Genomic DNA, 230,686 nt, shown 5'->3' with positions numbered 1-230,686 from the left:
TGATTATCCAGGGTTGTTAAGGGATACTTGGCTGGAAAATGGATCTGATTGGCTGAGCGGGTACTTGCTTGATTCTGATCGCTACTTTTCGCTTGATCAACTTGACAAGCGACCAAGAAAAGACATAGCAAGCTAGTCAATAGCGCTTTCAGTAAGCTTCGCATGCATTTGATACTCCTCTATTTTGTCTTTCTCTTCATAAATGGGTTAAAGAACTTAGCAGGGAGGCTTATATAAACCACTTCAGCCAATACTAAGTTAACCACACTAGCAATTAATAAGGTCAGTAATAACCCACCCGTTACCATAGCTAAAATTGCTTGCCTACCGAGTAGTGGAATGAGGGCTAATTGGGCCAGTAAAACATTAAACACTAAGGCAACAGCATCACTGAACAGAATTTTTCCTATGGACTTCCCAGCCTTTCCCCGTAGATAGCCATAGACTGAACAGGTAAGACCCATCATTACTCCAATAATAATATGGGCAGGTAGGGTCAGCGGGAAACCTGATAAGAGAGCGGTCAAGCCATGAGAAAGAAGCCCCAGCAAGAACCCATAGCCTGGTCCTAGAATAATCGCCCCTAAAAAGGCAGGAAAAGAGTCTAAGGCAATACTGCCTAGAAAGTGAACATTGGCTCCAATAGTTGCAATAGCTAAAAGTAAGGCAGTTAAAATATTGGCATGTAAATTTTTCATAAGTAATCCTCATTTCATTTTTGTTTTTTTCGCTGGACGAATCCAGCTTATCCTAAAGCATGGCTTAGCGGCTATCAGCTACTAATGAGCATCATTAACATCGACAAAGCCATGGCTAGACTGGCACTGGTATATAATAAGGCGATGCTGGCTTTCACTTGCTGGGGACCGATCAACTTTTGTGGGTCTCCAATGGTCGGTTTTTCAATGGGCTGGCCATGGTAGACATGGGTTCCACCTAGCTGAATACCCAAGGCCCCAGCAGCTGCTGCTTCTGGATAACCCGCATTGGGGCTGCGGTGGGCGCGGCCATCCCGAAAACTGATCTTCCAAGCACCAGCCATATCTAAGCCCAAAAGGCCACTAGCTAAAACAATCAAAAGGCAAGTAAGCCGGGCTGGAATATAATTTGCTAAATCATCCAACTTAGCCGCAAAGTAACCAAAATACTGATAACGGTCATCTAAGTAGGCAATCATCGAATCTAAAGTATTGATTCCCTTATAGAGGAGCCCACCCACCGGGCCAAATAAGATCACGTAAAATAAGGGGGCTGCAAAGCCATCACTTAAGTTCTCAGCAACAGTCTCAATGACGGCTTGGTAAACTTCTTCCTCACTGAGCTGACTAGTTTCTCTCCCGACAATCCGACTCAGTTGTTGACGTCCCGCCTGTAGGCCACCTTTCTTCATCGCCTCTAAGACTCCATTAGCCTCATCAGCTAATCCCTTGACAGCAAAACAGGTATAGGTGAGATAGATCCATACAAGCGCATAGAGAATGGGCGACAAGCGCTTAGCTCCATAGAGTATGAGGGAGCTAACCAACAAAATGATAATTAAGAGCAAGAAGACTAAGACCCCACCTAAAAAAGTTTGGGTCATCGGCTTTTTCTTGTCGAACTGGCTAACTCTCTCATAACCACGAATAAAGCGGCCATAGAATTTAACCGGGTGAGGCCAGTTTGGGGGATCAGCCAGCCATAGGTCTAACAGGAAGGCCAGCAAACGATAAATAGCAAGCATCCTTTACCTCTCTTTCTTTAATTCACTCATAAAATATCAGCCAAGGCTTGAAGTAAAGCCTGGTTTTCTTCCTTAGTCCGAACAGCCAATCGGTAGTAACCAGGTCCCAGGCCCTTGAAATCAGCGGTCTGTCGCAAAACAATGCCCTTTTCCAGTAAGTTTTGGGCCAGGTCTTTAGGCCCTTGGATTAAAAAGAAGTTAGCTGCACTAGGAAAGACTTTCAAAGCTGGAAAGCTTTCCAGGCCTGCCTGCAATTCTTTTTTAGCAGCAGCTAAATAATTCAAAGATGCCTGGCGATAAGGGGTTAAGTCAGGCATTTTCTGGCCACAGACTTCCGCCAAGCCATTAACTGACCAAGTCAGTTGAGCCGCTTTTAAGTCATCCAAGAGGGTCTGCTTACTGGTCATGGCTACTCCTAAGCGCAAGGCAGGCATGGCATAGAACTTAGTTAGGGAGCGAATGATCACCAGCTTTTCTTCCCTTTCTACTTGTCCTAACAGCGAATAGTTGTCTTGGTCAGGCAGGAAATCAATAAAAGATTCATCCACCACTAAATAACCACCCCTGTCGCTGATACCCTTTAATAAATCCCTCAATAAGTTGAACTCATATAAGGACCCAGTGGGATTATTAGGCTGGCAGAGCCAGACTGAAAAAGCCCTATTCCCAGCTTCTTGGTCCGCCTCCTGCTTGCGGTGGCTATCTAACCAGGGCCAAAAATCTTCTAAGTCAAGGGTAAAATCATTTTCTGCCTGGGTCAGATAGGACCAATGTGGGCGCTGGTACTTCTTAGCACTAGCTGCGTACTCATTAAAACAAGGTTCAATGGTCACCATGGGATAAGGCAAGGCAAAGGCCAAAAGATCAATCAATTCTGCCGCCCCATTGCCCACCAGTAAGTGGTCATCGGACACTTGATAGAAGTCCGCCAGTGCTTGGCGTAAATCCCGATAGTTGTAATCCGGATAGCGATCTAACTGATCCAAATGGGAAACGATGGCCTCCTTAAAGGCTTGGGGTAAGCCGAGGGGGTTAATATTGGCGGAAAAGTCCAAGGCCTGGGTCATATCCCTTTCCATTACCTGGCTAAGCTCCTTTAAATTTCCACCATGTTTTGGCATCCTTCATCCCCCTCTTCAATAGCCTCGATTAGCCGGTCCAAAAATAAAGTTAGGTCAATCGCATAGCGATAAATCTTTCCCTGGGTAAAGTGACAATCAAAATATTTCACTTCCAAATTTAAGAGCCGGCTGACCAATAAGCGCAGCCACCCATGGTGCCCCAGTAAAAAATAGCTTCCCTCATCACTAGCAGAGCTAAAGACTCTAAATAAGGCCCTTAAGACCCGGTCTCTAAAGGCAAAATAGCTTTCTGCCTCAGCTGGAGTAGTAAGAAAGGGTTGGTCAATATATTCCCACCAGGTCTTAGGATCCAGGGCTTCAATTTCTTGGGCCGTTTTGCCTTCCCAGACACCCAAATCACGTTCATTCAGATCAGCTTCCTGGGTCCAGGGAAAGGCCTGGAAATTATTTTCAGCTTTTAAGCTGTCTGCAATAATCTGGGCAGTTTCTTGGGTCCGCTGCATCCTAGAGGTTACTAAACGGTCAATTCTTTTTCCGCTTAGTGCCTGTCCCAAAGCCTGGGCTTGTTGTTGTCCCAGTGGGGTCAAATGCGGGTCCAGTCTGCCATAAAATTGACCGTCAACATTGCGAACACTTTGGCCGTGCCGCGCTAAATAAAGCTCCATCAAAGCCCTCCTAAAGCCAGTAAACCTAAAAGAAATGTGATCTCACTCAAAGGCCCCATACACCCCACCGTGTCCCCGCTCATGCCGCCTAAGAGATGATAAATATGGCGGCGGTAGAAGAGGACAACTACCGTGGTTAGCCCATAGGCCAAGAGCGCCTTGACACCAATAATGAAAAACAAGATCACCAGCGTTAACAATTGGCCCAGTAAGATTCCCCATTTGGGGGTCCCTACCATCATTTTTCCCATACCATTGGGGTTGTAGCCTGAATAAACCAGCTGCCAGTGGCCTAGGGCAAGCATGGCGCGGGAAATCACTCCCAGACTAATAATCAATCCTATCTGAGATACTAATCCATGAAGGCCATTTAGGACCTCACTCCCAAGCACGTAGTATAACAAATAATAAAAGATCAAGGCAATGCCACCAAAGGCCCCTAAGCGTGAATCCTTCATAATCCGTAACATATCCTCTTTTTTTCGCGCTGAGAAGATCCCATCACAAGTATCAGCCAAGGCGTCCATATGAAAGCCACCGGTGATTATCGTCTCAAAAATAAGGACTAGTAACCAAACGACATGGATCGGTAACACATAAGCCAGGAGAGCATAAATGAAAGCCAAGAGACTAAAGAGCAAGGCCCCAAAAAGCGGTAGTAAATAGATCCCCTGACGGTAGCGCTCTAGCGGATGGTCGACGGCAATAGGAATAGGAATCCGGGTAAAAAATTGAAAATAAATGATTAAAACTTTAATCATGGCTTCACCTGTTTTTTTAGTCCCATAATGGCTAAGTAGACCTCATCACTAGCAGCAGCCAGTTGCTGGTTGACTTGGCCGTAAAAATCAACAAATAAGCGGCCCAGCTGGCTAGCCGGGGTCACGCCCCAACCGGTTTCATTAGTTACCAACCATAAGCTGGCAGAAGTCTCTTGAGCCGCTAGAAGCAGGTCAGCAACTTCTTTTTGGAAATAGTCAGAAATAGCGCTAATCTCTTCAGCATTAAGGCTTGCGATCTTCTGGTCAAAGTCTTCTGGGCTGGTCCCCTGCTTTTCTAAATAAGCGAAGAAAAGATTAGTTAGCCAGAGAGTCACACAATCGACTAGGTAACCATCATAAGACTGACTAGCTATCCAAGCCGGTAAATCTTGAAAGCGTTCAACCGTTTCAAAACGAGCTGACCGCTTGGCCTGGTGAGCCAAGATACGTCGTTGCATCTCCTTATCCGTATGCTGGTTGGCCTGGGTGGCGATATAGCAAAGACGCTTAGCGGAAGAAGCCAGGGCCATTTCTTCAGCCAATTGGGTCTTACCACTCTTGGCCGCCCCAGATATTAGAATAATTTTCCCCATCTTAAACCATCTCTCCCAGGTCATAAACTTCCTCAAAATGATCCACTAAGAAGCTTCCTAATTGGTCGGTCCCTACAACGACCAGGGCGGTCGCTGGCCCGGCTGAATCTTGGTGGATAGCTAAGTCTTCCCCTTGGGGATTAGCCTTAAAGCTTAATTGGTTACAGTCAGCCACCTGTCCCGCTTCATTCAGGGCTCCCTTAGACCCGATTGGACAAATTTCATGAACCAAGTCCGGGCGACTCAGTAACAGGTCAATGTCCTGATAAGAAACGAGTTTATCCATCTCATCGAGGACGGCTTGGCCACAGCGGGGACGTTTTAATTGAAAGACCCGGTCACCGCTAACAACCCGTTTAATCCATAAGCCTTCATTGTTTGCTGCTTTTCCCATCAGGACCACGCCCAAAGCGGACATGGAAGTTACCATATTCTCTTCAGTGGACCCATTGACTTGGATATGGGGAAAACCGGCCCGCTTGAGTTCCGCTTGAAAACCTTCTTGATAGGCCAATCCCGTGGGATTCATTTCATTATTAACCAAATAAAATGCCAAGACCGGTTCCGCATTCACTGCCCTAAGCTCAATCAAGGGCACCCGTAAGGCAGTTTGAGCGGTTAAGGGATTAGGAGAGGCTAATTGGTCATTAGGCTTCTCACCGATACTAGCTGAACTATCACAGGCAAAGACCAAGTAATCTTCTTCTGCTCTTTGCTTAGTGAGTCCAAGAGGAAACATTTCTTCGATAGCAAGCAAGGTTAAATCACGATATTTCAATAGACTACTCCTTAATTAAAAAGTGCAAAGTAAAAGACTTTTGTAAAGAATTCCCCCTACAAAAGTTCTCAGCAAATACAAGATATAGTTCACTGATTAGAATTATAGCACAAAATATGGCCATGATTTCATTTTTTAAAGCTTTAATGGAAACAATTTCTTTGCTTCCACAGTACCGAACTTTTAATCAACGAATCGCTCTTCAAAAATAATTTTTCTATGAAACTTCTTTATAAATAAAAAAATAATATCAAACTTTTAGAATTTCGATCACCTTTTATGTGAAATGCATATTAACACCCCAGGCTGGGATTTAGCTATACTCCTATACAAGTGAAAAAAGGAGATTTTGTAAATTAATTTTTAATTTTTAGGAGTGATAGATAATGAAAACATCCCTGATAGGCTACCCTCGTGTAGGACGACTTAGAGAACTAAAATTTGCCACTGAAAAATATTTCCGCCAAGAAATTACCGTCGACGAGCTCGAAGCAACCGCCCAAGCTATCCGTAAAGATCAATGGCTTAAGCAAGCTCAAGCAGGCATCGACTTTATTCCCGTTAATGATTTTTCCTACTATGATAACCTCTTGGATGCTGCTTTCCAATTGAATATTATCCCTAAACGTTACCAAGAACTCGAGCTCTCTGATCTCGATACTTATTTTGCCTTGGCTAAGGGTTATCAAGGACCAGCTGGCGACGTGAAAGCCCTAGCTATGAAAAAATGGTTCAATACCAACTACCACTACATTGTGCCTGAGTTCGATAAGGACACTGAAATTCGCTTCCACACTGAACGCCTCAAGGCAATTATTGAAGAAGCCAAAGCCTTGAAAATTAGCGGCAAAGTGGTCTTCCCTGGGCCCTTCACCCTTTTAAAACTATCCCGTTACCGCGGTCAAAGCCAAGCCCAAGATTTTCTCACTGGCCTTATTACTGCCTACCAAGATCTCGTAAAACTGCTTAATACAGAAGCGATCCAATGGTTGCAACTGGATGAGCCTTATCTAGTCCATGACTTAACTCATGAAGACATCAAACTATTCAAGGACCTCTACCAGGGCTTACTTAGCCAAAAAGACCAGCTCAAGGTCCTCGTCAATACCTATTTTGGCGACGTAAGAGATGTTTATCAAGAACTCACCAACTTAGCGATTGATGGTATCGGTTTAGACTTTATTGAAGGGAAGAAGAGCCAAGAATTGGTCGAACACTACGGCTTCCCCAAAGATAAAACCCTCTTTTTAGGTCTAGTCAATGGGAAAAATATTTGGCGCAATAACTACCAAAGTTCCCTTGCCCTGATTAAAGACCTCAAGAGTCAAGGAATCGATCTTGTTCTTTCCACTTCTTGTTCCCTACTCCATGTTCCCTATAGCTTGGAAAACGAAAGCGCCCTAGCAGAGAAATATCAAAAACATTTTGCCTTTGCTGAAGAAAAACTTGGCGAATTAAATGACCTCAGTCAGTTAATTGACACAGATTTTCATAATGACCCTCGTTTCCAAGCCAACCAAGCCCTCTTTACCGATCGGCCTGACAGTTATGATCCTAAGGTGCAAGAACGTCTAGCAGCTATCCCCCAAACAGCCTACCAACGCTCAATACCTTTCGACGAGAGAGAAAAAGCTCAAAAAGCATTCTTTAACTTACCTCTCTTTCCAACAACAACTATCGGTTCTTTCCCTCAAACCAAGGAAGTTAAGCTGAAGCGCAAGGCCTTTAAAAACGGCGAAATAAGCCAAGCAGACTATCAAAACTTCCTCAAAGAGAAAATTAAAGATACCGTCCACCTGCAAGAAGAGCTGGGGCTAGATGTTCTAGTTCACGGGGAATTTGAAAGAAATGACATGGTCGAATACTTTGGTGAACAGTTAAATGGGGTCTTATTCACTGAAAAAGCCTGGGTTCAGTCCTATGGTACCCGCTGTGTCAAACCACCAATTATCTGGGGCGATGTATCACGTGCTCAATCAATGACTGTTTCCTGGTCAGTTTATGCCCAATCCCTCACCAGGAAACCAATGAAAGGGATGTTAACTGGTCCCGTAACTATCCTTAACTGGTCCTTCCCTCGAGAAGATATCTCTGTTAAGGAATCAACCTTGCAACTAGCCCTAGCCATCCGTGATGAAGTGCTTGACTTAGAAGCTAATGGCATCCGCATCATCCAAGTTGATGAAGCTGCCCTGCGGGAAAAACTGCCACTCCGGCAAAGTGACTGGTACACAGAATATCTCGACTGGGCCATTCCAGCCTTCCGCCTCGTTCACAGTGGCTGTCACAAGGAAACTCAGATCCATACCCACATGTGCTATAGCGAATTCACCGATATCATCCCAGCCATCGATGCCATGGATGCTGATGTGATTACCTTTGAAGCCTCACGTTCTAACTTAGAAATTTTGGATTCCTTAAAAGAAAATCACTTCACTACCGAAGTAGGTCCTGGAGTCTACGATATTCATTCCCCACGGATTCCTAGTGTCGGTGAAATCAAGGAAGCCTTGGATAAAATGCTTGAAAAAGTTAAGCCTGAAAAACTTTGGGTCAATCCCGATTGCGGTTTAAAAACCCGGGGCGAAAAAGAAACCCAAGCAAGCCTCAAGCACTTAGTCCAAGCAACAAAGGAGTTGCGTCATGAAAACCAAGGAATTGTTTAAGGGCAAGACCCTCTTCACTTATGAGGTCTTCCCCCCCAATGCCAAATCGTCTTCATCTAGCATCTATAAAACCTTAGATGGTTTAAAAGAACTCGATCCCGATGCCATCAGTGTGACCTGCGGAGCCTTGGGTAGTGATAACCGCCTAAAAAGTATTGAGATCGCCTCTTTAATCAAAAATTATGGGATTGAAAGTATCATCCACCTGCCCTGCTTGTATGAAAGCCGGGGCAGTATTGATGACAAGTTAGCTGAATTACAAGCGACAAATATCGAAAATATCCTAGTCTTGCGGGGCGATCCTAAGCCTGGTCAAAGCCCCAAAGAAGATTTTCCCTACGCGGCTGACCTCATTCGCTACATCAAGTCAAAATACGATTTCAATATTCTTGCGGCCTGCTATCCAGAAGGCCATGTGGATTCACCTGACCCTATTACCGATATCCGCTATCTCAAAGAAAAAGTTGATGCCGGTAGTGACCAATTAATCAGCCAACTCTTCTTAGATAACGATTATTTTTACCGTTTCCTGGAACGGGCTGACCTAGCCGGCATCAATGTTCCCATTGAAGCCGGGATTATGCCAGTCACCAATAAAAAGCAAATTGAAAACATGGCTCGGATTTGTGGCGTACAAATTCCTGATAAATTCCGTCGCGCTATGGAGAAATATCAAGACAACCCCCTAGCTCTACGCGATGCTGGTCTGGCCTATGCCATTGATCAAATTGTTGACCTGATTAGCCATGGCGTAGATGGGATCCACCTTTACACCATGAATAATCCCTACGTCGCTCGTTACATCTACCAAGCCGTTAAAAATTTATTATAGAAAACAAAAAGCCCTCCTGGCTCAACAAAAGAGCTAGGAGGGCTTAGTTATTGTTTTTTTATTTAATTAAGGTACCATTTTGGCCTTTAATACCTTCTTCAGCTTTTTCTAAGGAGGTGATAATGGCTTGATTACCTGGTTTTGATTCCACAAAGCCTAGAGCAGCCTCAATTTTTGGCTTCATTGAGCCTTCAGCAAACTCACCGGCTTCAGTATATTCTTTGGCTTGGTCGACACTCAATTCATCCAGCCATTCTTCATTTTCTTTACCAAAGTTGATTGCCACTTTTTCTACCGCGGTTAAAATAATCAACAAATCGGCTTCAACGAGTTCAGCTAATTTAGCACTTGAAAAATCTTTATCAATGACAGCTGGGACCCCGTCATAACCGTCTTCTGCTTCAACTACTGGTATGCCACCACCACCGGCAGCAACAATAATATTACCTTGGTCAAAAGCATCTTGGATAAAGGCCTTTTCAACAATATCGATAGGCTTAGGTGAAGCTACCACCCGACGGTAACCCCGACCTGCATCTTCTTTCACTGCAAATCCTTTGTCACTTAGGGCTTGAGCTTCCTCTTCACTATAGAAAGCGCCAATTGGTTTAGTTGGATTATCAAAGGCTGGGTCATCCTTATCTACCACAACTTGAGTAATCACTGATGCAACAGCTTTGTCAACACCACGTTTATTTAACTCATTTTCAATGGCATTTTGCAAATGAAAGCCAATATAACCTTGACTCATAGCCCCACATTCAGGGAATGGCATTTCAGGTGTGCCGGCATCAGTTTTTGCAGAAACGTCCATAGCAAGGTTAATCATTCCGACTTGCGGTCCATTTCCATGAGAAACGATAATTTCATTGCCCGCTTCAATTAAATCCACAATGGATTGGGCAGTCGTTTTTACTGCTTCTTTTTGTTCATTTGGAGTACTTCCTAGGGCGTTACCACCCAAAGCTAATACTATCTTACTCATATTTTTCCTCCATTCTTATTGAGACTCTTCCCTTTCAGTCCCATTTTCAAAAAATTTCAGATATGTTAATGCTTAAGTTACAAAGCTCTAATCTTCCAACTCAGTAGCTAGCTTTACGGCTTAAAGGGCGCTACCAATATTCCGTAAGAAGTCTTGAACATTGGTGACGATAGAAACTGCAGTTAGGGAGCCACGGTCAGCCAATTTATCTACCGCAAATTCTTGGACGTCAACGGTATATAAGAATACCGGTCTGACTGTATCACCAAAACGGTTGTAGGAAGGCGTCATATTCCCAGTTGCAATAGTGAAGAGAATGGCTGACATAGCAATCATGGTTGACGTTTTACGCATGTGGGAACGCATTTCATTTTGGGCATCATAGACATTATCGATACTTTCAGGTAAACCGAAGCGGTCACGGATGGTTCCAGCTAAAACAACTGGTACATCTTGTTCAATAGCTGCTTTCATGAAGCCATCTTTGACTTCACCAGATTCAACTAATTTCTTAGTTGAGCCATAGCGGCGAGCGCGGTTGATGGTGGCATACATATTGTGGTAGGTATTTTGTTCTTGGGTAAAGGTTTCTTGCCCCCAAGTGGTATCATACAAACCTTGTTCTAAGTCAAAAGCAGCTGTTTCTGTCCCACAGAAAATCGCATTGACATAGCCTTCGTTGATAATCTTAGCTAAAGCTTCACGTGAATCACGGTCCAAGACTGTAGCAGTCCCTAAAATTAAGGTCACATAACCATGTTCAGCTTCCCGCTCGTGTTCTAAGAGTTCATAGAGATTGTCATAGTCCATGGAAAAAGCAGTTTCCCGAGAGCGACCTGCACGGAAGGCAAAGGTATCCGCGTCTGCAGCCGCCTCTTGGAAACCTTCAGTCCAAACATAGATTCCTTCTGACGCATCTTCTGTCCGTCCAACAACGACCTTATCGCCTTTCTTCAGGTTTCTGAACTCGATCACATCGATATATTCCTTACCAGGTTCGTCATGGGCCACTGCGACGGTGTCCATCCGGGATTGTTCAGCCAATACCCATTTGTCATTGATTTTAAAATATTCAGGATAAATAGATAAGGCATGGTAGTTTCTAGGACTAAGACCATCTTCCACTACTTCAACTAACTTAGCATTGGGTGCGTTTTTTAAAAATTCTTGGTCAAAATCTGGATGATGAAATTCAGCAATCTTAAATGTCATTTCCCAACTCTCCCTTCGCTGCGTCAACATTGTTTTCTACTTCAACGGTTTCGTACTCCTCGTCTTCAACAGCCTTAGCCATTTCTCCTTGGGCTGGTGTTACTAAAGCTTTCTCACAAGCCACACAGAAGTCTTGCACGTTAGTCACCATCGGGTGATAAGCCATGTATTCTCTGGCAGCCCCAACCTTGTTCACCACGTTTTCTGTAACATCAATGGTATAGAAATAAACGGGACGAACCTTACCATCATCGCCTACTTTATAGCTTGAGGCTAAAGAGGCTACTGAATTCGAGTGCAACATGGTCGCAATACAAATAATCAGAGTTGCTTCATTTAAAATTTTCTTGGTTTCAGTTAAAGCCTGGCTGGTTGAGCCCATCACTTCTGGTAGCGGACCATCATCACGAATGGAACCAGACAGCACAATTGGAATATCCATCTCAGTTAAGGCTTTAATAATACCGTCCTTAACGTTACCAGCATCATTAAAGTTTTTAATTGACCCTGCTGTCCGGACCTCATTTAAGAGGTCCAAGTGGTTGTAGTGGCCCATCGGTGCATTCTCTTGAGTATAAATATTTTGCCCGAGAGCAGTATTTAAGAAGCCACCTTCCAGGTCATGGGTAGTCATGGCGTTTCCACCTAAGAGACTATGGATATAACCATTTTCAGCGAGATGTACTAAGGCGTTTCGAGTGTCATGGTCGAAGACAACTGCTGGCCCTAATACCCAGGAAATATGGCCACCATTATTCTTCTCATGCTCCATAATGTCAAAGAGCTTGTCGTAGTCTTGTGAGAATGAGGTTTCTACTGAAACACTACGTTGGGAATAAATATCTTCTGGAAAACCTTCTTTATAAACTAAGATGCCTTGGGTGCCATCTGTGGTCGATCCAGAAATAATTTTGTCACCGGCTTTGACATCACGCATCTCGCGAATAACAATATCATCATCTTCAACCACTGCCACACAGTTTAATGAGTTATATTTAGGTAAAATCCATTCTTCCCCTAACTTATATAAGGTAGGTAAATGGGTGGTTAAATAAAACTTATCAGGTAAAACGCCATCACTTTCAGCTTCCTCGTAAGTCACGCTTGGCATTTCTTGATATTTTGCTTCTTGGAAATCAGGAAATTTAAATTCTGGTATCTTATAAGCCATTATCTCTTCCTCCTTGTTAATTTTAACGATGTCGTTTTTAATTATCTTACTTGCCATTCTCCTGCTGGTAGTCAATTTGAACTAGCCGATCACCACCCTTTGCTTGACTAAGTTCTATCTTGGTAAATGCTGGTAGTTGATCATTAAGACGTAGTTGAGCAATTGGCGTAGTGATTTCACTCTCCATCAATTGGGAGAGATCATTGGCACTATGACGATCTAAGTCATTCACCAAATAATTCGCCAAGCTCCTGACTAATTCATCTTGATAGCTGAGTTTAATCTGGTTATCTTTTAGTCGTTCGGCTAAGCGATCCATTTCTAATTGAATAAGAGCTGCCATCTCACTTTTATCAAATAGCTGTAAGTAGTAAACAGCATCAAAATCACTTAGCGATTGCCCATTGACTTGCTTGGACACTTGTTTTTGATAATCTGCTTCCTCATCTAAAGTCAGGGTAGCAATAATCACTGTGTTAGAGAAATCAACATCCCGACTTTTATTGTCGCGAATTTGACCACTGGCAACTATTTGCTTGATCAAAGCAAAGATATCCGGATGGGCATAGTCAATATTTTCTAGCAAAACAACTGAGTAGGGGCGGGTTCGAATTTGTTCGGTTAAGTGGTTATTCGATTCATAACCTATATAACCTGGTGGTGATCCAATCAATTTGGTATTGGAAGAAGCATCTCTAAATTCACTCATGTCTAAAGCGATAAGATGCTCTTCACCCCCAAATAGAGCCTGGGCAATTAACCTTGCCATATAGGTTTTTCCAGTTCCCGACTCACCTGCTAGTATCAAAGAAAGTAGGGGCTTGGTTTGATTAAATAAGCCGGACCGACTCTGGGTAACCAGGCTAATGATTTTGTCGATTAAATCATCTGCACCAACAAAATTTTCCCGCAGGTCACTTTCGATTTTAGCAATTTGAGCAGCAGGATCTGATTCCATTTCTGCCTTAGGCATATGAGCTAGTTGGGCAACCACTTCGCGAATTTCATTGATTCCCACATCTGCCGATACATTATAGTAGGGAGTACTTTGTTCAAGTTCTTCTAAATCGGCCTTGGTGCTTTCCTCTTCAGCTAAATAAGCACTCATTTTATCTAAATCGCGCTCGTATTGAGCTTCCATTTTTTGTTGACTCAGGGTTTCTAGTTCACCCTTCAAACGCGTGATTTCTTGGATGCGGTCTTTTTCTTTATGGTAATTCGCTAATTCTTGGTCAAGTAGCTTTTCTTGCTCAGCTACCTGTTTCATTAATTCTTTGAAGCGATATTGACTCACTTGGTCACTTTCATTTTTCAAGCGGGCCGCTTCAGTTTCCATTTTATTGAGTTCAGCCTCAAGGTCTTGAATCTTTTCAGGCAGTTCATCCGTATACATTCTCACCATGGCTGAAGCTTCATCCAGTATATCGACAGCAACATCCGGTAGTTTGCGATTGGGCAAGTAACGTTTCGACAAACGGACAGCTTCCACTAAGGCAGGGTCTTTAATATTAACCTGGTGGAAAGATTCGTACTTGGACTGGATTCCTCGCAGAATGGACAAGGTGGCAGCTTCTGAAGGCTCTTCAATGAGCACCTTTTGAAAACGTCGGTCTAGCGCCAGGTCTTTTTCGATATAGAGTTTATATTCATCGGTCGTTGTCGCACCAATAGTCAAAATCTCTCCCCGCGCTAGCATAGGTTTAAGGATGTTTGAGGTATCCATGGATCCTGAACTATTTCCAGCTCCGACGATATTATGAAGCTCATCAATAAAGAGAATGATGCGTCCCTTAGAATCTTTGATGATAGCAAGGACTTCTTCCAAGCGTTCTTCAAAGTCACCCCGATATTTAGCTCCTGAAATTAGGGAGGTAATATTTAAGGCAAAAATAATTCGATTCTTTAACTTATCCGGTACTCGGCCTTGAACAATCCGTTGAGCTAAGCCCTCAACAATAGCAGTCTTTCCTACGCCAGCCTCCCCAATCAAAACAGGGTTGTTCTTAATCCGCCGGGACAGGATTCGGATCACACTCCGCATTTCCTGGTCACGACCAATAATTGGATCAAGGCGGCCTTCAATAGCTTCTTGGGTAAGATTACGTCCGTACTTGAGTAATTGTTTCAAGTCTGCCTTAGAAATACCTTCTTGAAACTTATCAGTCTCTCTTTTAGCCATGGCTTGTTCATAGAAGTCAGCAGTGATCTCAAAGAGGGCCAATAATTTAGCACTAGCAAAATCTTCGTCTTTCATTAGTGCTAAGAAAAGATGGTCTAAGGAGACCCGGCTTTCAAACTGAGCACGTGACACTTGTTCGCTAATCAAAAGCAAACGCTGATAATTCCGGCTGATGTAGAGATTTTTAACCCCTTTAGGACTCCGTAATTTATCCACTGCGGTATCCACTTGTTCTTTGAGTGGCCCCAACATGATTCCCTGGTCGGTCAATAATTTAATCACCGAGTTTTCATCTTGGTCTAAAATCGCCTTGAGCAAATGGAGTTCAGTGACTTCGCTGTGCTTTTTATTTATGGCTAAGTTTTGTGCTTCTTTAAGCACCTGCATGGCTTCCTGAGAATACTTTTCTGTGTTCATTTCCTCCCTCCTTTCTACATTTCTTACTAAGCTAAATTACTCGTTTATTTATAATTTACTATAAAAATATATTTTTATTAAGCGATTTCATTTAGCTTTCTCCTAGTTCGTTTTTATTAAGGCTATTTATATACAAAAGGCAATATTTCTTATTCTTTTTTACTTTATCCAAACTAAGAGAAAGTATAGTTTCTTAACTAAATTTATCGATACACATTACTTATCTTTTTTGGCACCAGGGAAATATTTAGGGTTTGTAAAGAAGTCATCTGTCAATTCTCTGACTTCACCACTGAGCATAATCATCCCTATCATATTAACAAAGACTACTAATCCTAGGGTGAAGTCTAAGAATACTCCAGCGCCTTCAAACGTCACAAAGCCCCCAAGAAGAACCATAAAGCAAGCCAAGAAACGCATTAACTTACCAAAGTGAAGTCCGAATAGGTATTCACCTAATCTTTCTGCATAGAAGACAATAACGATAACCGTTGAAATAACAAACATAAATAAGGAAATAGCTATGATAACTGTACCTATACTACCGAAAGCATTGTTAAAGGCTCTTTCAACAGCAATATCTTTTAGGGCTGGATTCTTATAATTTCCAGAAAGCATAACTACTAAAACAGAAATGGTACATACCATTAAGGTAGTAGAAACAACTTCAAAGATCCCCCATAGCCCCTGGCGTACAGGGTGGTCAGTAACAGCAGTAGCATGCGCATAAGCAGCTGAACCCATACCAGCTTCATTGGAATAGGAACCGCGTGCAGCACCCGCTTTAAACATTTCTAAGAATGCTCCCCAAGCACCACCAGTAATCGCAGCTTGTGGGTTAAAGGCACTTGAAAAGATAGCAGAAATAGCATCAGGTAAATTCTGAATATTCATAAAAATAACAACCAGACCACAAATCACGTATAATCCAGCCATAAATGGAACTAATTTCTCAGTAATTTGTCCAATCCGTTGAATACCACCATATACAACAAGAACAACTAAGACAGTTATCGCAGCAGCAGATATAGGACGAGAAAGCCCTAATTGTTCTAGAGGTGCTGTAGCAGAAATCGTTTGAACTGTGATTGACGGTAAGATTTCTAACATGAAGAAGAATGCAACCAGGAAGCCCATGATTTTACCAAGGTTCCCCTTAATACCATTTTTAAAGGTATAGGCTGCACCCCCGACATAATCTCCTTCTTCATTAACTTCCCGATATTTAATCCCCAAAACAATTTCAGAAAACTTAGTAGCTTGACCAATAATACCTGCTACCCACATCCAAACAATTGCACCAGGTCCAGCAGTAAATATAATCGCCGGCGCAACCACAATGTTAGCAGCTCCGATTGAAGAAGCTAAAGCTGCCGATGCTGCTTGGAAGGGACTTACTGAACCTTCACCACCTACATCCGAGTCAAACATTTTGCCAAATGTTTGCTTCATTGCATAACCAAAGTGTCGAATTTGAATAAAGCGAGTTTGGTAACCAAGTATTAATCCCCCAGTAATAAGTACAATTAATATAGGCCAGTTCCAAACCCAATTGGTAAATTGAGTAATTATTTCAATAAAATTCATTTTAACCACCTCTAAATATTGGTTTTATTTTAAGGAATTGTTAATCAATAATAGCTAGAGATAGCAATTAATAAAATAAGCCGGATAGTAGAAAAGCTTTTTAGTTAAATGTCTGTCGCTAAAAGCTTTTCCCTCCGGCCTATTAATTGAATAGATAACACTAGTTTCAAACCTTACCTTGACTTCATTTCCTATTTTTAATCTTTTCAACTAGGCTAGCGATGAGTTGTGGGGAACATCACTAGCCTCTTTCAAATGATTATTTAAGTGAGCAAGAAGCCGACTAATATTATCTTAGCCGTAGACAATCTGATCCTTTGAAATATATAAGATACTATTTCCATTCAACTAAGTGTTATCCGTAACAATTACCTTATTAAGTTATGATAATGTTGCATAAACAATAGCTTTAATTGTATGCATTCTATTTTCAGCTTGTTCAAAGACATAGGATTGTTCAGATTCAAAGACTTCGTCGCTAACTTCCATTTCAGTTAAGCCAAATTTCTTAGCAATTTCTTGGCCGACTGTGGTCTTTTCATCGTGGAAGGCTGGTAAGCAGTGTAAGAAAATAGCAGTTGGTTTTGCATTTTCCATGGCTTTTTTATTTACTTGATAGTCTTTTAGTAAAGAAATTCTCTCTTCCCAAACTTCGTCTGGTTCACCCATTGAAACCCATACGTCAGTGTAAAGAACATCAGCATCTTTAGTGCCTTCTTCAACATTGTCAGTCACAGTAACAGTTGAGAAGTTTTCTTTAGCAATTTCTTCACACATTTCTACTAACTTAGGATCTGGAGCAAGTTCTTTAGGAGAGCAAGCAACGAAGTTTACTCCCAATTTAGCACAGACAACCATTAAGGAATTTGCCATATTGTTACGAGCATCGCCCATATATACAAATTTTAGACCTTTTAAGTGGCCGTAATGTTCTTCAACAGTTAACATGTCAGCTAACATTTGGGTTGGATGCCATTCATCAGTTAATCCGTTCCATACCGGAACACCTGCATATTCAGCTAATTCTTCAACAACGTCTTGGCTAAAGCCACGGTATTCAATCCCATCATACATACGGCCAAGCACACGGGCGGTATCAGCGATGGATTCCTTATGTCCCATTTGAGAACTATTAGCATCTAAGAAAGTCACGCCCATACCAAGGTCATAACCAGCAACTTCAAAAGCACAACGAGTCCGTGTCGATGTTTTTTCAAACAAGAGAACAATATTTTTACCTGTTAGGTATTTGTGAGGAACGCCAGCTCGCTTCATGTCTTTAAAGTTCTTTGAAAGATCTAATAAGTGACGAATATCACGACTGGTGAAATCAATTAATTTTAGATAACTTTTACCACGAAAGTTTTTTGCCATGAGATATTTCCTCCTAAAAATTAATGTCATTATTGCTATTACAAAAGTTCGAACTTTTTTAATTACAACTATGTTGTAATCGCTTACAGCTCTATTATAGCAGCTCACTTTTTTAATCTAGGACATCTTAGGTAAGAAATGTTGTTTGTCGTTTCTTATAATGCTTTCAAATAAAATACCCAGACTTAGTCACCGTCTCTTTTGAATTTTATTCAAGCAATTATATGGTAAAATAAACATAAGAGTGAAGAAGTTAAAAAGGTTGTGAATGTCATGCAAGGTCCTATTAATATCCAAGAACCTTCTCCCAATAATATTGATGATAACTTTATTGCATCATTAGATATTGAAAGCGACAGTTCTCCGACAAAGGCATTAATCCATAAAGAAGCTCGTTTTTTATTTATCTTATCCGGCAAAGGAAAAATAAAAATTCAAAACGAAGTTCATACGATGAAAAGAGGCAAGATTATTTCACTCTTACCTTGGCAAATTTCAGAAATAATTGCGGTCGATGAAAAAGTCACTTATTATCTATTAATTTATCGATTTGAACTCATTGAATTTATCTTAAAGGAACAGTTAAGCTATGCAAATGAAGGTCAAGATATCGTTGACTTACTTTATCAACAACATTCAATCCAAGTCGATAAAGATGACAGTCAGGTCTTCCAAAGGGCGATCCATTCCTTAAGAGATGAGATCGGCTTACGCACTGCCTCAATCAATCGGCACACAAAGCCCCTATCTTCAATGTGGATTGTCATCCAATTAGCAGAAATTATCATTTCTTACCTACGACAAATTTCTAACAATAAGACCCAAAGTATTTGTAGCGAAGAAATTTTCCGCTATATGTACCTACACTCTTCTGAAGATATCTCTTTAAATAAGCTCTCAGAAATTTTCTTTCTATCAAAATCGACAATTTCAAAGTATATCAAGAAATTAACTGGTCTAGGCTTCTATAGCCTGCTCGATGAAATGCGTTTATCTAAAGCCCAGTACTTATTACTCCATACCGATCTCAGCTTGACCCAAATTGCTGATACTTTAAACTTTAGTGATAAGTCCCGGCTATCCAAACTATTTAGCCAACACCACGGCATAAATAGTAGCCATTTCAAAGCCACCTATAAAAAAGGAGACAAGCAAATACCTAGCCGCCTAAGCCCGCGAGACCTTAAATTAATCAATTACCTGTATGAAAACTATGCCGAAGATATTACCATTGATCAACTGTCGAAGATATTTGATAGTAACCCTAAAGATATTAATTCTATGCTTAATTATTTTGTTGAAGATAATTTTTCAAATTTCTTGAATCAATTACGCGTCAATAAAGCTTGTGACTTACTTATTAAAACTGACCTAAGCATTATTGATATCGCCTATCAAGTCGGTTTTAATTCCAGCAAGACCCTGACCCGAAATTTTAAAAGGATTTTACAAATATCCCCCAGTGCATTTCGTAAGTTAAATCCTAAAGAACAAATCCGTTATTGAAAAATCTTGATAAATAACAAAAGAGTTGCCCGCAATGCTCCGTAAGCATTCCAATCAACTCTTTTTATTAATTATTCTTCTTTTGAATCAGAAAATAAGAAGCTCAGTTTAGTTTCTGAAATTAAGATCGCAACAAATATCATTACGAAACCGATAGTCTTGTATACGGTTAGGGTCTCAACCCCTAAAGCCACTGGAATTAAAATACCAAAGACTGATTCTAGAGAAAGAATTAAAGCCGCACTGGTTTCATCAGTATATTTCTGCCCAACATTTTGAAATAGGAGGGCAACTGCTGTACACATTATTGCCAAGTAAGCCAACTCTAAGAAAGTTCTCTGTCCAATCACCAGATTAGAGTTATCTTCAAAGAACAAGGTCGTTAAGCCAGATAAGACTGCTGCAGTAATGAACTGCAGAATAGTCATCAAATAAGGATCCTTGCCCTTAGAAAATTTCGTAACCGCTACAATGTGAGAGGCAAAAAACAGACCGCTCAGTAAGGCCAAAGCATCACCTAAGATTGCTTCACGTCCTTGACCCAGCACTGAATTTTCAGCACCACCAGCCATTGACACAAAATAAATTCCTACAATACAGAATGCTGCAGCAATCATGTTAAATTTATCAGGCCGATTTTTTAAAACGATCCAGGAAATAAAAGGGACTAAAACACAATAGGAAGCGGACAGAAAAGCTGATCTACCAGGATCTGTATATCCTACCCCAACTGTCTGGATAGAATAGGCAATGAAGAGAAAAACCCCAATACTTACTCCACTTTTTAAATCCTCTTTAGTCATATCACGAATTTTTTTCCAAAAGATTATCGCTAAGACCAAAGCCGCTACTGAAAAGCGAATCGCTAAAATCATATTTGGATTAACGTAATCCTGTGCGCCCTTAACTACAGTAAGTGATGATCCCCATAAAAAGGCAACAACCAGTAAAAGTAGATTACCGAGTTTTTTATTCTTTTTCTTCTTCTGGGGAGCTGGCTGATTAGCAGTTTGATTTTCTTCTTTCATGATAATTCCTCACTTTTCTTTGCAAGTGACAAGTGACAAAGTTATATCTTCGTATCACCCCCTCTTTCTACTTATCTATAAAAATTGTTAACCTCTCTCCTTAACAAATTGGCTGATCTGCTTTAAGAATAAGGCTCCTTGGTAGGCTCCACCGAAGCCATTATCGATATTCACGACACTTATCCCGGAAGAACAAGAAGTAATCATGGCTAAGAGCGTCGTAATACCTTCTAGGTTAGCCCCGTAACCCACCGAGGTTGGTACAGCAATCACGGGCGCCTCTACTAGGCCGGAAACCACACTAGGCAAAGCGCCTTCCATCCCTGCAACCACTACGAGCACGTTGGCTTGGCGAATTTCTTCTTGGTAAGATAACAAGCGATGGATACCGGCCACGCCAACATCATAAATGCAGGTCACCTGGCATCCCATCCATTCTGCTGTCACCCGAGCTTCCTCTGATACGGGGAAGTCAGAGGTTCCTGCATTTAAGATTACCATCTTGCCATGAGGAATTTTCTCACACTGGCCAATGGTAATCGTTTGAGCAGCTTCTTGATAGTCAGCTTGGGGGAAATCTGCCCCAATAGCCTCCCATTTTTCTTTAGCTACCCGGGTCACCAAAACAGGCTTATCGTGGTCAAGTAAAGACTGCATCACCCGAGCGATTTGTCCTGCAGTTTTATGCAAACCATAGACAATCTCTGGGTAACCCTTTAAATGATCGCGATCAATATCCACCTTGCTTTCACCTAAATTATCAAACATTATAAGTCCTTCCTCTATCTCTCTTTATTGATACCACTTAATAAATTAGTTTTAACGATTGAGTTTTCCATAAACATAGCCTTCAACATCTAGGGCCAGGTGTTTAAAGCCATAAACCTTAAATTGGGCTAAAATCTCATCCTTTTCTCGGAAGAATTGGTCGAACTGGTCAGGAGAGAGCTCTAGCTTAGCCAATTCATTGTAGTAGCGAACCCGAACGGGATCAAAACCCTTTTGGCGCATATAAGCTTCACTAGCTAGAATTTGCTGGACATTGTCCTGGTTAAGTGGTGTTCCGGTAGGAAAGCGTGAAATTACACTACAGCCACTTGACCGGTTCCAATTCGAAATACCTTCTTTTTTAGCCAGTTGACGGACATCATCTTTAGTAAAATCACACAGGATTAAGGGGCTTTTGATATCAAACTCTTTACGGGCCTTTAAGCCGGGACGATAATCTTTTAAATCATCTACAATCATCCCGTCCACTAATACATAGTCTTTATTTTGAGCCTTGGCGGCCTTCTGAACGGCTTGGTAAAACAACAATTTGCTGTAATACCAAATATTTTCGTCATTTTTTTGAATACGGGGATCTTCTAACTCCTTGACAGGAATAAGCTGACTTTCCACATCCATAGCCTGAGCAAGAGCTAGCGCTTCCTGGTCATCCGCCTCACTCACTAAATCAGACTGAATAATGATGGCCAAGGTGTTCTCCTTACCTAGTAATTTTCTAGCAAGATATAAGAGAAGAGTTGAATCCACTCCCCCAGAGAAAGCAACGCAGACTTGGCCCATTTCTTTTAAGAGACTTTCCAATTGCTGCAATTTCTTTTGCTCCATAATTACTCCTTACTTATTCTATTTGCGAACCGAACTTTTCTTCAATAACCACCAAGGCCTTTTGATAGACCTGACTAAGGGCTAAGTGATTATCTCTAGCCAAGTTCACCAAGTCGTCGTATTCTGGAGTGACTTTAATAATCTTTCCATCCAGATATCCGATTTTAAGCTGTAGCCAACCGCCCAATAAGGCCACTTGGGTAAACTCTCTCGCTAAAATCAAGCGTTCACTGTCATAGTAACGCACCCCAAAAGAAGAACTTTCTTTTAATAAAATTTTAGCAACGCTTTCCTTATCTTTGCTTGGGGTTAAGATCGTAATGAGAACGCCTGGACGGTCTTTTTTCATCTTTACGGGACTATAGAAAACATCAAGAACTTCTTGCTGACTCTCCAGCAAGCGCAACAAATAGCCCAATGCTTCTCCCGTCATATCATCGACTTGGCACTCAATCACTGAAACGCTTTCCCTAGCACCTGCTAGTTTTTTTTTAATAAAGCAATCCGTAAGACGTTGGGATGGTCAAATTCACGATCCCCCACTCCATAGCCAATTTTCTCTACAGTCCCTTCAACCACATCCGCATAATCATCGGCTAAAACCTTGGCGAAAGCTGCCCCGGTTGGTGTAGTTAATTCTCCCTCTGCAGTAAAAGCCGATAAAGGCACACCCACCAAGATTTCCATAGTTGCTGGTGCTGGCACCGGATAAAGTCCATGAGCAATTTCAATCTTGCCATGACCGGTAGGCACTTTTGAAAAGGTTAAGTAGTCAACATCCAAGTCTTCTAGGGCTAAACACACCCCAATAATATCAATAATCGAGTCCATGGCGCCTACTTCATGAAAATGAATCTGGTCAGCTGGCTTGCCATGGATTTTTCCTTCTGCGCGAGCGACCTCTTTAAATATGGCTAAACTCCGCTCCTTAACTCGATCAGCCAGATCACTTTCCTCAATTAATTGAAAAATCCCTTGAGCCGAATGATGGTGGTGACCGTGGTGATCATGGTCTTCATCAAGCTCTGCAAAGTTTAAGTTAAGTTTATTAGCAGTAATCCCCTTTTCATCTTTTTTGCTAAAAGACATGGAAAAATCATCAATGGGTAATTTTTTTAACTCGCTTTCGATATATTGCGGGTCTGCCCCTAAGTCAACTAAGGCAGCTAGGGTTAAGTCACCAGAAATCCCATATTCACAATTCACGAATAAATGACTCATAATAATCTCCTTTTTTCATTTAATCTCGACCATTTAATATGTTTTTATTATATCGTTGATCAATAAATTATCAAAGTATAGCGCTTTCTTTTATCATTTTGATTGTGTTAAGTTTAGTATATAATAATCTTATTCATGCCATTAAATAAACTAAAATAGTAGGGGGAGTGAACCATCAATAGTGATGAGAAAATATATTAATAAACTCAATGATGGCTTTAAACAAAATTCATTTGCTTTATCAATGGATATCCAATCAGATTCCAGCCCCACAAAACCCTTATTGCATAAAGAAGCTCGGTTTTTAATTATTATTTCAGGTCAAGGGAAAATAAAAATTAATAATACTGACTATATTATGAAAGCTGGGCATATTATTGCTTTACTACCTTTTGAGGTTTCTGAAATTGTAGAGATAACCGAAAGAGTAACCTATTATTTACTCGTTTATAACTTTGATCGCATAAAATTTCTAATGAAAGACTATTTAAATATTGACAAGGAGTCATTTGATTTATTCAATTATCTAGAAAATAATCCTTGTAAAAAAATAAGTCCTAAGGGGCGTTATCAAGTCAAACAAATTCTCACTGATTTACGTGAAGAGGTTGGACTGATTTCCACTCACACCAACCAACTTTTTCATGCCCACCAAGACTTATCTACTATTCGTAGTTTACTTAAATTAGCAGAGTTTATTATCCTCTATCAAAGAGAAAACCAACAAATAAGTAATTACACCCCTTCTTATAAAGAAATATTTGCTTATTTATTCTACAATGCTTCAAAATCGCTTCATTTAGATGAAGTCGCTAACATCTTTTTCTTGGATAGCCAGTCCTTAGAAGCAGGAATACAAGCTTATGTAGGGATCAGCTTCAAAGAAGTTTTACAAAGAATCCGTGTCTTTAAATGGCTTCATTTACAAGAAAATACTGAGTTAAATCAAGAAGAAATTTCTCTGCTATTAAACTATCCCTACAGTCAAGAAATACAGGAAGAAAGCAAAAAAATTCATTACTTAAGCCCTAAAGAATGTGAATCCTACTGGCAATTAATTGAAGCCATTACTCCTATAGCCCTTAAAGAATTGCAACCTAAAATATTAGAATTTACCTACTCTCACTTTACTGATGCTCTTACAATTGAACACCTGAGTCAAAGATTTTCCCTTAGCCCCCAAGATATCAATAGCCAACTTATCGCCTATACTGAAAGAAATTTTCAAAACTTAGTGACCCATCTACGAATAAAAAGCGTCTGTCAACGCTTACAAGCTGGGGATAAAGGCCTTAAAGAAATCGCCAAAGAAACGGGCTTTATTCATGAAAATAAACTTAAACGTAGCTTCTATACTATTATGCAAATGACCCCAGAAGCCTACTGGGAAAAATATAAGCAAGAAAAAAGTTCAAGCTGATGTTATTTTCAGCTTGAACTTTTCCTTTTTACTCGTTAAATGAATTAATCTTCATTGGATAAATTATCAAAGTAACCTTGGATGTAAACAATTGGAGTTCCTTTATCCCCACTACCACTGGTTAAGTCAGATAAGGAACCTACTAAGTCAGTAATTTGCCGTGGTGTTGTTCCTAGGCTGACATTTTTACCATCTCTATCCACATCGTCATGTTGGCTAATATAGTCAGTGATGGCGTCCTCTAAGGCTTGTCCGCTCAGATCACTGAACTCGTTATCAGCCAAGTATTTTAATTTCACTTCATTAGGAGTGCCTTCAAGACCACTGGTATAACCAGGGGAAACGACTGGATCAGCCAGTTCCCAGATATGACCCACTGGATCTTTGAAAGCACCGTCTCCATAGACCATGACTTCAATTTTCTTTCCGGTAGCTTCTAATAAGCGCTTTTGCACATCATAGACAAAGGATTTGGAATCACGCGGGAAGAGTTTTAATTCATTGCCCCCAGAGAGGTTGGTTCCTAGTAAACCGTATTCTTCATTATAACCGGAACCATCGACTGACTGGGTTAAGATTTCATCTAAACGGTAAACAGTCTTAGTCCCAGCTTCTTTAACGGTTTGTGCGGTTTTGAAACGGGTATGAATATCCGATACTAAGACAGCATCGGTATAGTCAAGAATGGCTTGGGCCTGGTTAGAAAAGATAATTTCACATTCAGCGCCTTCTTTTTCCACGCATTCGCGGTAAAGGGCCACATAGTCTACCCCAGTAAATTTATGTTTGATTTCTTCAAAGTGCGAACGGAATTCTGCTTCACTTAGGGTATCGGTCCAAGGGTTAACGCCCGACTTCACCAGGGCTTCATCACTGATTAATTCATTGCCCACTTCATCAGCTGGGTAGGAGAGTTGGATTACAACTTTCTTAGTTGCCCGGGCAACGGCTTGGAGAATATTATAGAAACGATTCCGACTATTAATTGGAAATACCACACCAATACTTTCTGATTGGAATTTTTGGTGGATATCCTTAGCGACAGCATCTAAGCTGGCATAATTTCCTTGGGCTCTGGCATAGATTGATTCGGTAATGGCCACAATATCCTTGTCATGAATGGTAAAGGGCGCCTCTTTGGCTGCATGAGTGACTGTATCTACAACAATTTGAGCTAAGTCGTCACCTTTTTTTACAATGGGTGCACGTAGGCCACGTGATACTGTCCCAACAACTCTTGACATATTCATCATCCTTTTTAATTAAATTACTTTGAGTACCTGAACATTTTACCATTATTTTCTCTGACATTAAATCATTTCTTGGTTTTTTACCCATACAAGAAAAAGGAGCAAATCATTTTTCATTTAGAGATTGGTCTTATATAGTAAATAAGAAGCTTATATGACCTAAAGACAAGTAAAAGGAGCGATTAATCGATGGGATTATTAGTTGACGGTAAATGGTATGACAAGTGGTACGATACCGAAAGTACTGGGGGCCACTTTGTCCGCAAAGACTCCCAATTCAGAAACTGGATTACTAAAGACGGCTCACCCGGGCCCACTGGGGAGGGTGGCTTTAAGGCTGAAGCTGGCCGCTACCACCTCTATGTGTCCTATGCCTGCCCCTGGGCCAGTCGTGCCCTTATTATGCGGGCACTCAAGGGGCTAGAAGATATGATTTCAATCTCGGTTGTCCATCCCCATATGGGCGAAAACGGCTGGACTTTTGAAGAAGCAGATGGTGTGATCAAGGATCCCCTCTTTGACGCTGACTATCTCTATCAAATCTATACCCATGTTGACCCTAATTATAGCGGTCGGGTCACGGTTCCCGTTCTCTACGACAAGAAGACCGATACCATTGTTAATAACGAGTCTTCCGAAATTATGCGGATGTTTAACCAAGCCTTTGACGATATTGGCGCAAAAGCAGGTGACTACTATCCGGAAAACTTGCGCGATGAAATCGACCAATGGAATGATGAAATTTATCCTAAGGTTAATAATGGGGTCTACAAGGCCGGCTTTGCAACTAAGCAATCCGTTTACGAGGAAGAAGTCGACCAATTGTTTAAGGAATTGGACCGCCTAGAGGACCACTTAAGTCAACAGGATTACCTAGTTGGTGACCAAATCACAGAGGCCGATTGGCGGCTCTTTACTACATTGGTTCGTTTTGATTCCGTTTATTACGGCCACTTCAAGTGTAATATCAGAAACTTAACTGACTACCCAGCCCTCTGGCTCTACACCCGCAAGCTCTATCAATGGCCGGGAGTTAAAGAAACGGTAAACTTTTCTCACATTAAGGAACACTATTACACCAGTCATCCTACCATTAATCCTAATGGTATCGTACCGGTTGGACCTGATTTAGACTGGTCACTTCCTAATGAATAAAGAAATAAAATCATTTGAATAAGCACTCTCACTAGCCCTCAACCCGCTACAAAAAAGGCACTCCCGAGACTAGTGGAAGTGCCTTTTTTTAATCTAATAGACCACGCTCAATCAGCTTAGGATCTAAGAACCAATACTTATGGTAATCACCACCCAGGGCTTGGAAGGTCACTGGCTCTTGGCCCTGGTCTCTTAAGTGGCCATTGAGATAATTTTTTAAGATCCAGGCATCTTCTAAACGTTGGCCTTGTAATTGAAAGACCTGGTCCAGGTAACTTTCACTGGTTTCCAGAGTCTCAGCCAGCTCCTGCTTGCTTAATCCAGTCTTTGTAAAGGCCGTTTTAAGTGCTTTTTTGGTTTCTTCTCTTTGAACTAGGGTTAAAGACATGGTCATCACTCCTCTTTCTGCCTTCTATTATAAACTTCGACCGAGAAATAAGAGAATAATCAGCCTAGTCCATGTTACAATACTGGTAAAATCAAGTGAAAGGCGTGGTTGCATGACACAAATCCTGATTGTGGAAGATAATGATGACATTAACACAATGCTTAAAGACCTCCTGTCTAAGGATTACCAAATCCAACAAGCTTTTTCCGGAACTGAGGCCATCCGACTCTTTGACCAAGAGGACATTGACCTCGTCCTCCTAGACATTCTCCTGCCTGGTATGAAAGGCGACCAAATCCTAGGCTATATTCGCCAAAAGAGCCAAATCCCCGTCATCATGCTGACTGCCCTGGGAGATAAGGACCTGGTCAGTGAATATCTCTTAAAAGGAGCCAATGACTACATCACTAAGCCCTTTAATAATAAAGAAGTCTTAGCCCGGATTACGGTGCAATTGCGGCAAAGCCATTCACAAATAAAAGACCAGTCTGACCAAGTCATTCACTTTCAAGCCATCTACTTTGATCCCCAGCAGTTTCTGATCTATACCGACCAAGAAGCTATCCGCCTAACTAAAATCGAAGCCAAGATCTTTCACAAATTGCTCAGTCATCCCAAGCAAATTTTTACCAAGGAACGACTCTATGAATCTATCTGGCAGGCTCAATATATCGCCGAGGACAACACCTTAAACACCCACCTTTCCAACCTCCGTAAGAAACTCGGTCAATTAGATCCCAGCCAGGACTATATTGAAACCATTTGGGGGATCGGCGTCAGACTAGCAAGGGGGGACCAGGATTGACCCTTCTAGTAAGCATATTATTTCTATTCTTGCTCTACCGCTATCTGAAAGTAAAAAGGGCCTTACAGGATCTAAGCCAGGACATGGCCTACCGCCGAAAAGAACAATCCAACCGCCTGCTTACAAGTTCTCTAAATGATAAAGCGGTCCATCAAGTGGTTAGGGAAGCCAACCAGCTTTTCGATGACTTGCAAACTTTGCGGATTAAAAACCTCCAAGAAAAGAATAGTCTCGATCAAGCTATCCATAATATTGCCCATGATATTCGCACTCCCCTCACTGTCGCCAGTGGCTACTGCCAGCAGCTCTTAGATTCAGAAAGCAGTTTAGAACCAACCGAAAAAGAAAAGTTATTGAAAATAAACCAACATCTCAGCCAAGTCGCCTATCGTTTAGAAGAATTACTCAGCTATCAAAAACTCATTGAAGGCCAGGTACAAGTCCAGCTCAAACCGGTAGACCTCAGTCAAGTCGTAAAGGAAAACTTACTCCATTACTACGACCGACTGAATGCTGATTTTCAGATTCACTTAGCCATAGAGGAAGCTTGTTATATTGACAATAACCCGGACCTTTTGAACCGGATCCTGGATAATTTACTGGGTAATGTGATTAAGCATGGTCACTCCACCTTAAGTATCCAGGTCAAAAAAGACCAGGATAAGGTCCGCTTGACCATGTCCAATCAAAGTCAGCAAGCCGTTCAACATCTAGACCAATTAACTAAGCGTTTCTACGCAGAAAACCTTGCCAACGACCAACTTTCCTCAGGTTTGGGCCTCTTTATCATCCAAGAGTTAGTCGATCTCACTAAGGGACAACTTACCATGACCTACCAAAAAGGGACCTTCACCAGCCAAATCACTTGGCCAGCCAGTCAACTTAAAAATTAAAAAATAACCGACGACCAGATTTAGAAGCTTATTCTAAATCGAAGCGGTCGGTTTTTCATTACTCATCTATTGGTCGTTTTTAGAAATCGCGCTGTTTAAATGACACTAGGGCGATCAAGAGACAAGCCGCAATCACTAAGAGGGCTAGGGGAGTAAATTCTAAGAAAAATTCACTGTCCAAAGTTAAGGCTCCGGCTTGGTTGAGCATACTTTGGAAATTCAGGTAGGCGAAAATTTTGTTTTCAGTAAAGTAGGCAATCTGAACGACTGTTAGCACCAAGGGCACGACAATAGTCGCTAAGATACTCCACACATTGGAGAGGGTTAGGAAAATAACCAGCATCGTCACCGCAAAAACCCCTTGGAGGGAGAGATACTGCACCAGAAACACCCTAATAAAATCACTGAGCCACTCTAAGCTCAAGGCATCAAAGCCATTCGTAAATCCCGCTACCAGGTAGGTCGTTCCGTAATAGAAGATGAATTGCAGGGCTGTCACCATGAGGAAAACACAATACTTAGAAAAGAAATAATGGGTCCTGGGCATCCCGCTACTAATAATATTCTTTAAGGTGCCGCTATTTAAATCGGCCCCCACGGTCATATAAAAGAGAGGGAGAGAGAAATAGATTAGAAAGGCGGCCATAGTTGACATCGCCATAACGGCTTGGTGACTAGTCCAGGCCATTTCTCGGATAAGATCGGTTCTTTGGGCGATTTCCTGAGCGTTTTGCTCAGAGACTGTCATCGAGAAAACGCCCTTATCCCAGACACAAAAGGCGACCACCAGAATCAAAACCAGCTGGGTAATGTAAAATCCCTTGCTATGAAATAATCGATAAAAATCTGCTCTTAACATGGTCTATTGGTCTCCTTTCTCTTCGACAATACCAGTAAAATAATCCTCCAAATTTTTGTGAGAAAAATAAATGGCATCGATAGGCACATCTGCCTGACTAAATAGCCTCATGTAAGGTTGAATCTTTTGGTCAGAGGTGAAAATATGAATGGTTTCTTCATCCACCACTTTAAAATTCGATTGCCCTTGTTCAGACAATAAACGGCTGGCCTGGGGAACTTGACTGGTTTGTAAGACAATATACTCCCGGTTCATTTGCTCAAATTCCTCTTTAGTCAATTCTTGGATAAGTCGCCCCTGGTTAATGAAGCCAAAGCGGCTAGCCGTTTGATAAAGTTCAGAAAGAATATGACTAGAAATGATAATAGTCATTTGCTTTTCCTGACTTAAGCGTTTAACTAATTGACGGAAATGGCTGATGGCAATCGGGTCTAAGCCATTAATGGGTTCATCGAGAATTAGTAGGTCAGGCTGGGTTAATAAGGCAATCCCAATGCCTAATTTTTGTTTCATCCCCATAGAAAAGGATTTATAGGCTTTCTTGCGGTCTTGGGTCAGGCCAACCAAGTCTAAGGTTTCCTTTACCACCCGATCCTCATCAACCACCCCACGTAATTTACAATAATAGTGTAAATTTTGCTCTGCAGTTAAGGCGTCATAGGCGACGGGACTTTCAATGACTGCCCCGGTGCGTTCCAAGGCCTTGGTCCACTCCCGGCTACTTCCTGAATGGAACAAGGACACTTTACCCGAGCTTGGTTTGATCAAACGGACAATTGCTTTGAGCAGGGTGGTTTTTCCTGCCCCATTACGGCCAATTAAGCCATAAATTTCTCCTGCCTTAAGACTTAGAGACACTTGGTCTAAGGCTACTTGCTTGCCATAAGTCTTGGTCAGCTGGTCAACTCTTAGCACTTCTTCCATGCTAATCCCTCACTTTCATATCTGATCTCTTCTTGACACTGTTTATTATGCCAGCCGCTTCTCAATAGATTCCCAAGCAATTCTAAAGTCTTTCTAAAGAAATGGAAACACGCAAAAAGGAGCTGTGACTGGGGACTGCCTACCTATCAGTTAGGCAGAGTTTTCCACTTAGCAACAGCTCCTGTTCAATTATTCAGTTTTTATCCACAGACCGCTCTCTCATACAGACGGTTTTAGCGTTTTTCCTCAAATTATCCCCAAGAAGGCATTTTCTAGGCTTCTTGGAAAACAATATCCACTAATTCTTCCGCAGTGACATCACCGAGGTATTTATTTAAGTCTAGATCACTTAAGGCATCAACCATGGCTTGACGGTCGTATTTGACACCATCCAAGGTTTCTTCCACATCAGAAATTTCTCCTAGACCGAAGAAGTCCCCGTAGATCTTTGCTTGGCTAATGACTCCCTTAGAAACATTCAAACGCAAGTCCACAAAGCCGAAGGGGAATTTATGTGAACCTTGGATATCAAAGTCAGGGGATTGGCCATAATTCCACTCCCAGTTTCCCATCCGTTCAGCCCGTAAATCCATAACTCCTTGCCAAATTTCAGGGGTTAATTTTAACTCAGGCACTTCTTCACGACTTTCAACCCCAAAGATTTCGAGTAGGATCCGGTCACGGAATTCTTCTGTGGAAAGGTTCTTGTACTCCTCGTCGACAAAGGGTTTGATATTGGTTACCCGTGAGCGAACCGACTTAATCCCTTTGGATTCGAATTTTTCTTTACGGGGTTTCAGGGCATTGTTGACCTCATTTAAGTCCGCATCAAATAGAATGGTCCCGTGGGCAGTCATCCGACCGTCCTTAGCGTACATAGCGTTACCAGAAAATTTTTGGTCGCCAATCACTAAGTCATTACGACCCTTTAGGGCAGCGCCTTCCACCCCCATCTTATGGAGGGCATCGATCACCGGTTTAGTAAAGGAGGCAAAGTCACGGAAACTGCCATCATCATCTTTAATAAAGCAGAAGGAAAAGTTACCTCGGTCATGATAAACCGCTCCCCCACCGGACATGCGACGAACCACTTGGATATTATGCTCATCCACATAACGTTGGTTAATCTCTTCATAAGTATTTTGGTTGCGTCCAATAATAATCGAAGGATCATTGATATAAAATAGTAGGATGGGTTCATCGACCAGACGGTTTTCAACCAAATAGGTCTCCAAGGCAATATTAACCGAAGCATCGTAGTGATTATTATTATCTACAAAAATCATTGTTTTCCTTCCTCTCATGACTAATTCATATTTAATAAAGCTTACCAGAGCTTATTATAGCAAATTTAACTGATAATGAAAGCGGTTGATAAGCGAAGGGCTAAGAAAAAAACTCCCCCTAAAGTTTTAACTTGTTTAAAGTTAACTTTAAAGGGAGCCTCTTGCCTTAGTATTGTGACTTCAGCAAATGTCTAAGCGATTAAATACTGAATTTTCTCTGCTTAGTTTGCCGCTTTGACTTCAGTAGTCAGGTTGGTCTCACTGTTTTCTGGCAAAACTTCTTTGTCATTGATTTTTTCGACTTCAGTATTTTCTGAATTTACTGTTTCAGTATGCACATTTTCTGCTAGATCTTTCTTTTCCTCACTATTATCTAAGGACGGATTGTGATCGCTCTCAGAAGTTAAGTTAGCCTTTTCTTGCTCACGCGATTTGAGCACTGCTTCCACTGCAGCAACTTGGTCAGAACTTAATTCACTGGCCTTTTTAGCCTGTCCAGTTTCTGGTTTATAAACTGTCAGCTTGTATTCCGTGCCGAAGATTTCAAAGATGTAGCCTCCAGCTGTCCTGGATTTTACTTCTTCCGGATTAAAGCCATGAGTAGCGAGAAAGGCTTCCTTTGCCGTTTCAATCCGTTCGGCATCGTTTTTTTGCCCGGTAGCTACTTTTGAATCGGTGGCTAGCTCTTTTTCTGGGGTCTTGCTATCTCTTTGCTGCAAGACTTTTTCTACCGCGGTAATTTGTTCTTTTGAAAGTTCAGACTGACTGAAGTACTGGTTACCTTGGTCAAATTGGAAGAGGTATCCGTGTGAAAAGCGGCTATGCACTTTATCTGCTTGGAAATTCTTCAAGAAAAGTTGTCGTTCAATTTTTTCAACTTGATAATCGGATAAAGCTTCAGCTGGATAGACCACCGACTCTCCATTCACTTTAAAGTGGTAACCATCTGCATCCTTGCCTAATACTGCTTGAGGATCAAGTGTCTTTCTGGTTAAGACCGCTTCGACGGCAGCAATTTGCTCCGGTCTTAATTCAAATTTATAGACATAAAATTCCTTACCATTGTCACCTTCGAAGACGTAACGGTCATCACGCTTGTCAGGCACAACACTTTCCGGATCGATTTGAGGGCTTTGATCCTTAGTCTTTTCAACTGCTATTCCCTGTTCTTCCATCCATTCTTCCACTTGGGCAAGTTCATAGGCCTTTAATTCGCCAAATTCAATATAGTGGGTATGGGCATGGCCATCTTCTCGGTGCGCAGTGGTTACACCATGGTCATCCACCCCTAAGATATTATCCTTACTGAAAACATAGCCTTCAGAACCGGTATTATAAGGCCCTACTTGGAGCCCCTTACCGAAAGCCTTATACTTTTTACCATTAAAGGTCACATAGAAATCCTTGTCATCCTCTGAGTGGTTATGAGGGACACCAAAACCATTTTTAGGCGGCATTTTAGCTTCAGGATGAGCGATTAAATAACGCATACTTGCCTTAGCCTTTTCGATTTTTTCCTTATCTTGGTTAAACCAAGCATTTAAATGGATATCTTCGATTTTGTGCCAGTGGTCAATATGGTAAACCAAGAAGACCCCATTTTCTTCTCTTTCCGGATAAGCCATCTGTATATTCACAGCTGCCAATTGCTGAGGGGTAAAGAGCCCTTCAGGGATAGGGGTAGCTTGTGGCTGCTCGGCTACAATTTCTTCCTTCTTCTCATCTTGGTCATTTTTAGAAGAGCTAAATGAAACAGTTTCATAGTCGATTGGCAAAGCAATATCATCAAGTTTTTTAGCAATCGTTTTATCCGCGAGAACAGCAAGTAACTGATCACCATCACGTAAAACTTCTTTGTCTTGGAGACCATGTTCCAATTTGAACTGACTCAATTTTAATCCTAAAATATAGTCTTTATATTCTTCAGCAGTAGAAAAATCACTCGCTCTTAGGTAGGAAGGATAGTCCGATAAATTCTTCATATGACTATGATTACCATGCGGAACAATGACTTTATTGCCGGTTACTTTAAGATCGGCCTTCTTAACCCCACTTTCCAGGACGATTAAAGAAAGTTTCTTATCGATTTCATCAGCAGAATCCTGACTTGCTTCGATAAACTTAATTTCCTTTTTCCCGCTATTGACATAATCCTGTGCTTGACGGATCTCTTCATCATCCAAATCAGCAAAGGGAACATAGTGACTGTGATCACCGTGTTGGGTGATAAAACCGTTACTATCGTACTCTACGATCGACTCTGGGCTAAAGCGATAGCCATCATCAGTGGTATAGGCTTTATGATCTTTCCCTTTGGCGGATTTATCGATTTTTTGAGCCAGAGCAAGGAAGTTTACCTTATTTTGGTCTTTCTCCTCTTGGCTATCGTCAACCTGGCTTGCTTGGTTTTTAGACTCATCTGCTTGATGATTTATCTCTTCACCATGGGAATCTGAAGGTTTACTTTCCTGATCGGTTTTCCCAGCTTGGTATGTATAAGAAGGATTGTTGAGATGAGCCTCCGTTGCAGCAATTTCAAGAGCGGATAATTCTTGCAAAGGAATCACATGGTGGTGGTCACCATGGGGATGAACGTAGCCAAAATTTGTCTTACGCGTGACTTTCATCGGATCGAATAATAAGCCATCCCCTTCCCTATGGCGTTCTTTTAAAGGAAGAGAGTAAAGTTCATCCAACATTTGCTCTAGTGATTTTTGAGTATTTGCCGGACTGTCATTGAGATCTTTTTGCACTTGTGGTTTTGCTTCTTTGGGATGATCGATTTGGCTAGGTTTAAAGCCTGGTTTATTCACTTGCGGGCGAACTGGGTCTAAGGGCCTAATGACCTTCTCAGTCTGGTCTTGCTGTGCTCCAGCTTGCCCGCTCTTCTTATTAAGATATGCCTTGGCTTGAGCGCGCTCATTAGCACTTAAATCATCCTTAGGGACATAGTGGAAATGATCGCCGTGCTGACAGATATAGCCATCGCCTTGGTCGGAAACGATCGATTCAGGGGTAAAAATATACCCGTCATCGGTAGTATATCGTCCCTGACGCCGCGCTTCTTCTAAGGGGGAAAGATCCTTTCCTTGATCTTTATTGCCTTGTCCATGCTCATGGGTTTTCTGTCCTGCTGGCTCTTTTTGCCCAGGAGATGCTTGATCTTTTTTCTCAGGCTGATGCCCCGTTTGTGCTTTCTTATTCGATGCTGTCGTTTTTGAATGGTCTTTAGGCGCTTGGTAGTTGTAGTTCCCAGCCTTTAAATAAGCTTCAGTGGCCGCAATTTCCAAATCAGATAGTTGATCAAAAGGAATAATATGGAAGTGGTCGCCATGGGGGAGGACATAGCCGAAATTGTTTCTTTTGGTGACTTTTACCGGATCAAAAACTAAGCCATCGGACTCTACATGGCGTTGATTCATTGGCAGTTTATAGAGTTGGTCTAATAAACCGTCTAAGCCAGAGCGCTGTCCCTGACTCGCTTGCTGAGCTTCTTGGTTGGCTTGATTTTGGGGACTTATTTTACCCGTTGATCCCTGTGGGTTTTGCCAGCTATTATTCCCATTCACTAGGCCAGCATAAGGACTATTATTTAAACGTTGGCTAACGATGCTTTGTCCACTACTATGCGAAGGGCCCGCTGATCCTGGTTGAGAAGATCCTGATCTTCCTGCCATATAGGCCGCTGCGGCCGCCCGTTCCGCTGGAGAAAGATCTGCCTTAGGTACATAGTGGAAGTGGTCGCCATGGGCACAAATATAAGCGTCCCCAGTATCTTGAACAATGCTCCCTACAGTAAAAACATAACCATCATCGGTAGTATAACGGCCTTGGGCTTTAGCTGCTTGGACAGCTTGGGCCTCAGCCTTAGTCATGGTATGTCCTCCGTGGCTACCGTCTTCTTTAACATTGTGCAGTTTTCTTTGCTCTTCAATTTCTTCCTTACTGCGCACATTAACAGCCTTATTAGGATCTTTTAGATAGAGGTAATATTTCCCATTAACCTTAATGATATAGCCGTCCCGAACTTCGTTAACGATATCTTCTTGACGGAGTTTGTAGTTGGGGTCTCGCATAATCAATTCTTCACTAATAATGGCATCATAAGGAACCTTACCATTGTAATAATGGAAATGGTCACCGTGAGAAGTAACATAGCCATCATCAGTGATCTTCACCACGATTTGCTCCGCTTCGATTTCATCATCCGCATGAGATAATTTCTTGGCTTCGGCCCCATCTTTTCCCAAGCCTTGGTCAGCAACATAATTAATCGCCGATTCATTGCCTGAATGCCCCTGGGAGTAACCCCAATAATAGCCCCCTCCTAATAAGAGCGCTGAGGCTGAGCAGGCCAGAATGGCTTGCTTAATGTTTTTCTTCTCCACAATTATTCACTCACTTTCTACTTTTTATCTTCTTGTAAATGCTTTAAGAGGGTTTGTAAATTCATCTCGATATTACCTAAGAGCCCTTTGTCATTTTTGGGGTCAGCTTCCAAGGGACTTAAGGTATCCAATTGAGCCCCCGTTGCTTGGGAAATGACCTCAGCAATTTTGGTAGACACTTGAGGCTCAACGAAAATGGTCTTGACCTGGTAAGTTTTTACAAAGTCTTGAATTTCAGCCATTTGCTGGGCACTTGGCTCTTGGTCCGGTGAAATCCCCGATATGCCTAATTGCTGTAAGCCAAAGCGATTAGCTAAATAAGAAAAAGCCGTGTGCTGGGTGACAAAAGTTTTTTGCTTGAGCTCTTTAAATTGATCTTGGTATTTATCCACTAGCTCTTGGGCCTGAGCTTGATAGTCATCAGCGTTCTTTTGATAGATTGCTGCATGGTCAGGATCAATTGCACTTAATTGCTTAGCAATACTTTGCACCTCTTGACCGACAAGTACCGGATCAAGCCAGGAGTGGGGATCATAGAGCGTTTTTTCATCGACTTCTTGTCCAGGGTCGAGGTCTTCTAAGCCAGGAACCTTGTCTAGTGTTAAGTCTTCTGATCCTTCGATAACTTTGACTGGAGAATCTTTCAGGTTTTCCTTAAGGTTCTTGGCCCAGCCTTCCAAGGTCCGCGAGTGATAAACGAAGACATCTGCCTTTTCAATGGCAGCAATATCATTGGCTGAGGGTTCAAAGGAATGAATACCGGCTCCACTTTGAATCATTTGCACCGTATTCAAGTCTCCCGAAACCGCCCGGGTCATTTCATAAATTGGGTAAAAACTAGTGACAATATTTAGCCCCTTGACTTCTTTATCCCCAGTATTCTTCGTACAAGCACCAGTAAACACTAATAAAGCGAGTAAAAACATGCTGAAGATTAGGCTTTTAACCGATTTTTTCACTTGATTTCCTCCTCTTAATTTTTAAATCGTAACTCTTACGATTTATATTATCGATTCTTCCGATCGAAGTCAATAGTAAATCGTAAATATTACGATTTATTTTTTGCTGACACTTTTATTTCTGTTTCAGCAAAAGTCCTGTTAAAGTAATTACAAGAAGATTTTCCCAATCATGACCTACAGGCCGGCTAAGAGAAAATCTATAGAAAGGAAATGAAGATGTTATATCCACAAACCAACTCATGTCGTAGTGTCTTATCGCTCGATGGCAACTGGCGCTTCCGTATTAAAGAAGACCGAGAAAGTTATGACCCTAAGGACCCCTTAGACCATTGGCTAAGTGTTGCGGTCCCTGCCTCCTTCAATGACCAAGTGGCTGACCCAGCCATTCGCAACCATGTCGGCTACTTTTACTACCAAAGAGACTTCACCCTCCCCAAGACTTTGGCTGACCAGGATATTTTTCTCCGCTTCGGCTCGGCAACCCACCAAGCTTGGGTCTATGTCAATGGTCAAGAAGTGGCCCACCACCGAGGCGGCTTTACTCCCTTTGAGTGCAAGATTACGGACGCGGTTTCTTTTACTAAACCTAACCGTCTAACTGTCCTGCTTTCCAATATTCTTGACCACACCACCCTACCCGTAGGCCACTACCGTGAAGAGAAAGACGACCAAGGAAAGATCCATCGAGACCTGGATGAAAACTTTGATTTCTTCAATTACGCTGGGCTTAACCGTTCCATTGTCATCTATACCAGCTCAAAAGCTGCCTGCTTAAGTGACCTCACCATCCTACCTGAATTAAATGATTCCTTAGACCAAGCTAAAGTTAGCTTCGATGTCACCATCGATTCACAAGCCAAGGAAGACCTGTCTTATCAGGTGAAAATTTATGACCAAGCTGAAAAGCTAGTTGCAGTAGGAGCGGCTAATGAGAGCAAATTTTATCTGGACCAACCCCATCTCTGGCAACCACTCAATGCTTACCTCTATACCGCCCAAGTCGACCTCTACCGAGAGGGAGAACTGCTAGATACATACTCGCAAGAATTTGGTATTCGCAAGGTGGAAGTCAAAGATGGCCAATTTCTAATTAACCAAGAACCCTTTTATTTCAAAGGCTGTGGTAAACATGAAGATAGCTATGCCCATGGTCGTGGTTATGATCCTGTTTATAATGTCTTAGATATCAACCTCTTAAAAAGTATGGGGGCCAACTCCATCCGCACCTCCCACTACCCTTACTCTGAGGAAATGATGAGGCTCTGTGACCGGGAAGGGATTGTTGTTATCGATGAAACTACTGGAGTGGGGATTATGTCCTCCTTTGGTTTTAATATGTCTAACTTTGACCCCAAAACCTACCGCGATGATACTTTCCAAGAACTCGATACCCAAGCCGCCCATGAACAAGTGATCCGCGAATTGATTCAAAGAGATAAAAACCATGCTTGTGTAGTGATGTGGTCCTTGGCTAATGAAGCAGCTACCTTCAACCCTGAAGCTCACGATTATTTTGCGCCACTCTTTGATTTAGCTCGGTCGCTCGACCCCCAAAAACGTCCCCTAACTATGATCAATATTCTCTTATCCACACCAGAGACTGACCAATGTTCTGACCTGGTTGATGTTATTTGTCTTAATCGCTATTACGGCTGGTATACCCAAACCGCTAATTTTGACTTAGCTGAAGACTTGAGCCTAAAAGAATTACAAGACTGGCAAGCCCTCTATCCAGATAAACCTATCATGTACACGGAATACGGGGTCGATACGGTTGCTGGCCTCCATGCCATCGAGCGGCAACCCTTTACAGAGGAATTCCAATGGGACTACTATGTCATGATGTCTCGAGTCTTTGACCAAGTGGATAACTTTGTCGGCGAGCAGCTTTGGAATTTTGCTGACTTCCAAACCAAAGTTGGCGTTCAACGGGTTCAAGGCAACAAAAAAGGTATCTTTAACCGGGCCCGGGAACCGAAAATGGTGGTTCGTTTCCTTAAGGACCGCTGGCAAAAGATACCAAACTTAAATTATAAAATAAAAACAAACTAGGCCTGATTTATAAAATCATTTAAAGCAAAGCTGATTCTTCTATGCCAAAAGCTTGAAATAAGGGGAATCAGTCTTTGCTTTTTATCGTTTTTGACTAATATTTTACGAGAATTATTTTTTTCTACTGTGCAAGCGAGCTTTTTCGTGTATCATATTGTAGGTGTTCATTTGTTGGACTAACACATGAACCGAGACAAGTAACGATCACTTGATCGTTAATAAAAAAGAGAAAGTGAGTGTAAGAGTATGGGTAAAATTGGTTTTGACACTAAAAAGTATCTTGAAGAACAGTCAAAGTATATCTTTAAGCGAGTTGAAGGCAAAGATAAGCTCTACCTGGAATTTGGGGGAAAATTAATCGGCGATAAGCACGCCAAACGGGTCCTTCCAGGTTTCGATGAAGATGCCAAATTAAAACTCTTGGAAAGAATGAAGGACCAAGCCGAAATTATTATCTGTGTCTATGCTGGAGACATTGAAAGTAACAAAATGCGGGGCGACTATGGCATCACTTATGACCTTGAAGTCTTACGTTTAATCGATGAATACCACGCCTTAGATATTTCTGTTAACAGTGTCCTCATCACCCGCTACCATGGTGAGACAAATGCCACGAACTTTATGCATAATCTCGAACGACGGGGGATTAAGGTCTACACCCACCAAGAAATTAAAGGCTACCCGACTAACGTTGACCTTTTAGGGGAAAATGGTTTTGAAGTCAATCCTTATATTGAAACCACAAAACCAATTGTGGTTGTCTCTGGTCCAGGTGCCGGTTCTGGGAAACTAGCCACCTGCCTTAACCAACTCTACCATGAATGGAAACGTGGGGTCCGGGCATCTTACGCCAAATTTGAAACCTTCCCAGTCTGGAACCTCCCCCTCAACCATCCTGTTAATATTGCCTATGAAGCAGCGACGGTGGACTTAAAAGATGTCAATATGATTGATAATTATCACTACGACGCCTATGGAGAAGTCGCTGTTAATTACAACCGTGACTTAAAGATGTTCCCAGTCATCCGCCGCATCTTACAAAGCATTACCCATGAAACCGTCTACCAATCCCCTACCGATATGGGTGTGAACTGCGTCAAGGCTGGCATTATTGATGATGAAGTGGTCCGTCAAGCAGCTAATGAAGAAATCATCCGACGTTCCTTCCAAACAGAAAACGATTATAAGAGTGGTCTAGTCGATGAAGAAGCCTTGTCACGGATGCAATTAATTATGGAAGACTCCAATCTCAAACAAGAAGACCGCATTCCTGTCAAAGAAGCACGCCAATATGCTAAAGAAGTCCAAGACCGCTTCAATTCCGAAGAAGACCAACCCGTCATGGCCTTGGCCTTAGATGATGGTCAAATTGTTACTGGGCGTAGCAGTGACCTGATGGATGCCTCAGGTGCAGTCATCCTAAACAGCTTAAAAGTACTAGCTGGCATCGCTGACCCGATTAACCTTCTGTCACCACTCATTTTACAAACCATTCAAGAACTCAAAACTGGCCCTTTAAGTGACCGGACACCGATACTAACTGCCAATGAATTACTCATTGCTCTAGCTATTTCAGCGTCAACCAACCCTACCGCCCAAATGGCTTATGACCAATTAAAAGCCCTGGACGGCACCCAAGCTCACTCAACCTACATACTCACTAAAGACAATGAAAAAACCTTAAAGAGTTTAGGTATCGATGTTACTAATGACCCTGTCTTTCCTAATGAAAATCTCTATTATCAATAAAAACAAAAAACAGGCCGCGGCCTGTTTTTTGCTTATTATAAACGTTCTAAGTAATCAATTTGATCAAATTTTTCATTATTGGCCACAGCCACGATAATATCGTCTTTAGCAAAACGATAGTCCGGTTGAAATTGGGTGTTTAAGGTTTCCTTTAGATGTTTCCTGATCCCGATAATATTGAGATCGTATTTCTGTCTGACATCTAATTCATCCAAAGTCACATTGACCCATTTTTCCGGAGCCCGGAATTCAACAATAGCGGTCTCTTCATCCAGATTAATCAGGTCTTCAATGGATTGGCGGCTGATAACATCAGCAATATGGTAGCCTGATTCCTCTTCAGGAAGAATCACTCGCGAAACCCCTAACGCTAACAAGGCTTGGGCAAAACGTTGGTTCTTCGCCTTACAGATAATATGGTTGACTCCTAATTCTTGGCAGTTAATCACACCAAGAACGGCAGCCTCGAGGTTTTCCCCGGTTCCAATCACAATAATATCGCAATTTCCAAAACCAGCTTCTCGCATAAAGTCGAGGTCAGTAAAGTCTCCTACACTGCCTATGGTTAGACAATCTTCCAAGTCGTTGACATGTTTTTCCATGCGGTCACAAGCAATCACATCAATTCCCTTGGTCGCTAACCGCTTAACCAAGGCAGAACCAAAGAGGCCTAAACCCATAACACCAATAACACGATTTGCTTTACTCATAATGACTCCCTTATCCTATTATTTTTTATTTTTTTCTAATCTACCCAATAAGAATATTGGTCTTCGCATAGCGAATATCATAATTGTTCCGATTCCGTCTCAAACTTAAAGCCATAGTCATCGGACCGATACGGCCAACAAACATTAATAGCATTAAAACAATGTGGCTAGCTAGGGAAAGGTTAGGCGTCAAGCCAGCAGAGACCCCAACTGTCGCCAAGGCTGAAATAGCTTCAAATAACAAGTGTAAGTAGCGCTGGCCTGGATCAAAAGTTAGTAATAAGGCCGACCCAATGAAGAGAGCACTCACATACATTAAAGCTATGGTAAAAGATTGACGAACCGCAGCATCTGGAATCGTATGCCGGTCAAAGTTGACATGCTTAATTTGCCGCACCTCGCGCAAGGCTAACATGATGGTTAAGGCAAAGGTGGTTACCTTTAACCCACCGGCAGTCCCCCCGGCGCCTCCACCAATGAACATAGTTAGCACAAAGATCAACAAGGACACGGGACGGCAGGCCGTGTAATCCACGGTGGCGAAGCCGGCAGTACGCATGGTGATAGTTTGGAAAAAAGCAGTCATAATCTTATCTCCAACCGAAAGCGGGCCAATGGTACCAGGATTATTCCACTCCACTATTAAAAATAAAGAGGCCCCAGTCAGAATAACTAGACCTGTGACGATCAGAACTAACTTGGTGTGGGGACTTAAGTGTTTAAAATAAAAACTCAGTTTACGTCCATTTCTTTTCTTAGCATAATTTTTTATTTGATTCGTAATATCAAACCAAACACTGAACCCAATCCCCCCCAGGACGATAAGGGCCATAATGGTCCAATTTAATACCGGGACTGTCTTTAGGTCAATTAGGGAATTGTTTCCCATAATATCAAAACCCGCATTACAGAAAGCTGAGATGGCTGTAAAGAGACCATTCCAGAGCCCCTTAGCCCAGCCAAAGCGAGGTACAAAATAGGTCGACAGTAAGATAAATCCAGTCCCCTCAATAATCGCTGTATAGCGAATAATTCTGGTTAGAAAGTCGCCAATTTTGTAATTTTCACTGTGATTAAGGGCCGCGCCAGTGGCTATTTGATTTTTCAAGCCAATGTTTTGCCCAATGGTATGGTAGATAGACCCAATAATGGTCATCAAGCCCAAGCCACCCGTTTGGATCAAGGCTAACATCACCATTTGTCCGATGATATTATAGGAATCATAAATGGATTCGGTCCATAAACCAGTCACGCAAACGGCTGATACCGAAATAAACAAATGGTCTAAATAAGTTGCAGTAGAAGTCGCCGTATGGGCGATCGGTAGAGATAAGAGTAAGGACCCTACTAAAATCACACTCATAAAAGAAAAAGCAATCTTTTGAGAAACATTTAAGCGCTTAAAGAAATTTAACATGACTACCCTCTTTATTCTTAATAATTTTTAATAACTTGTGTGGCTATTTCTAACATACGGATAGCTAAATCATAGTTATCTGTAAGTAAATTATAGACTTGATCTTCAGAAAGCACACCACATTTTAAGTCACTAGGAAGAGCTCCCTGGTTAGAAGCCTCAAAATCACGATACCATTCTTCACTTCCATAATAGTCGCTAAGTTTTTTTACGGCAGCTTGGCCCTTAGCATATGCCTCTAGAGACTTAGAAAAATCAGTAAGTAAAGTGGCCAATTGATCGGCATGGTTTTCCATTACCTGGATTCTAGCTTCTGCTTCCATCAACATCCTCCTTAGCTCGCTAAGCCATTATTTCCGGCTAGCACATATATCACTCTCAATAACTATGAATTGTACGCCTAATACTTCTAATAAGCTAGCTTTTTCTCTAAGTAATAAGACAATTTTCTATTTCTAAAAAAAGAGGACCTGGCCTTAACCAAGTCCTGAAAGTTTCTTTTCAATTGTAAAAGGCAAGTTCCACTAACCAAAACGACCAGCCACATAGTCGGCAGTTTGTTCTTGTTGGGGATTGTTGAAGATTTGTTCTGTTGGGCCATATTCGATAATTCTAGAATGGCCACCACCTAATTCAGGATCAGCATAGAAGAAGGCAGTATAATCGGATACCCGAGCAGCTTGTTGCATGTTATGGGTCACGATAACAATGGTATATTCTTCTTTAAGATCGTTAATTAAGTCTTCAATCTTCAAAGTGGATATTGGGTCCAGGGCTGAAGTGGGTTCGTCCATGAGTAAGACTTCTGGTTTTACGGCTAAGGCACGCGCAATACATACCCGTTGTTGTTGCCCACCAGAAATAGCTAAACCACTCTTAGACAAGTCATCCTTGACTTCGTCCCAAATAGCTGCACCACGTAAGGATTCTTCCACAATTTGATCAAGTTCATTTTTATCACGGATACCGTGGGTACGAGGCCCGTAAGCCACATTATCATAAATACTCATTGGGAAAGGGTTAGGTTGTTGGAAAACCATTCCTACTTCCTTACGTAAAAGATTAAGGTTGATATTTTTATCGTAAATATTTTTACCTTCTAATTCAATGGTCCCGTCAATCCGGCAACCATCAACCAGGTCATTCATACGGTTTAAAGATTTAAGAAAGGTGGATTTCCCTGATCCAGAAGGTCCGATCAGAGCAGTCACTTGTTTTTCATAAATTTCAATATCAATATCTTCCAAAGCCTGAAAATTACCATACCAGAGGTCCATATTATGGGCACTCATCTTTAATTTCATCGGCGTTTTTGTTTGTTCAGCCATTTTATTGTTGTCCTCCTTGTGCTCCCAATTTATTGGATAGCCATGTTGATGTTCCGTTAATAATTAAAACTAAGATCAGCAATACCACACCCGTTGCCATCGCTTCATTACGGTGTAAGCCTTCAGTTGAAAGCACGTACATATGTAAGGCTAAGGTTCTCCCGGATGAAAAGAGTGATTTTGGTAAGCTAGTCGAAGTCCCTAAGGTATACATAAGAGCTGCCGTTTCACCTACGATACGACCGATAGCCAAGATAACCCCTGATAAGATCCCTGGCATAGCCACTGGCAAAACGATCCTAAAGATGGTCCGTAACTTACCTGCCCCTAAGCCATATGAGGCAAAGCGTAAGCTATCGTTAACTGACATTAAACCTTCTTCGGTATTACGGATAATTAAGGGTAAGACCATGATTGCCATGGTTAAAATCCCGGCTAAAACGGAATACTGGAATTGTGCTGCCAAAACAAAGGCAAGCATACCGAATAAACCATACACAATGGAAGGTACCCCTGTCAAGGTATCTGTAGCAATTCGAATGGCTTCCACCCATTTATTATTTTTACCAGCATATTCTACCAAGTAGAAACCAGCAAAGACTCCTAAAGGCACTGCAATGAGTAAGGACCCTAGAACAATGTAAATGGTGGTGATGATAGAAGGCATCATCGACACATTCTCAGTGGTATAATTCCAAGCAAATAGTTCTGGTGATAAATAAGGAACCCCTTTTACTAGAACATAGAGAATAATGAAAAATAACCAACCAAAAGTAAATAAGGTAAAGAGATAAGTCAAAGCACGTAGTAATTTATCTGCCATTAGTGGTTGCCTCCTTTACGGTTTACAATAGCTAGTACACCATTGATGATTAAGATAACCACAAATAAGACTGCACCCGTCGCAATCAGGGCATCACGATGAGTCCCAGAAGCATAAGCCATTTCTAACATAATGTTAGTGGTCATGGTTCTGACTCCTTTAAAGAGTCCTTTAGGGAAAATAGCTTGGTTACCAGCAACCATAATTACCGCCATGGTTTCTCCAACTGCACGACCAATACCTAAGATAACCGCTGCTAGCACCCCTGACCGGGCCGCTGGCAACATAATTCGATAAGCCGTTCGATCATGGGTCGCTCCCAGACCAACAGAGGCTTGATAGTAGGACTTAGGAACCGCTCTTAGGGATGATTCAGAAGTGGTAATAATGGTTGGTAAAATCATAATTCCTAAAACTAAACCCGCTGTAAAAACGCTCATCCCGGTACTTGAAATCCCTAGAGATTGGCAGAAACTACGAACAGCTGGAACCAGAACCACTAAACCAAAATACCCATAGACAATGGATGGAATCCCGGCCATCAAGTTAACAGCAGGTTTCAACCAGGTGTGGAGTTTCTTGGGACAATAAAAGGCCATAAAGACCGCAGTGAAAATTCCTGCAGGGACACCAATAGCAATCGCTAAGAGAGTCACATAAAAAGAACCAACAATCATTGGAGCAATTCCAAAGTCTCCCTGACGCGGGCGCCAGCTAGAACCAAATAAGAAGTTTCCTAGTCCATAATCCGACAAGAAAGGAATACTTCCCGCAAAAATGAAATAACAAATAGCTAATAATGCTAAAATTGAAACAGCCGCACAGATGAAAAAGATCCATTTCATGACGACTTCTAAAGTATTCTTCTGCATTTTTTTCTCCCTTTAAAATTCTTCTACTAAGCTATTATATTATAAAGGGCCAGCAATAAAAAGGGCTACCTCTAGTTAAAGGAGTAGCCTCTTTTTACTAATCGCTATTATTGATTTAGCTCTGACCAGTCAAGAATTTCTCCTGTATAAATTCCTCTAATTTGGTCTACAGATAAATCATCTGTTGGATTTTCCTTATTGACGATTACTGCAATACCATCTTTAGCAATTGCTTCAGCTGTTACACCAGTTTCGTCTTCTTTTAATTCACGAGAAGCCATACCGATATCAGCTGTACCTTCTTGAGCACCGGTAACCCCTGCACCAGAACCATTTTGGGTAATGTTAATTTGGACATTTGGATTCTTTTGTTCATAAGCTTCTTTTAGTTTTTCCATAACCGGACCAACAGAAGTTGAACCTGCGATATTAATGGTACCACTTGCAGAACCATCACCGCTATATGCTTCAGCATCAGACTTCACAGGAACATAACCATTTTCTAAGACAATGTCTTGCCCTTCTTTAGAGAAGATAAAGTCATGGAAGTCTTTAGCTGCGCCTTCTAATTCACCAGGGTAAACAATATTGAAAGGACGAGCAATCTTGTAGCTGTCATTGGCAACATTTTCTTCAGTTGCTTCGACACCGTCAATCTTTAAGGCTTTAACGGTATCATTCATTGAACCAAGGGAGATGTATCCAATGGAATATGTATCTCCAGCTACATAGGAAAGCACTTGGTCAGTACCGTTTTGAACTAAAGCAGACGCTACTGGTTCTTCAAAATCGATAATTTCTTGGAAAGCATCACGGGTACCGGAACCTTCTTCACGAGTGGTGACGTTAATAGTACCTGAGAAATCACCAGCTGATTCACTACCACCATCTGCAGTATTTGAGCCTTCAGAACCGCCGTTACCACAAGCAGCTAAAGTTGCTGTTACACCTAAAGCCATAACTAACTTACCTAGTGGTTTGAATTTCAATGCCATTAAACAATCTCTCCTTCTGATTGATAAAATATAGCCATCATGGATGACCGTTTTTTTCTTACTATATCCATTATAGCCCCCTAATGTAAAAATAATGTTAGGGTTTAGCCTTTTTTCCTTATTTTTGTAAAATTTATGTAAATTTTGTGTAAATTTTTCCTTTTTATAAATTATATTTTAAGTGGACAAAAAGACAAAAGCAGCCAATGACTTTCACTTAAAAGTCATTGACTGCTTTAGTTTGTTCTTTATTAACATATTATTTATCAGCATTTCTCTGCTTTTGAAAATCGGTCATTAAAAATCTTAGTTTCTATTCACTATCAGCAGACAGAGAGGCATCTGCTTCTGTTTCTAATAAATTTTTATCGTTTTTAGGTAAATAGACGGTAAACGTCGATCCCTCATTAAGTTCGCTGACCACGTCAATCTTGCCACTCATTGATGCGACTAAATTACGGACAATAGAGAGACCGAGACCAGTCCCACCAGAAGCGGTTGACCGGGTCTTGTCCACCCGATAGAAACGTTCAAAAATCCGGGGGATATCTTCGTCAGGAATTCCTAGTCCATTATCTCTTATAGCAATCACCACATATTTATCATCCTCAGTCACTGTAGAACTAATCCAAACTTGGCCCCCCTCAGCCTTGTTATATTTGATCGCATTGTTGATTAGATTAGTCAAAATCTGCTTCAAGCGCATTTCTTCAGTAGTAAAACGGATGCCTGCTTCAAGGTCATTATCATAGTGGACTTCCACTCGGTTTCCGCTGGCAGGAATTTCTAAAGAATGGACGACTTCAGCAATTACACGGTTCAATTGCACCGTTTCACTCCGATGCCCCAATTGGTCTTGTTCAATCTTAGCTAAATCTAAAATATCATTAATGAGATAACCGAGCCGGTTAGCTTCCCGGTTCATAATCTCGACAAATTCCCGAGCGGTATCCTCATCTTCTAAGGCCCCATCGAGTAAGGTTTCTGTAAAGCCCTTTAAGGCAGTGACAGGCGTCTTTAATTCGTGGGAAGCATTAGCAATAAAATCAGAGCGCACTTTTTCTAAACGGCGAATTTCAGTAATATCATAGGCTAATACCACTACCTGCTCACTGATTCCAGAGACATTGGCCTTCTTAGGAACATAGAGAATATTAACATCCAAAATCAATTCCTTAGGATAATAGAGGTAAACTTCATCGTTAACATTCTCTTTGGTGGAATAGCAGGTTTCTATCATTTGTAAGAGTCGATAACCTGTCAGCACCTCTTCATATTTATGATTAATGACGTTATCATCTAAATCAAAAATACTATAAGCTGCCTTATTAGCCACTTTAATCCGGTGTTTTTTATCAATCATTAAAACCCCCACCACCAGATAGTCCATCAGGAGTTGTAAACGTTCCTCCTGCATGGAAATTTGGATATCTTGCCGGGATAAATTGCTGGCTAAGTCATTGATATCGTCTCCCAATTCGTCAATTTCCGCCACTCCCAACTGGTTGTAACGAATCGAGTAGTCACTTTTAGACAGTCGACCAACCACATCCGAAATGGAATAAATGGGTTGGGCAATCTTTTTAAAGTAATAAGAAAGAATCGCTAAAAGAATTAAGACCATGACCACCGACCCACCTACAGACACGATCAATAAGCGGTTTTGCGCCTCGGTAATATCGTTAACATTCCGCAGGACTCGGATTGAACCGATGGGCTGGTGGTTCTTATTCTTGATCAAGCCTGTGTATTCATAGGTGGTCATATCTTCTTCATTTTCAAACTCGGTAAAGGATAAATTCTTATCTAAGGCCTGCTTACCTTCTTCGGTAAAGGAAATATTAGCTAAGAGTTTATTACCAAAGGAGAGTACCTCCTTATGGTTAGCGTCATAAATAGACACCCGCTCCATGGGGTTAAGTGTATTCATAATTTCCTGCTGGGCATCAAACCAGGCCGAACTATTATTCACGACATCTTCAGCAGTTAAATTCTTAGTGATTCGTTCGACAGAATGGACGGTGTCACGCATGGATTCCTGGGTTTCCTGCTGGACAGTGACTTGAACAACTTCGTTAGCATTATAGGCAAAAAGAAAACTATATAAAATAAACAACAGCGAAAACACTGTTGTTATGATTAAAGTTAAACGCTTCATGCTTTGGGCACCTCAAATTTATAGCCAAAGCCTCTAACTGTAATGATATATTCAGGATTTTTAGGGTCCTTTTCAATCTTTTCCCGTAAGTGACTAATATGCACGTCCACTAAGCGGGAACCTACCGAGTAATCAAAATCCCAAATCTTGGATAAGAGAATTTCCCGAGAAACAATCCGGTCTACCCGTTCAGCTAAATAAGTCAAGAGTTCAAATTCTTTCTTTGTCATATCTACCGCTTGGCCATGGGCAGTGACAGAAAAATCACTCTGATTAATGGTGATATCGCCTACCTGGATCACTGATTCTTCTTCCCCGGCTGGGTCTTGGTCAGCTTCCTTCTTGTCTTCTTGGTCACTAGCCTCTTTGCCGTAGTCACGTGACCGGCGTAAGATGGCCTTCATTCGCGCTACCACTTCTCGCGGACTAAAGGGTTTTGTCATATAGTCGTCCGCCCCCAATTCGAGGCCAATAATTTTTTCTAGTTCATCATCCTTAGCAGTTAACATCAAGATCGGTGTATTCACCTTATCCTGGCGCAATTGCTTACATACATCCATTCCATCCATGGAAGGAAGCATCAAATCTAATATAATAAAATCAAAGTTTTCCTCACCTGCAAGATCATAGGCTGCCTTACCATCAGCTGATGAAGTGACCTCATAGCCTTCTTTAGATAGGTTATATTCTAACAACTTCCGAATTGATTCTTCGTCATCCACGACTAGAACTTTCTTCATGAATAAGCCTCCCCCTTGTTATCAATCATCAGTTCTTATTGTAGCAAAAAAATATCTGAAAAAGAACTCTATAACATTTTCTTCTTAATCCTGATTGATAGTCTCTTTAAGATAGGCATCGATAAAGCCATCGATATCGCCATCCATCACCTTACTGGTATCGCCTTCTTCGTAATTCGTCCGATGGTCTTTGACCATTTGATAAGGGTGGAAAACATAGGAACGAATTTGAGATCCCCAAGCGATCTCAGACTTTTCGCCCCGAATTTCATCAAGTTCTTGGGCGTTCTTTTCTTCTAATAAGCGCGCAAGTTTGGCTTGCAGCGTTTTCATAGCGGTTTCCCGATTCTGTAATTGTGAGCGTTGACTTTGTGAGGAAACCACAATTCCAGTTGGAATATGGGTAATGCGAACGGCAGATGAGGTTTTATTAATATGCTGCCCCCCAGCACCAGAAGCACGAAAAACATCGATCCGTAAGTCATCGTCATTGATTTCTATTTCCGTATTCTGATCAATCTCAGGCATGACTTCTACAGAAGCAAAGGAGGTATGCCGGCGCTTGTTGGAGTCAAAGGGAGAAATACGGACTAAGCGGTGGATACCGTGCTCCGATTTTAATAAGCCATAGGCATTATTGCCTTTAATTTCAAAGGTAGCCGACTTAATCCCCGCTTCATCACCAGCCTGGTAGTCAAAGAGGGTAAAGGTGAAATCATGACTATCCGCCCAGCGTTGGTACATCCTAAGCAGCATGCTGGCCCAGTCTTGAGACTCGGTTCCTCCTGCCCCAGGATGAATATCTAAAATAGCTGCCGCCTTATCGTGAGGGCCATTGAGTAGCATATGGCGCTCATAATCCTCCATCTCTTCCTGGAAGGCGAGCACTTGATCTTCAAAATCCTGGTAAAGCTCTTGGTCAGCCTCTTCTTCTGAAAGTAAGTCATCATAAGCTTCTAGATCCTCATAGGTCGATAATAACTTATGGTAGGTCTCATAGACAGCCTTGACTTGATTATTTTCATTGATCACTGCCTGGGCCTGACTCGGGTCATCCCAGAAATCAGGAGCCAACATGCGGTCTTGGTATTCAGCCAGTTGGGCTTCTAACTCCTCTAAGTCAAAGAGACCTCCCGAAACTGGTTAATTGTTCTTTATTTTCGGCTAATAGATGACGTAATTCACTAATTTCCATCGAACTGCTCCTTTATAAAAATCCTTATTTTTAATTTGGTTAATAAGAAAACAAGGACTGCAAGCCCCAAGAGCCCAGTCCTTCTTTTCTAATCCTTAAATGTGTTCCAAGTGCATAGTGAGCTCCATTTCACTAAAGATCTTATCTTTTGACGCGCTTGTCGCACTCTAGTTGAGCTCGGACGCCAGACTTGAAGTTGCTTCAGAAAATTCCAACGCACAGATAGTTGAGTTCGGACTCCAGTCTTGAAGTCACTTCAAAAAATCCCAACGCACAGTTTCCTGTGCTTATGGTATTTTTCTCCAGTTGCTATAGCTGTTCGAAGCGAAGCGAGTTACAGATATAGTATGCGTAGCGATTCAAGACTTTGAAGGCGCCCTCACATCCTTTTAGTTGAGTTCGGAAGGGGTAGGGGATGTCCTTTCAGAAAAGTTGAACGATCAGCAAGCTGATCTTATCATCTTTTCCTCCAAGGAATCTCCCTCCCTGATCCTTCCTCACATCCTTCTTAAACTTGTTGTCTTTGGAGGTTTTGGCGGATTTCAGAGTTCATAAAGATCCGGCTGGCATCGTATTCAATGCCAGAAATCATATCATTGAAACGTTCATAACCTTCAGTTTGATATTCTACAAGCGGGTTATTTTGCGCATAGGCTCTTAGTCCTACCCCTTGACGTAATTGATCCATGGCATCAATATGGTCAGTCCAGCGGGTGTCAACCGCCCGCAGAATAACCACCTTTTCAAATTCCAAGATCAAATCAGGGTTAGCAATATTATCTAACTTTTCTTGGAAGCGTTGGCGGGCTTTATCGGTAATGAATTGCTTGAGCTCGTCTTGCGTCTTTCCTTGTAAATCACTGAGCTGAATCGCATCTGAGCGTAGAATTTCAGTAGACACTTGGTCATAGAGGGCTTCTAAGTTCCATTCTTTTTCGGCCCCAGCAGTATACTGTTCAACCATACGTTCAACGGTGCGTTCAATCATGGCCCACATAATTTTATCAAGGGATTCTTTTTCATCGATAATTTGTTGGCGTTGGCTATAGATGATTTCCCGTTGTTCACGCATGACTTCGTCGTATTCTAAGACACTCTTACGAGTATCGTAGTTATTTCCTTCTACCCGTTTTTGAGCAGATTCCACTTGGCGAGTCAGCATGGGATTTTCAATTGAGACATCGTCATCCTCTAATTGGAGGTTTTCCCAAATGGCTTTTACTCGGTCAGAACCGAAGCGACGCATCAAGTCGTCTTCTAAGGACAAATAAAAACGGGAGAAACCTGGGTCCCCTTGCCTGCCAGAACGGCCCCGCAATTGGTCGTCGATCCGGCGTGATTCGTGGCGTTCCGTTCCAATAACTGCCAAGCCGCCCAGCTCTTTAACGCCAGGTCCTAATTTAATGTCGGTCCCACGTCCAGCCATGTTGGTGGCAATGGTTACGGCGCCTTCTTGCCCTGCTTGCGCAATGATCTCAGCTTCGCGGGCATGATTTTTAGCGTTTAAGACATTGTGGGGAATATTTCGTTCACTGAGCATCCGTGACAGGAGTTCTGAAGTTTCCACCGCAACTGTCCCAACCAATACCGGTTGACCTTTTTTGTGGCGGCTTTCAATTTCATCAGCTACGGCACGAAATTTGGTCATCAAGTTAGGGTAAATTTTATCCAAGGCATCTTCACGTTGGACAGGACGGTTGGTAGGAATCTGGATAACATCCATGTCATAGATTTCGCGAAATTCTTGTTCTTCGGTTTTGGCTGTCCCAGTCATCCCCGCTAATTTGTCATACATACGGAAGTAATTTTGGAAGGTAATGGTGGCCATGGTTTTGGATTCATTTTGAATGGGCACATTTTCCTTGGCTTCAATCCCTTGGTGGAGACCATCCGAGTAGCGCCGTCCTTCCATAATCCGACCAGTAAAGCCGTCCACAATCTTCACTTCATCTTCTTGAACCACGTAGTCAATATCGCGGATCATGATGTAGTTAGCCCGTAAGGCGGTATCAATGTGGTGGATAAGAGGACCATTTTCCACATCGTAAAGATTGTCTAAGTGGAAAACCGCCTCAGCCTTGTCAACTCCTTGTTCAGTCAGGCTAATGGTTTTTGACTCAATATCAATAACATAGTCTTCTTCCTCTTTCAAGGACTTCACGAAATAATCGGCCCTTTGGTAAAGGGCTGTGGATTGCTCAGCTTGACCAGAAATGATCAAAGGCGTCCGGGCTTCATCGATCAAGATAGAGTCCACCTCATCGACAATGGCGTAATGCAGGGGACGTTGGACCATTTGTTCTTTATAAACCACCATATTATCACGTAAGTAGTCAAAACCTAATTCGTTGTTGGTGGAATAAGTCACATCACAGTGGTAGGCAGCCCGTTTTTCTTCGGCGGTTAGGTCATTGGTATTTAAACCCACTGTCAGGCCTAGGAAGCGATAGACTTCTCCCATATCCACCGAGTCACGGCGGGCTAGGTAGTCGTTGACTGTTACCACATGAACCCCTTTACCTTCTAAGGCATTGAGGTAAACTGGCATAGTCTCCGTCAAGGTCTTACCTTCCCCAGTCTTCATCTCAGCAATATTCCCATAATGAAGCGCTAAGCCCCCCACGATTTGAACATGGTAGGGGTATAAACCTAAAACCCGTTTAGCGGCTTCTCGAACAGTGGCAAAGGCTTCTACTAAGATATCTTCTAGGCTCTCCCCATAAGCGAGGCGTTCACGGAAAGAGGTGGTTTTTGCCCGTAGTTGTTCATCGGAATACTCACTGTATTTATCAGCAAGTGCTTCCACTTTTTTTGCTTGTTTATTGAAACGTTTTAATTCTCTTTTATCGTTATCAAACATTTTTCTTAAAATGTTGGCCATGGAATTCTCCTTAATCTACTCGTATTCCTTGCATAAATAAGGTATCTTTATTATTCTAGCATTTTTTTATAGCTATGAAAACAAGAAAAACTTCCCCATTGATTGTAACAGAAGCAGCTCGTCTCGGCTAAATGAAATCATTTTTTATATTCTAGCGGCCTCATTCTTTTCAGCTTCCGCCAGCTAGTCAGAAGAGATTTCCCTGGTAAACTTTAAGTCTTTCCATTCAAAAAAGCTGGATCAAAGTGACCCAGCTTCTGACTTAAAAATCTCTTATTCATTAACGATGTCTTTTTCGATTTCGATTAAACCGTACTTACCATTATGGCGTTTGTAGACTAAGGACACGCTTTCGCTTTCAGCATCTTCATAAATAAAGAATGAGTGTCCTAACATTTCCATTTGTAAGACCGCTTCTTCTGCGCTCATTGGTTTTACCGCAATACTCTTGGTACGGACAATTTCAATATTACTGTCATTGTCATCTTTACTGTCTTCTTGATTGTTTTCAGTAAACATCACGTCAGAAATGCCTTTTTCACGTGATTTACGGTTAATCCGAGTTTTATATTTCTTCACTTGGCGTTCGAGTTTATCAACCACTAAGTCAATGCTACCGTAAAGATCTTGTGAGGTTTCTTCAGCCCGTAAGGTTAAACGTGGTAGGGGAACGGTAACTTCTGCTTTAGCCTCTCCGTTTTGGTAGACTTTGGCATTCACATAGACGGTTGTATCCGGAGCGTCTTTAAAGTATTTCTCGATTTTTGAAATCTTATTCTCTGCATAATCACGGATAGCAGGAGTGATTTCAATATTTTCTCCGCGAACATTGTAAGTAAACATAATTACTCATCCTTCCTAAGCCAAACATGGTCTGGCAGAAGCCCTTAATAAGCTTCTTTCTTACTACTTATATTATATGTTAGATAGCGCTTTAATTCAAGTCATAAGGCAGTTTTCCCTAACGTCCCAGCGTAAGCGAAGTGATTTCTTCTACCCCAAAAGATTCTAAAAAACGGGCCACTTGGTGGATAGTCGCACCGGTCGTATAAACATCGTCAAATAGAAGAATTTTTTGAGGGAGTGGCCCTTCTGTCAAGCGTTCGATCTGGCGTTGGTTAGCTAAGCGCTCTTGACGGTTCAACTGGGCCTGTTTCTTTTTGGATCCAGCTAGGTGGATTAAGCGTTGGTAGGGAATACCCGCCTGGTCCAAAATAAGCTCACTTTGATGAAAACCACGTTTTTTAAACTTTGCACTTGAGCCAGGGATGGCTAACCAGGTGTATCCGGGATAATCGCCTCTAATCTTTTTGAGTTCTTGAGTAAATAAGCCGGCCACCCTGACATCGCCCTTACTTTTCAGAGTATGTAGCCAGTTTTTAAAAACTCCATTATAAGCGCAGAGCGAATAATTGCGAAAATACCAGCCATCCTCTTTTTGCCAGGTCAAACAGTCAAGGCAATAGTCTCCTTCTCCCCATTCCCGGCTACATTGCTGACAACGTGGCCCCTTTAAATAATGAAAATCCGCTTGGCAAGACGGACAAATAATACTAGGCTCCCAGCTTTTCCAAGTGAAGAGCTCTTTTAAAGTTAGCTTTTCTTTGAAATTTTCCTGACATAATAAGCACTCACTCATCAATCAAGCCCCGCTTCCTAGCTTCTTGATTTAGCCACTGAATCTGCTTGACTGCTTGCAAGCTGGCCTTGGTTTTCCCCTCATGAAGGAAATACACCTGCCCGCTGGCTTGGTCAGGTTTGCGTCCTACCCGTCCAGCAATCTGAACCAAAGAAGAAGTGTTAAAGACCCGGTCCTCACTCCCTAAAACAATGATGTGAATGCCGGGAAAGGTCACGCCCCGCTCTAAAATGGTGGTCGTCAGTAAAAACTGATAAGTTTTTTCACGCATGGCGGCCACCTTTTCAATCCGATCGGGATCTTTAGAGGAAACACTGGTAAAGCTTACTTGCTTAAAATACTTATGGAGAATTTTTTCGAGTTCTTCCATCAAGGCGATATGGGGAAGGAAGAGTAAAAAAGACTCGCCCTTCTTCAAAAAAGACTTGATGGTTGACCCTAATACGCCCGGCAAGCGCCCCTTAGCAATAGCTTGACGCCAATCGCCCACCCAGCGGTGCTTAGGAACCGGGAGAGGATGGCGGTGATAGCGGGCTGGCAGGATAGAAGCGGCAACCTTTTCCAGCTTGATAGCCCTTTGCTGGTCTGTTGAAGGGGTAGCGGTGAGTTCCACTCGCACGCCGATGTCTTTAACTGCTCGCCGACTAGCTGCCTCTAATAAGGGGTCACCATGGTAGGGAAAGGCATCGACTTCATCAACAATTAAAAGATCAAAGGCCTGGTAAAAGCGCAGTAACTGGTGGGTCGAAGCGATAGTCAAGGGGCTAAGCCGGTAGGGGTGGTCCACCTTGCCATGGAGGAGGAGAATATCAATATCCGGAAAGGCAGCTTGAAAGCGGGGGAATAACTCATTACAGACATCGACCCGAGGAGTGGCCAAGGCGATACGCTGACCCTGGCGGAGGACATAGTCCACTAGGGGAAAAATCATCTCTGTTTTTCCTGCCCCAGTGACCGCCCAAACCAGATGGTCCCGCCCCGCTTGATAGGAAGTCAATAATTGTTTAGCACACTGCTCTTGTTGGGGTGATAGGGTTCCAGGCCATTCTAGGTAAGTTTGCTCCCGGCATAAGTCTTTAAAGTAAAAGTGAGGGTCTAGGTCATAGTAAAGCCGGTCACAGGTCCTTAACTTGGCAAAGGCCAGGCAATTTAAACAATAAAAACACGGGCCGTCACAAATGCAAGGATTAGGCTGAAAAGCCAACTGGTTAAAACAACGTTGGCAGACTAATTGCTTGCCCTCAGCTTTAATGGCTGGAAGACTAGGGGTTTTGCTTAAATCAAAATCTTCGGGTAGCTCACTCGCCGCCAGCAGCCGTCCCAAAAGGAAGTCTTGCACGCTTATTCATCCTCTCTTCTTTAGGTGACTAAACTATTTATCCGTAATTAATGGCCAAGTTCACCCTCTAAGTCGACGAATAAAAGGAGACTTTTGAGTTTTATCCTGGCTTTAGTTACAATTAAGAGAAAATAAACAGAAACGAGCTGAACCATCAATGATTGAGTACCGTACCATTAAAAGTGCTGGTGAACATGAAATAGAAATCAAAAAGTCACGCTTTATTTGTCGGATTCAGCGTGCCTACACTAAGGAAGAAGCCGACGCCTTTGTCGAAGAGGTGAGAAAAGAACATTACAAGGCCACCCATAACTGTGTCGCCTATCAAATCGGAGAGCGTAATGAAATCCAAAGGGCTCTCGATGATGGTGAACCCAGTGGCACGGCTGGAGTTCCCATGCTGGAAGTCCTAAAAAATATGGATTTAAAAAACGTTGCCTGTGTGGTTACCCGGTATTTTGGGGGCACCAAATTGGGAGCTGGTGGTCTAGTCCGAGCTTATAGCAGCGCTGTTTCCGAAGCCGTCCACCAGATTGGTGTGGTTGAACGCCGCTTGCAAACCCAAGTCGATGTGACCATCGATTATTCCCTCAACGGCAGCATGGCCTACTGGGTGGAAAACTCCCCCTACTCTCTCCTAGACACCACCTACTTGGAAAAAGTGACCTATCACTTAGGCGTTCCGATCCAAGAAGTGGGCAAACTCCAAGAAGAGCTCACTAACCTCACTGCTGCCCAAGCCAGTTTTCAGATTGGTCAAGAAGTCTATGTGGATGTGCCTGTCCCAGTTGATTCTGATCAATAAAAAATAAGCCTGATCTTACCCCATGGGGTGAAATCAGGCTTATTTTCTGTCAATTTTTATCAGGCTAATAAAATCTTCCTTCAGAAAACACCCAGCCATTAAAAGCTGAGTGTTTCCTCCAATATGTTTAGTGAAGCTGCTTCTGTAAATCAGCTAATTTGTCTGAAGCGGTCTGACCTTCATCCTTTAAGATCTCTTTTTCAGACAAGATAAAAGACCCACCCACTGCCAATACGGAATCATTGGCTAAATAGTCGGTGAAGTTATCACTATTGACCCCGCCAGTTGGAATGAATTGAATATCAAAGAAAGGCCCCGCTAAAGACTTAATCGCTGACTGGCCCCCATAGACGTTGGCTGGGAAGAATTTCACCACGTCAAGGCCTAAATCCATGGCTTGCATGATTTCACTTGGAGTAACTGCTCCCGGAAAGACAGGAATATCTTGTTTTAAACAATAATCGACCACTTCAACCGATAAACCAGGACTTACAATAAATTGCGCGCCATGGTCAACGGCGTCCTTGGCGGTATCCAAGTCACGGACTGTTCCTGCTCCCACAACTAATTTGCCCCTATCCGACAATTGCTGGATGGCTTGAGAAGCCAGGTCACTGCGGTAGGTCACTTCGATAAAGGATAAGTTATTTTCGCTTAAAACCGCCTCAGCTAAGGCTACCGAGCCTAAGTCATTGACCGTGTATAAGGGTAAGAGTTGCTCTTTACCCAATCGTTCTTTAAACGTTTCTGTCATATCTAAAGTCCTCCACTCATTAAAATTACGCTGCTTATTATTATTCAGTCTAACACGATTACCAGGATTTGCTATAAAAAAAGCCAAGGACTGCTTTTTATTTCCTTGAAAACAAAAAAGCCCTTACAGGTTTTGGGTAAGCATTGTAAGGGACTCACAAGCCTATTATATCAGTCTGTTAACGCTTTCGCAAGCGATTTCATCATATTACCAATCTTTTTAGAAGCTTTATAAAGAAGGTCTCAAAGTATTAAAGCTTAATTAAATTTTAAAAATAATTAGGTCAAGTTATGCAGGCAGTCTCAAGCTTAGTCAAATAGGTCAAAGATCGCGGAAAAATTTCTTCCTTGGCCTTCTCAATATCCTATGATAGAATACTTTTCGGATACAAGATATAGTGTTTATGCTTATTTTTATAAGAAATCAGCACAATATATAGTTAGAGAGTAGGGATTACAATAGTGATAGTTTTCGCTGGAACCATCGGCGCAGGGAAATCGACCTATGCCGGAAAATTAGCTGAATATTTAGGCACAAAAGTATTTTACGAACCTGTCGAGGAAAACCCCATCCTTGATAAATATTACCAAGACCCCAAGAAATATGCCTTTTCCTTACAGATTTACTTTTTAAACCAACGCTTTAAAAATATTAAGGCAGCCTTTTTCGATAATAATAACGTTTTAGACCGTAGTATTTACGAAGATGAGCTTTTCACCTATTTGAACGTCTTAAACGGAAATATCTCTGAAGAAGAGTTTGGCATCTACCGTGACTTACTAGCCAACATGATGGAAGAATTAGACAGCCTACCTAAAAAGGCCCCTGACCTCTTAGTCTTTTTAGATAGTTCCTTAGACAACGCTGTCAAAAACATTAAAAAACGGGGCCGGGTCTATGAACAACCAAGTTCTGAAAATGGCCTTTACGATTATTACCGTCAACTCCACAGCCACTATGGTCAATGGTATGCAGACTATGACCAATCACCTAAAATGCGGCTAAATGTGGATAATTATGACATCCACCGCCCCCAAGATGCTCAAATCATTTTTGATAGCATTGGCACTTACTTAGACAAAATTCAATAGGAAAACGAGGAAAGATATGCAAGAACAAAACAAAGCCACTAAGACCCTGTCCTTAAAAGAATGTATTCACCGCGCCTTAAAGCCACTCAACAAAGTAGAATTAGCCATCATCGCTTTTGGTTTTATCGTCTCTTTGGGATTTAATTTATATGGAATTATTACTAGTTTAACCAGTCAAGAATTTGACCTTAACATCCTTATGTCTCTGGGGATGAGTATCTTTGGCTTTTTAGGCACTTGGACCTTAGCCATCCAATGGCAACCCACTTTTATTGTCAACGGGATTCAAAACATCTTCGGGATTGCCGCTGCCGCTATTCTAGGAATTTACGGGGATATGTTTTCATCCATTTACTATCTCATCACCGAATTTGTCGGCCACTTCAGCTGGGCTAAACGTCGTGACGAAAATGGTGACCTCCATGTTGACCAATACTTTAATTTAAAAATAATTTGCCAAGCGGTCTTTTTCTGGACCATTGGTTTGGGGGCCTTCTCCTATGTATTGGGTGGTCAACAAATTGTCTTAGATGCCATCACTAACGGGATTTCCTTTACCGCCCAACAACGTCAAGTGACTGGTCACAAGGACGGCTACTATCTCTGGTTAATTAACGATATCCTTTCCGTGATTCTTTGGTTACAAGCAGGCAACCTGATCGTTGGTTTCTCCTACCTGGGGATGTTAGCTCAAGGGATTGCCGGTTTAATTATCTGGTCTAAAGGAAAGAGCTCTGCCTTAGAATACGAAAGCGAATGTATCGACTAAAGGAATTGTCGCTTCCATCTTCAACAACACAATAAATAAAAAAGTGCAGCAAGCACAAAAGGATCGCTGAGAAGTTCTAATCGCTCCTACTTCTCAAGCAAAGTCCTTAGTCTTGCTGCATTTTTTGTTTCACTTATGTCTTTTTTATAGTTTATTCAGGATCAGCCACTTCTAAGTGCCAAATACCCTCATTATATTCCAAAATCGTCCGGTCACTGGAGAAGTAGCCCGCTTCTGAAATATTGACTAGAACCTTATCCAACCAAGCCTCTTGGTCCTCATAGTCTTGGTACACCTTATCTTTGAGGGCAATATATTCTTCCAGGTCAATCATGGCCATGAAGTAATCCTTGCTCTTGATATCTTCATAGAGACGCCGTAATTGGCTCTCATGGCCTAGGCGAATCATGTCTGAACTCACAATAAAGTCAACCAGGGGCTTAATGGCGGGACGATTATAGTAATCTTGGGGGTTATAGGCGTTATTGGCATAGAGATCAATAATCTCATCACTGGATTTACCAAAGGTGTAGATGTTGTCTTCCCCTACCCGCTCAGCAATTTCCACATTCGCCCCATCCAAGGTACAAATGGTTAAGGCACCATTGAGCATAAATTTCATATTCCCCGTCCCACTGGCTTCTTTTGAAGCCAAGGAGATTTGTTCAGAAATATCAGCCGCAGGGATGAGGTATTCTGCTTCCGTGACATTATAGTTGGACACAAACTCAACCTGTAAATAAGGTGCTACTTCAGGATCTTCCTTAATCAGAGCTGACAAGGTGAGAATTAAGTGAATAATATCTTGGGCAATGGTATAGGCTGGAGCGGCCTTGCCCCCAAAAAGAATGGTGATTGGGGTTTGCGGCCGGTTGCCATTCTTGATATCAAAATATTTGTAAATAATATAAAGGGCCAGCATTTGTTGGCGTTTATACTCATGGATCCGTTTAATTTGAACATCAATAATCGAATCTGGCTTAATCTCGATCCGTTTACTTACCCTTAAATGTTCCGCTAAACGTTCTTTATTGGCCTGCTTAATTTGGGCTAATTGATTAATGAACTCCTTATTGTCCTTTTCTTTACTTAAACCGCTAAGATCGGAGATTCCTTGATGCCATTGGTCGCCAATGCTTTGGTCAATTAAATGAGCCAAACGGGGATTGGCAGCCATAATCCAACGTCTAAAGGTGATCCCATTAGTCTTATTGGAGAATTTTTCTGGGTAAATATCTGCAAAGGCCTTGAGCTCACTATTCACCAAGATCTGCGAATGTAAGCGGGCCACACCATTAGTCGAAAAGCCAAAGTGGATGGCAATGCTGGCCATATGGACCGTGTTCGAGCCATCGATAATCTCAACCGCATGATTATCGGGAAAGTCTTCCTTAATCATACGGTCCAAGCGGCAAATAATATTAGCAATTTCTGGTTGAACGGCTTCAATATCTGTCAGTGGCCATTTTTCCAAGGCCTCACTTAAAATCGTATGGTTAGTAAAGGCTACCACCTGACGGACAACTGCCACCGCTTCTTCAAAAGTAAAGTCATGGTCTTCAGTTAAGAGTCGGATTAATTCAGGAATGATGAAGCTAGGGTGGGTATCATTAATCTGAATGACCGCGTAGTCAGCTAAATCATGAAGGTTAGACCCTCGATCCAAAGCTTCACGAATAATCAATTGAGCAGCGTTAGACACCATAAAGTATTGTTGATAGATCCTTAGCATCCGCCCGGCATGGTCAGAGTCATCAGGATAGAGAAAAAGGGTCAAGTTTTCAGGAATATTTTTCTTATCAAATTGGATGGTTCCCCATTGGATTAAATCAGAATTCACCGTGTCCAGATCAAATAAGCGTAGGCGGTTACGTTCTCCTCTTTTAAAGCCAATAATATCAATTTCATATAAGGTGGAAGAGACCGGCCCATTTTTAAAGGGAACGGTGAAAGTAGTCTCGGTGCGGTTTAACCAAGTTCTCCCCCCTAACCAGTCATCAGGTTTGGCCGTTTGCTGGTTATTATCAAAAAACTGACGGAAAAGACCAAAGTGGTAATTTAAACCGATTCCGTCCCCGTTCATGCCTAAGCTGGCAATAGAATCTAAGAAGCAAGAAGCCAAGCGTCCCAACCCCCCATTACCGAGTGAAGGTTCTTTTTCTGCTTGTTCCACTTCCGTTAGGGACCGGCCGTGAGCTTGTAATTCTTCTTCAACTTGGTCATAGATCCCTAAGTTTAAGAGATTATTGACCAGTAATTTACCAATCAAGAATTCTGCCGATACATAATAAAGTTTTTTCTTACTGTGATTAGTGGCTAAGCCTTTGCTTTTATCTTTGATTAAATCGAGTAATAAATAATAAAGTTCCTGGTCACTAATATCTTCTATGGACTTATGAAATTGATTTTTTGCCATAGCTGCCATTGTATTCATAGGTGGATCCTTTCTCGTACTTGGATAATAACAACTAAAAAGTTGTATCCACTTTAAAAAAATTAAGTAATATACTATTAAAATAGCTGATTTCATCTCATTGAGCAAGCGTTTTCTATTTTCCCCTGAGATAAAAACAAGTTTTTATCATTTAGCATATAAAAAATAAGGCGACTTAAGAGTCAGCAAACTTTATTATTGTAGGAATAAAAAAGAGGGCGCACTGCCCTCTTTTTGTGCTTATCGCACTCTCTTCAAATGTGCTCGCTGACGCACTTGTCACACTCTTCTAATAAGCGCGGGCGAACCAAACGGTGTGTTTTGCGGGTTTGCCGCTAACCAGGTCGACGGTTTTTTCTACTGCTGGTTCAAAGGGAATATTCCGAGTAGTGAAGCCGGTTTCTTCTTTGACCTTGGCTTCTGTTTCTTCCGTGCCATCCCAGCCAGCAAGGACCCAGCCTGGGTATTCACCCTTTTCTTCACAAGACTTGATATGTGCCTTTAATTGGTCTAGGGTGTCGATGTCGAAATGTTCATGGTCATGACGGAATTGATCTGCCTTGTCATAGAGACGTTTTTGCATGGTTTCCATTTCAGTGGCAACCTTGTCGAGTAAGTCATCTAAGTTAACCGCTTCTTTGTCCTCTAAGTCACGCATTTTAATCATGCATTGGCCATTTTCCATATCCCGTGGACCAAATTCAATACGCAGTGGGACCCCTTTCACTTCAGCTTCATTGTATTTGTAACCCGCTGAATTATTGGAATCATCTAAATAGGTTGAATAGCCGGCTGCTTGTAGGTCCTTTTCAATGGCTTCTAGTCGAGTAAGGACTTCAGGGTTCTTCTTCACATTGCCAACGGGAATCAAGGCAATTTGAACAGGCGCCATTTTCGGTGGGAAGACGACCCCCTTCTCATCACCATGGGCCATAATCATGGTCCCAATCAAGCGGGTTGATACGCCCCAAGAACTGGTGTGGGCATAGACGTGTTGGTTTTCGGTATTAAGATACTTAATATCAAAGGCTTCCGCAAAGTTGGTCCCTAAGTAGTGAGAAGTCCCTGCTTGAACAGATTTGGTGTCCTTTACCATGGCTTCAATAGAATAGGTATCCACCCCGCCAGCAAATTTTTCCGAAGGGGTTTTTTGACCAGCGTAGACGGGTAAGGCTAATAAGTCTTCGACGGTTTCTTGATAAACCTTAAGGAAGTGCATGGTCCGTTCCCGAGCTTCCTTTTCACTAGCGTAAGCACAGTGGCCTTCTTGCCAGAGGAATTCAGAGGTTCTTAAAAATGGCAGGGTCCGTTTCTCCCAGCGGAAGACATTGGCCCATTGGTTAAGTTCCATAGGCAAGTCACGGTAAGAGTTAATCCAGTCAGACATAGCATTGCCAAAGAGGGTTTCTGAGGTAGGACGAAGGGCAACGGGTTCCTCTAATTCTTCGTCACCCGCCCGAGTTACCCAGGGTAATTCAGGGGCAAAGCCCTCAACATGGTCAGCTTCTTTCTTGAAGAAGGATTCGGGAATTAACATGGGGAAGTAGCAATTTTTTACTCCGGATGCTTTAAATTTCTTATCAAATTCGGTCTTAATTTTTTCCCATAAGGCGTAGCCATTAGGCTTAAAGACCATGGTTCCACGAACAGGACCATAGGCGAATAAATCTGCCTTTTGAATACTTTGTAAATACCATTTGGAAAAATCATTTTCTTGTGAATGACTTGTTGTTTCTTTTGCCATTGTAATCTCCTTTTTCACTTTATCCGATAAAAAAAGCGAGTCCACCATCCCCTAAAAGGACGACATGACTCGCGGTACCACCTTTATTAAGCTTTTGCTTATCTCATTGGACGATAAGGGTGTCTCCCCTGCAAATGCTTGCACTTGCTAAGTTTTACTTAGTATCTTAGTAGGTTCAATTGTGAGCGGGGTAGTTTTTTCAGCAGCCAAACTCTCTCTCGACCCTTCAACAATTTACTAGTCTAAACTATCTTTCATTGTGGCCGACTTAAGGTCTTTTGTCAATAGGGAAAAGCTCATCACTTAGAGAAATACTGTCAAGAATGTTTTTTTGCTACAAAAACTTTTCCTGTTTATCGTTTTATGCTAAAATTTTGAAATTAATATTTTATATATAATGAAATAAATAGGTATTTTCTTATACAGCCAGCAAGGGCTCAAGAGCTTTTAAGCGGAATAAGCTATGATAACTTTTAAGGAAAGATTTTATTTTTTATGAAAGTTAATGAAAACGTGATATAATAAATGAGTAAACGGTTGCAAAAGAAAAACACCTTTGCTATATTAAGTCAGTAAATTTTTTCGAAGGAGTTTTATTATGGAGAAACAAAACGTGACAATCTATGATGTCGCCCACCAAGCAGGGGTATCCATGGCCACAGTTTCACGTGTCGTTAACGGAAATCCTAATGTGCGCCCGAAGACTAGAGAAAAAGTCATGAAAGTGATTAAAGAATTAAATTACCATCCTAACGTCATTGCCCGCGGTTTAGCCAGCAAGCGGACCCGCTATATCGGGGTACTCTTGCCAGACATTACTAACCCTTATTACAGTTCTCTGGCTTTGGGGATCGATGATATTGCTAATATGTACGAATACAATATTATTTTAGCTAATGCTGACCCTAAGCATGACGCTGCTGGAGTGGAAAGTTTAATTATGAAGCAAGTCGACGGCATTATCTTTATCGGGAATAGCATTTCCCAAGAAGCCCGGCAAAAAATTTCCGCCGCTGGTCGTCCTTGTGTCTTCACTGATTTAATCGATCCTGAAGCAACCATGCCTACGATTAATATAGACGTGGAAGATGCCTACTACCAAGTCACTAAAGATTTCTTAGCTAAGGGTAAGAAACGGATCGCCTTAGTTGGTAGTGACCAAGGCTTCAAGGTGAGCCAAAGCCGGCAATTACAAGGTTATGAAAAGGCCTTAACAGAAGCTGGACATGCAGTCAATGAAGACTTATTAATTGCGGCAAAGTCACCTTCATATGACTCAGGCTATGCCCTTTACGAGACTTTCACGGAAATAGAAGCGGATGCTGCTATCGCTACCGATGATACCATCGCCATTGGCTTACTCAATGCCCTATTGGATAATGGCGTTAAGGTCCCTGAAGAGGTCGAAATCATGGCTTCAGATAATTCTTCAATTGTCAACATGTCACGTCCGGAACTCTCCTCAATTGCTCCACCAATTTATGATATTGGTGCTGTTGCCATGCGGGCCTTGACCAAGTTAATGGAAAATGAAACGCTTGACACTGACCTGAAGCTTCCTTACCAAATCATTAAGGGAGGAACCACCAGTTAATCAAGCGGCTTAATTTAGAAAGTAGGATGTCACTATGGAAAACGAAACAAAGGATTTAATCCTTAATTGTAAAGACACACTAGTTGTCCATGAAATGTTAATTTTACCTGCCCATACTAACCCCGCTGGGAACCTCTATGGGGGGGAGTTACTCTATTTAATCGACAATGTGGCTAGTCTCGCTGCCCATAAGGCTACCCGCTGTTCTGGGGTAACGGCCTCCTTGGACAATATGAACTTCATCAGCCCCTTTAAATTAGGGGAAATTGTCCGCATCGAGTGTTATGTCACTGGGACCGGTCATCGCAGCTTGGAAGTCTTTGTCAAAGTGATTGGTGAAAATTATCAGGAAAACCGTAAATTCATTGGCGCAACCTCTTTCTTAACCTTTGTCGCTACACCAAAAGATGACGAAGATTTTACCATGCCCAAAATTCAACCAGAAACCGACGAAGAACGTTACATCTGTGCTGGTTATGGGTCCCGTCGTAAGATCCGCCAAGAACAAAGGAAAGAAGATCAAATCATCCAAGAGAAAATGAAACACCATTTCCATTAAGCACAAGCGGCTTAATCTTTTAAAATTGTTCAAAAAAAGAGGTCAGAATTTCTTCCTGACCTCTTTTTCTTTGAAGTTTTTGTAGACATTATTTAGCGGCTTCAACTGCGGCTTTAATTTCATGAATTAAATCCGCATCATCCAAGCCAGTGACATCTTGGATGACTTCTTCTAAACTTTGCTTTTGTAATTTTTCTTGTAAGGCTACACTTTGGTCATCTTGGGGATTATCAAAGTTAAAGGCTAGGCCAACCACTGTTAGCAAGGCGCTATAATCTAAGCCCCGTTCCTTTAATTCACGAATTGGACGGATAAAGCGTTCATTATAACCCAACTTACGGATTGGCGTCCGGCCCACCCGGTTGACTTGGTCAACAATCATTGGGTTTTGGAAACGTTCAACAATTTTTTCCCGGTAAGCGGCCATATCCGCTTCCTTAAAGTTCCACTTGGCAATTAACAAGCTGCTGGTTTCTTTAAGGACTGCTTTCAAACGTTCTAAGATGGTGCCATCTTCTAAGGCTTGGCCAATGGTTTGATAGCCCTTAGCTGCTCCAGAATAAGCCACAGAAGCATGGCCGGTATTGACCGAGAATAACTTCCGTTCAATGTAAGGTTCCAAGTTATCCACATAAAGAACCCCGTCTAAGCGAATGTTCTTAGCTTTGGAGTGGGTTTGGTCAACCACCCATTCTTTGAAGGGTTCTACACTAACAAAGAGGGCATCCTCATGGTGTTGCTCAGGAACAATCCGGTCGACAGCTGCATTGGGAAAACCAACATAGCGGTCAATATAGTCTTGATCTTGGTCGGTTAGGTATTTATCGACTTCTTGGTGTAAGAAATCGGTCCCTCCAATCATGTTTTCACAAGCGATGACATCAATAGGTTCACTCACCCCAGCTTGGCGACGCGCTTGTAAGCCTTGGGCAATTAATTCAGCAATATAGGGAAGAATATTAGGCCCAATCGCGGTGGTAATAATATTTGCTTCTTGAATGGCTTGAACCACGGCTTCAGGATTTTTTCCATTATTAATGGCTTTCACACCAGAAATATCAATTTTTTCTTCTCCCGGTGCCGCATAGCCAATTTGGTAGGATCCCCGTTCGTTCAAGGCATCCACAATTGTTTCATTCACATCCACAAAATCAACGGTAAAACCATTGGCGACTAATACTTCACCAATAAAACCACGTCCGATATTCCCCGCACCAAAATGTACAGCTTTCATTAAACTTCTGCCTCCTCAAAAATAGCAATAATTTCTTGGGCACTTGTTGCATTGACTAAGCGTACAACACTGTCCATATCTGAACATACAACTGCAATCTTGGATAAAAGATCCAAGTGTTCATTGCCAATCCCCGCAATACCAAAAACCATCATAGCCATTTTTTCTTCTGGCTCATCGGGGGCAAAATCAACCCCGAATGGCACTTGGATCACCGAAATTCCAGTTGCTTTTACCTTATCTTTACCTTCATCGGTGCCATGGGGAATAGCAATGAAATTCCCCATGTGGGTCGAAACCACTTCTTCACGGGCTAACATGGAATCAATGTATTCTTCTTCCACATCGCCGTCATCAACGAGCAATTGCCCGGCTGCACGAATGGCATCTTCTTTATTAATAAAGGATTGATTCAAACGAATCATCGATTCTTTTAATTCCATTTCCTCACTCCTTTTATCTCCAGGAAAACTCCTACATCATTTTTGCTTTTTTATAGGCTGTCCATATTTTTTATGGTAGTTAGTAATATGTTATTCAGTAACTGTTTCAAGCGCCCTTCATCGCCCCGGTCATAAAGGGAGAGATTAGCATCATTTTCAATCACGGAACTCGATATCGCTCCCATCACTTCCTGTAGCCAGGGAGTTAAGGGATTGGGAGCTAAGAGCAGTAGCAAACGTCTAAGGGTCATCATTTGGTGGTCCATGCCCAAAATAGGGTAACCCTCCGCCAAGTCATAAATGACAAAGTATGGCTCTAGGACCTCAACATGACTGGTATGGAAGAGTCCGATACTAGAATGTGGGATGCCGATAGCCGATTCTTTAAATCGCCGCATGACCGCCTCGCTGACCTGCTGGCTATCGCCAACTTGCTGGCCCCTAAGTTGTCCTATCTGCTGGTCAAGTAAGGTTTTGAGATCAAGTTTAGCCTTCCCATTATTATTAACCTTAATCACTTGAAAGTTTTGGTAGACTTGATAAGCTTCTTTGATCTTATGATAATAATTTTCTAAACTGAGCTCCTGATTATTTCTCGCTAAACTTCCTACTTCCCCAGTCCGATTGTTAGATCCTACCCAGTCCTTATTTTGAGCGATTTGCTCAATTTCTATTTCTAAGGCCTTTAATTCATCGTCTAAGAGCAAGGGGGAGACCAAGTGATAGTGACGGCTGAGCCCCGGTAAGAACAGGGTGGATAAGACGATATCATAGGAAGTTAGCGCAACTTGATTTAAGGCTGATAATTTCACCACATCAATCAATAGATTTTGTTTAATGTACTTTTTCAAACGGTTTTCCAGAATTTTTGTCGTTCCCATCCCACTCGCGCAAACCAAGAGCAAGGAAATTTGCTGGCGGCCTTGGGGGTGACGTTCCAGGGAAGTCGCAAAGTGAATAACAATATAGGCCAATTCATCACGGCCAATCTTCTGACCAGGGAAGGCTTGGGAAAAGCTGGTCCCGACTGCCTGGTAAAGGTCAAAATATTGGTCAGTTATCCGGTCCAATAAGGTATGGGGAGATTCTTGAAATTCACTCACTTCCGGTCGGTTAAAGGTCGCCTGGATATGGGTGACTAAATTATAGTAAAGGGCTGAATCAGTGCGGAAATCGTTGGCCGTTTTTTCACTGACAGCTTGGATAAGCTCGGAAACCTGATAGAGGAAGGTTCCATCGTAATTTTCAATCAACAAGTGTTCAAGCGGCTTGTAATTGACCCCTTCCAACTGCTGGGCCAAGAAATTCCGTTCATTAATACCAATCGGTAAGGCTAAAGCATCCGATATCCAAGTCATGATTTGCTGGGCTAACTGTTGTTCAGTTTTTCCGGGCCGGGAAAGGGCTAAGTGCTTACTTTTTTCTTGCCCTCCTTCTTCCAAATGCTGGCCCGCCTTTAAGCGAATAATAGTGACCGTGATTTGGAGCATAATCAGCTTCAACTGGTTATCCGTCACCTTAGCAAAGGTTGTTGGATTCAAACGATTAAAGATTTGCTGAACTAATTCTAAGTCTTCTCCCTCTAGTAAAGCCATAAAGGCTTGACTATTTTGTCCGCCTTGGCGGTTGGGATGGAAGAAGGTATATTCGTCAATGTTTTGACTTAAAAGTGAACTCAGCATTTGCCGGCGTTCAGCTTCCCAGCCCCTAACCAAATAATTCTTCTTATCATCACGGACGAGGTGGAGGTCATAATTCAATAGAGCCTCCCCAACCGCCTTGAGGTCAGTTTGAATGGTAGCTGGGCTGACGCCATAATCCTCTGCCAGACCTTGCCTGGTTAATTCTGGATTTTCTAGTAATAGTTGGCAGGCCAGGTGCTGCTGGCGTATCTCCCGGTCAAAGAAAGGCCAGGATGCTTGCCTTTGCTTTGGTCCAAGAATATCCTTTAAATCATAAGCCGTAAAGTCCTTGGGGTAACGTAAGAAGTAACCCTGCTTGCGGTCACGACCGATTTCGATCCCAAACTTGTTCAAGGAAGCTGCTAAATTATTCAATTCCCGATAAACTGTACGCTGGCTGACTTGTAAGGTCATCTTTAAACTTTCCAAGCTCACGCCATCGCCTTGCTCCATAAAGCACTGTAATATGACCCGTTCTCGTTCTGAAAAGTACATGGCCTAATCCTCTCTATAAAAGCTACTTTGCCTTTATAGTACACCATGAGACGAGCTAATGGAAAACTTTATCTGACTGAAGTCGCTTATTTATTAAAGGATGGCTAAAGGCCTTATTCCCCTAAGGATTGAATCAATGAATAGTAATTCCCTTCATCAATCAAACGATCAAAATGAATGACTCTAGCCTTTTGGAAATGTTCCTTGGCTGTTTGATAGTCATCACTCTGTACGATCACCAAGATATTGTCTTGGTCATTAATCTCATCCAGTGCTTGAGCAGAAGCATGGATATTTTTATCAGGGGCTTTTTTGACGAGTAGATTTCTAAAGATGGAAGCGGCAATCGTCGTGCCACCAACACCAGGTCCCTTAAAGGCAAAGACGACCTTGTTAATACCAGCATAGTCTGATGCTTGCGCTTGACTAGCGTCTTTATCAGCGGACTCACTAGAGCCATCAGATACTTCAGCTTCAACCGTTTCTACATCTTCATCTAACATATCCGCTAAAATTTCATCATAGCGGTCAGAATCCATAAAGTTATTCACCGAAATATGGGTGGAAGATGGCGCTTTTTTACGGGCTTGAGGGGTTAATTCTTGTTGAGTGATAACTAAGGTCTTCGCATCATCATTCAGGTTATTAATGGCTGAGTTGGTCACGGGTTGAGTCAAGCCTAACTGTTTGGCTTTCTTCCTTAATAGGGAAGCCCCCATGGCACTTGACCCCATCCCAGCATCACAGGCAAAGATAATTCGGTCGATTTGATTGACGTCTGGAACTTCATCTGAAGTCGCTTCAACATCAGCACTTTGCCCTTTCGATTCAGCCTTAGCTTGAGAAACAGCTGCTTGTTGTTTAGCAAAGTTGTCTTCTTGGGAACGGTCGGTTTTTAGGATTAAAGCAGCAACCGCAAAGGAAACTGCAGCAGCGGCAGCAACAGCTAGGAGCATAGGTAGATGGTCGCCACGAGCAGTTACCCCGAAAATAGCAAAAATGGAGCCTGGAGAAGCAGGTCCAGTTAAACCAACATTGAGGAGGACATTAACAAAGGTCCCCGTTACCCCACCAGCGATAACCGCTAAGATTAAGAGGGGCTTGGTCATCACATAAGGGAAGTAAATCTCATGAATCCCACCAAGGAAGTGGATGATCATAGCTCCCCAACTGGAAGATTTAGCGCTACCCTTACCAAAAATAGCAAAGGCTAGTAAAACGCCCAGACCAGGACCAGGGTTGGCTTCTAAGAGATAGAGTACCGATTTACCGACTTCAGCAACTTGGGCTGAACCTAGTGGTGTCAAAATTCCGTGGTTGATAGCATTGTTTAGGAAGAGGATCTTAGCGGGCTCAATCAAGACATTGGCCAAAGGCAAGAAGCCCAGTTCCATGATCTTATTGACACCAATTTCCATCCATTCAGTTCCCCAACTCACCAGTGGGCCAACTGCAAAGAAACCAAGTAAAGCTAAGAAGAAGCCCAGAATCCCGCTGGAAAAGTTATTGACTAACATTTCAAAACCAGAAGGGATTTTTTCTTGGAAGGCTTGGTCAAATTTCTTAATGACCCAACCGGCAAAGGGGCCCATGGCCATAGCACCAATAAACATTGGCGTTTCGGGTGGCGCACCACCGATAACTCCCATCGTAGCAATGGTTGCAACCACAGCACCCCGTTGTTCATAAACCAGGGCACCACCAGAATAAGCAATTAATAATGGCAAGAGATAACGTTGCATGGCTCCACCAACAGCATTTAAGCTTTCATTAGGTAGGTAACCCGTTGGAATGAAGAGCGCAGCAAAAATCCCCCAGGCTATAAAGGCACCGATATTAGGCATGACCATGCTAGAGAGATGGCGTCCCAATTTTTGGATACCTGCCTTCAAGCCGGAAGACTTGGCTTGTGACTGTTCCATAATATTTCCTCCTTCATCGAATCATTGTAATAAGTATTTACACCATTATTGTACAGAATATCTGTATACGCTTTCAATGGATTTGCCGGCTAGTTTTGGCAAAGTGTCCGCTGCCAAAATTTATGCCAAGATGCTTTAATCATTTCTCCCCCTTTTCACCTATTCAACTTTGTGATTTTTTTGTTAAAGTGCCGGTTTTACTTTCAAAATCTACTTTTGCCACAGATTTATTTTCCTATCCGTGTTAAACTAGGGATAAGATTTTTATGAACTTATATCTTTTATGGAGGTACAAAAATGAAAGTTTATATTTATGATGACATCGAAACAGCCAGCCAAGCCGCTTTAAATTACTACCAAGAAGCCTTAGCTGATGGGCCTAAAGTCTTTGGCTTAGCTACCGGTTCGACACCAGAAAAACTCTACCAAGAAATCGTGGCCTCAGACTTAGACTTCACTGACAGTCTTTCCTTTAACTTGGATGAATATGTTGGTTTAGAAGCTAGCCATCCACAAAGCTATAATTACTTTATGCACAAACACCTCTTCAATGAGAAACCATTTAAACACAACTATCTTTTAAATGGTGCCAACCCTAACGAAGAAGAGGAATGTTCACATTTTGAAGACCTACTCCAAGAACATCCGATCGACTTACAATTATTAGGTATTGGTCGCAATGGGCACATTGGTTTCAATGAACCGGGCTCTTCCTTCACCAGCAAGACCCGTAAAATTGAACTAACGGAATCAACCATCGAGGCTAACAGCCGTCTCTTTGACTCTCCTAGCGATGTCCCCACCGCGGCTTATAGTATGGGGATCGGTTCCATTTTAAACAGCAAAAACATCTTACTCTTAGCCTTTGGTGAGGAAAAAGCAGCCGCTGTTAAAGCCATGGTGGAAGGACCTGTGACTGAAGAAGTCCCAGCCAGCGCCCTCCAAGAACACCCTAATGTCGTTGTGATCCTTGACCAAGCAGCCGCTAGCCAATTAAGCGGTGAGGCTAATGCCTAAGCCAATCCTCTACCTGGATGCCCAATATAAGGATCAAGCCCGTAGACAATTAGAAGAGCTGAGTGACCACTACCAAATTAAAGACAAGAAGCAGCTTAATTCTAGCGATTACGCCCAGATCGAGATCTTTTTTGGTAGCGACTTAGAAACCCTAGCCGCTATCTACCAAGCAAATGACCGGCGCTTAGCCTGGATTCAACTCGATACCGCTGGAGCTGACTATTTACCCCAAGCATTCATGGCGGATCCAAAAGTATCCATTACGACGGTTTCGGGTATCCACGCACCCTCCATTGCCGAAAGTATCTATGGCTATCTTTTAGGGGTTTACCACCAACTCTTTATCTACCATGACCAACAGCAAGAAAAGAACTGGCACCGCTATGAAGATGTGAAAAACTTGACGGGGAAAAAGGCCCTAGTATACGGTACCGGGCACTTAGCCAGTGAGATTGCCCAGATTGGTCAAGCTTTTGGCTTAGACTTTTACGGAGTAAATACATCTGGTAGGGCTGTGGAGCATTTTAAGGCGACCTACACCCAAGAATCAGTAGCTGACCATATTGGGGAAATGGATATCATTATCAATACCCTTCCCTCTACTCCAGAAACTAAAAATATCTTTGACCGATCCTTCTTTAATGAAATGAAGGAAAAGAGTTATTTTATTAACGTCGGTCGGGGGAGTGCAGTGGTGGAAGCTGACCTCCAAGCTGCTCTGGAAGAGGATAAGATTGCCGGTGCCTATTTGGATGTCTTTCAAAAAGAACCCTTAACAGCAGACAGTCCCTTGTGGGAGACTAAAAATCTTTTAATCACCCCTCACTCCTCAGGGCGGGTAGAACACTTCCGTGATGATATTTTTAAGATTTTCTACCAAAATTACCAGGATTACTTAAAGGGTAAGTCTTTAAGTATCAACCTCTTAGATAAAGAGAAAGGCTACTAAGAGCAGTGGCCAAGCTAAAAAGCCACTTACTTCTTTCCTTTTAAGGAAGCAGTAAGTGGCTTTTTTACATAGATATTATTCAGCCAAACTAAGCATATTTGGCATTCATTTGTTTTTCCCAACGGTTCAAGAACTTGGTTAAGGTAAAGGTCAAGATAAAGTAAATGACCATGGAAATCAAGAGAGGAATAATCCCTTGGTAAGTGATGCTGGTAACCGCCCGGGTTTGGAAGGTTAATTCAGCAATACCGATAGTCGATACAATGGATGACTCCTTGATCAAGGTCACAAATTCATTCCCCAAGGCTGGCCAGATTGACCGTAAGGATTGTGGGAAGATAACCTTCTTCAAGGTGGTTAAGCGGTCTAAACCGAGTGAACGTGCCGCTTCAGTTTGCCCCTTATCAACCGCTTGGATCCCCCCACGGATAATCTCACTAATATAAGCCCCCGAGTTTAAGGACACCGCAATCAAGGCTGAAAGTAGAGCAGGTACGTTAAATAATCCACCGATTCCTAAGAACATAAAGAGGACTTGGATCATTAAAGGCGTCCCCCGAATGAATTCAACATAGGCCATAGCAATACCGGATAAAATTTTGTTCTCAGTCAGCCGCATAACAGCTAAGATAGCCCCTAGGGTTAAGCCAAAGACCACACTGACCGCTGAAATCAGCAGGGTCATTTTAATGCCGTTCCAGTAATAAGGCCAATAGGATAACCAGTCGACCCCTTGTTCAGCTTGTTCTTGACCTTCACTAATAATCAAATCATAAGATTCATCTAGCCATTGGTCCATCAGACCTTGGTCTTTAACTTCTTGGACACTTTGGTTGATAGCGGCTTGTAGGTCAGGTTGGTTTTTGGGCATAACTACTCGTTTAGAATTATCGTCTTCTAATTTAAAGTGGCCATTGATCATTTCTAAGGCATCTTCATGGGCCCGAACGTGGGCACCACCCACACCAGAGTCAATAATAACCCCATCAATTTGCCCTGTCAGTAAGGCAGAGATTAAATCTGGGAGTTGTTGCATAGCGTGCTTACCCACATGAGCCATTTGTTCATTAGCTAAGCCTTCTTGAATCGATCCTTGTTGGAAACCTATCGTCATATCTGGGGTGAAGGAATCTTTATCATGGATCTTTTCGGCATCGTCTTTACGGATAATAATGGCTTGTTCATCATTTTGGTAACCATCAGAGAAGTCAACCGACTTGGCTCTTTCTTCAGTATAACCCATCCCAGAAATGATAATATCGATATTCCCCGCTTCCATGGAAGATAGGAGACTAGAGAATTCCATAGTCACAACATTTAATTTAACCCCGAGGTCATCGGCAATTTTTTGCCCTAATTCAATATCCGCTCCGGCCACGGTTTGTTGGCCGTCTTTCATGGTAATAAATTCAAAAGGTGGGTAGTCAGGACTAACCCCCATTCGAAGTTCACCACGGTCTTTTATGCTTTGGAGGAGTGAATTCTCGCTAGGGGTCTGGCCCTGGTCTTCCTCCCCATAGACTTGTGGGGCTAAGAGACCGGATAGGGTCGTTAGCATCAGTAAAACAGCTAAAAAGCAATGACTCAATTTCTTCATCAATGACATTTTTTCTTCTTCCCTTCTTTTCTCTTATTTTGATAGTTTTTCAGACGTTCTTTCACTTGGGCAATATGTTCTTTGACCTGGTCTGGAGCTGGTCCACCAGCCACCTGACGGGCATAAACCCCATGTTTCAAATCAATGGCTTGGTAGATATCAGCTTCAAATAAATCATTAAAGGATTGGTACTCTTCTAAGGAGAGTTCCTCTAAAGTTTTATCCGTTTCATGACAATACTTTAAAATATCCCCAACTTGGCGATAAGCATCACGGAAGGGTAAGCCCTTAGCGCTCAGGTAGTCGGCGCAGTCAGTAGCATTTAAGTAACCCTTACCCGCGGCTTGGTACATGTTTTCCACCTGAGGATGGGTAGCATCCAAGATTGCTGGTAAGAGGTTCAGCAAGGCTTGAACGGTGTCAATGGCATCGAAGAGTCTTTCCTTTTCTTCTTGTAAGTCCTTATCATAGGCAAGGGGAATCCCCTTCATAATAGTCAAGACTGCCATTAAGTCCCCATAGACCCGGCCAGCCTTGCCCCGCATTAATTCATGGATATCCAAGTTCTTCTTCTGAGGCATAATCGATGACCCCGTAGAAAAGCGGTCATCCACTACAATCAATTGGAACTCTTGGCTGGCCCATAAGATCATTTCTTCACTATACCGGCTCAGGTGCATACTAATCAAGGCCAAGGCACTCAGTAATTCAATACTGTAGTCACGGTCGGAAACCGCATCGATACTGTTGCCGGCATAGGCATCAAAACCTAATAGATCGGCAGTCAGCTGCCGGTCCAATGGAAAGGTGGTTGTCGCTAAGGCCCCTGCTCCTAGAGGCATGGAATGATTAATCCGTTTTTGAGCATCCATCAAACGCTCGTAGTCACGCATAAACATTTCCACATAGGCCATCAAGTAATGACCATAAGTAACCGCTTGGGCTCTTTGCAAGTGGGTGTAGCCAGGCATGATGGTTTCTAGGTGTTGGCCTGCTTCCTGGCAAAAGGCCTCTACCACTTGGTCCAATTGATCTAATAATTCATCAACCGCTGTGCGCGCATAAATTTTCATGGCTGTGGCGACTTGGTCATTACGGCTCCGTCCAGTATGGACTTTCTTACCGATATCACCTAAGCGTTTGGTGAGTTCACTTTCAATAAAACTATGAATATCTTCTGAATTAGGATCAATAGTGAGTTCTCCTTGGGCATATTCTTTTTGCATATCCCCTAGACTTGCTACTAAAGCTTCCGCTTCTTCTTTAGCAATAATCCCTTGTTGACCTAACATTTTGGCATGGGCTTGGCTAGCCTCAAGATCTGCAGGAAGCAACCGCAAGTCAATAGCCAAGGATTGATTTAACTGGTAGGCTGACTCAGCCATGGCTTGATGATAAGTATTGGACCAAAGTGCCATTTTAACACAACCTTTTCTAAAATTTTTGTTTTCAAGCGTTTCTTATCGACTTTATACTTTCGCTTGCATCTTATTCTCATATAAACGTAAAGCCATCGAAGTCACAAAAGTAAGGACAAAGTAACAACACATCGAGATAAATAGAGGAATCGTCCCCTGATAGGTTAAGCTGGTAACCGCCCGGGTTTGAAAGGTTAATTCCGCTACCCCAATCGTAGAAACAATGGAAGAATCCTTAATTAAGGTCGCCGCTTCATTCACTAAAGACGGCCAGACTGGACGTAAGGATTGCGGGAAGACGACCTTCTTCATGGTGGTCCAGTAATTGAGTCCCAAGGAACGAGCAGCTTCTACTTGCCCCCGGTCGACGGAAAGAATCCCGCCCCTAAATATTTCTGAAATATAGGCCGCAGCGTTTAGGGAAACTGCGATAATCCCTGATAGCAGGGAAGATAAGGAGAACAAAGCTCCGACACTCAAGAAAACAAAGAGAACTTGAACCATTAAAGGGGTTCCCCGAACAAACTCAACATAGGCACTAGCCAGCTGAGGCAGGACGGGTAAGTTTGAAATTCTCATCAAGACGATGATCAAGCCCAAAATAATCCCAGCTAAAATGGCCACTACTGAAATCAACAGGGTGACTTTTATCCCATCATAGAAGTAAGGCCAGTAGCTCAACCAGTTCGACTTTTGACTTTGCCGGATCAAGTCATAGGATTCTTCCATCCATTGATCCATTTGTCCCGATTCTACACAGGCATTCACCGTTTTATTAATTTCTGCTAAGAAGGTGGGTTGGTTATTAGGGATAGCCACCGACTTACCATCCGAGCTTACATCTAAACCAGAAGGAATAGCTAAAAGTTCCCCATGTTCAGCAGCAAAGGCCTTGGCTACCGATTCATCGAGGAGCACGGCATCCACCTGGTTAGCCATTAGGGCAGCGACAGCATCAGCCGACTTCCGCATGGCTACTTTTTCAGCACTGGTAACCCGTTCGGTCACCAAGGTATCTTGGAGGGTATTATCGGAAACCCCAATCTTGCCACCTTGGTCAAAGTAAGAAACATCTTTAATTTTATCTTGGTCTTGCTTTCTAATCACAAAATATTGCTGGTCGGACTGATAGACATCAGAGAAATCCACTTTTTTATCCCGCTCTTCGGTATAGGACATCCCAGAAATAATCATATCAACAGACCCGGTCTCCATGGCTGGAATCAGAGAGCCAAATTCCATATCGACAATTTCTAATTTCACCCCAAGATCGTCAGCAATTTTTTGGGCGAGGAAAACGTCCGTCCCTACTAGGCGGTTTTGGCCATTTTCTAAGACGGTAAACTCAAAGGGAGCATAGCCACTCGCTGTACCAAAGCGAAGTACGCCGCGGTCCTTAATTTCCTGAAGTAGTTGATCGTCATGGGCAACTTGCTTGCCCTCGTTTTCCTCTGCGTAAACACTGCTTGGACTAAGTAAGATTAAAAGAGTCAAAGCAAACAAACACAGCGCACTAAACATTTTCTTGCATTGATACATATAAATACCTCCCTTTATAATAACTAAACATCACTTCAATCAATGAATGGCTCATAAACAACAAAAAAAGCCCACCTCCTAAGAGGCGGACTTCTTCCACGGTACCACTCTAATTTGCGAATAGCTTACTAACTATTGACAACTCTGTTTGGTAACGCAGACATCTGCGAGTTAATCTCAAAACTTCGACTAACTATCTCAGCAAGACGTTTCATTAGTCATCCTGGGAACCTTGCACCAAACGTTCCTCGCTTTGCAGGAATGAGTTAATTACTTATTTGCTTCATCGATTTCATAAATTAATGTTATTATAAAGGACATTTATTTATTGTCAATCTTTATTTTTATTTTTTCCTAAAGTTTAATCCTAAAATGAAAAAGAAGCAAGCCCTTAGGCAAAGATCGTCTTAATTTCTAAGTAGTCGGCAATTCCGTAAGGCCCTTTTTCCCGACCGAGACCGGACTCTTTATAGCCACCAAATGGTGCCCTGGAAGACCCAGAAGCATGGTTAACGAAGACATTTCCTGTCCGCAATTGTTCAGCCATGGCTACCGCTTTCTCCTTAGGCCCAACCACATAACCGGATAGACCATAAGCCGAGTCATTAGCGATAGCAAGAGCCTCTTCTTCATCCTTATAGGTCAATACACATAAAACCGGACCAAAAATTTCTTCTTGGGCAATGGTCATTTGATTATCAACCTGGGTAAAGACTGTAGGTTGGACATAGAAACCACTGTGGTCGATATCTTGACCACCTAAGAAAAGCTCAGCGCCTTCATCAATACCCTTTTGAATATAGTCAAGGACGGTTTCTTTTTGTTGAGCCGATACCATCGGCCCTACCATGGTTTCGCCGTCGCCAGGCATACCGATTTTAACGTGGTCTTGGTAATAAGCTTCAATCAATTCCTTAAATTCTTCCAGTTCAGCTTCAGGCACTAATAAGCGGGTAAAGGCGGAACAGGTTTGCCCCTGGTTGTTTAAAATCGAATCCATGGACTTTTTAACCGCTAAGTCCTTATCCCCACCGGCTAAGTAGAGCATAACCGACTTGCCACCTAATTCAAGAATTAATTTCTTAATGTTTGGCGCAGCCTTTTCATAGAGGCCTCGGCCGACTTCAGTAGAACCCGTAAAGGAAATCACGGCCACATCAGGGTGCCCCGCCAGGTAGTCACCGACTTCACTCCCGGAACCAGTGACTAAGTTAAAGACGCCATGAGGAAGATCAGCTTCCTCAAAAACTTTGGCATAGACCAAGGCGGTCAAGGGCGTATTGGAAGCCGGTTTAACCACTACTGTATTTCCGGCAATGAGGGCTGGGGTGACCTTCCGCTGAATTTGATTGAGTGGGTAATTCCAAGGAGTGATGCAAGCCACCACGCCGAAGCCTTCCTTAATAACCCGTGCCCCATCGATTTCTTCTTCAAAGTCAAAGTCTTTGGCCGAATCCATATATTCACGCATCTCTTTGATGGCCATAGGAATATGATTATCCTTAGCAAAATTGACAGAAGCCCCTAGTTCTAAGACCGTGGTCTTAACTAAAAGGTCGGCATATTTCTTCAAGCCATCATAAACTTTCTCTAAATAGTTTAAACGTTGGTCCACACTTAAGGCATTCCAATCAGGAAAAGCTGCCTTAGCCGCCGCCACTGCTTGGTCAACATCCTCCTGATTACTTTTTTGTACATGATTGATGACTTCTTCTGTCGCCGGATTAATGACTGGCATTAATTCTTGACTTGACGATGCTATCCATTCTCCATTGATAAAATTCCGATAGTTCTCCATAATCATCACCTCGTTTCTATTATCTAAAAAAATCCCAAGAGACTCAAGCAAGAAGAAATTGCCGTACTGGATTTATTCATTTATTAAAAGGAATTTCATTTTCAGACATATCACCTAAAGCGCTATCATGGTACAATAACCTTATAAATATAAAATAAGGAGTGAGAAAAATGAATGAAACCGCTGAGAAAAAACAGCGTTTCCAGACGCCACATACTTACGTCATTATTTTTGGTATTGTTCTCGTGGCCTGGTTACTAACATTCATCGTTCCGGCTGGTAAATATACCACCGAAGTTTTGGAATATGAAGGAGCCAATGGGGAAACCCAAACCCGAACCGTTCTCCAACAAGATTCCTTCCGTTACATGCATCCCTTAAAGGAAGATGTTTTAAGGGGCAACTTGGAAGACCTGGTCCAAGAACCCGCTAAATTGCAAGAACTAGAAGTTGACCAGGAGGATTTATCCAAGCTTCTCGAAAAGTCAGAGCCCTTGACCCTGGGGCAGTTAGAAGAAATCGACTTAGAAGAATCCGAACTCTATGCCATGTATGGAGATAGTATCTACGACACCAGTAAAAATTTAAATAAAACCGCTGGCCTATGGGGAACCCAGGACCACTATGGCTTCGGGGTGTTAAACTATATCTTTGAAGGGATTGTCACCGGAGACCGCTATGGTTCTGCCATTGGGATTGTTGCCCTCCTCTTAGTGGTTGGGGGGGCTTTTGGAATTATTATGCGGACTGGGGCAATCGATGCCGGTATCTATGCCTTTGTCAATAGCGCTAAAGGCATGGAACACTTGGCCATTCCCCTGCTCTTCTTCCTCTTTTCCTTTGCCGGAGCAACCTTTGGGGCCTCTGAACAGGTCATTCCCTTTGTAATGATTATTGCTCCCTTTATGATTGCCCTAGGCTATGACTCCATCACGGCCGTGACCGTTACCTTTGCTGCTTCACAGATTGGTAACGCTTGTTCCTGGATGAGTCCCTTCTCTATTGCCATTGCTCAAGGGATCGCTGGGCTTCCGGCCTTGTCAGGGGCTGGCTTCCGGATTGTCATGTGGGTGATTATTACCACCCTCTCCTGCGGATTTACCATGGTCTACGCGAAGCGGGTTCGCAAGGCACCACAACTATCCCCTTCCTATGAATCGGACGCCTACTTCCGGACCGATTTAGCTAAACAAGAGGATGTCAGCCATGAATTTACCCTAGGCCACAAACTCATCCTATTAGAGATGTTACTGGGCCTGGTATGGATTGTTTGGGGCGTGATGAACCAAGGCTTTTCTATTCCTGAATTAGCTTCCCAATTCTTTGTTATGGGCTTAGTGTCAGGAATTACCGCCCTCATCTTTAGAATTGATGACATGACTGTTAACGATATTGCCTTCGCCTTTAAAGATGGGGTCTCTGACCTGGCGCCTACCGCTGTGGTTGTGGGGATGGCCAAGGGAATCTTACTGGTCTTAGGCGGGTCAGACGCGGGAACCTTCTCCGCATTAAATACCATTCTCTACGGCGTCGGTAACCTCCTTTCTGGTATTCCTAACGTCCTAGGTGCTTGGTTCATGTACATCTTCCAATCACTTTTCAACCTTGTGGTGACCTCCAACTCTGGTCAAGCCGCCCTCACCATGCCAATTATGGCTCCACTGGCGGATATTATCGGGGTTAGCCGTCAAGTTGCCGTCTTAGCCTTCCAATTAGGCTCCGGTTTTGTGGATGCCTTTACTCCAGTTTCTGCCAGCCTGGTGGGTTGCTTGGCAGTCGCTCGGATCGATTGGGCAGATTGGGCTAAGTTCCAAATTAAAATGCAGGGTTTCCTCTTTGTTTTAGGGAGCATTGCCATTATTATTGCCATTAGTATCGGTTACAGTTAGAAAGTTGGGAAAGTATGAAATTAATCAAACAAGTCACTGTTTACGCCCCTGAAAATTTAGGGGTTAAAGATATCTTAATAGATAGTTCCAAAATTATTGCCATTGAGGACCACATCACTATTGATAGCAATGCGATCGACATTGAAGTGATCGACGGTCAAGGCAAAATCGCTACCCCTGGTTTCATTGATAGCCACTTCCACCTCCTAGGAGGCGGTGGTGAGAATGGTTTTCAGAACCGAACACCAGAAGTCCAGTTGAGTCAACTAACCACGGCTGGGGTCACTACTGCCTGTGGCTTACTAGGAACGGATGGGGTCGCCCGTGATGAAATGGCCCTATTAGCCAAGGCGCGGGGCTTAGAAGCCGAGGGAATTTCCACCTATATCTATGTAGGAAACTACCGTCTACCGGCAACCACCCTCACCGGATCCATCATCAAAGACATTATGGCTATTGACAAGGTGATTGGCATTGGTGAAATCGCCATTTCCGACCACCGCAATGGGGCCCCGACCTTTGAACAATTTGCCCACGCAGCAGCTGATACCCGGACTGGGGGTTTACTGGCGGGTAAGGCCGGCGTGGTCAACTGCCATGTGGGGCCCAACAAGGGCCGACTAGAATTCCTCTTTAAGGCCTTAGATGAAACCGATATTCCGGTCACCACCTTCCTACCGACCCACTGTGGCCGGAGCCAGGAACTAGTTGACGAAGCCATTGCCTTTGCCAAGCGCGGCGGGACTTTCGATATTACCGGAAGTGAAGACCCCGATATGACCTATGAAAAAGATGGGGAAATTCCTTTTAGGACCATTCTCAAGCAGGTCCTCGACCAAGGTTTAGATGAATCCTGCATTACCATGAGTTCTGATGGCCAAGGAAGCCTTCCCCGCTTCGATGAAGAAGGCAACTTCCTCCGTATTGGTGTGGGAAGTGCTAAGTCACTCTTGGTCGGTATTCAAGAAGCTGTTCAGAGAGAAAATATTGCCCTTGAAAAGGCCCTCCCAGCAGTCACCTCTAACGTTGCCCGTATCCTAAAACTTGACCATAAGGGACGTTTAGAAGTGGGACGGGACGCAGATATCCTACTCTTAGATGAAGACAGTTTATCCATCGATACCGTGATTGCCATGTCAGAAATAATGATTAAAAACAAAGAAATCATTAAATACGGTACCTTCGAAAATGCCTAAAGAAGGCCGAATTAAAAAGGAGTTGCTCACTGCAACTCCTTTTTTACTTAGGCTTACTCTTTAACATCTTTTAATTTTTCATAACTAGCCTTGTCGACCCGAACGCGCATGGAAATATTGGGGTTAACAATCTGACAAGATTCTAAATGAGCGGCAAAGGTCATGAACATGCCGACCTTATTATAGGATAAGCCGGTTTGAGCCATGAGAAATTCTGCCATCCGGTCATTAGCTTGAACAACCGCCGTTTCAAAGTCTTCGCCGACCCCATAAGAATAATAGGCTTGGTCAGTTTCCACAAAAGGTGTTGGGCAAGGGAAGGAGTCGAGGACTTCAACGGTTAAGTCAACCGAGCCGCCAATCTCAACGCCACTGCCCCAAATCTCGCCATCACCCATGGCGGCATGCATGTCACCTAAAGCCAGAAGTGCTCCTTCAACTTCCACAGGCAGGTAAACGACAGAGCCTTCGGTAATCTGATTGTTATCCATATTTCCGCCATGTAAGTCGGGTAAACCGGTAGCTACCGCTTCGTTCTTCGGTGCCGTCCCGATCACACCAATCATTTTATGAACCGGGAAGGTGGCTCCATAATAGTCAAAGGTCTTCTGGTCTTCACTGACCTTACAAATAGCTGTCTCTTCTTCAGTAATTTCCTTAGAGAAATATTTATTGAGTCCTGGAGAAGTCATAATGGCTCCTTGGGGATCTAAATCAATGCTGTGAATGGTCACTTTCAGTACATTGCCTGGTTGAGCACCCTCCACATAAATTGGACCAGTTGCTGGGTTAATTTCATTAAAATCAATCCCAGAAATTAAGTCCTTTTCATCCTGGACACTGCCCTTGAAGCAATCCCAGACATCAACCTGTAAACGCTGGCCACTTGCTACCTTAGCAATGGGTTCATGGTTTTTGTCCATAGAGAATACATAGTGATCTTTTGTAATATGCATAAGCCTACCTCCATTAAGTCTATTTAAGATTTGATATAAACCTATCATCTCATATTGCTTATAAATAGTAAACGTTTTCAATAGCATATTAGAGGATAACTGGAGAAGGGAAAAGAGATCATTTAAAAATAACCCACTAAGCTAATCCCAAACGCGCATAAATTTCATCCACTCGGCGCAAGTGATAAGCCGGATCAAAGGCATCATCAATAGCTGCTTGGTCAAGGTACTGACGAATCTTTTCATTATTTTCGACTAAAGCTTTAAAATCAAGGCCCTGGTCCCAAGACTTAGCGGTTAGGGGTTGGACTAAATCATAGGCTGCCTCCCGGGAAAGACCGGCATCAATTAATTTTAATAAGACCCGTTGGGAGAAGATCAAATTGTGAGTGGCCTGCATATTACGCTTCATGTTTTCTGAAAAAATCGTCAGATTAGCTAAGATATTACCGAAACGATGAAGGATATAGTCCACTAAGATGGTGGTATCGGGCAAAATAATCCGCTCGGCTGAAGAATGGGAAATATCCCGTTCATGCCAGAGACTGACATCTTCCATAGCAGTCACTACATGTCCTCGGATCACCCGGGCCAGCCCAGTGACATTCTCACTACCGATGGGGTTGCGCTTATGGGGCATGGCGCTAGAACCTTTTTGTCCGGCAGCAAAGTATTCTTCCACTTCTCTGACCTCTGACTTTTGTAAGTGGCGGATTTCAGTCGCCATATTTTCTACTCCGGTTGCAATTAGGGCTAAGACTGCAATATATTCTGCATGCAAGTCACGTGGCAAGACCTGGGTCGAAATCTCTTGGGCACGAATCCCTAAATGTTCACAAACATAGGCTTCCACTTGGGTGGGAACATTAGCAAAAGTCCCCACTGCACCAGAAATTTTTCCCGCTTCGACGCCCTTAGCCGCATGTTCAAAACGCTCACGATGACGCTTAAATTCACTATACCAACGGGCCACTTTTAAACCAAAAGTTGTTGGCTCAGCATGGACCCCATGAGTCCGTCCCATGCAGAGGGTATTTTTATATTTGAGAGCTTGTTTTTTAAGAATCGCTAAGAAATCATCTAAGTCTTGGCGGAGGAGGTCATTGACTTGCTTTAATTGGTAGCCATAGGCCGTATCCACTACATCAGTAGAAGTTAGCCCATAATGAACCCATTTCTTCTCTTCACCCAAAGACTCTGAGACACAGCGGGTAAAAGCCACCACATCATGCTTGGTTTCAGCTTCAATGGCTAAAATACGGTCGACATCAAAGCTGGCCTTTTGACGAATAGCCTGGGCATCTTCTTTAGGAATCTCCCCTAATTCAGCCCAAGCTTCAACAGCTAAAATTTCAACTTCCAACCACGATTGATATTTGTTCTCATCCGACCACAATTGTCTCATTTCTTTACGGGTATAGCGATTAATCATCAGCTTTGACTCCTTTTCTGACAGTTAGACTGTCTTGCTCTTTATCGCACTCTGTTAGTTGAGTTCGGAAGGGTGAGGGGATGTCCTTTCAGAAAAGTTGAACGATCAGCAAGCTGATCTTATCATCTTTTCCTCCAAGGAATCTCCCTCCCTGATCCTTCCTCACATCCTTACCAAACATGCTCCAAGCGCAGAGCAAGCGTCCATTTCAGAAAATGGCGACAAATTCTCTCTGAGAATTTTTACGCCTTTTTCTTCCAATGGTCTTGCTCTTTAGTGCGCTTGTCGCACTCTGTAAAAACGTGCTCCAGATGCAGATCGATCTCCACTTCACTAAAGTGCAAGAAATTCTTTTCAAGAATTTTTGCTCTTTAGCTCCAGTTGCTATAGCTGTTCGAAGCGTAGCGAGTTACAGATATAGTATGCGTAGCTCTATCGATCTTTGGTGCATCCGTCGCACTCTGTACTTTATAAATGTATGCTATTTTTTTAGGGCAGGCAAGGACTTTTTTTATGATTAAAAAGGTCATGGCCTAAAAAAAGGTTTTCTTCAAAAAAAATTGCGGTATAATATTTTGGGTGTTAAGCCACAAGCTAACATGATGAAGACATTATTAAGATCGAATAGATAAAGGAGAAGTCATATGCCATCAGTTGTTGTTGTAGGTACTCAATGGGGCGACGAAGGGAAAGGGAAAATCACCGATTACCTCAGTAGCCAAGCCGATATTATTGCCCGTTACCAAGGCGGAGATAATGCTGGCCACACTATCCAATTCAACCAGCAAACTTTTAAGCTCCACCTCGTTCCCTCAGGAATTTTTTCAGAAGATAAGCTGAGTGTGATCGGAAATGGCGTGGTTGTTAACCCTAAATCTTTACTTGAAGAATTGGCCTATTTGCGCCAAGCAGGAATCTCTTGTGAAAACCTCCGCATCTCTGAACGGGCCCAAGTGATCTTGCCCTACCATCAACTGATCGACCGCTTGGATGAAGAACGTAAAGGCGACAATAAGATCGGTACTACCCAAAAGGGGATTGGCCCTGCCTATATGGATAAGATTGCCCGTAATGGCATCCGGATGGCTGACCTCATTGACCCTGAAACTTTCGCGGAAAGGTTATCTGTACAAATTCAAGTCAAGAACGAACTCCTAACCAAGGTATATGACCAAGAACCATTAGACTACGACACCATCTACCAAGAATATCTGGCATATGGCCAAGAATTGAAAAAATATGTCACGGATACTTCATTATTGATGAATGACGTCTATGACCAAGGGAAAAATATTCTTTTTGAAGGGGCTCAAGGGGTCTTACTGGATATTGATCACGGGACCTATCCCTTCGTAACTTCCTCTAACCCCATTGCCGGTGGTGCTACAGTCGGTTGTGGGATTGGCCCAAGCAAAATCAATACGGTTATCGGAGTGATGAAGGCCTATACCTCTCGGGTAGGTGACGGTCCCTTCCCAACTGAATTGCATGATGCTATTGGGGACCGCATCCGTGAAGTTGGCCATGAATATGGTACCACTACTGGACGCCCCCGCCGGGTAGGTTGGTTCGACGGGGTAGTGACTGCCCATGCTCGCCGGGTTTCTGGTTTAACCAAGCTTTCCTTGAACTGTTTAGACGTCTTAACTGGCCTGGATGAAATCAAGGTCTGTGTGGGTTACCAAACACCTAATGGCCAAGTATCCAAATCCTACCCCGCTAACTTGCGCTACCTGGCTCAATGCCAACCCATCTATGAAAGTTTACCTGGCTGGGAAGAAGACATTACTGGCTGCCAAGACTTTGACCAACTCCCTGAAAATGCTAAGACCTATGTTCGTCGCATCAGTGAAATCGTGGGGGCTCCTATTGCCACGGTATCCGTTGGGCCTGATCGGACTCAAACCTTAATCTTAGATAATATTTGGTAAAGAAGTATAAAGAGAAAAAGTAAGCTCTGACTAAGGAAATTTTCCCTTGCTGAGCTTACTTTTTTAATAAAAAGAGCTTGGGACAACCCAAGCTCTTTAAAGTCTTTATTCTATTCAGCATTTTTATTAATACATGCCTGGTGCGCCTGCTCCTGCAGCTGCATCATTTCCTGCATTTTCTTCTGGATGGTCAGCAACTACTGCTTCAGTCGTTAAAATCAAACCAGCTACTGAGCCTGCATTTTGTAAAGCAGAACGTGAAACCTTGGTTGGGTCAACCACACCATCAGAAATCATGTCTACCCATTCACCGCTAGCAGCGTTGTAACCAACACCTTGGTCTTTATCATGAATGTGTTCTACAATGACAGAACCTTCTAGCCCAGCATTTTCAGCAATTTGACGTAGTGGGGTTTCGAGGGCACGAACCACGATGTCTGCACCAGTTTGTTCGTCACCTTCTAAGGAGTCAACGACTTCTTTCACCTTGTCTTGGATATTCATGAAGGCAGTCCCACCACCAGCGACGATACCTTCTTCAACCGCAGCACGAGTAGCGTTTAAAGCATCTTCGATACGTAATTTACGTTCTTTTTGTTCGGATTCGGTGGCTGCACCTACACGAACAACAGCAACTCCGCCAGCTAATTTAGCCAGACGTTCTTGTAATTTTTCGCGGTCATAGTCAGAAGTAGTTTCTTCAATTTGTTTTCTGATATGAGCCACACGTTGTTCCAATTGTTCCTTGTTACCCTTACCTTCAACAATGGTGGTATCGTCTTTAGTAATGGTTACGCGGGCAGCTTGACCTAATTGATCAATGCTGGTGTCTTTCAATTCAAGACCTAAGTCTTCAGTAATGACTGTCCCACCAGTAAGAACAGCTAAGTCTTCTAATTGTTCTTTACGACGGTCACCAAAGCCTGGAGCCTTCACAGCTACTACATTGAAAGTCCCACGAATCTTGTTCAAGACTAAGGTAGGAAGAGCTTCCCCTTCAACATCGTCAGCCACTAATAATAAAGATTTACCTTGTTGTACGATTTGTTCTAATAATGGAAGGATATCTTGGATATTAGAAATCTTCTTATCAGTGAGGAGGATGTAAGGATCATCGAGAACAGCTTCCATCTTGTCATTGTCGGTTACAAAGTATTGGGAGAGGTAACCACGGTCAAATTGCATCCCTTCAACAACGTCTAGGGCAGTGTCCATTGATTGTGATTCTTCAATGGTAATGACACCATCTTGTCCTACTTTTTCCATAGCGTCAGCAATTAATTGACCGACTTCTTGGTCGCCGGAAGAAATTGCCGCAACGTTAGCAATGGATTCTTTAGCATTCACTGGAACAGAAATTTCTTTCAAAGCTTCTACTGCCTTGCGGATAGCTTGATCCATCCCACGACGAATGCCCACAGGATTTGCCCCTGCTGTCACGTTTTTGAAACCTTCATGGACGAGGGCTTGAGTTAGGATGGTAGCAGTAGTGGTACCGTCACCAGCAACATCATTGGTCTTAGAAGCGACTTCAGAAACTAATTTAGCTCCCATATTTTCAAAGTGATCTTCTAATTCAACGTCTTTAGCAATGGTCACCCCATCATTGGTGATTAATGGAGAGCCATAGCTACGTTCTAAGACAACGTTACGTCCCTTAGGTCCTAAGGTCACTTTCACGGTATTAGCTAATTTATCAATACCTTCTACTAAAGATTGTCTTGCATCACTTGAATATTTAATATCTTTGGCCATTCTATCTATCTCCTATTCTAAATCTAAGCATGATCGAGAATTCAATTATTTTTTATGTTGATTGTCGAAGTTCAGTCAATGATTATTCAACTACAGCAGTTAAATCTTTTTCTTTAATGATGAGGTAATCTTCCCCTTCATAGCGGATTTCGCTTACTGCATATTTTTCAAAAATAACTTGGTCGCCCACTTTAACTTGAGGGGTGTAGTCATCAGTAGCATCAGCAACAGCTACCACTTGACCTACTTGAGGTTTTTCTTTAGCAGCAGATGGTAAAACGATGCCAGAAGCAGTTTTTTCTTCCTCTTCTTGGACTTGAATAATCACACGTTCATTTAACGGCTTTAACATTTAAAATATCCCTCCAAATTTAACATACTAATTAATAACCTAATTAATAACACTTTTAATGATTTGTTAGCACTCATCATCTCCGACTGCTAACTTACACTATTTATAGTAAAACATTTCCAGATATAAATCAAGTAATTCGTTGACTTTTTTTGACCTTTTTTCTTTTTATCACTTTAAAAGTATAAAATATCATTTAAAAAGTATATGACATTAAAGTTAGGAAATTGAGTTAGATTAAACTCTTTATTCTTTGATTTTTACTATTGATGACAAGAAAAAAAGCCCTCAATTAAGAGGACTTTATCACTGACAAAAGTTAGACCTAATCTTCAAGTTAGGTCCTGCTAACTTTTGCTAGTTCGACGAATTTTTCTTTTTATTGTTACCATTGCGATTACCGATATAGTAAATCAGGGTTTGCAGCTCATTGGCTAAATCGACGTTTTGGACATGAATATCTTCAGGAACATCTAAAACCACCGGAGTAAAGTTCAAGATGCCTTGTATACCGGCTTCACCTAATTCACTCACGGTATCTTGGGCGACTTTTTCCGGAACAGTCATAATAGCAATCAGAATTTCCATTTCTTGAATCCGTTCCTTTAATTCACTCATTGGGTAAACCGGTACCCCACTATGGACGGTTCCTACAATCTCAGGATTAATATCAAAGGCCGCCCCAATCCGGATATTATTGGTTCGTTTAAAGTTATAATTTAATAAGGCGTTCCCTAAATTACCGACCCCGATTAAAGCCACTGTGGTGAGGCGGTCTTGGTAGAGTTGGCGACTAAAGAAGTCCAATAGAGCTTCAACATCATAACCATAACCACGCTTCCCTAGGGCACCAAAATGTGAGAAATCCCGACGAATAGTGGCACTATCCACTTTGATCGCGTCACTGAGTTCACTGGAAGAAATCCGTGTCTTACCCATGTTCTTAAAATTATGCAAGTAACGGTAATAAAGCGGTAACCGCCTAGCCGTTGCACGTGGAATTTCCTTCATGTTTCCACTCCTTTTCACAAGATATCAAATACATTTTATCACCTAAATCATAAAATGAAAAGAACTTTGTGAAAAATCACATAAATCTTTTCGGCTAATTTTTATTAATTTTAAAACTTTGTGAATAACCCCGACCTTTTCTAAGGGAAAGTTCACAAAGTCAAAAAATATCTGCCGATAAAATATGATACACTAGTGAAGACAATAATAAACGATTTAGGAGGAAAGGATCCAATGATTGTACTACAAGGATCAAAACTCATGCGACGTTTTGGCTCCGATATTCTTTTCCAAGATGTCCAAATGACCATCCAAGATAATAGTCGTACTGCCTTAGTCGGGCGAAACGGTACCGGTAAATCCACCCTACTTAAAATGTTAGCGGGCATTGAAGAACCTGACCAAGGGCAAGTCACCCGGGCCAAGGGCAAGACCATTGCCTACATGGACCAACATGCCGCCATTGAAAACAGTCAACGGACAATTTATGAAGAAATGCGGTCGGTTTTTAAAGAATCCATCGCCCTCATCCACCATGCTGAGCAAGCCGCTCAAGACTTGGCCGATGCCCATGATGAAGCATCCTACCAAGAGGCCCTCAAACGCTATGACCAATTACAAGAAGAAGTCAACCAAAGTAATGCCTATGGGTATGATTCCGAGATTCGCATGGTCCTCCACGGCTTTCAATTTCCTGAGTCAGATTACGACAAACCCATCAACCAATTATCTGGTGGTCAACGGACTCGGCTAGCCCTGGCCAAGGTCCTCCTCGAAAAACGCGATATTCTTATCCTCGACGAACCCACCAACCACTTAGACATTGAAACCCTGACATGGCTTGAAGACTACTTGCCTTCTTATCCTGGAGCCCTATTAATTGTTAGCCACGACCGTTATTTCCTAGACCATGTCACCAACGAGACCTATGAAATGACCGGACACAGTATGGAATATTATAAGGGGAATTATTCCTTCTACCTCAAAGAAAAGGCTGTTCGCCTCGAAAGCTGGCAAAAGGCCTATGATAAGCAACAAAAGAAAATTGCCAAGTTAGAAGACTATGTAGCGCGTAACCTGGTCCGAGCTTCGACCACCAAGATGGCCCAGAGTCGGCGTAAGCAACTCGAAAAGATGCCCAAAATTGAAAAGCCTAAACAGGACGAAAAAAGTCCCCATATTCAATTTCTAACGGACAAAGCCAGTGGTAACGTGGTCCTTACCGCCGACCACTTAGGCATTGGTTACGATGATCACTTACTTTCCTATCCGATTGAGATGGATATTAGAAAGCAACAAGCTATTGCAGTGGTGGGACCCAACGGCGTGGGTAAATCTACCCTCTTAAAAACCATTATCCAAGAAATTCCCGCCATCAAAGGGGAAATTCACTATGGGGCAAATGTGACCATTGGCTACTATGACCAAGAATTAGCCAAACTCCACAGCAATAAGGATGTCCTCCACGAACTTTGGGATGACCATCCGACCATTAACGAGGAAAACATTCGTACCATCCTGGGGTCTTTCCTCTTTTCCGGACAAGACGTGGAAAAATCGGTAGCTATGTTGAGCGGAGGAGAGAAGGCCCGGCTTGCCCTAGCCAAACTCTCCTTTAACCATGATAATTTCTTAGTCCTTGACGAACCGACCAACCACTTGGATATTGATTCTAAGGAAATTCTCGAAAATGCCCTGATTGCCTATGATGGAACCTTGCTCTTTGTTAGCCACGACCGCTACTTTATTAATCGGATTGCTACCCAAGTGCTTGAAATCAGTCCAGAGGGTTCCACCCTCTACCTGGGCGATTATGATTATTATCTCAATAAAAAAGCCGAGCAGGAAGCGCGGCTAGAAGAAGAAAACAAAGAAAATCAAGCCAGTCTTACTGAAGAAAAGTCAGCACCCAGCCAGTCCGCCCAAGCCTATCAAAATCGTAAGGAACGCCAAAAGGAAGAAAGAAAACTCCAACGACAAAGCAAAAAAATTGAAGCAAGTATTGAAGGCTTAGATGAAGAAATAGCAGAGATCCAGGAAAAAATGACTGATCCTGATATTTTACAAAATTACTATGAATTAAACCAACTCGACCAATCTCTTAAAGACACACAAGCCCAACAGGAAGAGCTCTTTAAGGAATGGGAACTTGTGCAAAGTCAGTTGGAAAATTTTAACCAATAGACATAAAAAAGGTATGCCCACACCAGGACTCAAGACTAGTCCGTCTGTTAGCATACCTTTTCTTTTTAAGCTTCTAGCCATTCGGTATGAATGACTTCAATGGGATACCAGCTTTCAATTTTTTCGAGATAGTTCAGCAGGCGCTGCCGGCTCTTGCTGTATGAATTAGAAACTAGGCCAAAAGCGACCACCGCTTGGTTGACTAGGTCTAAGTCAGCAATTTCAGCAGCAGTCACCTTTTCTCGCTGTTGGGCCCGCTCCACCATACTTTTGACGATCCGGCGCTTATCCTTCAAAGTATAAGCTTGGTCAATGATAAAAGTGACTTCTAAACCAATTAATACCATCTTTCCTCCTCAAGCTTTCCCTGAAACTCAATTGGCCTTCGCTTAAAGGCAACTAATTTTCATCACCTAAGTCTAGACCTGGGTTGGCATCCAAGTCTAAGCCGACAAAGTCGCCCTTTTGGTATTGCGGGTAGGCAGCCGCTGCAATCATGGCACCATTATCCCCACATAAACTTAATGGTGGGTAGGAGAGGCGCACTTCAGGATGTTCTTTAGCCAAGTGACTCTCTAACTCTTTTCTGAGTGAAGAATTGGCAGCCACGCCGCCCGCAACAACTAATTGTTTGACCGGATAAGCAGCAATGGCCCGCATAGTTTTAGTCACTAAGACCTCCACGGCAGCCGCTTGGAAACTAGCTGCCACATCATTGGGATTCAATTCTTCCCCCTTTTGTTCTGCATTATGGGCATGGTTAATAACCGCTGATTTAAGGCCGCTATAGGAAAAATCAAAATTATCCTCATTGATCATGGGGCGGGGATAGTCATAAATAGCCTGACCCTCTTGAGCCATTTCATCCATGCGTTTGCCCCCAGGATAAGGCACTCCCAGGATACGGCCGACCTTATCATAGGCTTCCCCCACAGCGTCATCACGGGTATCGCCGATTTTTTGATAGTGGCCATCTTCTTTCATATAGACTAATTCCGTATGTCCCCCACTGACCACTAAGGCCAGCAATGGGAAAACCATTTGGTCAGAAATATTATTGGCATAGATATGACCAGCCATATGGTTAACCCCAATTAAGGGCTTGTCATGGGCAAAGGCTAGCGTCTTAGCGGCGGTAATCCCAATCAGTAAAGAGCCCACTAAGCCAGGGCCCTTGGTAACCGCCACAGCATCGATCTCTGGCCAGGTCACGTCCGCTTCCTTCATGGCATAATCAATCACCTGAGTAATTTGCTCGACATGGTGGCGGCTAGCAATCTCTGGAACTACTCCACCAAAACGCATATGACTTTTAATTTGTGTGGCAACGACATTACACTTCATCTCTTTGCCATCAATAACGATCGCTGCACCGGTTTCGTCACAGCTTGATTCAATTCCCAATATTGTTGTCACTGGTCGATCTCTCCCATAAATAAACTTTTGCATCTTCATGATTATCTTGGTAATAGTTTTTGCGTTGGTCAATACACTTGAAACACTGACTCTCATACAAGGCCTGAGCAGGGATGTTGTGGGCACGGACTTCTAAGAAACAACGGGCTAAGCCTTGTTCTTCTAAGTGGACCAGGGCTTGAGTCAAAAGTAAGGCCCCCAAGCCCTGCCGACGTCTATGGGGGCTGACTGCAAAATGCAATAATTCCCCTTCATCTGCCAATAATTGAAAAGTGGCTGCTGCTAAGACGACTTGCTTTTCATCTAGCAAGAGGAATAAATAGAGCCGTGGACTGGCTAAGCCCCGTTCCAACCAATCTAGAGCGATATGGGGCATCTGCTCAAAGGCCTCCTGGTAAAAAGCCAGCGCCTGCTGACTAATCCTGGGGATGAGCTTGGCCTCGGGTCGGTGGTAGACTATGATTTGCTTCATCTTCTTGGGCAACCTGATGGGCATCATCTTGCCAAGTCAGAGTGAGGGCATCTTCGTGGTTATCACGATAGTAACGCTCCATCTTCCCCGTTGCCTTAAACCCCTCTCGTAAATAAAATTTCTGAGCACCTTCATTGGATAAACGAACTTCTAAGGTAATCGCATGGCGTTCCAAATCAGGGGCTAAGTGTTTGACCAAGTCTAAGAGCTTGGACCCAATCCCCAAGGACTGGTAGCTGGGTAGTACGGCCAAATTCGAAATATGAATCGATTCTTTGTCCCGCCGACAACCTACAAAGGCCAGCAGTTCTTTTTCCTTAAAGGCTTGTAGGTAAAAAGTTGACGGATGGTAAAGCATATCATTATAGATATCCTTCTTGGACCACATCTGATGCCCATCATAAGCTGCCCGCTCTAGAGCCACCATTTGGTCAATCCACTCCGAATCGGATATCGCTAAATCAAGCTCCTGGTCTAAGCCATAAGTCAAAGTAGACTTATCCAAATCGATCTGCTGACTCAAAGCCTGGCCAGGTTCATCAGCAAATAACTGGGTAATTTTATTGCCCAGTTGAAAGAGCCAACGATCAAAGCATTCTTTCCACATAATGGCCTCGGTTTGCTGCCGCTTCTTCGGGGTGTTTCTCCTCCCAACGCTCTTCGGCTTCCGCTAATTTAGCATACTCTGGTAAGAAAGTGGCGACATCTTCTTCCTCTAGTTCTAGCTTAGCCAGTAAGGGAGCGTGGATAACCCCTTTTTCTGCCGGTAATAACTTAGCTTGGTCTCCCAAGTGTTCTTTAATTAGTTCCTCAAATTGGTCAATATCCGAACTGATAAAATACAAGCTTTGGTCGGGACAAGCTGCCTTTAACTGGTCTAGCCAGTCTGCTAGCCGGTAATGCCCCATAGTTAGACCTTCTACTTCCTCTCCATTACTATCATAAGCCATAGCAAAAACAGTTTGGCGTCTAGCATTAATCAGAGGACAAATGATGCCATCCTCTTCTGCGGCATTAGCAGCAATGGCTGCTAAACTGGTCACTGAATAAAGTGGAATATTTAAGGTCCAAGCCAAAGTTTTGGCAGTAGTCACCCCGATCCGAAGTCCCGTATAGGAACCCGGCCCCCGAGTAACAACCACCCTATCCAGGTCACTCACTTCCCAAGCAACTGTGGTAAACAACTGCTTAATCAAGGGTAAGAGAGCTTTAGAATGTTTAATTTTAGTATTTGTGGTGATTTCCATTTTGCTGGTCTGATCTTCAATCAGCGCAATACTCATAGAAACCGTCGATGTATCGATAGCTAATGTTCGCATGATAATCCCCTTTGTGCTTCAAACTCATGTAGGTCTATTCTAACATTATTATAGAGATGGGGCTAGGTGCTAGCTTGACACTTGAAAGCAAGAAAGTTGCAGGCTAACCCGATCCTTGGTATATTGTACTAGCTGCAAATAGCTAATGGTCACATGACCAAGATTAAAGGAGGTCTTAACATGGACGAATTACTCAAACGCATCAATGAACTAGCTAAAAAACAAAAAGAAGACGGCTTAACTGCTGAAGAAAAGGAAGAACAAACACAACTTCGTCAAGAATACTTGAAGATCTTCCGCGGTAACTTCAAAAACATCATGATGAATACCAAGGTCATCGATCCTGAAGGTACCGACATTACCCCAGAAAAACTTAAAAAAGCCCAAGCGGAACACCATGGTAAAGGACAAAGTAAATAATCCTTTCCCTTAAGACCGTTTAATGAATAAGACATAAATAGCTGCCAATAGGAGCCTGGTATGACGCATACTGGTGACCGCTATTGGCAGCTTTTTTATGTAGAGATTAGACCCCTAATTTTTCTTTGAGGGCCTCAGTTAAAGTTTGCGAAAAGTTAATTTGTTTGGCGATAGCTAAATCATTCAACCATTCAGGTACGGTAACCGTCTTACGCACTGTTTTTGAGTGATATTTACGCCGATAAGCAACTAAGTCAACCCCAATAAGGGCAAGATCACTATCTGGAAACTGTTCACTAACACTTTCAATCGGGCTCGGTTCAGGATAATCATCATAGTCTTCAAGAGCAGCGCCTAAAACTTCCACAGCCTTTTCATAGGCTTGTGATAGGTCCTCACCTTGGGTCATCGCTGCTGGAATATCAGGAAATTTGACAATAATATATTTATCTTCTCTTTCAAAGATAGCTGGATATACCAACACAACTTTCAACCCTTTCTATAACATAAAAGCGCCTAGTCCAGCTGGATTAAGCACCTAAATAAAAAGCTTTAGAAATTATATATTGGAATGTTTATTACTAATAGCTTCGGTAAGTAACTTTGATAAATCAAAGCCGTCTCCCTCAGCTAAACTTTCAGCCCAAACCGGAATACTGACAGTGACATCAACTAATTCATCAAGATTTAAATATTCCGAAACATCCGTCACCACCATCGATATAAATGATTTTTCCATATCATAGTCGTCTTGCCAATTAATATCCTCTTTATAGGGATAATTTTCAACCAGCGATAGATCATTAATATTGGATGGCTGGGGGATTTTTTTATTACTTTCCAAGGCATCCCCTAAAACAATCCCTAAATACTCCGAAGCCATATATAAGGCATCAGAAATACTTTCTCCTTGGGTAGCCCCGTCATTCAAATCAGGAAAGCTGATAAAATAGCCGTCAAATTCTTTGTCAAAATAGAAAAGGGCCGGATAAGATTTTTTCATGACTTGCTCCTTTCATATGCTGTGTGTTTCAAGTTGATTATATATCAAAAATAGGCCGTTATAGATCTAGACGCTTCAAATGATAAAAAGAATTATTTCTACAAAAGCGTACACTTATGATTTGGTCCCCCAAAAATTGTCAGAGCTGATAAGAGTGAATATTATGAAAGTGTATTAGTAATCCGATATCGAGACATCTATTTTATAGCGATTTTGTTGAAAATGCTGATGCAATCGTTGATATGTTAAATAACGACGGATATAATTTAACTAAAGGCATTAGTAAATATCTGGGAATGAAATCGATTAATAAGAAAGAAAGTATAATTTTTGCTGAAGTATCACTTATTGGTGCACTTTCAAACTTTGATTTTAAAATAGCTATTATCAAGGAGTAAAAAATGAATTTAATTGAAAAAGAAGAAAAATTATATAAAATCATAGAAGATTATATTTATTTTGATTTTTCTGATTCTAAAGACAAGAGAAGACTTAGCCCAAGTGCTCCAAGTGAAGTAGTTGAAGCTTATAAAGAGTTTATTAATTTACCTAAAGTAGAACCAATATGCTAATAAGCACTAGCCAATCGAAGGTGAGGTGCTTTTATTCTGTCCAAAATTAGAAGATGGAAGAATGATTATAAAAATAATCTTATAACAATTAAACAAAATCACCCGCATGTGCGGGAAAAAGTTGGATTAGGCAAAGATGTTGCTAGATCAAACAGGATTCCCCCGCATGTGCGGGAAAAAGTTAGTGCGGGGATGAAGTCATTCCAGGTCAGCGGGATCACCCCCGCATGTGCGGGAAAAAGCCCGGGTGGATAATCATGGAGTTATTCGTACCAGGATCACCCCCGCATGTGCGGGAAAAAGTACTGCTTTAATCTTGTCTTTGCCAAAAGTATAGGATCACCCCCGCATGTGCGGGAAAAAGCGGCAGAAAAACAAGTTAACGAGGCAGCAAGAAGGATCACCCCCGCATGTGCGGGAAAAAGTTTTATTTTGCCCTCGAATGGCTTAAAACTTAGGGGATCACCCCCGCATGTGCGGGAAAAAGTATGATCCCATTGAGTTGGAGATCAAGTTGTCGGGATCACCCCCGCATGTGCGGGAAAAAGATCAACCTTGTAGGTTAGCCCTACGTTAGCTTGGGATCACCCCCGCATGTGCGGGAAAAAGGGAGAAGATTAAATTATGGGATTACTAGACACAGGATCACCCCCGCATGTGCGGGAAAAAGCATGTGTCCACCACTTGTGGGACGATTATTTTAGGATCACCCCCGCATGTGCGGGAAAAAGGTAAAGATAGACTCGCCTCCGATAGTCATGCCAGGATCACCCCCGCATGTGCGGGAAAAAGGCAAAGTACGTCTTGATACTTTCCCAGATTTCGGGATCACCCCCGCATGTGCGGGAAAAAGCCAGTCATAATCAAGATAGGTATCAAAAATATAGGATCACCCCCGCATGTGCGGGAAAAAGACTAAAAGATCCCTTTAACTACGCGACTGTCTATTCATAAATTTTAAAAATTTATTTACTTTTAGCGCTAACCCATAAATCAAATGCACATCAGCTAAAGCTCTATGAGGAACTTCTTCGTTAATCCCGTAGGCCGTTAGGGCTGATTCTAATTTATAATTAGGCAAAAATAATTTTTCCTTTTTAACAAAACTCATTAAATCGATACTTTTGTTATTTAATTTAGGTAAGTTTAATTTTTTTAGATGATAATTAATAAATTTAATATCAAAGGAAATATTATAGCCAACAAGATCTACCTCACCAACAAATGCTTTGAACTCTTTCAAAACATTTTCTAGTTTCTGACCTTCTTTTTTCAAAAGTTGATCATCAATACCTGTTAATGAAGTAATTTCAAGAGGCAATTTTCCCTCATAATTTATAAGACATTCAAATTCCTTAACTATTTCTCCATTTTTAATCGTAAGTGCTGCAATTTCTATAATAGAATCTTTCAGTAGATCCAAACCACTTGTTTCAATATCAATAATTATATATGACGACTGTTCTTTTTCTTCTCGGTTATTTTTTGGATAAGCCGAATATTTCTTAGCCTGTCTTTGCTTAGCCACTTTACTAAAACCAAGTTTTTTATTTGTTTTACTTTCTTCTAAAGTATTTGGAAGTAGGACCAGAGGAATACCTTCATAATCAATTACTTGGCGTTTAGCATTAATCGTTTCAAATTGGTAGCCAATTTCATTGCGACAAGCATAGGACATGGTAGCTTCTCCTACTCCCACATTTTGACTCACGCGTTCCCAAAGAGCTTCACGAACACGGCTATTAAAATTACCAACGTAAACACCAGTAGCAATTTCCTGCATCCATTTACTAAGGTCACCACGTAAAGATGGCGGACAATTCCTCATAGTAATTACAGTTAATGGCATCTAATCCTCTCCATCATAATCTTGGTAATTAATTCCATATTTAACCAAACCTTGCCGGTCATCCCAAAGATTAATAACATCTATGTCTAACTCTTCATCGGGATTGACTTCTAATAAATATTGAACATCCTTAACAATTCGCTTCATAAGCTTCCCATCCACCATAGCATCTCGAACTCTTAATCGAGCAATTCTCCCTATCTCGTCATCATTATTAAACTCTGATGCTATTTGAAAAGCAATAGGAATAGTGATTTCCGACTTATATAAATCCGCAATATCATACACAAATGATTTATCATGACCTGTATGAACAAATCCTAGTCCAGGAGATAGACCTAAGGCTGTAATAACGCTGTGAACTACACCATAGAGAGAAACATTAGCAGCAGATAAAGCTTGATTTACTGGTGTTCCCTCTTCATAATGATCTGGATCATAGTCCCGTCTAGTCCATTCAACTTGCCACCTTTTTGCTTCTTGGCGGTAAATTTTTCTAACTCGTGCTCCTTCTCTTCCCCGTAATTGCTGCATGGTAAATGAGGAGACATCCTCATTAGGAAAACGCATTTGGTACATTTTACGAGCAACTGCTAATCGCGACCGACGATTCGAAACTAATTTTGCCTGTTTTTCTAGAAAACGAGTCGAATGAGCCAAAGATCTTCCATGTGCATAATAACGCACACCATATTCCCCTACCCATACCAGGCTTGTACCGGCATCACCAATCAGTTCCACTGCCCGATGACTAATATCTGTTCCTGGACCTAATAAAAGAACCCCTATCATAGCAGCAGGAATCCGTACCGTCCCTCTGCTATCCACTACGGTAATGGCACTATCTATGCGATTTATCTTAGCGTGTTCAATATAAATAAAGGAGACCCGATCCCCTATCCGAGGTAACTCTGTAAGATTAGTTTTCTTGGCACCACTCTGTTTAGTCATATACTCACCTCATGGGAATAATTGTCATTAAGCCAAAACCATAGGCCTTCTTACGACCAAAACCTTCCTTTAGAGTTTGCTTAAATTGCTCAAAGTCAGTAATCTTTAATACACCTTCATAGGTAGCAGAACTAAGCCTTATAGTAGCTTCATTTCGTTTCTTTACTGGTTCGAAACCTTTTTCTACGATACAAAGTGTCGCCGGATTAATTTCAAAACCGTTCTTTTTATCTCTATCTAACAAAAAGTTCAATTGAGATTCATCGCCATATAGAGGAACTACACGCCCCCTTTTCTTACCTGCTTGAGATTTGGAAACAACTGGATTTAACCGTACGCGAAATTGCGCCTCCATTCCTTCTTCCAAACTATCTAGAAAAGAACTATAATCAGCTACTTGAGCACTTCCATTTACACCATATTTCTCCAATGCGTCTTGATCCGGCTTATTGGGACTTACGATCAATAAATATTCTTGGCCATTGACTTTATCAATACGCCACAATTTTCGTGTACGAACTTGGTCGACAAACTCCTTAGGAAAACTACTTTCTACCCAGTTATGGTAGGCTCCAAGATGATTTAAGGACTTCATTTTCCTTGGGTTATTAGTATCAATAGCTACGCGAGACATATACACAATTAATCAACCTCCTTCAACACAGAAAAGGCATCATGGTCTCCAAAACTACCTATGTCTTTTACTATAATGTCGATGCGGCACTCACTTCGATAAGAAAATTTACGTCCTTTTTGCGAAAACGAATGGACTCTATCTCTACGTTGATGTGAAGGTTGATTTGTTTGTAAATAAGCATCGGCATAGATCGATAATCGTTTACTATGGTTCTTTTTATACCAAGGAGACGCTTGCCAAGGGATTTCCTTTAAAATCGTCAGTACATCCTTATCTGTCGATTGGAAAATAAAATCGGCATTCAAAGGGAGAGCCCGACGCCCCATAAAGGGTTGATAATAAGGAGACTTTAACGCAGCTTCAATTTTATTTATTAAATCTTCATTTTCTGAACCAATTGCCACTAAAAAAATTGCATCTTCTAAATAATATCTATTGGTCACATAGGTTCGGTCTAATTTCCCATTATTCTTGTACTTCTTAGCCGTATGATAATCACGAAGTAAATTGCCTTGTTGATCAATGCGGACAGCAAAATCTAAGGCATTTAAAGATTGAATATGTTCATCGTCGTCACGTTTATAACCTAAGCAAGCACTTATCAACCCTATAACTGCACTTTTTGAAGGATAGAGATCAGTATGTCTAGTTTCAAAATGAGAGTTTGTCCCCCAGGCTTGTAGGGGGCCAGCAAACTTCAAAACTAAAGTTTTCACTAAGCATCACCTTGATCCTGTACTTTCTCGATAAGTGGTCCAACAAATTCATCAAAATCATTCAATAATTGAGTGAGACCATCCTCTTGCTTGCCTTCATCACAATCGATATCCTGGTCATCTAAAACAAGATAGAAAGTTTTTAGTGGTAGATCCATTATTTTCTCAACCTTATGGTATTCACTAAATAATTGTTTAATCGATTGTTCAACATAACCTTCCTGTGTTTTGACCGGTTTTTCAAAAGCTGAAACCAGATTTACTGGGCGATCATCTCGAACCGTTACCAGGAGCGCCTGAGGTAAGGTTTGATTAGCAAAAGTATTGATTTTTCCAGTCGGCATAGACTTAGTAAAAGACTCAATAAACAATTTTAAAGTATTCAAAGTTGCTTTGGGGTCATCTAATTGTCGGCTCAACTCATGAACAGCTACATTAGCGTAACGATAGAGTGTTGACGAGTTATATTCAACTGTCCCTAACATTCCGGCTCCAGCATTATCTTCGGGTGCCAAATCATCTACCGCAGTATAGAAATCAAATTCTGGACGAACCGCATGGGTGGAAATAGCATGAGCTACTTGCGATGAAGCATCCTCATTTAGAGACGGGTCATCTGCGACCATGCGACCAAAAAGGGCAATATCAATAGCGGGATTGTCTCGCAAAATATTTTGAAGCACTTTTTTATCAGTCACTCCGTCAACCGCAGCTTGAGCCAATTCATTAGCTTGTGTATCTCCTAAGAAAAACAAGGCTTTAGCTTGTTTATGACCCTTATCTTTGGAACCCTTAGGCGCTGCTGTTTTAATTCCAGCCTTATTGATTGTTTCATCAGCTAATTTCATTGCCGATTCGTCGTCCATAGTATTATCCAAAATATGAATTTTATCTGCTAAATAACGAACAATTTGTAAAGTCCGTACCCCTACATTACTTTGAGCACTATTCTCATAAAAATATTCTCTCATCGCCCGTTTCCAAGATTGAGAACTAACGCGTGCTCGTCTAACACCCCCGTATTGGGCTGTCTTTGGCGACCCCGTATCGTCTCTGTTGACATTGGAAGGCGGAACGGTTTGAATGGCATGGATATCAACAAAAATTCTCTCATTATTCTTCATCACTATTTACTCCTTCTTCTCTGTTCTTATAGTAACTTTGCGCCCAACGAATACGTACATTTTCTTCGTATCCTCTCAAATACCAGTAAAGATCTTCGGCCAAACGTGGATAGTTAATAACTACTTGCCCCTGCGATTTTCCTTTTAATAATTTAACCATTTGGCGTAAATAATAAATTAATTCTGTAAAATCCGTTGCTGTAATTAAAGTATTAAAACGGCGATCGCTAGCAACTCGTTGGTCCTTTTCTCTTCGCAAATAGGATAAAGAAGCGCCAATATTAGTTGCTTTTTCCTGACTATTTAATCTGGCCTCTCCAATAGAGCTACCTTGATGATATAGAGCATAGAGTTGCAATGTCGTTAATATCGCCTTTTGTTCTGAGGTTGTTTGCCCACTTTTGCTTAAAAATTCTTCTGGTAGATATTGAAATAATAATGGCCAAATATCAACCGTCTGACTCAAAGGTTTGCCAATTGATTGGCGTAATCTAGCGAGATACGCTTTACTAGTAGCAGTCCCATTATTTCGGTTCAAATCATCAAGCATTCTAGCTGTTACTTGGTAAACAGATACCTGCTTTTCTTTTGTTTCAGTCATTTCGATCCTCCCTTACACTTAATTTTTTATTAATAAAGTAGGTCACAGTGTTGTAGGCCGTAGCGATATTTTTTATATAGCTTTGCCCGTCCTTAGCTTCATACACCTTTCCTTTATAATCCCGTGGACCAGCTTCTTTGACTATATGATTAATTTTGTCCATAACAATTTTTCGCAAAGTTTGGCGCCACTGAATAATCTTTTCATCTTTAGCATCTTCTGGCTTTATTTCTATTAACCAATCTCTAAAGGGCAAGTCAATCAAAAAGTATAATTCCTCAATATTTTGATCGATAAAATGATTACCATCCATATTTCTAAAATCTTTTATTTCCATTAAGAAGTAACGGAAAGTACGTTCAATAATTTCTTTCGTCTCTGTCACAGTATCATTAATCCGAGGAATCCACCCCGCTGAACTGAGATCAGCAGCTACTTGGTCATCAATCTTTAGCTCATCATAAATTTCATCAGTAGGTACCCAGGAAGTAGCATTACCATCATCTTGCATACTTACGGCGTATATGGTTAGTGGGTAATTATCCAATAGAGAATCAGTAATATCATCCAGATAGTCAAACCAAGTTATTATTTCTGGGCGATGGCTTTCCCCTTCTCCCTCTTCTTTTTTAGAATTCGACGGAAGAACTAAACCAAAAGACCGCCATAGGGATTGTCCGACAACATGTTTTCTGGGGGTATACCTCCCTTTATTTTCACCACTGGCATTTTTACGCCAGACGGTCATCGGTTCTAAGAAATTATCTACGTGATTGATTTCTGGTAACTTAACCACTTCAAAAGCAAAAGGCTTATTTAAATCAGTCATCGGATCGATATAAATAGCCCGACTCCAATTGCTATAAAGCTCAGCTAAATTATCACAATTATCACTTGAAAAATACTGATCAATAATTTCTGACCCAGAAAATTCCCAACATGGTTTTTGTCTATTTAACCGATATCCTTCCCGCGGATGCACTAAAACAGTATTCAACCACAAAGTTTCAAATAAATTTCGTCCGCCTAAATAGAGTCCCCCAATATCAAATAACCAGCCTTTTGAAGCTTTATATTTTTCCTTACCGAATATTACTTTATCTGATAAGCCTGAATAGCCCTGAAAAGTTAACAACCAGCGCGCTACTTGATCAGCCTTAAGAATTTCCTTATTTTCTCCATAACTAGGTGAAAATAAAGCTATTTTATTTCCACTCTCTGATATAGTACGGTTAATATTCTTAGCTTGTATGCTGCTAGCTTTAGATTTACTAATCTTATCTCCTGCAATGTCAGCTTGAGTCACTTGAAAAAACGGGTATTGGTCATCAAAAAGATAAAAATGGTCATGCCAAGCCGTTAAATAATTATTAACCGCTTCAGTGAATTCCCCCTCTTCCCAGATTGACTGCCAGGTTTCTTCTAAATTCTCAACATAATCATCTTCATCAAACTCATCAACATCTGTCATTTGTTGATAGCGATCCGCTAACTCTACTTGGTCATAGGGTTGACCACTAGCATTCATTCGCGAATATACTGTCTGTAAGATAGCAAGCAATAGCCGTAGGACAGCAAAATCTTGCGTTTTACTATCTCCAGCTAGCTGATTTAGACTTGGTGCTTGTTCGAAAACATCACGTAGAGAAAGCAGTAAATTTTCTCCACTATCTTTACTAATGACAGCGATCCAAGGCTCATCAATTAAACTAAACTTAGCCACTATGTCACATCCTTTCACAAATCAAACCATATTTTTGATCATACATTAATTTATAATCATTGATTACAAATTCATGATTTTCATCAAATATAATACCTAAGCTACCCTTTAACCAGCTTTGTTCTTGCCATTCTGATAGATATTTAAGATTATATCTTTCTAAAAAATTAATATTTTTATCAATTATATCATTATATAAGTAGCTCAATTGATAAGGTAAACGCAGTGTTTCTTTGGCAATTTCTTTAGCTACATTTGGATCGTCTATTCTTTCAGAAAGATCCACTTCTTCAGCAAAAGTACCATAACCACTACCAATTTTCTTAAGTGCAATCACCTCAATAGTCTCTTGACTATCACGAACTTGAGCATAAGCCCTTTCTTCACTTTCCTCAGTAGAGGGACTTTTTAACCATCCAACTAAAGTTTTTTTACCACTATGATCAGGAGAAGCGAGTAAATACCCTTTTGCTTTGGCTTTTTTACTTTTAAGGTAGCTTTCATACTTCAAAACCATTTCTTCATATTTAGCTTGAATGTCATGATTTAAATCCATGGTTTTATCACTATAAACGGCTTGTACTAAAGAAGAAATATCATTTGGAATATTTAATATATCTGGCAAAAAGTATTGTGTCCTAGCTAAAAGATAGCCACCGTACACCGATTCTGATCCTTTTTCAAATTCTAAAGATTCACTGATTCCTAAAACATAAAGCACGGGCTCATGATGTTTACTAGGCCGGTTAATTTCATGACGGTGCATACGGCCAACCCTCTGAATTAGTAAGTCCATAGGAGCTAAATCACTAATTAGTACATCAAAATCGATATCTAAAGATTGTTCAATGACTTGAGTACCAATAATTACCTTTCTTTCTGGACGTTTTTTATCCTTACCAATTTGCTGAAGGAGGTGGTTTTCCTTAGCAGCACGTTCAGTCGCAATAAAATTAGAATGGAGCAATTCAACGAAATCTTCCCCTATCTGCTTGGAAAGAGCTTTTGCTATCACTTGAGCTCGTTTAACAGTATTCACAATAATACCAATGACTCCTCCGGATTGAAGTAGATCTTCCACTAATTCTATGAGAATATCCATTTGCTCCATCACAGGTAATTTATGAACCTTTACAGTCTGATATTTAATATCTTTATCATCAAAATGGGTTTCTTGATGGACGGTATCTCCATCAGTATAAGTGATTAAGGGATAAGCAGTTGTATTAAATTGGTCAGGTGTATCAATTCTTTTTACCTGTTTCTTTCGTCCCTTTAGATAGGATTGTATCATTTCTAAGCGTTTATCCGCTGGCAAAGTAGCCGAAAGAATAATAACAGGCACCTGGTAGGCCCCCATCCATTCAAGAGCTCGATATAAATAAGTACTCATATATGCATCGTAAGAATGGACTTCATCGATGATAACAACTTTCTTACTAAAGCCCAGGTGACGAAGCATCAAATGTTTTTGCTTAAGTGCTAATAGGAGAAACTGATCGACAGTACCAACGACAAAATCATCTAAAGCGGTTGTTTTTCGCCCGGCAAACCATTCATTGGTAATAATCGTACTCTCTTCCCCACCATCAGGGTCAACTTGATGCGCTAGCTTGGCAAAGTCATCATTCAGTGCTGCCTTTCCGTGAGCTAAGCGGAGGGACGCTTTATCGCCATTAAGTTCTTCAACTCTTTCTAACCAATCTTTTATACGAGGGAAAATACCATTTGACGTTGCTTGAGTAGGCAAACCAAAATACACACCAGAACGACCAGTTTTAAAGGCTAATTGCTCTGCTCCTGCTAGAGCAGCTTCTGTCTTACCTAGTCCCATTGGCGCTTCTAAAATAAATATCCCTGGTTGATCACTTGCTTCAATGGTTTCTGAGAATACCTGCTGCATGTCTCGCGGAGAAAACTTAAAACGATCTTCATAAAATTGATCAATATCAGTAGCTCCATGAGGCTGCCAGAGATCAGTCTTCTTCCACTGAGTAAATCCTTTTTCCAGTCGACTTTGAGAGAAATCAGAAACGGAGTCATGATCAATTGGAATTAAAGGAAAATAATGTTCATTACTAGCAATCCAGTCAGCCATAATTAGGGCTCCCGCTAACAACACTTGTCCTGCTTGACTAATCTCAGGAAGTTCATCCACCTGGGTATAACCAGATAAATTTAAAGCCCAGTTAAAAATATTTTTTTGTGCCCTTTGCCAGGTTTGGTAAATAGGTGCATCTGGATTATCACTTTGGAAATAGTTATTTCCATAGGATTTTAACTGATCTTTATAGTCTCGATTAGAATCTACTGGCTTGCCGTGGTGGGCCCCAACAATCGAAGCGATATCCTTATTAATTTGATCATCTATCAGAAGGGCCTGGCCGGCCAAACTATGATGGCTTTTCTGACGATCGGATAACTGCACCTTACTTATCCCTATAAACCCAGCTCTCTCTAGCTTTTCTAACAATAACTTTTCAAGGTCTTCTGAATGATGAGAAAAGTTGGGCATAGCCTGAAAAGCGGGACTAGCCTTGCCCCCATCATGGATTGCAGCAAGATATTGATAGAGTTTTTTAGCCCCATCACTATTAGTGTGAGAGGCCATTTGAATAAATTCTTTTTGACCCGGACTCATCCAGTGTTCCCAAAGTGCTCCAGCTACGCCATAAGTATCCTTTAAGTGTTGAATTAAAGGAAGCCAATAAAACTGTCCAATCTTTTCGCTTTTTTTGCCCCACAAGGCAGAAATCATTTGGTTGATATGATCACATCCTTTCTTATTTTTAGTAATATTGTTATTTTTATATTACTGGACAAACTGATTAATTGCAACCGATTACTTTATTATAAAAATGTTTTTACAAAAAAACTTCCTGACAACAATCAGGAAGTTCCCCCGCGAATGCGGGAAATAATATATGCGCTCCATCTTATCAAAATGACAATAGGATCACCCCCGCAGGTGCGGGAAAATTAATCTAGACCCTAACTAATATGCTGTTAGTTTACTAGAAATACCACAAGCTAGTCCCCTGCTCTAATTTCATCAGAAATCTCTAAATAAATTGGGGTGTGGTCTTGGCGGGTGCCGGAATCAATCATTTCCGACTTTTCAACAGCATCAGCAATACGATCACTGACCAGGAAGTAATCAATCCGCCAGCCTGAGTTATTGATTTTGCTGGTTTTAACCCTTTGTGCCCACCAGCTATAGACACCTTCTACATCGCCATGAATGTGACGGAAAGTATCAGTAAAACCATGGGCTAATAGCTTGGTAAAACCAGACCGTTCTTCATCAGTAAAACCGGCTGATTTATGATTATTTTCCGGATGAGCCAAGTCGATTTCTTTATGCGCCACATTAAAGTCCCCCGTAGCAATAAGGGGCTTTTCTTGGTCCAGTTGACTCAAGTATTGGGCATATTTTTCATCCCAAACTTGGCGTTCTTCTAAACGTTTCAAGCCATTGCCCGCATTAGGGGTATACACTTGGGTAAAGTAAAAGGGTCCAAAATCAAGGGTAATAATCCGTCCCTCAGAATCCATAGTATCCGGAGCACCTATCTTAGGGTAAGAAATACTTGGTTCCAAGTGGTTTTTGTAGAGAACCATGTTTCCGGCATAGGATTTACGGGCGGGTTCGACGGAACTGACCCAGGCATTATTATAGTCAGGAAACCACTCTGCCAAGGCTTCTTGGTGTTTTTTAGTAGGTCCCTTGGCGGATAGTTTGGTTTCTTGAATAGCAATAACGTCCGGATCATATTGGTCAATGGTCTCCAAAACTTGGCGTGACAATTGGGCCCGATTGGAATCGCTAGTTAAGGCGGCATTTAAAGAATCAATATTCCATGAGATAAATTTCATTAATTACTCGGCTCCTTTAGTTTTTCTTTCAGTTCTTTCAGTTTATCATAAAGCAGCGTGATGCCCTATTACTAAGGATCGCTAAAGAAGCTCTAGCCTCCACTAGCCATCATAAGAAAGGCACTCATCACCAAGACCTTTCAAACTCTTCCAATAACGCATGGCGATCAGGATAATGAGCCTCCAACTGACTAATGAAGCAGTGACGAACAAATTGGCCTCCATCGATCGCATCCATATTCTTAAGGAAAGTCGCAATCCTTTGATATTGTGAACGATTCTTGGCGGTTTCCAGATCAACAAGAGCTTGTTTGAGGTAGCCAGTTAAGATTTGGACAGGATATTTCTCTGACTTATCAGCGATTTGACCGCCATCCTCTCTATAGCTAAGGGCAAAACGGCGCAAATAATCGACACTAGCTAGGTAATCTATATGTCGGCTAGCAAAGTCGACCACTTTCTCACTAGGCTCTAATTCTTGATAGAGTTTAAACAGAGCTTCAAAATACCATTCTAAGTCTTGGTCGGGAAACTGCTCTTGCAAGGTCTCCATACGATACAAACAAGCTCTCAATAGCCGTTGACGCTCTTGGAAACGGTCAAAATGACGGCCAATTACTTGGGGAAGGAGGAGGTCAATCCAGAAACTATGATGGTTGTTTAATAGAGCCAGTAGCATGGCTAGCCCTTCTTCGCGCTCTTCCTGGCTGAGATAATCCACAATTGATCCATAAGCCTGGTCGCAGAGGTTGATCACAATCGCGGCTTGCCCAAATTCCTCTTCAAATTCAACCTGGTCGACCATTTCAATGACATGGTTTAATAGCATCAGAGCAATAAGGGTCTGACCATGGTGGAGGATGTCATTAAGGTTGTTGTTCAAATACTTTGTCAAGTCTTCAATTAAAGCAAAGCCTTTAAAAATAGGGATTTTGCCAGCCTGACTATGTTTATAGTAAATGTCATCGACCTCATCAAATAAATCAAGAATAACATTTAACTCGTCATCGGCAACTTCATCTTCTCTTGCTAAGAGGCTATCATAAACATCATGAACAAGTTGAGGATGGTTAAGAAGGACTTGCTTAAAGTAGTGGAGCAAGCTTAATCTAGGCAATTGGGAAAGCAAGCGGTCCAATTCAGGGAAGTGATGACTCATGGCATATTCACTATAGGGTCCGAATTGATAATACAAAGCCGCTGCCGCCATGTGTTTGCAGGCTTTACCACTATCCGCATAGGGGCAGTCACAGGTCATCTTTGACACTTCTTCTTTTGGGTCTAGGTTCAATTGAACTTGATACTTTTCACTACCCCTAACCCAAAAATGATAGGTTTGATCCTTGACATAGTTATCTTCTACCCGGTCATCAGCATAATAGCGATAGCCGCGTTCATAGATTTTTTTAGGGAATTCTTGACCCAGTAAGCGCATAATTTTGACCTCCTTTCCTTAAGGTGCTTATCATCATTATACTAAAATGAAAGCGACTAGTAAGTAAAGAAAAACCCCTGCAAGTCAGTCTTCACCTGCAGAGGTTAGTGTAGCTAGATTTTGTGAGTTATTGATTTGTGAGTTATTGACAAGGATTAGTTAACCCGATTCTTAGCGTCACCCGTTTCTATCACTTCCAGGGTACTGTCTAAGCCACCATCGACCAAGGCCTTAATGGCATCATCCGTGTAGTAGGCCAAGTGAGGGGTGTAGAGAACCTTAGAATGGTTAATCAGCGTCTTTAGCCGTTCATCCTCAACAGTTTTGTCGCTCCAATCTTTGAAGACATAAGGGCCTTCCGCTTCATAGGTATCCAAAGCGGCTGAAGCAATGTGACCGGAATCAATAGCTGCTAGCAAGGCATCGGTATCTACTAAAGCTCCCCGACCATTATTAACCAGAATAGTTCCTTCCTTACATTGGGCCAATAAGTCAGCATCAAACATATGGTAATTATCCTTGGTTAAGGGCATATGGAGGCTGACAATATCGGCTTGAGCTACCGCGTCTTCCACCGAATCGACAAAGCTTAAGTATTTTTCGGCCGCTGGGTCAGGAGCAATATCATAAGCAACAACCTTACCCCCAAGGCCAGCATAAATGCGAGCTAATTCTTGACCAATATGACCGGCCCCAATGACAGCTAAGGTTAAGTCTTTTAAGACCCGACCGCGCACCTCAGGAGACCGCGAGAAATTGTGGGCCTTGGTCCGTGGCAGAATATTATTCAAACGCCGGTTTAAGTAAATAATTGTTCCCAAGGTGTATTCGGCAATAGAAACAGGGGAATAGGTAGGCACATTGGTAATAATAATGCCATTTTCCTTGGCTTGGTCTAAGTCATACATATCCACACCGGCTGAGCGTTGGGCGATTTGTTTAATGCCTAAGTCATGTAAACGCGAAAAAATCGGTTCTTCAATCCGAGGCACTTGGGATGTCGACACTCCGTCAAAACCTGCCGCCAAGTCCACCGTATCCACTGTCAACTCTTCTGTTACCAGTTTCACCTCAACTTGATGACGACTGGCCCAGGCTTCTACCAAAGGTTTCTCTTCAGCAGTCACAGCATAAACGATAATTTTAGTCATAAAATCGCCTCTTTCACTTTTTAATAATAGTACTATGAAAATTAGGCTTTGGCTATAATAACTTCTTCCAAAACCAATTCCTAATTTAAGGTATCAAACAAAAATTGAGAATAGCCCAATTTACACAAACACCACTATTACGGATCCTCACGTGCAGCACAGCAATTATCTCACGATTTTTATGCTTTCTCACTGTTCAGCCAAGCAGCTTTAATGCTATAATCCTCAATGTTAGAAACGAGGAATTATCTATGTCTAAAATTGCTTTAAATTGGAAAGAGCGGCTGATCATCGCTCTCATGCTCTTTGGTCTTTTCTTTGGGGCAGGGAATATCATCTTCCCCGTCTCTTTAGGTCAACAAGCAGCCGGCAATGTGGGACTGGCTGTGACCGGTTTTAACATTACGGCGGTCGGCTTACCCTTACTCGCCATTGCGGCTATGGGCTTTTCAGAAACCGAATCCGTCTTCCAAATCGCCAATAAGGTCAACCGCCCCTTCGCCTATTTCTTTACCATTGCCCTCTATCTCACTATCGGGCCACTCTTTGCCACACCGCGTTTAGCCACCGTTTCCTACGAGGTCGGTATCACTGATTTTGTCCCGGACCATCTAGAAACTCCCGCCCTATTCTTATATTCGGCGCTCTTCTTCCTTTTGGTCCTATGCTTTAGTTTACGCCCCTCTAAGATCATTGAATGGGTGGGTAAATACTTAACCCCAGCCTTTCTAATCCTACTGGGTGTCATCTTAGTCCGAGCCCTCTTTGACACCGGCAGCTTTCGCCAGGTGCTCTATCCTACCCCAGCCTACCAGATGGCCCCTTTAGCCATGGGTTTATTAGAAGGTTATAACACCATGGATAGTTTAGCCGGGCTAGCCTTTGGGATTATTATTATTCAATCCATCCGTGACTTTGGCATCCAACAACCTCGGCAAATCTCCCGAGAAGTGATGACCTCTGGCAGCCTAAGCATTCTCTTGATGGCTTTCATCTATATTGCCCTAGCCTTACTAGGAACCCACAGCTTACAGTTTATCCCCTTATCCGTAAACGGCGGCCAGGCTTTGTCACTGATTACCCGTCACTATTTTGGTTTAGCGGGACAGGTCCTCTTAGCAGTGATGATCACCGTAGCTTGTTTAAAGACCGCCATCGGTTTAGTCGTGGCCCTAGCAGAAACTTTTGCTACCTTTCACTTTTTTAATCTCAAGCAAAAGCACTGGACCATTATCGCCTGCCTTTTAGCTTTTCTGGTAGCCAATATCGGCTTTGATGCCATTCTATCCTTATCCCTGCCAGTATTGATGTTACTTTATCCTTTAGCCTGTGTTTTAATCTTACTTAGTCTCTTACCTCAGAGCTGGCAAAGTCCCGCTCTCTACCAAGTTACTATGGCGGTGACCTTCATCCCAGCCTGCTTAGACTTTATCAAGGCTTCGCCTGATTTTATTAGCCAAAGCGCCCTAGGAAGCACTCTAACCCAATGGGCCAGTCATTACCTACCCTTCTTCGACCTCGGTTTTGCCTGGCTTCTGCCAGCCACGATAACCATTGTCCTTTGCTTAATAGGTCAAAAGATCAGTAAAACGACCACTTAAAAATAAAAATAGCGCATCTACGCTTTTAATGAAGGCGAGATGCGCTATTTTTCTTATTATAATGCCTTATTTCACTTCCCACATATCCAAAACTGGCCCTTGGGGGAGGACTTCTTTATCAAAGGAATCGCGCCCATTCTTACCCAGGTAGGTGCCTTCCTTGATGGCTTGAAAGTTAGTCGATTGCTGGAAGGCTGGGATTTGATGTAATTTCTGTAAATGACTCCATAAATTGGGAAAATCACTTAGGCGGTATTTATTGACCTGAAAGGCCGTGTAATAAGTGGTATCAAAACGAACTAAAGGAGTGTAGAGAACCACATCCGCTAGAGTCAAGTGGTCGCCCACTAAATAATCGTGGTCAGCTAAGGCCTGGTCAATCTCTGCTAAGCGATCGAAAAATTGGTCAGCATATTGCTCATAGTCTGCTTGGTCACTGGCCTTATGGGCTTTAGTCGGAGCTCCAATTAAGTCAGTACCCACCCAGTCAAAGCATTGGTCAATCGCTTGACGTTGGTCTTTGGGATACAAGTCCCCCACTTGACTCGTCCCTAAATCCTTAAAGCGAGTAGAAAAATCTTTGATAATGTCGAGGGATTCTTGGTTGACCACTTTTTTGCTGGTCAAGTCAATCAGGGCTGGTACTGAATAGGGCCCTTCATATTCAGACTTGGTATTATGGTAGAGTTCACTCAAATATTCCACATCTAAGACAGCATCTTTACCCCTTGCTTGGTTAGAAAAGTCCCAAATCTTATCGGTTTTAATGGGTGAGGTGAGAGATTTTCCAATCACATCGTTCAAGCCTAATAAAGAACGCACGATATCTGTTCTTTGCGCAAAGGGACAAGACTGGGAAACAACTAACTGATAACGTCCACTCTCAACTGGGTAATCATAATCTTTGGCATAAACGGTTGTCATAAAAGCACTCCTTTAAGTCTATGTATCGTCTACTTACTCTCATTATATAAGAGGGACTGGACTGTTGATAGTTTTCCGCTCAAGACACTCCCTTAGGCAGCCAAGGTTAAAATCATAATTGCTCCTGCGGCCACCAAACCCACTAAAAGGGCTTCAATGGATTTTTCAACTAAAATACTTCCCACCCGGTACCAATAGTGACCTTTAGGCAGGTTCCGCACTAATAAAGAACCATTGACAAAAGCCGTTAAAAGCAACCAAATTAAAAAGAGAAAAACCAGGGCAATCGACCAGGAAGGATTAACCAGGAATTCTACCATAATCCCTACAAAGGCAATTTCTAAAATCATCGCGGCCAAACAAAAATACCGATCTTTCTGCCAAAGTGAGTGGATAAAATGTCTACGTTTTTGAAAATGATTAGAATCTTCTTTCACGACTTCCACCACCTTAGTTTACTTATTCAATGTAATTATACTAAATCTGGTGCTTTTATAGTAATAATATCCTAAGGTCGCCAAAGCTTACAGCAATTAAAAAAAGCCCGCTATCATGAACTAGCGAACTCTCGGTCTTCACTAAAAAGGAAGGTCATCGTCAAAGAATGAGTCAGGGCCAAAGTTTGGATTGCTTGGTTCTCGAGGTGTATCCCAGAGGCCAAAGTCATAGCCAAAATTAGGGTCAAAGCCAAGATCAAGATCTTGGTGAATTTGTTCCTGAGGCGTATCTAAGAGACCAAAAAAGTCTAGGTATCCACCCTTGCCTTGCTTGATCTTGATGCTGAAGATCGGATCATTTGTAGAAGATATATTATAGGAATTTGAATTATGTTTTATCAGCTGTTCTTTAAATACCTCGTATCCTGCATTATTAGAAAAAACACAAACCGTCTTGTCATAAAAGTCTCCAGGGGAAACAACTTTTAATTTAATAAATTCACTGTTATTCTTCGCGATAAACTCTCGGAAAGAAGCAAATTTCACTTGAACCTTTTTCCCTAGGCCGTGGTATTTATTCTTGGTACAGGATAAGAATTTAAATTGCATTTCCGGATTTTTCGCCTTTAATAGACCCAGGGAAATCTTAGCCGTATCCCCTCTTTCAAAGAGGTCATCAATCACTAGCCCAATCGGTTGGGCTGAGCCGGTTTTTGAGTAGCTGGGAAAATCTTTGGGAAGTCGAATACAGCTTGCTTCAAAGTTTTCACTGCTGACTATACTATCTTTAGCCGCCACATTATCCTTTTTAAAGAGACAGCCTTTGTGATAGGGAAGACCTAATTGTTCAGAGAGAACATTGACTAAATCATAGATGAATTTCACTTGCCCATTAGGATTCCAGCGTGTTCGTGGATTGAAAGAAGGGGCAGGAATAAGAAAATCAAATGCTAAGTCGATCTCTCCAAGGCCTTTGCCGACAAAACCCGCTAATTTAAATAATTCATTCATATAAGCTTTCTTGAGCCAGTCTGGTAAATCATTATAGGGCTGCTGCATTTGGGGCGTATATACATATTTTAACTGATAAATGCTCTTTCCAATTGCGGTATGCTCTGGGCCTCTATCCTCGTTTACTTTGTCCTTATACCAATCCAGATAATAAGCTTCAAAATCGGTGATTTCTTCAATAGGATGAATATGTTTTAGTTTTTCTGCTTGCTTCACTGTCATGATAGTAGCCTTTCTAGACTAAAAAAGCGTCGTTTGTTGGAAATCAGAATCTTTACTAGCGGTCAGTTGACGTTCGCTTTGTAATAAATCAGTAAATTTGCTAAAAATTTTATTGCGCTTGATTGTAGCAGGCTGGTCGTCTTTATTTACACCACGCGAGGAGAGAATTAGGTCTTTTTCTTCTCTACTTAGCCTCTCCCCTTGATAGCTATTAATCAATGCTTCTAATTGCTTGAGTCCTTCCTCACCCTTTAAATTGTGAGAGCGGGTGGCATTCTCAAATACATAAAAAAACTTCACTGATTTGCCTTGTAGGAGCATTTGGATCGTGTTCCTTAGGGTGCCGGATGAAACCTGTAGGGCGCCAAAACGGTTCTTTTTTATAGGATCAAAAATGGCTAAGCCCCAATGGGAGTCATTGACCATTTGCCGGTCCTTCATCATTTGTTGCTCTTGCCCATTAAGACCGTCATCAGGATGAACATAGCGAACCTTCCAGTCCTTTTCAATAGCAATCCGTGGCTTTTGATTAATAGTATAAATTTCAACATGCTTATAATTTTCGAGTCGAAGCAAGTCGGCGACTTCTTTATCGATCCCCTTGTTGGAGTCTCCTAAGTTAATCTTGATGCCTTGTCCAATAATGGCGTCAATGGAATCTAGTACTTCTTGGGATAATTGGTTTTGCGTTCTCGACCCAGATATGAAAACACTCCGAGCAGATTCAGCCATAAGCGACTACCTCCTAAAGTTTACAATGCTAGCTATTTGTTTTATGATCGTCTCCCTAGCATAGGAAAGGATAATAAACTTATTTTACTTTCACATTATAGCATGTTCACTACTCAGCTTGGATAATTCGAACTGAGGATTTTAAAAGGAAAAATTGATTCAAACTAATAAAAAAAGAGACTTCAATAGAGCCCCTAATAAATCAAATATTATCAATTTCTTTTTGAACTTACCCAACAAGTAGGTAAGGACTCATTATTAATGTTTCTTCTCATATGCCTTAGCCACTGTAAGAAAGTAGTCTGATAAGGTAAGGTCATGTTCCTTCGCTTGGGCTTTTAAGTACTTTCTTTCTTCTTCCGTGAATTTCATATTCAAAGTTTTATCGCGCTTTCGCCCTGTTGCTGGACGGCCACGAGGGCGTTTCTTTTCTTGCGTCACAGCGAGTCTCCTACTTTCTATTATCATATATTACGCTTACCAATAAAGCACCAGACTAAGGGGGGACCTCTTCATGAGCGAAAAGCCCCTGCCTCTAGACTAAGTTTCTTTAAATATCATAAAGTGTTTAAAGTTTTCTCGAGCAATTGTTGACTATGTTTCAATTAGCTAAGTTCAAGATCCACTTTAATAGGAACCAGTAATGCATCTTCAGAAATTTTCAAGTCATCAGGAGACGATGCTTTGGGGATTGAATCGCCTTCTTTTTTGGCTACAATTAACCATCCTTCAAGAAGATCCTTAGCCATATAGAGGGCATCGTTCATATCTTCACCGAAAGAGTAAGCGTCATCTAAATCTGGAAATTCAATAGCATATTTGTCTTCTGATGGAGTAAAGATTGCATAGTATAAATACATAGCTAACTTCCTTTCAGATTAACACTCGCATGGGCGGAAAAAGGTTTAGCTGGTGACAGAATGACTTATTCCACTGGGATCACCCCCGCATGTGCGGGAAAAGGAGTTACTAGCCAAGGTAGACGGCCGGTCTGAAGGATCACCCCCGCATGTGCGGGAAAAAGTATCAAGGAGATTTAAAAGAATCACTTGATAGTGGATCACCCCCGCATGTGCGGGAAAAAGTATTTTTAATCTGACTAGTAATATCTGCTCGATGGATCACCCCCGCATGTGCGGGAAAAAGAGAATCTGTTGGGCTTCTCGATAACTGATTTTAGGATCACCCCCGCATGTGCGGGAAAAGGAGTTACTAGCCAAGGTAGACGGCCGGTCTGAAGGATCACCCCCGCATGTGCGGGAAAAAGTATCAAGGAGATTTAAAAGAATCACTTGATAGTGGATCACCCCCGCATGTGCGGGAAAAAGTATTTTTAATCTGACTAGTAATATCTGCTCGATGGATCACCCCCGCATGTGCGGGAAAAAGTGTCTTTTTAAGGTATAGAGTTTCAGACTCCCAGGATCACCCCCGCATGTGCGGGAAAAAGTTCATCTATATCGTATAAACGATCGTCAGGGTAGGATCACCCCCGCATGTGCGGGAAAAAGTGAAAACATTTATTAGCTTGATCGCTTACGACAGGATCACCCCCGCATGTGCGGGAAAAAGAAATTGAAATGAAATTAAACATAGACCAATTGGGGATCACCCCCGCATGTGCGGGAAAAAGTTCCCTAGACTAGGCAAAGCGCCTAGTTTCGAAGGATCACCCCCGCATGTGCGGGAAAAAGAAACGCCAAATAGTAGACTTAATTACGGCAATAAGGATCACCCCCGCATGTGCGGGAAAAAGATATATTATGAGTGATGATAGTTATAGCTTGTAGGATCACCCCCGCATGTGCGGGAAAAAGGGTAAGCATCGACTACATACTAGGACAAACCAAGGATCACCCCCGCATGTGCGGGAAAAAGTGCTTTCCCTTAACTTACTTTTATCTTAACACGGGATCACCCCCGCATGTGCGGGAAAAAGCAACCTCTTTGTTTTCTCAAACTTCTTATTTTGGGATCACCCCCGCATGTGCGGGAAAAAGTCGACTTCCTCATGATTTAGACTGATATGTTCGGGATCACCCCCGCATGTGCGGGAAAAAGTAAGTATCAAATCTGTGCAGGTAACTATAAGGAGGATCACCCCCGCATGTGCGGGAAAAAGGGTAGACGAAGAACTCATCTTACAACTTCATAGGGATCACCCCCGCATGTGCGGGAAAAAGTTTCTGGCATGTTTTTATCCTCCTAATTCTTTGGGATCACCCCCGCATGTGCGGGAAAAAGATCGCTCTTGTGAGATCAGCTAAGGGGTGATGAGGATCACCCCCGCATGTGCGGGAAAAAGAGCGGGACGAGATTAAAGATGTGGGAGGCTTTGGGATCACCCCCGCATGTGCGGGAAAAAGTCGACTTCCTCATGATTTAGACTGATATGTTCGGGATCACCCCCGCATGTGCGGGAAAAAGATCGCTCTTGTGAGATCAGCTAAGGGGTGATGAGGATCACCCCCGCATGTGCGGGAAAAAGTTGAGCCTGTTGACCGCTCCCATGACTTAACTGGGATCACCCCCGCATGTGCGGGAAAAAGAAACGAACTAGGTAACGGTTTGTCTTTGATGCAGGATCACCCCCGCATGTGCGGGAAAAAGTCCGCTCTTTCGCTTAAAGGAAGGAGGTGAGTGGGATCACCCCCGCATGTGCGGGAAAAAGGTTTGATCCATTTCAAAAGCGATCTCTTTATAAGGATCACCCCCGCATGTGCGGGAAAAAGAAGTGTTTGCTGGTGGTGTTAGAAATGTAACTAGGATCACCCCCGCATGTGCGGGAAAAAGCATGAAAACATTTATTAGCTTGATCGTGTTTGAGGATCACCCCCGCATGTGCGGGAAAAAGGGATTCCCAGTATTGCCTTCAATGGTAGTGATAGGATCACCCCCGCATGTGCGGGAAAAAGACAATATTAGCTATATCCCTTTGGGTATAGCCGTGGATCACCCCCGCATGTGCGGGAAAAAGGTTAATTCTTTCGCCTAACTTTTGAGTTGAGAAGGATCACCCCCGCATGTGCGGGAAAAAGACTAAAAGATCCCTATCAAATCAAGCTTTGTAATTCCGAACCTACCCAATTTCATTTACTTTTATTTTATCATAACAAAAAGACAAGGGCTTTTGCTAGCATTTATAATGCTGCAAACGTTTAGTCTGTACTCGGCCCCGATGCAAGAAATAACAAGGCCGTCCCTTATGTTCACTAAGGGAACCCAGTTGTTCCTGACAATGTGGACACAACAAGGCATTGTCCCGTTGACCAAAGTCATATTCAGCTTCAATAATTCGGTGAATTTGTAATTTGATCAGATTCCCGCGGCCAACCTTCCAGTAAACACAGAGATCGTGTTTACACTGCATACAAGTCACTAAGAGTGGGTGGGCGTTTTTAATCTTACCTGGACTAGGATTTTTATAAGGCATCATTCCCCTCACTCCCTTCTTACTTCAACTATATTCTCTCTGAATTAATCAAACTGGGTCTGCCAATCCTCGCTTCGATACGCTTGAAAGCACATAGCAATTTGCTCAGCTGTGGTTCGTTCTGGATCTAGGTCTGGCAATTGGTCGGCTTTAAAGTACTGGCTAGCGCTGGTTTCAATATTATCTTGATAATGCCCACCCAAGTCCTCACACAAATAAAATATTTTTACAATACTATAAGCGTAGGGTGGTTGGTTATGTTTATCGCGATCTTGGACAGCGATGACTGATTTCACTTTCACCTCACGACCAGCTTCTTCCTTAGCCTCCTTGATCGTATTTTCCATAGGAGACATATTCATCTCACACCAGCCGCCTGGTAAGGACCATAAACCATTGCGTTCCTTGACTAAAAGGATCTCATCATCTTGGATAATAGCTGCCCGGGTATCTACTTTTGGAGTCTGGTAACCCTCATCCCCACAAAAGAGGTCTTGAACTTCTTGCCAATTGAGCTGGGTCTTCTTCACCATAATTTCTGCCGCAATATCCCGTATTCTTTGGTAACGTTCTCGATCGAAATCATCACGGCCGTAGTGTAAGCCGGCTTGGGCTATACTTTGTAATTCGATGGCGATCTCAACTAATTTATCTGCTTCCATACATACCACCCTTTCTCTACTCCTTTAAGCTTAGCGATTCAAGCATAAAAAAACAAGCCGGGCCCTGAGGCTTAGCTTGTTTGTCTCTTTAGACTGATTTATCGATCTTTCAATTTATCTAGCTGGGTAAATTGCAATAAATCAGTGGAATAAATTCTCCGATTAATAACCGGTGTGGAGCCTTTCTCATATTGCTTATTAAAATAGTCAAAATAGGTACCCGGAGTCATCACCCCTACCATTAGAAATTGGTCCAAACCTATAGACCCAATAATTTCATCACAGAAGAGGACACAGTTACTGCCAAAGACGAAATAAGTCTTATACTGGCCAGCTTTAAATTTAAACATGTCACAATCGGTTGCCCGTTTTAAGCGTCCACCAAAGGAATCCCACTGACTCTCAGTTTTTGGCGCCCAGGGAACCAGTAAGTCATCAATCTGGGCTAATTTTGCTTCCAGGGCTTCCTTTTGACGCTGGTTTAATTGAATATCATATTCAAAAATCGTAATCCCATTGGCCAATTCAAACTCAATGCTTTTTTGGTGGTCAATCTTACATAAGACACCGTCCCCAATCGAACGAAACAAGTGCCCCGAATCGACGTCGTGATTACCATAAGAATAAACCGTTCCATGGTAGGCAATATTTAAATGACCGATCAAGTCTAGATGAGCATTGGAGGTTTGGACCAGGACTTGCAGGCTATCGACCGCACCGGTCTCATTTTCTTCCATATAATCCTGATAAGCCGTACTAAAGGCCAGCTCATCCTCTACCTCTTGGCGGATAAAATGATTTAACTTATTGGCCAAACGATTCGGCTCTAATAGGTTAAAAACGATAGGCACTGGGAAACGAAAACGTCGCTTAATCTTCTGATCTTGACTTCGACTCGGCAAGCTGGTCCTCGCATCAGAGATATAGGTCACGCCAATAAATACCAGGTAAAGGCCTAGCCAGAAGAGGACATTATGGTCTTGGATAGGTAAAAACAAACTCGCTAAAGCAAAAATCAAATGGACCAGGGCAAATAAGAGCCGCTTGAGTCGATTAGGCACATGGTCGATCCGCATTAAGCAGTAACTGACAAAGGAAACCAAGCCCATTAATAATTGGTAAATCCCAATGACCCGCATCAAAAAATAGGTTGATGAAATAGGGAAAGACAGCATAATAAAAGCGACGACAACCTGTCCTAAAGCGACAAAGAGCTGAAAAATGCGGTTCTTGGCCCCGCCATCATTCTTATCAAAGATCACTTGGGCTAATATACGAAAAATTCCTTGTAAGCCAATGACCCAAGCCACCAAACTATTCAAGCGAAGTAAAGCCTGTCCCTGCCATAAGATAAAGGCCAGTCCGGCTAATATCCAGAGAATTCCCGAGATAAGCTGAGAGAACTCCCATTTATTTTCTTTCACACAGCCACCGCCTTCTCCACACAATTATTTCGACCTTAATTAGAGTGTCCTTACTCTACTTCATTTCCTGCTTTTCTAAGACAGATTCATACACGTCCACCATGGCCCGGGAAGCATTTTTCCAGGAAAACTGCTGGGCGTAGTCTTGCCCCTTAGCCACAATGTTCTCCACGACTTCCTCTTGGTCTAAGAGGGCCAAGCATTGGTCTAAGGATGCCTTATCTCCCTGTTGATAAATGAGCCCATTTTCTAAATGCTTAATTTGTTCCTTAGTAGGCGCTGATTCAGCAGCAATCACAGGTAGTCCCGAAGCCATGGCTTCAGTAATCACTAAACCCAAGGTTTCACTAACCGAGGGAAAGATAAAGGCATCGGCACTGGCATAGGCTGCGGACAGTTCTTCCCCATGCAAGAAGCCGGTAAAAGTTACCGGTAGATGGGCAAACTTTTCTTCCAAGGCCGCTTTTTCCGGCCCATCCCCCACAATGGCTAAATTGACATCATCACGTGCTTCCAACCAAGGTAGTAATGTATCAATTTCCTTCTCAGCAGCAACCCGACCCACAAAGAGCAATAATTTATCCCGCTTGGGATCAGCCGTCAAACGCTGCCGCATGTAATCTGAATAAAATTTAGGATCACGCTGGTCAAGGTCTACTCCCTTAGGTAAGATAACCAAGTTTTCAATAGCATTGTCATTCAATAAGTCATACATGGCTTGACTAGTGACCATATTTGCCGCGGCTAAATTATGCCAGTGGCGCAAATAGGACCAGATGACTGGAGACAATACATCCAAGTGATAATAAGAAAGATATTGGGGAACGTTAGTATGGAAACTGGCCACCAAAGGAATGTCCATCTTGACCGCATAATGGATTCCGGCAGCAGCAAAGCCCACGGGATTAACCGAATGCACAATATCCGGTTCATCGATAGCTAACTGCTTTTGGATGTCTGTTGTTGGAATCGCCCAAGGACGGTAACGATAGAAGGGAAACCAGACCGCTTTAAAAGGAATAATCAAAGCATCCTTGTATTGAATGGGCATATCCTCCATCTCTGGGGCATAGATAAGAACTTCATGACCACACTCTAGCATATAATCAATGGCATGGATCAAACGCGTCACTACCCCATCGGTTGCCGGTAAAAAGGTTTCCGTAATGATAACGATCTTCATGGCATTACTTCCAGGAAGGTGAATTCATGATCACTTCTTGGTGAGCACGGTCCTTGTTATCCATGGCTAGTTCCAGCAGGTTCTTGGTCACTTCATCGGTTAGGTAGTGTGGATCCAAGCCTAAGTCTTTCAACTCAGTCATCACGGCATTGAAATAATGTTCTTCTTCTTCCACCCGTGGGTTATCGACATGGTTAATGACAGGATTTAAGCCCATTTCTTGGGCCACTTTTTCCACCTTGTGGGCCATATCCATAACTGAGAATTGTTCGGTCATTTGGTTAAAGACCCGGAATTCTCCCCGTTCAGCTGGATTAAGGGCGGCAATTTCAATACAGCGGACGGTATCTTCAATATTGATGAAGCCCCGGGTTTGACCACCCTTACCATAAACCGACATTGGTAAACCATTGGCCGTTTGGACAACAAAGCGGTTAAAGACTGTCCCAAAGATGCCATCATAATCAAAGCGGTTGTAAAGGACAGGGTCCATAGCGGTTTCTTGGGTATTGACCCCATAAACGACTCCTTGGTTCAAGTCTGTCGCCCGAATGCCCCAGGACCGGCAGGCAAATTCGATATTATGAGAATCATGAACCTTGGTTAAATGATAGAAAGAGCCTGGCTTCTTAGGATAAAGCATGCGGTCACGGCGGCCCTTATGTTCAACCTCTAACCAGCCTTCTTCAATATCAATATTTGGCGTCCCATACTCTCCCATGGTGCCTAATTTAATTAAGTGGCAATCTGGGGCATAGTCATGAATAGCGAAGAGGACATTGAGGTTCCCTAAGACATTATTAGCTTGGGTATAGCGGGCGTGGTCTCGGTCAATCATGGAGTAAGGTGCTGACCGTTGTTCTGCATAGTGAACAAAAGCTTCTGGTTGAAATTCTTTAAAGACAATAGAAAGAAAATCATAATGGTTTAAGTCGCCTTGGTAAACAGTAATATCTTTACCGGTTAATTCTTTCCATTTGTCAACACGTTCGTTGAGGGAGGCAATGGGCGTGATGGAATTGGAGTTGAGCTCCTTATCGTATTGCCGACGCACTAAATTATCGACAATCGCCACATCATGACCCTGTTTGGATAGATATAAGGCGGTAGGCCAACCACAAAATCCGTCTCCACCTGCTACGATGATTCTCATAAAAACATTCCTCCATCATGAATAATTTTTTTAAATAATATAAATCCTTTAAGCTAAATATAACACGATGAATTTACTTTTCAAAAAAATATGATAAAGATTTTTAGAGGCTATACAGCTAGCCCTTCAAAATTCCTCTTTACACAAGCAAAACGCTGCCCTTTCCTTGAATATAGGTCACCAGGTTTTTAATGAAGACTTAACTCCAAAAGTGAGCGGTAGGCAGCTGCTAGAGGCTAAATAGTTTATATGTATAGGTAAGTTTGTTATTCTATACTTAGTTAGTGTGTTACATAGTTAAGAGGAGGTACAGAATATGAAAGAAGTTACTATTGAAGAATTTCATAAAATTGTCGAGAATGAAGATGATCTTAATATTTTAGACGTTCGTCCACGCGAACTCTATGAAGAAGGTCACGTTCCTGGAGCCAAACATTTTCCTCTTTCACAAATTGAAGACCATCTTGATGAATTAGACAAAGACAAGCATTACTATGCAATTTGCCATGATGGTAAAGGCTCTAAAAAAGCCAGCGAAATTTTAGATGAGAATGGTTTTGATGTCACCAACGTCGAAAAAGGCGTTCCAGACTACCCAGGAGAGCTGGAAAAAGCTTAAATTTGTAAAGTAAATATCGTAAGACAAAGCCATGCTAGCCTTCCAGCAGCCATGGCTTTTTTCTATGGGAAATTTAGAAAGCGGACTCTCATAAGGCGGCAATTTTTTAATGACACTTTAAGAAAAGCAGATTGCTTTATTTTAAACTAAAAAGTATTTACAAAATATTTAACTTTTCCTATTAAATCGCAAAAAAGCCTATACCAAATTTGAATGAAGTTTGGTAGGATAGTTATTATATCAAGCGATCAAGCTTAATAATTTTTTTAGAATGGAGCATGATTATGACCAAACGTCTTGAAAAACGAAAAATTGGTTTGGTTCCTCGTATTATTTTAGCGATTATTTTAGGAATTATTGTGGGCCGCTTACCAATTGTTCCCGAATTTGTACTACAGATCTTTGCAACTTTCACTACGATTTTCTCTGACTTCCTCAGCTTTGTCATTCCCTTTATGATCATTGGCTTTGTGGTCCAAGGGATCGCTGACTTGAGCCACGGGGCAGGGAAATTACTGGGAATAACAGTCTTAACCTCTTATATTTCAACCGTGATTGGCGGGTTACTAGCCTATCTGGTTGCCAGCAACCTCTTCCCGCTCTTCATTACGTCCGACCTGGTTGATCAACTCAGTCAAGCCGGTGAGGGGATCAAGCCCTTATTTACCATTCCCTTAGAACCTTTTTTTGATGTGACGGGAGCAATTATTTTTGCCTTTATGATGGGACTGGGGATTTCCTGGTTACGTCAACACGGTCGCGGGAAAGTTCTCTATGAAGCCTTTAGTGACTTTGGCGGGATCATCAGTCAAGTGCTGGCCACGATTATTGTCCCCCTCCTACCGGTTTACATTTTCGGTAATATTGCCAACTTGGCCTACACGGGGACAGTCTTTGCGATTTTAAATGTCTTTTGGAAGGTCTTTATCTGCGTGCTTATTATGCATTTACTTTACATTACTTTCCTCTTCTTTGTCTTTGGGACCTATGCCGGCAAAAATCCGATCGAACTCATCAAAAATCAAATTCCTGGCTACATGACTGCCCTAGGAACTCAATCCTCAGCTGCCACCATTCCAGTCAATGTGAAATGCGCCTTAAAGAACGGGGTTTCTGAAGGGATCGCTAACTTTGTAGTACCGCTCTGTGCGACCATCCATTTAGCAGGATCGATTATCACCATCACTTCCTGCGCAACAACCCTGTTATTGATTTATGATATGCCTCATGGTTTCTTGATGATGCTCGGTTTTATCTTAATGTTAGGGGTTGCTATGGTAGCTGCTCCAGGAACTCCTGGGGGTGCGATTATGTCTGCTTTACCTTTCCTACCCATGATTGGTATTGCCAGCCAAGCCATGCAACAAATTATGATCTCCCTATATATTACCCAAGATAGCTTTGGCACCGCTGCTAATGTGTCTGGAGATAATGCCATCGCCGTCTTTATCGATAAAATCTACCAAGAAAAAATTAAGTCCAGTGACCAATAATTTGTCATAAGGGATTTGAAATATAATTAAAAAATGCTTCCGCAGTCTAAGTCTTAGCGGAAGCATTTTTATTTAATATAAGCCCAAATATTGAAAGAGTGGTACCAGAATCAGTGGAATGAAGGTAGCTGGCAACATGTTAGAGACTTTGAAATCTTTGACCCCAAAAAGACTAAGGCCAATCACTCCTACTAGCAGTGACCCAACCGCCGATAGCTCGTTGAGGGAGGCTTCCGGCAAGTAAGGGGCTAGCCACTGAGCTAAGAGAGCAATGCCTCCTTCATAGAGGAGAATCGGTAGACTGGCAAAGGCTGGACTCATCCCATAAGTTGCCCCAAGGATGAGTACAATAATAAAATCCAAAATCGATTTAGCAAATAAGGTCGCATGGTCATGATATAAGCCGGACTGGATAGCTCCTACAATGCCCATAGCACCAACACAAGTAATCAAAACCGCTGTGACTAAGCCTTCAGCAAATTGCGACTCAGGGTCTGGACCTGCAAGCCGACTTTGAATCCGATTTCCCCAGCGGTTAAGCCGGCCATCAATATCCATCAGCTGGCCTATAATGACCCCGACCACCATGGATAAAATGACGACGATAATACTCTTTGTGGTCAAGGCGCCTTGAATAGCGATCAAAACCACCGACAGACCTAAGACCTGATTAATAGCCTTAGCCAAATCGTCCTGGATAAAATGCCCAAAAAACCTCCCCAAGATACCAGCTAGTAAAATCAAGCCAGCATTCACCAACGCGCCCGTTATTGCCATAAACTTTCTTCCTTTCTCTCTATCATTGACTAGCCATCTGCCTGGACTAAAAACCCCTTTCTATTCAGACACGATTAATCATTACTAGCCAATATATACAAATCGCCCCCAGTTGACAAGTCTTTTAGCCAAATATTTCGGTCGATTTTTTGTCTGACTTTTAATAAAAGTCATTCCCGACTAAGCAAACTTTTGAATCTGCTGTTTTCCTATAAAAACTTGCCCAGATGGCTGATTCCTTTGTCGCAAGGGAACAATTTTATGCTATTATATGTCCTATTGATTTGATTATAGAGAAAAATAAGCACGAAATAGACAGAAAGAGAAATGATCATGACAATAAAAACCAAAGACATTTTAATTATCGGCTTTGCCCTCTTTGCGATCTTTTTTGGCGCTGGGAATTTAATCTTTCCTCCTTACCTAGGGATCGTCAGTGGGGAAAGTTGGCTGAGTGCTGCCCTGGGCTTTCTCACCTCTGACCCCTTCTTCCCAATCTTAGGAGTATTAGTTACCATCTACCTAGGCGGTCGGGCCAACGACCTGGGTAAGCGGATCCACCCTCAATTCGGGACTGTCCTAGCCGGAATTGCCATTATCTTAATTGGACCGCTCTTTTCAGTACCGCGGACTGGAGCAACCACCCATGAGGTCTTTATCCAGTCGCTCTGGCCCAATATTCCCATTTGGCTAAGTAGTCTGGTTTTCTTCGCTTTGACCGCTTACCTGGCCTTAAATCCAAGTAAAGTAATTAATAATATCGGTAAATATCTTACCCCGGGGATTCTAATTATTCTCTTTTTCTTAGTCCTGGTTACCCTATTCAATCCACCAGCTCCTGCAGCCCCCAGTCAAATTGACCAAGCCTTCGCCTATGGCTTTAAAGAAGGCTATCAAACCATGGATGCTCTAGGGGCTTCCTTAATGGCAAGCATTGTCATGTCAGAATTAAAGGCTCGCGGCTACAGTGACAAGAAAACCCAAATGAAAGCCGGCGCCTTAGTTGGATTGGTTGCCTTTGTTCTCTTAGCTGTGGTTTACCTCTCCCTGACTTACGCTGGTTCAACGGTTTCCAGCTTGATGGGTGTGAATATTGACCGGACTGCGAGTTTCAATGGAACGGTGACCGCGATCCTAGGGCAATGGGGGCACTTAATTATGGGAATTTGTGTCGCCCTGGCTTGTTTAACCACCGCTATTGGGCTCACCTCTGCCTTTAGTAACTTCTTTGTGGAAGTCTCCAAGGGACGTTGGTCCTACCAAGCCATCACCCTGGTAGCCGTCGCCATTGAATTTTTGATTTCTCTCTTAGGAACTAACCAGATCATTTTCCTGGCTTCCTTTGTATTAACTACCATCTATCCTATTTTCATGGTGCTGATTCTCTTCTCCGTCTTTGACCGAAAAATCAGCTACGACTTAACCTATACGGGGGCCGTTATTGGCGCTGGAGCCGTGGGACTGGTTCAAGCCTTGGCTGGCACTGGGTTAGGCGCGCTCGAAAGCCTCTTTGGCCCGCTCGCCCAATTCACTTACCAGCTTCCTCTTAGTCAACTGGGTTTAGAGTGGCTCTTGCCAGCATTATTAGTCGCTGGCGCCTTCAGTCTCTACGCTGCCATGAAAGATAAAGAGCCAGCAAGCAATACTTAATTAATCCAGGCCGCTAAAGTTTAGCTTCAATCTGCTAAGCCTTAGCGGTCTTTTTATCCAACAAAGGGCAATTTCTTCCTCTCCTGAACGGACTGTGTTAGGATGGGGTAAATAATCTGTGAAGGAGTATGACAAGATGGCTTTTAATTTGAGTAACTTAATGCAAGGGGCCCTGGGAAACTTTTCTCAAAAGGATCAACAAGAGCTAAACGAAGAATATGGCGACTTCCTCTTTAAAGATGAAGAAATTTATTCCGGCTATCAATTGGTTCGGGACGCCATCATCTTTACTAATATTCGTATTATCTTAGTCGATAAACAAGGAGCCAGCGGAAAGAAAACTGCCCTCCGTTCCCTTTACCTCAGCCACATCGTTGATGTAGAAATGGAGAGTGCCGGACTGGCCTTTGATGATAGCGAGATCACCATCACCTATCTAAAAAACATTTACCGTCGTCCCCGTGAGGAAGACACCCAAAACTTGACCTTTGAATTTCCTAAGCAAACTGACATCCTGCCCCTCTACCGCTTCTTAGGTAATCTAGTCATAGAAAACCGCCGCGAAATTAACCAATAATCAAAGAAAAGCGTGTGGCTAGTTCAAACAAAGTGGACTAATCACACGCTTTTTACTTTTGAGTCATTCATTATGAATTTGCGTAAGCCTTACCTTCTTGCCCATCATTTTCATAGTATTGGTCAAGGTTTAAGACCTTTTCAAAGCGGGCAACCAAAAGCCCGGTCGAACCCGAAGCAGTGACATTGGTTGCGGTTCTAGCCATATCTGCAACGGCTGAAATTGGAGTCAAGACAATAATCATTTCTACCGGCAGGCCAATAGCCGTAAACATAGCGGTCGCAGTAATAGTCGCTGTACCAGGAACTCCGACTGTCCCCGCTGATACCAAGAGGGCGACAACCACCATGTAAAGATAATCCACTAGACCAAAGTCCAATCCTAAAGCGTTAATGGTAAAGATCGCTAAGAGAACCGGCCAAGCCGCGGCACAGCCTGGCATGCCAAAGGTGGTTCCAATAGAAGAAGTAAAGGAAGCAATGTGTTCTGGCACCCCCATGTCCTTTTGAGCACTCACATTAGCAGGCACTGAACCTACTGAACTTTGGGTAGAAAAGGCAATCATCCACACGGAGAAGAATTTCTTCAAATAAATCACAGGATTGAGCCGCCCTAAGAGACCAATAATAGCTCCTGTGGTGACTGAAGAATGGAAAAGCGTCACTAAGTATAAAGTTGCCAAGGCTAATAATAAGGACCCTAAGGAAGCTAAATTCAAACCACCTAGCTTATCCGTTAAGAGCGCTAGAACAGCGTAAGGGGTAAAGCGGGTAATCAAGGCAGCCACCTTAAAGATAACTTGGTGACCAGCATCGATAAAATCAGTAAAGGCCTTGATTTCTGCTTTGTTCTGATAAGTGAGGATGGCGATACCAACAAATAAGGAAAAGACAATAATTGGAATCACCCGGTTATTAGCCGCGTCTTCAATAATGTTTTGCGGAAAGAAATTAATCACGGCTTGAGCTAGGCTTGGAACTTCCTTGACTTCCACATTGCTAGGCAGATCAATATGCGCGTTACGCCCCACCCCTAAAGCCAAGGCTACGACGATAGTGGTCGCTGAGGCTAAAACGTTATGAAGGGAAAGCACGCCGATGGTTTTACTTCCAATCGTGGTTAAAGTTTTTAGGTTTCCTAAGGAAGAAACCGTTGAGATAATGGAGAAAAATAGGACCGGTACCACAATCGCCTTCAATAAGTGGGCATAGATAGTCCCAATTGCCCCCACGTAGGTCGTATGACCAGCAAAAACTAGACCAGCCCCGATTCCTAACAAGGTTGCGGTTAAGACTCGTACAGTAAAGGATTTGCCTTGACTGGCCTGCCAGCGTAAAAGAATAAATAATAATAGAATCGTAATTAATGCTAATAAGTCAAACATCAATGTCACCCTTTCACTTACTTTAAATAAGTAATTTTCAATAGGTCTATTATATATTTTTTTCATCCAGATACAAGCCCTAAATTTTTATGGTCTGTGATCAATACATTTGATCACTCTTTCATACTTATACAATATATAATTTTTTATCAGTAATTTATAGCTTTTATATAACCATTAATGATACTATGAAAATAATTATTAAGAAATGGGGAATTTATATGAAGAAAACACTGTTATTTTTAACAAGTTTAGCATTACTTGCAGGATGCCAATCCAATGACCAAGGCGCCGAAGCTGAACAATCTAATTCAGCAACCACTTCGGTTCAAGAGAAACAAAATGATACGGATCCAAAGGACGTAGGTAATGCTCCTCTTGAAAATGTAGGAGAATTTACCACGAGAAACGAAGCTAAAGCAACCCTTTTAGCTATACATAAACCCGAAGGTAAGCAAGATATTGCTGAAAATATTTCTGTATCGGTCAATGATATTAAAATTGTAGAATTATCTGATATTAAAAAAGATTCTATCTATGATGTGACCGGCTACCAAAATGGCGATAAGCTTATTCAAGTAAACTTTAATTTTGATAATCAAACTGATTCACAAATCGATAATATTGGTATGCCTAAAATCGTTACTTCTTCTGGAGAACAAATTTCACCTTCGAACCTAATTGGTGATCACACTGTTTTACCCAAAGCTAAAGTCGACACAGGAGTATTCGAAAAGATTAAAGACACTGACATTTCAGGCATCACTTTAAATTGGGAACTCTTTATTAACGAACCAGAGTTCCAACAACTTCAAACTAATCCTTTAGAAATTAACTTCTAAACTAGCAAAAAGCACTTAAATAGCAGCTTCTATCAGCGCTATTTAAGTGCCTTTACTTTTTATATATAAAACCTTTAAGACAGTTCCCGCTCTAAGCATTCGGCTTCACTTTCCTTAGAAAGTTTTTGCGCTAAGGCAGGTGAAGCGAGAGAAGTAATAATACATACCATCATCACGATAGCGGTAGCCGAGGTCACCTGAGTGGCAAAAGCGACAGGTAAGGCAGCTCCAATAATAGCCGGGTTAGCGACCGACATCCCCGCTACATTCCAGATAGCCACACCGTCTACCCCATCATTGACCTTAGTCACATACTTATCAAATAGAATTAAAGGCAACATCAAGACCATAAAGAGACCTGCCATTACTAAACCAGACAATCCAGAAGAAACAGCATCCATCAAGTTCATCCCTACCCCTAAATTCCAGCCTAAGAAAGGCAGCAGTTTACCAATCAGGGGCGAGAAAAAATCCGCAAAATCAGGGTCAATATTCCCTAATAAGGCCCCAACAATCAGCGGAAGAAAGATCGATATAATCGGATCCCAATCAATTCCAGCGCCGCCACCATTGGCAGTAAGGACACTGAGCAGAATTAAGGGAGTAAAAGACATGCCGAGAATACCGTAGATACCATAAACAGCACCAAATTGTTGGTCACCATATTCATTGTGGATAGCTAAGGCCACAGCTGGGTTGAGCGAATATATCACACAGGCAAAAGTTAATAGGTTAATCCCTAGGACCCCTTCAACCCCGAAGAGCCAATAGAAAGCCAAAATATACAAGGTAGATAAAAGCAACTTGAAGACCACCATGGGCAAGTGGCGTTTAAGCAGGGGCCCAATTTTCTTAAAATCTAAAGTTGTTCCTGCTGCAAAAACCAGGAAACCAATCACCGCACTAGTTCCCTGCTGGAAGGCTGACTGGGTTGTTCCGCCAAAGACATCATACATGCCGGGGAAGAAAGAAATCAATAACATAGAAATGATCATTGGTACTAAGAAAGTCCCCGCGGGAATTTTCGCAATTCGTTTTAACATAAATACCTCTTTTCTTTTTCACAAATACAAGCTTGTTTATCATAGCATATATGTCTTTGTCCAAGCCAATCAAAACCTAGCCAGCTAATTAAGCTTTTAAACATCGCCCCTTGAATAAAGGCAATTGCTCTTTTTTATTGATCGATATAAGCACAATTTTTGCAAATTATTTTATATTTTAATGAACATTTTTAAAATTCCTGTTACAATATTATTTGTCTAGCCAATTTTTAAAAAGCTTTAAACTTTTAAAATCAAATAATAAACAAATCATAAAAGGAGTATCCGCATGAAAGGCAATTTTTTCCAAGAGAAAAAGTCTAAAAAGACAATGCACAAATCAAAAGGTAAATGGGTCGTCGCTAGTTTACTCCTAGCCGGCTCACTAGGTGCGGTTTCATTAGGCAATGAAGAAGTCAGAGCCAATGTCAACACTTTGGCCAGTCAAGGATTTAAAAACTTTTCCAGTTCTAATTTTGCGGGGAAAGAGCAACTGACAGAAAATGGACAAATCAAACAAGCTAGCCAGGATGCGCTCAAGCGTATTAAAGGGACTTGGACCAAGAATAGTGTCGACCAAGTCAAAGCGGAAATCGCCCGCCAACAAGCAGCCGGTTACCAAGCTTATGTGGTCCAATGGGGCGATACCCTGAGTGTTCTCGCTGAAGCTACTGGCCAAGACCTTAATAGCTTGGCTCAAGCTAATCATTTAGGCAATATCCACCTAATCTTTACTGGGGACCTCCTAACCGGGATTCTCTCACCAGTAAGCCAAAACAAGGCTGGCACTCAAGCAGCTAAAACAGTTAGCCCAGCTACTAGCGCGAATGAAGCTAGCCAACAAAAAGCACCAACTAGCGGTCAAGGTCAAGACGACAGCAGCGCAAACTTAAGTCAAGCAGAAACTGACGCAGCTATTGAAAAAGACCTGGCTGAAAATGTCAAGATTACGGTCTTAGCCCCTCAAAACCAATCTCAAGCAGGTGACGTAAACAGCGCACAAGGCAATTCTCAACCGGCCAATCCAGAAACCGGTCTCACCGGTCATATCGTAGAAAACCCTGCGTCCGTTGACACTGCCCTTACAGAAGAAAATGCTGGTAAGGAAAATCAAAATGCCAGCGAAACAAAAGCTGAAGCAGATCAAAACAAGACAGAAAGTGAAGCACAACCCACTGTCATCGATGAAAAATTAGAAGAAGTAGAAACAAACAAGGATTCCAAAACTCAGAATACTAAGAACAAGGACCAAGCGCCTACTGAAAAGCTAGTGAAGGAAAAAGAAGTTCAACCTGAAACCAATCCTAAAGCCGACGATAAGGAAAAGGATAAGGATAAATCTGAACCCACTCAACCGGTTCCAGAAAAAACACCTGAAGACCATACCAATAAGGGCCAAGAAAAGCTAGCCGAAGAAATTACTTCAACAACCAGCCAAAAAACCTTTATTATCCAACCAGGTGTGAGATACCTTGCTGATGACCAATTAGCTCTAGGTCAAGAAAAAGTCGTTCAAGAAGGTAAGGAAGGTAAACGGGTAGTTGAAACCACCGTCCAAAGCCAAGCGGGTAAAGAAATTAACCGGACTGAAAAGACGGTTGAGTATGTTCCGGCTGAAGATAAAGTTGTCCATGTCGGCACCAAGGCTCCAACCAGTAAGAAAATGCTTACTCAAAAAGTAAGCATTCCTTTCCAAACCAAGTATACCGACAATAACGACTACAAGTCTGGCAGCCAAAAAGTCCTCCAAAAAGGTGAAAACGGCGAAAAGACTGTCACTTATGAAGTTACTTACCAAAATGGTAAAGAAGTCAGCCGTCAACAAATTGATGAAAAAGTGACTAAAGAACCCGTCGACCAAATCGTCCAACGCGGTACCAAGACGCCTGGGCCAAACCAACACGTGGTCAGTCACGGTGAGTCACTCTGGTCTATTGCCAAAAGATACGGCGTAACGGTTGAAGGCATTCGTCAAGCCAGTGGTTTAAGCAGTAATGTGCTCTACACCAACCAAGTCCTCACTATTCCTAAGGACCAAGTAGGCACGGTAACCACTAGTTTAGTTTACACGGTCGGCCCTAATGAAACGGTCGATAGTATTGCTAGCGCCTTTGGGATCAGTCCGCAAGCGCTTCGGAGTGCCAATGGGATCACTGGTAACTATCTAGCCCATGGTCAAGAACTCCAAATTCCAAACGCGCCGGTCAAGCCAATGAATATTCCGCAAGCCTCTGATGGGGTTCGAACCGTCATGTTAGACCCAGGCCATGGCAATTGGTCAGGAGCATCTTACGCTGGCGTTAACGAAGGTACTCTGAACAAGAACCTCGCCGATAAATTAACTCGGGTCCTACAAAGTCGTGGCTATCGCGTCCTCACTGACCGTCCTGGGACCAGTGATACTGGCTTACTCCAACGTAGCCAAATCGCTAACGGGTCCAATGCTGACATTTTTGTCTCCATGCACCACAATGCCATGGGAGCAGCTAACCGCGGCACAGCCCAAGGGATTGAAACCTACTACTACCAATACTTTACCAATTATCCATCTCGGATTAACCCTTATCACAACAATGCCCAACGGATTACCAATAGTGCTTACTTAGCTAAGCAAATCCAAAACCAATTGATCGGTAATACCGGGGCCATTAACCGTGGCGTTCAATCCAATACCTTTGCAGTCTTACGTGAAACCGATATTCCTGCCGTCTTGATTGAATACGGCTTTGGGGATAACCCACAAGAACTTAATCGCTTGAGAGATTCAAATTACCAAGACAAATTAGTCCAAGCAACCGCTAATGCCATCGACGCTTACTTTAATAATGTTTATTAATTCAACCAAGAAACAGGCTGTGACTCAGGTCGTAGCCTGTTTCTTATCTTTTAAGCGAACGAACTAATAAGCTCCCTCTCCTATCCTGCAAATTGGTAATTCTGTGGCCTTGGTAGTATAGTGAATATAAGAGTATTTGTAGCCTGCAACTACAAAGGAGGAGATTTCACGTGAGTAAAGACTATCGCGTTTTACTATATTACAAGTACCAAGCCATTGAAGATCCCGACCAGTTTGCTAAAAAACACCTGGTCTTTTGTAAACGGATTGGCTTAAGAGGCCGCATTCTCGTCAGTGAAGAAGGCATCAACGGGACGGTGTCAGGAACAGTAGAACAAACTGACCAATATATGGACCACCTACACTCCCTTCCCGGTTTTGAAGATGTTTGGTTCAAGATTGATGAAGCCGATGACTACGCCCACAAGAAAATGTTTGTGCGGTCTCGTAACGAAATCGTGTCTTTGAGTTTGGATGACGACTTGAGTCCACTGGATATCACCGGTGACTATTTAAAACCTGAAGAATTCCACCAAGCCCTCTTAGATGAGGATACGGTGGTCTTAGATACCCGTAACGATTATGAATATGACCTGGGCCACTTCAAAGGCGCCATCCGCCCTGACATCCGTAGTTTCCGTGAACTTCCCCAATGGGTAAGAGACAACAAGGAAAAATTTATGGATAAAAAAGTCGCCGTCTACTGTACCGGAGGTGTCCGCTGCGAAAAGTTCTCAGGCTGGATGCTCAGGGAGGGCATCGGTGATAAGGTCGGCCAACTAGAGGGCGGTATCGATACTTACGGGAAAGATCCCAAGGTACAAGGTGACTTGTGGGAAGGCAAGATGTATGTCTTTGACGAACGAATTTCCGTCCCCGTTAACCACGTCAACCCAAGCATTATTTCTAAAGACCACTATGACGGCCAAGCCTGTGACCGCTATGTCAACTGCGCTAATCCCGAATGCAATAAGCAATTCTTCTCTTCTAAGGAAAACGAAGATAAATACTTACGGGGTTGCTCCGCAGAATGCCGCCGCCACCCACGTAATCTCTATGTCAAAGAACACGAACTCTCTGATGAAGAATGGGAAGACCGTCTCAACGCCATTGATGAATCGCTCTACGCCAAGCAAAATTAGTGCTTTTAAGAAGAAATTGAACAGAAGAAAAGCCATGTTGGTAAAATCAACATGGCTTTTGCTTTGCAATAATCTTCTAGCAGGCATCCAAAATTAAGAAGCATCTTGGTAATCCAATTCTTTAAGGACTTGGGTAATTAAATTTACCATTTCAAATAAGGTATCCACAGTGGATTGGACTAAAAAAGCTGTTCGAGCGCAGTAAGTCACCTCATTACCCTCCACTCTGACATTTTGCAACTTTTTATGCTTGGGCATATTGTGCAGAAGTTCTTGACGGTCAGGCGCCTGGCCGTCTTTAGTAAGGTGAAAAATAATATTATACTGTTGGCCTAAATGCATCATATCAACTAAAAAAGTATATCCATTGACCCGGCCGTGAACTAATCCGGTATCCTTCTCAACCACATAACGTTCATCACGGTCGATTCTTTTCAAGACCTTCCCTAACCGCATGGTCAACCACCCTTTCAATGCTTCAGGAGCACACAACCGACAAGAGACTAGCCTGATCCCAAAAATAGTTTCCTCACTCTTTTAACTTATTTTATCATTAAAAACAATCCTATCCTAATTTTATCTGCCTAGAAACGCCAAAATTTTAGCTTCATTTGACACCCTTTTCAACGAAAAAAGCTGCGACCGAAATCACAGCTTTCTAGTTATTTTCTATCTTTTTATCTGCTTTGCTTAGCCAAAGAGATGCTTAGAAGCGATGGCTGCTCCTTCAACTAAGGCTTCCAATTTCGCCCAAGCAATTTGCTCATGCAAGCGCCCTCCCAGACCACAGTCGGTTGAGGCAATGACGTTTTCTGGACCCACTAATTTGGCAAAGCGTTCAATGCGGTCAGCAATTAATTGTGGGTGTTCAACCGCATTGGTGGAATGGGAAACAAAGCCTGGAACAATCTTTTGTCCTGCTTTCAAGCGGTCGGCTTTTTCCCATACCCGCCACTCATGACCATGACGAGGACTTGAGGCTTCAAAGGAGAAGGATCCTGCCTTGATTTGTAAGCATTGGTCAACAATATCTTCGAAAGGAATATCGGTGGTATGAGGCCCATGCCAAGATCCCCAGCAGATATGTAAACGAACCAAGCTTGGATCAATGCCCTCTAAAGCGCGGTTAGCTGCCTCGACACGTTTTTGCAACCAAGCTTGGAAGTCTTTTAGGCTCGGTTCAGGGTTAATCTGGTCCCAAGCTTCGGCTAGGTCTGGAGCATCTAATTGAACAATTAAACCGGCATCAGTGATGGCTTTATATTCTTCATGCAAAGCATCGGCAACGTCATTTAAGAGGGCATCTTCATCATGGTAATAGCGGTCTTCTAAACGAGCCGCTGCCCCAGGAGAAATGGCCGCCATAAAGCCTTGCTTGATATCATATTTTTCTAAGGCTTCGGTCAAAAGCTTCACATCGCGGTTAACTTGGTCTTGACCAATATAGGTTACCCTGTCGGCAAAAACCGGATTAGCTACCTTATTACGTCTACCTAAAACGCCAGAATCAGGATCTTCATAAGCTGCTCTAAATTTTTGCCGATCACGACGGTCAGGGAAACTAGTTAACTTAATATTGCCAGGTGTGGACCGGATGGCTTCGCTTTTTGCCCAGCGGTCTTCATCGGTCATTTCTAATCCCCCTAAGCGGTAGAAGGAATAGTTCCACCAGGCACCATAGTCAACTGCGCCTGAAGTCACGTGGCCGTACTCCCCATCATTGACTTGGTCAATGCCAATTTCTTTTTGTTTTTTCACGACTTGGTCAACGGATTCAGCGATAATTTGGTTAAATTCGTCTTCAGCAATGGTGCCCGCTGTCCGTCGTTTATTGGCCTCTAACAAGGCTTGTGTCCGTGGTAAGGATCCTACATGTGTGGTCAAAATTTTATTAGTCATAGTCATTCTTCCCCTCTATCAAACTCACCTTATTCTAGCATGACTTCTTTTTTAAAACCATCTTGTTTGGCTCACCCTATCAGTGAAAAGCTTGATATGATAGGATTTCTGTATATAACTATATTTATTCTATTAGTTGTGATCGCTAACAATGATCATAAAATTTACAATATAAATAAAAAATCGCCTGAACAGACCTATCGTCTCCTCAAGCGATTTGATAAGTTAACTTTCCTTCAATTAGAAAGAAAATATACAATCGGGATGACAGGATTTGAACCTGCGACCCCTAGCACCCCATGCTAGTGCGCTACCGAACTGTGCTACATCCCGAGATCTAAATGGATCAATAAGATTAGTATAGCATACCTTGCCAATAAATTGTAGACTTAGGGTTAAAAATAAGTCATAATTCATTATTACTAAGGATAAATTAGAGGTATACACTATGAAAATCACCATAGCCGGCCAAGTGGTTAGTCAGGAACAACTAGATAACTGGGAATACCGACATACCCGTAAGGCGCTAAAAAATCTAGGGACACGGCCGAGTTCCGATGAGGATTCAAGGACACTAAGAAGAAAACTCAATCAATTGAAGCAATCTATGACCTATGATCAAATCATGTACCGCTTGGGCTGGAAGTTAAAGCTTATGACTAATGCCATGCAGTACATTGCTTGGCTTTCCTTTGGCCGGGTAAAGTATGCCACTTGTACTCTTGAAGTCAAGGGTATTACGGTCGAGGACTTTGCTCCCCTAGCCAAAGAATTTATATCTAAGGACAGCCCTGCTATTCGTCAAATTAACCTAGCAGCCAATCCTGAACACTATGTCCTAGAGCCTAGGGGCAAACTTTTTGAAGTGGTCGAAACGGCCGGCGCCAGTCCCTTGCCTATACAATTTTTCATTGATTTTTCAAGTGACCAAGGACTGGTCAGTCAAGCGGATCCTGCTTATCCCTTACAGATGGTCGGACGGGCTTACTTGGCCACTAACATGCAAGTCGGTGGGATCCGCCACCAATTTAGAAACACAGCAACTGGCATGGAAGCCAAGACCCTGGTTGAATTTCCTGCTGCTTGTCCCTCCTATATTGTGAATGACCATTGCCTTCACCTGGCCCTAGAATGGAAAAACTGGATTAGGGCAGCCCAAAAGTTAATGAAAGACAATAACAAAACAGCCGGTAGTTATTAAGTCCTACCGGCTGTTTGTATCTTTTCTTTATATCATTTATTCGTAAACACGTACTTTTTCATCTTGGTCGATATAGTCTTTGTCGCCTGCTGGAGTTTCAATCGATCCAAAAGGCATTTGCGCTAACATTGCATATGAGTCTGGCAAGTCAAACATTTGACGAATGGACTTATCGAAGCCTTGTTCATAACCAATATTAAAATGTTGCAAGGTTGCTCCTAAATCTAATTCAGCTAAGGTTAACCAAGCAGCATATTGGTGGTTGGCATTATTATTCTCCTTGTAAGCAGTCGAACGTTCTGGGTTAGCTGGCATATTTTCGACTTCATTTAAATCTTCAAAGAAGAGAATGGTTCCTAGCCCTTCTTTAGCGCCTTGAATCACGCCAGACATTTGCTCCCACATGTCGCCTTCTAAAACACCTTCTTGCACTTGGTAAATTTCATCCCATAATGCCTGGTGCTTGTCTCCAAAAGCAATCACAATACGTGAGGTTTGGCTGTTAAAGGCCGTTGGCACATCTTTTAAGACCGCTTGTAAAGCGTCAACGATTTCTTTAGCACTGTGGTCAGTATTCTTTCCGATATGGTAAATCGAACGGCGCTTAGCAGCAAGATCTTTCAATTGTGTCATAAATTAAATCCTCCAATTTTTGGCTTTTTACATTAACAATAATCAGAGTATAGCAAGCAAGAGGAACAATTAAAAATATTTTGCTTATAGAAAAAAGGACTGCGACTCAGTCACAATCCTTTCTTTTTGTGTATACAGACTTGATTATTCTTCGTTTAAGGAAGCTTCATCGAAGACAAATTTAGAATCTCTGTCGTCGATTGGACGAGTACCCATCCAAGAAATCATTTCTTTCATGGATTCAGTAATTGCGTCAGTACCAGGTCTTAACAATTTACGTGGGTCGAACCCTTTGTTGGAACGGTCTTGGTCATGACCAGCTTCGATGTATTCACGAGTAGCTTTTTGGAAAGCTAATTGGAATTCGGTATTGATGTTGATCTTAGCAATACCTAAAGAAATAGCTTTCTTCACTTGGTCTTGAGGAATACCAGAACCACCATGTAAAACAAGTGGAACATCAACAGCGTCAGAAATTTCTTTCAAGCGGTCGAAGTTTAAGCCTTCCCAACCTTCTGGGTAAACACCGTGGATGTTACCAATACCACATGCAAGACGGTCAACGCCGGCTTCAGCAAAACGAATAGCATCTTCAACAGAAGCTAATTCACCGCCACCTTGGTTTTCACCAATTTTACCGATTTCAGCTTCAACAGCGATACCACGTTCATGAGCTAAACGAACGATTTCTTTAGTTTTAGCAAGGTTTTCTTCAACTGGTAATTTATGACCGTCGAACATAACAGAAGAATAACCTAACTCGATACATTCTTTGGCTGATTCGAAATCACCATGGTCTAAGTTTAAGATAACTGGAACATCAATATCCATGCTATCCATCACGTTAAGCACTAAGTCACGAACTAATTTGTAACCACCCATATATTTAGCAGCACCAGTAGATACTTGAATCAATAATGGGGTTCTGGTTTCTTTAGCACCGCTCACTAAGGCACGGGTCCATTCGAGATTGTTTGTATTGTAGGCTCCCACCGCATATTGGTTGCGACGTGCGTCCTTCAAAATTTCATTACCATTTACTAAAAAAGCCATTAAATATACCTCCTAAAATCTATAACGACTTGTACGCCCCCCATTATACCTTACTAAACTAAAGATTGGTAATTAAAATGACAAATAATTACAAAAAAATCCCAGTTTTTATTGGCTTTCACATACTGTTAGCAGGAACTTTGCCGTTGTCACAAGTAAAGTTTTCCTCAGTTGTGAAAATAAATTCAAAGCAAAAAAAGACCCCAAGGGCCCCAAAAACTTAGTCAAAGCTTTTGGGTTAAATCCGTTAAGGTCTTTTCTTAGTCATTTATTTAATGATTAATAACCGTGATGTCTTAATTCCGCTTCGTTATATGCAGGGAGGTCGGTTAGACGGGCGTTCTTAATGTCTTCAATGGTTTGACAACCGGTTAATTGCATAATCCGGGTGAGGTCGTCTTTCAAGTAGTTCAATACGGAAAGGACACCCTTATGTCCACCTAGGGCTAGGCCGTAAAGTGCTGGACGTCCAATACCTACGACGTCTGCACCTGCTGCCAGCGCTTTGAAGACATGTTCCCCGCGACGAATACCGGAGTCAAAGACAATTGGCACTTCGCCTTGGACGGCTTGAGCAATGGCTTCAAGGGTTTCAAAGGATCCAGGAGCACCGTCTAATTGACGTCCACCGTGGTTTGACACGTAAATCACATCCGCACCAGCACCAATACCCTTCAAGGCATCTTCAGGCGTTTGTACCCCTTTAAGCATCACTGGTAGATCACAAATGGATTTAATGTATTCAATATCTTTGGGTGAAATCTTTTGTTTTGAGGAAGCATAAACATCTTTTAGGGCCATACCTTCGCCAGAACCTGCTAAGTAGCGTTCAACGATTGGCATACCAAATGGATAAGTAAAATGATTCCGTTTATTTAATTCACGGTTACCTTCAACGGTAGAGTCCGCAGTTAAAATAATAGCTTGGCAACCAAAGTCTTTGGCTTCGTTTAACATGGCTTCGTTGAAGTCATGGTTCTTACTCATGTATAACTGGAAGTAACGTGGACGGTCTTCATAGCCTTCATAGGAAGGTGCCATTTCATCCCAGCTAGATCCTGCATAAGAGGAAATTGAAAAGGCAGTACCAAATTCGTTAAAAGCTTTGGCCATACCAATTTCTTTTTCTTCATGAGCAATTCCTAAAGCAGCAATTGGTGCATAGAAGAATGGCGCTGAGTAATCTTTTCCTAGAAAGCTAGTTGATGTATCTGGATGCTCAACATCACCAATCACCCGCGGTAGGATGCCCTTACTGTTAAAACAGGTAATATTTCTTCTTAAAGTAAATTCATCCCCTGCACCAGAACGAATATAACCATAGCCTGCTTCAGGGATGATTTCTCTAGCCTCTTCTTCTACATCATATAAGTTAACGATTTTTAAGTCTTTAACTTCAGTACCTGCAACATAATCTGCCATATGATTTTCCTCCTTTTGAATAAGTAAAATAGCCTTCCTATATAATTTAATATAAAGCGCTTTCATTTTCAAGTAAAAACCATTCCGCTAGATGAAAAATATTAGCTATAAATATTTTTATATAGTAAAAAGACAGCCTTTTCACTCATTTGAGAGAAAGACTGTCCTGATTAGTCATTGCTGGTCTGAAGTTACCATACGGTAATAAGCCTTAGAAGTCAAAATATACATGAGATAATAGACTAAGCTAAAGCAGACAATGACCGCAAAAAAACTAGTTAAAATTAGCGTTCGGTCTTTGATGGCAATCAAACCTAAGCCTTGGCGTAAAATTGGGTAGGCAAAGCCCATATGAATAACCGCGGTCAAGAGCGGTAAAACAAAGACCCAGAAAATCTGCTGGCGAATGGTTGCTCGGATCAACGACTTAGGTAAACCAATTTGGCGCATAATCCGGTAGTTTTTCATATCTTCCTGGCCTTCAGAAAGCTGCTTATAGTAGAGCATCAAGAAACAACCAATCAATAAAACCAAGGATACAATGGCGCCGATACTAATAAAACCGCCATTAAGCTGATAGAAGGATTCCCGAAAGATAGTTTTGGAAGTGACTTCAATCCCTGTCCCTTCATAATCCTCCAAGTGCTTGTCAATGTCTTCCTTATTGCCCTTAGCGTCAAAAGTTACGTTATAACTTATAGGACTCTTTAAATAACCAATCTCTTGGCTCGTATTGGTCGCTTGGTAGGCTTGAGTTAAGGCCTCTTGGCTAGGAAAAACGACCATTAAAGCATCCAGTCCTGCAACCACCGGTAGACGGTCCTTAGACATATGCTTGACTTGGTAAGTTTTATCTCCCAATTTAATTTGGTCTACCTTGTCCAATTGATCTTGGCTAGTGGTCATTAAGACTTGATCTTCTGCTAAAGTTTCCTGACTAGCGTAGTTTTGCTTATAGCCATCCAAACTTTCCCCAAAGAAAACCAGGCTCTGACTGATTTGAACATTTGGGGTAAAGGCATGTAAGGATAAGCTATTATCCTTTACTTCACTCACCGCTAACTGGGCAAAACTCAACTGATAGTTAACTTCTTCCAAAGGAGCTAAGTGACTAAATTCATCAACTGCTGTCTCTAAACGTTGGAGTTGTTGATCTAAGGATTCCTCAACCACTGGCCCCCGCAATTCAATTTTATAGTCTCTGGCTTGATAACGGTCAATCAAGCTTTCGATCCCCCGCTGGGTTGAAACGGTTAAACCTAAGACCAGCATGACTCCGGTCGAGAGAACCGCTATGGAGGCCAAACTCCAGGCATTGGCCTTCATCCGGTAAAGCATGCCGGAAAGGCTGAGAAAATGTTTAGGCTGATAGTAATAGGACTTCCGTTGCTTCTGCCAGTTTAAAAATATGATCGATAGGGAATGATAGAGGCAATAAGTCCCCAGCACAACTAAGACAATGGCGAGGAGCAATTGATAAATGACCTGCATAATATTCGTTGTGGTTAGGGAAATATAATAGCCGATCCCCACCAAGGCCAAGCCGAGAACAGCGACAAAAACATTCCCCTTAGGCTCTTTTTCCCTTGCCTGACCGCTCTGCATCAGTTCGAGAGGGTTATTTTTCTGAATGCGGACCCGGTTTAATAGATAAATCAGGCCATGCACCAAAAGAATCTCAAGAATAGTTATCACAGCGACCTCCCACTTAAAGGGATAATCCATTAAGGTCATCCCCGATTGGCGCATGACTTTGTTGACGGCCATAAAGGCAAAAGTCCCAATCAGATGACCACCAACTAGGGATAAAGGAAGAATAAATCCCAGCTGCAAGAGACTTTCCCTAGCAAGCAGGGCCTTCATATGCCGCTTTTCCATGCCCAATACGCTATAGAGGGCGAACTCCTTGCTACGCCGCTTCTGGATAAAGTTATTGGCATAGAGGATAAAGGCTAGGGCTAAGAAGAAGCTAATTACAGCAGCAAAGGCCATCACAGTAGGAAAATAAGGATTTCGCTCTAAGACAAATTGGTTGCCAATTAAAGAGATCATTACATACTGGAGGGCAAATAAGAGCGCGTTCACTATTAGAAAAGGCAAGATAATTAACTTGCTAACCTTTAAATTACGTTTAGCTAACTGCCAGATTAAGCGTCGATTCATACTAGCCCTCCTCCCGATTTAAAAAGGAGAGACTGTTGGCGATCTTCTCCTGAAAATCAGCTAAAGAATCTTCACCCCGATAAATTTCATGGTAAACTACCCCATCCTTAATAAAAAGAACACGCTTAGCATAAGCCGCACAACGTAAGGAATGAGTTACCATGAAAATGGTCATCCCCTGCTGGTTTAACTGGGTAAAGAGTTTCATGATCGCCTCACTGTTTTTAGAATCGAGGGCCCCAGTCGGCTCATCAGCCAGAATCAGACTAGGTTGGGTAATTATCGCCCGGCCAATAGCCACCCGCTGCTGCTGCCCTCCGGAAATCTGATAGGGATACTTGTCCAAGAGGTCTTCAATCCCGAGTAAAGGAGCAATCTTCGCTAAACGTCGCTCCATTTCCGGATAATCCATATTGGAAAGCACCAGGGGCAGGAGAATATTGTCCCGGTTAGTGAAGGTATTAAGCATATTGAAGTCTTGGAAGACAAAGCCCAACTCCTTGCGGCGAAAGGCAGCCAGATCACTTTCCCCTAAGGCCGCCAAAGATTGGCCATTTAAGAAGACTTGGCCCCCAGTAGCCTTATCCAAGGTGGCAATAATATTTAAGAGAGTGGATTTCCCTGAGCCGGACTCCCCCATAATGGCAACAAACTCACCAGCTTCCGCTTGAAAGGTCACGTCCCGTAAGGCCGTCGTCGCATTGCCGCCCTGGCCATATATTTTTTCTAAATGAATCACGTTTAATAGCATGTCTTTCTCCTCCATTCTTTTCTTTGACTTTATTATAGAAAGGAAAAAAAGGCCCTGCCTTTATCTAAACTAACAAAAGCAGGACCCAATCTTACAAAATTGTAAGCTAAGACGCGCTGAAGGCATCTTGGTGAAAATAAATTCTAACTGTCGTTCCCTGGCCCCAAGTGGACTCTAGGTCTACCGGCTGGTCTAAACGATCGGCCAATTGCTTGACCAGAAAGAGACCGATCCCCGTTGATCGCCGCAAAGACTTGCCCATAAAAGCTGAGTAACCCTGGTCAAAGACCTTGGGCAGGTCACTGGCCTTGATCCCCCGGCCATTGTCCCGAATAGTGAGGCAGGCCTGATCCGCTTGATAAGTAATCCAAATCTCTCTTCCTGAAGCATACTTGAGGGCATTATTAAGGACCTGTTCTATCATGATTTCAGAAGCCGTAGGATCAGTCATGACTTGGTCAGGAATAGCTTGGTAGTGGAGGCGGGTATGACTATTAATAAAGATCCGCCGGTACTTTTTGAGTAAGGGGGCGATGAGGGCATCCAGGCTAACGGCCTTAATCTGCAGGTTCTTCTGCTCATTACTTACCTTCAAATAGGTGAGGACCATGGTGGTGTAATTTTCAATAGCTAGTAACTGAGCTTCCAGGTCATCCTTGGTCTTAGGTTCCAAGTCTTGGATGAGGAGCTTGGCCGCTGCGATTGGGGTCTTGATCTGGTGGAGCCAAGTCAAGAAATAGCCCTGCTGCTCCTGCTTGACCAGGTCGGCTTGAACCCGGTCAGCCTCTGCCTTAGCCTGACTATCATGGTAAAGCTTGCGGTAGTCGACCTGCCTGTCTTCCAGCCAGTAGCTAAGTAGTAATATAATTCCATAAAAGAAGCTAAGGAAAAGCAAAAGAAAGCGAGCTACCATTGCATCTAAGTCAAAAAGAATCACCGCTAACAAAATAACCAAAACGGTAAAAGTCATGGTAATTAGAGTCACAGACTGGCGCTTCAAAAAGTCTTTCACTGACTAGCAACCTCCTCATTTAAGGCGTAGCCTACCCGCTTCTTGGTCTTGATAAAATCTGCTAGACCCATGTCCGACAATTTCTTACGTAAACGGGAAATGTTAACTGCTAAGGTATTATCATCAATATAAGTCTCTCCTAGCCAGCACTCTTCCATCAAGCTTTCCCGGCTGACATAGTCGCCTTGGGCTTGAAAGAGCTGCTTGAGGATAAGCAGCTCAGTAGCGGTTAAGTCGCTAGCTTGACCTTGGTAAAGTAGCCTTGCCTTAGTGGGATCAAGTTGGACCCCAGCAAAAGCCAAAATCTCACTCGCCGAATTATAGCGATAGGCCCGGCGCAAGAGGGCTTGAACCTTGGCTAATAAGAGGGGCAGGTCGATAGGCTTGGTGACATAATCGTCGCCACCTACCTGCATGGCCATAACTTGGTCCATACTGGTATCGCGGGCTGATAGGAAAAGAATCGGTACATCACTATCTTTACGGATCATCTGACACCAGTAATAACCATCATAAGACGGCAAGTTTAAATCTAATAGAACTAAGTGGGGGGCAAAACGCCGACATTCCTGGTCAATGGCTTCAAAGTCTTCCGCCCTTTGGACCTGGTAATGCCACTTGGTCAATTCCCGCTCCAGTCCGGCTGCAATCACCGGGTCATCCTCAACCACAAATATTTTTTCAGCCATCTCCACCGCTCCTTTCCTTAGGTCTTGGTTTATTAAGTATAACATTCTCCTCCTGATCATAAAAAGTCTGATTAATTTAGAAAAGATTACTTTTAAAATTATTCCTTACTGGTAGTGTCACGGCAAAATTTGTCCATCAAGTCATTAGCTATTATTGTCGATAACACTTTAAATCGCCTTGCTTAGGCCCAGGCGATCAATTTAGATCATATAATTAAAATTCACAAAAATTAAATTTAGCTTGCTTTTATTTATAGACTTGGCTATGATAGATGAAATTATGAAACCGGCAATGAGGAAGTAACATTAACCAACTAATCTCAAGCGAGGACGAAGGGTGAGAGCGTCTGATTAGTCTAATGGATGGGCCTCGGAGGGTATGGTGAACATCGAGAGTAGCCATAACGGATTGACCCCCGTTAAGCGGGTTGTGTGATAAGCGAAACGGCTTATCACGAGAGGATCGCCCGAGCGATCAAGTAAGGTGGCACCGCAGGTAGAAAAGCGCTTGTCCTTAGAACATTAATTTTTAATGTTTTATGGATAAGCGCTTTTTATTTGTAAATCAAACTTATGACGAAGGAATAGCTAAGTAACTAGCTTAGAGCAAGAACGTGGTGATGGAAGACGTTTAGCCAGCCTTAGCGATGGGCCTTCGGAAGGCTTGCCAAGGGCTTTATTAGAGCTAAAAGCAAGACGCAAGGCTGGCGTTATCAGCAGCCGGGTGGTCAGACTGACCGCTCCTAAGTGGGCATCAGGGGATGCCAAGCAAGGTGGTACCGCAGGTTAAGTAACTTGTCCTTATAACTAATCAGAAGTTGGATTAGTTATGGGGGCAAGTTTTTTGTCTATCAAGAACTAAAAAGGAGAGAACACAATGAAAGCAGCAATCGAACAATTAATTAACAAGCAAGACCTATCTTACCAAGATTCCTACCAAGCGGTGAAGGCTATGATGACTGGCCAAGTCAGCCAAGTCCAAATGGCCGCCTACTTGACCGCCCTAGCCATCAAAGGGGCTAGTGACCAAGAAATTGCAGGGGCTGCAGCCGCCATGCGTGACCAAGCCAAGGCCCTGGAAACCGATCGCGACACTTTAGAAATTGTGGGAACTGGCGGTGACCAATCCTATTCCTTCAACATTTCAACCACCGCTTCCCTAATCATTGCCGCAGCTGGCGTCCCCGTCACTAAGCACGGCAACCGGTCAGCCTCTTCCAAGTCAGGTGCAGCTGACTGTATCGAAGCACTCGGCATTAATCTCTACCAGGATCCTGACCTAGCTAAGCAACTTCTCGACCAAGTTGGTATCTGCTTCCTCTTTGCCCAAAACTACCACCTTTCCATGAAAAATGTTAGTGGTGTCCGCAAAGACTTAGGAATTAAGACCATCTTCAATATCCTAGGGCCAATTACTAATCCAGCTAAACCCAAATACCAAGTGCTGGGTGTCTACCAAGAAGATTTGATCCAACCCATGGCCAAGGTGATTAAGAACTTAGGAGTTGAACGTGGCCTGGTGGTTTACGGCCAAGACGGCATGGATGAGATTTCGATTTCTGCTCCGACTTCAGCCCTCTTCTTCGATGGTGACTATGAAGAAAGCTTTGTCATCAAACCGGAAGACTACGGTTTTCCAAAATACCAAAAGGCAGACATTGTTGGCGGCAGTCCAGCAGACAATGCTCAAATTACCATTGATATCCTCACCGGCAAAGAACAAGGGGCTAAACGCGACATTACCCTCCTCAATGCCGCTGCTGGTCTCTACGCCGCTAGAAGAGTTGATAGTTTAACCGCAGGGATTGATCTGGCTCGTCAAATCATTGATTCCGGCGCTGCCTACCAACTTTTACAAGATTATATTTCCGCTAGCCAGGAAGGAGTCGCCCATGATCTTACAGCAGTTAGCCTTACATAGTAAGGAACGGGTCCAAGCCAGTAAAGCCAAGCTTCCTTTTGAAGCCATTAAGGACCGTGCCCTGACTTTGGCTAAGGGCCAGCCCATTTTTGAACAAGCCTTAGCCAAAGAAGGGCTCAGCATCATTGCTGAAATCAAGAAGGCTTCTCCCTCTAAAGGGGTGATTTCTCCCGACTTTCCCTACTTGGACATCGCCAAACGCTACCAAGACAGTCAGGTGGATGCTATTTCGGTATTAACCGAGCCCAAGTGGTTCCTTGGCTCCAAGGAAATCTTTGAAGAAATCCGCCAATCCGTTTCCCTCCCCATGCTTAGAAAGGACTTTACTGTCGATCCCTATCAAATCTACCAAGCAAAAGTCATGGGGGCCAACGCAGTTTTAATTATCTGCTCTCTCTTAGACGGGCAGGCAGACCAATTAGAGTCCTACCTATCTATTTGTAATGACCTAGGCCTTAGTGCCCTAGTGGAGACCCATAACCGGGAAGAAATCGACCTGGCCCTAGCCTGTGGTGCTAAGATTATCGGCGTCAACAACCGTAATTTAAAGGACTTCTCTGTCGACTTCAACCATGCGGCAGAGCTAAGAAGTCAGATCCCTGATTCGGTCCTCTTTGTCGCAGAAAGTGGGGTAAGAGGCCCGGAAGATATTAAATCCCTTATTGAAATTGGTGCGGACGCTGTCTTGGTGGGTGAGGCCTTGATGCGCCAAGCTGATCCCAGCGACCTGATCCAAGCTTTTCGAAAGGCCAGTCACCATGCCAAAGCTTAAAATATGTGGTCTCAAGCGCCCGATTGATATCAGCTACTGCAATCCCCTAGCCATCGACTATGTCGGTTTCATTGTCGATTTCCCTAAAAGTCAACGGTCAATCACACTCGACACCTTAAAACAACTCAGCCAAGAGGTCGACCCCAAAATTCAAAAAGTGGGTGTCTTCGTCAACTATCCCTTAGATCGGATTGCAGACTTATTAGAATCAGGAATCATCGATATTGCTCAACTGCACGGCCAAGAGAGCCCGGCTGACATTAGCGATTTACAAAATACTACTGGCAAACCCATCTGGAAAGCCTTTGCCATTAGTGAGGCTAGCGACTTAGCAAAGGCTAAAGCCAGTCCCGCTGACCAGATTCTCCTCGACTATAAGGAGGCCGGCAGTGGCAAGTCTTTTAACTGGGAGCTCTTAGAGGATTTCGACCGCCCCTTTATCCTCGCCGGAGGACTCAATGCCACTAATATACAAGCCGCTATGACCCAAGTCCACCCCGCTGGCTTGGACCTCTCGACTGGAGTGGAAAATCAAGGATACAAAGACCCAGATAAAATCAAAGAAATAGTAAGGATGGTAAAAAATGTCTAAAGGAAGATTTGGAGAATACGGTGGACAATTCGTAGCAGAAACGCTGATGCCTTCTGTAATCGAACTAGAGGCTGCCTATAATAAATATAAGAATGATCCTGAATTTCAAAGCGAGTTGACCGATTTATTAAATAATTACGCCGGACGCCCCAGCCTACTCTATTACGCTAAGAATATGACCGAAGATTTAGGGGGACCAAAAATCTATCTCAAACGTGAAGATCTCAATCATACTGGAGCCCATAAGATTAACAATGTCCTCGGCCAAGTCCTCCTGGCTAAAAAGATGGGCAAAACCCGGATCATTGCTGAAACCGGAGCTGGCCAACATGGCGTGGCTACCGCGACGGCCTGCGCCTTGTTAAATCTCGACTGTGTGGTTTACATGGGTAAGCATGACACCGAACGCCAGGCCCTCAATGTCTACCGGATGAAACTACTCGGCGCCCAAGTGGTGGCCGTTGATTCAGGGACCGGGACCTTAAAGGACGCGGTCAATGAAACCATGAAAGAATGGAGCCGGCGCATGGAAGACACTCACTATTGCATCGGTTCGGCCATGGGTCCCCACCCCTTCCCAACCATGGTACGTGACTTCCAAAGCGTCATTTCAAGAGAAATGCGTCAAGAAATTCTCCAACGCGAAGGTCGCTTACCCGATGCAGTCTTGGCCTGCGTGGGAGGTGGCTCTAACGCTATTGGGTCTTTTGCCGCCTTTATCGATGACCCTGAAGTGCAACTATTCGGTTGCGAAGGCGCGGGTCATGGGGTTGATAGTCCAGATACCGCTGCCACCATGCAAGTGGGACGTCCAGGGGTCTACCACGGGATGAAGACCATTATCGCCCAAGATGCAGATGGGCAAGTCAACCCGGTCTATTCCATCTCCGCTGGTCTCGACTACCCAGGCATTGGGCCTGAACACGCCGACCTGGCTGCCAGAAAGCGGGCTCACTATGTACCGATCACGGACGAAGAAGCAGTCCAAGCTTTTGAATACCTGAGTCGGGTGGAAGGGATTATTCCCGCCATCGAATCCGCTCATGCCGTCGCCTACGCCATCAAATTAGCTAAAACCATGCGCCCCGACCAGATTATCTGTATTACCTTGTCTGGTCGTGGTGATAAGGATTGTGCCGCCATTGCACGTTACCGGGGGGAAGAAATTTATGACTAGTATTCAATCCGTTTTCCAAAATAAAAAAGCCTTTATCCCATACATCACCGCTGGTTACCCAGACCTCGCCAGCACAGAAAGGTATATTGAAGCCATGGCCGAGGAAGGTGCCAGTTTAATTGAGATTGGAATTCCTTTCTCAGACCCCACAGCTGAAGGTCCAGTCATCCAACACGCTATCGAAACGGCTTTAAAGGGAGGCCTCCATACCGATGATGTCTTCGCTATGGTAGAGAGCCTCCGTAAGAAAATCGATATTCCCTTAGTCTTTATGACCTATGCCAATATCGTCTTTGGTTATGGACCAGAAAAATTTCTGCGCCGTTGCCAGGAAGTAGGCATCCAAGGACTTATCCTGCCTGATGTGCCTTACGAGGAAAAAGGGGAACTCCTCCCCTACAGTCAAAAATATAATGTTGCCTTGATTTCTTTGGTTGCCCCCACCTCCCATGACCGCATCCATAAAATTGCCAAAGAAGCAGAAGGCTTTCTTTATGTGGTGTCTTCACTGGGAGTGACCGGGACCAGACAAAGCATTCAAACTGACCTCGACGCCATGGTCCAAGCCATTCGCCAGGCCAACCCTGATATTCCAGCCGCCATCGGTTTCGGAGTCTCCAACCCCAGCCAGGCCAAGAAAATGGCTGACCTGTCTGATGGGGTAATTATCGGGTCTGCTATCATTAAACTGATCGACCACTACCAGGACCAAGCGGAAAAACCAATCCGTGAATTTACCAAATCCATCGTCCAAGCCATTCAGTAAGAAAAACGGTATAGCCAGCTATAAAAAGCCAGCTATACCGTTTTTTATCATTTAAAAAGACATTTAATATCACAAGAATTTTTATAGATCCTTCCGTCTTACTGCCTCATATAATTGAATATCCATATCAAGCGGGAGATATTCTTGTATAGTCGCTTCTAAAGAAGCTTTGGGCATGGACAACTTCATTTGTTTTAGAAGTTCTTGACTATCTATCTTTTCTTGAATATAGGTGATTTTAGGATCGTCTAGCCCTAATTTTTGGCTAAGTGCCTCAATACATTCATTAAGCGAACCAATCTCATCAACAAGGCCCTTGGTTTGCGCTTCCTCTCCAAGGTACACACGCCCACCTGCTAAAGCTTCTACTTCATCTTCACTTAACTTACGTGCTTTCGACACCCGTTCTTTGAATTCTTGATACACTTCCATCATGTGATTAATAAGGCGATCCTTAGACCAATTTGATACAGGACTCGTAAAATCAAAAAAGTCCACACCTTGACCCTTACTTACTGATTCGGGATGAATGCTCAATTTCTCCAAGGTCCCAGAAAATTCTGGTATTAGACCAACTACACCGATTGATCCCGTCAAGGTAATCTTATCAGCGAATAAGCGATCACCAGCACAGGCAATATAATAACCTCCACTAGCACAATAGTTAGCCATGGAAACATATATAGGAAGATCTAAATGTGAAAGCATTTGATAAATTTTTTCTGCTTCCAAGGCTGATCCTCCAGGACTGTCGATACGCAGAATAATTCCAGAGAGCTGGTCCATTTCTTTAATTTGGTCGACCTTCTTTTTCACATTAGCGTAAGAAATATAGCTGCCTTTACTCTCTCTGCTTTGAATTTCTCCAGACAAACAAATTACGGCCAGCTCTGATTGAGAATTCTTTCCCTTACGGTACTTTTTAAGAGTGTCTAACACAGGCCCATCTTTCTGTTTGTTCATTGGTTCATAAGTTTCGAAACTAACTTTCTTCGTATCATCATTAGAGACTAAATCTGCATAGGATATGTAGCCATCAATTAGCCCCTTATCTAGGGCTTGCTGGCGATTGCTTAAAATAAATTCTCCCTCTAAAAGCTCCTTTTCGATATCAACATTTCGTTTTGCTTTCACGAAATTTAGAAAATAACTTAAGCTTTGATCGCCAAGTTTTTGTAGCGATTGACGCTTAAAATCACTCATTTGATTTTGCTTCAAACTTTCTCCAGCATCTTTATAATCACCAATAGATAAAACATTCACTCTAACACCTAATTTTTTGAGAAAATCAGATAGATATAATTCCTGGAACTGATAACCCCTAAAAAATAGTCCAGCATTATTGGTATCCAGGAGATATATCTTTGAAGCCAGTAAGGCCATGAGGTAGGTCCTTTTATCAAAGACAGCTCCATAGGCAATGACTTCTTTATTTTTTCCCATCTCTTCAAATATGGGTCTTACCTCTTCAATTTGAGCTGAAGATAGGTCTAATTTGTCCAAGTCAATATAGACCCGCTCAATTTGAGGATCTTCAGCCAAGTCGGCTAGCTTAGAAAGGAAATCAAAATATGAACTATCTGAAGAAGATGACGATAAAGCAAATTTCACCTGATCTTCTTGGATATCTTCACAATCAATCACGACTTCTCGAACAGACTTTGTCATTTTTTCTTCTTTTGAAGAACTTTGCTTGATTTTTTTATAAATAAGGAGTCCCAAAATAAAAATTACCGAAATAATAACCAAGACAACTACGAGCCCCTCAATAAGAGCATTAATGAAAGACATATATATCACTCATTCCTTAAATTAACCAAAACTCAACACTACACGAATTTACCCGATTTAGATTAACTAATTATCAAAGAAATTTAACATAAAAATTAACATGAGTTTTAATCTTAGGGCAATTATATCAAACAACTTAGTCATTAGTAAAAGTCTTCAAAATACAGATAAATATCTCAATATGAATTGCTATTTCCTAATAATATTACGTAATTATAACATTTGCTTATTCCCAATCAAAGTGATATCATAAAGATATCAAATAGATAGTCGCTTATGAATTGTGGTTTGCATAAAATTGTTTTGTTTTTTCCCTAAAGAAGTAGTCTTTAGCTGTTAGTCGGTTACTGTCATTATTACTAAATCTATCAGAAAGGAAGATTCCCATGGCCAATACAGATAAGAAACTAGACACTGGAATTACGGAAACTGTTTTAACAGGTAAGAAAAACGGGATGACCGTACTGATCACTTATATTATCGGTCTTGTCCTCTCTGCCATCCTCCTGATCGCCCAAGTACATCCCCTAGTTAACCTACTAGCGATCGCCTACCTGGCCTTAGCCTGGTTAATTCTCTTTGGACTTAAAGTGTTAAGCCCACAAGAATCATTAGTTTTGACCCTTTTTGGTAGATATATTGGTACCCTTAAGGGCGAAGGTTTTTACTTTGTTAACCCCTTCTGCCAAGCCATCAATCCCGCGGCCGGCACCTATCTCGGTCAAAGTGGAGACGTCCGAAAAGCCGAAAAGAAGTCGGCCAAAGATCAAAATGGCATGGAAATTTCGCTTGGCCCTAGCAAGAAAATCTCGCTCAAGGCCATGACCTTAAATAACAGTAAGCAAAAAATTAATGACTACTTGGGGAACCCGGTTGAAATTGGCATTGCAGTCATTTGGCGGGTGAGTGATACCGCTAAGGCCGTTTTCAATGTTGACAATTATAAAGAATACCTGTCCTTACAAACCGATTCTGCCCTCCGCAACATTATTCGCCAATATCCCTATGATGTGAATCCACAATTTGAAATTGATACCACCGGAGATGGTGAGCCCGATGACGGGTCCCTGCGTGGGTCGAGTGAAATTGTTGCTCTTAGAATTAAGGAAGAAATCCAAAATCGGGTGGACTTTGCCGGGTTGGAAATTGTCGAAGCCCGCATCACCCATCTCTCCTATGCCCCTGAAATCGCCGCAGCCATGCTACAACGCCAACAAGCTTCTGCCCTCATTGACGCCCGGGCTATGATCGTTGATGGCGCGGTTGGCATGGTAGAGATGGCTCTGGACAAGCTTGAAGACAAGCAAGTCGTCGACTTAGATGAGGAACGCAAGGCAGCCATGGTTTCCAACCTCTTAGTCGTGCTCTGTGGCAATAGCGAAGTCTCCCCCATCGTGAACTCGGGAAGTCTTTACTAATGGCTAAGAAACAAGTCCCGCTACGCATCTCGCAAAAGCTCTATGAGCAATTAGCTGCCTGGGCCGAGGATGACTTCCGCTCCCTTAACGGGCAAATCGAATACCTGCTTACCGAATGTGTCAAGCAGCGTAAGAAAGACGGCAAATATGTTAGCGAAACCATGAACGACCGCATCGATTTGGATATTGAATAAACGAAAAACAGGCACAACTCATAAAATAAAGGAGTTGTGCCTGTTTTTGGTCGTTCTTTAAAGAAGGGACTTAAAAAATTCTGCTGTCTGTTGGCTAATTTGACTCGGCACCCGGTGGCCCACCTCATCCAAGACCGTCCACTCCAAGCGCGCTTTAGGAAAATCAGCCTTCATTTTTTGCATGTCTTGCTGGTTTAAACGGAGGATATCCGCATTATCAGCGCCGCCATTATAGACATAGACCGGTTGGCTTAAAAATTTATTCGGCTGTGCGATTGGACTATTTTTTAAGATAATTTCTAAACACTGGGCATCCAAGTCATCGGGATAAGAGTCGCCATATATGACTTTCAGCTGCTCTTCTAAATTAATGCCTGCAATATGAACAGCGAGCCCGCTCAATGTCTCTGCATAAGCCGTCCCAATCATGGCAGCCATAATACCACCCATGGAAGCGCCGTGGACGAATGCTCGGTTAACAGCCTGACGTTCTTGAATCGCAGCAAGTAAACGGGGAAATTCTTCAAAACTTTGCACAATAATTCCAGGCATGATACTAATGGAGCTTTCAGGAAAGGGATCAACTTGACGGTCCCCATGGAGGGGGGCATCAGGCAAGAAAACATGAAAACCATTGGCTGCATAAATCAACCCTTGTTTGATCAAGGCTTCCTTGTTTAATTTATAACCATGGTAACCGATCACGATATTTTCAGACACTTGTCCTTGTGGGTAGATTTCCACCAGAGGTATGCCCTCAAGCTGGATAAAATTCACAGTAAAGGCGCCTTCCATGTTCTCTCAATCCCTTCTATTTTTCTATCTTAACAAATCACTCTCCAAATTATTTTACCATGCCTTATGAGCAGAGTAGTCTTTCCCGCTCACATTACTTTGATTGTTTAAAAGAAGCTAAAAAAATCCGTCCAGTCATACGAACTAGGCGAATTTTATTATTTTTCCTTGTTGCGTGAATCAATGCTTTCAAATTCTGCGCTCTAAAGCACCCGTTTAAAGTGCCAGTATAGGAATAGGATTGGACTAATTAAGAAATAGATCGGATAAAGAATCTTACTGGTAACCATATACCCCGCCTCGGAATCGTATGGTAGGGTTAATACAACATTCGGAAAGAGAAACCAAGCCAGGGCCAAATAGATTCCTAATAAAATTCCTGGAAATTGAGTGAGTTCAATCCCAAAATAATCCGTCAACAAGAAATAGACGACAAAGGTAAAAAAGCTACTAATAAAATAAGCGACTAAACGAATAAATAAACCATTTTTCATAAGACTCACTCCTGCTTTTTCTAGTTGAGCTTTACTTATCTATCTAACTCCATTATAACAAAAAACGAATATTAATAGGCCTTACCAAGAATAAAAGAGCAATCATTATTTGAAAGGACACGGCTCTCCAAAAGCAACATGTTACAATAAGACTGATCGACTGATAACCGTTTTCCACAAAAAGGAGGGGCACACTTTGCTTTTCACTTGGACTTATTCCACTCCTAAAAACTTCGATGATATTATCCTCACTAGTGATGATCAAGCCTTGACGGGGCTTTATTTTGCGGGGTCAAAAGATATCAGCGAACACGCTCTTAAAACTGCTGAAAAAACCAGCCGTCCCTTCCAAGAAAGTATCGACTGGTTAGATGCGTATTTTGCTGGAGAAAATCCTCAATTTATCCCTAAATTCCGGCTCCAAGACCCTACCTCCTTCCGTCAAGAGGTAGCGGAAGTCATGTTAAGTATTCCCTATGGCCAAGTTGTCACTTACCAGGATATTGCTAATAAGATTGCTGATAAACGAGGAATTCCTAGTATGTCAGCCCAAGCGGTGGGAGGCGCGGTCGGTTGGAACCCGATTTGTCTGATCATTCCCTGCCACCGGGTAGTCGGTAAAGACAAGCAACTCACCGGCTATGCTGGGGGATTGAAGAATAAATACCAACTGCTCAAGTTAGAAGGTCAGGATATGAATCAATTCACCTGGCCTAAAGGAGGTCATTATTGATGCAACGCTGCCACTGGTGCAATTTAGCTAATCCCTTATACATCAGCTACCATGACCAGGAATGGGGAGTGCCTAATCTCCAAGACGATTATCTTTTTGAAATGCTGATTTTAGAATCTTTTCAAGCCGGGCTTTCCTGGGAGACCGTTTTAAACAAAAGAGCGGCCTTCCGTCAAGCCTATGACCAATTCGATGTCGCTAAGGTGGCCCAATACGGTGAGGGTAAAATCCAAGAATTATTGACTAATGAGAAAATCATCCGCCACCAAGCCAAAATTAGAGCCAGTATTCAAAATGCCCAAGTCTTTCAAAGTATCCAAGTCGCATACGGCTCCTTTTATACTTATTTGTGCCAATTTACCCAAGGCAAACGACGGGTGGAATTAGGAAGAACCACTAGTCCCTTATCAGCGGCTATTTCTAAAGACCTCAAGCAAAAAGGCATGTCCTTTGTTGGTCCTACAATTATCTACTCCTATCTCCAAGCCTGCGGAATTATCTATTCTCATGAGAGAGGTTGTTTTCTCTATCGGACTGAAATCTAACTATACTAGGTTCTAACTTTTTACACTTAATCTAAAAAGTTAGCGCTTAATAATTCACCCCAATAGCGGTACCGATACATAGGCCAATGCCAATCCCCAGAGGCATATTATCGAAAAGCGCCCCAAAGCAAGCACCTACTCCTAATCCCAGGGCAATGCCCACACCAATATGGTCATCGGCTTCTTTTTCTTTGTGGTTATCCTTATGGTCATGTTTAGCTTTACGTATCCCATAAATTGCTAGCCCAGCGAGTAATACTAGGATGACAATAATTGCAATGAATTTCGTAGTAGTAATTTCCATTTTTGATCATCTCCATATTTAATCAGTCATATTTCATCTTTCACTACTAGTATAGTCATAAATATTTGACATGTCAAATATAAACGACAGGTTCTTTACTATTGAATCCCCTTTTTTCAAAAAGAATCATAGTAACCAACTAAAAGCAATCAAGCTTGTTAAATAACGAACAAAAACAAGCTTTTATATCGCCTAACTTTTGATAAGGCTTACATTGTTTCTTTGTCTCATGATAAAATATTATATAAATGCTAAATATTTGAGATAAGGAGATTGTAATATGAAGAAGAAATTACAGATTACTTTAACTGCCCTCACTTCCCTGGCACTCTTAGCCGCTTGTTCAAACGGTGGCAATAGTAACGACAAGGAAGCCGCTTCCTCAGACCAGAGCGAAGAAGTGGCTAGCCAAGAGTCACAAGCAGAGGCTCCCAAAGAAGAAAAAGACTCTGTTAAAAAATCTGACTGGAGCGAAGAACAACCCGCCCTCGTTGCAGGAACCCTATCCCTAGCTGAAATGACCGATGCTTTAGAAATTCCCCTAGTTGGTGTCACCTCGCACGCTCCCGACCAATTACCTGAAGACTATCGTGACCTCCCTAAAGTGGGGAGTGGTCCTAAGATCGATTTAGAAACCCTAGCAGCTACTGAAGCGGACTACTACTTGAACAATAAGAAACTGGAAGCCATGACCCGCCAACAAGTGGAAGGCGCTGGCGTTGAACCGGTTTACTTTGACTATACGCGTTACGACGATGTCAAACAAACCCTCTTAGACATCGGTAAATTAGCCGGTCGCCAAGACAAGGCTCAAAGCATTGTCGATGACATTAATGCCAAAGAAGAAGAAGTCTTAAAAGGTACCGAAGACCTGAACGGAAAAAGCTTCGTGATCATCTTTAACTCCGAAGAAGGCAGTTCCGTAGCTTCTGATGATAGCTATCTGGCTTCTATTTTAGAAAAATTAGGCATGAAAAACATTGCCGATGAATCCCTGGAAGCAGGCAGTGACGTGATTACTGACGGTAGCCTAGTGACCTTCAGCTCGGAAGCTATTATTGATGCCGATCCTGACTACATCATCAGTTATTCCCTCTCCAATGTCTTTAACTTAAAGAATAAAGGAACTGCTGACGAGAACACTTCTCAAGAACAAATTGAAGCAGAATTACAAAAACCAATCTGGCAAGAAAGCAAGGCCGGTAAGAATGACCACATTATCTCCCTAAGCTCTAATGACATTAGTATCAATGGTGGTTTAGGTCTGGCTGATGACCTGGCTCTCGTTAAGAAAGCTCTTTTAGGAGAAGATTAGGGTGATCAAAAGAAGCAGAAGTCGCTGGTTGCTCTTTCTGTTTTTACTTGTGGTGCTGGCAATCTTTGCCCTGATTGGTATGCGGCTAGGGAGTATCCCAGTCAGTCTGGAGGACATCTTGTCCTCTTTCACTAACCAAGCCACTAAGCGGGGGCAGATTCTCTGGAGCATCCGCTATCCCAGGATCGTCATCACTCTCTTAGCTGGATTGAACCTAGGACTTTCCGGACTGCTCATTCAAAGCGTGCTCAAAAACCCCATCACCGATAGCAATATCTTAGGAATTAATGCCGGGGCCAGCTTACTAGCTGTAGTGATTTTGATCCTCTTTCCAGAACAGACGGCCCTGGTCCCTTTCTTTGCCTTTATTGGTGGGGTGGGAGCCTTCCTTTTGGTGGGTCTCTTGGCTTTTCAGTCTGCTTATTCATCGGTACGCATTGTTCTAACCGGTTTAGCCATCCGCTCGGTATTGGGTGGTTTACAAAGCGTTATCGTTACCATGAATAGTGACCGTCTCCATGGGGCCATTCTCTGGCTAAACGGTAATCTCAGTGGTCATAGTTGGCAAGATATTTTCTTACTCTTCCTCTATGCCCTCCCGGCTTACCTTTGTCTGATCTTCATCCATCCCAAGATGGATTTACTGCAATTAGAAGATGGACTGATTCATTCCTTAGGTTATCCGCCTAAACGGGTCGCCTTAATGGTGGCCCTTATTGGGGTTTACCTAGCTGCCATTACGGTTTCCTTTGTGGGTATGATCGGTTTTGTAGGCTTGATTATCCCCCATGTCACTCGTTTACTGGTTGGTGGAAAACATAGCCATCTGATCCCCTTTACTGGGATCCTAGGAGCTATTTTACTAATTTTAGCCGATACCTTATCGCGGACAGTGATTGCGCCATTGGAAATTCCTATTGGAACCACCATGTCTCTCATTGGAGGACCTTTCTTCCTCTATCTGCTTTATCGCCAATCGACTCGGAGGTGATCGACGATCTTATTAACAGCCAAAGATATCAGCTATTCTTATGGAAGACAGTCTGACTTTCACTTGAGTCATATTTCGCTGGGTATTGAAGCGGGAAGCATCACCGGCTTAATCGGTCCTAACGGGTCAGGTAAGACCACCCTCTTCGACTGCCTCAATGGGCGCAAGACCTTAGAGAGTGGCCAAGTGATTTTTGAAGGACAGGACTTACATACTATTCCCTTAAAAGAACGCGCCAAAAAGATCGCCGTGGTCCAACAAAGCCACCGCAACCAATTATTATTGTCTGTTTTTGATATTGTGAATCTGGGGAGGAGCCCTTACCAGACTTGGCTAGACCATGGTTCTAAGGAAGACCAAGCAATTGTCAAGCAAGTGATCGACATGGTAGGCTTAAGTGATTATCGGGATAAACAACTCAAGGAGCTCTCTGGTGGCCAAAGGCAGTTAGTCTGGCTAGCCTTAGCTTTGGCCCAAGAGCCTGACCTCCTCTTTCTCGATGAACCGACGACCTATCTGGATATCCGAAACCAGATTCACTTTCTCAATCTCATTGGTCGACTGAATGAAGAAAAGGGGCTGACCGTGGTCATGATACTCCACGACCTCAACCAGGTCTTACGCTACTGCGATTATGCCTACCTGCTCTCTGAGGGTAAGTTAATGGCCGGTGGAAAACCCGCAGAGGTCCTCAGCGAATCCACCATTGAAGAAACCTACCAAGTACACTCCGACCGTCTCCATCATCCAAAAGGTCACTTTGTTTTAGACTTTTATTAAGCCATCAAAGAAAGGAAGGCCAAGCATTGAAATATACAGACCTTGAAGATCTTAAAGTAGAACACCCCGTGGAAAGCCTGATCACTGATATTGACCGCTCGCTTGATAATTGGGTGGAAGTCGCCGCCGAGAAAACCCAAGCAGTTCGTGGCAGTGATACCGTCAAACTCGACTGTGGGGTATTAAGCGTTAACCAAATTAATCAGCTCTTGGCCAATATTGACCATGAGGTAACTACTTGCGACGCCAATAACCAATATCTCTTCTACAACCGTCACAAGCCCAAAGAAGACATGGTAGCCAAACGGAACCCTGAAGCAGTCGGTGAAGCCCTCTTCAACATCCACCCCGAAAGAGTGGCCGAAAGTGTTGCCAAACTCATCTATGAAATGCGAACTCACCAAGTTCCTCGGGTGGTCCTACGGTCTAATTGGAGTGAAACAGAACGTTTTGTGACCCATAACCACCGAGCTTTTTACAACCCGGACGGGAGCTACGAAGGCACCATGGAATGGGTCCAAGATAACTTACCTATTGTTGACTATTATTGTCAGATGACCGGCCAGGAGATGGTCGATGACGAGGCCGCTGATCCTAAGTCTAAACCTCAAGTAATCTTAGACAGTCGCTCATCACGCTTTGTTGATAAGAAGTTTGACGACTGGACCCAGGGATCCCAAGCCCCCCACCGCTTGGAAAGCCAAATCTACCCAGATAATAACTGGTTGGCTCAAAAAGTGGAAGTTAAAGAGCCAGCAACAGGTCATGATTATGTCTGCTTAGACCGCGGTATTCTCACGGTGTCTCACTTGAACCATTTCTTAAAGCAGATCCCTGTCGAAGTCGCCTACTATGACCAGGAAGACCGCCTGCTTTATTTCAATTATAAGAACGATGTTGATGAAATGCTCAACCCTAAAACCGTGACCTCAGTGGGATTAGACATTAACTATAACTATCCAGAAGCGGAACATGAAACCGTCAAAAGTATCCTAGCTGCTCTCAAGAACAAAGAGAAGACTAGTGAAAAACACTTTATTTCGTCCACCTCACCTGGGGAATGGATTATCTGTACCTTTAAGGGAATCTATGACGCAGACGGCCACTACATCGGCTGTGTGGAATACTGTCATAATATCCTCCCCTATGTCAACCAAGTCCTCGAAACTTGGGGTAAGAAATTAGTAGATAAACCTGGTCAAGAAGCAGTTTGGCCCAAAGCCAGAGGTCAGTATCAAGCTTAAGTCAAGTGTAAACAATAAAAAGACGAACTCCCTGCTCACAAAGAACAGGTCAGTTCGTCTTTTTTGCTTGGCTAATATTCTTTAATTTGCTGACCTAAGTTGGCCTTTACTTGACTAATCGACCGGCGCATCCTTTGCATGGCTTGGAGCTGGTCTTTGATATCTGATTGAACCCTCGCATCCGTAAAGACATTGTCAAACCAAGTATCCAAAAAATTGTCTTTCAGTCCATCACTCATTCCTTGGGGCAAGGCCATGCTGACATCCGCTAATTCTTGGTTTAAATATCTTAAGGACTGGGCCAGGGACTCAATTTCTTGGTTTGCCGCCTGAATTCTGCGCCGCTTGATTAAACTAGGCAGAAAGTCACCACCCAGTAAATCCCACATCCCCCATTTGGAGGCCGATTGGAGTAATTCAATTCCCTTATCTAAATGAATCAGGACTTCTTGGGCGGCCTGATGAGCTTCTTCTAATTCTTTCAATGACTTCATGATCAGTAACCTCCTTAAGGGAATAGTGGAAAAGCTTTAGTCACTTCCCCACGAGTTACAATTTCCATTTTTAGCTTATCACGAGAAAACAAACTAGCAAAGCATCATGCCCAAGTCATTTAAGGTTTCTATTTACTTTCATATTCCTTCTTATATATAGTCTCCATCACTAAAGCTAGAATGAAATAAGTTAGGGCTGCCAGTGGCCAAATAATATAATTGGTGCGCCAAACACCCCAAATCAGACCAGTAGCGATATAAATCAAAGCTACCGAAAGGCCAGTAGATACTTGTAATAGGGCCCATTTTCTGGCGATAATACTTTCTAAATAATGAATAATCTCCCTCACTCAATAGTACCTTGTATGCTTCCCAAGGTATTCCAACTCGAATCAACAAGTTAATCCCCCAAGCAAGAAATACTAAGGTCAAAATAGGAGTCAAACTAGTCACAGCTTCATAAGGTTCTTGAATAAGTACTGATGAAACTAATGGAATACCGCCCATAATGATTAGACCGACATCCAAACCTAGTCCTCGATAATAATTGGGCCGGAACTCATCTACCCTTTTTTCGACCATACTTGTCACACCATATTCAGTTTCAATGGCTTCCTTTTCAAGATATTCAAAAGCTTCTTCTTTTTGAATCGAAAGAATCAAGCGATAAATACCATAAGCTACTGTGATTAAGAGAACGATTACCCCTAAGCTAATTGCTGCACCTTCTGTTAATGATAAGTAGCCGGCCTTGGTTAATCCCAATAAGATAATCAAAATAATAGGCGATAGGATAAATAAAGAAATAGCGTTAGCCATCCCACTTTGATTCTTTTCTTTAAATTTTAAATAGTCATTAGCTTCCTCCATGGAAACAAAGTGGGCGTCGCTCTCCTTGTCCTCAACTCGTCCTCCCTCTGACTCTTCGATATCATCTTTGATCAAATAGTCAATGCTCACGCCAAAAATCTGGCTCAATTCGGCCACTCGTTTCATATCCGGTATTGATTGACTCGATTCCCATTTAGAAACGGACTGTCTAGAGACCTGAATTTTTTCGGCGAGTTTCTCTTGTGACCAACCTCGCTTTTTACAAAGATCTAATATTTTATCTGCTAAGGTCATGGCTATTCACTTCCTTTCACAAATCAGTCTACAATATTAACCACTTATCCACTATCAAGCGCACTTGACAATCAGTCAATTAGCGGTTGCAATCCTTGTTGCATAGGCATTTATTGCTAGAAACACATTTTTAATTTAATCTAGCCAACATGCATTCCATTGAATAAATAAACTTAGATGAAACGACCCCGTAATCGTAAAAAATAAATTTACCATTAACAAAAACCGACTCCCTTCGTCCTAAAAGGCTCAGAAAGTCGGTTATTTTATTCAGTGATTTATTATATTCCTCGGATCAAATCAATCGGTTCATGGTTTAGAATAGCACTGAGACCTGTCCAGTAAATTAACAAGTTCAAGCCATAAACTAAGAGTGAAAAGCCCAGGAAGACTAAGTAGGGGAAGTATAAAATTAAGGCCTTCATATCGACGCTCTTGAATAGCCCAGCGATTCCTAGCATAATCCCTAAAGTAATCAGGGCAGACAAGAAGAAGGACTTCCCTTGTTCGAAGAGAAATTCGCGACTGAAGTGCTTTCTCAAAGCCTGGACATCCATTCCAATCGAATAGAGGGTTCCAATTTCTTTGCGCCGGCTCATCAAGCTCAGGTTGATGGAGGAATAGCCGTTGGTGATATTCATCAGGAAGATGATGGCCGCAATCCCATAGATAATCAGCTTGAAGCTTTGAATATCTGTAAACTGTTCGTCCTGGATCTCCTCATCTGTAAAGACCTTGAAACTTTCATTATAAGCTATGGTATTTTCGATGCGGCTGGTAATTTCCTCCTTGGCCCGACCAGCTTCTCCCTTGGCTAACTTGAGCTTCATTTCGAAGGGATAATTATAATTTTTATCGTCTTGAACCTCTTCCATCAGCTCTTGATAAGTCTCAAAATCTGTATAGACCATGACGGTAAAGGGCAGGAGCCGGGTCCGGTAAGGGCCAAGATCATCAATGCTGTGCGCAATGGAAAGGCTTCGCTGCTTCTCATTAATACTAATGTCTAATTGATCAGGATGATCAAAATACGGCACTTTTTCAGCCTGGGCAAGGGGCTCGTTGGGGTCTGCTTGGACCTGGTTGTAGAGGGTAAATTCCCCTGGGCTGCCACCCAGTTTCTGGAGGTCGTCATTTTCGAGGGCGACCAGAATTCCCCTGATGTATAGGGGCTTGGTGTCAGCCATCATTTGCTTCAATTGCTCATCCAGGCCCAGTGATTGAGCGGCCTGTGAGAGCTCTAAGTTAGGTTCAATGGCCAGGTTCTTTTCCTTAGAAATATAGCCCTCACCCTCATAGTCAGCTAGAATTTCGGGCAGGATAGCGGGCAAGTCACCGGTGTCATTGTAGTAGTGGACCGTGAGATCGTAGCCATCATCAAAGGCGTAGAAGTCCCGATTGTAGTCAGCGATGGCATAGACAATGCAAAAGATGGCCACAATGAGGATGCCAATAGCTGAGATATAGCGCTGGGACTTTATACTGGCCATATTGTTCAGTCGAAGTTCTTTCCAAAGATTAGGATTTCTTTTTTTGCCTCGTCTTTTAGAGAAGTTAAAATTCCCCTTGAGGCCTTCAATAATATCGATTTTGGCAATTTTACGCGCTGGATAGATGACCGCTACTAAGACAACGGCTAAGGCCACCGGGATAATGACCAGAGACAAGATCCAGTTAAAGTGAACCTGGTTAAAGAAAACCACTTCAGCCTTGCCGCTATTGGCAACTTCAAAGAGATAACGAATAAGGAAGAAGCCCAGGACATGGCCGATTAAAACGGGCAGGACGGAGACCGTGACTGCCCCTTTCACCAGCAAGAGATAGATTTGAAAGTCCGTCGAGCCGATGGATTTATACATGGAGAGCTCACGAATCTTGCGCACGCCCCAGACCCAGAAAATATTTTTGATAAAGAAGACAAAGATCCCCATACATAGGAGAAGGGATAAGGCATTGACAAGCTGGGTCATCAGATTTTTACTTTGGCTGACGTCCAGACCATAGTAGCGGACCAGGGAGTCATTAAAGTCCAATTCTACTTCTTTCCCTAGCAAGCTTTGGATCTCGTCTTGGATGGTCTCGCGCTGGGCGTAGGCTGCCTTGAAGTCATGGAAAGTGATCAAAGGGATCAATTCTTCATCATCAGCCACCAAGGGGAGACCATAATTGATTTTCAAATTTTCATTATAGAAATCTTTGTAGACACCCACCAGGGTATAATGACGCCTTTCTTTGGTCTCAAAGCTTTCTTCAGCGGTATATGTGGACCGGGCATCGATCGTCTCCCCGTCCACCTGACGGTCTCCTAGCTCGATCACTAGCTCATCGCCTAGGGTCAGGTCTTCCTGCTTAACCAGAGATTCATTCAGGACGATTTCATCCGCCGACTCGGGAAAGCGCCCAGCCAACAAATAGGACTCTTCCCGCATCTGATTGACTTGCACATCCTGTCCCACCATGGAAATGAGATGATCCTTGTATTTAGCACTGTGGGCCCTGGCAGAAGTCCCACCTACAAGCTCAATGGCTTCCACTTGGTTGAGTTTCTCGATCTCTTCCTGGGACAGGTCTTCCGACAAGCGGGCATGGTAGAAATTTGTTGCTTTCAACTGGCGGTTACTTGACGAAATATTGGTATAAGCATAGTAAAAAATCACCGTGAAAAAGAGGCTAACAATCAAAAGTGAAATGAAAATTGGTAAATTCTTCTTATTCATTGGGCTCATCTCCTACGATAGCCCCGTCGACCATGGTGATAATCCGCTGGGTTTGAAGAGCCAGATTTTCATCGTGGGTGATGATCAAGATAGTCTGCTTGAGGGTCTGGTTGAAGTACTTCAAAAGGTCAATAATCTCCTGAGAGTTCTTCCGGTCCAGGTTCCCGGTCGGTTCATCCGCTAAGATGATGGAAGGCCGGTAGATCAGGCTGCGGGCCACGGCCACACGCTGCTCCTGGCCTCCTGATAGCTCACTCGGAAAGGCCTTTAACTTATCGGATAAGCCCAACTTGGTCACCAAATCATTAAAGAAGGCGTCATCCACCTGGCGGCCATCTAACTTCAGGGGCAGTTTAATATTGTGTGCCACGGTCAGATTGGGGATGAGGTTGTAGAACTGGTAGATCAACCCCACCTTGCGCCGCCGGAACAGGGCCATTTCCTTTGACGAATAGCTGGCAATATCGGACCCTTCAATGAGTATCTTTCCCACATTGGGTCGGTCCACCCCACCAAGCATATGGAGCAGGGTAGACTTCCCCGATCCACTCGGCCCGACAATAGCGATCAGCTCTCCTCGATTGACGGACAAATTTACCCCATCGACGGCCCGTACTTGCTTTTCTCCTTGGCCATAAATCTTGGTCAAATTGTCGACTCGAAGTATTTCCATAAGATCTCCTCCTAGTTTGACTATAGCCAATGAAAATGACAAGTCGGTGACAAAACAGATAAAAAAATTGCCTCCGCGATTATTTCCCTCTCACTTATAGAATTGTAGGATAAATTCTGCCCCGTGTTCAGTATTTCGGCAGCTGATTTGTCCCTGGTGTTTCTCGACAATGCGTTTAGCCATAGCTAGGCCAATCCCAAAGCCATTGGAATCGGGGTCTTTATAGAAACGCTGGAAAATTTTCTTTTGCTTATCTTTAGCAATTCCCCCACCATCATCACGTATGGATAGCTCCAGATAAATCGGATTCTCCCGCGCTTCCAAGCAGATATGAGTCGTTTGATCCTGGTTGATGGCATTCTTTAAGATATTAATGACGGCCTCGCTCAACCAGTTGAAGTGGCCGAGCATGACCTTATCCCCGAGATCAATATCCACACTAATCTCACGATCTTCAATCTCATCGCTTAAGATATCTAAGGCGTAATCCATCACTTCACTTAAGTGGACTGGCGACAACTTGAAACCCTCAACGTTATTATCCAGACTGGCCAATTTCAAGAGAGCATTGGACAAGTCATTGAGGCGGTTTAATTGCTGGGAGAAAGTAGCCGGATCCGTCTTATCATTTTCCAAGGCAAAGAGCATGCCTGTAATCGGCGTCTTAATCTGATGGGCAATGTCTTCAAGATTTTGACTCTGGGTCTGGGACAAATGAAGGACCTTTTCTTTCTCTTCGACCAACTCAATGAATAACTTATAGATCTGGTCTTCCAACTGGGAGAAATCATCCTGCTTCATGGGAATCTGATAATCTTTCTGGTAGAGTTGGTCGATCAGGTCCGTCAGCTCTTGAATCCGCCGGCGCCGGTGGAACTTCAACCAGCAGACTACAGCAAGTATGCTTAGAAGCCATAATATATAAATCATAGCTTCAACCTGTAGCCGATGCCGCGGACGGTTTCAATCAGGTCTTTGGAGGTCTTGTCGCGGATCCGCTTAATGGTGGCGGTCAGGGTATTGTCATTCACATAGGCTTGCCGGGCATCCCAGAAGCGATCCAGCAATTGGTCCCGGGTCAGAAGTTGACCTCGGTGGCGGATAAAATGAGCCAAGAGCCGGTATTCCAAAGCCGTCAAAGCAACCGCCTGCCCCTGATAATAAATCATTCCCTGGTCTTCTTTAAGGACTAATTCGCTGTCCTCTTCCATATGCCCGAAGTCCCTCAAGCAAGCCGCAATCCGGGCCCGCAAAATATTCAAATTAAAGGGCTTAGTGAGATAGTCCGACGCGCCAGCATCGAGGGCTTTAGCGATAAAATCCACATCATCAACCACGGTGGTAATAATCACTTGAATATTATTCTGTAAAAAGCACTCCAAAAGATCAAAGCCATTCCCATCAGGCAAATTTAAATCCAAGATAGCCAAATCATACGATTGCCTAGCTGCTGCTTGTCCTTCTGCAAAATTCCTTGCCAGCTTCACCCGATAGCCGTGATTGGTCAAAAAGTCGCTGATCTCTTGGCCAATTATGGGATTATCTTCCACTAAAAGTAGGGAATTCATGCCAAACCTCCTTAAATGATAGCAGTTCCTCCATGTCATCCTATTTCTTTACTCCCATTCTATCAGGTAATCTCACTATTTAAAAAAACAAAAAGCGGTATTCTTACACAACTAAAGCTTTGTCAGAAAACCGCTATTATCTTTTGCTATGAAATAAACAACACCATATTCACAGAGGGATAGGGGGAAGAAGTTGATGAAAATTGCTAAACAGTGGAGACATTTCTAAGAAACCACTCTCAATAAAGACATGCTACTCTGAACTCTTTCAACTTACTCTAAACCTGTAAAAAGTGCTTTAATTAGCTGAAAGCATTGGAAATTATTGTAAGACGCTCCGAACTACTCCGAACTACTCCGAATTACTCCGAACTACTCTTTAATATTTTTACTCACTTATGAGAGTGTAATATTGTCTAGGATCTCGCTTTGAATTTCCATGCCAACAAAGAACTTCTTTATCAACCAATGCTCTTAATAGCTTACGAGCTGTGGCATCACTCATTTCAATAATTTCAGAAGCTTTTTTTACTGTTATGCGTCCATTACCATATAAATAAGCCAGAATTTTACGCTCATTTTCATTAAATTCATCTGTAATCAGTTTTTTCTCGAGGTCTCCCACCCTATCGTCCATCCTCATCTGACGAGAAAGATAGTTGTTTTCTAATTTTAAAAGAAGAGCGTGGGGATGTGGTTGGCTATATTCAGGTTCATTAAGGTAAAAATCTGCCATTTCATCATAAATTCGGTTGACACCCTCATTTAATTCTCTAACCCAGCCAAAACTTACTAAAGCTCGTGCTATTCTAGGATTTCTCGCATAGCGAGTATATCGCATATTATCTAAGGTCACGATATTAGGTAGAGAGCCTGGACTAAAGATTTCCAAACGATCATCAAACATGCTAATACGGATATAGTCCCCACGAAAAGAATAATCACGATGAGCAACTGCATTGACAATTCCCTCAAACCATGCAAATTCCGGATATTCGGGAACAATTTTAAAGCGACCATCTTCTCCAAGAAACTGAAATTCTCTAAGTTGAGCGTTAACTGCAACTTGAGCTTGGCGAATAATCTCTGGAATTGGACCATCAAAAGTCTGATCTTTAACGATATTCATGCGCACTCCTGTTTCACGCCTAGCTCCTTCATATCGCAAAAATCTTAAGCGAGCTTGAGGAAAATAATAACTTGGATTCTCAGCAAACATCAAAATTGCTGCAACTGTTAATTGTCCTTGCTGCATAAAACCACGAGCTTCTAAAACTTGACGGTGACTTAAGTCGCTACAATTAAGATGTCTCTTATATTCATTCAACAGTTGCTCGTCTAAATCCGTTATGTTAGCTTCAGCGACTAAGTTATCTTCGAATAATCTTTCCCCTTTAGCATATTCTAACTGTCTAATTTGAGAGTAGGTCTGTTTGACACTTTTATCGCCAATCCTTAAATAAACTTCTTCATTGCGACTTTTAATCAATCGGTCAACTGATAATTCAACGCGGATTAAAAATAATCTATCTTCTTGTCCTTCCATTAAGTAATCAATATATTCATAAGAAACGCAAGGTTGACCCAATATATCTTGTTGGATTGCCAGCTTATAATCTTCTAATGTATGAGCCCCTTGATAGTTTGTACCGGATAAATCTCCGTTATCTTCAATTCCTATGACTAAACTTCCACCGTCTGCATTAGCAAAAGCGATAATATGTTTTACTGCATCCTTGGGCTTCATCCTTGCACTTTTCCGATCAAAATACTGCCCTTCATGCATGTCCTTTAAGGATTCTATAGTGTAGTTTTCTATTTTCATCACCTCTTCAATTTTAATACTCTTTATCATGGATTATTCGCCATTTCATTTTTCAATATCATTATATCAAATCCAAAGACAAAGAATGACGCCAATACTCTAGCTTTCACTATATCCTTAATTGACTATCTATGTCATTATTGCAAAAAAAAGGAAAGCTCACTTGTCATAAGTCGTTTTATCTTATACAACAAATAAAGTTAGCTTTCCATTTAGGAATTAAAGGTGAAATAAGTTGTGAAAAATAAACTAGAATCACTTCATAAGTCGAGAAAACAAGTCAAAAAGAACTTGCAATAGCCCTAGAAGTTTCTAGGCAAATTATTAGTTCTCTTGAGAATGGTAGATATAATCCTTCAATTATATTAGCATTCAAAATTGCTAAAAATTTTGATTTAAAAATCGAAGATATTTTTATTTATGAGAAGGTAATATAATGAATAAAAAAACTTTAGTACCAGATATTTATTTTGCGCCCAAAGCTCTTGGCAGGCCTGGTCTTGCTTGGACAGTACCGAACCTCTTAATTACGGCTTAACCATAACTCCATTAGCTTTCCCCATACTATCGTGTTGGCTATTTTCTCCTCAGCCTGTAAAGCCTTTTATGACACTTTTATCTTAATGGAGATCTTTGATAGAAATCCTTTAATTGAAAGCTCAACTGCTTAAGCTCTTCACAATTCAATGTTTGGCATAAAGATACTTTTTTCCAATCATTCTTAGTGTCATAGACAAAACTTATTTGGAAAGCATAGCAAGAATCGATTTGAGTAATAGCCATGGACAAGTAGGGCTCTGTAAATGTTCTCAACACCTCTGTTTCCTTTCCCGATATCAGCGAATGGATACTTTCAATGATGTCTCCCAGCTCAAAACTTAATAGGCAAGGATCCACTTGTTTAAAGGACTTGACTGAATCCGAATAGCTAAACGCTACTTTTAACCAATTTCGATCAAATACATCATCACTTTCAGATAGATCTTTGAATTCATAGCCAAGAATATCGACAGTTAAGCTTTTATCTTTTTCAGTAAAGACTAAGCTAGTCATAAGCCCTCCTTTGTGTATAGTCTTCGAATGTTTCCATAATTATTATAGGTCGCCTAGGACAGGTCCTGAATTAAAGACCGAATTCGAGCTATCGTCCAGCCAGAATAAATCAAGAGCACAGCACCAACGATTAGCCAGACCCAGAATACACCTTCCAAGGGGCGAACACTCCTAGCCGTCCACGCCCACCAGTCTTGGGAGAAATCCAAGTAAACTAATAGGGCAATCCCTAACATAATAAGGGAAACAATCATCAGATAGGTTGCCGGTCTTAACCGCCCTTTCAAGTCCGCTCGCTTGCCCTCCTTTTCGCTAAAGGCTGGTAGTTCTTTAGCTTCCTTGCTCTCAATGATTAATATTTCATGATTAATCATCCCTAGGCTGGTCGCAAGCGCCGCCCGTCCGTTATTATAAGGACGCCAGCGCACATTGCCCAAAGTAAACTTGCCCATATTAAGCGGGGCAAAAAATGTTTGATAGCCCAATCCTTCTAAAAATTCACAGTAATCCTTCCGCTCTTTAGGGACCATATGGCCGATATATTGAACCGTATAATGAAGCGGCTGGGTGTCAGATCTTTGAAATCTTTGCAGCAAGCCGCCACTTGAAAGTAAACGATATGCTTGGTCTGCTAGGGTGTTGAGGTACTCTTGACGACCTTCAATCGGGTTAAAAAAGGCCTTAAACTTTGTCACCATCATGACTCACCTTCCCTTAAATAGTCCTGACTTGCCTCAATTAATTGCTTCATGCGCTTGAACTCTAATTCAAGCAACTTACGTCCTGTCGTCGTGGTTTGATAAATTTTCCGCCGGTTTTTCTTATCGTGTTCAACCATTTCGATCCAACCCTTCTTTGAAAGGTTATTAATCGCTCCATATAAAGTCCCCGGTCCAAAAGTAACCCGTCCATGGGTGATCACTTCCACCTCTTGCATAACGCCGTAACCATGGTTGGGCTTAACCATGGTTAATAAGACGAGAAAATGGGTTTCGGTTAGAGGAATTTCACTTGCTAACTGTGTTTCATCGGCCATTTTGTCACCCTCTTACTACCCTTATTATATCGCCTTACGTAGTACGTTGCAAGTAGTATAAAAGATCTATAGAAAAAGCCCCTTTTGTGAGGCTAAAATAAGATATCGTATCTATCGCATTCTATTTCTTTGGTTCGATCTATCACTTTTCTATTCTTCGCTTTTGCACGTTGAGGGCGATTAAGAAGAAAAGCAAAGTATAGAGTAAAAGAACACATACCGATTGCCTTAGATCTACCGACTGGCCATCCAACCCTGATCCCAACTTGGCCATATAGAATTGCGGAAAAAGCGGCTGGATCTCTTCTTGTAGACTGTTTGCTTTTAATGTAAATAGAGCCTCCGAAAGCAGCATGGTCAAAACAGATAGCATGGTCCCCACTAAGAGGGCTCCCTGATTTTTCTTAGTCAGCGTTGATAAGACCATGCCAAAATTGGCAGCAAATAGTTCAAGAAAAAATAAATCTAAGAAAAATCGTCCAGATAATTCGAGGTCAAAGAGAGGAAAAAGACTACAGCAAGCTAAGGTACTAATCGTAAACAGAAGCAGAAAAGTGAACAGCACTTGCTGAAAAAGGTAAGAAAGGGTCGAAAGTCCGCTGGAATAAATCCGCTTATCAATCCCTTGTCAGTCATCAAAGTAAAAACGATAAAGAATTAAAGAAAGAATCATCGAGCTCATCGCTAGAACACTGAGAATCACTTTAAATTGATTATTGCCTGGATCGGGTTCACTGCTTAATTGCCCCGTATTGAGAAATTGGTTCAACTCATCTCCCAATTCAGCATTTCTTACTGTCGTCACTTGATACTTGCCGTCTTCTTTAGTGATGTAGGCATCGTAGTCGCCGGTGATAAGTTTAGTGTAAGCAGGATGATCTTCTGATAGTTCTTCAACAGATAAATCATCAATATTCATGTCTAACAATTCACTGGCACTTGGGTCGACCCCCATTATGGGTTTGGGGGCATCCATGGTGACCACAAAAGCACTAGCGGCGACCGTTACAAAGACAAGTAGCATCGATAGGACGAGGTAGGATTTTGCTTGAAAGAGGCGTTTTAAATTGTTGTTTAGAATGACAAATTTCATTTTTATTCTCCAAAATCTTCCGGGTGATATTTTAAGTGGATAATCAATAAAAAGCCTAGTGAGGCACACATTAAAGCGATGATCGTCTGCGATAGGAAACTGGCATTTTGATCATAAATAATCTCGAAAAAGCTCTTCATCACTTGTGCGATAGGTGATAGGTTAGCGATTTGAGCGGCCCTTTTTCCAAAGATAGACATGGGGAAGAATAGCCCCGACAGAATGGCGAAAACATTAATCACCAAATTTAGAATTTTTGTGGCGAGATCTTCGCTCTTTAACAACAGGCAGAAAGCACCCCCAAAAGTAATGGAAAAGATCACCAGGGCTAAATCCAGTAATAAGATAAAGGCCACATGCCTGCCCCCATAGTTAACCCAACCTACCGCATTAAAAACCAAGATATAGCTGGCTAGGATGGCATAGGAGACTGAAATAGATACAATTAGTTTGGATAAATAAACTTTGTATCGAGCCATAGGCGAATAGACAATCCGATAATTAGCATACTTGACCTGGTGACCAAAGAAGAGCTCGGGCAGGATAATCACCGTGGCCATGGACAAGTAGATCATCATAGTGACCCCATAATAGTCATAGGCTGTGAGCAGGTCATCACTAAAAAGAGATGAAAAGACAAAGCCTGTCACTGTAATTAAGAGAAAGGGATAAAGTATTAGATAGGTCATAATCGGCTTATTTTTGAAAAGATTCACCAGATCTTGTTTCATGATGGTTAACATAAGCATTTCTCCTTTGGCTCTAGTCCCTTAATTGTTTTCCGGTTAGGCTTAAGAAAACATCTTCTAGATTATTCTTTCTGGTTTGGATACTGGTAATCGCAATATGAGACTGAACCAATAATTCCAAGACTTCATTTAACGAAGTACCTGCTTCCTTCATCGTGAGATTCATGTGCAATTCATCGTCCTGACTAGCAGACAGCACCTGGGGTAAGTGGTGGATGATATCTAATAAGTCTGGGAATATGGGCTGGTCCAGGCTCATTTGATACTTGACATTGCTGTAAGCTTTCAAGATATTATCCAAGCGGTCATTTAATAAAACCTCTCCCCCATCCATAATAATGACCCGGTCACAAAGCTGCTGGACTTCCTCCATGTAATGGGTGGTGTAGATAACCGTGGCCCCTTCATCCCGCAAAGCCTCGATCGATTCGAGAATATGGTTTCTCGACTGGGGATCAATCCCCACGGTAGGCTCATCAAAAATAATTAATTGGGGATCATGGGCTATGGCACAGGCAATGTTTAAACGTCGCTTCATCCCACCCGAAAAAGTGGCAGCCTTATCATGGGCGCGTTCTTCCAATCCGACCTTCCTTAACGCCTTTATTACCCGGTCCTTCATTTCAGCTTTCTTGACACCATATAAGGAGGCAAAGAATTTTACATTATCAAAAGCGGAAATATCCTCATAAATGGCGAGTTCTTGTGGCACAATCCCCAGGTGCTGTTTGATGGTTTTAAGTGGCAAGTGGTCATTATTAAAGTAGATCACTTGCCCTTCATCCGCTTTTAGTAGGGTCGATAGAATATTGATGGTGGTGCTCTTCCCAGCCTCATTGGGTCCTAAAAAGCCAAGGATCTCACCCTTAGTCACAGTGAAATTTAAATGATCAAGGGCTTTTCGCCCATTTTTATAGGTTTTTGATAGGTCTTTGACGGTTAAAATATTCTCCATAGTCTTGTCCTCTATTCATTAAAGCTCAGATCAAAAATTATTTTGACCACTTGCTCCATATAAGCTTCTTGCTCTTGGTCATCCTCAAAACTAGAAAAGACGGGGTAGGAATTCTGAATCAAATTCATGATTAACTTGGCCTTAATGACCAGGTCATTGTCCTGAGCGTCCGCTTGAATAATGGTTAAAATATCAACAATAATCGCAATCATTCCTTCATTAAAATCCATCATTAATTCGTTGAAAGCTTGGTCTTTTCTTGAAAGCGTTAAAATATCACTATTTAAGAAGCGATTTTCCCAATCTTTATCTATCCCCTTAATCAAATATTCTTTAAACTTTATTTCCGACCTCAGATTCTTTCCGGTTATTTCTGCTTGAAGTTTTTTCATTTCTTCTAGTGAATAATTGAAGAAGCTTTTGATCAATTCTGTGAAGACATCTTCTTTGCTAGTGAAATAGTTGTAAAAGACGCCGACAGATACCCCCGCTTCCTTGGTGATTTCCTTAGTGGTAATTGAACTAATGCTTCTATCCCTCAGCAAGCGGTCAGTTGCTTGAATTAACTTTTCTTTATTATCTTTAGCCATTGTATCCTCCAGGTAATTTTTCTTTTTATGAATTAAAGTTCATGTTGAGCGAAAAATAAATAAAAATATGAATAAAAGTTCATTATTTATATGTTTTATTTTGTAAATAGCTAATAGTGGTGTCAGAAAGATCTAACTTCTATCAAAAGTTGGGACTATGGCTCAAAATGGAGATTCCTTCTATTTTTTCCATAATAAAAAGCCCCTTTTCAGGAGCTTCTTCTGGTAAATTTATCTATGATCATATGATTATCCTACATACTATTTGGTCGCCCAGCGCTGTAAGTGAGTAGCTACCTTAGATTGAATGCGGTAGCCAAGGGAGATGATCATATCGAGGTTGTAATGTTTTATTTTACGAGCAACATCTCGGCTTCCTTCTCGACGAACTATTCGGAATTCCCGAACAGTTGAACTTTCCTCAAGTTCTCCTCCATCGAAGATGTTTTTTATATGTTCATTAACATTAGCTTTACTAGACTGAAATAATTCAACGAGTTGTGCTTGTGTCAACCAAACTGTTTCATCTTCAAGTTTAACGTCTAATTTACTCGTTCCATCTTCACTTTGGTAGATAATAATTTCTCCGTTACTATCAGGTTCCGTCATTTATAACTCCCTCCTTCAATCTAATCGATTTTACACGATTCACTCACAATTTCATATTTCTAAGTTATTAAATCAAAAAACGAAAGACAGCACGATTTCTTCACTAATACACTAATGTCCTCCTTGCTATTCCCCATAACAAAAAGCCCCCTTTCAGGATCTTTCTTCTACATTTTATATTATTCTATTTCTTCTCCAACAACACGACCGATTCAACATGCTGGGTGTGCGGGAATTGATCGATTAATTGGAATTTCATAATCTCATAACCAAAGTCTCTGAGCCAGACTAGGTCTGCTGCCAAGCTTTTAGGGTTACAGGAGACGTAAATGATCTTGTCTAGGCCCATCCGCCCAATCCGACGCATGATTTTTCCACCGGCACCGTTGCGTGGAGGATCAAGTAAGAGCAGGTCCGCTTGTCCCCACTCTTCTTCAATTTCAGCCAAACCGTGGCGAGCATCACGAGCAATAAAGTGGGCGTTAGTGATCCCATTATCCCGAGCATTACGTTTAGCCGATTCAATCGATTGCTCCACAATCTCAATTCCCACCAAGGCCTTAGCTCGCTTGGCAAGGGGCAAACTAAAGCTACCAACTCCACAGAAAAGGTCAATTACCAGGCTATCTGCATCTAATTCTGCCCAATCGCAAGCCAAATCAATCATCTTTTGAGCTTGGGTAGGATTAGGTTGGAAGAAAGTGTCGAAATAAAGGCGGTAGTTAAAACCAGCCAGCTCATCACGGATATAGTCCCGACCAGCAAGAACTTCCACCTTGTCAGCCCCCATCCGGTCAGCAATGGCGGTATTCTTAATCCACATCAAGCTATTAATCTCAGGATAAGCCTGCAAGCGTTGGATGAGGTCTTGAATAGCATCTGGATCAAGATCTGCCGTTTTTTCTTGGGCAAAAATAGCTACCATGACTTCGCCACTGTGCTGGCCTTGGCGCAAGAGCAGTTGTCTGAGCAAACCTTGCTTAGACTGTTTTTCATAACCAGCTAAACCCCAAGCCTTTTGCCAGGCTTGAACTTCTTCTTTAAGGGTCATGAAGATTTCTGGGGCGAGGATATTCTTTTGCCAATCGACAATCTGATACTGGTCGCCTTGGACGAAGAAGCCCAAGTCGCCATCGATCGAGAAACTCAGCTCCAGCTTATTGCGGTAATGGTAAGGGTCATCCATCCCCCATACCTCACCCACCACAGTGGGATCAAAGCCTTGGTCAGCCAAGAAACCCTGGGTGAGTGCTCGCTTATAGGCCAATTGATCGGGATAATTCATATATTCCAAAGGTGCTCCACCAACTTGGGGGCCATTTAATTCATAACCCCCATTTCGACTAGGCGAAGGCTCAATGATCCGGTCATAGGTCCGTGTTGCTCGTCTTCGACCTCTGGCATTGGGTACAGTGACTAACAATTTATCCCCAGGTAGGGCCTTAGGAATTTGAAGTTTTAATTTCCGTCCTTTTCCTAATTCGGTATCCGGAAAACGGTATTCGGCTAAACCTAGCCCCTTCTCAGAAAGTCCGGTCACTTCCACTTCTAATTGTTCACTTGGATAACGGTGCTTCATCGGCAAATCCCCTTCTGTCGCTTGATTTTCTCAAACTGTAAAATTCATCCTGTTTAGTAAAGCATAATCTTAGCCACTGCGCAAGTCCTTGTCTCTCGCTTATGGCAGAGATATAGTCTAGCTACAAAGGGAAAAATCCTTATAACAAGTAAAAATATTGGCTAGCCCATTGCGATATAATAGCGTCCCGATCAGTCGCCTTAGCAGTAATCTATTAGTTAAAGTAAAACCCCTAGAACATGGCTTAGCAAGCTGCAAGTCCTAGGAGTCTTTTATCATATAAGCAATTACAAACATTATTCAATCTGACCCGTCACTCGGGTATTTTCACGGGTAGGTAAGCTGTAATTGCGACTGGCAAGTTCTGCTTCTGTCTCTAAATCGATAATTCTTAAACCGATGCTTTGGTCATCAACAGCTTGCATGAGATAACCCCGGCCGTCCTGAACCAGGCTGCCTGGGTCAAAAGCTTTGCCATTAAGAATGGGTTGAAACTTTTCACTCTGCCTATCATAGCGGTAAAACTGCCAAGATCCCTTATCAACGGTCGCCTCCATGCCGCTTTCTGGCGACCAGATACGGGTATAAATCCCATCACCAATGACAAATAACTGGTTAAAGGCCTGGTCTACGTCCTCTACCCCTAAGTCCTTAGCCTTCAAAGTGAGTGAATCCTCTAAGTTAGAGGCATTATATAATACGACTTCACTCCTACGGTTCTGGTCATCCATACTTCGAATAGGAAGCCACTTAGGATTTCTCGAAGCCTGGACATAATTTTGGTCAAGATTCCCTTCAGGTACTTGTAAATTCACTTGGCGGCTATCGTGAAGCTTACCACTAGCCATGTCAATCTTGACTTCCATTAAATCGAGCGGTCCCGTACCTTCTCTATTGGCCCCGTCCTCCACTACAAAGAGACGTAATTGATCACCTTGGCAATGATAAGAATATAGGCTGGCACCTTGCCAATCTTCAGGGAGGTCGCAATTCCCTGCCGCAAAACTTTTTGCTTGTCGGTCAATCCAGACATAGTCAAATTGTTGGCTAGCACTGGTCAGATAGTGGGGCTTATAAGCTAGGGCCTTATCGTCTCCTAGACTCAAGATATTGTAATTATGTAGTTTAGGACGGTTACCCATAGGAAATGCCTGCATCACTTCTAGAGTAGCAGTAGGCAGATACATGGCGCTAAAATAACGCGAAGGATAGAGGGTAGAGTGCCTATCGATATAGTAGTAGCCACTAAAAAAATTTGGAATCTCTTGTCCCTGCTCATCTTTTTCCAGACGAAACAAGGAAACGATTTCTCGATCAAGTAAGGCTTGGTTGCCTTGGTTATTTGAAATTTGGATGCGATCTTGTTTCACCGCTGGATAAGCAAAAGCCATCAGTAGAAGACCAGTGAGCCCTAAGCCTAGAAAAGTTGGAAAAGCATAACGTTTCATATCCTAAACCTCCTAACAATACAGACGATGGTTGAGCCGATAATTCAGCAGCAATATATTAAAAGTGATCAAAACTAAAGCGCCTAGCAAGAGCAAATAAAAAATCTCTAAGCCAAGCGGATAAAGGATGCTAGCCATCAACCAGACATAGCCCACTGCTAAGGCAGCAGTCAGGACAAGGAAAATAAACAACTTCAAAAGCATTATGATAAAGCCATTGGCCCGCTCACAATAATAGATCAGAATGCTATTAAAAATAACCAGAATAGCTGCACTTCCTAAACTATAGGAGGCGATAAAATCATAGCCATTAAAGGGGAGAAAGAGATTCATAAAACTCCAATCGTGAGTGAAATAAGTATAGTAAGGGGCAAAACGATAGAGTTCATTGGGCAGGAGTCCATTGAGCAAGTGGTTTAAGGCTGCCATATAGATCAATTGAATCCCTAGTAAGGCGAAAACCATGGTTAAGATCGTAGCCCACTTGGCTAAGGCGACGGTCAAGCGCGAGCCTGGATAGGTCATTAAGCGATACACCAATCTTCCCTTGCCCTCCCAATCTCTTTGCCAAATTAAGACGGTATAGAGGGCCAGTGCTAAGAAGACACCCCCATAGATAAGATTATTCCAGCCCGTTAAGGTAAAGCTTGCCAAGTCTCCTGCTTCAACTAGTTCGCCACGTCTAAACAAGTTAGCCATATGAAAGACACGCAAAAGCACCATGAGGGTCTCGCCTCCTAACATAAAGCTAAGGACTCCTAAGAAATAGGACTTGGACCGATTCATTTCATCAATAAATAGTGAAGAAAACTTCTTCATCGCCCATACACCTCCCGCATGACATCAACAATTGATTTACCTTCTAAGTCACGTACCTCTTCAGGAGAAAAACTTTCAATAATACGGCCCTGGTCCAAGAGAATAGCTTGGTCAACCAAGCTTTCAATGTCTTGGATTTCATGGGTTGAAATCAAAACCCCGCGATCCTCCATTAATTGGTCAGTGAACACCCGAGCCACTTCTTCACGGGTAAAAATATCAATTCCCGAAAAAGGTTCATCCATAATCATATAATCGGCATCCACCGCTAAACCCAACAAAAGGCCGACCTTGGCAACATTACCCTTGGATAAGTTAGCAATGCGGTCGCTTTCATCTAAATGAAAGAAACGCAAGAGCTCCTGGGCCCGTTCTTCGTTATAAAGCTGATAGTAACGCTTAACCCCGTCTAAGGCCTGACGAATACTTTGCCGATCATCCAGAGTAGGCATATCAGGGATGAAAATGATCCGTTCGAAATCCTTTGTCGTCACCGGCTTACCGTCGATAAGAATTTTTCCAGCATCCAGGGGAGTTAACTTCATCAACAGCTTCATCAGAGTCGTCTTCCCTGTTCCATTCACACCGATCAGACAAGTCACCTGGTTTTTGGCAAAGAAAAAATTGATACCATCAAGAACCTTCTTACTGCCATAGGATTTATGTACATCGCAAAATTCAATCATGGTCTTCTGCCTCCTTTTCATCCAATGCTTGATTAAGTAAGTCCATCACTGTCGAGCGCTCCATGTCAAAAGGAGCAATCTTATCCACGAAACTAGCGATGGCTCGGCCAAGCAATTCTTCTCTTAACGCCTGTAAACGGTCTTCCTTTTCCGTTACTCGGCTGGCCATGGTTTTATGGGTTTCAATGAGCCCTTCGCTTTCCAGTAAGCTATAGGCCCTTTGCACGGTATTGGGATTTACCCGAAAATCACTAGCCACTTGCCGTCTACTCGGTAATTCACTGCCAGCTTGATATTCACCTGTCGCCATCTTCTCACGAAAATAATCCGCCACTTGTCGGTAGATGGGCAAGCGGTCATTAAATTCCATTGTCGTCCTCCCTTCCGCTTACTGTATTAATACACTAATACACTTCTCATCTGTATTATATCCTTAATACAGATTTCTTGTCAATTTATTTTCTATATTGATAAGAAAAAAAGAGCAAGACCGCCATTTTCTGAAGTGGTCGCTTGCTCTGTGCTTGGAACAGATTTGAATAGAGTCTAACCATCACAACAATGGTTTTCTTTCAATCTCATCGTTTTATTAATTGCCTATTGATAATCATCTACCAGATCGAATAACAATTTATAACGATGAATAATACGCTTAAATTCATTCGGTTTAGCTCGTTCAATAAAATTTTCTTGGCTGACTTGGCAATGATAAAGATCAAGAGACTTTGTTTGATCCAAAAGAACTTTACCCTTGGTATGGTCAGTCTCTTGAAGCTCATAATAGGCTGGATAATTTCGTTTAGTTGTTGAGATAGGCGCAACAATCGCCATTCGACTCGTCTGAAAAATGAGATCATGACTTAATACAATAGCCGGACGACTATTTCTCTGTTCGTGCCCGATATTTGGATTAAAATTAACGTAAAAAATGTCGCCCTGCCGCATTACCATTCGATCTCTTCTCCCACTGCTGGTCCCCAATCCATTTCTTCCTCATAAGTGAAAGAAGTGTTGTAATCAGCAAATAATTCCTGAATAGTTTCTGCTTCCTTAGGCTTAATCACTAGGGCCTGATCTTTGATTTCAAGTGAGAGCACTTGATTATCCTTTAAATTGAGCTGTTTAACTATCGTTGATGGGATTCTGATCGCCTTTGAATTCCCCCATTGAGCAATTTTAGTTTGCATACTATCGCCTCCTCAAGCCTATTTTATCAAATGACTATCCAAATGTATATACATTAGCCATTTGGAATTCATTTCAGGATGATTCTTTCTTTAAATATCTCCTAAAAAACACCATTCTCAATTCAGTCAATAAAAAGGGAAAGTCTTTCCTGTAAGGAACTCAGTCTCATGATATTCCTAGGAGATTTTTTTAGAAACCTAGGCAGTTCGTCCTGTGCTTGATATAATTAAAGAAGAAATAAGATTCTTAGAAAGGAAGTTCACCATGACTTCAATGACTGTTGATAATACCCTGGTCCTTGTCATCGATATCCAAGAAAAGCTTGTCCCTGCTATGAGTGATCCCGACACCTATCTAACCAACCTGCAATTTCTTCTGGAAGGTTTAAACCACTTAGGCGTTAAGAAAGTGGTCACCGAACAATATCCTCAAGGTTTAGGGTCTACCCATCCTGACATTAAGAGCTATCTAAGCGATGCACCGGTTTACGCCAAGACCCGTTTCAATGCCTGCATTCCCGAAGTCATCAACCACATCACGCCTGAGATTGATCATGTGGTAATTATCGGAATGGAAACCCCTATCTGTGTGGAGCAAACCGCCCATCAATTATTAGAGGATCATCCGCAAGTGGAAGTGACTTTGGTCCGTGACGCCTTGACTGCTAGAAGCGCTCAAGAACACGAATGGGCCCTCAGCCAACTCCAAACAGAAGGTGCCAGACTCTTATCCAGTGAGAGCCTCCTCTACTGCCTGCTTGAAGATGCCAAGAACCCACACTTCAAGGCCATTTCCAACTTAGTTAAAGACCGTCATGCTTAATAACCAGTCAAGTCGCTTAGGTAAAGAATTAATGAGATAATAATAAAAGAGACACAGAGCGTGTAATTAGATAACATGACTCTGTGTCTCTTTTTTGTCTGGTAAAGGATCCACTAGCAAGACAGCTACTGCCAAATTTTAAAATAATGAATAAAGCAGATAAAAAATACCACTGTTCCAATTAAAAATAAAGCCAAGGAAATTTTGGCTTGCTTTTTATATCTTTCGTAATTTGCAGCTTCCTGAGGACTGAATACCTTTCTCGGATACTTTCGCCTATTGAAGAAATAGATCGGTAAAAAGGCACTCCCGTTATTGTGGCCCATACTTAGGAAGGCCCATAAGCGGGGACGCTTCATTTTTCTTGCTTTAGCATCAATCAGTACTAGTTTATAAATATTATAATTCAAAAACAGAGCTCCCATAATCCATAGAGTCCCGAAGAATGCCATGATTATTGCTGTGATCGCCATGATAATTCCTCCTAAAAGTGATTAATTATTGCTAAGTCAGTCATTGCAGAGATAAATAGAGCCTTTCATAGATTTCAGCGTGAACAAAAGCAAGAGCACTACCAGAACTGTCATCTTCATAAACAGCAATAATATGGTGGGCCTGGTCTTTTGATAATTTCTTAATTTGTGATCTAACTAAGTCAAGGTCAACGTCATAACCCAGTGCCACTTGGCATAATTCCTGAATCGCTTTGGCATCGGCTTCTCGAATGGCTCTTATCATTGGCTTTGTTCTCCTATTGATCGCTAATTAAGCTTTACTTGAATTAGCTTATCGAGGGCTCTCGGATGAGTAATCCTTAAAGTTAAGTTAAATTATATATCTCTTTTAATGACTTTTAAAGCGGGTATAAATATTTCTATCACTAGGAACTATCGAAGGGATACTTTTTAAGATTAATTTTCCTTAAAACGAACCCCGTTTGTCTTTAATTTATTAATCGTGGCCTTTCCGATACCATCAATAGCCAGGACCTCTGCTTCTGTTTTGCCTTTAAAATCATCTGCCGTTTCCAAGCCTTCTAATAGTAAAGCGCGGACATATTGACTAGCAATATTAGTAAAAATGCCCTTGCCTGCTAGTGTATCAGCAGCAAAAATAGCATTGACCGCCTGCTGCTTTTTGGCATGCACAGCATCAAAATACCCAGGAACAATCTCCTTTAAACTTTGTCTAAAATAGTGATACAAAAATTTGGACTGGATAAAAAGAGGTAAGACCTCTTCAAAAGCCATCGCCAAAGAAGATTTAGAATTTGCTTGGTAGTAGTCTGTTGACAGGTTAACGTAAACTTTAAATTCATCAAATTCTTCATCAATAAAGAATTCAACAAGTTCTGAATTAAGTTCTTGTAATTCTTTAATCCGTTTCTGGGCCAGTTTGAAATCTCTTTCTAAAATCAGGCTAATCGCCGAATAAAACAGCATTTGATCGTCAAAGCGATAGTGGGGATCCCTCTTAAAGAAAGCCCGAACCTTCTTATGTTGAAAGCTATTGACGTAAATCGCCATTAACTTGTAGCGAACGCCCATATTATCATTGGAATTATAACGCAGGATATGCTTGGCAATTTTTTCAGCCTCTTCCATAAACAAGTCTTCCTTGTAGGCATCTAATAGGAGGTTTTGCGCCCGGAAATAGGGTCGGTTTTCTGCCGCTAAATAACCAGATTCTTTGATTTCCTTGCGGTGGGCCTTGAAATAGTCATCAGCCTTGTCTCGAATCATTTCCAGGGCTTCAAAGTCATCGAATTTATCAAGGGCCCAGGCAGTGTAAATGTCCAAGTTATCAGAATCCAAGGCATAAGCTTCTTCTAACAAGGCCGAACTCTGGTCTTGGTCCTCTGTATACATGGCCGTCTCAAATAAGTCCATAGCCCTAAAACTGGGGTCATCGTCATCAAAATCTAGCATACCCGCATTATACAAGTTAATCGCATGAGCCGTTGCTGCTTCAGGATCATCAAACTCACCGCTATGTTGGTCAAGAAATTTTTGGATATTTCGATAAATTTTTTCAGCTTCTAAAGACATCTCGTCACCTTCTCTATATTGATTAAATTAGCCCTTTTCTTAGGCAAGGAAAACCCACTTTTTAACAGACTGCAAAGCATATATTCTTAAGCGCTTTCCTGTCTATTGAATAGTATAAAGACAATCTGCCTTTTAATCCATAACTAATTCAACAATAATTTTGCTTTTGGGATAATAGTCTAAGCAAACTGAAAGTCTTGGTGTTTGCCATAACGCTCGCTTAACCGCTTGATAAGTATAATAATCTACTTCAAAAATCATTCCCTGAGCGCTTTCAATGAGATAATAATCCCCACCATGGCGCAAACTTCGATCAATCTTTCGAGCTGCAATCACTTGGAAGGATTGGCGCTGACTTCCATGCCACAGGTCATAAAGCAAGCGATAACCTTCATAGGCACCCCAGCTAATTAATCCTATCCCTGTAAGACTGCTAACCCAGAAAAATAGCGAGCTAATAGCAGGCCTTTCTTTTAGAAGCAAAGCTAGGGGAAAGAGACTCGCCATCAGTAAAGCCAGGGCCCATAAGCCCTGGAGAAAGAGTTGATATTTGGCACTTCTTACTTTAAAACTAGCCAAGACTCCGTAGCTAGCCATTAAGAGGATTCCGGTAAATCCGATGTAAGCCATATAAGTCATTCGTTTTTCCTTTTCTAGTAAAGATTCAATCCAAATATCGCCTCAACCAATCTTGATAGACGAATAAATGGTCAGGAATATCTTCATTTAAAAGCCTTAGGCGGTCAATTTCATCATTAAGCTGGCTTAAAATGACTCCTACCAGTTTCACAGGTGCAAATAAGCGAAGATCAACAGCTGCTTGCTGCCCTCGTCGATCTGTGACAATGAGCTGGTCATGTTTTACCTGATAAGTAAGCATATCTTTATAATATATGGTGGTCAGCTTGCCAATGGTTTTTAGCAAGAATTTTTCCTCATCTTCCGCATATAAATAATGCCTGCCCACTAGGGATAAGTAGATCCCTATTAACCAAAAGACTAAGGATAGGACCAAAAAGATTACGAAGGCCAGCTCACCGACCTCTTGTTCAGCAAATGTTAACAGCACAGTCATGATGAGGAGGATCCCCGCTAAGCCCATTAATAAGTAGGCAATGATTGCTATTCTTTTGGGCGCTTTTTGGATGATCGGCCCTTGACTAGTCGTCTCAGCTGCTAGGATTTGTTTCTTCCGCCGTTTAGCCTGCCAATTCACAAAGAGCCCCAACAAAGAAGCAACCAAGAAAGTGATTTGCTGGATAATTAAGATGCTTTTCAAGGTATTCCTCCTTTGAGCTGAAAATCATTCACTTCTCTTCTGACCAATTATTTTATAAGTGTCAGAGCAATCACCAGTTTGGTTTTTGGGTAGTAGTCAATCTGGTAGGCAAGCTCAGACCTGTAGAGTGAATAATGCTGGCCCTCTAACAAGATAAAAGCATTTTTGACAGTCTGATACTGAGACCTATCCACCCGCAAACCTATCCCCTCCACGGTCTCCAAGCGATAGGTCGTTGCTTGAAGATTGATATGGGATTCTCTTACCGCCCCCTTCACATGAAAAACCTGCTTCTTGGTACCTTGAAACTGGTCATTAATTAGGCGAAACAATCCCCAGCTTCCAGAAATAAAAAGGAGGAGCGCACAAAGAGCTAAAAGCCAAAATTTCCAATTGCTGCAATTAAAGTCTCCCATTAAGATCACAGCTATGAGCAAGAAAGCTAAGAAGAGAAAACCAAGCTGGTCCATGCATTCGACAAATAGCTTAAACTTCCCACTCGATGACTGTCGACTTTTCAATCCATTAGCTAGTATTAGAAAAAGGACCCCTAAGAATCCCACTAGCCCTAAGAACAGACTCAATTCTTCCACCTATTCACCACCATTCTGGTCCTCGTTTATAATAAGATATTTTATTATCAGACTCTATAAATATCTTTATTATTTTATCAGAGATCAACCTGCTAGGATATTTCAATAAAAGTCTATTTTTTTACAAGAGACCAAGAAATTAAACGCTCTCCTCCCTAACCAATGTAAGCATAGGGGTCAGGCCCAGCTCTGCAAAAGAAGAAGCCCCATTGCTGGAGCTTCTTTCAATTGACAAATATCCATTTAGGAATACAAAATCAACGATCAAATTCTATTTACTCTTTTGAAAAGTAAGCTGCCAGTCAGACCCATAACCGACCTTGTAGGCTTGGGCAAAGCTATTTTGATTGAGGGCAACCGCCAAATTCTTGAGCGAATTACAGTAGATCAGCGCCCGACTTTGGGGAACAGATTGGAAGGATTGGACGACTGGAACTAAGTCATCATAGACCGTCTGCCCTTGGTGGTGGATTTGAAGATGGAGTTGGTCGCCTGTTTTCACTTCTAAGTCTTGTAAAGACTCATAGGGGATATTAGTCCAGAGCGAGCCGAAACGTTCATCGTGAATGGCAACGTGACCACTGAGTACAGCTTCCTCAGGATTAATCTGGAAGTCAGCAATCTCATGGAGCTTGAGCTCACTGATAGCAAGTTCTTCCCCCACTTCACTTAACTGTAATTTCCCACTGGCTAAACGAGCCGCTGTATAAGCGTACAAGTCGCGGCCGTAGAAGGTATAGGACTGGTTGGTCGAAGGGAGTAAGTTCTTCTCCTTATCAATTTCCCAAACCGCCTGGACCCCCACATACTTAGCCAGAAAAGACAGGGTCCCATTATTAGGGGTGACGATATAATGACCACTCTCTAACAAGGCAATCACTGACTTTTGCTGGTAGCCCACACCAGGGTCAACAATCGATACGAAGATGGTCCCCTCAGGCCAGTAGGAATAGGTCTGATAGAGCCGATAGCCAGCCAAATAAATATCATAAGGAGGAATGTTGTGGGTTAAGTGATGGATACTAAGACTCTCATCAACCGTCACTACTACCCCCGTCATGGCCGATACCGCCCCATCGTTAAGTCCAAAGTCACTTTGAAAGACTAATTGCTGACGAAAAGCAGGAACTTTACTAAAATCGATACCCATTATCTATTCCTCCTCACTCAATACTACTTCGACACTAACCCCAACCCCGTAAGGCAGGTCGTATTTAGAAATAAAACTGCCTTGGTTAATAGCTAGACTCAAGTTGCCAAATTCATTCTGATAAATAGTTAATTCCCCTAAGCTCACCTCGCCAAAGGTCTTATGGATTTGAATCGCTTCATCGAAGACGACTGCTCCACTCGCTGAACGCACAATGACTCTAACTGACTTCCCGGATTGGTCTTTTAACCAGGCAAAGGGGATGTTGGTCCAATAATTACCAAAGTTAGGGTCAATAATCTCTCCCATTCCTGTCAACCGGTCCTGTGCTTTTTTCGGCTCAATCAAATCGAAAGTGACAATCTCATCTACCGGATATTCCGAGCCAAATTCTTCAAAGGCAACTTGTCCGCTAGCTAACCGTGCCGCACAATAGGCAAAGACATCACGGCCATGAAAGACCGAGATCCCTTCTGTCCCCTGCCCCTTTAGGCGGTGACGGTCAATATCAATCTCAACCACCCTTTCAATCCCAAAGTGCTTGGCCACATGGGTCAGGCTCCCGTTATCGGGTGTCACAATGGTGTAGCCGTTTTTGGTCTGGGCAATACAAGTCCGCCGACTGGTCCCCACACCAGGGTCAACGACTGAGACGAAAATAGTGCCCTGGGGCCAAAATTGCATGGGTTGGTAAAGACGGAAAGAACCGCTCCAGATATCATAGTTGGGAATCTCATGGGTCCCCGTAATAATTTCTAAGTCACGGTCGACTGACTTGACCACCCCATACATGGCGCTGACGGCTGCCTCCTTATAGGTAAAATCGGTCTGAAATACTAAAATTGCTTTCACTATGTTAATGGTCTCCCTTCTATCATGGCGTACAATCACTGTGAATAGTGAGTACAACTCGCCTTACTAGTCATCGCTCAGCTAAATGACCCACAATTCATGCACTCTTCCAGTCAGCCGTAACCACATATAAATAACAAAGATTCCCCCTTGCACTATGGCCAAGAGTCGCATCTGTTTATCGTGGTCACCAGGCTCTAGGTCCCCATAGTAAGTTCGTTTTTTCCCTTGGCCATAACCTCTTAGATCCATGGCACTGGAAATGGTTTCGACCTGGTCAAAAGAGACAATAATTAAGGGCAAGAGAATAGCAGTATTAGCCTTGAGCCGTTTGAAAATGCCAGCCCGCTTAGGATTGAGCTCCAAGCCCCGCATCTGCATGGATTCCTTGATCGCGGTAAAATCGCGGAAGATATCCGGCATATATCTCAGCCCCAAAGAAAACATGGTGCCAACTTGGTAAGGCACTCCCATAGCATACAAACCACTGGCTAACTGGGTGGGCGTGATGGTTAAGATAAAGCAGAGGCTGATAATCAAACTACCAATCATCTTCATGATTCTGGCTAGGAAATAAACCAAGGTCTCATAGGTGACGACAAAGTAATCATTAAAGCGATATAAAATCGTTATTTGTCCTGCTAGCTCGGTCCCGGTTAAGGGATTAGCCAGATAGTAAAGTAAAACATTAATCAGATTCATGATTAACATAAAACGAAAGATAAATTTCAAGGCCTTACTCTCACGGTAAACCTGCTTGAAGATCCAGGCGTGGATCAGAAAAAGGGGAAGGATAATCCGCAAATCGAAAGACACCATCATTAAGGCTAGCGCAGTGACAAATACCCATAACTTGGTTGACCCCGCTAGGCGATCAAAGTAGCCATCGCCAATATCATAACGAATAATCAATTGCTCATGCATCTACTTTCCCTCCCTTTCGCTTTTAATAAAGGCTTGAACAAAGTCAGCTACCGGTAAGTCCAAGCGCTTGGCAAAGTCAAAAATGGATGTCTTCTTCAAGGACGCCCGTTGAACCAGTTGGTCATCCGCTAAAATATCAAAAATCGGCCGGTCAGCAATTAAGTGGCCGTCTTCAATGACCAGGCCCCGATCGGTGTATTCCAGGGCCAAATGCATATCATGAGTAATAAAAATCATGGTCATTTGGTAGGTCTGGTTCAGGTCGTCAATAAATTCCATAATTTCCCGGTAATGAGCATAATCCGATCCAGCAGTTGGCTCGTCAAGGATAATGCAGGTCGGTTCTAGGGCGAGGACAATAGCCACTGATAAGCGCTTCTTCTGCCCGTAACTTAGGGCTGAAATTGGCCAGTTCCGCTTCGGATAAAGGCCGGTAACTTGAAGGACTTGCTGGACCCGCGAATCGATTTCATCCTTAGCAAGCTGCCGGTATTCCAATCCCAAGGCAAGCTCCCGGTAGACTGAATCCGTCACCAACATTTGATTAGGATTTTGCATGACATAGCCAATCAGTTGGGCGATTTCTTGAATGGTAACAGGGTCTCCGAGGCGTTCGATCCTCCCCGACTGTGGCTTTAAGACCCCAGTTAAGAGCTTGGCTAGGGTGGATTTTCCTGACCCATTCTCACCCACAATGGCAATACGTTCTCCCCGTTTAATGGTTAGTTCTGGGATTTGAATAAGCGGCTGCTTGGGATCATAGCCAAAGCGCAAATCCTCTAAATGAACAATGACCTGGTCAGAATCACTTTGCGAACCCTGACCACTTCCCTCAGCTTCTTTGGAAGTGGACTCTTCGACTGCTAACAAAGGCTGTTTTCCTTGGTAAGAAGACAAGTCGATAGTATCTAACTGGGTCAAGCCTGCTTTTTGCTTCAAGCCTCCGTACATATTCTTCAAGGCACTAATATAAAGGGGCTCGCGAATCCCATATTTTATCAAGAGATCGGAAGTAATCAGTTCATCCGGCGTCATCACGGTCACAATCCGCCCTTGGTCTAATAAAACCACCCGATCAATAGGCCGGTGGAGGACATCTTCAAAGCGGTGTTCGATGATGATCACGGTCTTCCCATCCTGCTTATTTAAAGAATCAATGAGTTCAACCATGGATAGTCCCATCTGGGGGTCTAAGGCTGCTAGGGGTTCATCGAAGAGTAAAATTTGGTTCTTTTCCCCCAGGATACCTGCCACAGAGACTTTTTGTTTCTGACCGCCGGATAGGGAATAGGGTAGCGACTGTAACTGGTCCATCACCCCAACCCGCCGAGCGACCTTGTCAACGAAAGCCCTCATCACAGATCTGGGCGTGTTACGGTTTTCTAGGGCAAAGGCAATATCCTCAGCCACATTGATGCCAACAAATTGGGCATCGCTATCCTGCAAGACCGAACCGACCTCTTGAGATAAATCGAAAACTGATGAAGACCCTACCGCGTGCCCAGCAACAGTGGCCATCCCAGTGATGGTCCCTTCAAACTGGTTAGGAATCAGTCCATTGATGCACTGTCCCAGGGTGGATTTTCCACTCCCACTAGCCCCTAAAATCAGAATCTTTTCGCCTGGATAAATTTCCAAGTTAATATCTTTAAGAGCCGGTTCTTGGGCGGAAGCGTAGGTAAAAGAAAAATCTTTAAATTGAATAATTGGTGAAAGACTATTTTGCTGCATTAGTTTTCATCCACCAAGTTTGTTGTCCCCCGATAACGTTTAGCCAGAGTAAAGAGCAAGGGAATCCCCACGACAAGGACGACGATGGCATTGGTTAGAACCGCCACTTGGGCTTGAGTGATGGTAATGGCCAATTCACCACCGTAGAAGACCTTAGTCAAGAGCGGTGTGATCAAACCAAAAGAAAGTTCTAATCCTACAACAGATACCAAGGCATAAATCATCGCGTGCTTAGCGGTAAAGATGCCCCGACGAATATCGGCACCATAAAGTTTTAAAGCGCCGATAAAGAAGCAAGCAAACATATTGCCCACGGTCCAATCCAACCAGAAACCACTTCCGCCTAAGGCATCCGCAAAGACGTTCCCAATCAAACCAACTAAGGCTGCTTGAACCGGTCCAAATAGGGCTCCAACCACGATAGGAACGATGTAAGCCGTGGATAACTTGGTATTGGTAAAAACTGGAATCCCTCCGTAAGTCATCAAAATCCCAAATAGGGCTGCTCCAATAGCAACTGCAACAATGTTTCGTGTGCTAAAATGTTTATTCATCATTTTTCCTCCTTTACTTAAATCAAATAGCATTAACATTTAAGTTCTTTGTGATTAAGTTATTCTATCATAGCACTTTTAAAAATGAATTATCATTTACCGATCAAGCGTGTACAGTCAACAAATAGTAATTTATTATTTTAAATATCTTAATTTATCTTATTAATTATTTAACTACTATCTGGTATAAAATTTATTCCATTAAAAAAGCTCCATTGCTGGAGCCTCTTGCTAGTTTCTTATTTCAATTTTCATTGATTATTTAGTTTTTCAAGCCCTTATTGAAGGCATGGGCAATAAGCTAGGCTAGGAATAGTTTAATTGTTACTCTAAAGAAATAATGGCATTATATCTTTAGAAAGGGTGATTTAAATGTCTAAGATTCAATCGAGTACGGATTTAAGGAATAACAATGATGATATTTCAAACTTTTGTCATGCAAGCAATTCTCCTGATTTTACCACTAAAAATGGTCGTGGCGATTTAGCTGTGATGAGTATTCAAGCCTACGAACAACTCGTTGGCAAGCATGAACTTTATGCCTTATTAAAAGCCGGAGAGCAGGATGTTGCCGCAGGACGAACAAAACCACTCAAAGACGTCATGAATGATTTAAGAAAAGAGCTGAACCATGAATGATTATCGGATTGGAGTCACTGATTCAGCCCAGGCTGAGGGTGCTTTTTAGATGATTCCTCGCTCTTGATAAATGGACTGGACTTGTCGTCCTTCCTTTAAATTTTAACTCTTATTTTGCTAATCAATACCTATCGATTCTGTACTTGACTATGTGCCAACAAATCGCCTAAATGCCTTTTATCATTGCGCATGAGGCCCATTAATAATAGTAATACAGCAAACCCGATGCTCATAAAAGACAGCACCATAGCCCAGATGTCAAAGTCAGTATAGGTTCCCATGGATCGTACTCATATGGCCTATTTGCCATGGTAAAAATTTGATCACGTTTCTTATAAGGCTCGCTTGAAAAGATTTATCTTTATAAACAAGCTTTAAACCGGCTTTTCGTTTACCTATACTGCCATCTTTTGAATAATCCAAATATGCAAAAAGCAAAATAATCGGAATAACTGATGTCAATAAAGCAATGACCTGCGCTTGTAACTCACTCATTTTCGGAATACCTTTAAAAAACAGGTAATAAACTACCAGGGTTATTCCAAATAACAAGGCTAAATACAGAAGAATAAGTAAATAATCGAAAAGCAATTCTTTCATACGATTTTTAAATGATATTGGATTATTTTTGATAAGCATAATTTCTCTCTTGGGGCTAAACATCTTTTCTATTTTTAGACTTATACTTATTGTTTTTTCATTAATTGTTCTATATTTTTATTTAGCCTATCAAGCTGTCTCATGATGATATAATTTTGGACTAACAAAGCACTTAAGCCACCATATGCTGCATCTGAGTTGTTCAATAGTACTTCTAAATCATCCTTATTAAGGTCTTCAAGATTAAAATCTTCTACAATTTTTTCATATTTCTTTTCATCTTTTTTATCAAATAGTGACATATTTCATATATCCTCCTTTTTTACTATATCAAAGAGCTAAATTTTTTAAAAGTATACACTAGTAGAGCTTATTACAGTCTTTTAGGAAACTTGCCATCCTTCCTTTTAGTCGCCTTCTTGGAAATTCCTGGCATGAGCTTAGTTTATTAACCTCTCTTTGCTTAGGCATGTGACAACTCAGTGGTTCGCTGTTACCGCATTATTTCCTTATTAGTTCCGCGTCAATCCCACAACCGCCTCGACATGGTGGGTTTGGGGGAACATATCTACGGGCTGAACCTTGCCTAATTGATAGCCCTGGTCAACAAATTTGACTAAGTCGCGAGCTAGGGTGGCGGGATTACAGGAGACATAGACAATTTTTTCTGGTTGGACTTCTAAGACAGACTGGATAAAGTCTTCCGCTAGGCCCTTACGTGGTGGGTCGACGACAACAACATCGGGTTTCAATCCCGCTTGGACCCAGTCTTGGATAACTTCTTCGGCCTTGCCAGCCTTAAAAGTCACATTGTCTAGGCCGTTGATTTGAGCATTTTCCCGGGCTTGGTCAATGGCATCCGAAACGACTTCGACCCCGTAAACCTCTTTAGCAGATTGGGCTAGGCAAAGTGAAATGGTCCCAATCCCACAATAAGCGTCCACAACTACTTCGTCCCCCTTTAGGTCAGCAGCTGTCAGAGCTTGGTGGTAGAGTTTTTCCGCCTGACTGGTATTGACCTGGAAGAAAGACTTAGAGGAGATCTTAAAGCGCAAGTCAAACATCCGGTCCTCATAGGCATCCTCCCCATAGACCACCCGCTGGTCTTGTCCCAAGATAACATTGGTATTTTTCTGGTTAATATTAAACACAATAGAAACTAAGTCAGGGATTTGGGCTTTGAGAGTATCTACGATTTCATCTTCTTCAGGAAGATTCTGTCCATTAATCACAATCACCAACATGATTTGACCGGTATAGTAGCCCTGGCGAACGATCAGGTGGCGGAGTAGGCCTTGGTGGGCGTCTTCATCATAGGCAGAAATAGGATACTGGTTAAGGATAGCCAGTACTTTTTGTAAGGTTTGGTCAATCCCTGGCAGCTGAATTTGATAATCGGTCATAGGGACCAATTTGTGCGACCCCTTGCGGTAAAAGCCGGTATAGAGCTGACCATCCGCTTGGCCAATTGGAATTTGGGCCTTATTGCGGTAGTGCCAAGGCTCTTCCATACCAATGGTTTCTAGGACCTCAGTTTGCTCAAGTAGGCCTTGTTTTTGTAGGCTATTGACCACTTGTTGGCGTTTGAAGGCCAGCTGGGCCGGATAGGCCATATGTTGTAGGGGCATAGTCCCCGTTCTTAGGCCATTTTCATCACGGAGGGGAACGCGACTATCGGCGTCATTATAGCGTTCTAGGACAATTGCAAAGGCAAACTTCTTAAGCACTTTGACCACCTTGACCTGGCAGTCTTCCCCCACTAGGGCATTTTGAATAAATAGAGGGTAGCGGTCGATTTTAGCCACACCCATACCTTCATAAGTCAGGTCAGTGATGGTGACATCGAGTATTTGATTCTTCTTAACTGGCGCTTGCCATTTTTTCTTTGCCATATTGACATCCTCTCTCTTTGATCTTTTCTATTATAACATGGCAGAACTAGGGAATTTTCTCAATAGCAATTGAAATTTATCTGTAGCACGAAAAGCAGTTTTTTATACTTTTCTTCCACTTTGTTTTATCCTTATTTAAAAGTCCCAAATGTTTTTTTAGACTAGAAAAGGAGGAGTCACGTGTCCATCACTATCCGCCATCGTTGGCTAGGCACCATTCCCTTATTGGAATGTGTCCCCGAAGACCTGGTCCATAAGGCTTTACCCTTAATTATTTACTACCACGGTTGGCGGTCGCACAAGGAATTAAACCTTACCGCTGCCCGCAGATTGGCCCGACTGGGTTGCCGGATCATTGTGCCCGATGCCGCTAACCACGGAGAGCGCCAAGTGCCCGTCCAAGCTATCCCTTCCCAGACCTTCTGGCAAAGTATCCAGAGCAATCTCTTCGAATTTTCCTATATTGTCGACTTCTTTCAAAGACGCCAGCTAGCTAGTGATCAAGTGGCAGTTGCTGGGGTATCTATGGGTGGGATGACCAGCTTTGCCCTCTTAACCCAGCACCCCAATATCCAAGCAGCCGCTGCCTTAATGGGAACGCCCCAACCCCTGGCCTACGCTGAACGCTTGTACCAACACGCTAAAGCCGCCCAGCGTTTTATGCCAGATGATTACTTCAAGCTCATCGCTTGGCTAGAAAACTATGACCTATCTAGACACAGCGAGCGCTTAGGCCAACGTCCCTTGTTTATCTGGCATGGCAAACAAGACCAGCGGGTCCCCTTTGACCAGACGGAAGCCTTTGTTAAAGAGAACCCTACTGCTCATATTCATTTTCTAGCGGAAGATGCCGGTCACCTGGTCGATATCGATACGACCAAGGCTATGGTTAAGTTTTTCGACCAGCACTTTATCACCTCGCGCTTTGGCTGACACTTCACGCTTGATCAGATCAAACTGTTATGTGTCTCCACTGATCCGTGTTACTATGAAGTCAAATTCAAGTAGTCTGCTAAAAAAGAAAGGAAAGCTTCAATGAAAACTTATAAGTTATCTAACAGTGTTGAAATTCCTGCTATCGGTTTTGGGACCTGGAAATTAGAAGGCGACATGGCGGTCAATGCGGTCTCCTACGCCTTGGAAGTGGGTTACCGCCATATTGATACTGCCCAATACTACGGCAACGAACACGAAGTGGGACAAGCCATCAAGAAGAGTCCTGTACCCCGGAAAGACATCTTCCTAACCACAAAAGTTTGGAACGACAAGGTGGGCTATGAAGATACCCTAGCTTCCTTTGAAGAATCCTTAGAAAAACTGGGCACTGACTATGTTGACCTTCTCCTCATCCACTGGCCTAACCCCAAACCTTACCGTGAAGATCCCGGCTATAAAGCACGGAATGCGGAAGTCTGGCGGGCTTTGGAAGCCATCTATGAAAAAGGCCAAGCCAAGGCCATTGGGGTCTCTAACTTCCTCCCCTACCACCTGGATGCCCTCTTAGAATCCGCTAAAGTGGTTCCTTTGGTTAACCAAATCAAGTTAACCCCAGGACTTACCCAGGATGATATCGTCAACTATTGCAAGAAACATAATATTCTCTTAGAAGGTTATAGTCCGCTTGGGTCAGGCGAAATCTTCGACAATGAAGCAGTCCAAGCCATTGCCGACCGCTTAGGCTATTCGGTAGCACAAATTGCCCTGGCCTGGTCCTTAAAACATGGCTTTGTCCCACTTCCTCGGTCAAAAACCCCAGAAAATATCAAAGCCAATTTAGAGGTCTTTGATATCCAACTGACCGACCGCGATATGGAATTACTGGATACGATCGCTGACATCGAAGCTCCTGATCCTGATAGTAAACCCTTCTAGAAAACAGGAAAAAGCGTTAGCCCCGCAATTTTGGGACTAACGCTTTTTCTTTTGCCTTTAAGTTGACTAGTCTTCAGGAACTTCAACCACTTGGCGGTCAAAGGGATCTTTGGAGAAGCCTTGGTCAAGGATCTTCTTAGCCCACTCTTGAGCACCAAAGAGGGAATGGTCACGGTAGTTCCCACAGGAAACCGCTTCGGTTCCTTGGACATCCGACCAGTCACTCTTAACAATATCACGCAAAACTTTCGTATAAGCCACCGCAACTTCTTCAGGTTCCGCTTGGCCCCACATGATTAAGTAGAAGCCCGTCCGGCAACCCATGGGTGAGAGGTCAATGACCCCTTCCAGATAATCACGGATATAAGCCGCTGACATATGCTCAATGGTGTGGAGGGCTGCAGTAGGAATCGCTTGTTCATTGGGTTGGACTAAACGAATATCGAACTTAGTGATTTGGTCACCATGTTCCCCCTCTTCACGACCAGCCACCCGTACATAAGGGGGCTTGACTTTATTGTGGTCTAAATCAAAACTTTCAACTTTTGCCATATTTCCACGCTCCTTTATCACTTTTCTTATTAATGATAACACAGGCAGGGATAATGGGCTATGGGTCTAGCTTGGTCTATTTAGATGACTTTGCCGCAAGAGCATTTGCGGTTGGATTAAGATTTTTTGACAGGGCGCTTGGGGGTCTTTCAAACGCTCTAATAATCTTTCTACTGCGACCTGACCGATTTCTTCGGTTTTCACATCTACACTAGTCAGTTGTGGAGTGGTCACTTCCCCATAGGAATCGCCATTGATGGATAAGAGCGGTACATTAATTTTTAAATCTTGCATGACCCCTAAAAAGCCAAAAGCGATGGGATCATTGGAACAGATGATCACATCCGGTAAAGACTCGCTTTGACTAAAGAATTTCTTGGCTGCTTGAGTCCCAGAATAGGAACTTTGTTTGATAGAAATAATTCCTTGGCAGTCAATGGTTGGGTACTTTGGCAAGATCGCCCGTAAAATTTGTTCCTTACTGCTGGTCAAATGGGCCTGGTCAATTTCTTCACCAGATACATAAACCAAGGAATGATACCCTTCATCAGCGACCTGATCTAACAAAAGTTCCATGGTTTTTTCAATATCATAGGCTACCTGGTCCATGTGGTCAGGGAAAAAATTCATTAAGCAAACGGTGACGATCGGATAGTCTTTGTAAGAAGTGACAATCGCTTCTTGCTCTGCTTGAGTAAAATTGCCCAATAATAGGATGCCGTCAAATGTCCGTTTGAATCTCTTTAAGCGACTAATGGGGACAAAATAACAGCTGTAACCATATTCATGGATGATGGATTCAATCCCAAAACGCATATTAAAATAATAGGCGTTATCAATATGGTCGCGGAAATGGTCATCTTTATGGATAACGAGAATATCATAGGCATAGCTACTAAGACCACGTATAGCATAGTTCATGGCTTGAGCCACAGCATTAATCTCTTGACGGGTAGAGCTTTTAACGGATAGGGTAGGATCTTCTCTCAATACTCTAGAAATGGTTGATACAGAATAACCGGTTGCCTTAGCAATATCCTTTAAAGTTGTCATCTACTCACCTTCAACACCTTGCTTTAAATAGCGTCACTTATGTTTTGATAACCAATCACTTGATAATTATTGTTTTCTGGGACTTCAACGACATCATGGTTAGCAAAATAATTAATGATTAAGTTGGGAATATCAGTGTCCAGTTCTTCTAGGACCTTGTCTCTAGAGAAATGCGGGAAGTTACCGCCCCCTGCCATCCGATATTGGTTAATGGCTAGGTATAATTCATCATCATCTTCAACCGCTTGACCCTGATAATCTAGTTGAACAATCCGTTGACCTCGGGCTTTAGAGACATCAATCGTATAGTCAATCCCCGAATAAATATCATAGTTATAAACTTCTACCTTAGGATTGAGGTAATCCTCACTAATGACTAAGTTGCCTTGGTCATCTAAGGCAAAATATTCGGCATTTTTTTCTAAGTTCTCTCTTAATTCTTTACCTGTGAGCTTAATCTTGCATAATCCATTAGGGAAGGGATAATTAATCACCAAATCACGTATGGTCACTTCTTGCTTTAAGCCGTAGACGTCCAAGTTAAAAACTGAAGAGGCTGAAATATCAGTACCTGTGGCTTCCATCTGAATTTTATTGGTCAAGGCAAAATAAGGATTGCCCTCAACTTGAGCCTCAAAGAAATTATCGACTAAGGCGGGTCGATTCAAGTGGCCCAGTGGCTGATCTAACCAATCTTGAATCTTTTCATTATCCTCTGCCAGTAATTCTTCTAAGTCTGGGTCAGCCGGCTGGTCAGCAAGCGAGTGCAATTGGCAGCTTACTAGCTTTTTATCCAGCCTGCCATCCGCTCCTTTATCAAGCTCAAAAACGACTTCTCCATACTTCTGAGCCCGAAAGCCCGGTTGGATGATTGGTATGCCTTGCCATACTGTGGCAATCTCACGGTGTTGGTGGCCGGTAAAGAAGGCATCAATCGGCAAGCCACTACTTAAAATCGCATAGCCCTCATTTTCCCCGGTTAAATCTTCTTCTGGCTCGCCTGTCTCCAGGTTGCATTCAAAGCCCCCGTGGTAAGTAATAAAGATAAGATCACAGTGCTCCTTTTCCTTCATAATCGGAATATAATATTGGGCAGTCTCTAGGGCGGACTTAAATTCCAGACCTGCAATATTTTCTTCCTTTTCCCAATGCGGAATATACTGGGTAACTAAGCCCAGTACCCCAATTCGGATATCTTCACATTGAAAAATCCGATAGGGCTGATGGAAGAAAACTTCCCCATCAGAAATAACGTTAGCCAAAGCCATAGAATCAGGCATATGAGTAATAGTTTTCCTTAAATAATCTAAACCAAAATTAAATTCATGGTTACCCAGGGTCCAGACATCAGGCTGCATATAATTATAGACCTTGCTGGATATCTTGGCGTAGTCATGATGGCTTTCCTCATAATTGGTCAGTGGAGACCCTTGAATCATATCCCCACTCTCCAGATAAAGGGTATGGTCTTCTTGGCGACGTTTGGCCTTTAAAACACTGGCAAAGCGTGATATTCCCTGATCCATTGTTTTATTTCTTGCTTGAAAACTTTGGGTTGAAAAATGTCCATGAACATCACTCATGGCGAGTAAAGTTAATTTCATGCTTGTCCTTTCTAAAAGTGACCATAGGCGAGATATTGACGTAGGCGGGTAGAAATCGCTTCAACTAAGAAAACTAATAAGATTAGTGCAATTAGAATGGCGCCCACTTGATTCCAGCGATATGAGTTAATCGCAAATAGTAGGGGAGCCCCAATCCCACCAGCACCAACCAAACCTAAAGTCGTTGCATCTCTGATATTCATATCGAAACGATAGATTAAAGTCGATAAGAAACTCGCCGATAACTGTGGAATAATACCAAACATAATTTGATCCATGGTGGTCGTTCCCATGGCCCGAAAGGCTTCTAAGATGTCGGTATTTAAATCGGCAATAGTCTCTGAAAAGAGCTTGGTTAACATCCCAATCGAAGTAAAGGTCATGGTTAAGACCCCAGCAGCTGGCCCAGGACCAGTCACTCGGATAAACATCAGTCCGTAAACAATGGCTGGGACGGTTCGAAGCATCATAATCACAACCCGGAAGATTGCGGCCAGCCAAGCGGGAACCACATTACTGGATGATAAAAAAGCTAAAGGTAAAGAAATGATACCACCAATTAAGGTCCCAACAAAAGCAATACAGACGGTTTCAAATAATAAAAACCATAAACCACTGGAAGAAAAATCAGTCAGCATACTCATATCTGGATGGAGCACTCCAGAAATGATTTCTCCAGCTACAGCCCAACCGTCCTGGCTATAATTAGAAAAATCAATCACACTAGATGACCAAAATAATACCAGTAACACAAGGACAGTAATGATTCCTTGAATAGCACGATAATTCGGCTCTTTGTCTAATACGGTTTGAATTGAATCTGTCACAGTTAGCCCTCCTAACTAATCTTGCGCCGAATATAACGGCTTAAGTTTTCGATGATGAAAACAGTTATTAATAGAACAAAGAGAATCGTTCCTACTTTTTCATAATCGCGCCAACCAATATTTTCATTAATAAGTAACCCTAAACCGCCGGCACCCACATAACCTAAGATCGAGGCATAACGTACATTCCCTTCAAAGTTAAAGAGGGCGGTAGAGAGGTAGAAAGGCATAATATTAGGAATCACACCTTTTAAAAAGGCAAAAGGACGGGTATACCCCATGGCAATCATGGCCTCAAAGGCGCCTAAATTAGTGGTTTCAATCTCTTCATACAATAGCTTACCCACATAGGAAAATGAAAATAGGAAGATGGCTACCGTACCTGCCAGTGTTCCTAAACCAAACAAATACGTTGCGATCAAGGCGGAAACTAGGGTAGGGATGGTACGAATAATAGTAAATAGCACCTTAACCAACCAGTTCACCGGCGCAAAATGGACCATATTGGATGAAGCTAAAAAGGCAAAGGGAAGGGCAACCGCTGCTCCGGCAAAAGAACCAAATAGTGACATCTTAATGGTATCCATCAAGGGTTGAATCACATCAGATAGGTAGGACCAATCCGGTTGAAAGAGTTGAGCAACGATAGTCGTTAATTGATGACCCCGTTTTATCACATCACCGAAATCAAACTCCGTCACTTGCAAAGCAACATATAAAGCAATGGCTAAAACTAATACAATCACTGGCGTCCACGAACGTTTTTCTTTAAATACCTTCCCAGAAGCCAGTTGATATTCTTTTCGTTTAAACACTTTAATCCCCCTAAGACTTCTTGTAGATCGTATCTAAAATCTCTTGATTAACCTCACTACTTGGGCCATAATAAACAATCTTTCCAGCATTAATTCCGATCACGCTATCGGCATAATCAAGGGCCATATCTACGTCATGGATATTAATTAAGATAGTGATGTCTTGGTTTTGATTAATATTTTTAAAGTAATCCATCACTTGTTTAGAAGAAATTGGGTCCAGACTGGCCACCGGTTCATCGGCTAAAATGATGGAGGGCTCCTGAACCAGGGTCCGCGCTAAGGCCACCCTTTGTTTCTGTCCACCAGATAATTGATCGACCCGGTCATAGGCCTTATCGAGGATATCCACACTTTCTAAGGCTTCCAAGGCTTTAACCTTTTGCTCCTCGGTAAATAGGGAAAAGAGTTTCTGATACCAGGCTAAGTCAGGTAAAAAGGCATTCAATACATTATTTAATACGGTGGTCTTCTCCACGAGGTTAAAAGATTGGAAGACCATGCCAATATCTCTACGGAATTTTCTTAATTGGCTACCTTCTAAAGCAGAGACATCCCTATCGTTAACGGTCAATTGTCCTCCGTTAATATCATGCATCTTATTAATGGTACGAATTAAAGTCGATTTACCGGCACCTGATTTCCCCACAATGGCGACAAAACGTCCGTTGGGAATTTCTAAATTAATGTCATCTAAGGCTTTTAATCCACCTTCATAAACCTTATCCACATGTTCAAATCGAATCATTTTTTATTCCTTTCTCCAAAAACATGATCGCTCACTACCGCTCAAGCAAACTACTTCATTGCATAATTAGAAATAGGAAAAGTGCATTCAACCAATATTTAGTCATTGATTGAAGCACTTTTTTATCCTAATCACTTATTCTTAAACTCAAAATAACCATCGAGCGATTATCTCAACTAATTCATTTCTTGCACTAATTTTTGGGCTTCACGTTCGGTGTCATAGTCAGAGGGTTCTGCCTTTTCATACCCTTCGTGGGTGTAGACCGCAATGATTTCTTTTCCTTCATCAGTTTGGGCAATATTAATGAAAGCCTCCTGTAAAGCTTCAGCTAATTCAGGAGTCATGTTTTCAGAGTTCTTAGACACGGAAATGGTGTCGTTCATCATGGGTTTAGTTACCCCAATTACTTGAACTTCTTGCCAAATTTCATCAGATCCACCAAGTTGTTCTTGCCATTTCTCTTCATTATCTAAACGGGCGTCAGCGTAAGTGACCATGACATCCACTTGACCAGAGGCTAAACGGGCAAAAGCCGAAGCATAGGAGTCCGCTTGAACCACATTATCTAAATCGGTAATATTTTTGTCATAGTGATCTTGCAGCCAAAGGGATGGATAGATGTAACCCGCTGGAGAGGAAGTTCCCATCACTGACCAATTCGCTGAATTGAGGTCTTCCCAGCTCAGTTCTTCACCATTATTTACCTTTTCGGCTAATTCCTGACCTTTTTCACTAGGTCCCGCTAGGATTAGACCGTGATAGTAAGTAACTTGGTCATCCACCTTGGTGACAGGTTCCTTATTCCAATCTTGTGGATTTTCACCAGTAACCGAAAGCCCACCACGAGTAGCGGTTAAGATCGGTTCAATGCCTTCTTCATAAAGAACATAGGTCCCACCTGGAATAAAACCAACATCAGTCGTCCCAGCCTCTAAAGCTTCACCCGTCGCTTCATAACTGGTTCCAACATTGATATCGACATTATCAACAGTAAAACCTTGTTTTTCTAATTCTTCCTTCAAAATGTCTTTCAAAGGATCAGTAACGGTAATAATTTCCTCGGGGTCACGAGAAGGAACGAATTCTACTGATAAGGTATCGATATGATTACTTGACTCAGCTGAATCCCCACTGTCTCCACCTTCATTACCACAAGCTGCCAAACCAAAAGCAGTTAATACGCTTAAACCACTTAATAGCCATTTTTTGATACTCATTTTATCCTCCTTGTAGGCTTTTGATAGAATTACTCTTACACCTAAAGGATCTCATATTTATATAAAAATACCGTCAATTCAAAGTATAGTTTTTGTAAATTTTCACATGTTTTAGTAAAAATTTTTACCTCTTAAAAATTTCCCAACAAAAAACGAGCTTTCGCTTGAAAGCTCGCTGGGAGAAAAATATAAAGAAATTTATTTGGACTATCTTTATCATAGAAGACATTTGTGAAAAAGCTATGAATTAATTAGGCAAATGTTTTTAACTTTTGTGAATTTTCATCTCAATTAATTTTAAAAAAAGCCGAAGCGAAACACTTCGGCTAAAAATTCTTAAACTTTCTTAGGGAAAGATTTAAAATTTTCTCTTCTTGGAGACTCTAAACCCTGCAAATGTAAGAGCAAAACCAAACACTTCGCTGAGTAAAGATGGTGCAATCGCTCCTGTCTTAGGTAGACTGCTTACAACTTTTTCAGCAGTTGGATAGGTTTCAGAGTGTTTTTCTACTGTTTCCCCAACATTAGGGCTTTCAACTTTATCCTTTTTACTGTTTTCTTTCGGTGTTTCGAGCAGAACTGCATCTTTTTCTTTACTTTCCACAACTGGTGTTTCTTGGTCAGGGATTTTTACTGTCTTAGCAACTAAATTAACCTTACCATTCTTATGACTTGTTTGAGTAATAGGATACTCTTGGCTCAGGTCTTCTTGAACTCTTTCATAAATATAGGTCACTTCTTGTTTAGTGTTGTCAACATAATTCCCTTTGGTTTCAGCACCATTCTTATCAAATTGACTACCGTTTTTACCTTCGATCTTCACCAGTTTGTAGCCTGGCTTATCCTTCTTTGAGGTGGTATAAGTTTCGTCAGATTTTCCTTCGGTAATCTTTCCATCTTCTTTTGAATCTTCAGAAATCACATTTCCATTCTTATCTACGGTTCTATAAATATGGTGTTCTTGGAAAGAGCCCTTCTTCTCAACTGGTGATTCTTCTTGGACTTTTTCGTAAATATAGGTCACTTCTTGTTTGGTGTTATCAACGTAGTTAGCTTTAGTTTTGGCACCATTCTTATCGAACTGACCGCCGTTCTTACCTTCGATCTTCACCAGTTTATAGCCAGCTTTGTCTTTCTTCGAGGTGGTGTAAGTTTCGTCAGATTTTCCTTCTCTAATCTTACCGTCTTCTTTGGAATCTACAGAAATCACATTTCCATTTTTATCAACGGTTCTATAAATATGGTGTTCTTGGAAGGAACCTTTCTTCTCAACTGATGATTCTTCTTGAACTTTTTCATAGATATAAGTTACTTCCTGTTTGGTGCTATCAACATAATTAGCTTTGATTTCAGCACCATTTTTATCGAACTTGCCGCCATTTTTACCTTCAATCTTAACCAGTTTATAGCCTGGTTTATCTTTCTTTGAGGTGGTGTAAGTTTCGTCAGATTTACCTTCGATGGTCTTGCCATCTTCTTTGGAATCTACAGAAATCACATTATCGTTTTTATCAACAGTTCTGTAGATGTGATGTTCTTGGAAGGAGCCTTTTTCTTCTTTAACCTTTTCGTAGATGTAGGTGACTTCTTGCTTGGTGTTGTCAACGTAGTTGGCTTTTGTTTCGGCACCATTCTTATCAAATTGACCACCATTTTTACCTTCGATCTTCACCAGTTTGTAGCCGGCTTTGTCTTTCTTGGAGGTGGTATAAGTTTCGTCAGATTTACCTTCAGTGGTGTCACCGTCGCTGACTTCATCGGTTGAAATAACATTTCCATTCTTATCTACGGTTCTGTAAATATGGTGTTCTTGGAAGGAACCTTTCTTCTCAACTGGTGTTTCTTCTTGGACTTTTTCGTAAATGTAGGTCACTTCTTGTTTGGTGTTATCAACGTAGTTAGCTTTAATTTTGGCACCATTCTTATCGAACTGACCGCCGTTCTTACCTTCGATCTTCACCAGTTTATAGCCAGCTTTGTCTTTCTTGGAAGTGGTGTAAGTTTCGTCAGATTTTCCTTCAGTGGTGTCACCGTCACTGACTTCATCGGTTGAAAGAACATTTCCATTCTTATCTACGGTTCTGTAGATGTGATGTTCTTGGAAGGAACCTTTCTTCTCAACTGGTACTTCTTCTTGAACCCTTTCATAAATATAGGTCACTTCTTGTTTAGTGTTGTCAACATAATTAGCTTTTGTTTCGATACCATTCTTATCAAATTGACTACCGTTTTTACCTTCGATCTTCACCAGTTTGTAACCAGCTTTATCCTTCTTAGAAGTGGTGTATTGTTCAGAAGATTTCCCTTCGGTGGTCTTTCCGTCTTCTTTAGAATCTTCAGAAACTACATTTCCATTCTTATCTACGGTTCTATAAATATGGTGTTCTTGGAAGGAACCTTTTTCTTCTTTAACCTTTTCATAGACGTAAGTTACTTCTTGTTTGGTATTATCAACATAATTTCCTTTAGTTTCGGCACCGTTCTTATCGAACTGAACGCCATTTTTACCTTCGATCTTCACCAGTTTGTAACCAGCTTTATCCTTCTTAGAAGTGGTGTATTGTTCAGAAGATTTTCCTTCAGAAGTTTCACCATCGGTTACCTCATCAGTTGAAAGAACATTCCCATTTTTATCAACTGTTCTGTAGATATGGTGTTCTTGGAAGGAACCTTTTTCTTCTTTAACCTTTTCATAGACGTAAGTTACCTCTTGTTTGGTATTGTCAACATAATTCCCTTTGGTTTCAACACCATTCTTGTCGAACTTGCCGCCATTTTTACCTTCGATCTTTACTAGTCTGTAGCCGGCTTTGTCCTTCTTAGAGGTAGTATAGTGGTCCGAAGATTTTCCTTCTGTAATCTTCCCATCTTCTTTGGAATCTTCCGAGATCACATTACCGTTTTTATCTACGGTTCTGTAAATATGGTGCTCTTGGAATGAGCCTTTTTCTTCTTTAACCTTTTCGTAAATATAGGTCACTTCTTGTTTGGTGTTGTCAACGTAGTTAGCTTTGGTTTCGGCACCGTTCTTATCGAATTGACCGCCGTTTTTGCCTTCAATCTTAACCAGTTTATAGCCAGCTTTTTCTTTTTTGGAGGTAGTGTAAGTTTCGTCAGATTTTCCTTCCGTAGTCTTACCATCTTCCTTGGAATCTTCAGAAATCACATTGCCGTTCTTATCTACGGTTCTGTAAATATGGTGTTCTTGGAAGGAGCCTTTTTCTTCTTTAACCTTTTCATAGATGTAAGTTACTTCTTGTTTGGTGTTGTCAACGTAATTCCCTTTGGTTTCAGCACCATTCTTATCGTATTGACCACCATTTTTACCTTCTATCTTAACCAGTTTGTAGCCGGTTTTATCCTTCTTAGAAGTGGTGTAAAGCTCGTCAGATTTACCTTCGGTGATCTTACCATCTTCTTTTGAATCTTCTGAGATCACATTACCGTTTTTATCAACAGTTCTGTAGATGTGATGTTCTTGGAAGGAACCTTTTTCTTCTTTAACCTTTTCATAGATGTAGGTGACTTCTTGCTTAGTGTTGTCAACATAGTTGGCTTTTGTTTCGGCACCGTTCTTATCGAATTGACCGCCATTTTTAGCTTCTACCTTAACGAGTTTGTAGCCTGCTTTGTCTTTCTTGGAGGTAGTGTATGTTTCTGAAGATTTCCCTTCAGTGGTCTTACCATCTTCTTTTGAATCTACAGAAATCACATTTCCATTCTTATCTACGGTTCTATAAACATGGTGTTCTTGGAAGGAGCCTTTAGGTTTATTAATCGGTTCATACCAATAAGTAATCTCTTTCCCTGCAGGTTGCCAGCCGCTAGTCCAGTAGGATAATCTTTGCCCTTTTGACATATCGTTAAATTTATAACGGGTTTTTCCATCATTAGAGAATGATAGAATTCCTTTGTCATCTTTCCATAAGAAATTAACACCGATGTACTTAGCATCTGACTTCACACCGGCCACTGATGATGCGATTGGTTCTGAAACATAAACTTGATAATCTTCTTCTTTAACTTTTTCTTTGTTTACCAGTTCAACGACTTTTCTATCAACCGTCTTATAATTTCTGATTGGAAGTTTAACTCCTGTAGCCTTATCCCACATTTCAATGACAATATCACCATTATCATTAACCACTGTACGACGAACAACAAAGGTTCTAGAAACACTAGCTGCGTTATTAACAATCGTATTTACTATTGAAAAACCCTTACCGGCCCAATAAGTACCATTGATTTTACCTTCAGGATAGTTCGATGCCTTAACTAAACGATAATCGTCTTTATTAAACTCTTTATAAAAACGGTCTTTCGAACTATTAGTGATATAGTTATCTCCTACGAAAGCAGGGAATTCTTGGGAAGGCGCTAATTGTTTTTTAGTTCCAACCTCTAAATAATTGACCATAACCTTTGTCTTATGTGGCAATGATTGGTTGTATTCGTCATGGGCTCCATTATGGTATTCGTATTTATCAGGAATAACAGTTTTAACTGCTACTGCATATAAACTCTTAGCAGAATATTTATTTGTATTTTTCCAGTCTTCGGCACGGTCAAACACTAAATATTCTCCATTTTCATCCACTTTGAATTTTACTTTAGGTAAATTGGCTTTAGAGAAGTTTGCATCCTGACCAAAGAGAGGGAGAGGAATCTCACCATTCTTATCTAATTTATAAGTATTAATCAGCTTCTTATTCTTGTCATAAACACTTCCTTCATATTCATTTGTCTTCAAATTAGTGTTCACAGCAATATAATAAGCATCTTTCTCTCCCGATTGATCCGAGAGAGCAAAAACATTAGTGACACGCTTATCCGCATCATCAGAATTTACAAAACTGACTGTTTCAGGTAATTTTGCAGGTCTTACTTTGTTATATTTTATAGGATCTTCAGCATACTTGAGTTCCTTGCCTTCCACCTCAGGATCCCTTACAAAGTGAGTGACTTTTAAATTTGAATCAGTTGCTGTTGGCATAGGATCTTCAGCATTTGTAGGCGCTGCAGTTTCAACTTTATGCGTTTTTTCAGCTTCGTTTTGAGATTTTTTATTAGTATCTTTATTTTCTGACACGGCATCAGCACTATAATAACTTACCTTATCAGATATATTCTCATTTTTTCCACTATCTAGAGCTGAAGCTGGAGCTTCTCCCTCGCCAATATGAGCTGACTTATTCTCAGTATTAGATATTTCATCAGCATAAACAGTCCCTGACTGAGCAAACAAAAGGGTAGCAATTAAAACAGAGCCCACCCCAACAGATAATTTTCTAATAGAGAAACGCTGTTTTTTTTCAAAATTTTCCATTTCTAATCATCCATTCATTTCATTTTGTTTAAAAGCACTTAACAATTCATCAAATATTATAAATTAAAATTAGAAATTGATAAATTGTAAATTTCAAAATTTAGATGATTTATATAAAATATCACAAACTTTGACAATCCATTAAGAAAGGCACCTATCCTTCCTAGCTAGATAGCAATTCCTTTCGCGCTATTACATCACTTTTTAAGCGTACAAAAAAGCCGAAGCGAAACACTTCGGCTAAAAAATTCTTAAACTTTCTTAGGGAAAGCTTTATTTTTTCTTCTTACGGTCTAAGCTGAGACAGCCTAGTCCAGCAAGGAGTAGGGATAGACCGACTCCTGTCACTGAAGCAACAGCACCGGTTTGTGGTAAGACTGAAGCCACTTGCACTTGTTGGCGGCTATCTGTAGAGCTAGTCTTATGACTAACCGGACTAAGGCTAGCGGATGAATCAGGATCAATCGCTAGATCCTCACTTGCAGGTTTATCACTTATGACATTGCCATCTGGGTGCTTATCCGTTGAAACATTGTTTCCTGGAATGCCAGCTCCTGGTGTTGGATTTCCTGGTGTGTTGTCATCGGATGGATGTTTTCCTGGAACACCCTCATTGGTCTTGGATCCGCCCGGTGTGTCAGGGTCAGAAGTGCCTTGACCTGGTTTCTTGTCATTTGGCTTAGGATCTTCTGATGTTTGGCCGTCTGGTGTGTTATTACCTGGCTTGTCATCACTTGAGGATGGATTTTCCGGTTGGTCACTTCCTGGTTGAGGTGTTTCAGGATTCTCTCCCCCTGGAATGTGTCCGTCCGGTGTCTTATCACCAGGTTTTTCACCATCTGAGTTATGTCCACCTGGTGTGTCATTGCCTGGTTTGTCTTCATTAGGCTTATCAGGATTTGGTTTGTCTTGGCCGGGTTGGTCAGGTTGTTCAGGAACTGGGCAGATTGGACAATCTGGTCCCACTTCAATGATATGATCAACCGCAGCGATTTCATTATGACGGTCAGCTTGGAGTGACCCATCCGCTTGGCCGTTCTTAATCTTTTGGGTAAAGGTGACATCATAGGAACCCTTTACGCCTTCTTGAACGGTCTTCACTTGACCTGGTTTGAGGGCATCATTACGACGCACAATCACCTTAAAGGCGGTCTCGAAGTGTTCGGTATGGCTGACTTGACCAGTAAAGTCTTTATCGCCCACCTTAATGACTTCGGTTACCGGTTCTTTGGTCACTTCTACCTTTGGCGCGCCCACAACTTGAGAGTTTTCAACCGTGACCGTAGTGGTCTTTTGCCCCACTTGACCTGGGGTTTCAACCTTGTATTCGCCCTTGTTAAGGCTTGGATCAACTTCCACTACCACCTTAAATGGAATTTCTTCCGTGTGGGTGTAGCTCCCATCAGTCTTGGCACCAATGCGAACAATCTTCTTGACTGGGGCCTTGGTTTGCTTGGTCTCACCTGGTTTAGATTCGGTGACTTGACCGTTGACAATGGTATGGGTGGTTGGGGTTTCTTCTTCGCCTAGGACGCCTTCTTGGTCAACAACTTCTTTGCCGGTTTCCAAGGTCGGATCCAGTTTGTACTCGATTTCAAATGGAAGCGGATTCTTGTCGACCGTAGTGAAGCTGCCAGTATAGTCCTTGGTGCCCACCTTAACGATATGTCTGGCTGGGGTCACTACAGGCACTTCTTCCGTCACAACCTTGCCGTCAACGACTTTGTTGACAATTTGAGTGGTTACATGGCCTGGCACGACTTGGATGGTTTCCACCTTGCCCTTGTCCAGACTTGGGTCATATTCAAAGATGGTTTCGACAGGCACCTCCTTGTTGCTTTCATGGGTATTGCCTGCAACTGGCTTGGTCCCCACTTCAATGATGTGGGCTTTTGGTGCGGTGTAGGCGCCATCTTGGCTGACCGGTGCCCCTTCAGCATGACCATTCTTAATGGCTTGGGTGTAGTCCGTGGTCTTAGAACCTGGAACCCCTTCTTGAACTGTCTTGGTCGTGCCGATTGCTAAATCAGGGTTTTGTCTGATTTCAACTGGGAATGGGACAGGACAAGTATTAGAGAACTTGTATTCACCGGTAAAGTCCTTGGCCCCCACGCGAACGATTTGTTTAGCAGGAGTTACTACCGTTTCTTCCGTATTAACTACTTGACCGTCCACTACTTTAGAAACGACCTTAGTTTCTGTCTTCCCTGGGGTCAATTGACCAGTTTCCACTTGACCTTTTTCAAGGCTGTCATCAAAGACGTATTCAATTTCAACTGGAATTTCCTTGTTGATAGCTGTTTCTGTGCCGGCAACAGGCTGGGTGCCGACTTCAATGATATGGGCTTTAGGTTCTACCGGATTAGAGATTGCGCGTTCCAAGTCACCATCGGCTTGGCCGTTCTTGATGGCTTGGGTGTAGGTTACGTCGTAGGAACCTGGCTGACCTGCTTGGACCAGCTTAGTTTCGCCAGCCTTGAGATTTGGATTCTCACGGACTTCCACCTTGTAAGGCACTTCGAAGCGTTCGGTATGGTTCACTTGACCGGTAAAGTCTTGGTTACCCACCTTGATCACTTGAGTCACCGGTTCCTTGGTAACTTTAGACACGGGTTGACCAACAATTTGAGAGTTCTCAATGTTTACAGTCGTTTCCTTGATACCTGGTTGACCTGGAGTCACGACTTGGTAGTCACCCTTAGGCAAGCTTGGATCGACTTCAACCTTGACATCAAATGGAATTTCTTCTGTAGAAGTATGGCTGCCATTGGTCTTAGCACCGATGCGGACGATCCGATTTTCAGGAGCGATCACTTCTCGGGTTTCACCAAAGACCTTGTCGGCCATGGTGCCATTGACGTATTTCTGACTGACGTCACGTTCGATTAAACCGAGTTTGCCTTCTTGTTCAACGACTTCTTGGCCTGGCTTCAAGCTTGGGTCCAATTTATATTCGGTCTTGAATGGTGCCAGACTTTGTTCGGTGTGCTTGAATTCACCCGTGTAGTCCTTGGTACCCACCACAATCACTTGTTTGGCTGGGGTGACTACTTCTTCGGTTGTAGTTTCAATTTGGCCAGTTTGTGGGTTGAAGACATTCTTAATCTTCGTTTCAACCTTACCTGGGGTGTAGGCACCCTTTTCAACCGTGCCCTTGTCCTTGGTATTATCGTAAACATATTCAATCTCGGCTGGCACTTCTTTGACTCTGCTTTCAGAATTTTCTGGTGCCTTGGTGCCGACCTTGATGATATGGGTCTTCGGTTCCGTACGAGCGATTTCTTCCGTCTTCAGCTCGCCATCAGCCGCCCCATTCTTAATAGCTTGACTGTATTTAGTGGTCTTGGATCCGTTCTCACCTTTTTGAACTTCTTGAATTTCAAAGAGTGGGAGGTTTGGATCTTCTTGGATGTCCACCTTGAATGGAAGGGTTTCAGTGACATTATGGGACACTTCGCCCGTGAAGTCTTGGTCGCCCACTTCGATAATGTGTTTGACCGGTGCCTTGGTGATAGTTGTGGTTGGTGTACCGACAACTTGGGAGTTTTCGATAGTTACCGTGGTGGTTTGTTCACCTGGTTGACCTTCTTGAGCGACTCTAGATTCGCCCTTCTTGAGGTCCTTGACCTTCCGCACTTCCACTTCAAACGGAATAGCTTCCGTATGGGTGTAAGTACCATCTGTCTTGGCCCCAAGGCGGACAATCTTCTTGACTGGCGCCTTGGTTTGCTTGGTTTCACCTGGTGTCGATTCGGTCACTTGCCCATTAACAATCTTATGGCTGGTTGGAGTTTCTTCTTCCCCGAGGACACCTTCTTGGTCCACAACTTCCGTTCCAGGTGCCAGACTTGGGTCGACCTTGACTTCCACTTGGAATGGAATTGGGTTCTTGTCGACGGTGGTAAAGCTACCTTCAAAGTCTTTATTGCCAACCTTGATGACAGCATCTACAGGAGCCGTTTCAGTGACTTCCGCTTGTCCAACGATCTTGGAATTTTCAATGATCCATGTCGTTGTTCTTTGGCCTGGCGTACCAGGTACTTCTATCTTGTATTCGCCTGCTTTAATGCTTGGATCATACGCAACCGTGTATTTAAACGGAATCTCTTCGGTGTGAGAATGTTGGCCATTGGTCTTGGCGCCTACCTTGATCTTGCGGTTAACTGCTGCCTTGGTTTGAACCGGGTCAGAAACCACTTTCTCACCAGGAACACCGTTAGTAATGCTTTGGGTCACCTTGGTGGTGGTTTCACCTAATTGGCCTTTTTGAACTTCAACCACTTCATTCGGTGCCAGACTTGGGTCGACTTCAACTTCGGTTTCAAAAGGAACCACATTGGTGTATTCATGGCTGAATTCACCGTTGTAGCCTTGGGTCCCGACAATAATCTTCTTATTGACAGGGGCCTTGGTTTCAGTGGTTGTGGTGGTTCCTGGGGTCAGCGTTCCATCTTCAGCAGTGACTGGAGTGGTCTGGGTCTCTTCACCTGGCACGCCTGTATTAGGCACGACTTCGACGGTACCAGCTGGCTTGGTGTTGTCATATTCAATTTCCACATCGAATGGTTTTTGGTTGGTGGTTGTCACATTGGTGGAACCCGCTAATGGCTTGGTGCCGACCCGGATAATGTGTTCCTTAGGCGCGGTTTCCGCTGTAACGGCTGAGGTTAAGGCCCCATCCGCAGCCCCATTCTTGATAGCTTGGGTGTAGGTCGTTGTCTTAGACCCTGGCAACCCTTCTTGGTCCACATGGTAAGTGCCCTTGTCCAGCGTTGGGTCTTCAACGACCTTGACTGGGAATGGCACTTTCTCCGTGACATCGTGGCTGACTTCACCAGTGAAGTCTTGGTCGCCCACTAGGACTACCGCATTAGTAGGTTGTTCATTGATGGTTGGCTCAGAAGTAGCCGTTACTTGAGAGTTCTCAATGGTCAGGGTCTTGGTTTGGCTACCTGCCTTACCAGGATTTGCGACCTTGTATTCGCCCTTCTTAAGTGATGGATCGGTCTTCACTTCCACTTGGAATGGAATGGGTTCCGTCACTTGGTGGGTTCCATTGGTCTTCGCCCCAATGCGGACAACCCGTTTCACTGGATCCTTAGTTTGAAGGCTTTGACCTGGGGTTGAGCCAGTCACTTGGCCATTTTGGATGGTATGGGTGGTTGTGGTGGTCTTCTCACCAAGAGCCCCTGGATTTTCGACCACTTCGGCACCTGGTTCGAGCGTATTATCCACAATATATTCCGTTTCATAAGGAACTGGGTCCTTGTCCACGGTTTCAAAGCTGCCGGTGTAGTCTTTCTGGCCGACCTTGATGACGGCGTTGACTGGGGCCACGGTTTCCACGACAGGGTCCCCAACGACCTTGGAATTTTCAATGGTCCAGGTCTTCTTGTTGGAGCCCGCTTGTCCTGGGGTCACGACCTTGTAATTTTCAGTCGCGTCAGGGTAGTTGGTGTAGAAGTTAGGGTCGAATTCCACGGTGTAGGTGAATGGAATTTCGTCGGTATCAACAACCGTGCCGGTAGTCTTGGTTCCGACTTTGACCTTCTTCGGCTGGGCTGGTGTCGTGGTGGCCTTAGTGATGTTGACCGCGCCCGTTTGTGGGTCTCTGGTCGTCTTCACGGTCACCACGCCATCTTGGCCTTCTTCAACCACAACCGGCTCAGCAGTCGTTTCCATATTGGGATCCACTTCCACTTCAACAGTCCGAGGGATGGTTACCGTTTCTTCAACCGGTTTTACCCCAACCTTGACTAGACGGTCTTGTTTTTCTTCGATGGTTTCAGTCCGTTTACGGAAAAGTTGGTCGCCGGCTGTGAATTGGCCAGTGGCAGGGTCAATGAGACCTTTTTTGCCGTTGATCACATCTTGTTCAAAGATGGTCCGTTCCTTACCGGCCTTACCTGGGGTCACCACTTGGATGGTCCCGGCTGGTAGGCTTTCATCATATTCTTCCTTAGTTTCATAAGGGATCAACTTTTCATCGGTATCGGTGACAGTGGTCTTGTATTTTGGACGAGCGATGAATTGGGCTTTGACAAATTCTTCTTTATATTGACCAGAATCTGGATCCTTATAGTTGACCTTAACCGGAATATAGACATTCTCACCGCCGATAATGTTGGCATCAGTTGGCACGGTGGCGGTTACCACACCAGTTTTAGGATCAATCTTAACATCATGCCAGACATTACCATGGTCGTCCTTGTAACCACTCGCTTGGTCAACCAACTCAAAGGATTGTGGGGCTAATTTCTTGGAATCTTGAGGGATCTCCGGCACATTGGTCAGGATATCCCCTTGGTAGCCGACCTCAGCATGGTATTCTGGCTTGTTGGTGTTAGAGTCTTGAACTACAAAGTGGAACCAATGGAGGTCGGTGGAGCCGTTGGTGTAGGTATAAGTAATTGGGATGGCGATAAATTCCCCAGCCTTAGCTCCAGCTGGCGCGGTCACCTTGAGCTTAGAAATATCACCAGGAGTAGTTTCAACCTTCCAACCTTTTTCTTCCGCTTTCTTAACAAAATCTTGGTCAATAACCCCGGAAGCGAAATCCTTTTTGCCGGCCTCGTTCATTTCTTCATAGGTCTTGCGGTTAGGGTCGATGGCCGGATCAATACCCTTATTCGAAATTTCAAGAACCTTACCTTGGCCTGGAAGGATTGGAGTCACCTTATCGGTTTTATTTTCAAAACCTTGGTCGAACTTTTGGTCATAGTAACGGGTGTCGTCCAAGTTGATGGTGATAGAACCTAGGTCATTATAGTTGTCGTAGCGGGCGATGCCTTGCTTGTCAGCAATAACCGTCTCACCGTTGTGGTTAAGAGCTTGGGTGCCGGCACCGGTTTCGACGTATTTGTAAGGGGAAGTGTCCCAACCTTCTGCAACGGCTGTCTTGTACTCTTCCATTGTTGCAACACCGGTTGCATCCATGTTCTTGGTGTCAGCAGCTTCTTGGAATTCTACAGCGGTTCTCGGACGAGCAAAGAATTGGGCCTTAAGGCTTTGTATACCCTTGAATTTCTCGGTATTAAAGATAGAACTAGGGTCTTCTAGGGCGCCCTTAGGCATAGCAAAGATAATTTGGCCGAGCTTGATATCATCGCCTAATTTAGCCTTGTATTCATCAATATTCTTAGGGGTAATAATGAAGGCGTTAGCTTCTTTCACTACGGTTCCATCAGGATGGTAGACTTGACCCACTACCCGGTCATAATCAGCGGGATCGAGATTTTCAATATGGGCACCTGTCTTGATATAGCCTTCTTTGACAGCCACTCGGTTGACATTAGTGTCCCCGACTACCTTGATAAGAGATAGATTAGAATTCTCATTTGGATAGGGGTTTACACCGAAGGTAAATCCAAAGTTATTATCAGATACATTTTTAAAAAAATGTGGTCCAGATGTATTATCTTTAGTATATCTATCTCTAAAAGAAATAGTAGTTTCTTTATTATCATATCTATTGATATGTTTGAGATCTGATTCAGTTAATGTCGAATTAAGATTGAATTGTGGACCTGATTTTCCAATAACCGCATTTCCACTAGGCTTAAAGTCTACATTTTTTTCCGATATATATGTAGGAGAACCCTCATTTTCAAACTCTATGGTTCTATTCGCTCTAACAGGCACATTCCTTTTAGAATCTGTAAACGAAACATGATTATAAGTTCTTTCCGAGTCATTTCGATCGATAGAAATATCAATTCCATACTCTCTTTTATCAGTAGAGTTTGCTGAAGGGTTGGTAACAACATGGCTTACCCCTTCTGTCTTCCCTGCTTGTTCACTAGTTGAATAGCCAATCCCATTATTCGCCATTTCTGATTGTCTATAATGGTCGATATTCTTCTCATTATCTGAATAGTCCGGATTGGATGCATTGGCTGGCACAATCGGCATGTTGACGGTGTCGGCAGGTAGGCCGGACGTTTTAGCGGTGTCACCGGATGCGGGTTGGTCAGTGTTAACTGGGGCCCCTTCTGCAGCATAGTAGCCGGCTTGGTCAGCTGGGTTGACTGCATCAACTGCTAGGGCTGAACTTGGCTGGGCGGGTTGTTCCGCTGCTTGGACTTCTTGGCCTTGACCAGCTAAGAAGGCAGCAATGGCAACACTCCCCACCCCCAAGGTGGTTTTTCTTATTGCGTATCTATAATTCTTCTCCATTGTTCTCCTCCATAAAAGCGAAGACTTTAACTTATACAATATTATACTAATTATATTAAGTTAATTTAGTTAATCTATATATTAACATCTTAAAAGCATTTTTAAATTATTTTTTATTTATATTAAAGCTACAGTGATCCCACTGTATAATTAGCCCTAATAATACCCCAAACAATACCAATAAACCAACTTTTTAGCTTAAGTTGACAGTAAATAAACAATATTTGTTCTAGTCTGTCTCTTTTTGCATCTTCTCGAGAAACAAAGGCAAAGAATCCAAGAAAAAATGCCACACCCAAACGGATGTGGCATTTTTTATATGCTAAGAAAGTACATTAACGTTTATCTAATTCTTGTTTTAATAGTTTGTTCAAGACTTGTGGGTTGGCTTGACCCTTGGTTTGTTTCATCAATTGACCAACCAAGTAACCCATGGCTTTCTTCTTACCAGCCCGGTAGTCTTCTAGGGATTGTGGGTTATTGTCAATGACTTCGTTAATCATTGGTAGCAAGGTTTCTGGGTCAGAAATTTGAACCAGGCCTTCTTTTTCCACATATTCCTTGGCAGAGCCGCCATTTTCAGCTAAGTGCTTGAAGACTTTCTTACCAATTTTTGAAGAAATAGTCCCGTTAGCAATCAAGTCAATCATTTCGGTCAAGTTTTCTGGAGTCAGACCGATTTCGTCCAGGGTCTTTTCATTGTCATTCATGTAGGCGGACACTTCACCCATCAACCAATTGGAAACTTGTTTAGGATCGCCACCGAGTTTAACGGCTTCATCGAAGAAGTCAGACATCACGAGGGTTTGGGTTAAGACCATAGCATCATAGTCTGGTAAGTCGTATTCTTCAACGTAGCGTTTCCGACGTTCAGCTGGCATTTCTGGGATCGATTTTCTGATTTCGTCCAACCATTCTTCACTGACGGTAAATTCAGGAAGGTCAGGTTCTGGGAAGTAACGGTAGTCGGCTTCCCCTTCTTTCACCCGCATGAGGACAGTCTTTTGGTTGTCCTTGTCCCAACGGAGGGTGGATTGAACCACCCGGTCACCGCGGTTTAAGACTTGGGCTTGACGTTTTTCTTCGTAAGCTAAACCGCGACGGACGTTGGAGAAGGAGTTCAAGTTCTTAATTTCGGTCTTGGTCCCGAATTCTTCTTGGCCATAAGGGCGCAAGGAGATGTTGGCGTCACAACGCATGGACCCTTCTTCCATCTTCACGTCAGAAACATCGATAAACATCATGGTTTCGCGGATTTTTTCCAAGTAAGCATAGGCTTCTTCTGGTGAACGCATGTCCGCTTCAGAAACGATTTCCACTAGCGGAGTGCCTTGGCGGTTTAAGTCCACTAAGGTATCGCCTTCATCGTGGATACTCTTCCCAGCGTCTTCTTCTAAGTGGATCCGTTCAATGCGGATACGTTTAGTTTCCCCATTTTCAAGTTCAATATCCACATAACCATGTTCCCCTAAAGGACGGTCTAATTGGGTAATTTGGTAGGCCTTAGGGTTGTCAGGATAGAAATAGTTCTTGCGGTCAAAGCTTTGGACCGGGTTGACTTCACAGTTCAAAGCCAAAGCAGCCCGTAAGCCAAATTCAACCGCATGGTGGTTGGTTACTGGTAAAACCCCAGGGTAACCCCAGTCAATCACGTTAGTTTGGGTATTCGGATCGGCACCAAAACTGGTAGGTGTTGGGGAGAAAACTTTGGATTGGGTTTTTAATTCCACGTGGATCTCTAAGCCAATAACTGATTCATAATTCATGTAATAATCTCCCTTCTACTCTGGATGTTTAGTGTGGTGGTCGGTTGCTTGTTCGTAGGCATAAGCGGTCTTGTACAAGGTCGCTTCATCGAAGTAGTTACCAATTAATTGTAAACCGATTGGTAAGTCATCGCTGTCGAAACCACAAGGCACCGAAATACTTGGTAGGCCGGCCAAGTTCACAGGAACGGTCAAGAGGTCGGCTAAGTACATTTCGATTGGGTCATCGGATTTTTCACCGAATTTGAAGGCGGTCGAGGTGGTGACTGGACCAGCAACAACATCATATTTTTCAAAGAGTTCTTCAAATTCTTGACGGATCATGGTACGAACCTTACCGGCTTTCTTGAAGTAAGCGTCATAGTAACCGGAAGATAGGGAGAAGGTCCCTAACATAATCCGCATTTTGACTTCGTCACCGAAACCTTCTGAGCGGCTACGTACGTAGAGGTCTTCCAAGTCTTGGATATCGTCAGCGCGGTAGCCATAACGGACCCCGTCAAAACGTTGCAAGTTGGAAGACGCTTCTGAGGAAGCCACAATGTAGTAAACCGGAATCCCGTATTTTAAGAGTGGGAAGTGGACTTTTTCCACAATGGCTCCCATGGATTCAAGTTGGTCAATAGCTTTTTCGACCCGGTCTTGGACGTCGGCTTCGATCCCGTTGGTGAAGAATTCTTCAGGAACAGCGATCCGTAAGCCTTCGATACTGTCACCTAATTGGGCGGTGAAGTCAGGGACTTCAATGTCGGCTGTGGTGGAGTCACGGTGGTCGTGGCCAGCAATGGCGTTAAGGACCAAGGCGTTGTCTTCAACGGTTCTAGTCATTGGACCGATTTGGTCTAGGGAAGAACCAAAGGCAATTAAGCCCCAGCGTGATACCCGGCCGTAAGTTGGTTTCATCCCCACAATACCGTTATAGGCGGCTGGTTGGCGGATAGATCCACCAGTATCAGAACCTAGGGAAGCGACGACTTCACCAGAGGCTACAGCGGCAGCAGATCCACCGGAAGACCCACCTGGTACCCGGCTGGTATCCCAAGGGTTCTTACTTGGTCCAAAGTAGGAGGTTTCGGTAGAAGACCCCATAGCGAATTCGTCCAAGTTTAATTTACCAATAGTAATGGCGCCAGCGGCTTCTAAGGCTTCCACCACGGCGGATTGGTAAACTGGCACAAAACCTTCTAAAATGCGGGAAGAAGCGGTCGTTTCAATACCTTCAGTAATGATGTTGTCCTTAATCCCGATTGGAATCCCTTGTAGGGGGCGGTCGGTAGAATACCCTTTTTCATCACTCGCTTTTGCGGCTGCAAGAGCGCCTTCTTCATCTAGGGTAAGAAAGGCCTTGTAAGTTTCATCGAGTTCCTTAATACGGTCAATGGTAGCCTGTACCAATTCAACGGCAGTGATTTCTCCATCGACCAATTGTTGGTTTAAGCCTTTAATGCTTTCATCAAATCGACTCATATGGATTAATCCTCACTTTCATCAAAACTGGCTGGTACGACGATAAAGCCATCCCGTTTGGTTGGCGCATTTTTTAACATTAAGTCACGATCGGTACCTGCTTCAGGTTTATCATCGCGCATAATATTTTTTAGGTTAATACCGTGGGTCATAACTTCAACCCCTTCGGTATCCACTTCAGATAGTTGTTCAACCATATCGAGGATTTCAGTAAAGCGGTCGTTCATGGGACCTACCTCTTCGTCAGAAAAGGACAGTTTTGCAAGTTGTGCCACGTGTTTAAAGTCTTGTTCGCTGATAGACATAATGGCCTCCTTTTTTCTTTTTCAAAATATTTACTGTTCTATTTTAACATAAGTTCTTAGGGCATTTTGACTGACTTACTTATTCTTGTAAAAAAATCTCACAAATTCAGGTCTATACACCCTTTTCATCCGTCTACTGGTCTAGTACACCGTATATTGAAATTTACCTTGTCCAGATAGGCGGGTGATGTTGGCGGTCATCCGGCTAGGGCCTTCGACGGTCACCTGCATTTGTACGTCTTTAGGATAGATGGCGTCCAGACTGGCAATGACGTGTTGGACTAGGGCGATGTTTTCGGTATAACCGTCAAAGGGAGTATTGATATGGAAGTCAATCCCGTTTAGCTTGCCGTTATCGTACTGGCCAACGCCGACAATCCCGCTCAATTCAGGGAAGAAGGACTCAATTTCGCCACGGAAACGGCTGAATGAGGTGTTATCCTCCTCACGCGGCGCTTGGTCGACCCCGTAAACCACGTACTGACGATTGTATTCCTTCCACTTTCCTAGGCCGGCTCCTGGTTCAGCGATGGCTTCTGCCATATAAGACCCGCCCCCGAGACTGTTTTGCTTGTCATTATAGAAAAGGGCGATTTGAATCGGGGTTTGGCCATATTTGCCTTCTTGGCGGATGCGTTCAACAACGGTTTGGGCCATGGCCTTACCTTCCTGGAGGGCTTGGTCGCGGCTAATTTCCACCGTTTCTTCGCTATCCTTATTTTGGAAGCGATCTTCAGCATTCATAGCCAGTCCTAGGCTGATAACTTTCAAGTCATAGTCATCCCCATTTTCCTGCATTAAATTATATTCCAAGATGGAATTCAGATAACGGGGTTGGAATTGATTGCGGTCACTAGCAGCACTGGCTTCGGGGTTGAGCCCTTCAGGATTGTCCTCTGACTTGGGCTTGAGCCAGGAAGTGATCTTGTCTTTGGATAGGACCTGGCCTTCAGCCAAGGAATACTCATCGGTAGGATAGGCATTCTTCATTAATTCATAGAGACCACGTTCCATATTTTCCAGGTTAGCTTGGCTGGTCCGGCTGGATAAGGTGCCCCGGCTGTTACTCAAGGGATAGCTGCCATCTTTGATAGCGGCAGGGTAGTAAGCTTCGGTAAGGGTGTTCTTCTTACCACTTTCTTCCTCTTCACTACTTGATTCTTCCGTGGTTTGGGTTTGCCCAGCGGTTGATTTGGGTTGGGCGTCCCTCCCACAAGCTACTAACAGGCTCAGTGACGCTAAGCCAATCACGATCATATGTTGGATGCGTTTTTTCACGGTATGCTCTCCTTTATCACGATATCTGTAGAGTCCATACTATTCTAACACGAAATCAAGTGACTAGGCATCTTCTAGGTGACTCAACATCTCTTCTTCATCAAAAATTAAAATATCTAAGTCTTGGGCCTTGGTCAATTTACTGCCGGCATCCTCACCAGCCACGACCACATCGGTATTCTTGGAGACGGAACCGGTAACTTTCCCACCTTGACCTTCAATGAGTGCCTTGGCTTCTTGACGGCTATAGTGAGTCAGTTTACCGGTTAAGACCACAGTTTTGCCTTGCCAGAAGGAATCCACACTAGCCAGACTTTGCGGGCTAGCCCCTAGGTAGGTCATATTAACCCCTCGCTCACTCAGGCGGTTGACTAGGGCCGTCACCTCATCGTTAGCAAAGTATTCCTCCACACTGTCGGCGATGATTTCACCAATCCCGTCAATAGCAGAAATCGCCTCTCGTTCAGCGACCTGGATAGCTTCCATGGAGCCAAAGGTCATGGCAATATCGCGGGCTGCCTTAACGCCCACATGGCGGATCCCTAAGCCAAAGAGGAGCCGTTCTAAGGAATTCTCCCGGCTCTGGTCGATGGCTTGGAGGATGTTTTGAGCAGATTTTTCCTTGACCTTGTCTAGGGTCAGGAGGGTGGCTTCATCTAATTGATAGAGGTCACTAGGATCCTTGACATAACCCTTCTCGTACAATTGGGTAATTACTGCGGGGCCCACTCCGGTAATATCCATAGCGTTACGGGAAACAAAGTGGAAGAGTTTCTCCTTAGCCTGAGCCGGACAGGCGGGGTTGACACAGCGGAGGGCCACTTCATCTTCTAAGTGGACTAAGTCACTGTGACAGATGGGACAGGTTTGGGGTTCTGGATAGGGTTGACTATCAGCATCCCGGTCTTCCGTTACCACGCTGACCACTTCAGGGATAATATCCCCGGCCTTATGGATCATTACGGTGTCATGAAGGCGGATATCCTTGGCCTGGATCAGGTCCATATTATGGAGGGAAGCCCGTTGAACAGTCGATCCTGCCACCAGGACGGGATCCATGACGGCAGTAGGGGTGACTACCCCAGTCCGTCCCACTGTCCATTCAATATCCCGAATAGTGGTTTTCGCCTGTTCAGCTGGGAACTTATAGGCAATGGCCCAGCGTGGGGCCTTGACGGTGTAGCCTAATTCTTCCTGTTGGTCGAAGTCATTGACCTTGATCACAATCCCGTCAATATCATAGGCCAGGTCATGGCGAACCTGACTAACGTGTTCGACATAGTCCCAAATTTCTTCCTTACTGTGGGTCAACTTAAATTCCGGATTCACTCTGAGCCCCCACTGAGGATAGCTGGTCAATAGTTCAGATTGGCTGTTCACCCCAGCATCGGCGGGGAGGACACCGGTATAAAGGAAGACGTTAAGATTTCTCTTGGCGGTCACTTTGGGGTCTAATTGGCGGACCGAACCCGCTGCTGAGTTACGCGGATTAGCAAAGGTCGCCAGACCGGCTGCTTCTCGTTCCTCATTTAATTTAGCAAAGGAAGCCTTGGGCATATAAATTTCTCCCCGAACTTCCACATTTAAGGGTTCTTGTAAGCGGAGGGGAATGGAGGAGATGGTTTTAATGTTATTGGTAATATTTTCGCCTGTATTACCGTCGCCCCGGGTCGCTCCCCTGACCAAACGGCCGTCTTGGTAGAGAAGGGAGACAGACAGGCCGTCAATTTTCATCTCGCAGACAAACTCAGTGTCCTCTCCAAATTCCTTTTGGACCCCGTCTACCCAGGTCATTAATTCTTCCTGGCTAAAGACGTCGCCCAAGGACAGCATGGGATGGTCAAAGTGAACCTTGTCAAACTTTTCATTTAAGACATCCCCAACCCTTTGCGTGGGGGAGTCGCTTTGAATCAATTCAGGATGGCTGGCTTCCAGTTCTTCCAATTGACGGTAGGTCTTGTCATAGAGGTCATCACTGACACTGGGTTGGTCTAAGACATAATACTCATGGGCATAGTGGTTCAACTGGTCCACTAATTCTGTCATTCTTTCCTGGACCGCTTGGCTATTTTCCTGCGCTTGCTCTTCTTTTGTCACAGCGAAACCTCCTAATCTTCCTTACTAATGGGTGCAAAGGCCGCTAATAAACGCTTAATTCCCTGCCCCTTAAAGGCGATATCTAATTCTTGGTCATTGTCACTGCCGGTCACCTTGACCACAGTACCCACGCCCCATACTTTATGGCGGGCCTTATCGCCCACCTGCCATTCCACCGCTTCACTGCTCTTGGATGAGGATTGGCTGGGTTCCTTTGCAAAGATCGACCGTTTTTCTTGGGCTTTAGCAGCAGATTTTTCGACCCGATTTCTTCGATTATAGTAGGCGGGTCGGCTGGAAGAGAAGCTCCCCATTGAGAGCGGGCTATGGTCTTCCTTAGCTAAGAGTTCATCGTCAATTTCAGTAATAAAACGCGATTCTGGGTGACTCTTATGCTTACCGTAGAGCATGCGGGAGTAACTGTTGGTGAGATAGAGCTCCTCTTCTGCCCGGGTAATCCCCACATAGGCCAGACGGCGCTCTTCTTCTAATTCCTCATCGTCTTCGCTAGCCCGGGAAAGAGGGAAGATGCCCTCTTCCATTCCAATGATAAAGACGATTGGAAACTCCAAGCCCTTAGCGGCATGGAGGGTCATCAGGTTGACTTGTCCTGCTTCTTCATTGGACTCACTATCATCCAAGTCAGAAACTAGGGATAGGTCGGTAATAAAGGCTAAGAGGGCGTCATCACTAGCGTCCGCCCCAAGATCTAAGCCTAGTAAGGCCGCTTGACCCAGTCCAGCATCTAATTCTTCGGGGCTCAAGAGGGAAACTTCCCCTGCTTGGTCATCTTGACTGGAATCATCCATGATATTTATCGGTTCCACCGCATTCCCGGCTTGGTCAGTCTGGGTGATCTCTGCTAGGGCTTGACGTTGGTCGGCTTCCTTCTCCCAGCGTTCGTCAAAGGCCCGGGTCACGGAAAGGAATTCCTCGATATTTTCAATCCGGGCCGTCGCTTCCAAGGTCTTTTGGGCCTTGAGGTCAGCTAAGTAGCCCGACTTATCTAAGACCTCTTCGGTGAGGTCGGTAATAGTGAGGAATTCTCTTTGTTTTTGCAGCTTGGTCATCATGTCCGCAAATTTCTTGAGCGACTTGGCTCCTTTTCCTGAAATAGGCGCATAATCTACCTTTTGGGCGGCCTGTAAGAGGGTTAGACCGTGCTCACTAGCAAAGCGGCGTAACTTATCCAGGGTGCCTGGTCCGATCCCCCGCTTAGGCACGTTAATAATCCGGGTAAAGGAAAGGTTATCTTGGGGATTGGTCAAGAGGCGCAGGTATGCCAAGACGTCCTTAATTTCCTTACGGTCATAGAACTTGAGCCCGCCAACAATCCGGTAAGGGATATTGGCCTTGACCAGGGCTTCTTCCATGGTCCGAGACTGGGCATTGGTCCGGTAAAGGATAGCAATGTCCTTGTATTGGTAGTCCTTATCAGTGGTGGCTTGGCGGATCTTATCCAAGACATAGTGACTTTCATCTTGTTCGTTTTGGGCCCGGTAATAGTTAATCTTTCCACCGGCCTGGTTATCGGTCCAGAGCTTCTTAGCTTGGCGGTGGACATTGTTTTGAATCACTTCATTGGCCGCTTTGAGAATAGTCTTGGTGGACCGGTAGTTCTGTTCGAGGAGAATGACCTTGGCTTGGGGGTAGTCCTTTTCAAAGTTAAGGATATTCTCCATATTGGCTCCCCGCCAGCCGTAGATACTTTGGTCAGCGTCCCCAACCACACAGATATTCTTGAAGTAATCCGCTAAGAGCTTGACCAAGCGGTATTGGGCTTCATTAGTATCTTGATATTCATCCACGTGGATATAGTGGAATTTTTGTTGGTAATAAGAAAGAATCTCCGGTTGTTCCTTAAATAGGCGGACCGTCAACATAATCAAATCATCAAAATCCAAGGATTGGGCCGCTTGGAGGCCAGCTTGGTAGTCTTCATAGAGGTCAGCTACAATGTTTTCGATAAAGCCGGAGTACTCTTCCCGGTACTGTTTGGGGTCAAGTAAGTTATTTTTGGCATCAGAAATTTTACCTAAGATCATCTTAGGCTTAAATTGAGTGGTATCGAGATTGTGGTCTTTCATGATCCGCTTGATTAAACTTTGTTGTTCAGCCGGATCAGCAATGGTAAAGGACCGGGAGAGACCGATGGCTTCTGCTTCCCGGCGCAAAATCCGCACACACATGGAGTGGAAGGTACTTACCCACATGGTATCTGCGGCTTCACCGACCAGGTTTTTCACCCGTTCCTTCATTTCATTGGCCGCCTTATTGGTAAAGGTAATGGCCAAGATATTCCAAGGCCGGACCGCTTTTTCTTCTAATAAATAGGCCATGCGGTGGGTGAGGACTCGGGTTTTCCCCGATCCCGCCCCAGCCATAATTAAGAGGGGGCCTTCTGTATATTGGACTGCTGCTTTTTGTTGTGGATTGAGACCGTCGATTAATTGATTAATATGGGTCATACCAAACCTCCGTTCTGATATTCTTTAATAGTCTATCACTTCTATATCCCGCCATCAAACAGTTTCAATTTATCGAAAGTGTGTGATGAAACACTTTCTAACAGATTTCTTATAATTGAAAAAGAAGCTGAATTTTTTCAGCTTCCTTATTTCTATTTTTAATAATTAATTTGTTGCAGGATCAGTTTATTGATCCACATGCGGATATACTTATTGGCCTGGGGATAATCGCCGTCTTTGAGGGCCTGGATGAAGGGTGGGTAAATATTTTGCATGTCTTCTAACTCTGCTAAGAAGCGCTCTTCCCGTTTTTTGGCTTCATTGATATAGAGTTCATGCAGGTTTAAGACTGTATCCAGGGTCACCCGGCGGAAGTAAGCATTGGAATGATAAGAAACTAAGAGCTGGAAGAGCTTAGCCTCAGCATCATAATAGTCATTAATCTGGTCAATGGTCTTATCCCACTTTAAATGGTGGGCGATTTCGTCTAACTGCTTGGTATTTACCGTGATGCCCTTATTTTCCATTTGCTTAAAGAGGGCCGTCACCAAGAGCTCAATAAATTGGAGCCGTTCTACAATGGCC

At 42.6% G+C, this 230,686-nt stretch carries 201 protein-coding genes, 1 tRNA gene, 2 pseudogenes, 2 CRISPR repeat arrays and 1 other annotated feature (2 of these 207 only partly in view); of the genes and pseudogenes, 49 read left to right on the top strand and 155 right to left on the bottom strand.

The genetic code is table 11. The features are described from left to right. From AWM73_RS01275 to AWM73_RS01240, 8 genes are all read right to left on the bottom strand, one after another. Nucleotides 1-164, bottom strand: partial view of a peptide ABC transporter substrate-binding protein gene (locus AWM73_RS01275; RefSeq protein WP_060777719.1) — the beginning only. It extends 1,477 nt beyond the left edge of the window; only the first 164 of its 1,641 coding nucleotides appear in the window; the start codon lies at nucleotides 162-164; the stop codon falls past the left edge of the window. 15 nt (nucleotides 165-179) lie between these two features. Beyond that, the gene (locus AWM73_RS01270) at nucleotides 180-698 is read right to left on the bottom strand and encodes an ECF transporter S component (protein WP_060777718.1); all 519 of its coding nucleotides are present in this window, start codon (nucleotides 696-698) and stop codon (nucleotides 180-182) included. A gap of 74 nt (nucleotides 699-772) precedes the next feature. After that, the gene (gene cbiB / locus AWM73_RS01265; protein ID WP_060777717.1) at nucleotides 773-1,723 is read right to left on the bottom strand and encodes an adenosylcobinamide-phosphate synthase CbiB; all 951 of its coding nucleotides are present in this window, start codon (nucleotides 1,721-1,723) and stop codon (nucleotides 773-775) included. 26 nt (nucleotides 1,724-1,749) lie between these two features. Next, nucleotides 1,750-2,844 carry a pyridoxal phosphate-dependent aminotransferase gene (locus tag AWM73_RS01260; RefSeq protein ID WP_060777716.1) on the bottom strand — a complete coding sequence of 365 codons (1,095 nt, stop codon included), beginning with the start codon at nucleotides 2,842-2,844 and terminating at the stop codon, nucleotides 1,750-1,752. Continuing rightward, nucleotides 2,820-3,470 carry a histidine phosphatase family protein gene (locus tag AWM73_RS01255; RefSeq protein WP_060777715.1) on the bottom strand — a complete coding sequence of 217 codons (651 nt, stop codon included), beginning with the start codon at nucleotides 3,468-3,470 and terminating at the stop codon, nucleotides 2,820-2,822. Before AWM73_RS01255 ends, AWM73_RS01260 begins: the two co-directional genes overlap by 25 nt. After that, nucleotides 3,470-4,231, bottom strand: a complete 762-nt coding sequence (cobS, locus tag AWM73_RS01250) for an adenosylcobinamide-GDP ribazoletransferase (protein ID WP_060777714.1) — start codon at nucleotides 4,229-4,231, stop codon at nucleotides 3,470-3,472. The genes AWM73_RS01255 and cobS overlap by 1 nt, the downstream gene beginning before the upstream one ends. After that, on the bottom strand, nucleotides 4,228-4,824 hold the full coding sequence (cobU, locus tag AWM73_RS01245) for a bifunctional adenosylcobinamide kinase/adenosylcobinamide-phosphate guanylyltransferase (protein WP_060777713.1): 597 nt from the start codon (nucleotides 4,822-4,824) through the stop codon (nucleotides 4,228-4,230). Before cobU ends, cobS begins: the two co-directional genes overlap by 4 nt. Nucleotide 4,825: 1 nt before the next feature. Continuing rightward, nucleotides 4,826-5,602, bottom strand: a complete 777-nt coding sequence (locus tag AWM73_RS01240; protein ID WP_060777712.1) for a hypothetical protein — start codon at nucleotides 5,600-5,602, stop codon at nucleotides 4,826-4,828. 386 nt (nucleotides 5,603-5,988) lie between these two features. On the opposite strand from AWM73_RS01240, the gene metE reads away from it, so the two are divergent. Then, on the top strand, nucleotides 5,989-8,268 hold the full coding sequence (metE, locus tag AWM73_RS01235; protein ID WP_060777711.1) for a 5-methyltetrahydropteroyltriglutamate--homocysteine S-methyltransferase: 2,280 nt from the start codon (nucleotides 5,989-5,991) through the stop codon (nucleotides 8,266-8,268). Further along, nucleotides 8,246-9,100 carry a methylenetetrahydrofolate reductase gene (locus AWM73_RS01230; RefSeq protein ID WP_060777710.1) on the top strand — a complete coding sequence of 285 codons (855 nt, stop codon included), beginning with the start codon at nucleotides 8,246-8,248 and terminating at the stop codon, nucleotides 9,098-9,100. The genes metE and AWM73_RS01230 overlap by 23 nt, the downstream gene beginning before the upstream one ends. Before the next feature lie 58 nt (nucleotides 9,101-9,158). Here the strand turns inward: AWM73_RS01230 and arcC are convergent, their stop codons facing one another. The 6 genes from arcC to argF all read right to left on the bottom strand — a co-directional run bounded on the left by arcC (nucleotide 9,159) and on the right by argF (nucleotide 18,025). Continuing rightward, complete coding sequence (arcC, locus tag AWM73_RS01225) at nucleotides 9,159-10,085, bottom strand: carbamate kinase (protein ID WP_060777709.1); 927 nt, start codon at nucleotides 10,083-10,085, stop codon at nucleotides 9,159-9,161. Between the two features lie 120 nt (nucleotides 10,086-10,205). After that, nucleotides 10,206-11,297: an ornithine cyclodeaminase family domain gene (locus AWM73_RS01220; protein ID WP_060777708.1), complete on the bottom strand. Its 1,092-nt coding sequence runs from the start codon at nucleotides 11,295-11,297 to the stop codon at nucleotides 10,206-10,208. Continuing rightward, entirely contained in the window at nucleotides 11,287-12,468 is a 1,182-nt protein-coding gene (locus tag AWM73_RS01215; protein ID WP_060777707.1) for an ornithine cyclodeaminase family domain, read from the bottom strand. The genes AWM73_RS01220 and AWM73_RS01215 overlap by 11 nt, the downstream gene beginning before the upstream one ends. Before the next feature lie 46 nt (nucleotides 12,469-12,514). Beyond that, on the bottom strand, nucleotides 12,515-15,064 hold the full coding sequence (locus AWM73_RS01210; protein ID WP_060777706.1) for an ATP-dependent Clp protease ATP-binding subunit: 2,550 nt from the start codon (nucleotides 15,062-15,064) through the stop codon (nucleotides 12,515-12,517). A gap of 216 nt (nucleotides 15,065-15,280) precedes the next feature. After that, complete coding sequence (locus AWM73_RS01205) at nucleotides 15,281-16,651, bottom strand: alanine/glycine:cation symporter family protein (RefSeq protein WP_060777705.1); 1,371 nt, start codon at nucleotides 16,649-16,651, stop codon at nucleotides 15,281-15,283. A gap of 381 nt (nucleotides 16,652-17,032) precedes the next feature. Beyond that, complete coding sequence (argF, locus tag AWM73_RS01200) at nucleotides 17,033-18,025, bottom strand: ornithine carbamoyltransferase (protein ID WP_013669249.1); 993 nt, start codon at nucleotides 18,023-18,025, stop codon at nucleotides 17,033-17,035. Nucleotides 18,026-18,298: 273 nt separating this feature from the next. On the opposite strand from argF, the gene AWM73_RS01195 reads away from it, so the two are divergent. Continuing rightward, complete coding sequence (locus AWM73_RS01195) at nucleotides 18,299-19,531, top strand: AraC family transcriptional regulator (protein ID WP_076340201.1); 1,233 nt, start codon at nucleotides 18,299-18,301, stop codon at nucleotides 19,529-19,531. 71 nt (nucleotides 19,532-19,602) lie between these two features. Here AWM73_RS01195 and AWM73_RS01190 read toward each other — a convergent pair whose 3' ends face one another. The 5 genes from AWM73_RS01190 to AWM73_RS09155 form a co-directional block, all read right to left on the bottom strand. Then, entirely contained in the window at nucleotides 19,603-20,559 is a 957-nt protein-coding gene (locus AWM73_RS01190) for a DMT family transporter (RefSeq protein ID WP_076340200.1), read from the bottom strand. 87 nt (nucleotides 20,560-20,646) lie between these two features. Then, nucleotides 20,647-21,327: a nickel pincer cofactor biosynthesis protein LarB gene (gene larB, locus AWM73_RS01185; protein ID WP_060777704.1), complete on the bottom strand. Its 681-nt coding sequence runs from the start codon at nucleotides 21,325-21,327 to the stop codon at nucleotides 20,647-20,649. A gap of 51 nt (nucleotides 21,328-21,378) precedes the next feature. Beyond that, nucleotides 21,379-22,173 carry an ATP-dependent sacrificial sulfur transferase LarE gene (gene larE / locus AWM73_RS01180; protein WP_060777703.1) on the bottom strand — a complete coding sequence of 265 codons (795 nt, stop codon included), beginning with the start codon at nucleotides 22,171-22,173 and terminating at the stop codon, nucleotides 21,379-21,381. Nucleotides 22,174-22,186: 13 nt separating this feature from the next. Next, nucleotides 22,187-22,630 (bottom strand): nickel insertion protein, encoded by a 444-nt coding sequence (larC, locus tag AWM73_RS09160; protein WP_060777702.1) that lies wholly within the window; start codon nucleotides 22,628-22,630, stop codon nucleotides 22,187-22,189. Between the two features lie 23 nt (nucleotides 22,631-22,653). Beyond that, nucleotides 22,654-23,394, bottom strand: coding sequence for a LarC family nickel insertion protein (locus tag AWM73_RS09155; protein WP_060777701.1), 741 nt, complete (start codon nucleotides 23,392-23,394; stop codon nucleotides 22,654-22,656). Nucleotides 23,395-23,578: 184 nt separating this feature from the next. Here AWM73_RS09155 and AWM73_RS01165 point away from each other — a divergent pair, with 184 nt between their 5' ends. Further along, on the top strand, nucleotides 23,579-24,814 hold the full coding sequence (locus AWM73_RS01165; protein ID WP_060777700.1) for a helix-turn-helix domain-containing protein: 1,236 nt from the start codon (nucleotides 23,579-23,581) through the stop codon (nucleotides 24,812-24,814). A 44-nt stretch (nucleotides 24,815-24,858) separates the two neighbouring features. Here AWM73_RS01165 and AWM73_RS01160 read toward each other — a convergent pair whose 3' ends face one another. Next, nucleotides 24,859-26,058 (bottom strand): coenzyme F420-0:L-glutamate ligase, encoded by a 1,200-nt coding sequence (locus AWM73_RS01160; protein WP_060777699.1) that lies wholly within the window; start codon nucleotides 26,056-26,058, stop codon nucleotides 24,859-24,861. 195 nt (nucleotides 26,059-26,253) lie between these two features. On the opposite strand from AWM73_RS01160, the gene AWM73_RS01155 reads away from it, so the two are divergent. Beyond that, nucleotides 26,254-27,219 carry a glutathione S-transferase family protein gene (locus AWM73_RS01155; protein ID WP_060777698.1) on the top strand — a complete coding sequence of 322 codons (966 nt, stop codon included), beginning with the start codon at nucleotides 26,254-26,256 and terminating at the stop codon, nucleotides 27,217-27,219. An 88-nt stretch (nucleotides 27,220-27,307) separates the two neighbouring features. Here the strand turns inward: AWM73_RS01155 and AWM73_RS01150 are convergent, their stop codons facing one another. Further along, on the bottom strand, nucleotides 27,308-27,607 hold the full coding sequence (locus AWM73_RS01150; RefSeq protein ID WP_060777697.1) for a DUF2316 family protein: 300 nt from the start codon (nucleotides 27,605-27,607) through the stop codon (nucleotides 27,308-27,310). Nucleotides 27,608-27,719: 112 nt separating this feature from the next. Between AWM73_RS01150 and AWM73_RS01145 the strand changes: the two genes are divergently transcribed. Continuing rightward, nucleotides 27,720-28,412 carry a response regulator transcription factor gene (locus AWM73_RS01145; RefSeq protein ID WP_060777696.1) on the top strand — a complete coding sequence of 231 codons (693 nt, stop codon included), beginning with the start codon at nucleotides 27,720-27,722 and terminating at the stop codon, nucleotides 28,410-28,412. After that, on the top strand, nucleotides 28,409-29,305 hold the full coding sequence (locus AWM73_RS01140) for a sensor histidine kinase (RefSeq protein ID WP_060777695.1): 897 nt from the start codon (nucleotides 28,409-28,411) through the stop codon (nucleotides 29,303-29,305). The genes AWM73_RS01145 and AWM73_RS01140 overlap by 4 nt, the downstream gene beginning before the upstream one ends. A 79-nt stretch (nucleotides 29,306-29,384) precedes the next feature. Here the strand turns inward: AWM73_RS01140 and AWM73_RS01135 are convergent, their stop codons facing one another. From AWM73_RS01135 to AWM73_RS01115, 5 genes are all read right to left on the bottom strand, one after another. Next, the gene (locus AWM73_RS01135) at nucleotides 29,385-30,164 is read right to left on the bottom strand and encodes an ABC transporter permease (RefSeq protein ID WP_060777694.1); all 780 of its coding nucleotides are present in this window, start codon (nucleotides 30,162-30,164) and stop codon (nucleotides 29,385-29,387) included. 3 nt (nucleotides 30,165-30,167) lie between these two features. Continuing rightward, a complete protein-coding gene (locus AWM73_RS01130) occupies nucleotides 30,168-31,088 on the bottom strand; it encodes an ABC transporter ATP-binding protein (RefSeq protein ID WP_060777693.1) in 921 nt (306 codons plus the stop codon). A gap of 272 nt (nucleotides 31,089-31,360) precedes the next feature. After that, nucleotides 31,361-32,374: a lipoate--protein ligase gene (locus AWM73_RS01125; RefSeq protein WP_060777692.1), complete on the bottom strand. Its 1,014-nt coding sequence runs from the start codon at nucleotides 32,372-32,374 to the stop codon at nucleotides 31,361-31,363. A gap of 221 nt (nucleotides 32,375-32,595) precedes the next feature. Next, nucleotides 32,596-36,762 carry a pneumococcal-type histidine triad protein gene (locus tag AWM73_RS01120; protein WP_060777691.1) on the bottom strand — a complete coding sequence of 1,389 codons (4,167 nt, stop codon included), beginning with the start codon at nucleotides 36,760-36,762 and terminating at the stop codon, nucleotides 32,596-32,598. Between the two features lie 17 nt (nucleotides 36,763-36,779). Continuing rightward, complete coding sequence (locus AWM73_RS01115) at nucleotides 36,780-37,688, bottom strand: metal ABC transporter solute-binding protein, Zn/Mn family (RefSeq protein WP_060779039.1); 909 nt, start codon at nucleotides 37,686-37,688, stop codon at nucleotides 36,780-36,782. A gap of 252 nt (nucleotides 37,689-37,940) precedes the next feature. Here AWM73_RS01115 and uidA point away from each other — a divergent pair, with 252 nt between their 5' ends. Both uidA and AWM73_RS01105 read left to right on the top strand, forming a co-directional pair. Next, nucleotides 37,941-39,776 carry a beta-glucuronidase gene (gene uidA / locus AWM73_RS01110; RefSeq protein WP_060777690.1) on the top strand — a complete coding sequence of 612 codons (1,836 nt, stop codon included), beginning with the start codon at nucleotides 37,941-37,943 and terminating at the stop codon, nucleotides 39,774-39,776. A 246-nt stretch (nucleotides 39,777-40,022) separates the two neighbouring features. Beyond that, the gene (locus tag AWM73_RS01105; protein ID WP_060777689.1) at nucleotides 40,023-41,525 is read left to right on the top strand and encodes a DUF1846 domain-containing protein; all 1,503 of its coding nucleotides are present in this window, start codon (nucleotides 40,023-40,025) and stop codon (nucleotides 41,523-41,525) included. Between the two features lie 35 nt (nucleotides 41,526-41,560). Here AWM73_RS01105 and AWM73_RS01100 read toward each other — a convergent pair whose 3' ends face one another. The 14 genes from AWM73_RS01100 to AWM73_RS01035 all read right to left on the bottom strand — a co-directional run bounded on the left by AWM73_RS01100 (nucleotide 41,561) and on the right by AWM73_RS01035 (nucleotide 57,622). Next, nucleotides 41,561-42,235 carry a potassium channel family protein gene (locus AWM73_RS01100; protein WP_060777688.1) on the bottom strand — a complete coding sequence of 225 codons (675 nt, stop codon included), beginning with the start codon at nucleotides 42,233-42,235 and terminating at the stop codon, nucleotides 41,561-41,563. Between the two features lie 40 nt (nucleotides 42,236-42,275). Continuing rightward, nucleotides 42,276-43,652 (bottom strand): TrkH family potassium uptake protein, encoded by a 1,377-nt coding sequence (locus AWM73_RS01095; RefSeq protein ID WP_060777687.1) that lies wholly within the window; start codon nucleotides 43,650-43,652, stop codon nucleotides 42,276-42,278. 17 nt (nucleotides 43,653-43,669) lie between these two features. Next, nucleotides 43,670-43,975: a DUF4298 domain-containing protein gene (locus tag AWM73_RS01090; RefSeq protein WP_060777686.1), complete on the bottom strand. Its 306-nt coding sequence runs from the start codon at nucleotides 43,973-43,975 to the stop codon at nucleotides 43,670-43,672. Between the two features lie 201 nt (nucleotides 43,976-44,176). Further along, nucleotides 44,177-44,944, bottom strand: coding sequence for a phosphate ABC transporter ATP-binding protein PstB (gene pstB, locus AWM73_RS01085; RefSeq protein WP_216403018.1), 768 nt, complete (start codon nucleotides 44,942-44,944; stop codon nucleotides 44,177-44,179). Nucleotides 44,945-44,981: 37 nt separating this feature from the next. After that, complete coding sequence (gene pstA / locus AWM73_RS01080; RefSeq protein ID WP_060777685.1) at nucleotides 44,982-45,803, bottom strand: phosphate ABC transporter permease PstA; 822 nt, start codon at nucleotides 45,801-45,803, stop codon at nucleotides 44,982-44,984. Then, nucleotides 45,803-46,675: a phosphate ABC transporter permease subunit PstC gene (gene pstC / locus AWM73_RS01075; protein ID WP_060777684.1), complete on the bottom strand. Its 873-nt coding sequence runs from the start codon at nucleotides 46,673-46,675 to the stop codon at nucleotides 45,803-45,805. The genes pstA and pstC overlap by 1 nt, the downstream gene beginning before the upstream one ends. Nucleotides 46,676-46,782: 107 nt before the next feature. Continuing rightward, a complete protein-coding gene (locus tag AWM73_RS01070; RefSeq protein ID WP_060777683.1) occupies nucleotides 46,783-47,670 on the bottom strand; it encodes a substrate-binding domain-containing protein in 888 nt (295 codons plus the stop codon). A 313-nt stretch (nucleotides 47,671-47,983) separates the two neighbouring features. Next, a complete protein-coding gene (gene pnpS / locus AWM73_RS01065; protein WP_060777682.1) occupies nucleotides 47,984-49,828 on the bottom strand; it encodes a two-component system histidine kinase PnpS in 1,845 nt (614 codons plus the stop codon). Further along, complete coding sequence (locus tag AWM73_RS01060) at nucleotides 49,825-50,568, bottom strand: response regulator transcription factor (protein ID WP_060777681.1); 744 nt, start codon at nucleotides 50,566-50,568, stop codon at nucleotides 49,825-49,827. Before AWM73_RS01060 ends, pnpS begins: the two co-directional genes overlap by 4 nt. An 84-nt stretch (nucleotides 50,569-50,652) precedes the next feature. Further along, nucleotides 50,653-51,763 (bottom strand): peptide chain release factor 2 gene (gene prfB, locus AWM73_RS01055; protein WP_111818067.1). Its coding sequence is split into 2 segments (ribosomal slippage): nucleotides 50,653-51,690 and nucleotides 51,692-51,763, totalling 1,110 coding nucleotides; the frame shifts between segments, so codons are not numbered across the junction. Between the two features lie 508 nt (nucleotides 51,764-52,271). After that, complete coding sequence (gene secA, locus AWM73_RS01050; protein ID WP_060777679.1) at nucleotides 52,272-54,644, bottom strand: preprotein translocase subunit SecA; 2,373 nt, start codon at nucleotides 54,642-54,644, stop codon at nucleotides 52,272-52,274. Between the two features lie 273 nt (nucleotides 54,645-54,917). Beyond that, nucleotides 54,918-55,487 carry a ribosome hibernation-promoting factor, HPF/YfiA family gene (hpf, locus tag AWM73_RS01045; RefSeq protein WP_013668810.1) on the bottom strand — a complete coding sequence of 190 codons (570 nt, stop codon included), beginning with the start codon at nucleotides 55,485-55,487 and terminating at the stop codon, nucleotides 54,918-54,920. Between the two features lie 118 nt (nucleotides 55,488-55,605). Continuing rightward, nucleotides 55,606-56,283, bottom strand: a complete 678-nt coding sequence (locus AWM73_RS01040) for a ComF family protein (RefSeq protein WP_060777678.1) — start codon at nucleotides 56,281-56,283, stop codon at nucleotides 55,606-55,608. After that, the gene (locus tag AWM73_RS01035; protein WP_060777677.1) at nucleotides 56,276-57,622 is read right to left on the bottom strand and encodes a DEAD/DEAH box helicase; all 1,347 of its coding nucleotides are present in this window, start codon (nucleotides 57,620-57,622) and stop codon (nucleotides 56,276-56,278) included. The genes AWM73_RS01040 and AWM73_RS01035 overlap by 8 nt, the downstream gene beginning before the upstream one ends. A gap of 157 nt (nucleotides 57,623-57,779) precedes the next feature. Here AWM73_RS01035 and AWM73_RS01030 point away from each other — a divergent pair, with 157 nt between their 5' ends. After that, entirely contained in the window at nucleotides 57,780-58,427 is a 648-nt protein-coding gene (locus AWM73_RS01030; RefSeq protein WP_060777676.1) for a YigZ family protein, read from the top strand. A gap of 127 nt (nucleotides 58,428-58,554) precedes the next feature. Here AWM73_RS01030 and AWM73_RS01025 read toward each other — a convergent pair whose 3' ends face one another. Next, nucleotides 58,555-59,181 (bottom strand): bifunctional 4-hydroxy-2-oxoglutarate aldolase/2-dehydro-3-deoxy-phosphogluconate aldolase, encoded by a 627-nt coding sequence (locus AWM73_RS01025; protein WP_060777675.1) that lies wholly within the window; start codon nucleotides 59,179-59,181, stop codon nucleotides 58,555-58,557. A gap of 461 nt (nucleotides 59,182-59,642) precedes the next feature. Here AWM73_RS01025 and AWM73_RS01020 point away from each other — a divergent pair, with 461 nt between their 5' ends. Together AWM73_RS01020 and pnuC are read left to right on the top strand one after the other, a co-directional pair. Continuing rightward, entirely contained in the window at nucleotides 59,643-60,272 is a 630-nt protein-coding gene (locus AWM73_RS01020) for a deoxynucleoside kinase (RefSeq protein WP_060777674.1), read from the top strand. Between the two features lie 16 nt (nucleotides 60,273-60,288). After that, complete coding sequence (gene pnuC, locus AWM73_RS01015; RefSeq protein ID WP_060777673.1) at nucleotides 60,289-61,041, top strand: nicotinamide riboside transporter PnuC; 753 nt, start codon at nucleotides 60,289-60,291, stop codon at nucleotides 61,039-61,041. Between the two features lie 151 nt (nucleotides 61,042-61,192). On the opposite strand, the gene AWM73_RS01010 is transcribed toward pnuC, so the two are convergent. After that, nucleotides 61,193-63,475, bottom strand: a complete 2,283-nt coding sequence (locus AWM73_RS01010) for a glycogen/starch/alpha-glucan phosphorylase (protein ID WP_060777672.1) — start codon at nucleotides 63,473-63,475, stop codon at nucleotides 61,193-61,195. Nucleotides 63,476-63,764: 289 nt separating this feature from the next. Continuing rightward, nucleotides 63,765-65,219: a proline--tRNA ligase gene (gene proS, locus AWM73_RS01005; RefSeq protein ID WP_060777671.1), complete on the bottom strand. Its 1,455-nt coding sequence runs from the start codon at nucleotides 65,217-65,219 to the stop codon at nucleotides 63,765-63,767. Between the two features lie 598 nt (nucleotides 65,220-65,817). Here proS and AWM73_RS01000 point away from each other — a divergent pair. Together AWM73_RS01000 and AWM73_RS00995 are read left to right on the top strand one after the other, a co-directional pair. Next, on the top strand, nucleotides 65,818-66,813 hold the full coding sequence (locus tag AWM73_RS01000; protein WP_060777670.1) for a substrate-binding domain-containing protein: 996 nt from the start codon (nucleotides 65,818-65,820) through the stop codon (nucleotides 66,811-66,813). 34 nt (nucleotides 66,814-66,847) lie between these two features. Further along, nucleotides 66,848-67,372: an acyl-CoA thioesterase gene (locus tag AWM73_RS00995; RefSeq protein WP_060777669.1), complete on the top strand. Its 525-nt coding sequence runs from the start codon at nucleotides 66,848-66,850 to the stop codon at nucleotides 67,370-67,372. Between the two features lie 88 nt (nucleotides 67,373-67,460). On the opposite strand, the gene AWM73_RS00990 is transcribed toward AWM73_RS00995, so the two are convergent. The 4 genes from AWM73_RS00990 to AWM73_RS00975 all read right to left on the bottom strand — a co-directional run bounded on the left by AWM73_RS00990 (nucleotide 67,461) and on the right by AWM73_RS00975 (nucleotide 73,148). Next, nucleotides 67,461-68,606, bottom strand: a complete 1,146-nt coding sequence (locus tag AWM73_RS00990; protein WP_060777668.1) for a mannitol-1-phosphate 5-dehydrogenase — start codon at nucleotides 68,604-68,606, stop codon at nucleotides 67,461-67,463. Continuing rightward, nucleotides 68,606-69,049: a PTS sugar transporter subunit IIA gene (locus AWM73_RS00985; RefSeq protein WP_013669286.1), complete on the bottom strand. Its 444-nt coding sequence runs from the start codon at nucleotides 69,047-69,049 to the stop codon at nucleotides 68,606-68,608. The genes AWM73_RS00990 and AWM73_RS00985 overlap by 1 nt, the downstream gene beginning before the upstream one ends. Before the next feature lie 50 nt (nucleotides 69,050-69,099). After that, on the bottom strand, nucleotides 69,100-71,226 hold the full coding sequence (locus AWM73_RS00980; protein ID WP_060777667.1) for a BglG family transcription antiterminator: 2,127 nt from the start codon (nucleotides 71,224-71,226) through the stop codon (nucleotides 69,100-69,102). 113 nt (nucleotides 71,227-71,339) lie between these two features. Beyond that, complete coding sequence (locus AWM73_RS00975) at nucleotides 71,340-73,148, bottom strand: PTS mannitol transporter subunit IICBA (protein ID WP_060777666.1); 1,809 nt, start codon at nucleotides 73,146-73,148, stop codon at nucleotides 71,340-71,342. Nucleotides 73,149-73,445: 297 nt separating this feature from the next. Here AWM73_RS00975 and nagB point away from each other — a divergent pair, with 297 nt between their 5' ends. Together nagB and AWM73_RS00965 are read left to right on the top strand one after the other, a co-directional pair. After that, nucleotides 73,446-74,165, top strand: coding sequence for a glucosamine-6-phosphate deaminase (nagB, locus tag AWM73_RS00970; RefSeq protein ID WP_060777665.1), 720 nt, complete (start codon nucleotides 73,446-73,448; stop codon nucleotides 74,163-74,165). Continuing rightward, nucleotides 74,158-75,114: an NAD(P)-dependent oxidoreductase gene (locus AWM73_RS00965; RefSeq protein ID WP_060777664.1), complete on the top strand. Its 957-nt coding sequence runs from the start codon at nucleotides 74,158-74,160 to the stop codon at nucleotides 75,112-75,114. Before nagB ends, AWM73_RS00965 begins: the two co-directional genes overlap by 8 nt. Before the next feature lie 88 nt (nucleotides 75,115-75,202). Here AWM73_RS00965 and AWM73_RS00960 read toward each other — a convergent pair whose 3' ends face one another. From AWM73_RS00960 to AWM73_RS00945, 4 genes are all read right to left on the bottom strand, one after another. After that, nucleotides 75,203-76,720, bottom strand: coding sequence for an ABC transporter substrate-binding protein/permease (locus AWM73_RS00960; RefSeq protein WP_060777663.1), 1,518 nt, complete (start codon nucleotides 76,718-76,720; stop codon nucleotides 75,203-75,205). Further along, nucleotides 76,711-78,129, bottom strand: a complete 1,419-nt coding sequence (gene argH, locus AWM73_RS00955; RefSeq protein ID WP_060777662.1) for an argininosuccinate lyase — start codon at nucleotides 78,127-78,129, stop codon at nucleotides 76,711-76,713. The genes AWM73_RS00960 and argH overlap by 10 nt, the downstream gene beginning before the upstream one ends. Before the next feature lie 51 nt (nucleotides 78,130-78,180). Further along, on the bottom strand, nucleotides 78,181-79,668 hold the full coding sequence (locus AWM73_RS00950) for an ABC transporter substrate-binding protein/permease (protein ID WP_060777661.1): 1,488 nt from the start codon (nucleotides 79,666-79,668) through the stop codon (nucleotides 78,181-78,183). A 78-nt stretch (nucleotides 79,669-79,746) separates the two neighbouring features. Then, nucleotides 79,747-79,964 (bottom strand) — a binding site (T-box leader). Between the two features lie 95 nt (nucleotides 79,965-80,059). Beyond that, nucleotides 80,060-81,466 carry an aldehyde dehydrogenase family protein gene (locus AWM73_RS00945; RefSeq protein ID WP_060777660.1) on the bottom strand — a complete coding sequence of 469 codons (1,407 nt, stop codon included), beginning with the start codon at nucleotides 81,464-81,466 and terminating at the stop codon, nucleotides 80,060-80,062. 161 nt (nucleotides 81,467-81,627) lie between these two features. Between AWM73_RS00945 and yfcC the strand changes: the two genes are divergently transcribed. After that, nucleotides 81,628-83,355 carry a putative basic amino acid antiporter YfcC gene (gene yfcC / locus AWM73_RS00940; RefSeq protein WP_060777659.1) on the top strand — a complete coding sequence of 576 codons (1,728 nt, stop codon included), beginning with the start codon at nucleotides 81,628-81,630 and terminating at the stop codon, nucleotides 83,353-83,355. A 14-nt stretch (nucleotides 83,356-83,369) separates the two neighbouring features. Continuing rightward, the gene (iadA, locus tag AWM73_RS00935) at nucleotides 83,370-84,551 is read left to right on the top strand and encodes a beta-aspartyl-peptidase (protein ID WP_060777658.1); all 1,182 of its coding nucleotides are present in this window, start codon (nucleotides 83,370-83,372) and stop codon (nucleotides 84,549-84,551) included. 53 nt (nucleotides 84,552-84,604) lie between these two features. On the opposite strand, the gene AWM73_RS00930 is transcribed toward iadA, so the two are convergent. Both AWM73_RS00930 and purB read right to left on the bottom strand, forming a co-directional pair. Continuing rightward, nucleotides 84,605-85,507 carry an acetamidase/formamidase family protein gene (locus AWM73_RS00930; protein ID WP_060777657.1) on the bottom strand — a complete coding sequence of 301 codons (903 nt, stop codon included), beginning with the start codon at nucleotides 85,505-85,507 and terminating at the stop codon, nucleotides 84,605-84,607. 136 nt (nucleotides 85,508-85,643) lie between these two features. Beyond that, the gene (gene purB, locus AWM73_RS00925) at nucleotides 85,644-86,939 is read right to left on the bottom strand and encodes an adenylosuccinate lyase (RefSeq protein ID WP_060777656.1); all 1,296 of its coding nucleotides are present in this window, start codon (nucleotides 86,937-86,939) and stop codon (nucleotides 85,644-85,646) included. A gap of 644 nt (nucleotides 86,940-87,583) precedes the next feature. Between purB and AWM73_RS00920 the strand changes: the two genes are divergently transcribed. Beyond that, a complete protein-coding gene (locus AWM73_RS00920; RefSeq protein ID WP_060777655.1) occupies nucleotides 87,584-88,870 on the top strand; it encodes an adenylosuccinate synthase in 1,287 nt (428 codons plus the stop codon). Between the two features lie 126 nt (nucleotides 88,871-88,996). Here the strand turns inward: AWM73_RS00920 and groL are convergent, their stop codons facing one another. The 3 genes from groL to AWM73_RS00905 all read right to left on the bottom strand — a co-directional run bounded on the left by groL (nucleotide 88,997) and on the right by AWM73_RS00905 (nucleotide 91,988). Then, entirely contained in the window at nucleotides 88,997-90,625 is a 1,629-nt protein-coding gene (gene groL / locus AWM73_RS00915) for a chaperonin GroEL (protein ID WP_013668604.1), read from the bottom strand. A gap of 82 nt (nucleotides 90,626-90,707) precedes the next feature. Then, nucleotides 90,708-90,977 (bottom strand): co-chaperone GroES, encoded by a 270-nt coding sequence (locus AWM73_RS00910; RefSeq protein ID WP_013668958.1) that lies wholly within the window; start codon nucleotides 90,975-90,977, stop codon nucleotides 90,708-90,710. 357 nt (nucleotides 90,978-91,334) lie between these two features. Continuing rightward, nucleotides 91,335-91,988 (bottom strand): redox-sensing transcriptional repressor Rex, encoded by a 654-nt coding sequence (locus AWM73_RS00905; protein ID WP_060777654.1) that lies wholly within the window; start codon nucleotides 91,986-91,988, stop codon nucleotides 91,335-91,337. Nucleotides 91,989-92,222: 234 nt separating this feature from the next. On the opposite strand from AWM73_RS00905, the gene AWM73_RS00900 reads away from it, so the two are divergent. Further along, nucleotides 92,223-94,172 carry an ABC-F family ATP-binding cassette domain-containing protein gene (locus AWM73_RS00900; RefSeq protein ID WP_060777653.1) on the top strand — a complete coding sequence of 650 codons (1,950 nt, stop codon included), beginning with the start codon at nucleotides 92,223-92,225 and terminating at the stop codon, nucleotides 94,170-94,172. A gap of 65 nt (nucleotides 94,173-94,237) precedes the next feature. Here AWM73_RS00900 and AWM73_RS00895 read toward each other — a convergent pair whose 3' ends face one another. From AWM73_RS00895 to tsaB, 5 genes are read right to left on the bottom strand one after another with little or no spacing between them, the layout of a single operon-like run. Next, nucleotides 94,238-94,519: a DUF503 domain-containing protein gene (locus AWM73_RS00895; RefSeq protein ID WP_060777652.1), complete on the bottom strand. Its 282-nt coding sequence runs from the start codon at nucleotides 94,517-94,519 to the stop codon at nucleotides 94,238-94,240. Nucleotides 94,520-94,571: 52 nt separating this feature from the next. After that, entirely contained in the window at nucleotides 94,572-95,588 is a 1,017-nt protein-coding gene (gene tsaD / locus AWM73_RS00890; protein ID WP_230080694.1) for a tRNA (adenosine(37)-N6)-threonylcarbamoyltransferase complex transferase subunit TsaD, read from the bottom strand. Beyond that, nucleotides 95,566-96,060, bottom strand: coding sequence for a ribosomal protein S18-alanine N-acetyltransferase (rimI, locus tag AWM73_RS00885; RefSeq protein ID WP_076340197.1), 495 nt, complete (start codon nucleotides 96,058-96,060; stop codon nucleotides 95,566-95,568). The genes tsaD and rimI (AWM73_RS00885) overlap by 23 nt, the downstream gene beginning before the upstream one ends. Then, the gene (gene rimI, locus AWM73_RS00880; protein ID WP_060777649.1) at nucleotides 96,005-96,667 is read right to left on the bottom strand and encodes a ribosomal protein S18-alanine N-acetyltransferase; all 663 of its coding nucleotides are present in this window, start codon (nucleotides 96,665-96,667) and stop codon (nucleotides 96,005-96,007) included. The genes rimI (AWM73_RS00885) and rimI (AWM73_RS00880) overlap by 56 nt, the downstream gene beginning before the upstream one ends. Next, nucleotides 96,648-97,379 (bottom strand): tRNA (adenosine(37)-N6)-threonylcarbamoyltransferase complex dimerization subunit type 1 TsaB, encoded by a 732-nt coding sequence (gene tsaB / locus AWM73_RS00875; RefSeq protein ID WP_060777648.1) that lies wholly within the window; start codon nucleotides 97,377-97,379, stop codon nucleotides 96,648-96,650. Before tsaB ends, rimI (AWM73_RS00880) begins: the two co-directional genes overlap by 20 nt. A gap of 180 nt (nucleotides 97,380-97,559) precedes the next feature. Here tsaB and AWM73_RS00870 point away from each other — a divergent pair, with 180 nt between their 5' ends. Beyond that, nucleotides 97,560-97,799, top strand: a complete 240-nt coding sequence (locus tag AWM73_RS00870; RefSeq protein ID WP_111818070.1) for a DUF896 domain-containing protein — start codon at nucleotides 97,560-97,562, stop codon at nucleotides 97,797-97,799. A 106-nt stretch (nucleotides 97,800-97,905) separates the two neighbouring features. On the opposite strand, the gene AWM73_RS00865 is transcribed toward AWM73_RS00870, so the two are convergent. Further along, the gene (locus AWM73_RS00865) at nucleotides 97,906-98,283 is read right to left on the bottom strand and encodes a type II toxin-antitoxin system HicB family antitoxin (RefSeq protein WP_060777646.1); all 378 of its coding nucleotides are present in this window, start codon (nucleotides 98,281-98,283) and stop codon (nucleotides 97,906-97,908) included. Nucleotides 98,284-98,358: 75 nt separating this feature from the next. Further along, nucleotides 98,359-98,802, bottom strand: a complete 444-nt coding sequence (locus AWM73_RS00860; protein WP_060777645.1) for a type II toxin-antitoxin system HicB family antitoxin — start codon at nucleotides 98,800-98,802, stop codon at nucleotides 98,359-98,361. Nucleotides 98,803-99,203: 401 nt separating this feature from the next. Here AWM73_RS00860 and AWM73_RS09045 point away from each other — a divergent pair, with 401 nt between their 5' ends. After that, nucleotides 99,204-99,374 carry a hypothetical protein gene (locus tag AWM73_RS09045; RefSeq protein WP_156417355.1) on the top strand — a complete coding sequence of 57 codons (171 nt, stop codon included), beginning with the start codon at nucleotides 99,204-99,206 and terminating at the stop codon, nucleotides 99,372-99,374. 153 nt (nucleotides 99,375-99,527) lie between these two features. After that, a CRISPR array of direct repeats spans nucleotides 99,528-100,288; the repeat unit is 28 nt; unit sequence GGATCACCCCCGCATGTGCGGGAAAAAG. A 14-nt stretch (nucleotides 100,289-100,302) separates the two neighbouring features. Here the strand turns inward: AWM73_RS09045 and cas2e are convergent. From cas2e to AWM73_RS00805, 11 genes are all read right to left on the bottom strand, one after another. Continuing rightward, on the bottom strand, nucleotides 100,303-101,223 hold the full coding sequence (gene cas2e / locus AWM73_RS00855) for a type I-E CRISPR-associated endoribonuclease Cas2e (protein WP_060777644.1): 921 nt from the start codon (nucleotides 101,221-101,223) through the stop codon (nucleotides 100,303-100,305). After that, nucleotides 101,224-102,174: a type I-E CRISPR-associated endonuclease Cas1e gene (gene cas1e, locus AWM73_RS00850; RefSeq protein ID WP_060777643.1), complete on the bottom strand. Its 951-nt coding sequence runs from the start codon at nucleotides 102,172-102,174 to the stop codon at nucleotides 101,224-101,226. A gap of 4 nt (nucleotides 102,175-102,178) precedes the next feature. Beyond that, nucleotides 102,179-102,814 carry a type I-E CRISPR-associated protein Cas6/Cse3/CasE gene (gene cas6e, locus AWM73_RS00845; protein ID WP_060777642.1) on the bottom strand — a complete coding sequence of 212 codons (636 nt, stop codon included), beginning with the start codon at nucleotides 102,812-102,814 and terminating at the stop codon, nucleotides 102,179-102,181. A gap of 2 nt (nucleotides 102,815-102,816) precedes the next feature. Continuing rightward, the gene (gene cas5e, locus AWM73_RS00840) at nucleotides 102,817-103,527 is read right to left on the bottom strand and encodes a type I-E CRISPR-associated protein Cas5/CasD (protein WP_060777641.1); all 711 of its coding nucleotides are present in this window, start codon (nucleotides 103,525-103,527) and stop codon (nucleotides 102,817-102,819) included. Beyond that, nucleotides 103,527-104,651, bottom strand: a complete 1,125-nt coding sequence (gene cas7e, locus AWM73_RS00835; protein WP_060777640.1) for a type I-E CRISPR-associated protein Cas7/Cse4/CasC — start codon at nucleotides 104,649-104,651, stop codon at nucleotides 103,527-103,529. Before cas7e ends, cas5e begins: the two co-directional genes overlap by 1 nt. After that, on the bottom strand, nucleotides 104,641-105,252 hold the full coding sequence (gene casB, locus AWM73_RS00830; RefSeq protein ID WP_076340196.1) for a type I-E CRISPR-associated protein Cse2/CasB: 612 nt from the start codon (nucleotides 105,250-105,252) through the stop codon (nucleotides 104,641-104,643). Before casB ends, cas7e begins: the two co-directional genes overlap by 11 nt. Beyond that, complete coding sequence (locus AWM73_RS00825; protein WP_060777639.1) at nucleotides 105,245-106,975, bottom strand: type I-E CRISPR-associated protein Cse1/CasA; 1,731 nt, start codon at nucleotides 106,973-106,975, stop codon at nucleotides 105,245-105,247. Before AWM73_RS00825 ends, casB begins: the two co-directional genes overlap by 8 nt. 4 nt (nucleotides 106,976-106,979) lie before the next feature. After that, nucleotides 106,980-109,733: a CRISPR-associated helicase/endonuclease Cas3 gene (locus tag AWM73_RS00820; protein ID WP_060777638.1), complete on the bottom strand. Its 2,754-nt coding sequence runs from the start codon at nucleotides 109,731-109,733 to the stop codon at nucleotides 106,980-106,982. Between the two features lie 272 nt (nucleotides 109,734-110,005). Next, on the bottom strand, nucleotides 110,006-110,851 hold the full coding sequence (locus tag AWM73_RS00815) for an exodeoxyribonuclease III (protein ID WP_060777637.1): 846 nt from the start codon (nucleotides 110,849-110,851) through the stop codon (nucleotides 110,006-110,008). A 127-nt stretch (nucleotides 110,852-110,978) separates the two neighbouring features. Next, nucleotides 110,979-112,286 (bottom strand): SWIM zinc finger family protein, encoded by a 1,308-nt coding sequence (locus AWM73_RS00810; RefSeq protein ID WP_060777636.1) that lies wholly within the window; start codon nucleotides 112,284-112,286, stop codon nucleotides 110,979-110,981. Nucleotides 112,287-112,441: 155 nt separating this feature from the next. After that, on the bottom strand, nucleotides 112,442-113,437 hold the full coding sequence (locus AWM73_RS00805; protein ID WP_060777635.1) for a D-2-hydroxyacid dehydrogenase: 996 nt from the start codon (nucleotides 113,435-113,437) through the stop codon (nucleotides 112,442-112,444). Between the two features lie 251 nt (nucleotides 113,438-113,688). Here AWM73_RS00805 and brnQ (AWM73_RS00800) point away from each other — a divergent pair, with 251 nt between their 5' ends. Beyond that, on the top strand, nucleotides 113,689-115,038 hold the full coding sequence (gene brnQ / locus AWM73_RS00800; RefSeq protein ID WP_060777634.1) for a branched-chain amino acid transport system II carrier protein: 1,350 nt from the start codon (nucleotides 113,689-113,691) through the stop codon (nucleotides 115,036-115,038). 66 nt (nucleotides 115,039-115,104) lie between these two features. On the opposite strand, the gene AWM73_RS00795 is transcribed toward brnQ (AWM73_RS00800), so the two are convergent. From AWM73_RS00795 to AWM73_RS00745, 11 genes are all read right to left on the bottom strand, one after another. Beyond that, nucleotides 115,105-115,962 (bottom strand): glutathione S-transferase C-terminal domain-containing protein, encoded by an 858-nt coding sequence (locus AWM73_RS00795; RefSeq protein WP_060777633.1) that lies wholly within the window; start codon nucleotides 115,960-115,962, stop codon nucleotides 115,105-115,107. A gap of 92 nt (nucleotides 115,963-116,054) precedes the next feature. After that, nucleotides 116,055-116,399 carry a hypothetical protein gene (locus tag AWM73_RS00790; RefSeq protein ID WP_060777632.1) on the bottom strand — a complete coding sequence of 115 codons (345 nt, stop codon included), beginning with the start codon at nucleotides 116,397-116,399 and terminating at the stop codon, nucleotides 116,055-116,057. A gap of 141 nt (nucleotides 116,400-116,540) precedes the next feature. Next, entirely contained in the window at nucleotides 116,541-117,632 is a 1,092-nt protein-coding gene (locus tag AWM73_RS00785; protein ID WP_060777631.1) for a hypothetical protein, read from the bottom strand. Between the two features lie 18 nt (nucleotides 117,633-117,650). After that, complete coding sequence (locus tag AWM73_RS00780) at nucleotides 117,651-118,364, bottom strand: hypothetical protein (RefSeq protein ID WP_060777630.1); 714 nt, start codon at nucleotides 118,362-118,364, stop codon at nucleotides 117,651-117,653. 258 nt (nucleotides 118,365-118,622) lie between these two features. Further along, a complete protein-coding gene (locus AWM73_RS00775; RefSeq protein WP_060777629.1) occupies nucleotides 118,623-118,805 on the bottom strand; it encodes a plasmid mobilization protein in 183 nt (60 codons plus the stop codon). 164 nt (nucleotides 118,806-118,969) lie between these two features. Beyond that, nucleotides 118,970-119,224, bottom strand: a complete 255-nt coding sequence (locus AWM73_RS00770; RefSeq protein WP_060777628.1) for a type II toxin-antitoxin system HicB family antitoxin — start codon at nucleotides 119,222-119,224, stop codon at nucleotides 118,970-118,972. A 76-nt stretch (nucleotides 119,225-119,300) separates the two neighbouring features. Continuing rightward, nucleotides 119,301-121,402: direct repeats of the CRISPR family, unit length 28 nt; unit sequence GGATCACCCCCGCATGTGCGGGAAAAAG. Between the two features lie 95 nt (nucleotides 121,403-121,497). Then, the gene (locus AWM73_RS00765; RefSeq protein WP_060777627.1) at nucleotides 121,498-121,800 is read right to left on the bottom strand and encodes a hypothetical protein; all 303 of its coding nucleotides are present in this window, start codon (nucleotides 121,798-121,800) and stop codon (nucleotides 121,498-121,500) included. A 41-nt stretch (nucleotides 121,801-121,841) separates the two neighbouring features. Further along, entirely contained in the window at nucleotides 121,842-122,459 is a 618-nt protein-coding gene (locus AWM73_RS00760; protein ID WP_060777626.1) for an NUDIX hydrolase N-terminal domain-containing protein, read from the bottom strand. Between the two features lie 98 nt (nucleotides 122,460-122,557). Then, complete coding sequence (locus AWM73_RS00755; RefSeq protein ID WP_060777625.1) at nucleotides 122,558-123,883, bottom strand: HdeD family acid-resistance protein; 1,326 nt, start codon at nucleotides 123,881-123,883, stop codon at nucleotides 122,558-122,560. A 55-nt stretch (nucleotides 123,884-123,938) separates the two neighbouring features. Further along, complete coding sequence (locus AWM73_RS00750) at nucleotides 123,939-125,066, bottom strand: glycosyltransferase family 4 protein (protein WP_060777624.1); 1,128 nt, start codon at nucleotides 125,064-125,066, stop codon at nucleotides 123,939-123,941. Between the two features lie 4 nt (nucleotides 125,067-125,070). Beyond that, nucleotides 125,071-126,219 carry an NAD-dependent epimerase/dehydratase family protein gene (locus tag AWM73_RS00745; protein WP_060777623.1) on the bottom strand — a complete coding sequence of 383 codons (1,149 nt, stop codon included), beginning with the start codon at nucleotides 126,217-126,219 and terminating at the stop codon, nucleotides 125,071-125,073. Between the two features lie 316 nt (nucleotides 126,220-126,535). Between AWM73_RS00745 and AWM73_RS00740 the strand changes: the two genes are divergently transcribed. Next, on the top strand, nucleotides 126,536-126,838 hold the full coding sequence (locus AWM73_RS00740; RefSeq protein ID WP_060777622.1) for a rhodanese-like domain-containing protein: 303 nt from the start codon (nucleotides 126,536-126,538) through the stop codon (nucleotides 126,836-126,838). A gap of 284 nt (nucleotides 126,839-127,122) precedes the next feature. Next, entirely contained in the window at nucleotides 127,123-128,331 is a 1,209-nt protein-coding gene (locus AWM73_RS00735) for a dicarboxylate/amino acid:cation symporter (protein WP_060777621.1), read from the top strand. A 72-nt stretch (nucleotides 128,332-128,403) separates the two neighbouring features. Here the strand turns inward: AWM73_RS00735 and AWM73_RS00730 are convergent, their stop codons facing one another. Next, nucleotides 128,404-129,108, bottom strand: coding sequence for a DUF554 domain-containing protein (locus AWM73_RS00730; protein WP_060777620.1), 705 nt, complete (start codon nucleotides 129,106-129,108; stop codon nucleotides 128,404-128,406). Nucleotides 129,109-129,441: 333 nt separating this feature from the next. Between AWM73_RS00730 and brnQ (AWM73_RS00725) the strand changes: the two genes are divergently transcribed. Together brnQ (AWM73_RS00725) and AWM73_RS00720 are read left to right on the top strand one after the other, a co-directional pair. Further along, a complete protein-coding gene (brnQ, locus tag AWM73_RS00725) occupies nucleotides 129,442-130,758 on the top strand; it encodes a branched-chain amino acid transport system II carrier protein (RefSeq protein ID WP_060777619.1) in 1,317 nt (438 codons plus the stop codon). 136 nt (nucleotides 130,759-130,894) lie between these two features. Then, a complete protein-coding gene (locus tag AWM73_RS00720; protein ID WP_060777618.1) occupies nucleotides 130,895-131,335 on the top strand; it encodes a PH domain-containing protein in 441 nt (146 codons plus the stop codon). A 70-nt stretch (nucleotides 131,336-131,405) separates the two neighbouring features. Here the strand turns inward: AWM73_RS00720 and AWM73_RS00715 are convergent, their stop codons facing one another. Continuing rightward, nucleotides 131,406-132,719 (bottom strand): dicarboxylate/amino acid:cation symporter, encoded by a 1,314-nt coding sequence (locus AWM73_RS00715; RefSeq protein WP_076340195.1) that lies wholly within the window; start codon nucleotides 132,717-132,719, stop codon nucleotides 131,406-131,408. Between the two features lie 221 nt (nucleotides 132,720-132,940). On the opposite strand from AWM73_RS00715, the gene AWM73_RS00710 reads away from it, so the two are divergent. Beyond that, nucleotides 132,941-133,561 (top strand): lipoprotein, encoded by a 621-nt coding sequence (locus AWM73_RS00710; protein ID WP_060777616.1) that lies wholly within the window; start codon nucleotides 132,941-132,943, stop codon nucleotides 133,559-133,561. Nucleotides 133,562-133,635: 74 nt separating this feature from the next. On the opposite strand, the gene AWM73_RS00705 is transcribed toward AWM73_RS00710, so the two are convergent. Beyond that, a complete protein-coding gene (locus tag AWM73_RS00705) occupies nucleotides 133,636-134,604 on the bottom strand; it encodes a 2-keto-3-deoxygluconate permease (protein ID WP_060777615.1) in 969 nt (322 codons plus the stop codon). A gap of 289 nt (nucleotides 134,605-134,893) precedes the next feature. Between AWM73_RS00705 and AWM73_RS00700 the strand changes: the two genes are divergently transcribed. Together AWM73_RS00700 and trhO are read left to right on the top strand one after the other, a co-directional pair. Continuing rightward, nucleotides 134,894-137,440: an N-acetylmuramoyl-L-alanine amidase gene (locus AWM73_RS00700; protein WP_060777614.1), complete on the top strand. Its 2,547-nt coding sequence runs from the start codon at nucleotides 134,894-134,896 to the stop codon at nucleotides 137,438-137,440. A 170-nt stretch (nucleotides 137,441-137,610) separates the two neighbouring features. Further along, nucleotides 137,611-138,582, top strand: coding sequence for an oxygen-dependent tRNA uridine(34) hydroxylase TrhO (trhO, locus tag AWM73_RS00695; protein ID WP_060777613.1), 972 nt, complete (start codon nucleotides 137,611-137,613; stop codon nucleotides 138,580-138,582). A gap of 93 nt (nucleotides 138,583-138,675) precedes the next feature. On the opposite strand, the gene AWM73_RS00690 is transcribed toward trhO, so the two are convergent. The 3 genes from AWM73_RS00690 to AWM73_RS00680 all read right to left on the bottom strand — a co-directional run bounded on the left by AWM73_RS00690 (nucleotide 138,676) and on the right by AWM73_RS00680 (nucleotide 140,814). Next, on the bottom strand, nucleotides 138,676-139,038 hold the full coding sequence (locus AWM73_RS00690; protein ID WP_060777612.1) for a hypothetical protein: 363 nt from the start codon (nucleotides 139,036-139,038) through the stop codon (nucleotides 138,676-138,678). A gap of 234 nt (nucleotides 139,039-139,272) precedes the next feature. Beyond that, nucleotides 139,273-140,481, bottom strand: a complete 1,209-nt coding sequence (locus AWM73_RS00685; RefSeq protein ID WP_060777611.1) for a cobalamin-independent methionine synthase II family protein — start codon at nucleotides 140,479-140,481, stop codon at nucleotides 139,273-139,275. A 259-nt stretch (nucleotides 140,482-140,740) separates the two neighbouring features. Further along, nucleotides 140,741-140,814 (bottom strand) — tRNA-Pro (locus AWM73_RS00680). Nucleotides 140,815-140,929: 115 nt separating this feature from the next. On the opposite strand from AWM73_RS00680, the gene AWM73_RS00675 reads away from it, so the two are divergent. Next, nucleotides 140,930-141,682, top strand: a complete 753-nt coding sequence (locus AWM73_RS00675) for a hypothetical protein (RefSeq protein WP_060777610.1) — start codon at nucleotides 140,930-140,932, stop codon at nucleotides 141,680-141,682. A 36-nt stretch (nucleotides 141,683-141,718) separates the two neighbouring features. On the opposite strand, the gene AWM73_RS00670 is transcribed toward AWM73_RS00675, so the two are convergent. From AWM73_RS00670 to AWM73_RS00640, 7 genes are all read right to left on the bottom strand, one after another. Beyond that, nucleotides 141,719-142,315, bottom strand: coding sequence for a nitroreductase family protein (locus AWM73_RS00670; RefSeq protein WP_060777609.1), 597 nt, complete (start codon nucleotides 142,313-142,315; stop codon nucleotides 141,719-141,721). Between the two features lie 144 nt (nucleotides 142,316-142,459). Further along, entirely contained in the window at nucleotides 142,460-143,368 is a 909-nt protein-coding gene (locus tag AWM73_RS00665; protein WP_060777608.1) for a class II fructose-bisphosphate aldolase, read from the bottom strand. 279 nt (nucleotides 143,369-143,647) lie between these two features. After that, complete coding sequence (locus AWM73_RS00660) at nucleotides 143,648-144,790, bottom strand: alpha-hydroxy-acid oxidizing protein (RefSeq protein WP_060777607.1); 1,143 nt, start codon at nucleotides 144,788-144,790, stop codon at nucleotides 143,648-143,650. A 174-nt stretch (nucleotides 144,791-144,964) separates the two neighbouring features. Further along, on the bottom strand, nucleotides 144,965-146,953 hold the full coding sequence (locus AWM73_RS00655) for an ABC transporter permease (protein WP_060777606.1): 1,989 nt from the start codon (nucleotides 146,951-146,953) through the stop codon (nucleotides 144,965-144,967). A 1-nt stretch (nucleotide 146,954) separates the two neighbouring features. Then, nucleotides 146,955-147,704: an ABC transporter ATP-binding protein gene (locus tag AWM73_RS00650; protein ID WP_060777605.1), complete on the bottom strand. Its 750-nt coding sequence runs from the start codon at nucleotides 147,702-147,704 to the stop codon at nucleotides 146,955-146,957. A gap of 106 nt (nucleotides 147,705-147,810) precedes the next feature. Beyond that, nucleotides 147,811-148,716 (bottom strand): sensor histidine kinase, encoded by a 906-nt coding sequence (locus AWM73_RS00645; protein ID WP_060777604.1) that lies wholly within the window; start codon nucleotides 148,714-148,716, stop codon nucleotides 147,811-147,813. Beyond that, nucleotides 148,713-149,450: a response regulator transcription factor gene (locus tag AWM73_RS00640; RefSeq protein WP_060777603.1), complete on the bottom strand. Its 738-nt coding sequence runs from the start codon at nucleotides 149,448-149,450 to the stop codon at nucleotides 148,713-148,715. Before AWM73_RS00640 ends, AWM73_RS00645 begins: the two co-directional genes overlap by 4 nt. Before the next feature lie 832 nt (nucleotides 149,451-150,282). On the opposite strand from AWM73_RS00640, the gene trpD reads away from it, so the two are divergent. The 5 genes from trpD to trpA are packed head-to-tail and all read left to right on the top strand — an operon-like array spanning nucleotide 150,283 to nucleotide 154,633. Continuing rightward, nucleotides 150,283-151,326 carry an anthranilate phosphoribosyltransferase gene (gene trpD / locus AWM73_RS00635; RefSeq protein ID WP_060777602.1) on the top strand — a complete coding sequence of 348 codons (1,044 nt, stop codon included), beginning with the start codon at nucleotides 150,283-150,285 and terminating at the stop codon, nucleotides 151,324-151,326. Then, on the top strand, nucleotides 151,298-152,098 hold the full coding sequence (gene trpC / locus AWM73_RS00630) for an indole-3-glycerol phosphate synthase TrpC (RefSeq protein WP_060777601.1): 801 nt from the start codon (nucleotides 151,298-151,300) through the stop codon (nucleotides 152,096-152,098). Before trpD ends, trpC begins: the two co-directional genes overlap by 29 nt. Continuing rightward, on the top strand, nucleotides 152,085-152,690 hold the full coding sequence (locus AWM73_RS00625; protein ID WP_060777600.1) for a phosphoribosylanthranilate isomerase: 606 nt from the start codon (nucleotides 152,085-152,087) through the stop codon (nucleotides 152,688-152,690). The genes trpC and AWM73_RS00625 overlap by 14 nt, the downstream gene beginning before the upstream one ends. After that, entirely contained in the window at nucleotides 152,683-153,867 is a 1,185-nt protein-coding gene (trpB, locus tag AWM73_RS00620; RefSeq protein WP_060777599.1) for a tryptophan synthase subunit beta, read from the top strand. The genes AWM73_RS00625 and trpB overlap by 8 nt, the downstream gene beginning before the upstream one ends. Next, nucleotides 153,860-154,633 (top strand): tryptophan synthase subunit alpha, encoded by a 774-nt coding sequence (trpA, locus tag AWM73_RS00615; protein ID WP_060777598.1) that lies wholly within the window; start codon nucleotides 153,860-153,862, stop codon nucleotides 154,631-154,633. The genes trpB and trpA overlap by 8 nt, the downstream gene beginning before the upstream one ends. Before the next feature lie 81 nt (nucleotides 154,634-154,714). Here trpA and sppA read toward each other — a convergent pair whose 3' ends face one another. Next, complete coding sequence (gene sppA, locus AWM73_RS00610; protein WP_060777597.1) at nucleotides 154,715-156,424, bottom strand: signal peptide peptidase SppA; 1,710 nt, start codon at nucleotides 156,422-156,424, stop codon at nucleotides 154,715-154,717. A gap of 419 nt (nucleotides 156,425-156,843) precedes the next feature. Here sppA and AWM73_RS00605 point away from each other — a divergent pair, with 419 nt between their 5' ends. Together AWM73_RS00605 and AWM73_RS00600 are read left to right on the top strand one after the other, a co-directional pair. Next, entirely contained in the window at nucleotides 156,844-157,842 is a 999-nt protein-coding gene (locus AWM73_RS00605; RefSeq protein ID WP_197904469.1) for an SPFH domain-containing protein, read from the top strand. Next, the gene (locus AWM73_RS00600; protein WP_060777595.1) at nucleotides 157,842-158,036 is read left to right on the top strand and encodes a PTS ascorbate transporter subunit IIC; all 195 of its coding nucleotides are present in this window, start codon (nucleotides 157,842-157,844) and stop codon (nucleotides 158,034-158,036) included. Before AWM73_RS00605 ends, AWM73_RS00600 begins: the two co-directional genes overlap by 1 nt. A 57-nt stretch (nucleotides 158,037-158,093) precedes the next feature. On the opposite strand, the gene AWM73_RS00595 is transcribed toward AWM73_RS00600, so the two are convergent. Further along, nucleotides 158,094-158,831, bottom strand: coding sequence for an alpha/beta hydrolase family protein (locus tag AWM73_RS00595; RefSeq protein WP_060777594.1), 738 nt, complete (start codon nucleotides 158,829-158,831; stop codon nucleotides 158,094-158,096). Between the two features lie 203 nt (nucleotides 158,832-159,034). Then, entirely contained in the window at nucleotides 159,035-159,325 is a 291-nt protein-coding gene (locus AWM73_RS00590) for a hypothetical protein (RefSeq protein ID WP_060777593.1), read from the bottom strand. A gap of 196 nt (nucleotides 159,326-159,521) precedes the next feature. Here AWM73_RS00590 and AWM73_RS00585 point away from each other — a divergent pair, with 196 nt between their 5' ends. Continuing rightward, nucleotides 159,522-160,058 (top strand): methylated-DNA--[protein]-cysteine S-methyltransferase, encoded by a 537-nt coding sequence (locus AWM73_RS00585; protein WP_060777592.1) that lies wholly within the window; start codon nucleotides 159,522-159,524, stop codon nucleotides 160,056-160,058. Then, nucleotides 160,058-160,603: a DNA-3-methyladenine glycosylase I gene (locus AWM73_RS00580; RefSeq protein WP_060777591.1), complete on the top strand. Its 546-nt coding sequence runs from the start codon at nucleotides 160,058-160,060 to the stop codon at nucleotides 160,601-160,603. Before AWM73_RS00585 ends, AWM73_RS00580 begins: the two co-directional genes overlap by 1 nt. 46 nt (nucleotides 160,604-160,649) lie before the next feature. Here the strand turns inward: AWM73_RS00580 and AWM73_RS00575 are convergent, their stop codons facing one another. After that, nucleotides 160,650-160,907: a hypothetical protein gene (locus tag AWM73_RS00575; protein ID WP_060777590.1), complete on the bottom strand. Its 258-nt coding sequence runs from the start codon at nucleotides 160,905-160,907 to the stop codon at nucleotides 160,650-160,652. A gap of 280 nt (nucleotides 160,908-161,187) precedes the next feature. Between AWM73_RS00575 and AWM73_RS00570 the strand changes: the two genes are divergently transcribed. From AWM73_RS00570 to AWM73_RS00555, 4 genes are all read left to right on the top strand, one after another. Further along, nucleotides 161,188-162,222, top strand: a complete 1,035-nt coding sequence (locus AWM73_RS00570) for an ABC transporter substrate-binding protein (RefSeq protein WP_060777589.1) — start codon at nucleotides 161,188-161,190, stop codon at nucleotides 162,220-162,222. Nucleotide 162,223: 1 nt separating this feature from the next. Further along, complete coding sequence (locus AWM73_RS00565; RefSeq protein ID WP_060777588.1) at nucleotides 162,224-163,213, top strand: FecCD family ABC transporter permease; 990 nt, start codon at nucleotides 162,224-162,226, stop codon at nucleotides 163,211-163,213. Nucleotides 163,214-163,276: 63 nt separating this feature from the next. Then, complete coding sequence (locus AWM73_RS00560) at nucleotides 163,277-163,993, top strand: ABC transporter ATP-binding protein (RefSeq protein ID WP_060777587.1); 717 nt, start codon at nucleotides 163,277-163,279, stop codon at nucleotides 163,991-163,993. A gap of 26 nt (nucleotides 163,994-164,019) precedes the next feature. Continuing rightward, nucleotides 164,020-165,237, top strand: a complete 1,218-nt coding sequence (locus AWM73_RS00555; RefSeq protein ID WP_060777586.1) for a PAS domain-containing protein — start codon at nucleotides 164,020-164,022, stop codon at nucleotides 165,235-165,237. 71 nt (nucleotides 165,238-165,308) lie between these two features. On the opposite strand, the gene AWM73_RS00550 is transcribed toward AWM73_RS00555, so the two are convergent. The 7 genes from AWM73_RS00550 to AWM73_RS00520 form a co-directional block, all read right to left on the bottom strand. After that, complete coding sequence (locus tag AWM73_RS00550; RefSeq protein WP_060777585.1) at nucleotides 165,309-165,731, bottom strand: hypothetical protein; 423 nt, start codon at nucleotides 165,729-165,731, stop codon at nucleotides 165,309-165,311. A 150-nt stretch (nucleotides 165,732-165,881) separates the two neighbouring features. Beyond that, a complete protein-coding gene (locus AWM73_RS00545) occupies nucleotides 165,882-166,856 on the bottom strand; it encodes a helix-turn-helix domain-containing protein (RefSeq protein WP_060777584.1) in 975 nt (324 codons plus the stop codon). Between the two features lie 281 nt (nucleotides 166,857-167,137). After that, nucleotides 167,138-169,573 carry an ABC transporter permease gene (locus tag AWM73_RS00540; protein ID WP_060777583.1) on the bottom strand — a complete coding sequence of 812 codons (2,436 nt, stop codon included), beginning with the start codon at nucleotides 169,571-169,573 and terminating at the stop codon, nucleotides 167,138-167,140. Further along, entirely contained in the window at nucleotides 169,566-170,246 is a 681-nt protein-coding gene (locus tag AWM73_RS00535; RefSeq protein WP_060777582.1) for an ABC transporter ATP-binding protein, read from the bottom strand. The genes AWM73_RS00540 and AWM73_RS00535 overlap by 8 nt, the downstream gene beginning before the upstream one ends. Nucleotides 170,247-170,336: 90 nt before the next feature. Further along, on the bottom strand, nucleotides 170,337-171,176 hold the full coding sequence (locus AWM73_RS00530; RefSeq protein WP_060777581.1) for a sensor histidine kinase: 840 nt from the start codon (nucleotides 171,174-171,176) through the stop codon (nucleotides 170,337-170,339). Further along, on the bottom strand, nucleotides 171,173-171,814 hold the full coding sequence (locus AWM73_RS00525; protein ID WP_060777580.1) for a response regulator transcription factor: 642 nt from the start codon (nucleotides 171,812-171,814) through the stop codon (nucleotides 171,173-171,175). The genes AWM73_RS00530 and AWM73_RS00525 overlap by 4 nt, the downstream gene beginning before the upstream one ends. A 388-nt stretch (nucleotides 171,815-172,202) precedes the next feature. Then, nucleotides 172,203-173,669 carry an ATP-binding protein gene (locus tag AWM73_RS00520; protein ID WP_230080693.1) on the bottom strand — a complete coding sequence of 489 codons (1,467 nt, stop codon included), beginning with the start codon at nucleotides 173,667-173,669 and terminating at the stop codon, nucleotides 172,203-172,205. Between the two features lie 207 nt (nucleotides 173,670-173,876). On the opposite strand from AWM73_RS00520, the pseudogene AWM73_RS08990 reads away from it, so the two are divergent. Continuing rightward, a pseudogene (locus AWM73_RS08990) lies at nucleotides 173,877-174,076 on the top strand (helix-turn-helix transcriptional regulator). A gap of 178 nt (nucleotides 174,077-174,254) precedes the next feature. Here AWM73_RS08990 and AWM73_RS00515 read toward each other — a convergent pair. The 16 genes from AWM73_RS00515 to AWM73_RS00445 all read right to left on the bottom strand — a co-directional run bounded on the left by AWM73_RS00515 (nucleotide 174,255) and on the right by AWM73_RS00445 (nucleotide 185,443). Beyond that, nucleotides 174,255-174,692, bottom strand: a complete 438-nt coding sequence (locus AWM73_RS00515) for a WapI family immunity protein (RefSeq protein WP_060777579.1) — start codon at nucleotides 174,690-174,692, stop codon at nucleotides 174,255-174,257. Between the two features lie 53 nt (nucleotides 174,693-174,745). Continuing rightward, nucleotides 174,746-175,393 (bottom strand): DUF2812 domain-containing protein, encoded by a 648-nt coding sequence (locus AWM73_RS00510; protein ID WP_230080692.1) that lies wholly within the window; start codon nucleotides 175,391-175,393, stop codon nucleotides 174,746-174,748. After that, on the bottom strand, nucleotides 175,390-175,728 hold the full coding sequence (locus tag AWM73_RS00505) for a PadR family transcriptional regulator (protein WP_060777578.1): 339 nt from the start codon (nucleotides 175,726-175,728) through the stop codon (nucleotides 175,390-175,392). The genes AWM73_RS00510 and AWM73_RS00505 overlap by 4 nt, the downstream gene beginning before the upstream one ends. Nucleotides 175,729-175,870: 142 nt before the next feature. Then, entirely contained in the window at nucleotides 175,871-176,338 is a 468-nt protein-coding gene (locus tag AWM73_RS09115; RefSeq protein ID WP_255204080.1) for an ABC transporter permease, read from the bottom strand. A gap of 18 nt (nucleotides 176,339-176,356) precedes the next feature. Continuing rightward, nucleotides 176,357-176,821 carry a hypothetical protein gene (locus AWM73_RS09110; RefSeq protein ID WP_230080690.1) on the bottom strand — a complete coding sequence of 155 codons (465 nt, stop codon included), beginning with the start codon at nucleotides 176,819-176,821 and terminating at the stop codon, nucleotides 176,357-176,359. A 2-nt stretch (nucleotides 176,822-176,823) separates the two neighbouring features. Further along, nucleotides 176,824-177,564, bottom strand: coding sequence for an ABC transporter permease (locus tag AWM73_RS00495; protein WP_060777577.1), 741 nt, complete (start codon nucleotides 177,562-177,564; stop codon nucleotides 176,824-176,826). Nucleotides 177,565-177,583: 19 nt separating this feature from the next. Then, nucleotides 177,584-178,525, bottom strand: a complete 942-nt coding sequence (locus AWM73_RS00490) for an ABC transporter ATP-binding protein (RefSeq protein ID WP_060777576.1) — start codon at nucleotides 178,523-178,525, stop codon at nucleotides 177,584-177,586. Nucleotides 178,526-178,536: 11 nt separating this feature from the next. Next, entirely contained in the window at nucleotides 178,537-179,115 is a 579-nt protein-coding gene (locus AWM73_RS00485; protein ID WP_060777575.1) for a TetR/AcrR family transcriptional regulator, read from the bottom strand. 261 nt (nucleotides 179,116-179,376) lie between these two features. Continuing rightward, nucleotides 179,377-179,724, bottom strand: coding sequence for a virulence RhuM family protein (locus tag AWM73_RS00480; protein ID WP_060777574.1), 348 nt, complete (start codon nucleotides 179,722-179,724; stop codon nucleotides 179,377-179,379). 184 nt (nucleotides 179,725-179,908) lie between these two features. Continuing rightward, a complete protein-coding gene (gene rlmD / locus AWM73_RS00475; RefSeq protein WP_060777573.1) occupies nucleotides 179,909-181,303 on the bottom strand; it encodes a 23S rRNA (uracil(1939)-C(5))-methyltransferase RlmD in 1,395 nt (464 codons plus the stop codon). Between the two features lie 296 nt (nucleotides 181,304-181,599). Next, on the bottom strand, nucleotides 181,600-182,751 hold the full coding sequence (locus AWM73_RS00470) for a hypothetical protein (RefSeq protein ID WP_060777572.1): 1,152 nt from the start codon (nucleotides 182,749-182,751) through the stop codon (nucleotides 181,600-181,602). Nucleotides 182,752-182,763: 12 nt separating this feature from the next. Continuing rightward, nucleotides 182,764-183,570, bottom strand: a complete 807-nt coding sequence (locus tag AWM73_RS00465) for a hypothetical protein (protein ID WP_060777571.1) — start codon at nucleotides 183,568-183,570, stop codon at nucleotides 182,764-182,766. Then, the gene (locus tag AWM73_RS00460; protein ID WP_060777570.1) at nucleotides 183,567-184,256 is read right to left on the bottom strand and encodes an ABC transporter ATP-binding protein; all 690 of its coding nucleotides are present in this window, start codon (nucleotides 184,254-184,256) and stop codon (nucleotides 183,567-183,569) included. Before AWM73_RS00460 ends, AWM73_RS00465 begins: the two co-directional genes overlap by 4 nt. Next, entirely contained in the window at nucleotides 184,249-184,626 is a 378-nt protein-coding gene (locus AWM73_RS00455) for a GntR family transcriptional regulator (RefSeq protein ID WP_060777569.1), read from the bottom strand. Before AWM73_RS00455 ends, AWM73_RS00460 begins: the two co-directional genes overlap by 8 nt. 227 nt (nucleotides 184,627-184,853) lie before the next feature. After that, nucleotides 184,854-185,207 (bottom strand): type II toxin-antitoxin system PemK/MazF family toxin, encoded by a 354-nt coding sequence (locus tag AWM73_RS00450; protein ID WP_060777568.1) that lies wholly within the window; start codon nucleotides 185,205-185,207, stop codon nucleotides 184,854-184,856. Beyond that, complete coding sequence (locus AWM73_RS00445; RefSeq protein WP_060777567.1) at nucleotides 185,201-185,443, bottom strand: AbrB/MazE/SpoVT family DNA-binding domain-containing protein; 243 nt, start codon at nucleotides 185,441-185,443, stop codon at nucleotides 185,201-185,203. Before AWM73_RS00445 ends, AWM73_RS00450 begins: the two co-directional genes overlap by 7 nt. A gap of 265 nt (nucleotides 185,444-185,708) precedes the next feature. Between AWM73_RS00445 and AWM73_RS00440 the strand changes: the two genes are divergently transcribed. Further along, nucleotides 185,709-186,266 (top strand): isochorismatase family protein, encoded by a 558-nt coding sequence (locus AWM73_RS00440; RefSeq protein ID WP_060777566.1) that lies wholly within the window; start codon nucleotides 185,709-185,711, stop codon nucleotides 186,264-186,266. 125 nt (nucleotides 186,267-186,391) lie between these two features. Here AWM73_RS00440 and AWM73_RS00435 read toward each other — a convergent pair whose 3' ends face one another. The 11 genes from AWM73_RS00435 to AWM73_RS00385 form a co-directional block, all read right to left on the bottom strand. After that, nucleotides 186,392-186,739 carry a hypothetical protein gene (locus AWM73_RS00435; RefSeq protein ID WP_060777565.1) on the bottom strand — a complete coding sequence of 116 codons (348 nt, stop codon included), beginning with the start codon at nucleotides 186,737-186,739 and terminating at the stop codon, nucleotides 186,392-186,394. Nucleotides 186,740-186,779: 40 nt separating this feature from the next. Then, nucleotides 186,780-187,004, bottom strand: a complete 225-nt coding sequence (locus AWM73_RS00430) for a hypothetical protein (RefSeq protein ID WP_174519266.1) — start codon at nucleotides 187,002-187,004, stop codon at nucleotides 186,780-186,782. Between the two features lie 173 nt (nucleotides 187,005-187,177). Beyond that, the gene (locus AWM73_RS00425) at nucleotides 187,178-188,314 is read right to left on the bottom strand and encodes a hypothetical protein (RefSeq protein WP_060777564.1); all 1,137 of its coding nucleotides are present in this window, start codon (nucleotides 188,312-188,314) and stop codon (nucleotides 187,178-187,180) included. Nucleotides 188,315-188,446: 132 nt separating this feature from the next. Next, complete coding sequence (locus AWM73_RS00420; protein WP_060777563.1) at nucleotides 188,447-188,953, bottom strand: hypothetical protein; 507 nt, start codon at nucleotides 188,951-188,953, stop codon at nucleotides 188,447-188,449. A gap of 25 nt (nucleotides 188,954-188,978) precedes the next feature. After that, on the bottom strand, nucleotides 188,979-189,593 hold the full coding sequence (locus AWM73_RS00415; protein WP_060777562.1) for a hypothetical protein: 615 nt from the start codon (nucleotides 189,591-189,593) through the stop codon (nucleotides 188,979-188,981). Between the two features lie 47 nt (nucleotides 189,594-189,640). Continuing rightward, nucleotides 189,641-190,186: a hypothetical protein gene (locus AWM73_RS00410; RefSeq protein WP_060777561.1), complete on the bottom strand. Its 546-nt coding sequence runs from the start codon at nucleotides 190,184-190,186 to the stop codon at nucleotides 189,641-189,643. A 271-nt stretch (nucleotides 190,187-190,457) separates the two neighbouring features. Beyond that, a complete protein-coding gene (locus tag AWM73_RS00405; RefSeq protein ID WP_060777560.1) occupies nucleotides 190,458-191,336 on the bottom strand; it encodes an SAM hydrolase/SAM-dependent halogenase family protein in 879 nt (292 codons plus the stop codon). Between the two features lie 3 nt (nucleotides 191,337-191,339). Further along, nucleotides 191,340-192,188, bottom strand: coding sequence for an SAM hydrolase/SAM-dependent halogenase family protein (locus tag AWM73_RS00400; protein WP_060777559.1), 849 nt, complete (start codon nucleotides 192,186-192,188; stop codon nucleotides 191,340-191,342). A gap of 81 nt (nucleotides 192,189-192,269) precedes the next feature. Beyond that, entirely contained in the window at nucleotides 192,270-193,112 is an 843-nt protein-coding gene (locus tag AWM73_RS00395; RefSeq protein ID WP_060777558.1) for an energy-coupling factor transporter transmembrane component T family protein, read from the bottom strand. After that, nucleotides 193,113-194,843 (bottom strand): DUF3744 domain-containing protein, encoded by a 1,731-nt coding sequence (locus tag AWM73_RS00390; RefSeq protein WP_060777557.1) that lies wholly within the window; start codon nucleotides 194,841-194,843, stop codon nucleotides 193,113-193,115. Beyond that, nucleotides 194,843-195,397, bottom strand: coding sequence for an ECF-type riboflavin transporter substrate-binding protein (locus AWM73_RS00385; RefSeq protein WP_230080689.1), 555 nt, complete (start codon nucleotides 195,395-195,397; stop codon nucleotides 194,843-194,845). Before AWM73_RS00385 ends, AWM73_RS00390 begins: the two co-directional genes overlap by 1 nt. Nucleotides 195,398-195,769: 372 nt before the next feature. On the opposite strand from AWM73_RS00385, the gene AWM73_RS00380 reads away from it, so the two are divergent. Beyond that, nucleotides 195,770-196,036: a hypothetical protein gene (locus AWM73_RS00380; RefSeq protein WP_060777555.1), complete on the top strand. Its 267-nt coding sequence runs from the start codon at nucleotides 195,770-195,772 to the stop codon at nucleotides 196,034-196,036. 128 nt (nucleotides 196,037-196,164) lie between these two features. Here AWM73_RS00380 and AWM73_RS00375 read toward each other — a convergent pair. The 3 genes and pseudogenes from AWM73_RS00375 to rlmD (AWM73_RS00365) form a co-directional block, all read right to left on the bottom strand. Further along, nucleotides 196,165-196,699, bottom strand: a pseudogene (locus AWM73_RS00375) (RDD family protein). Between the two features lie 23 nt (nucleotides 196,700-196,722). Then, entirely contained in the window at nucleotides 196,723-196,938 is a 216-nt protein-coding gene (locus tag AWM73_RS00370; protein ID WP_060777554.1) for a hypothetical protein, read from the bottom strand. Between the two features lie 210 nt (nucleotides 196,939-197,148). After that, nucleotides 197,149-198,528 (bottom strand): 23S rRNA (uracil(1939)-C(5))-methyltransferase RlmD, encoded by a 1,380-nt coding sequence (rlmD, locus tag AWM73_RS00365; protein WP_060777553.1) that lies wholly within the window; start codon nucleotides 198,526-198,528, stop codon nucleotides 197,149-197,151. 180 nt (nucleotides 198,529-198,708) lie between these two features. Here rlmD (AWM73_RS00365) and AWM73_RS00360 point away from each other — a divergent pair, with 180 nt between their 5' ends. Beyond that, the gene (locus tag AWM73_RS00360; protein WP_060777552.1) at nucleotides 198,709-199,461 is read left to right on the top strand and encodes an alpha/beta fold hydrolase; all 753 of its coding nucleotides are present in this window, start codon (nucleotides 198,709-198,711) and stop codon (nucleotides 199,459-199,461) included. 102 nt (nucleotides 199,462-199,563) lie between these two features. After that, complete coding sequence (locus AWM73_RS00355) at nucleotides 199,564-200,400, top strand: aldo/keto reductase (RefSeq protein ID WP_060777551.1); 837 nt, start codon at nucleotides 199,564-199,566, stop codon at nucleotides 200,398-200,400. Nucleotides 200,401-200,466: 66 nt separating this feature from the next. On the opposite strand, the gene AWM73_RS00350 is transcribed toward AWM73_RS00355, so the two are convergent. The 16 genes from AWM73_RS00350 to AWM73_RS00275 form a co-directional block, all read right to left on the bottom strand. Further along, nucleotides 200,467-200,952, bottom strand: coding sequence for an S-ribosylhomocysteine lyase (locus tag AWM73_RS00350; protein WP_060777550.1), 486 nt, complete (start codon nucleotides 200,950-200,952; stop codon nucleotides 200,467-200,469). 66 nt (nucleotides 200,953-201,018) lie between these two features. Continuing rightward, nucleotides 201,019-202,005 (bottom strand): LacI family DNA-binding transcriptional regulator, encoded by a 987-nt coding sequence (locus AWM73_RS00345; RefSeq protein ID WP_060777549.1) that lies wholly within the window; start codon nucleotides 202,003-202,005, stop codon nucleotides 201,019-201,021. Between the two features lie 23 nt (nucleotides 202,006-202,028). Continuing rightward, nucleotides 202,029-203,609 (bottom strand): bifunctional metallophosphatase/5'-nucleotidase, encoded by a 1,581-nt coding sequence (locus AWM73_RS00340; protein ID WP_060777548.1) that lies wholly within the window; start codon nucleotides 203,607-203,609, stop codon nucleotides 202,029-202,031. A gap of 11 nt (nucleotides 203,610-203,620) precedes the next feature. Beyond that, nucleotides 203,621-204,436, bottom strand: a complete 816-nt coding sequence (phnE, locus tag AWM73_RS00335; RefSeq protein WP_060777547.1) for a phosphonate ABC transporter, permease protein PhnE — start codon at nucleotides 204,434-204,436, stop codon at nucleotides 203,621-203,623. Between the two features lie 11 nt (nucleotides 204,437-204,447). Then, nucleotides 204,448-205,251 carry a phosphonate ABC transporter, permease protein PhnE gene (phnE, locus tag AWM73_RS00330; protein WP_174519265.1) on the bottom strand — a complete coding sequence of 268 codons (804 nt, stop codon included), beginning with the start codon at nucleotides 205,249-205,251 and terminating at the stop codon, nucleotides 204,448-204,450. A gap of 10 nt (nucleotides 205,252-205,261) precedes the next feature. Then, a complete protein-coding gene (phnC, locus tag AWM73_RS00325) occupies nucleotides 205,262-205,999 on the bottom strand; it encodes a phosphonate ABC transporter ATP-binding protein (protein WP_060777545.1) in 738 nt (245 codons plus the stop codon). A gap of 176 nt (nucleotides 206,000-206,175) precedes the next feature. Then, nucleotides 206,176-207,219 (bottom strand): phosphate/phosphite/phosphonate ABC transporter substrate-binding protein, encoded by a 1,044-nt coding sequence (locus AWM73_RS00320; protein WP_060777544.1) that lies wholly within the window; start codon nucleotides 207,217-207,219, stop codon nucleotides 206,176-206,178. 358 nt (nucleotides 207,220-207,577) lie between these two features. Continuing rightward, on the bottom strand, nucleotides 207,578-212,545 hold the full coding sequence (locus tag AWM73_RS00315; protein ID WP_060777543.1) for a MucBP domain-containing protein: 4,968 nt from the start codon (nucleotides 212,543-212,545) through the stop codon (nucleotides 207,578-207,580). Nucleotides 212,546-212,818: 273 nt separating this feature from the next. Next, complete coding sequence (locus AWM73_RS00310) at nucleotides 212,819-220,720, bottom strand: G5 domain-containing protein (RefSeq protein WP_060777542.1); 7,902 nt, start codon at nucleotides 220,718-220,720, stop codon at nucleotides 212,819-212,821. Nucleotides 220,721-221,055: 335 nt separating this feature from the next. Next, nucleotides 221,056-222,486, bottom strand: coding sequence for an Asp-tRNA(Asn)/Glu-tRNA(Gln) amidotransferase subunit GatB (gene gatB / locus AWM73_RS00305; RefSeq protein WP_060777541.1), 1,431 nt, complete (start codon nucleotides 222,484-222,486; stop codon nucleotides 221,056-221,058). A gap of 15 nt (nucleotides 222,487-222,501) precedes the next feature. After that, on the bottom strand, nucleotides 222,502-223,953 hold the full coding sequence (gene gatA, locus AWM73_RS00300) for an Asp-tRNA(Asn)/Glu-tRNA(Gln) amidotransferase subunit GatA (RefSeq protein WP_060777540.1): 1,452 nt from the start codon (nucleotides 223,951-223,953) through the stop codon (nucleotides 222,502-222,504). A gap of 5 nt (nucleotides 223,954-223,958) precedes the next feature. Next, a complete protein-coding gene (gene gatC / locus AWM73_RS00295) occupies nucleotides 223,959-224,258 on the bottom strand; it encodes an Asp-tRNA(Asn)/Glu-tRNA(Gln) amidotransferase subunit GatC (RefSeq protein ID WP_060777539.1) in 300 nt (99 codons plus the stop codon). A gap of 141 nt (nucleotides 224,259-224,399) precedes the next feature. After that, nucleotides 224,400-225,536, bottom strand: coding sequence for a CamS family sex pheromone protein (locus AWM73_RS00290; RefSeq protein ID WP_060777538.1), 1,137 nt, complete (start codon nucleotides 225,534-225,536; stop codon nucleotides 224,400-224,402). Nucleotides 225,537-225,599: 63 nt separating this feature from the next. Continuing rightward, complete coding sequence (ligA, locus tag AWM73_RS00285; protein WP_060779035.1) at nucleotides 225,600-227,582, bottom strand: NAD-dependent DNA ligase LigA; 1,983 nt, start codon at nucleotides 227,580-227,582, stop codon at nucleotides 225,600-225,602. 62 nt (nucleotides 227,583-227,644) lie between these two features. Further along, nucleotides 227,645-230,101, bottom strand: a complete 2,457-nt coding sequence (locus AWM73_RS00280; protein WP_060777537.1) for a UvrD-helicase domain-containing protein — start codon at nucleotides 230,099-230,101, stop codon at nucleotides 227,645-227,647. A gap of 158 nt (nucleotides 230,102-230,259) precedes the next feature. Then, on the bottom strand, nucleotides 230,260-230,686 hold the 3' portion of the coding sequence (locus AWM73_RS00275; RefSeq protein WP_060777536.1) for a GntR family transcriptional regulator. 230 nt of this gene lie beyond the right edge of the window; the window shows 427 of its 657 coding nt (coding positions 231-657); its start codon lies beyond the right edge, outside the window; the stop codon is at nucleotides 230,260-230,262.

The organism is Aerococcus urinae (assembly GCF_001543175.1).
In the GTDB taxonomy this organism is placed as follows: Bacteria; Bacillota; Bacilli; order Lactobacillales; family Aerococcaceae; genus Aerococcus; species Aerococcus urinae.
The sequence above is the reverse complement of the archived record's forward strand: the minus strand, read 5'-3'. Positions and strand labels throughout refer to the sequence as shown.

Excerpts from the sequence above, each read along its gene's own strand:
- AWM73_RS01270 (WP_060777718.1), bottom strand. The coding sequence starts at position 698 with ATGAAAAATTTACATGCCAATATTTTAACTGCCTTACTTTTAGCTATT.
- cbiB (WP_060777717.1), bottom strand. The coding sequence starts at position 1,723 with ATGCTTGCTATTTATCGTTTGCTGGCCTTCCTGTTAGACCTATGGCTG.
- AWM73_RS01260 (WP_060777716.1), bottom strand. The coding sequence starts at position 2,844 with ATGCCAAAACATGGTGGAAATTTAAAGGAGCTTAGCCAGGTAATGGAA.
- AWM73_RS01255 (WP_060777715.1), bottom strand. The coding sequence starts at position 3,470 with ATGGAGCTTTATTTAGCGCGGCACGGCCAAAGTGTTCGCAATGTTGAC.
- cobS (WP_060777714.1), bottom strand. The coding sequence starts at position 4,231 with ATGATTAAAGTTTTAATCATTTATTTTCAATTTTTTACCCGGATTCCT.
- cobU (WP_060777713.1), bottom strand. The coding sequence starts at position 4,824 with ATGGGGAAAATTATTCTAATATCTGGGGCGGCCAAGAGTGGTAAGACC.
- metE (WP_060777711.1), top strand. The coding sequence starts at position 5,989 with ATGAAAACATCCCTGATAGGCTACCCTCGTGTAGGACGACTTAGAGAA.
- AWM73_RS01230 (WP_060777710.1), top strand. The coding sequence starts at position 8,246 with ATGAAAACCAAGGAATTGTTTAAGGGCAAGACCCTCTTCACTTATGAG.
- arcC (WP_060777709.1), bottom strand. The coding sequence starts at position 10,085 with ATGAGTAAGATAGTATTAGCTTTGGGTGGTAACGCCCTAGGAAGTACT.
- AWM73_RS01220 (WP_060777708.1), bottom strand. The coding sequence starts at position 11,297 with ATGACATTTAAGATTGCTGAATTTCATCATCCAGATTTTGACCAAGAA.
- AWM73_RS01215 (WP_060777707.1), bottom strand. The coding sequence starts at position 12,468 with ATGGCTTATAAGATACCAGAATTTAAATTTCCTGATTTCCAAGAAGCA.
- AWM73_RS01210 (WP_060777706.1), bottom strand. The coding sequence starts at position 15,064 with ATGAACACAGAAAAGTATTCTCAGGAAGCCATGCAGGTGCTTAAAGAA.
- AWM73_RS01205 (WP_060777705.1), bottom strand. The coding sequence starts at position 16,651 with ATGAATTTTATTGAAATAATTACTCAATTTACCAATTGGGTTTGGAAC.
- argF (WP_013669249.1), bottom strand. The coding sequence starts at position 18,025 with ATGGCAAAAAACTTTCGTGGTAAAAGTTATCTAAAATTAATTGATTTC.
- AWM73_RS01195 (WP_076340201.1), top strand. The coding sequence starts at position 18,299 with ATGCAAGGTCCTATTAATATCCAAGAACCTTCTCCCAATAATATTGAT.
- AWM73_RS01190 (WP_076340200.1), bottom strand. The coding sequence starts at position 20,559 with ATGAAAGAAGAAAATCAAACTGCTAATCAGCCAGCTCCCCAGAAGAAG.
- larB (WP_060777704.1), bottom strand. The coding sequence starts at position 21,327 with ATGTTTGATAATTTAGGTGAAAGCAAGGTGGATATTGATCGCGATCAT.
- larE (WP_060777703.1), bottom strand. The coding sequence starts at position 22,173 with ATGGAGCAAAAGAAATTGCAGCAATTGGAAAGTCTCTTAAAAGAAATG.
- AWM73_RS09155 (WP_060777701.1), bottom strand. The coding sequence starts at position 23,394 with ATGAGTCATTTATTCGTGAATTGTGAATATGGGATTTCTGGTGACTTA.
- AWM73_RS01165 (WP_060777700.1), top strand. The coding sequence starts at position 23,579 with ATGAGAAAATATATTAATAAACTCAATGATGGCTTTAAACAAAATTCA.
- AWM73_RS01160 (WP_060777699.1), bottom strand. The coding sequence starts at position 26,058 with ATGTCAAGAGTTGTTGGGACAGTATCACGTGGCCTACGTGCACCCATT.
- AWM73_RS01155 (WP_060777698.1), top strand. The coding sequence starts at position 26,254 with ATGGGATTATTAGTTGACGGTAAATGGTATGACAAGTGGTACGATACC.
- AWM73_RS01150 (WP_060777697.1), bottom strand. The coding sequence starts at position 27,607 with ATGTCTTTAACCCTAGTTCAAAGAGAAGAAACCAAAAAAGCACTTAAA.
- AWM73_RS01145 (WP_060777696.1), top strand. The coding sequence starts at position 27,720 with ATGACACAAATCCTGATTGTGGAAGATAATGATGACATTAACACAATG.
- AWM73_RS01135 (WP_060777694.1), bottom strand. The coding sequence starts at position 30,164 with ATGTTAAGAGCAGATTTTTATCGATTATTTCATAGCAAGGGATTTTAC.
- AWM73_RS01130 (WP_060777693.1), bottom strand. The coding sequence starts at position 31,088 with ATGGAAGAAGTGCTAAGAGTTGACCAGCTGACCAAGACTTATGGCAAG.
- AWM73_RS01125 (WP_060777692.1), bottom strand. The coding sequence starts at position 32,374 with ATGATTTTTGTAGATAATAATAATCACTACGATGCTTCGGTTAATATT.
- AWM73_RS01115 (WP_060779039.1), bottom strand. The coding sequence starts at position 37,688 with ATGTTTTTACTCGCTTTATTAGTGTTTACTGGTGCTTGTACGAAGAAT.
- uidA (WP_060777690.1), top strand. The coding sequence starts at position 37,941 with ATGTTATATCCACAAACCAACTCATGTCGTAGTGTCTTATCGCTCGAT.
- AWM73_RS01105 (WP_060777689.1), top strand. The coding sequence starts at position 40,023 with ATGGGTAAAATTGGTTTTGACACTAAAAAGTATCTTGAAGAACAGTCA.
- AWM73_RS01100 (WP_060777688.1), bottom strand. The coding sequence starts at position 42,235 with ATGAGTAAAGCAAATCGTGTTATTGGTGTTATGGGTTTAGGCCTCTTT.
- AWM73_RS01095 (WP_060777687.1), bottom strand. The coding sequence starts at position 43,652 with ATGTTAAATTTCTTTAAGCGCTTAAATGTTTCTCAAAAGATTGCTTTT.
- AWM73_RS01090 (WP_060777686.1), bottom strand. The coding sequence starts at position 43,975 with ATGGAAGCAGAAGCTAGAATCCAGGTAATGGAAAACCATGCCGATCAA.
- pstB (WP_216403018.1), bottom strand. The coding sequence starts at position 44,944 with ATGAGTGCCCATAATATGGACCTCTGGTATGGTAATTTTCAGGCTTTG.
- pstA (WP_060777685.1), bottom strand. The coding sequence starts at position 45,803 with ATGGCAGATAAATTACTACGTGCTTTGACTTATCTCTTTACCTTATTT.
- pstC (WP_060777684.1), bottom strand. The coding sequence starts at position 46,675 with ATGCAGAAGAATACTTTAGAAGTCGTCATGAAATGGATCTTTTTCATC.
- AWM73_RS01070 (WP_060777683.1), bottom strand. The coding sequence starts at position 47,670 with ATGGCATTGAAATTCAAACCACTAGGTAAGTTAGTTATGGCTTTAGGT.
- pnpS (WP_060777682.1), bottom strand. The coding sequence starts at position 49,828 with ATGAAGCGTTTAACTTTAATCATAACAACAGTGTTTTCGCTGTTGTTT.
- AWM73_RS01060 (WP_060777681.1), bottom strand. The coding sequence starts at position 50,568 with ATGAAGAAAGTTCTAGTCGTGGATGACGAAGAATCAATTCGGAAGTTG.
- secA (WP_060777679.1), bottom strand. The coding sequence starts at position 54,644 with ATGGCCAACATTTTAAGAAAAATGTTTGATAACGATAAAAGAGAATTA.
- hpf (WP_013668810.1), bottom strand. The coding sequence starts at position 55,487 with ATGTTTACTTACAATGTTCGCGGAGAAAATATTGAAATCACTCCTGCT.
- AWM73_RS01040 (WP_060777678.1), bottom strand. The coding sequence starts at position 56,283 with ATGAGTGAGTGCTTATTATGTCAGGAAAATTTCAAAGAAAAGCTAACT.
- AWM73_RS01030 (WP_060777676.1), top strand. The coding sequence starts at position 57,780 with ATGATTGAGTACCGTACCATTAAAAGTGCTGGTGAACATGAAATAGAA.
- AWM73_RS01025 (WP_060777675.1), bottom strand. The coding sequence starts at position 59,181 with ATGACAGAAACGTTTAAAGAACGATTGGGTAAAGAGCAACTCTTACCC.
- pnuC (WP_060777673.1), top strand. The coding sequence starts at position 60,289 with ATGCAAGAACAAAACAAAGCCACTAAGACCCTGTCCTTAAAAGAATGT.
- AWM73_RS01010 (WP_060777672.1), bottom strand. The coding sequence starts at position 63,475 with ATGAATACAATGGCAGCTATGGCAAAAAATCAATTTCATAAGTCCATA.
- proS (WP_060777671.1), bottom strand. The coding sequence starts at position 65,219 with ATGGCAAAAGAAACAACAAGTCATTCACAAGAAAATGATTTTTCCAAA.
- AWM73_RS01000 (WP_060777670.1), top strand. The coding sequence starts at position 65,818 with ATGGAGAAACAAAACGTGACAATCTATGATGTCGCCCACCAAGCAGGG.
- AWM73_RS00995 (WP_060777669.1), top strand. The coding sequence starts at position 66,848 with ATGGAAAACGAAACAAAGGATTTAATCCTTAATTGTAAAGACACACTA.
- AWM73_RS00990 (WP_060777668.1), bottom strand. The coding sequence starts at position 68,606 with ATGAAAGCTGTACATTTTGGTGCGGGGAATATCGGACGTGGTTTTATT.
- AWM73_RS00985 (WP_013669286.1), bottom strand. The coding sequence starts at position 69,049 with ATGGAATTAAAAGAATCGATGATTCGTTTGAATCAATCCTTTATTAAT.
- AWM73_RS00980 (WP_060777667.1), bottom strand. The coding sequence starts at position 71,226 with ATGTACTTTTCAGAACGAGAACGGGTCATATTACAGTGCTTTATGGAG.
- AWM73_RS00975 (WP_060777666.1), bottom strand. The coding sequence starts at position 73,148 with ATGGAACAGTCACAAGCCAAGTCTTCCGGCTTGAAGGCAGGTATCCAA.
- nagB (WP_060777665.1), top strand. The coding sequence starts at position 73,446 with ATGAAAGTTTATATTTATGATGACATCGAAACAGCCAGCCAAGCCGCT.
- AWM73_RS00965 (WP_060777664.1), top strand. The coding sequence starts at position 74,158 with ATGCCTAAGCCAATCCTCTACCTGGATGCCCAATATAAGGATCAAGCC.
- AWM73_RS00960 (WP_060777663.1), bottom strand. The coding sequence starts at position 76,720 with ATGTCATTGATGAAGAAATTGAGTCATTGCTTTTTAGCTGTTTTACTG.
- argH (WP_060777662.1), bottom strand. The coding sequence starts at position 78,129 with ATGGCACTTTGGTCCAATACTTATCATCAAGCCATGGCTGAGTCAGCC.
- AWM73_RS00950 (WP_060777661.1), bottom strand. The coding sequence starts at position 79,668 with ATGTATCAATGCAAGAAAATGTTTAGTGCGCTGTGTTTGTTTGCTTTG.
- AWM73_RS00945 (WP_060777660.1), bottom strand. The coding sequence starts at position 81,466 with ATGGAGAACTATCGGAATTTTATCAATGGAGAATGGATAGCATCGTCA.
- iadA (WP_060777658.1), top strand. The coding sequence starts at position 83,370 with ATGAAATTAATCAAACAAGTCACTGTTTACGCCCCTGAAAATTTAGGG.
- AWM73_RS00930 (WP_060777657.1), bottom strand. The coding sequence starts at position 85,507 with ATGCATATTACAAAAGATCACTATGTATTCTCTATGGACAAAAACCAT.
- purB (WP_060777656.1), bottom strand. The coding sequence starts at position 86,939 with ATGATTAATCGCTATACCCGTAAAGAAATGAGACAATTGTGGTCGGAT.
- AWM73_RS00920 (WP_060777655.1), top strand. The coding sequence starts at position 87,584 with ATGCCATCAGTTGTTGTTGTAGGTACTCAATGGGGCGACGAAGGGAAA.
- groL (WP_013668604.1), bottom strand. The coding sequence starts at position 90,625 with ATGGCCAAAGATATTAAATATTCAAGTGATGCAAGACAATCTTTAGTA.
- AWM73_RS00910 (WP_013668958.1), bottom strand. The coding sequence starts at position 90,977 with ATGTTAAAGCCGTTAAATGAACGTGTGATTATTCAAGTCCAAGAAGAG.
- AWM73_RS00905 (WP_060777654.1), bottom strand. The coding sequence starts at position 91,988 with ATGAAGGAAATTCCACGTGCAACGGCTAGGCGGTTACCGCTTTATTAC.
- AWM73_RS00900 (WP_060777653.1), top strand. The coding sequence starts at position 92,223 with ATGATTGTACTACAAGGATCAAAACTCATGCGACGTTTTGGCTCCGAT.
- AWM73_RS00895 (WP_060777652.1), bottom strand. The coding sequence starts at position 94,519 with ATGGTATTAATTGGTTTAGAAGTCACTTTTATCATTGACCAAGCTTAT.
- rimI (WP_076340197.1), bottom strand. The coding sequence starts at position 96,060 with ATGAAGCAAATCATAGTCTACCACCGACCCGAGGCCAAGCTCATCCCC.
- rimI (WP_060777649.1), bottom strand. The coding sequence starts at position 96,667 with ATGTGGAAAGAATGCTTTGATCGTTGGCTCTTTCAACTGGGCAATAAA.
- tsaB (WP_060777648.1), bottom strand. The coding sequence starts at position 97,379 with ATGCGAACATTAGCTATCGATACATCGACGGTTTCTATGAGTATTGCG.
- AWM73_RS00870 (WP_111818070.1), top strand. The coding sequence starts at position 97,560 with ATGGACGAATTACTCAAACGCATCAATGAACTAGCTAAAAAACAAAAA.
- AWM73_RS00860 (WP_060777645.1), bottom strand. The coding sequence starts at position 98,802 with ATGAAAAAATCTTATCCGGCCCTTTTCTATTTTGACAAAGAATTTGAC.
- AWM73_RS09045 (WP_156417355.1), top strand. The coding sequence starts at position 99,204 with ATGAATTTAATTGAAAAAGAAGAAAAATTATATAAAATCATAGAAGAT.
- cas2e (WP_060777644.1), bottom strand. The coding sequence starts at position 101,223 with ATGCCATTAACTGTAATTACTATGAGGAATTGTCCGCCATCTTTACGT.
- cas1e (WP_060777643.1), bottom strand. The coding sequence starts at position 102,174 with ATGACTAAACAGAGTGGTGCCAAGAAAACTAATCTTACAGAGTTACCT.
- cas7e (WP_060777640.1), bottom strand. The coding sequence starts at position 104,651 with ATGAAGAATAATGAGAGAATTTTTGTTGATATCCATGCCATTCAAACC.
- casB (WP_076340196.1), bottom strand. The coding sequence starts at position 105,252 with ATGACTGAAACAAAAGAAAAGCAGGTATCTGTTTACCAAGTAACAGCT.
- AWM73_RS00820 (WP_060777638.1), bottom strand. The coding sequence starts at position 109,733 with ATGATTTCTGCCTTGTGGGGCAAAAAAAGCGAAAAGATTGGACAGTTT.
- AWM73_RS00815 (WP_060777637.1), bottom strand. The coding sequence starts at position 110,851 with ATGAAATTTATCTCATGGAATATTGATTCTTTAAATGCCGCCTTAACT.
- AWM73_RS00810 (WP_060777636.1), bottom strand. The coding sequence starts at position 112,286 with ATGCGCTTACTGGGTCAAGAATTCCCTAAAAAAATCTATGAACGCGGC.
- AWM73_RS00805 (WP_060777635.1), bottom strand. The coding sequence starts at position 113,437 with ATGACTAAAATTATCGTTTATGCTGTGACTGCTGAAGAGAAACCTTTG.
- brnQ (WP_060777634.1), top strand. The coding sequence starts at position 113,689 with ATGTCTAAAATTGCTTTAAATTGGAAAGAGCGGCTGATCATCGCTCTC.
- AWM73_RS00795 (WP_060777633.1), bottom strand. The coding sequence starts at position 115,962 with ATGACAACCGTTTATGCCAAAGATTATGATTACCCAGTTGAGAGTGGA.
- AWM73_RS00785 (WP_060777631.1), bottom strand. The coding sequence starts at position 117,632 with ATGACAGTGAAGCAAGCAGAAAAACTAAAACATATTCATCCTATTGAA.
- AWM73_RS00780 (WP_060777630.1), bottom strand. The coding sequence starts at position 118,364 with ATGGCTGAATCTGCTCGGAGTGTTTTCATATCTGGGTCGAGAACGCAA.
- AWM73_RS00770 (WP_060777628.1), bottom strand. The coding sequence starts at position 119,224 with ATGTATTTATACTATGCAATCTTTACTCCATCAGAAGACAAATATGCT.
- AWM73_RS00765 (WP_060777627.1), bottom strand. The coding sequence starts at position 121,800 with ATGATGCCTTATAAAAATCCTAGTCCAGGTAAGATTAAAAACGCCCAC.
- AWM73_RS00760 (WP_060777626.1), bottom strand. The coding sequence starts at position 122,459 with ATGGAAGCAGATAAATTAGTTGAGATCGCCATCGAATTACAAAGTATA.
- AWM73_RS00750 (WP_060777624.1), bottom strand. The coding sequence starts at position 125,066 with ATGAAGATCGTTATCATTACGGAAACCTTTTTACCGGCAACCGATGGG.
- AWM73_RS00745 (WP_060777623.1), bottom strand. The coding sequence starts at position 126,219 with ATGAGAATCATCGTAGCAGGTGGAGACGGATTTTGTGGTTGGCCTACC.
- AWM73_RS00740 (WP_060777622.1), top strand. The coding sequence starts at position 126,536 with ATGAAAGAAGTTACTATTGAAGAATTTCATAAAATTGTCGAGAATGAA.
- AWM73_RS00735 (WP_060777621.1), top strand. The coding sequence starts at position 127,123 with ATGACCAAACGTCTTGAAAAACGAAAAATTGGTTTGGTTCCTCGTATT.
- AWM73_RS00730 (WP_060777620.1), bottom strand. The coding sequence starts at position 129,108 with ATGGCAATAACGGGCGCGTTGGTGAATGCTGGCTTGATTTTACTAGCT.
- brnQ (WP_060777619.1), top strand. The coding sequence starts at position 129,442 with ATGACAATAAAAACCAAAGACATTTTAATTATCGGCTTTGCCCTCTTT.
- AWM73_RS00720 (WP_060777618.1), top strand. The coding sequence starts at position 130,895 with ATGGCTTTTAATTTGAGTAACTTAATGCAAGGGGCCCTGGGAAACTTT.
- AWM73_RS00715 (WP_076340195.1), bottom strand. The coding sequence starts at position 132,719 with ATGTTTGACTTATTAGCATTAATTACGATTCTATTATTATTTATTCTT.
- AWM73_RS00710 (WP_060777616.1), top strand. The coding sequence starts at position 132,941 with ATGAAGAAAACACTGTTATTTTTAACAAGTTTAGCATTACTTGCAGGA.
- AWM73_RS00705 (WP_060777615.1), bottom strand. The coding sequence starts at position 134,604 with ATGTTAAAACGAATTGCGAAAATTCCCGCGGGGACTTTCTTAGTACCA.
- AWM73_RS00700 (WP_060777614.1), top strand. The coding sequence starts at position 134,894 with ATGAAAGGCAATTTTTTCCAAGAGAAAAAGTCTAAAAAGACAATGCAC.
- AWM73_RS00690 (WP_060777612.1), bottom strand. The coding sequence starts at position 139,038 with ATGCGGTTAGGGAAGGTCTTGAAAAGAATCGACCGTGATGAACGTTAT.
- AWM73_RS00685 (WP_060777611.1), bottom strand. The coding sequence starts at position 140,481 with ATGACTAATAAAATTTTGACCACACATGTAGGATCCTTACCACGGACA.
- AWM73_RS00675 (WP_060777610.1), top strand. The coding sequence starts at position 140,930 with ATGAAAATCACCATAGCCGGCCAAGTGGTTAGTCAGGAACAACTAGAT.
- AWM73_RS00670 (WP_060777609.1), bottom strand. The coding sequence starts at position 142,315 with ATGACACAATTGAAAGATCTTGCTGCTAAGCGCCGTTCGATTTACCAT.
- AWM73_RS00665 (WP_060777608.1), bottom strand. The coding sequence starts at position 143,368 with ATGGCTTTTTTAGTAAATGGTAATGAAATTTTGAAGGACGCACGTCGC.
- AWM73_RS00660 (WP_060777607.1), bottom strand. The coding sequence starts at position 144,790 with ATGGCAGATTATGTTGCAGGTACTGAAGTTAAAGACTTAAAAATCGTT.
- AWM73_RS00655 (WP_060777606.1), bottom strand. The coding sequence starts at position 146,953 with ATGAATCGACGCTTAATCTGGCAGTTAGCTAAACGTAATTTAAAGGTT.
- AWM73_RS00650 (WP_060777605.1), bottom strand. The coding sequence starts at position 147,704 with ATGCTATTAAACGTGATTCATTTAGAAAAAATATATGGCCAGGGCGGC.
- AWM73_RS00640 (WP_060777603.1), bottom strand. The coding sequence starts at position 149,450 with ATGTTATACTTAATAAACCAAGACCTAAGGAAAGGAGCGGTGGAGATG.
- trpD (WP_060777602.1), top strand. The coding sequence starts at position 150,283 with ATGAAAGCAGCAATCGAACAATTAATTAACAAGCAAGACCTATCTTAC.
- trpC (WP_060777601.1), top strand. The coding sequence starts at position 151,298 with ATGATCTTACAGCAGTTAGCCTTACATAGTAAGGAACGGGTCCAAGCC.
- AWM73_RS00625 (WP_060777600.1), top strand. The coding sequence starts at position 152,085 with ATGCCAAAGCTTAAAATATGTGGTCTCAAGCGCCCGATTGATATCAGC.
- trpB (WP_060777599.1), top strand. The coding sequence starts at position 152,683 with ATGTCTAAAGGAAGATTTGGAGAATACGGTGGACAATTCGTAGCAGAA.
- trpA (WP_060777598.1), top strand. The coding sequence starts at position 153,860 with ATGACTAGTATTCAATCCGTTTTCCAAAATAAAAAAGCCTTTATCCCA.
- sppA (WP_060777597.1), bottom strand. The coding sequence starts at position 156,424 with ATGTCTTTCATTAATGCTCTTATTGAGGGGCTCGTAGTTGTCTTGGTT.
- AWM73_RS00600 (WP_060777595.1), top strand. The coding sequence starts at position 157,842 with ATGGCTAAGAAACAAGTCCCGCTACGCATCTCGCAAAAGCTCTATGAG.
- AWM73_RS00595 (WP_060777594.1), bottom strand. The coding sequence starts at position 158,831 with ATGGAAGGCGCCTTTACTGTGAATTTTATCCAGCTTGAGGGCATACCT.
- AWM73_RS00590 (WP_060777593.1), bottom strand. The coding sequence starts at position 159,325 with ATGAAAAATGGTTTATTTATTCGTTTAGTCGCTTATTTTATTAGTAGC.
- AWM73_RS00580 (WP_060777591.1), top strand. The coding sequence starts at position 160,058 with ATGCAACGCTGCCACTGGTGCAATTTAGCTAATCCCTTATACATCAGC.
- AWM73_RS00575 (WP_060777590.1), bottom strand. The coding sequence starts at position 160,907 with ATGGAAATTACTACTACGAAATTCATTGCAATTATTGTCATCCTAGTA.
- AWM73_RS00570 (WP_060777589.1), top strand. The coding sequence starts at position 161,188 with ATGAAGAAGAAATTACAGATTACTTTAACTGCCCTCACTTCCCTGGCA.
- AWM73_RS00550 (WP_060777585.1), bottom strand. The coding sequence starts at position 165,731 with ATGAAGTCATTGAAAGAATTAGAAGAAGCTCATCAGGCCGCCCAAGAA.
- AWM73_RS00545 (WP_060777584.1), bottom strand. The coding sequence starts at position 166,856 with ATGACCTTAGCAGATAAAATATTAGATCTTTGTAAAAAGCGAGGTTGG.
- AWM73_RS00540 (WP_060777583.1), bottom strand. The coding sequence starts at position 169,573 with ATGAATAAGAAGAATTTACCAATTTTCATTTCACTTTTGATTGTTAGC.
- AWM73_RS00535 (WP_060777582.1), bottom strand. The coding sequence starts at position 170,246 with ATGGAAATACTTCGAGTCGACAATTTGACCAAGATTTATGGCCAAGGA.
- AWM73_RS00530 (WP_060777581.1), bottom strand. The coding sequence starts at position 171,176 with ATGATTTATATATTATGGCTTCTAAGCATACTTGCTGTAGTCTGCTGG.
- AWM73_RS00525 (WP_060777580.1), bottom strand. The coding sequence starts at position 171,814 with ATGAATTCCCTACTTTTAGTGGAAGATAATCCCATAATTGGCCAAGAG.
- AWM73_RS00520 (WP_230080693.1), bottom strand. The coding sequence starts at position 173,669 with ATGATAAAGAGTATTAAAATTGAAGAGGTGATGAAAATAGAAAACTAC.
- AWM73_RS00515 (WP_060777579.1), bottom strand. The coding sequence starts at position 174,692 with ATGACTAGCTTAGTCTTTACTGAAAAAGATAAAAGCTTAACTGTCGAT.
- AWM73_RS00510 (WP_230080692.1), bottom strand. The coding sequence starts at position 175,393 with ATGATGGTGACAAAGTTTAAGGCCTTTTTTAACCCGATTGAAGGTCGT.
- AWM73_RS00505 (WP_060777578.1), bottom strand. The coding sequence starts at position 175,728 with ATGGCCGATGAAACACAGTTAGCAAGTGAAATTCCTCTAACCGAAACC.
- AWM73_RS09110 (WP_230080690.1), bottom strand. The coding sequence starts at position 176,821 with ATGAAATTTGTCATTCTAAACAACAATTTAAAACGCCTCTTTCAAGCA.
- AWM73_RS00495 (WP_060777577.1), bottom strand. The coding sequence starts at position 177,564 with ATGTTAACCATCATGAAACAAGATCTGGTGAATCTTTTCAAAAATAAG.
- AWM73_RS00490 (WP_060777576.1), bottom strand. The coding sequence starts at position 178,525 with ATGGAGAATATTTTAACCGTCAAAGACCTATCAAAAACCTATAAAAAT.
- AWM73_RS00485 (WP_060777575.1), bottom strand. The coding sequence starts at position 179,115 with ATGGCTAAAGATAATAAAGAAAAGTTAATTCAAGCAACTGACCGCTTG.
- AWM73_RS00480 (WP_060777574.1), bottom strand. The coding sequence starts at position 179,724 with ATGACGGAACCTGATAGTAACGGAGAAATTATTATCTACCAAAGTGAA.
- rlmD (WP_060777573.1), bottom strand. The coding sequence starts at position 181,303 with ATGAAGCACCGTTATCCAAGTGAACAATTAGAAGTGGAAGTGACCGGA.
- AWM73_RS00470 (WP_060777572.1), bottom strand. The coding sequence starts at position 182,751 with ATGAAACGTTATGCTTTTCCAACTTTTCTAGGCTTAGGGCTCACTGGT.
- AWM73_RS00465 (WP_060777571.1), bottom strand. The coding sequence starts at position 183,570 with ATGAAGAAGTTTTCTTCACTATTTATTGATGAAATGAATCGGTCCAAG.
- AWM73_RS00460 (WP_060777570.1), bottom strand. The coding sequence starts at position 184,256 with ATGATTGAATTTTGCGATGTACATAAATCCTATGGCAGTAAGAAGGTT.
- AWM73_RS00455 (WP_060777569.1), bottom strand. The coding sequence starts at position 184,626 with ATGGAATTTAATGACCGCTTGCCCATCTACCGACAAGTGGCGGATTAT.
- AWM73_RS00450 (WP_060777568.1), bottom strand. The coding sequence starts at position 185,207 with ATGGTAATGCGGCAGGGCGACATTTTTTACGTTAATTTTAATCCAAAT.
- AWM73_RS00445 (WP_060777567.1), bottom strand. The coding sequence starts at position 185,443 with ATGCAAACTAAAATTGCTCAATGGGGGAATTCAAAGGCGATCAGAATC.
- AWM73_RS00440 (WP_060777566.1), top strand. The coding sequence starts at position 185,709 with ATGACTTCAATGACTGTTGATAATACCCTGGTCCTTGTCATCGATATC.
- AWM73_RS00435 (WP_060777565.1), bottom strand. The coding sequence starts at position 186,739 with ATGGCGATCACAGCAATAATCATGGCATTCTTCGGGACTCTATGGATT.
- AWM73_RS00430 (WP_174519266.1), bottom strand. The coding sequence starts at position 187,004 with ATGATAAGAGCCATTCGAGAAGCCGATGCCAAAGCGATTCAGGAATTA.
- AWM73_RS00425 (WP_060777564.1), bottom strand. The coding sequence starts at position 188,314 with ATGTCTTTAGAAGCTGAAAAAATTTATCGAAATATCCAAAAATTTCTT.
- AWM73_RS00420 (WP_060777563.1), bottom strand. The coding sequence starts at position 188,953 with ATGACTTATATGGCTTACATCGGATTTACCGGAATCCTCTTAATGGCT.
- AWM73_RS00405 (WP_060777560.1), bottom strand. The coding sequence starts at position 191,336 with ATGGGTATCGATTTTAGTAAAGTTCCTGCTTTTCGTCAGCAATTAGTC.
- AWM73_RS00395 (WP_060777558.1), bottom strand. The coding sequence starts at position 193,112 with ATGCATGAGCAATTGATTATTCGTTATGATATTGGCGATGGCTACTTT.
- AWM73_RS00390 (WP_060777557.1), bottom strand. The coding sequence starts at position 194,843 with ATGCAGCAAAATAGTCTTTCACCAATTATTCAATTTAAAGATTTTTCT.
- AWM73_RS00385 (WP_230080689.1), bottom strand. The coding sequence starts at position 195,397 with ATGAATAAACATTTTAGCACACGAAACATTGTTGCAGTTGCTATTGGA.
- AWM73_RS00380 (WP_060777555.1), top strand. The coding sequence starts at position 195,770 with ATGTCTAAGATTCAATCGAGTACGGATTTAAGGAATAACAATGATGAT.
- AWM73_RS00370 (WP_060777554.1), bottom strand. The coding sequence starts at position 196,938 with ATGTCACTATTTGATAAAAAAGATGAAAAGAAATATGAAAAAATTGTA.
- rlmD (WP_060777553.1), bottom strand. The coding sequence starts at position 198,528 with ATGGCAAAGAAAAAATGGCAAGCGCCAGTTAAGAAGAATCAAATACTC.
- AWM73_RS00355 (WP_060777551.1), top strand. The coding sequence starts at position 199,564 with ATGAAAACTTATAAGTTATCTAACAGTGTTGAAATTCCTGCTATCGGT.
- AWM73_RS00350 (WP_060777550.1), bottom strand. The coding sequence starts at position 200,952 with ATGGCAAAAGTTGAAAGTTTTGATTTAGACCACAATAAAGTCAAGCCC.
- AWM73_RS00345 (WP_060777549.1), bottom strand. The coding sequence starts at position 202,005 with ATGACAACTTTAAAGGATATTGCTAAGGCAACCGGTTATTCTGTATCA.
- AWM73_RS00340 (WP_060777548.1), bottom strand. The coding sequence starts at position 203,609 with ATGAAATTAACTTTACTCGCCATGAGTGATGTTCATGGACATTTTTCA.
- phnC (WP_060777545.1), bottom strand. The coding sequence starts at position 205,999 with ATGATTCGATTTGAACATGTGGATAAGGTTTATGAAGGTGGATTAAAA.
- AWM73_RS00320 (WP_060777544.1), bottom strand. The coding sequence starts at position 207,219 with ATGAGTATCAAAAAATGGCTATTAAGTGGTTTAAGCGTATTAACTGCT.
- AWM73_RS00315 (WP_060777543.1), bottom strand. The coding sequence starts at position 212,545 with ATGGAAAATTTTGAAAAAAAACAGCGTTTCTCTATTAGAAAATTATCT.
- AWM73_RS00310 (WP_060777542.1), bottom strand. The coding sequence starts at position 220,720 with ATGGAGAAGAATTATAGATACGCAATAAGAAAAACCACCTTGGGGGTG.
- gatB (WP_060777541.1), bottom strand. The coding sequence starts at position 222,486 with ATGAATTATGAATCAGTTATTGGCTTAGAGATCCACGTGGAATTAAAA.
- gatA (WP_060777540.1), bottom strand. The coding sequence starts at position 223,953 with ATGAGTCGATTTGATGAAAGCATTAAAGGCTTAAACCAACAATTGGTC.
- gatC (WP_060777539.1), bottom strand. The coding sequence starts at position 224,258 with ATGTCTATCAGCGAACAAGACTTTAAACACGTGGCACAACTTGCAAAA.
- ligA (WP_060779035.1), bottom strand. The coding sequence starts at position 227,582 with ATGACAGAATTAGTGGACCAGTTGAACCACTATGCCCATGAGTATTAT.
- AWM73_RS00280 (WP_060777537.1), bottom strand. The coding sequence starts at position 230,101 with ATGACCCATATTAATCAATTAATCGACGGTCTCAATCCACAACAAAAA.